Source organism: Phaeobacter sp. CC-HEC084, assembly GCF_059429255.1.
Genome location: NZ_JCAIJQ010000004.1, coordinates 164,699 through 392,950 on the forward strand (window position 1 = coordinate 164,699; position 228,252 = coordinate 392,950).

The 228,252-nt window shown below is 61.8% G+C and carries 208 protein-coding genes and 2 tRNA genes (2 of these 210 only partly in view); 102 read left to right on the top strand and 108 right to left on the bottom strand.

What is annotated here, in order from left to right:
• Positions 1–709, top strand: the 3' portion of a protein-coding gene (trmD, locus tag AC5SSZ_RS14775; RefSeq protein ID WP_495438543.1) for a tRNA (guanosine(37)-N1)-methyltransferase TrmD. Its footprint begins 89 nt before the window's first position; the window shows 709 of its 798 coding nt (coding positions 90–798); its start codon lies beyond the left edge, outside the window; its stop codon occupies positions 707–709.
• 39 nt (positions 710–748) lie between these two features.
• Here trmD and AC5SSZ_RS14780 read toward each other — a convergent pair whose 3' ends face one another.
• Complete coding sequence (locus AC5SSZ_RS14780; protein WP_495438545.1) at positions 749–2,836, bottom strand: hypothetical protein; 2,088 nt, start codon at positions 2,834–2,836, stop codon at positions 749–751.
• Between the two features lie 403 nt (positions 2,837–3,239).
• Between AC5SSZ_RS14780 and rplS the strand changes: the two genes are divergently transcribed.
• The 4 genes from rplS to AC5SSZ_RS14800 all read left to right on the top strand — a co-directional run bounded on the left by rplS (position 3,240) and on the right by AC5SSZ_RS14800 (position 6,755).
• Positions 3,240–3,611, top strand: a complete 372-nt coding sequence (gene rplS / locus AC5SSZ_RS14785; protein ID WP_065273597.1) for a 50S ribosomal protein L19 — start codon at positions 3,240–3,242, stop codon at positions 3,609–3,611.
• Between the two features lie 11 nt (positions 3,612–3,622).
• Complete coding sequence (gene rpmE / locus AC5SSZ_RS14790; protein ID WP_274830325.1) at positions 3,623–3,844, top strand: 50S ribosomal protein L31; 222 nt, start codon at positions 3,623–3,625, stop codon at positions 3,842–3,844.
• 267 nt (positions 3,845–4,111) lie between these two features.
• The gene (locus tag AC5SSZ_RS14795; RefSeq protein WP_495438547.1) at positions 4,112–5,752 is read left to right on the top strand and encodes a tetratricopeptide repeat-containing sulfotransferase family protein; all 1,641 of its coding nucleotides are present in this window, start codon (positions 4,112–4,114) and stop codon (positions 5,750–5,752) included.
• A gap of 193 nt (positions 5,753–5,945) precedes the next feature.
• Positions 5,946–6,755 (top strand): division plane positioning ATPase MipZ, encoded by an 810-nt coding sequence (locus AC5SSZ_RS14800; protein ID WP_065271575.1) that lies wholly within the window; start codon positions 5,946–5,948, stop codon positions 6,753–6,755.
• Between the two features lie 42 nt (positions 6,756–6,797).
• Here AC5SSZ_RS14800 and AC5SSZ_RS14805 read toward each other — a convergent pair whose 3' ends face one another.
• Together AC5SSZ_RS14805 and AC5SSZ_RS14810 are read right to left on the bottom strand one after the other, a co-directional pair.
• Entirely contained in the window at positions 6,798–8,024 is a 1,227-nt protein-coding gene (locus AC5SSZ_RS14805) for an adenylate/guanylate cyclase domain-containing protein (RefSeq protein ID WP_274830327.1), read from the bottom strand.
• Positions 8,025–8,113: 89 nt separating this feature from the next.
• Positions 8,114–8,554 carry a MarR family winged helix-turn-helix transcriptional regulator gene (locus tag AC5SSZ_RS14810; RefSeq protein ID WP_495438550.1) on the bottom strand — a complete coding sequence of 147 codons (441 nt, stop codon included), beginning with the start codon at positions 8,552–8,554 and terminating at the stop codon, positions 8,114–8,116.
• Positions 8,555–8,625: 71 nt separating this feature from the next.
• Here AC5SSZ_RS14810 and hmgA point away from each other — a divergent pair, with 71 nt between their 5' ends.
• From hmgA to speB, 8 genes are all read left to right on the top strand, one after another.
• Positions 8,626–9,981, top strand: coding sequence for a homogentisate 1,2-dioxygenase (gene hmgA, locus AC5SSZ_RS14815; protein WP_274830328.1), 1,356 nt, complete (start codon positions 8,626–8,628; stop codon positions 9,979–9,981).
• 68 nt (positions 9,982–10,049) lie between these two features.
• The gene (gene fahA, locus AC5SSZ_RS14820) at positions 10,050–11,306 is read left to right on the top strand and encodes a fumarylacetoacetase (protein ID WP_495438552.1); all 1,257 of its coding nucleotides are present in this window, start codon (positions 10,050–10,052) and stop codon (positions 11,304–11,306) included.
• 84 nt (positions 11,307–11,390) lie between these two features.
• The gene (locus tag AC5SSZ_RS14825) at positions 11,391–12,341 is read left to right on the top strand and encodes an MBL fold metallo-hydrolase (protein WP_065271579.1); all 951 of its coding nucleotides are present in this window, start codon (positions 11,391–11,393) and stop codon (positions 12,339–12,341) included.
• Positions 12,342–12,543: 202 nt separating this feature from the next.
• Complete coding sequence (locus tag AC5SSZ_RS14830; RefSeq protein WP_495438553.1) at positions 12,544–14,157, top strand: FAD-dependent oxidoreductase; 1,614 nt, start codon at positions 12,544–12,546, stop codon at positions 14,155–14,157.
• Positions 14,158–14,162: 5 nt separating this feature from the next.
• Positions 14,163–14,375: a DUF2783 domain-containing protein gene (locus AC5SSZ_RS14835; protein ID WP_065271581.1), complete on the top strand. Its 213-nt coding sequence runs from the start codon at positions 14,163–14,165 to the stop codon at positions 14,373–14,375.
• Positions 14,372–14,914 carry a VOC family protein gene (locus tag AC5SSZ_RS14840; protein ID WP_274833316.1) on the top strand — a complete coding sequence of 181 codons (543 nt, stop codon included), beginning with the start codon at positions 14,372–14,374 and terminating at the stop codon, positions 14,912–14,914. Before AC5SSZ_RS14835 ends, AC5SSZ_RS14840 begins: the two co-directional genes overlap by 4 nt.
• A gap of 81 nt (positions 14,915–14,995) precedes the next feature.
• Positions 14,996–15,637, top strand: a complete 642-nt coding sequence (gene maiA, locus AC5SSZ_RS14845) for a maleylacetoacetate isomerase (protein WP_274838240.1) — start codon at positions 14,996–14,998, stop codon at positions 15,635–15,637.
• A 52-nt stretch (positions 15,638–15,689) separates the two neighbouring features.
• Entirely contained in the window at positions 15,690–16,646 is a 957-nt protein-coding gene (gene speB / locus AC5SSZ_RS14850; RefSeq protein ID WP_274830335.1) for an agmatinase, read from the top strand.
• 16 nt (positions 16,647–16,662) lie between these two features.
• Here the strand turns inward: speB and AC5SSZ_RS14855 are convergent, their stop codons facing one another.
• Positions 16,663–17,319, bottom strand: coding sequence for a GntR family transcriptional regulator (locus AC5SSZ_RS14855; RefSeq protein ID WP_274838239.1), 657 nt, complete (start codon positions 17,317–17,319; stop codon positions 16,663–16,665).
• Positions 17,320–17,455: 136 nt separating this feature from the next.
• Between AC5SSZ_RS14855 and dctP (AC5SSZ_RS14860) the strand changes: the two genes are divergently transcribed.
• The 12 genes from dctP (AC5SSZ_RS14860) to AC5SSZ_RS14915 all read left to right on the top strand — a co-directional run bounded on the left by dctP (AC5SSZ_RS14860) (position 17,456) and on the right by AC5SSZ_RS14915 (position 30,427).
• A complete protein-coding gene (gene dctP / locus AC5SSZ_RS14860) occupies positions 17,456–18,442 on the top strand; it encodes a TRAP transporter substrate-binding protein DctP (RefSeq protein WP_065271586.1) in 987 nt (328 codons plus the stop codon).
• Positions 18,443–18,511: 69 nt separating this feature from the next.
• Positions 18,512–19,057, top strand: a complete 546-nt coding sequence (locus tag AC5SSZ_RS14865) for a TRAP transporter small permease (RefSeq protein WP_065271587.1) — start codon at positions 18,512–18,514, stop codon at positions 19,055–19,057.
• A gap of 3 nt (positions 19,058–19,060) precedes the next feature.
• A complete protein-coding gene (locus AC5SSZ_RS14870) occupies positions 19,061–20,377 on the top strand; it encodes a TRAP transporter large permease (RefSeq protein ID WP_274830336.1) in 1,317 nt (438 codons plus the stop codon).
• Positions 20,374–21,630: a malonyl-CoA decarboxylase gene (locus AC5SSZ_RS14875; RefSeq protein ID WP_495438558.1), complete on the top strand. Its 1,257-nt coding sequence runs from the start codon at positions 20,374–20,376 to the stop codon at positions 21,628–21,630. The genes AC5SSZ_RS14870 and AC5SSZ_RS14875 overlap by 4 nt, the downstream gene beginning before the upstream one ends.
• A 3-nt stretch (positions 21,631–21,633) precedes the next feature.
• Positions 21,634–23,151 carry a malonate--CoA ligase gene (locus AC5SSZ_RS14880; protein WP_495438559.1) on the top strand — a complete coding sequence of 506 codons (1,518 nt, stop codon included), beginning with the start codon at positions 21,634–21,636 and terminating at the stop codon, positions 23,149–23,151.
• Positions 23,152–23,598: 447 nt separating this feature from the next.
• On the top strand, positions 23,599–24,912 hold the full coding sequence (gene ugpB, locus AC5SSZ_RS14885) for a sn-glycerol-3-phosphate ABC transporter substrate-binding protein UgpB (protein ID WP_065273600.1): 1,314 nt from the start codon (positions 23,599–23,601) through the stop codon (positions 24,910–24,912).
• An 81-nt stretch (positions 24,913–24,993) separates the two neighbouring features.
• Positions 24,994–25,875, top strand: a complete 882-nt coding sequence (gene ugpA, locus AC5SSZ_RS14890) for a sn-glycerol-3-phosphate ABC transporter permease UgpA (RefSeq protein WP_065271591.1) — start codon at positions 24,994–24,996, stop codon at positions 25,873–25,875.
• Complete coding sequence (gene ugpE, locus AC5SSZ_RS14895; RefSeq protein WP_495438561.1) at positions 25,875–26,723, top strand: sn-glycerol-3-phosphate ABC transporter permease UgpE; 849 nt, start codon at positions 25,875–25,877, stop codon at positions 26,721–26,723. Before ugpA ends, ugpE begins: the two co-directional genes overlap by 1 nt.
• Positions 26,724–27,803, top strand: coding sequence for a sn-glycerol-3-phosphate import ATP-binding protein UgpC (locus AC5SSZ_RS14900; protein WP_065271593.1), 1,080 nt, complete (start codon positions 26,724–26,726; stop codon positions 27,801–27,803). It abuts the gene before it with no gap.
• Positions 27,804–27,812: 9 nt separating this feature from the next.
• Positions 27,813–28,715 carry a glycerophosphodiester phosphodiesterase family protein gene (locus tag AC5SSZ_RS14905; RefSeq protein WP_495438563.1) on the top strand — a complete coding sequence of 301 codons (903 nt, stop codon included), beginning with the start codon at positions 27,813–27,815 and terminating at the stop codon, positions 28,713–28,715.
• Positions 28,712–29,605 (top strand): HAD-IIA family hydrolase, encoded by an 894-nt coding sequence (locus tag AC5SSZ_RS14910; protein WP_495438565.1) that lies wholly within the window; start codon positions 28,712–28,714, stop codon positions 29,603–29,605. The genes AC5SSZ_RS14905 and AC5SSZ_RS14910 overlap by 4 nt, the downstream gene beginning before the upstream one ends.
• Before the next feature lie 48 nt (positions 29,606–29,653).
• Complete coding sequence (locus AC5SSZ_RS14915; protein WP_495438567.1) at positions 29,654–30,427, top strand: DeoR/GlpR family DNA-binding transcription regulator; 774 nt, start codon at positions 29,654–29,656, stop codon at positions 30,425–30,427.
• A gap of 74 nt (positions 30,428–30,501) precedes the next feature.
• Here AC5SSZ_RS14915 and AC5SSZ_RS14920 read toward each other — a convergent pair whose 3' ends face one another.
• The 8 genes from AC5SSZ_RS14920 to AC5SSZ_RS14955 form a co-directional block, all read right to left on the bottom strand.
• The gene (locus AC5SSZ_RS14920) at positions 30,502–31,461 is read right to left on the bottom strand and encodes a cation efflux transmembrane domain-containing protein (RefSeq protein ID WP_495438569.1); all 960 of its coding nucleotides are present in this window, start codon (positions 31,459–31,461) and stop codon (positions 30,502–30,504) included.
• Positions 31,462–31,613: 152 nt separating this feature from the next.
• Positions 31,614–32,900: an ABC transporter permease gene (locus tag AC5SSZ_RS14925; RefSeq protein ID WP_495438570.1), complete on the bottom strand. Its 1,287-nt coding sequence runs from the start codon at positions 32,898–32,900 to the stop codon at positions 31,614–31,616.
• Positions 32,897–33,817 carry an ABC transporter permease gene (locus AC5SSZ_RS14930; RefSeq protein ID WP_065271599.1) on the bottom strand — a complete coding sequence of 307 codons (921 nt, stop codon included), beginning with the start codon at positions 33,815–33,817 and terminating at the stop codon, positions 32,897–32,899. Before AC5SSZ_RS14930 ends, AC5SSZ_RS14925 begins: the two co-directional genes overlap by 4 nt.
• Positions 33,818–33,829: 12 nt before the next feature.
• Positions 33,830–34,942: an ABC transporter ATP-binding protein gene (locus AC5SSZ_RS14935; protein ID WP_065271600.1), complete on the bottom strand. Its 1,113-nt coding sequence runs from the start codon at positions 34,940–34,942 to the stop codon at positions 33,830–33,832.
• A 151-nt stretch (positions 34,943–35,093) separates the two neighbouring features.
• Positions 35,094–36,218 carry an extracellular solute-binding protein gene (locus tag AC5SSZ_RS14940; RefSeq protein ID WP_065271601.1) on the bottom strand — a complete coding sequence of 375 codons (1,125 nt, stop codon included), beginning with the start codon at positions 36,216–36,218 and terminating at the stop codon, positions 35,094–35,096.
• Between the two features lie 290 nt (positions 36,219–36,508).
• On the bottom strand, positions 36,509–37,360 hold the full coding sequence (locus AC5SSZ_RS14945) for an EamA family transporter (protein WP_065271602.1): 852 nt from the start codon (positions 37,358–37,360) through the stop codon (positions 36,509–36,511).
• 58 nt (positions 37,361–37,418) lie between these two features.
• Positions 37,419–39,095 carry a Na/Pi cotransporter family protein gene (locus AC5SSZ_RS14950; RefSeq protein WP_274868408.1) on the bottom strand — a complete coding sequence of 559 codons (1,677 nt, stop codon included), beginning with the start codon at positions 39,093–39,095 and terminating at the stop codon, positions 37,419–37,421.
• A 15-nt stretch (positions 39,096–39,110) separates the two neighbouring features.
• Entirely contained in the window at positions 39,111–39,911 is an 801-nt protein-coding gene (locus tag AC5SSZ_RS14955; RefSeq protein WP_368998140.1) for a DeoR/GlpR family DNA-binding transcription regulator, read from the bottom strand.
• Between the two features lie 187 nt (positions 39,912–40,098).
• On the opposite strand from AC5SSZ_RS14955, the gene AC5SSZ_RS14960 reads away from it, so the two are divergent.
• Together AC5SSZ_RS14960 and AC5SSZ_RS14965 are read left to right on the top strand one after the other, a co-directional pair.
• A complete protein-coding gene (locus tag AC5SSZ_RS14960) occupies positions 40,099–41,649 on the top strand; it encodes a sulfatase-like hydrolase/transferase (RefSeq protein ID WP_495438575.1) in 1,551 nt (516 codons plus the stop codon).
• Positions 41,650–41,742: 93 nt separating this feature from the next.
• Positions 41,743–42,999 carry a glycerate kinase type-2 family protein gene (locus AC5SSZ_RS14965; protein ID WP_495438577.1) on the top strand — a complete coding sequence of 419 codons (1,257 nt, stop codon included), beginning with the start codon at positions 41,743–41,745 and terminating at the stop codon, positions 42,997–42,999.
• 27 nt (positions 43,000–43,026) lie between these two features.
• Here the strand turns inward: AC5SSZ_RS14965 and hpaR are convergent, their stop codons facing one another.
• A complete protein-coding gene (gene hpaR, locus AC5SSZ_RS14970) occupies positions 43,027–43,461 on the bottom strand; it encodes a homoprotocatechuate degradation operon regulator HpaR (protein WP_065271606.1) in 435 nt (144 codons plus the stop codon).
• A gap of 119 nt (positions 43,462–43,580) precedes the next feature.
• Between hpaR and AC5SSZ_RS14975 the strand changes: the two genes are divergently transcribed.
• From AC5SSZ_RS14975 to AC5SSZ_RS15035, 13 genes are all read left to right on the top strand, one after another.
• Positions 43,581–43,973: a 5-carboxymethyl-2-hydroxymuconate isomerase gene (locus AC5SSZ_RS14975; RefSeq protein WP_274833300.1), complete on the top strand. Its 393-nt coding sequence runs from the start codon at positions 43,581–43,583 to the stop codon at positions 43,971–43,973.
• On the top strand, positions 43,973–45,481 hold the full coding sequence (hpaE, locus tag AC5SSZ_RS14980) for a 5-carboxymethyl-2-hydroxymuconate semialdehyde dehydrogenase (RefSeq protein ID WP_495438579.1): 1,509 nt from the start codon (positions 43,973–43,975) through the stop codon (positions 45,479–45,481). Before AC5SSZ_RS14975 ends, hpaE begins: the two co-directional genes overlap by 1 nt.
• Positions 45,482–45,523: 42 nt before the next feature.
• Entirely contained in the window at positions 45,524–46,375 is an 852-nt protein-coding gene (gene hpaD, locus AC5SSZ_RS14985; protein WP_274868400.1) for a 3,4-dihydroxyphenylacetate 2,3-dioxygenase, read from the top strand.
• A 25-nt stretch (positions 46,376–46,400) separates the two neighbouring features.
• Entirely contained in the window at positions 46,401–47,381 is a 981-nt protein-coding gene (gene hpaD, locus AC5SSZ_RS14990; protein ID WP_368948431.1) for a 3,4-dihydroxyphenylacetate 2,3-dioxygenase, read from the top strand.
• Positions 47,382–47,480: 99 nt separating this feature from the next.
• Positions 47,481–48,905: a pyridoxal phosphate-dependent decarboxylase family protein gene (locus tag AC5SSZ_RS14995; RefSeq protein ID WP_495438582.1), complete on the top strand. Its 1,425-nt coding sequence runs from the start codon at positions 47,481–47,483 to the stop codon at positions 48,903–48,905.
• Complete coding sequence (locus tag AC5SSZ_RS15000; RefSeq protein ID WP_495438584.1) at positions 48,905–49,762, top strand: fumarylacetoacetate hydrolase family protein; 858 nt, start codon at positions 48,905–48,907, stop codon at positions 49,760–49,762. The genes AC5SSZ_RS14995 and AC5SSZ_RS15000 overlap by 1 nt, the downstream gene beginning before the upstream one ends.
• Positions 49,759–50,559, top strand: a complete 801-nt coding sequence (gene hpaH, locus AC5SSZ_RS15005; RefSeq protein ID WP_495438586.1) for a 2-oxo-hept-4-ene-1,7-dioate hydratase — start codon at positions 49,759–49,761, stop codon at positions 50,557–50,559. The genes AC5SSZ_RS15000 and hpaH overlap by 4 nt, the downstream gene beginning before the upstream one ends.
• Positions 50,560–50,602: 43 nt before the next feature.
• Positions 50,603–51,373: an HpcH/HpaI aldolase family protein gene (locus AC5SSZ_RS15010; RefSeq protein ID WP_369001746.1), complete on the top strand. Its 771-nt coding sequence runs from the start codon at positions 50,603–50,605 to the stop codon at positions 51,371–51,373.
• A gap of 209 nt (positions 51,374–51,582) precedes the next feature.
• Positions 51,583–52,758 (top strand): substrate-binding domain-containing protein, encoded by a 1,176-nt coding sequence (locus AC5SSZ_RS15015; protein ID WP_274830357.1) that lies wholly within the window; start codon positions 51,583–51,585, stop codon positions 52,756–52,758.
• Between the two features lie 133 nt (positions 52,759–52,891).
• The gene (locus tag AC5SSZ_RS15020; RefSeq protein ID WP_369001744.1) at positions 52,892–53,671 is read left to right on the top strand and encodes an ABC transporter ATP-binding protein; all 780 of its coding nucleotides are present in this window, start codon (positions 52,892–52,894) and stop codon (positions 53,669–53,671) included.
• Positions 53,664–54,386 (top strand): ABC transporter ATP-binding protein, encoded by a 723-nt coding sequence (locus AC5SSZ_RS15025; protein WP_495438587.1) that lies wholly within the window; start codon positions 53,664–53,666, stop codon positions 54,384–54,386. The genes AC5SSZ_RS15020 and AC5SSZ_RS15025 overlap by 8 nt, the downstream gene beginning before the upstream one ends.
• Before the next feature lie 58 nt (positions 54,387–54,444).
• The gene (locus AC5SSZ_RS15030; RefSeq protein WP_495438588.1) at positions 54,445–55,476 is read left to right on the top strand and encodes a branched-chain amino acid ABC transporter permease; all 1,032 of its coding nucleotides are present in this window, start codon (positions 54,445–54,447) and stop codon (positions 55,474–55,476) included.
• Positions 55,473–56,543 (top strand): branched-chain amino acid ABC transporter permease, encoded by a 1,071-nt coding sequence (locus AC5SSZ_RS15035; protein WP_065271619.1) that lies wholly within the window; start codon positions 55,473–55,475, stop codon positions 56,541–56,543. The genes AC5SSZ_RS15030 and AC5SSZ_RS15035 overlap by 4 nt, the downstream gene beginning before the upstream one ends.
• Before the next feature lie 687 nt (positions 56,544–57,230).
• On the opposite strand, the gene AC5SSZ_RS15040 is transcribed toward AC5SSZ_RS15035, so the two are convergent.
• From AC5SSZ_RS15040 to AC5SSZ_RS15050, 3 genes are all read right to left on the bottom strand, one after another.
• Positions 57,231–57,590: an aspartate-semialdehyde dehydrogenase gene (locus AC5SSZ_RS15040; protein WP_274830359.1), complete on the bottom strand. Its 360-nt coding sequence runs from the start codon at positions 57,588–57,590 to the stop codon at positions 57,231–57,233.
• Positions 57,591–57,733: 143 nt separating this feature from the next.
• Positions 57,734–58,756 carry an aspartate-semialdehyde dehydrogenase gene (locus AC5SSZ_RS15045; RefSeq protein ID WP_274830360.1) on the bottom strand — a complete coding sequence of 341 codons (1,023 nt, stop codon included), beginning with the start codon at positions 58,754–58,756 and terminating at the stop codon, positions 57,734–57,736.
• Between the two features lie 95 nt (positions 58,757–58,851).
• Positions 58,852–60,027: an MFS transporter gene (locus AC5SSZ_RS15050; RefSeq protein ID WP_495438590.1), complete on the bottom strand. Its 1,176-nt coding sequence runs from the start codon at positions 60,025–60,027 to the stop codon at positions 58,852–58,854.
• A 150-nt stretch (positions 60,028–60,177) separates the two neighbouring features.
• Here AC5SSZ_RS15050 and AC5SSZ_RS15055 point away from each other — a divergent pair, with 150 nt between their 5' ends.
• The gene (locus AC5SSZ_RS15055) at positions 60,178–61,329 is read left to right on the top strand and encodes a DUF3095 domain-containing protein (RefSeq protein ID WP_274830362.1); all 1,152 of its coding nucleotides are present in this window, start codon (positions 60,178–60,180) and stop codon (positions 61,327–61,329) included.
• 40 nt (positions 61,330–61,369) lie between these two features.
• Here the strand turns inward: AC5SSZ_RS15055 and AC5SSZ_RS15060 are convergent, their stop codons facing one another.
• On the bottom strand, positions 61,370–62,020 hold the full coding sequence (locus AC5SSZ_RS15060) for a carbonic anhydrase (RefSeq protein WP_274830397.1): 651 nt from the start codon (positions 62,018–62,020) through the stop codon (positions 61,370–61,372).
• Positions 62,021–62,197: 177 nt separating this feature from the next.
• Here AC5SSZ_RS15060 and AC5SSZ_RS15065 point away from each other — a divergent pair, with 177 nt between their 5' ends.
• The 3 genes from AC5SSZ_RS15065 to AC5SSZ_RS15075 all read left to right on the top strand — a co-directional run bounded on the left by AC5SSZ_RS15065 (position 62,198) and on the right by AC5SSZ_RS15075 (position 64,852).
• Complete coding sequence (locus tag AC5SSZ_RS15065; RefSeq protein WP_065271624.1) at positions 62,198–62,557, top strand: hypothetical protein; 360 nt, start codon at positions 62,198–62,200, stop codon at positions 62,555–62,557.
• Between the two features lie 124 nt (positions 62,558–62,681).
• Positions 62,682–64,085 carry a leucyl aminopeptidase family protein gene (locus tag AC5SSZ_RS15070; RefSeq protein WP_495438593.1) on the top strand — a complete coding sequence of 468 codons (1,404 nt, stop codon included), beginning with the start codon at positions 62,682–62,684 and terminating at the stop codon, positions 64,083–64,085.
• A complete protein-coding gene (locus AC5SSZ_RS15075) occupies positions 64,082–64,852 on the top strand; it encodes a C40 family peptidase (RefSeq protein WP_495438594.1) in 771 nt (256 codons plus the stop codon). Before AC5SSZ_RS15070 ends, AC5SSZ_RS15075 begins: the two co-directional genes overlap by 4 nt.
• A gap of 36 nt (positions 64,853–64,888) precedes the next feature.
• Here the strand turns inward: AC5SSZ_RS15075 and AC5SSZ_RS15080 are convergent, their stop codons facing one another.
• From AC5SSZ_RS15080 to AC5SSZ_RS15095, 4 genes are all read right to left on the bottom strand, one after another.
• Complete coding sequence (locus tag AC5SSZ_RS15080) at positions 64,889–65,233, bottom strand: DUF2794 domain-containing protein (RefSeq protein ID WP_065271626.1); 345 nt, start codon at positions 65,231–65,233, stop codon at positions 64,889–64,891.
• Positions 65,234–65,264: 31 nt separating this feature from the next.
• Positions 65,265–65,744 carry a YqfO family protein gene (locus AC5SSZ_RS15085; RefSeq protein ID WP_495438595.1) on the bottom strand — a complete coding sequence of 160 codons (480 nt, stop codon included), beginning with the start codon at positions 65,742–65,744 and terminating at the stop codon, positions 65,265–65,267.
• The gene (locus AC5SSZ_RS15090; protein WP_495438596.1) at positions 65,737–66,483 is read right to left on the bottom strand and encodes an ArsR/SmtB family transcription factor; all 747 of its coding nucleotides are present in this window, start codon (positions 66,481–66,483) and stop codon (positions 65,737–65,739) included. Before AC5SSZ_RS15090 ends, AC5SSZ_RS15085 begins: the two co-directional genes overlap by 8 nt.
• A gap of 88 nt (positions 66,484–66,571) precedes the next feature.
• Positions 66,572–68,293: a Y-family DNA polymerase gene (locus AC5SSZ_RS15095; protein ID WP_495438598.1), complete on the bottom strand. Its 1,722-nt coding sequence runs from the start codon at positions 68,291–68,293 to the stop codon at positions 66,572–66,574.
• 121 nt (positions 68,294–68,414) lie between these two features.
• Here AC5SSZ_RS15095 and AC5SSZ_RS15100 point away from each other — a divergent pair, with 121 nt between their 5' ends.
• On the top strand, positions 68,415–68,912 hold the full coding sequence (locus AC5SSZ_RS15100) for a c-type cytochrome (protein ID WP_237028443.1): 498 nt from the start codon (positions 68,415–68,417) through the stop codon (positions 68,910–68,912).
• A gap of 102 nt (positions 68,913–69,014) precedes the next feature.
• Here AC5SSZ_RS15100 and AC5SSZ_RS15105 read toward each other — a convergent pair whose 3' ends face one another.
• Complete coding sequence (locus AC5SSZ_RS15105; protein ID WP_065271630.1) at positions 69,015–69,632, bottom strand: TetR/AcrR family transcriptional regulator; 618 nt, start codon at positions 69,630–69,632, stop codon at positions 69,015–69,017.
• A gap of 227 nt (positions 69,633–69,859) precedes the next feature.
• Here AC5SSZ_RS15105 and mbfA point away from each other — a divergent pair, with 227 nt between their 5' ends.
• The 9 genes from mbfA (at position 69,860) to AC5SSZ_RS15150 (ending at position 77,927) form a co-directional block, all read left to right on the top strand.
• Positions 69,860–70,834: an iron exporter MbfA gene (gene mbfA / locus AC5SSZ_RS15110; protein WP_274838215.1), complete on the top strand. Its 975-nt coding sequence runs from the start codon at positions 69,860–69,862 to the stop codon at positions 70,832–70,834.
• Positions 70,835–71,162: 328 nt separating this feature from the next.
• Positions 71,163–72,092 (top strand): AEC family transporter, encoded by a 930-nt coding sequence (locus tag AC5SSZ_RS15115; RefSeq protein WP_495438601.1) that lies wholly within the window; start codon positions 71,163–71,165, stop codon positions 72,090–72,092.
• 134 nt (positions 72,093–72,226) lie between these two features.
• Positions 72,227–73,060, top strand: a complete 834-nt coding sequence (gene fghA / locus AC5SSZ_RS15120; protein WP_495438603.1) for an S-formylglutathione hydrolase — start codon at positions 72,227–72,229, stop codon at positions 73,058–73,060.
• Positions 73,061–73,081: 21 nt separating this feature from the next.
• Entirely contained in the window at positions 73,082–74,545 is a 1,464-nt protein-coding gene (gene sthA, locus AC5SSZ_RS15125) for a Si-specific NAD(P)(+) transhydrogenase (protein WP_065271634.1), read from the top strand.
• Positions 74,542–74,997, top strand: a complete 456-nt coding sequence (locus AC5SSZ_RS15130; RefSeq protein ID WP_274833278.1) for a YaiI/YqxD family protein — start codon at positions 74,542–74,544, stop codon at positions 74,995–74,997. Before sthA ends, AC5SSZ_RS15130 begins: the two co-directional genes overlap by 4 nt.
• Before the next feature lie 93 nt (positions 74,998–75,090).
• Complete coding sequence (locus AC5SSZ_RS15135; RefSeq protein ID WP_274868356.1) at positions 75,091–76,053, top strand: DMT family transporter; 963 nt, start codon at positions 75,091–75,093, stop codon at positions 76,051–76,053.
• A gap of 23 nt (positions 76,054–76,076) precedes the next feature.
• Positions 76,077–76,697, top strand: coding sequence for an HAD family hydrolase (locus tag AC5SSZ_RS15140; protein ID WP_495438605.1), 621 nt, complete (start codon positions 76,077–76,079; stop codon positions 76,695–76,697).
• A complete protein-coding gene (locus tag AC5SSZ_RS15145) occupies positions 76,694–77,611 on the top strand; it encodes an ornithine cyclodeaminase family protein (protein WP_495438606.1) in 918 nt (305 codons plus the stop codon). The genes AC5SSZ_RS15140 and AC5SSZ_RS15145 overlap by 4 nt, the downstream gene beginning before the upstream one ends.
• A gap of 64 nt (positions 77,612–77,675) precedes the next feature.
• Positions 77,676–77,927, top strand: coding sequence for a hypothetical protein (locus AC5SSZ_RS15150; protein WP_495438608.1), 252 nt, complete (start codon positions 77,676–77,678; stop codon positions 77,925–77,927).
• A gap of 183 nt (positions 77,928–78,110) precedes the next feature.
• Here AC5SSZ_RS15150 and AC5SSZ_RS15155 read toward each other — a convergent pair whose 3' ends face one another.
• Both AC5SSZ_RS15155 and AC5SSZ_RS15160 read right to left on the bottom strand, forming a co-directional pair.
• Positions 78,111–79,361 (bottom strand): MFS transporter, encoded by a 1,251-nt coding sequence (locus tag AC5SSZ_RS15155; RefSeq protein WP_274830375.1) that lies wholly within the window; start codon positions 79,359–79,361, stop codon positions 78,111–78,113.
• 111 nt (positions 79,362–79,472) lie between these two features.
• The gene (locus tag AC5SSZ_RS15160; protein ID WP_495438837.1) at positions 79,473–80,393 is read right to left on the bottom strand and encodes a DUF6161 domain-containing protein; all 921 of its coding nucleotides are present in this window, start codon (positions 80,391–80,393) and stop codon (positions 79,473–79,475) included.
• Positions 80,394–80,532: 139 nt separating this feature from the next.
• On the opposite strand from AC5SSZ_RS15160, the gene zapE reads away from it, so the two are divergent.
• Positions 80,533–81,603 carry a cell division protein ZapE gene (gene zapE, locus AC5SSZ_RS15165; protein WP_495438610.1) on the top strand — a complete coding sequence of 357 codons (1,071 nt, stop codon included), beginning with the start codon at positions 80,533–80,535 and terminating at the stop codon, positions 81,601–81,603.
• Between the two features lie 98 nt (positions 81,604–81,701).
• Here the strand turns inward: zapE and AC5SSZ_RS15170 are convergent, their stop codons facing one another.
• From AC5SSZ_RS15170 to AC5SSZ_RS15185, 4 genes are all read right to left on the bottom strand, one after another.
• Complete coding sequence (locus tag AC5SSZ_RS15170; RefSeq protein ID WP_495438611.1) at positions 81,702–82,976, bottom strand: bifunctional folylpolyglutamate synthase/dihydrofolate synthase; 1,275 nt, start codon at positions 82,974–82,976, stop codon at positions 81,702–81,704.
• A 101-nt stretch (positions 82,977–83,077) separates the two neighbouring features.
• Complete coding sequence (gene accD / locus AC5SSZ_RS15175) at positions 83,078–84,040, bottom strand: acetyl-CoA carboxylase, carboxyltransferase subunit beta (protein ID WP_065271643.1); 963 nt, start codon at positions 84,038–84,040, stop codon at positions 83,078–83,080.
• A 60-nt stretch (positions 84,041–84,100) separates the two neighbouring features.
• Complete coding sequence (locus tag AC5SSZ_RS15180; RefSeq protein ID WP_065271644.1) at positions 84,101–84,991, bottom strand: CPBP family intramembrane glutamic endopeptidase; 891 nt, start codon at positions 84,989–84,991, stop codon at positions 84,101–84,103.
• Positions 84,981–88,145, bottom strand: coding sequence for an ABC transporter transmembrane domain-containing protein (locus AC5SSZ_RS15185; RefSeq protein ID WP_495438612.1), 3,165 nt, complete (start codon positions 88,143–88,145; stop codon positions 84,981–84,983). The genes AC5SSZ_RS15180 and AC5SSZ_RS15185 overlap by 11 nt, the downstream gene beginning before the upstream one ends.
• 257 nt (positions 88,146–88,402) lie before the next feature.
• On the opposite strand from AC5SSZ_RS15185, the gene AC5SSZ_RS15190 reads away from it, so the two are divergent.
• The 3 genes from AC5SSZ_RS15190 (at position 88,403) to AC5SSZ_RS15200 (ending at position 90,430) form a co-directional block, all read left to right on the top strand.
• Entirely contained in the window at positions 88,403–89,203 is an 801-nt protein-coding gene (locus tag AC5SSZ_RS15190) for a hypothetical protein (protein WP_495438613.1), read from the top strand.
• 76 nt (positions 89,204–89,279) lie between these two features.
• Complete coding sequence (locus AC5SSZ_RS15195) at positions 89,280–90,041, top strand: DUF6478 family protein (protein WP_495438614.1); 762 nt, start codon at positions 89,280–89,282, stop codon at positions 90,039–90,041.
• An 11-nt stretch (positions 90,042–90,052) separates the two neighbouring features.
• On the top strand, positions 90,053–90,430 hold the full coding sequence (locus AC5SSZ_RS15200; RefSeq protein ID WP_274830379.1) for a hypothetical protein: 378 nt from the start codon (positions 90,053–90,055) through the stop codon (positions 90,428–90,430).
• Here the strand turns inward: AC5SSZ_RS15200 and AC5SSZ_RS15205 are convergent.
• Positions 90,409–91,491, bottom strand: coding sequence for a bifunctional transcriptional activator/DNA repair enzyme AdaA (locus AC5SSZ_RS15205; RefSeq protein ID WP_495438615.1), 1,083 nt, complete (start codon positions 91,489–91,491; stop codon positions 90,409–90,411). The genes AC5SSZ_RS15200 and AC5SSZ_RS15205 overlap by 22 nt on opposite strands.
• 296 nt (positions 91,492–91,787) lie before the next feature.
• Here AC5SSZ_RS15205 and AC5SSZ_RS15210 point away from each other — a divergent pair, with 296 nt between their 5' ends.
• The gene (locus tag AC5SSZ_RS15210) at positions 91,788–92,399 is read left to right on the top strand and encodes a glycine zipper 2TM domain-containing protein (RefSeq protein ID WP_347508917.1); all 612 of its coding nucleotides are present in this window, start codon (positions 91,788–91,790) and stop codon (positions 92,397–92,399) included.
• Positions 92,400–92,531: 132 nt separating this feature from the next.
• Here the strand turns inward: AC5SSZ_RS15210 and AC5SSZ_RS15215 are convergent, their stop codons facing one another.
• The 4 genes from AC5SSZ_RS15215 to AC5SSZ_RS15230 all read right to left on the bottom strand — a co-directional run bounded on the left by AC5SSZ_RS15215 (position 92,532) and on the right by AC5SSZ_RS15230 (position 99,646).
• Positions 92,532–93,869, bottom strand: a complete 1,338-nt coding sequence (locus AC5SSZ_RS15215; RefSeq protein ID WP_065273605.1) for a S41 family peptidase — start codon at positions 93,867–93,869, stop codon at positions 92,532–92,534.
• Positions 93,870–93,876: 7 nt separating this feature from the next.
• Positions 93,877–95,025: a murein hydrolase activator EnvC family protein gene (locus AC5SSZ_RS15220; RefSeq protein ID WP_495438616.1), complete on the bottom strand. Its 1,149-nt coding sequence runs from the start codon at positions 95,023–95,025 to the stop codon at positions 93,877–93,879.
• Entirely contained in the window at positions 95,022–96,554 is a 1,533-nt protein-coding gene (gene gpmI, locus AC5SSZ_RS15225; RefSeq protein WP_495438617.1) for a 2,3-bisphosphoglycerate-independent phosphoglycerate mutase, read from the bottom strand. Before gpmI ends, AC5SSZ_RS15220 begins: the two co-directional genes overlap by 4 nt.
• Positions 96,555–96,751: 197 nt before the next feature.
• Positions 96,752–99,646 carry an error-prone DNA polymerase gene (locus AC5SSZ_RS15230; RefSeq protein ID WP_495438619.1) on the bottom strand — a complete coding sequence of 965 codons (2,895 nt, stop codon included), beginning with the start codon at positions 99,644–99,646 and terminating at the stop codon, positions 96,752–96,754.
• 242 nt (positions 99,647–99,888) lie between these two features.
• On the opposite strand from AC5SSZ_RS15230, the gene AC5SSZ_RS15235 reads away from it, so the two are divergent.
• Complete coding sequence (locus AC5SSZ_RS15235; RefSeq protein ID WP_495438620.1) at positions 99,889–100,353, top strand: DUF1203 domain-containing protein; 465 nt, start codon at positions 99,889–99,891, stop codon at positions 100,351–100,353.
• Between the two features lie 102 nt (positions 100,354–100,455).
• Here AC5SSZ_RS15235 and AC5SSZ_RS15240 read toward each other — a convergent pair whose 3' ends face one another.
• Together AC5SSZ_RS15240 and AC5SSZ_RS15245 are read right to left on the bottom strand one after the other, a co-directional pair.
• A complete protein-coding gene (locus AC5SSZ_RS15240) occupies positions 100,456–100,923 on the bottom strand; it encodes a GNAT family N-acetyltransferase (protein WP_495438622.1) in 468 nt (155 codons plus the stop codon).
• Between the two features lie 11 nt (positions 100,924–100,934).
• Positions 100,935–101,864, bottom strand: a complete 930-nt coding sequence (locus AC5SSZ_RS15245) for an ABC transporter ATP-binding protein (protein ID WP_495438624.1) — start codon at positions 101,862–101,864, stop codon at positions 100,935–100,937.
• Between the two features lie 71 nt (positions 101,865–101,935).
• On the opposite strand from AC5SSZ_RS15245, the gene AC5SSZ_RS15250 reads away from it, so the two are divergent.
• On the top strand, positions 101,936–102,118 hold the full coding sequence (locus AC5SSZ_RS15250) for a zinc-finger domain-containing protein (RefSeq protein ID WP_065271657.1): 183 nt from the start codon (positions 101,936–101,938) through the stop codon (positions 102,116–102,118).
• Positions 102,119–102,251: 133 nt separating this feature from the next.
• On the opposite strand, the gene AC5SSZ_RS15255 is transcribed toward AC5SSZ_RS15250, so the two are convergent.
• Entirely contained in the window at positions 102,252–103,160 is a 909-nt protein-coding gene (locus AC5SSZ_RS15255) for a hypothetical protein (RefSeq protein ID WP_495438626.1), read from the bottom strand.
• Between the two features lie 394 nt (positions 103,161–103,554).
• Between AC5SSZ_RS15255 and polA the strand changes: the two genes are divergently transcribed.
• A complete protein-coding gene (polA, locus tag AC5SSZ_RS15260) occupies positions 103,555–106,392 on the top strand; it encodes a DNA polymerase I (RefSeq protein ID WP_495438628.1) in 2,838 nt (945 codons plus the stop codon).
• 115 nt (positions 106,393–106,507) lie between these two features.
• Here polA and AC5SSZ_RS15265 read toward each other — a convergent pair whose 3' ends face one another.
• The 6 genes from AC5SSZ_RS15265 to AC5SSZ_RS15290 form a co-directional block, all read right to left on the bottom strand.
• Positions 106,508–106,813, bottom strand: a complete 306-nt coding sequence (locus AC5SSZ_RS15265) for a 4a-hydroxytetrahydrobiopterin dehydratase (protein ID WP_274830390.1) — start codon at positions 106,811–106,813, stop codon at positions 106,508–106,510.
• Positions 106,810–107,997: a GNAT family N-acetyltransferase gene (locus tag AC5SSZ_RS15270; protein ID WP_495438629.1), complete on the bottom strand. Its 1,188-nt coding sequence runs from the start codon at positions 107,995–107,997 to the stop codon at positions 106,810–106,812. The genes AC5SSZ_RS15265 and AC5SSZ_RS15270 overlap by 4 nt, the downstream gene beginning before the upstream one ends.
• Before the next feature lie 45 nt (positions 107,998–108,042).
• Positions 108,043–108,816 carry a glycerophosphodiester phosphodiesterase family protein gene (locus AC5SSZ_RS15275; RefSeq protein ID WP_495438631.1) on the bottom strand — a complete coding sequence of 258 codons (774 nt, stop codon included), beginning with the start codon at positions 108,814–108,816 and terminating at the stop codon, positions 108,043–108,045.
• Positions 108,813–109,271 carry a RidA family protein gene (locus AC5SSZ_RS15280; protein ID WP_495438633.1) on the bottom strand — a complete coding sequence of 153 codons (459 nt, stop codon included), beginning with the start codon at positions 109,269–109,271 and terminating at the stop codon, positions 108,813–108,815. The genes AC5SSZ_RS15275 and AC5SSZ_RS15280 overlap by 4 nt, the downstream gene beginning before the upstream one ends.
• A 93-nt stretch (positions 109,272–109,364) precedes the next feature.
• On the bottom strand, positions 109,365–110,669 hold the full coding sequence (locus tag AC5SSZ_RS15285; RefSeq protein ID WP_274835591.1) for an HlyD family type I secretion periplasmic adaptor subunit: 1,305 nt from the start codon (positions 110,667–110,669) through the stop codon (positions 109,365–109,367).
• Positions 110,666–112,399 (bottom strand): type I secretion system permease/ATPase, encoded by a 1,734-nt coding sequence (locus AC5SSZ_RS15290; protein WP_495438634.1) that lies wholly within the window; start codon positions 112,397–112,399, stop codon positions 110,666–110,668. Before AC5SSZ_RS15290 ends, AC5SSZ_RS15285 begins: the two co-directional genes overlap by 4 nt.
• Positions 112,400–112,587: 188 nt before the next feature.
• Between AC5SSZ_RS15290 and AC5SSZ_RS15295 the strand changes: the two genes are divergently transcribed.
• The gene (locus tag AC5SSZ_RS15295) at positions 112,588–113,352 is read left to right on the top strand and encodes an MlaA family lipoprotein (RefSeq protein WP_065271665.1); all 765 of its coding nucleotides are present in this window, start codon (positions 112,588–112,590) and stop codon (positions 113,350–113,352) included.
• Positions 113,353–113,355: 3 nt separating this feature from the next.
• Entirely contained in the window at positions 113,356–113,943 is a 588-nt protein-coding gene (locus tag AC5SSZ_RS15300) for an MlaC/ttg2D family ABC transporter substrate-binding protein (protein ID WP_065271666.1), read from the top strand.
• A 193-nt stretch (positions 113,944–114,136) separates the two neighbouring features.
• Here the strand turns inward: AC5SSZ_RS15300 and AC5SSZ_RS15305 are convergent, their stop codons facing one another.
• The gene (locus AC5SSZ_RS15305) at positions 114,137–116,383 is read right to left on the bottom strand and encodes a transglycosylase domain-containing protein (protein ID WP_495438637.1); all 2,247 of its coding nucleotides are present in this window, start codon (positions 116,381–116,383) and stop codon (positions 114,137–114,139) included.
• A 269-nt stretch (positions 116,384–116,652) separates the two neighbouring features.
• On the opposite strand from AC5SSZ_RS15305, the gene AC5SSZ_RS15310 reads away from it, so the two are divergent.
• The gene (locus AC5SSZ_RS15310) at positions 116,653–116,991 is read left to right on the top strand and encodes a P-II family nitrogen regulator (protein WP_065271668.1); all 339 of its coding nucleotides are present in this window, start codon (positions 116,653–116,655) and stop codon (positions 116,989–116,991) included.
• Positions 116,992–117,016: 25 nt separating this feature from the next.
• Positions 117,017–118,336: an ammonium transporter gene (gene amt / locus AC5SSZ_RS15315; RefSeq protein ID WP_495438641.1), complete on the top strand. Its 1,320-nt coding sequence runs from the start codon at positions 117,017–117,019 to the stop codon at positions 118,334–118,336.
• A gap of 500 nt (positions 118,337–118,836) precedes the next feature.
• On the opposite strand, the gene AC5SSZ_RS15320 is transcribed toward amt, so the two are convergent.
• From AC5SSZ_RS15320 to AC5SSZ_RS15340, 5 genes are all read right to left on the bottom strand, one after another.
• A complete protein-coding gene (locus AC5SSZ_RS15320; protein WP_495438643.1) occupies positions 118,837–120,021 on the bottom strand; it encodes an amino acid aminotransferase in 1,185 nt (394 codons plus the stop codon).
• Positions 120,021–120,872, bottom strand: coding sequence for a 3-mercaptopyruvate sulfurtransferase (gene sseA / locus AC5SSZ_RS15325; protein WP_495438645.1), 852 nt, complete (start codon positions 120,870–120,872; stop codon positions 120,021–120,023). The genes AC5SSZ_RS15320 and sseA overlap by 1 nt, the downstream gene beginning before the upstream one ends.
• Positions 120,873–121,064: 192 nt before the next feature.
• Positions 121,065–121,541: an SsrA-binding protein SmpB gene (gene smpB / locus AC5SSZ_RS15330; protein WP_065271673.1), complete on the bottom strand. Its 477-nt coding sequence runs from the start codon at positions 121,539–121,541 to the stop codon at positions 121,065–121,067.
• 43 nt (positions 121,542–121,584) lie between these two features.
• Positions 121,585–122,454, bottom strand: coding sequence for a DMT family transporter (locus tag AC5SSZ_RS15335; protein ID WP_274868302.1), 870 nt, complete (start codon positions 122,452–122,454; stop codon positions 121,585–121,587).
• Between the two features lie 121 nt (positions 122,455–122,575).
• Positions 122,576–123,178, bottom strand: a complete 603-nt coding sequence (locus AC5SSZ_RS15340; protein WP_368948472.1) for a helix-turn-helix domain-containing protein — start codon at positions 123,176–123,178, stop codon at positions 122,576–122,578.
• 124 nt (positions 123,179–123,302) lie between these two features.
• On the opposite strand from AC5SSZ_RS15340, the gene AC5SSZ_RS15345 reads away from it, so the two are divergent.
• Together AC5SSZ_RS15345 and ilvD are read left to right on the top strand one after the other, a co-directional pair.
• Positions 123,303–124,484, top strand: coding sequence for a benzoate/H(+) symporter BenE family transporter (locus AC5SSZ_RS15345; RefSeq protein ID WP_495438648.1), 1,182 nt, complete (start codon positions 123,303–123,305; stop codon positions 124,482–124,484).
• Between the two features lie 111 nt (positions 124,485–124,595).
• A complete protein-coding gene (gene ilvD / locus AC5SSZ_RS15350; RefSeq protein ID WP_495438650.1) occupies positions 124,596–126,440 on the top strand; it encodes a dihydroxy-acid dehydratase in 1,845 nt (614 codons plus the stop codon).
• Positions 126,441–126,749: 309 nt separating this feature from the next.
• On the opposite strand, the gene AC5SSZ_RS15355 is transcribed toward ilvD, so the two are convergent.
• Positions 126,750–127,568, bottom strand: a complete 819-nt coding sequence (locus AC5SSZ_RS15355) for a sulfotransferase family protein (protein ID WP_274833252.1) — start codon at positions 127,566–127,568, stop codon at positions 126,750–126,752.
• Between the two features lie 140 nt (positions 127,569–127,708).
• On the opposite strand from AC5SSZ_RS15355, the gene AC5SSZ_RS15360 reads away from it, so the two are divergent.
• Positions 127,709–129,286, top strand: coding sequence for a DUF5928 domain-containing protein (locus AC5SSZ_RS15360; RefSeq protein ID WP_495438651.1), 1,578 nt, complete (start codon positions 127,709–127,711; stop codon positions 129,284–129,286).
• Positions 129,287–129,335: 49 nt separating this feature from the next.
• On the opposite strand, the gene AC5SSZ_RS15365 is transcribed toward AC5SSZ_RS15360, so the two are convergent.
• From AC5SSZ_RS15365 to pssA, 4 genes are all read right to left on the bottom strand, one after another.
• Positions 129,336–129,977, bottom strand: coding sequence for a DUF1523 family protein (locus AC5SSZ_RS15365; protein WP_495438653.1), 642 nt, complete (start codon positions 129,975–129,977; stop codon positions 129,336–129,338).
• A 9-nt stretch (positions 129,978–129,986) separates the two neighbouring features.
• The gene (locus tag AC5SSZ_RS15370) at positions 129,987–130,253 is read right to left on the bottom strand and encodes a hypothetical protein (RefSeq protein WP_495438839.1); all 267 of its coding nucleotides are present in this window, start codon (positions 130,251–130,253) and stop codon (positions 129,987–129,989) included.
• A gap of 132 nt (positions 130,254–130,385) precedes the next feature.
• Complete coding sequence (locus AC5SSZ_RS15375; RefSeq protein ID WP_495438654.1) at positions 130,386–131,009, bottom strand: class I SAM-dependent methyltransferase; 624 nt, start codon at positions 131,007–131,009, stop codon at positions 130,386–130,388.
• A 31-nt stretch (positions 131,010–131,040) separates the two neighbouring features.
• The gene (pssA, locus tag AC5SSZ_RS15380; RefSeq protein ID WP_065271682.1) at positions 131,041–131,784 is read right to left on the bottom strand and encodes a CDP-diacylglycerol--serine O-phosphatidyltransferase; all 744 of its coding nucleotides are present in this window, start codon (positions 131,782–131,784) and stop codon (positions 131,041–131,043) included.
• A gap of 315 nt (positions 131,785–132,099) precedes the next feature.
• On the opposite strand from pssA, the gene AC5SSZ_RS15385 reads away from it, so the two are divergent.
• On the top strand, positions 132,100–134,157 hold the full coding sequence (locus tag AC5SSZ_RS15385) for a putative bifunctional diguanylate cyclase/phosphodiesterase (protein ID WP_495438657.1): 2,058 nt from the start codon (positions 132,100–132,102) through the stop codon (positions 134,155–134,157).
• A 99-nt stretch (positions 134,158–134,256) separates the two neighbouring features.
• Here the strand turns inward: AC5SSZ_RS15385 and AC5SSZ_RS15390 are convergent, their stop codons facing one another.
• Both AC5SSZ_RS15390 and AC5SSZ_RS15395 read right to left on the bottom strand, forming a co-directional pair.
• A complete protein-coding gene (locus AC5SSZ_RS15390) occupies positions 134,257–135,465 on the bottom strand; it encodes a M24 family metallopeptidase (RefSeq protein ID WP_495438658.1) in 1,209 nt (402 codons plus the stop codon).
• Between the two features lie 209 nt (positions 135,466–135,674).
• Positions 135,675–136,460, bottom strand: a complete 786-nt coding sequence (locus AC5SSZ_RS15395; RefSeq protein WP_065271685.1) for a hormone-sensitive lipase — start codon at positions 136,458–136,460, stop codon at positions 135,675–135,677.
• A 211-nt stretch (positions 136,461–136,671) separates the two neighbouring features.
• On the opposite strand from AC5SSZ_RS15395, the gene AC5SSZ_RS15400 reads away from it, so the two are divergent.
• Positions 136,672–138,147 (top strand): NAD-dependent succinate-semialdehyde dehydrogenase, encoded by a 1,476-nt coding sequence (locus AC5SSZ_RS15400; protein WP_495438660.1) that lies wholly within the window; start codon positions 136,672–136,674, stop codon positions 138,145–138,147.
• A 24-nt stretch (positions 138,148–138,171) separates the two neighbouring features.
• Here the strand turns inward: AC5SSZ_RS15400 and AC5SSZ_RS15405 are convergent, their stop codons facing one another.
• The 6 genes from AC5SSZ_RS15405 to AC5SSZ_RS15430 all read right to left on the bottom strand — a co-directional run bounded on the left by AC5SSZ_RS15405 (position 138,172) and on the right by AC5SSZ_RS15430 (position 144,504).
• Positions 138,172–138,807, bottom strand: coding sequence for a TetR/AcrR family transcriptional regulator (locus AC5SSZ_RS15405; protein WP_495438662.1), 636 nt, complete (start codon positions 138,805–138,807; stop codon positions 138,172–138,174).
• A gap of 190 nt (positions 138,808–138,997) precedes the next feature.
• Positions 138,998–139,462 (bottom strand): Hsp20 family protein, encoded by a 465-nt coding sequence (locus AC5SSZ_RS15410; protein WP_065271688.1) that lies wholly within the window; start codon positions 139,460–139,462, stop codon positions 138,998–139,000.
• 169 nt (positions 139,463–139,631) lie between these two features.
• Complete coding sequence (locus AC5SSZ_RS15415; RefSeq protein ID WP_495438841.1) at positions 139,632–140,420, bottom strand: trypsin-like serine peptidase; 789 nt, start codon at positions 140,418–140,420, stop codon at positions 139,632–139,634.
• Between the two features lie 131 nt (positions 140,421–140,551).
• Complete coding sequence (glcF, locus tag AC5SSZ_RS15420) at positions 140,552–141,886, bottom strand: glycolate oxidase subunit GlcF (protein WP_065271690.1); 1,335 nt, start codon at positions 141,884–141,886, stop codon at positions 140,552–140,554.
• 3 nt (positions 141,887–141,889) lie between these two features.
• Positions 141,890–143,011 carry an FAD-binding protein gene (locus tag AC5SSZ_RS15425; protein WP_495438843.1) on the bottom strand — a complete coding sequence of 374 codons (1,122 nt, stop codon included), beginning with the start codon at positions 143,009–143,011 and terminating at the stop codon, positions 141,890–141,892.
• A 44-nt stretch (positions 143,012–143,055) separates the two neighbouring features.
• Complete coding sequence (locus AC5SSZ_RS15430; protein ID WP_495438665.1) at positions 143,056–144,504, bottom strand: FAD-linked oxidase C-terminal domain-containing protein; 1,449 nt, start codon at positions 144,502–144,504, stop codon at positions 143,056–143,058.
• An 82-nt stretch (positions 144,505–144,586) separates the two neighbouring features.
• Between AC5SSZ_RS15430 and AC5SSZ_RS15435 the strand changes: the two genes are divergently transcribed.
• Both AC5SSZ_RS15435 and AC5SSZ_RS15440 read left to right on the top strand, forming a co-directional pair.
• Entirely contained in the window at positions 144,587–145,321 is a 735-nt protein-coding gene (locus AC5SSZ_RS15435; protein ID WP_495438667.1) for a DUF599 domain-containing protein, read from the top strand.
• 37 nt (positions 145,322–145,358) lie between these two features.
• Complete coding sequence (locus AC5SSZ_RS15440; protein WP_495438669.1) at positions 145,359–145,718, top strand: hypothetical protein; 360 nt, start codon at positions 145,359–145,361, stop codon at positions 145,716–145,718.
• A gap of 11 nt (positions 145,719–145,729) precedes the next feature.
• Here the strand turns inward: AC5SSZ_RS15440 and rlmH are convergent, their stop codons facing one another.
• The 3 genes from rlmH to AC5SSZ_RS15455 all read right to left on the bottom strand — a co-directional run bounded on the left by rlmH (position 145,730) and on the right by AC5SSZ_RS15455 (position 148,210).
• Entirely contained in the window at positions 145,730–146,200 is a 471-nt protein-coding gene (gene rlmH / locus AC5SSZ_RS15445; RefSeq protein WP_495438671.1) for a 23S rRNA (pseudouridine(1915)-N(3))-methyltransferase RlmH, read from the bottom strand.
• 107 nt (positions 146,201–146,307) lie between these two features.
• On the bottom strand, positions 146,308–146,667 hold the full coding sequence (gene rsfS, locus AC5SSZ_RS15450) for a ribosome silencing factor (RefSeq protein WP_274830456.1): 360 nt from the start codon (positions 146,665–146,667) through the stop codon (positions 146,308–146,310).
• Positions 146,668–146,845: 178 nt separating this feature from the next.
• Complete coding sequence (locus tag AC5SSZ_RS15455; RefSeq protein WP_082996041.1) at positions 146,846–148,210, bottom strand: mechanosensitive ion channel family protein; 1,365 nt, start codon at positions 148,208–148,210, stop codon at positions 146,846–146,848.
• A 123-nt stretch (positions 148,211–148,333) separates the two neighbouring features.
• On the opposite strand from AC5SSZ_RS15455, the gene AC5SSZ_RS15460 reads away from it, so the two are divergent.
• The 5 genes from AC5SSZ_RS15460 (at position 148,334) to AC5SSZ_RS15480 (ending at position 152,878) form a co-directional block, all read left to right on the top strand.
• Positions 148,334–148,447, top strand: a complete 114-nt coding sequence (locus AC5SSZ_RS15460) for an isopropylmalate isomerase (protein ID WP_065271695.1) — start codon at positions 148,334–148,336, stop codon at positions 148,445–148,447.
• 53 nt (positions 148,448–148,500) lie between these two features.
• A complete protein-coding gene (leuC, locus tag AC5SSZ_RS15465; protein ID WP_065271696.1) occupies positions 148,501–149,907 on the top strand; it encodes a 3-isopropylmalate dehydratase large subunit in 1,407 nt (468 codons plus the stop codon).
• 12 nt (positions 149,908–149,919) lie between these two features.
• Positions 149,920–150,525: a 3-isopropylmalate dehydratase small subunit gene (gene leuD, locus AC5SSZ_RS15470; protein WP_065271697.1), complete on the top strand. Its 606-nt coding sequence runs from the start codon at positions 149,920–149,922 to the stop codon at positions 150,523–150,525.
• Positions 150,526–150,959: 434 nt separating this feature from the next.
• Complete coding sequence (locus tag AC5SSZ_RS15475; protein ID WP_065271698.1) at positions 150,960–151,793, top strand: hypothetical protein; 834 nt, start codon at positions 150,960–150,962, stop codon at positions 151,791–151,793.
• Entirely contained in the window at positions 151,790–152,878 is a 1,089-nt protein-coding gene (locus AC5SSZ_RS15480) for an endonuclease/exonuclease/phosphatase family protein (protein WP_495438674.1), read from the top strand. The genes AC5SSZ_RS15475 and AC5SSZ_RS15480 overlap by 4 nt, the downstream gene beginning before the upstream one ends.
• On the opposite strand, the gene AC5SSZ_RS15485 is transcribed toward AC5SSZ_RS15480, so the two are convergent.
• Positions 152,864–153,778 (bottom strand): sugar nucleotide-binding protein, encoded by a 915-nt coding sequence (locus tag AC5SSZ_RS15485; protein ID WP_495438676.1) that lies wholly within the window; start codon positions 153,776–153,778, stop codon positions 152,864–152,866. The two genes, AC5SSZ_RS15480 and AC5SSZ_RS15485, sit on opposite strands and share 15 nt — an antisense overlap.
• Before the next feature lie 92 nt (positions 153,779–153,870).
• Here AC5SSZ_RS15485 and AC5SSZ_RS15490 point away from each other — a divergent pair, with 92 nt between their 5' ends.
• A complete protein-coding gene (locus AC5SSZ_RS15490; protein WP_495438678.1) occupies positions 153,871–154,779 on the top strand; it encodes a LysR family transcriptional regulator in 909 nt (302 codons plus the stop codon).
• 73 nt (positions 154,780–154,852) lie between these two features.
• A complete protein-coding gene (gene leuB, locus AC5SSZ_RS15495; protein WP_065271702.1) occupies positions 154,853–155,956 on the top strand; it encodes a 3-isopropylmalate dehydrogenase in 1,104 nt (367 codons plus the stop codon).
• On the opposite strand, the gene AC5SSZ_RS15500 is transcribed toward leuB, so the two are convergent.
• Complete coding sequence (locus AC5SSZ_RS15500; protein WP_082996154.1) at positions 155,953–157,566, bottom strand: Na/Pi cotransporter family protein; 1,614 nt, start codon at positions 157,564–157,566, stop codon at positions 155,953–155,955. The two genes, leuB and AC5SSZ_RS15500, sit on opposite strands and share 4 nt — an antisense overlap.
• A gap of 133 nt (positions 157,567–157,699) precedes the next feature.
• Between AC5SSZ_RS15500 and AC5SSZ_RS15505 the strand changes: the two genes are divergently transcribed.
• A tRNA-Pro gene (locus AC5SSZ_RS15505) sits at positions 157,700–157,776 on the top strand.
• A gap of 855 nt (positions 157,777–158,631) precedes the next feature.
• On the opposite strand, the gene AC5SSZ_RS15510 is transcribed toward AC5SSZ_RS15505, so the two are convergent.
• Positions 158,632–159,120, bottom strand: a complete 489-nt coding sequence (locus AC5SSZ_RS15510) for a hypothetical protein (protein ID WP_495438681.1) — start codon at positions 159,118–159,120, stop codon at positions 158,632–158,634.
• Positions 159,121–159,664: 544 nt separating this feature from the next.
• Between AC5SSZ_RS15510 and AC5SSZ_RS15515 the strand changes: the two genes are divergently transcribed.
• Entirely contained in the window at positions 159,665–160,306 is a 642-nt protein-coding gene (locus AC5SSZ_RS15515) for a recombinase family protein (protein WP_495438683.1), read from the top strand.
• A gap of 95 nt (positions 160,307–160,401) precedes the next feature.
• On the opposite strand, the gene AC5SSZ_RS15520 is transcribed toward AC5SSZ_RS15515, so the two are convergent.
• The 9 genes from AC5SSZ_RS15520 to AC5SSZ_RS15560 all read right to left on the bottom strand — a co-directional run bounded on the left by AC5SSZ_RS15520 (position 160,402) and on the right by AC5SSZ_RS15560 (position 171,433).
• On the bottom strand, positions 160,402–160,785 hold the full coding sequence (locus AC5SSZ_RS15520; protein ID WP_495438685.1) for a PIN-like domain-containing protein: 384 nt from the start codon (positions 160,783–160,785) through the stop codon (positions 160,402–160,404).
• 5 nt (positions 160,786–160,790) lie between these two features.
• Complete coding sequence (locus AC5SSZ_RS15525; protein WP_495438687.1) at positions 160,791–161,492, bottom strand: DUF433 domain-containing protein; 702 nt, start codon at positions 161,490–161,492, stop codon at positions 160,791–160,793.
• A 119-nt stretch (positions 161,493–161,611) separates the two neighbouring features.
• Entirely contained in the window at positions 161,612–164,935 is a 3,324-nt protein-coding gene (locus AC5SSZ_RS15530; protein ID WP_495438690.1) for a hypothetical protein, read from the bottom strand.
• 48 nt (positions 164,936–164,983) lie between these two features.
• On the bottom strand, positions 164,984–165,286 hold the full coding sequence (locus tag AC5SSZ_RS15535; RefSeq protein WP_495438692.1) for a hypothetical protein: 303 nt from the start codon (positions 165,284–165,286) through the stop codon (positions 164,984–164,986).
• The gene (locus tag AC5SSZ_RS15540; RefSeq protein ID WP_495438695.1) at positions 165,283–165,627 is read right to left on the bottom strand and encodes a hypothetical protein; all 345 of its coding nucleotides are present in this window, start codon (positions 165,625–165,627) and stop codon (positions 165,283–165,285) included. Before AC5SSZ_RS15540 ends, AC5SSZ_RS15535 begins: the two co-directional genes overlap by 4 nt.
• Before the next feature lie 458 nt (positions 165,628–166,085).
• Entirely contained in the window at positions 166,086–168,344 is a 2,259-nt protein-coding gene (locus tag AC5SSZ_RS15545; RefSeq protein WP_495438696.1) for a helicase RepA family protein, read from the bottom strand.
• Positions 168,345–168,692: 348 nt separating this feature from the next.
• The gene (locus AC5SSZ_RS15550) at positions 168,693–169,454 is read right to left on the bottom strand and encodes a hypothetical protein (RefSeq protein WP_495438698.1); all 762 of its coding nucleotides are present in this window, start codon (positions 169,452–169,454) and stop codon (positions 168,693–168,695) included.
• Positions 169,451–169,729, bottom strand: a complete 279-nt coding sequence (locus AC5SSZ_RS15555) for a helix-turn-helix domain-containing protein (RefSeq protein ID WP_495438699.1) — start codon at positions 169,727–169,729, stop codon at positions 169,451–169,453. The genes AC5SSZ_RS15550 and AC5SSZ_RS15555 overlap by 4 nt, the downstream gene beginning before the upstream one ends.
• Positions 169,730–170,158: 429 nt before the next feature.
• Positions 170,159–171,433, bottom strand: coding sequence for a tyrosine-type recombinase/integrase (locus tag AC5SSZ_RS15560; protein WP_495438700.1), 1,275 nt, complete (start codon positions 171,431–171,433; stop codon positions 170,159–170,161).
• A 116-nt stretch (positions 171,434–171,549) separates the two neighbouring features.
• Here AC5SSZ_RS15560 and AC5SSZ_RS15565 point away from each other — a divergent pair.
• Positions 171,550–171,621 (top strand) — tRNA-Pro (locus AC5SSZ_RS15565).
• Between the two features lie 59 nt (positions 171,622–171,680).
• Here the strand turns inward: AC5SSZ_RS15565 and AC5SSZ_RS15570 are convergent.
• From AC5SSZ_RS15570 to AC5SSZ_RS15590, 5 genes are all read right to left on the bottom strand, one after another.
• Positions 171,681–172,970 carry a TRAP transporter large permease gene (locus tag AC5SSZ_RS15570; RefSeq protein ID WP_065271704.1) on the bottom strand — a complete coding sequence of 430 codons (1,290 nt, stop codon included), beginning with the start codon at positions 172,968–172,970 and terminating at the stop codon, positions 171,681–171,683.
• A gap of 69 nt (positions 172,971–173,039) precedes the next feature.
• A complete protein-coding gene (locus tag AC5SSZ_RS15575) occupies positions 173,040–174,044 on the bottom strand; it encodes a TRAP transporter substrate-binding protein (RefSeq protein ID WP_065271705.1) in 1,005 nt (334 codons plus the stop codon).
• Between the two features lie 22 nt (positions 174,045–174,066).
• On the bottom strand, positions 174,067–174,555 hold the full coding sequence (locus AC5SSZ_RS15580) for a TRAP transporter small permease (RefSeq protein ID WP_495438845.1): 489 nt from the start codon (positions 174,553–174,555) through the stop codon (positions 174,067–174,069).
• A gap of 42 nt (positions 174,556–174,597) precedes the next feature.
• Positions 174,598–175,734 (bottom strand): FAS1-like dehydratase domain-containing protein, encoded by a 1,137-nt coding sequence (locus AC5SSZ_RS15585; protein ID WP_274831201.1) that lies wholly within the window; start codon positions 175,732–175,734, stop codon positions 174,598–174,600.
• A gap of 37 nt (positions 175,735–175,771) precedes the next feature.
• Positions 175,772–177,331, bottom strand: a complete 1,560-nt coding sequence (locus AC5SSZ_RS15590) for an acetate--CoA ligase (RefSeq protein ID WP_274830447.1) — start codon at positions 177,329–177,331, stop codon at positions 175,772–175,774.
• A gap of 149 nt (positions 177,332–177,480) precedes the next feature.
• Here AC5SSZ_RS15590 and AC5SSZ_RS15595 point away from each other — a divergent pair, with 149 nt between their 5' ends.
• The 3 genes from AC5SSZ_RS15595 to AC5SSZ_RS15605 are packed head-to-tail and all read left to right on the top strand — an operon-like array spanning position 177,481 to position 179,912.
• A complete protein-coding gene (locus AC5SSZ_RS15595) occupies positions 177,481–178,266 on the top strand; it encodes an IclR family transcriptional regulator (RefSeq protein ID WP_495438704.1) in 786 nt (261 codons plus the stop codon).
• Between the two features lie 3 nt (positions 178,267–178,269).
• Complete coding sequence (locus AC5SSZ_RS15600; RefSeq protein WP_495438705.1) at positions 178,270–178,692, top strand: PaaI family thioesterase; 423 nt, start codon at positions 178,270–178,272, stop codon at positions 178,690–178,692.
• Positions 178,689–179,912: a CaiB/BaiF CoA transferase family protein gene (locus tag AC5SSZ_RS15605; protein ID WP_495438707.1), complete on the top strand. Its 1,224-nt coding sequence runs from the start codon at positions 178,689–178,691 to the stop codon at positions 179,910–179,912. Before AC5SSZ_RS15600 ends, AC5SSZ_RS15605 begins: the two co-directional genes overlap by 4 nt.
• Here the strand turns inward: AC5SSZ_RS15605 and AC5SSZ_RS15610 are convergent.
• Together AC5SSZ_RS15610 and AC5SSZ_RS15615 are read right to left on the bottom strand one after the other, a co-directional pair.
• Positions 179,909–182,428, bottom strand: coding sequence for a sensor histidine kinase (locus tag AC5SSZ_RS15610; protein WP_495438708.1), 2,520 nt, complete (start codon positions 182,426–182,428; stop codon positions 179,909–179,911). The two genes, AC5SSZ_RS15605 and AC5SSZ_RS15610, sit on opposite strands and share 4 nt — an antisense overlap.
• 6 nt (positions 182,429–182,434) lie before the next feature.
• Positions 182,435–183,157, bottom strand: coding sequence for a response regulator (locus tag AC5SSZ_RS15615; RefSeq protein WP_495438711.1), 723 nt, complete (start codon positions 183,155–183,157; stop codon positions 182,435–182,437).
• A 248-nt stretch (positions 183,158–183,405) separates the two neighbouring features.
• Between AC5SSZ_RS15615 and phnD the strand changes: the two genes are divergently transcribed.
• From phnD to AC5SSZ_RS15645, 6 genes are all read left to right on the top strand, one after another.
• Positions 183,406–184,389 carry a phosphate/phosphite/phosphonate ABC transporter substrate-binding protein gene (gene phnD, locus AC5SSZ_RS15620; protein WP_274840020.1) on the top strand — a complete coding sequence of 328 codons (984 nt, stop codon included), beginning with the start codon at positions 183,406–183,408 and terminating at the stop codon, positions 184,387–184,389.
• A 123-nt stretch (positions 184,390–184,512) separates the two neighbouring features.
• The gene (gene phnC, locus AC5SSZ_RS15625; RefSeq protein WP_065271712.1) at positions 184,513–185,286 is read left to right on the top strand and encodes a phosphonate ABC transporter ATP-binding protein; all 774 of its coding nucleotides are present in this window, start codon (positions 184,513–184,515) and stop codon (positions 185,284–185,286) included.
• On the top strand, positions 185,283–186,077 hold the full coding sequence (phnE, locus tag AC5SSZ_RS15630) for a phosphonate ABC transporter, permease protein PhnE (RefSeq protein ID WP_065271713.1): 795 nt from the start codon (positions 185,283–185,285) through the stop codon (positions 186,075–186,077). Before phnC ends, phnE (AC5SSZ_RS15630) begins: the two co-directional genes overlap by 4 nt.
• Positions 186,077–186,886 (top strand): phosphonate ABC transporter, permease protein PhnE, encoded by an 810-nt coding sequence (gene phnE, locus AC5SSZ_RS15635; protein WP_065271714.1) that lies wholly within the window; start codon positions 186,077–186,079, stop codon positions 186,884–186,886. Before phnE (AC5SSZ_RS15630) ends, phnE (AC5SSZ_RS15635) begins: the two co-directional genes overlap by 1 nt.
• Positions 186,887–187,073: 187 nt before the next feature.
• The gene (locus AC5SSZ_RS15640; protein ID WP_274830440.1) at positions 187,074–187,994 is read left to right on the top strand and encodes a sulfite exporter TauE/SafE family protein; all 921 of its coding nucleotides are present in this window, start codon (positions 187,074–187,076) and stop codon (positions 187,992–187,994) included.
• A gap of 238 nt (positions 187,995–188,232) precedes the next feature.
• Complete coding sequence (locus tag AC5SSZ_RS15645; protein WP_495438714.1) at positions 188,233–190,671, top strand: ATP-binding protein; 2,439 nt, start codon at positions 188,233–188,235, stop codon at positions 190,669–190,671.
• A 117-nt stretch (positions 190,672–190,788) separates the two neighbouring features.
• Here AC5SSZ_RS15645 and AC5SSZ_RS15650 read toward each other — a convergent pair whose 3' ends face one another.
• The 10 genes from AC5SSZ_RS15650 to AC5SSZ_RS15695 form a co-directional block, all read right to left on the bottom strand.
• Positions 190,789–192,105 (bottom strand): TRAP transporter large permease, encoded by a 1,317-nt coding sequence (locus AC5SSZ_RS15650; RefSeq protein WP_495438716.1) that lies wholly within the window; start codon positions 192,103–192,105, stop codon positions 190,789–190,791.
• An 11-nt stretch (positions 192,106–192,116) separates the two neighbouring features.
• A complete protein-coding gene (locus AC5SSZ_RS15655) occupies positions 192,117–192,617 on the bottom strand; it encodes a TRAP transporter small permease (RefSeq protein WP_495438718.1) in 501 nt (166 codons plus the stop codon).
• A gap of 63 nt (positions 192,618–192,680) precedes the next feature.
• On the bottom strand, positions 192,681–193,652 hold the full coding sequence (gene dctP / locus AC5SSZ_RS15660; protein WP_495438720.1) for a TRAP transporter substrate-binding protein DctP: 972 nt from the start codon (positions 193,650–193,652) through the stop codon (positions 192,681–192,683).
• Positions 193,653–193,909: 257 nt separating this feature from the next.
• A complete protein-coding gene (locus AC5SSZ_RS15665; protein WP_495438721.1) occupies positions 193,910–195,052 on the bottom strand; it encodes a M20/M25/M40 family metallo-hydrolase in 1,143 nt (380 codons plus the stop codon).
• Between the two features lie 2 nt (positions 195,053–195,054).
• Positions 195,055–196,221, bottom strand: coding sequence for a M20 aminoacylase family protein (locus tag AC5SSZ_RS15670; protein ID WP_065271721.1), 1,167 nt, complete (start codon positions 196,219–196,221; stop codon positions 195,055–195,057).
• Positions 196,218–197,903, bottom strand: coding sequence for an ABC transporter ATP-binding protein (locus tag AC5SSZ_RS15675; RefSeq protein WP_495438724.1), 1,686 nt, complete (start codon positions 197,901–197,903; stop codon positions 196,218–196,220). The genes AC5SSZ_RS15670 and AC5SSZ_RS15675 overlap by 4 nt, the downstream gene beginning before the upstream one ends.
• 1 nt (position 197,904) lies before the next feature.
• Positions 197,905–198,792 (bottom strand): ABC transporter permease, encoded by an 888-nt coding sequence (locus tag AC5SSZ_RS15680; protein ID WP_065271723.1) that lies wholly within the window; start codon positions 198,790–198,792, stop codon positions 197,905–197,907.
• Position 198,793: 1 nt separating this feature from the next.
• The gene (locus AC5SSZ_RS15685) at positions 198,794–199,735 is read right to left on the bottom strand and encodes an ABC transporter permease (protein ID WP_065271724.1); all 942 of its coding nucleotides are present in this window, start codon (positions 199,733–199,735) and stop codon (positions 198,794–198,796) included.
• A gap of 78 nt (positions 199,736–199,813) precedes the next feature.
• The gene (locus AC5SSZ_RS15690) at positions 199,814–201,418 is read right to left on the bottom strand and encodes an ABC transporter substrate-binding protein (protein ID WP_274833220.1); all 1,605 of its coding nucleotides are present in this window, start codon (positions 201,416–201,418) and stop codon (positions 199,814–199,816) included.
• 103 nt (positions 201,419–201,521) lie between these two features.
• A complete protein-coding gene (locus tag AC5SSZ_RS15695; RefSeq protein WP_495438727.1) occupies positions 201,522–203,018 on the bottom strand; it encodes a M81 family metallopeptidase in 1,497 nt (498 codons plus the stop codon).
• Between the two features lie 131 nt (positions 203,019–203,149).
• Here AC5SSZ_RS15695 and AC5SSZ_RS15700 point away from each other — a divergent pair, with 131 nt between their 5' ends.
• Positions 203,150–203,959 carry an IclR family transcriptional regulator gene (locus AC5SSZ_RS15700; protein ID WP_065271727.1) on the top strand — a complete coding sequence of 270 codons (810 nt, stop codon included), beginning with the start codon at positions 203,150–203,152 and terminating at the stop codon, positions 203,957–203,959.
• A gap of 33 nt (positions 203,960–203,992) precedes the next feature.
• On the opposite strand, the gene AC5SSZ_RS15705 is transcribed toward AC5SSZ_RS15700, so the two are convergent.
• A complete protein-coding gene (locus tag AC5SSZ_RS15705) occupies positions 203,993–204,736 on the bottom strand; it encodes an IclR family transcriptional regulator (protein WP_495438730.1) in 744 nt (247 codons plus the stop codon).
• 197 nt (positions 204,737–204,933) lie between these two features.
• On the opposite strand from AC5SSZ_RS15705, the gene AC5SSZ_RS15710 reads away from it, so the two are divergent.
• The 7 genes from AC5SSZ_RS15710 to AC5SSZ_RS15740 all read left to right on the top strand — a co-directional run bounded on the left by AC5SSZ_RS15710 (position 204,934) and on the right by AC5SSZ_RS15740 (position 213,358).
• On the top strand, positions 204,934–206,439 hold the full coding sequence (locus tag AC5SSZ_RS15710) for an ABC transporter substrate-binding protein (RefSeq protein ID WP_274835625.1): 1,506 nt from the start codon (positions 204,934–204,936) through the stop codon (positions 206,437–206,439).
• A gap of 95 nt (positions 206,440–206,534) precedes the next feature.
• On the top strand, positions 206,535–207,452 hold the full coding sequence (locus AC5SSZ_RS15715) for an ABC transporter permease (protein ID WP_065271730.1): 918 nt from the start codon (positions 206,535–206,537) through the stop codon (positions 207,450–207,452).
• A 1-nt stretch (position 207,453) separates the two neighbouring features.
• Positions 207,454–208,350 carry an ABC transporter permease gene (locus AC5SSZ_RS15720; protein WP_065271731.1) on the top strand — a complete coding sequence of 299 codons (897 nt, stop codon included), beginning with the start codon at positions 207,454–207,456 and terminating at the stop codon, positions 208,348–208,350.
• Positions 208,351–208,361: 11 nt separating this feature from the next.
• Entirely contained in the window at positions 208,362–209,369 is a 1,008-nt protein-coding gene (locus tag AC5SSZ_RS15725; protein WP_495438733.1) for an ABC transporter ATP-binding protein, read from the top strand.
• On the top strand, positions 209,366–210,343 hold the full coding sequence (locus AC5SSZ_RS15730) for an ABC transporter ATP-binding protein (protein WP_065271733.1): 978 nt from the start codon (positions 209,366–209,368) through the stop codon (positions 210,341–210,343). Before AC5SSZ_RS15725 ends, AC5SSZ_RS15730 begins: the two co-directional genes overlap by 4 nt.
• Before the next feature lie 22 nt (positions 210,344–210,365).
• A complete protein-coding gene (locus AC5SSZ_RS15735) occupies positions 210,366–211,952 on the top strand; it encodes a gamma-glutamyltransferase (RefSeq protein WP_495438735.1) in 1,587 nt (528 codons plus the stop codon).
• A complete protein-coding gene (locus tag AC5SSZ_RS15740) occupies positions 211,949–213,358 on the top strand; it encodes a M20 family metallopeptidase (RefSeq protein ID WP_495438737.1) in 1,410 nt (469 codons plus the stop codon). Before AC5SSZ_RS15735 ends, AC5SSZ_RS15740 begins: the two co-directional genes overlap by 4 nt.
• Positions 213,359–213,703: 345 nt before the next feature.
• Here AC5SSZ_RS15740 and AC5SSZ_RS15745 read toward each other — a convergent pair.
• The 14 genes from AC5SSZ_RS15745 to AC5SSZ_RS15810 all read right to left on the bottom strand — a co-directional run bounded on the left by AC5SSZ_RS15745 (position 213,704) and on the right by AC5SSZ_RS15810 (position 226,549).
• Positions 213,704–214,839, bottom strand: a protein-coding gene (locus AC5SSZ_RS15745) for an IS3 family transposase (RefSeq protein ID WP_495438739.1) whose coding sequence is annotated in 2 segments (ribosomal slippage) — positions 213,704–214,546 and positions 214,549–214,839 — 1,134 coding nt in all. Because the reading frame shifts where the segments join, the coding sequence is not laid out codon by codon here.
• 179 nt (positions 214,840–215,018) lie between these two features.
• Complete coding sequence (locus tag AC5SSZ_RS15750; protein ID WP_495438741.1) at positions 215,019–216,185, bottom strand: TerD family protein; 1,167 nt, start codon at positions 216,183–216,185, stop codon at positions 215,019–215,021.
• A 61-nt stretch (positions 216,186–216,246) separates the two neighbouring features.
• Positions 216,247–217,473, bottom strand: a complete 1,227-nt coding sequence (locus tag AC5SSZ_RS15755) for a TerD family protein (protein ID WP_495438743.1) — start codon at positions 217,471–217,473, stop codon at positions 216,247–216,249.
• Between the two features lie 142 nt (positions 217,474–217,615).
• Positions 217,616–218,194, bottom strand: a complete 579-nt coding sequence (locus AC5SSZ_RS15760; RefSeq protein WP_495438745.1) for a TerD family protein — start codon at positions 218,192–218,194, stop codon at positions 217,616–217,618.
• Between the two features lie 66 nt (positions 218,195–218,260).
• Positions 218,261–218,842: a TerD family protein gene (locus AC5SSZ_RS15765; protein ID WP_495438747.1), complete on the bottom strand. Its 582-nt coding sequence runs from the start codon at positions 218,840–218,842 to the stop codon at positions 218,261–218,263.
• Positions 218,843–218,883: 41 nt separating this feature from the next.
• A complete protein-coding gene (locus AC5SSZ_RS15770; RefSeq protein WP_495438749.1) occupies positions 218,884–219,861 on the bottom strand; it encodes a calcium/sodium antiporter in 978 nt (325 codons plus the stop codon).
• Between the two features lie 54 nt (positions 219,862–219,915).
• Positions 219,916–220,368, bottom strand: a complete 453-nt coding sequence (locus AC5SSZ_RS15775; protein WP_495438751.1) for a tellurite resistance TerB family protein — start codon at positions 220,366–220,368, stop codon at positions 219,916–219,918.
• Between the two features lie 31 nt (positions 220,369–220,399).
• Entirely contained in the window at positions 220,400–220,996 is a 597-nt protein-coding gene (locus AC5SSZ_RS15780) for a TerD family protein (protein WP_495438753.1), read from the bottom strand.
• A 97-nt stretch (positions 220,997–221,093) separates the two neighbouring features.
• A complete protein-coding gene (locus tag AC5SSZ_RS15785; protein ID WP_495438755.1) occupies positions 221,094–221,798 on the bottom strand; it encodes a TerB family tellurite resistance protein in 705 nt (234 codons plus the stop codon).
• Positions 221,795–222,721 (bottom strand): HpcH/HpaI aldolase/citrate lyase family protein, encoded by a 927-nt coding sequence (locus tag AC5SSZ_RS15790; RefSeq protein ID WP_495438757.1) that lies wholly within the window; start codon positions 222,719–222,721, stop codon positions 221,795–221,797. The genes AC5SSZ_RS15785 and AC5SSZ_RS15790 overlap by 4 nt, the downstream gene beginning before the upstream one ends.
• Positions 222,721–223,821 carry a cysteine protease StiP domain-containing protein gene (locus AC5SSZ_RS15795; RefSeq protein ID WP_495438759.1) on the bottom strand — a complete coding sequence of 367 codons (1,101 nt, stop codon included), beginning with the start codon at positions 223,819–223,821 and terminating at the stop codon, positions 222,721–222,723. Before AC5SSZ_RS15795 ends, AC5SSZ_RS15790 begins: the two co-directional genes overlap by 1 nt.
• A gap of 3 nt (positions 223,822–223,824) precedes the next feature.
• Positions 223,825–224,577, bottom strand: a complete 753-nt coding sequence (locus AC5SSZ_RS15800) for a hypothetical protein (RefSeq protein ID WP_495438761.1) — start codon at positions 224,575–224,577, stop codon at positions 223,825–223,827.
• A complete protein-coding gene (locus tag AC5SSZ_RS15805; protein ID WP_495438762.1) occupies positions 224,574–225,785 on the bottom strand; it encodes a phosphoribosyltransferase domain-containing protein in 1,212 nt (403 codons plus the stop codon). Before AC5SSZ_RS15805 ends, AC5SSZ_RS15800 begins: the two co-directional genes overlap by 4 nt.
• A gap of 92 nt (positions 225,786–225,877) precedes the next feature.
• The gene (locus AC5SSZ_RS15810; protein WP_495438764.1) at positions 225,878–226,549 is read right to left on the bottom strand and encodes a DUF1523 family protein; all 672 of its coding nucleotides are present in this window, start codon (positions 226,547–226,549) and stop codon (positions 225,878–225,880) included.
• A gap of 284 nt (positions 226,550–226,833) precedes the next feature.
• On the opposite strand from AC5SSZ_RS15810, the gene AC5SSZ_RS15815 reads away from it, so the two are divergent.
• Together AC5SSZ_RS15815 and AC5SSZ_RS15820 are read left to right on the top strand one after the other, a co-directional pair.
• Positions 226,834–227,591 (top strand): IS5 family transposase gene (locus AC5SSZ_RS15815; RefSeq protein ID WP_495436877.1). Its coding sequence is split into 2 segments (ribosomal slippage): positions 226,834–227,152 and positions 227,152–227,591, totalling 759 coding nucleotides; the frame shifts between segments, so codons are not numbered across the junction.
• A 53-nt stretch (positions 227,592–227,644) separates the two neighbouring features.
• Positions 227,645–228,252, top strand: partial view of a DUF4236 domain-containing protein gene (locus AC5SSZ_RS15820; RefSeq protein ID WP_495438766.1) — the 5' portion only. Its footprint extends 421 nt past the window's final position; 608 of the gene's 1,029 nt are visible here — the first part of the coding sequence; the start codon lies at positions 227,645–227,647; its stop codon lies beyond the right edge, outside the window.

Consider the following 228,252-nt stretch of genomic DNA (forward strand, 5'->3'; position numbering starts at 1 on the left):
CGGGGTGTGGAAGGTCAAGATCATGACCCTGTTTCCCACCGCCTTTCCCGGTGTGCTGGGCGAAAGCCTGACCGGCAAGGCCCTGCAGGAAGGGCTGTGGCAGATGGAGACCATCGACCTGCGCCAGTTCGGCGTCGGCAAGCATCGTAACGTGGATGACACCCCCGCAGGCGGCGGCGCCGGGATGGTGCTGCGCCCCGATGTTCTGGGCGAGGCGATCGACCATGCCATGGATGGGGTGCAGGGCAACTGGCCGCTGATCTACCTGTCGCCGCGCGGGCGACGCATGGACCAGAAGATGATGCAGAACTTCGCGCGTTGCGACGGCATGACCCTGCTGTGCGGGCGATTCGAAGGCGTCGATGAACGGGTGCTGGAACACTATGGCATTCAGGAAGTCAGCCTCGGCGATTTCGTGATGACCGGCGGCGAAATCGCGGCGCAAGCCCTGATCGACGCCACCGTGCGACTGATCCCCGGCGTCCTGGGCAATCAGGCCTCAACCGAGGAGGAAAGCTTTTCCTCCGGGCTGCTGGAACATCCGCAATACACCCGCCCCGCCGAATGGAAGGGCCGCGAAATCCCCGAGGTCCTGATGTCCGGCCATCACGGCAAGATCGCCGAATGGCGTCACCAGATGAGTGAAGAAATCACCAAGGCGCGCCGCCCGGACCTGTGGGAGGCCTATTGCGAGACCAAGAAGGGCTGATCCGGGGACGGAACCTATACGGCCCCCGGCCCCACCGCGTCAGGGCGCGGCGTTGTTCTTCTTGACGGTCAGGTCCGTCCCCTTGCGGAAGGTGATGTCGCCCTTGGGCTGATTGCGCCGGGTTTCCCAACCCAGTTGCCCCGAAGAAATGCCATTGTCGGGATAATGCGTCTTCAGCTTCCAGGCGCCGCCGCCCGCGCCGCGCTCCAGCACTACCCGGCAATGCGGGATCATCTTTACCCCGCCATCGCGTTCGATGAACTTGACGTTCAGCGCCTTGAACAGCTGGTCCATGGTCTGCGCGCCGGTTTCGAATTTCTTCAGTTCGCTCTTCACTGTGGACACATCGACGGCATCGCCATCCCGCTCGACCGCGTAGCCCCAGCCAACCGAACTGGATGGCTTGCCCAAGAGCACGGTCAGATTCTTGAACTCGGTGGTGACCGCCGTGTGGTCCGAGGTGTTGCCCTCGGCCCAATGGGTGAAATCCTTGAGCTTGTTGGCCACGTCCAGCGCCGCCTCTACCGCTTCCTTTTCCAGCACCGGCGTGGCCCACATCGACCCTTTGCCGCCGCTGTACTGGGTCCTGTCGAACTTGTTGACGATATTCTGCGCGGTCTTGTCGATGTCAGCGATCACGCGTTTGCCGTCCTCTTCGGTGTAGGTGACCTTGACCTGGTTCCAGGTTTCCGTCTGCATCACACCCTTTTCCTGACGGCTGACGCCCGAAGTATTGCCATCCTGATCCGGGGTGACGCCATCTTGCGTTGAGGCGCGCATCGCCTGGCGCTCCATCCCGGTCTGTGCGCCGTGGCGGCCGGTGCCATGTCCCTCGCCACCCTCTTCGGCCTTTAGCCGCTCCTCCTGCCAGGCCTGCGCCTCGGCCTGTTTCTTGATCAGCGCCTCGATCTGGGCCCGGGCCTGATCCACCGGTACGCTGTCGAGCATCTCATCCAGCGCCGAGATGCGTGATTTGATATTGCCCAGTGCGGTGACGAATGCCTTTTCCTTCTCCAGCTTCTCGCTTTTCATCTTTTCGATGTTTTCAAGCAGCTCGCTGCGCGAGGTCTCCAGCACCTGACGCGCCTTGTCGAGCCGATCTGAACTGGCATCGACCTGGCGCTGCTTGGAGGCGATGTCCTTTGGCTTGGTCAGCCCCGACAGAGTGTCGTGCAGATCCTTCAGCACGCCCGCCTCACGGGTCACGGCGGCCTCCAGTTTCTTCAACTTTTCCGCTTCGGATTTGATGCGCGAGGCGAGCACCTTGGCAGCCTGACCTGCTTCGGATTTGTCAAAGTCAGAACTGCGTTTCTCGGCGCTCTGCTCCTCAGAGGCCAGCGCCTCCTTCACATAGCCGACCATTTCCTTGTCCAGTTGCTCCAGCCGTTTCTGTCCGTCGGCCCATTCACCCTTTTTGAAATGCTCGACGACGGCTGCGAAATGCTGACGCAGCGCCTTGCGCTCGTCGTCCATGATCTTGCCTTTGACCTTGTCAAAGCGGGCCGTGGTTGCCTTCAGCCGGGTCTTGGCGTTGACCTCTTCGCGCGACGCCTCCGATCCGCCGCCGATCAGGCCAATCAGCTCTTCCATCCGGGTGTTGAGTTTGCTCAAGATCGCGGCTGCCTTGTCCACCGCGCTATCCTTCTGCTCCTCAATCTGGCCGAACAGGATGCGCAGTTCCTTGCGTTCCTCGTCGGTGATCTTGCCCTTGATCTTGTCAAACCGCGACACCACAGCCTGCAGCCGTTTTTCGAACTTACCATCGGCGCTGTCCGCCCCGCCAGCGTCCACATCCGCGTCCACGATCTTATAGGCGAACTGCGTGCCCTTCATGACCGGCTTCAGATTCTTTTCCAGAATCTTGCCCTTGACCGGGCTCAGCTTCAGGGTGCCATCCTCAACAAAACAGCGGCCGACGGCGTGCGTCTTGGCCTTGGCTTTCAGCTCTTTCAGCAACGGCGCGGCGGTCTCTCCGACCACCAGAATAGTCTGCGGCGCGCCATTGAGCGCCACCTGATCGTAGTAATGAAACTCGCTCAGGCTCGCGTCGAGCTTTTTGAGTTCCTTCTTAAGCTCCGCCTTGTAACTTTGCTCACTATTGAAAATATCCAGCTTTTTGAAAGGCATGGTCACTCCTCCTACCCATGAGGCACATTTAAACAGCACGGCCAGAAAGGGCCGACGCAACAACTTGATCTATCAATTCCCCCAAACGGTAGCCCCATAAGCCCCGGCGAGCAAAACAAAAGCGTTGCGAAGAAGTGGGGTTACGGCACAATTCCCTTGAAACATTGGCGCCACAGGCCTAAAAGCCGCTCGTCTGGTACCGGATTCGGTTCCGGGCGTTTTGCCTATGTGCGCATATCCTGCCTGACTTTCTTCGGTCATCTGACAGGGCGCGGATCGGCACTCAGGAACGATCGGTGTGATCTCTGGCGGGCTGCAAAAGCGGGACCCGGTGAAGACCAAGAGCTCTCATATCCGCGCAAAACTTCGTGGAACAACCACGAGCAAAATAGGAGAAGATCAGATGGACCTGATCGCACAGCTGGAGGCGGAACAAGTTGCCGCCCTGGGGAAAGAGATCCCCGATTTCAAAGCCGGTGACACCATCCGCGTCGGCTACAAAGTGACCGAAGGCTCGCGTAGCCGTGTTCAGAACTATGAAGGCGTCTGCATCAGCCGCAAGAACGGTTCTGGCATCGCCGGTTCCTTCACCGTCCGCAAGATTTCGTTTGGCGAAGGCGTGGAGCGTGTGTTCCCGCTGCATTCGACCAACATCGACAGCATCACCGTCGTGCGCCGTGGCCGCGTGCGTCGTTCCAAGCTGTACTACCTGCGTTCGCGTCGCGGCAAATCCGCCCGTATCGCTGAAGACGCAAACTACAAAGCTAAAGCGTAAGGAGTGGTATCATGAAAGCCGACACCCATCCCGACTACCACTTCATCGACGTCAAAATGACCGATGGCACCGTCATCAAGATGCGTTCCACCTGGGGCAAAGAAGGCGACCAGCTGTCGCTGGACATTGACCCCTCCGTGCACCCCGCATGGACCGGCGGTTCGACCCGCCTGATGGACGCCGGTGGCCGCGTGTCCAAGTTCAAAAAGAAATACGAAGGTCTGGGCTTCTAAGACCAACTATCGGTTTCGAAACGAAAACCGCTCCTTTTGGGGCGGTTTTTTTATTTTTGGCGCAAGCACAAATTAGATAGAGGCCATGCATAGCCCGAGCAAAAATTGTAAAATCTTTTCAAATTGACAAGCTTTTTGGGGCACAGTTTTTCGAAATCGTGGATACACTGAAACGAAAGGCCGCAGCCAATGCTCTCCCAAGCCAGCCCTTCCCGCATCAAAAACCTCCCCGAGGCTTTGGCGGGGAATCGAGGGCATGGAACCCCCGTGAGCCAATCGGAAGTCACTGCGGCGGTTACTCTTTTCCGAGAAGGCAGAATCTCAGACGCCCTGTCCACAGCACAAGCTCTGGCGAAACGCTCCCCCGACTTGGTCCCATTGCTGGACTTGCAGGGCGCGTGCCTGAAGGCCCAAGGCGACCTGTCAGGCGCTCTGGATTTCTTCAAACGCAGCCTGGAGGCTGGAGGCAATCCCGCCATCGGGCATTTCAATATCGGCGCTATACTTCTTCAACTCAATTACCTCGATCTAGCAACCGAACACCTGAGCAAGGCCGTCGTCCTAGATCCGAAAAACCCGGCGGCGAGCAGAGCACTGGCCATGTCCCTGAACGAACAAGGCCACTATGCGGAAGCCGTGCATATCATCTCAGCTCTTATCGAGAACAATCCGGTTACCGATGAATTACTCAACGTACTGGGCCTATCACTACGCCGCCTTAACCGTCTGACAGAGGCGAAGGCCTGCTATAATTCGGTGACCCCGACCTCACCAGCTGGTGGAGAAGCCCAATATCAGCTTGGCCTCATTGCATTATCCGAAAACAAAAATGACACCGCAAAGCAGCATTTCCAGAACGCTCTGGACCTAAATCCCCGGCTGACGCCCGTGCACCGCAACATGTCCCTGGTGATCACCTATGACAAGGATCATCCCCACCTGAGAGACATGCAACAACTCCTCAACGAGGGCGACCTGCAGCCCAGCGCAGAAAGCGAACTGCGCTTTGCGCTCTACAAAGCTCTGAATGATACCAGGCGGTACGACGCCGCATTTGAGCATCTGGAACAGGGCAACAGCCTCAAGAAGCAAACGATCAAATATTCGATCGAGAAGGACGAAGGCATATTTGCGTACCTGAAGCATACCTTTGCTGAACCGGCACCGGTTGCCACATCTGAGCTCGGCTTTCGGCCAATTTTCATCGTCGGGCTGCCGCGCTCAGGCACAACGGTAACGGAACGCATCCTATGCGGCTGCGAAGGTGTGACAGGCGCTGGCGAATTGCAGTATTCCACAACTGCCATGTCCAAGCTGATGCAGCAGATGGCAACAAAGAAGCAAACGAAATTCACACAAGCCGACGCACAGGCCCTGCGAGACGCAGTTGGGCAGGCCATGCAGGGTCACGCCAATGGCGCACCTGTTGTAATCGACAAGATGCCGCTCAACTTTCGTTGGGTCGGCGGCCTTCTGGCAGCTTTCCCCGAGGCGCGGATCGTCTACACCACGCGCATGCCCCGCGATCAGCTCTGGTCTCTTTATCAGGTTTGCATGGCGGGTAGTGGCAATGGGTTCAGCTATGATCTCAGCGACATTGCCCAATATCAGGCTCTAACGCGGGACCTGATGCAACACTGGATGCGGCTGTTTCCGGACCAGATCCATCAACTGGACTATCACGCGCTCACGAAAGATCCCGAAGAGCACATCCGGCCATTGGTGGATTTCTGCGGGCTGGAATGGTCCGATGACTGCCTGCATCCAGAAAACCGTGAGAGCGCCATTCAAACGGCATCGTTGCAGCAGGCGCGACAGCCGATCTATCATCGCTCGACCCCGGACTGGCTGCCCCACGAGGCACGTCTCTCCTCGGCATTCGAGCAGTTGAACCAATTGGGGCTGTAGCAGCGCCGGAACGAAGTGTTCCAATTAACACATGGCATCCTGCGGCAGTGCATCAGCTGCACTGCTGACCCCGCCTGATGCGGCAAAAATCAGGCTCTAATTGGGGTAGTTCAACGCTTTTCATTGATTCGGGCACTGTCTATAGTCCGCAGAAAATCGCTCCCGCGGCGCGGGGAACCAAAGGGATCATTGAATGGCGCATATCATTGTCGTCGGCAACGAAAAGGGCGGTGCGGGGAAATCCACCGTCTCCATGCATGTGGCAACCGCTCTGGCACGGCTGGGGCACAAGGTGGCAGCGCTGGATCTGGACCTGCGGCAACGCTCGCTTGGTCGGTATCTGGAGAACCGCAAGGCCTTCATGACCCAGGCCGGGCTGGAACTGCCGATTGTCGATCTGCACGAATTGCCGGACATTGACCCCGACAGCCTGCAACCGGGTGAAAACATCTATGACCACCGTCTGTCGGCGGCCGTCTCCAGCCTGGAGCCGGACAATGATTTCATCCTGATCGACTGTCCCGGCTCGCACACCCGGCTGAGCCAGGTGGCACATTCGCTGGCCGATACGCTGATCACGCCGCTGAACGACAGTTTCGTCGATTTCGACCTGCTGGCCCATACCGATGACAAGGGCGACAAGATCACCGGCCCGTCGGTCTATTCGGAAATGGTCTGGAATGCGCGCCAGTTGCGGGCGCAGGCCGGGCTGAAACCCATCGACTGGATCGTCATCCGCAACCGCGTCGGCACCCAGCGCATGGTCAATAAGGAAAAGATGGAGCGCGCCATCAACATGCTGTCCAAACGGATCGGCTTCCGCGTCGCCCCCGGTTTTTCAGAGCGGGTGATTTTCCGCGAACTCTTCCCGCGCGGCCTGACTCTGCTGGATCTCAAGGACGTGGGCGTCAAACAGCTGAACATCTCCAACATCGCGGCCCGGCAAGAGCTGCGGGACATGATGAAAGAGCTGAACCTGCCGGGCGTCGAGATCAATATCTGAGTCCTGCCCGGCTCGCTCCCCTCTTTGGCGCCGGATCAGTCCCTACCTAGGCTGATCCGGCGTCTCGTAGATGGTGAACAACTCGATCGGCTCGGCCACGCTGCGCAGCATGTAGCGGCCGAGAGATACCAGATCGTGCCCCGCCTCTGCCCCGGCGCGCTGTACCTCCTGGGACAGGATCACGCTTTGCCCGACCGAGTGGTGCAAGCCGGAAATCCGCGCCGTCTGGTTGACGATCGGCCCGATCACGGTGAAGTCCAGCCGGTTTTCCGAACCGATATTGCCATAAAGAATGTCACCGGCGTGCAGCGCCAGGGTAAACCCCGGCGCAGGCAGCCCTGCCTCGGCCCGCTCGATATTGCGCAGGCGGATCTTCTGACGCAGCTCACTCGCCGCATCCAGCGCCGCCTTGGCGTCCTTGCTGAGCGAGCCGAGGTTAAACATCGTCAGCATCCCATCGCCCATGAACTTCAGGATATTGCCCCCGTGGGACTGGATCACGGTCACGGCAATGCCGAAATAATCGTTCAGCATGTCGATCACCTCGGGGCCCGGCACCTGCTCGGCGAGGCTGGTAAAGCCCTTGAGATCGAACAGACAGATGACCGCGTTGATCCGGTCCGACGACCCGCGCTGGATTTCGCCGGACAGCACCCGCCGCCCGGCATCCCGCCCCAGATAAACCTGCAACAGATCCTTGGCCATCTGCTGGTTTGACATCGACTTCAGCGCCAGACCCAGATGCGGCGCGATACTGCGCAGCAAGGACAGATCGCGTTCGCTGAAACCGTCCGGGTGATCGCTGCTCAGGGAAATCAACACCCCTTCGGAGGGCCTGCTAGGATCCAGCGGGACCTTTTCGTCGGAAAAACGCAGGCCAAAGGCGAAATAGTCGGTCACGCCCTGCGCCCGCAGATCCCCCAACATCGGAAAACGGACGACATGCTGATCATTCAGATCCGAGCGGAATTCCTCCAGATCCTCAGCCAGAAGATGGAACAGCGGGCTTTGCAGCCAGGCATCGCGCGGGGCCTGCCGGTGCTCGTAGCGTTCCTGAGACATCCCACCAGTGCGAGTCCAGCTGAACCCGATCCCGCCGAACTGCGGGTGAAAGGCGCGTTGCGCCAGATGAAACCGCCATAGGGGCATGCCGAGGGCGACCATCTGCTCGCAAAACGCCTGCAGGAAACCTTCGCGCTCATGGCTGCGCAGCCCTTGCTCGGTCAGCCAGGAGATCAAGGCGGGGGCTCGGCTGTCTGTCTGATCCACGGGAAAGGGTCCTCGGTTTGCGCGGGTGTTTTGCCAGTATCCGGCACTCTCTGTGTCCGGCAGTATCTGGGGTGCCGAAGCCCGAATGTCTATTCCGCGATTCCAGCCAACTGACGCAACATGCGCCGCAGGGTCTGTTCCTCTTCTGGGCTGAACCGAGCCGCCAACTGCTTGTCATAGCTTGCCGCCTGCCCGCGCAGGTCGCGATAAGCCGCCTCCCCCGCCGGGGTCAGCTTCAGATGCTCTGACCGCCGGTCGGCCTCATCCCTGTTGCGGGTGATGAAGCGGCGCTCAGTTAGCTTGGCCACCGCGCGGCTGATCTTGGTCTTGTGGATCTTGGCGCGCTGACCGATCTCCTTGGCCGTCATGGTGCCATAGGTACCAAGGTGGAACAGTACCCGCCATTCGTTGCGCAGCATCCCATAACGGTTCTTGTAATAGGACTGAAAGGCAAGCGAGCTTTCCTCGGCCGCACGGTTCAGCAGGAACGGCAGGAAATCCTGCAAAGCGAAATCATCTTTTTCGGTCATTTGCCCCTCCATACCCTTGTTAGTTACAAAATCAACTATTACCCCGGCAAGCGGAAAAGGAGGAACGCGCCATGAATCGACCCACAAATCCCCATGAGATGATCCAGGCCCCTTCGCTTGCTGGCCCGCACGAGGGCTATATGCCCGGCTTTGGCAACGACTATGAAACCGAGGCTCTGCCCGGCGCCCTGCCCCAGGGCATGAACAGCCCGCAGAAATGCAATTACGGTCTTTATGGTGAGCAGCTGAGCGGCACCGCTTTCACCGCCGAGCGCGTCGAGCGCACCTGGTGCTACCGCATCCGCCCTTCGGTGAAGCACTCGCACCGCTATGAAAAAATCGACCTGCCCTATTGGAAATCCGCGCCCTGTGTCGATCCCGATGTGACCTCGCTCGGTCAGTATCGCTGGGATCCGGTGGCCCACAGCGGCGAGCCGCTGACCTGGCTGACGGGTATGCGCACCATGACCACCGCAGGCGATGTGAATACCCAGGTCGGCATGGCCAGCCATGTCTATCTGGTGACAGAGTCGATGAAAGACAGCTATTTCTTCTCGGCCGACAGTGAGCTCTTGGTCGTCCCGCAGGAAGGCCGCCTGCGTTTCTGCACCGAGCTGGGCATCATCGATCTGGAGCCGAAGGAAATCGCCATCCTGCCGCGCGGCCTGCTCTATCGGGTCGAAGTTCTGGAAGGTCCCGCACGCGGTTTCGTCTGCGAAAACTACGGTCAGAAGTTCGAACTGCCGGGCCGTGGCCCGATCGGTGCAAACTGCATGGCCAACCCGCGCGACTTCAAGGCGCCGGTGGCGGCGTTTGAGGACCGCGAGGTACCCTCGACCGTGACGATCAAATGGTGCGGCCAGTTCCACGAGACCAAGATCGGCCATTCGCCGCTGGATGTGGTCGCCTGGCACGGCAACTATGCGCCGGTGAAATACGACCTGCGCACCTATTGCCCGGTCGGCGCCATCCTGTTCGACCACCCGGATCCCTCGATTTTCACCGTGCTGACCGCGCCCTCGGGCCAGCCAGGCACCGCGAATATCGATTTCGTCCTGTTCCGCGAACGCTGGATGGTGGCGGAAAACACCTTCCGGCCGCCCTGGTATCACAAGAACATCATGTCCGAGCTGATGGGCAACATCTACGGCCAGTACGATGCCAAGCCGCAGGGCTTCATCCCCGGCGGCATGTCCCTGCACAACATGATGCTGCCGCACGGGCCGGACAAGAACGCCTTTGAGGGTGCGTCGAACTCGAACCTCGGCCCCGAGAAGCTGGAGAACACCATGTCCTTCATGTTTGAAACCCGCTTCCCGCAGCACCTGACCGAATTCGCCGCCAAGGAGGCGCCGCTGCAGGACGATTACATCGACTGCTGGTCCGACATCGAAAAGAAATTCGACGGCACGCCGGGCCTGAAGTAAGCCTGTAGCCACAGCCGTTTTGCGCCGGGGTGATCCCGGCGCCCGCACATAACGTTTTGGGAGACACCATGCCCCTTTTGAAATCCTGGGTCGCCTCGGCCAATTCCGCCGACACGCCCTTTCCGCTGAACAACCTGCCCTACGGCGTCTTCTCTGTCGGTGACGAAGACCCGCGCTGCGGCGTCGCCATCGGCGACATGATCCTTGATATGCAGGCCGCCGAAGAGGCAGGCCTCATCGACCTGACTGATTACGCCCTGTTCGAGGTTCCTTTCTGGAACGACCTGATGGAAGAAGGTCCGGCCGTCTGGACCGCCCTGCGCAACCGTCTGACCGCGCTTCTGTCCGAAGGCGCCGCCGAACAGGCCAAGGTCGAACCGCTGCTGGTGCCGCAGGCCGAGGCGCAGATGCATATGCCCTTCATGGTCAGCGAATACACCGACTTTTACGCCGGCAAACATCACGCCATGAACGTCGGCACCATGTTCCGCGGCCCGGAAAACGCGCTGCCGCCGAACTGGCTGCACATCCCGATCGGCTATAACGGCCGCGCCTCCTCGGTCGTGGTGTCCGGCACCGATGTGCGCCGCCCCTGGGGCCAGCTGAAAGGCCCGAATGACGACGCCCCCCGCTGGGCGCCCTGCGCGCGTTTCGACATTGAGCTGGAAATGGGCGCCATCGTCGGCGTCCCCTCTGAAGGTCCGATCACCGTGCAGGAAGCGGACGACAATATCTTTGGCTACGTGCTACTGAACGACTGGTCGGCGCGCGATATCCAGGCCTGGGAATACCAGCCGCTTGGCCCGTTTCAGGCCAAGGCGACCGCCACCACCGTCAGCCCCTGGATCGTGACCAAGGCCGCGCTGGAACCCTTCCGCTGCGACACGCCCGCGCGCGAAGTTGAGCTCCTCGATCACCTCAAGGACTGCGGACCGATGCTCTATGACATCGATCTGGAGGTGACCATGGCGCCAGAGGGCAAGGACGCCAGCACCATCGTGCGCACCAACTACAAGGAAATGTACTATTCCGCCGCGCAGCAGCTGGCCCATCACACCACATCTGGCTGCCCGATGAACGCGGGTGACCTGCTAGGTTCCGGCACCATCTCGGGCGAGACCAAGGAAAGCCGCGGCTCGCTTCTGGAACTCAGCTGGGGCGGCAAGGAGCCGGTGACGCTGAAGACGGGCGAGGAACGTTCCTTTATCGTCGATGGCGACACGATGACGCTGAAAGGCGCAGCCAAGGGTGATGGCTACACCATCGGGTTCGGCGAATGTGCGGGCAAGATCCTGCCCGCGCTGGACGATCCCTATAAGCGCTAAGAGCCGACGACTCCTGCTTTGAAACACGCACCGGGGACCGACCGGACGGGACGGTCTTCGGCATACCGCAAAAGGACTGAACACATGGCAAAGGCATTCGCGTCGCAAGGCGACATGACGGAAAAGAAGATCAGCTTCACCGAAGTGGGCGAGGGCCTTTATGCCTTCACCGCCGAGGGCGATCCAAACTCGGGCGTGATCATCGGCGATGACTCGGTGATGATCGTCGAGGCGCAGGCCACCCCGCGTCTGGCGAACAAGGTGATCGAATGCGTGCGTTCAGTGACGGACAAGCCGATCACCCATGTCGCGCTGACCCACTATCACGCGGTGCGGGTTCTGGGCGCCTCCGCCTTTGGTGCGCAGCAGATCATCATGGGCGATGCTGCCCGCGCCATGGTCGTTGAACGCGGACAGGAAGACTGGGACAGCGAATTCCAGCGCTTCCCGCGCCTATTCGAAGGTCACGAAAGCATCCCGGGCCTGACCTATCCCACCACCACATTCTCGGAAGACATGACCGTCTATCTGGGCAACCGCCGCGTCGACCTGATGCACCTGGGCCGCGCCCATACCGCAGGCGACATCGTGATCCACGTGCCGGATCAGAACGTCATGTTCACTGGCGATATCGTGGAATACCACTCAGCCTGCTATTGCGGCGACGGTCACTTCAGCGACTGGGGTGATACGCTGGATGCGATCAAATCCTTTGACGTCGACGCCATCGCGCCGGGTCGCGGGGATGCGCTGGTCGGCAAGGAAATGGTCAACGCGGCCATCGAGAACACCCGCGACTTCGTCGAAAGCACCTATCGCCCCGCCGCCCGCGTGGCTGCCCGCAACGGCACCCTGAAAGAGGCCTGGGACGCGGTGCGCGAAGAGTGCGATCCCAAGTTTAAAGACTACGCGATCTACGAGCACTGCCTGCCCTTCAACGTCGCCCGCGCCTATGACGAGGCCCGCGGTATCGACACCCCCCGCATCTGGACCGCCCAGCGCGATCTGGAAATGTGGGACGCCCTGCAGGGGTAAGCGGCATTCCGCAATCGCTCCAGTGGAGCGATTGGGCTGCGAACGGGCGGAGCCCCGGGTTCCATCCAACCTGTGGAGCGGTTTGATCCAGATCGTACCGCCCCGCACAAAGACATGAGACGATGACAACAGCCCCCCGGCCAACACCATGGCCGGGAACCGGAGAAGCTGTGCCAAGCGGCACCCTTTGGGAGGACACCAGATGAACAAGATCTTTGAAGTGCCCCTGTACCCGTATGAACGTCATGCGGATCAGGACGCCCCGGCGCCGGTGAGGCGCAAGGTGGTGATCATTGGCGCAGGCCCGGTCGGCCTTGCCGCAGCCATCGACCTGGCCCAGCAGGGCATCGAGGCGCTGATCCTGGATGACAATGACAAGGTCAGCTTCGGCTCGCGCGCGATCTGTTTCGCCAAACGGCCGCTGGAGATCCTCGACCGGTTGGGCTGCGGTCAGCCGATGGTGGACAAGGGCGTGCAGTGGAACATCGGCAAGGTCTTTTTCGATGATCGTCAGGTCTATGAATTCAACCTGCTGCCGGAGGAAGGCCACAAGCGCCCGGCCTTCATCAACCTGCAACAGTATTACTTCGAAGAATACCTGGTGAACCGTGTCAAGGAATTGCAGGCCGAAGGCGCCCCGATCGAGATCCGTGGCCGCAACAAGGTCTCCGCCATCGGCACCCACCCCGATCACGTGACGCTGGAAATCGATACGCCCGAAGGGTCTTACAATATCGAGGCAGACTGGCTGATCGCCTGCGATGGCGCCGGCTCTCCGACCCGGCAGATGCTGGGGCTCGATTTCGTGGGCCGCGTGTTCGAGGACAACTTCCTGATCGCCGATGTGGTGATGGAGGCCGACTTTCCCACCGAACGCTGGTTCTGGTTCGACCCGCCCTTCAACAAAGGCCAGTCGGCACTCTTGCACAAACAGCCTGATGGCGTCTGGCGCATCGACCTGCAGCTGGGCTGGGACATCGACAAGGAGCGCGAGAAACGCCCCGAGAACGTCATTCCCCGCCTCAAGGAAATGCTGGGCGAAGATGTGAAATTCGAACTGGAATGGGTGTCGATCTATACCTTCCAGTGCCGCCGCATGGAGAACTTCCGCCATGGCCGCGTGTTGTTTGCGGGCGATGCAGCGCATCAGGTCTCTCCCTTCGGGGCGCGCGGTGCGAACTCGGGTCTGCAGGACACCGATAACCTGTGCTGGAAGCTGAAACTGGTGATGGAGGGCAAGGCTCCCGAAAGCCTGCTCGATAGCTACGATCAGGAACGGGTCTATGGCGCCGACGAGAATATCCTGAACTCCAGCCGCTCCACCGATTTCATCACCCCGAAATCGGAAATGTCCCGCGTGCTGCGCGATGCGGTTCTGGACCTCAGCGAACATTTCGAATTCGCCCGCCCGCTGGTGAACTCGGGCCGCCTGTCGGTGCCTTGTACCTATGACGGATCGCACCTGAATTCCGCCGATGCGCTGCCCAATGGGCCGGAGCGCACCCGCCCCGGATCGCCCTGCCCCGATGCGCCCCTTGGCGATGAGTTCCTGCTGCCGAAACTGGCGGACAAGTTCACTCTGCTGACCATCGACGCCGAGGCCCCCGATATGATCGAGGAAGACGGCATCGAAGTCACCCGGCTGGCGCTGTCGGTCAAGGACGACCGCACCCTGGCCCTGAAGGAACGTTACCTCGGCGACAATGCCAGCGGCGTCTACCTGATCCGCCCGGATCAGCACGTGGCCGCCCGCCGCCCCTCCTATGACGACAACCAGTTCCGCGCCGCCATCCGCCGCGCCGTGGGCAAGGAGTAACACGGATGTCCGACCAACTGATCCTGACCCCGAACATCGACGGCGCCGACGATTTCTACGCCGATCTTCTGGCCGCACACGAGGGCCTTTCCAAGGCCGACAGCGACGCGCTCAATGCGCGGCTGGTGCTGGTCCTGTCCAACCACATTGGGAAACGCGCGATCCTGAAACAGGCGCTGGCTGCCGCCGCGCTTCAGCCTTCGGAGGAGAGCAAGTGAAAATCGAGAAAATCCACCACGTCGCCTATCGGTGCAAGGACGCCAAGGAAACGGTGGAGTGGTACAACAAGATGCTGAAGATGGACTTTGTTCTGGCCATTGCCGAGGATCACGTCCCGTCCACGCATGAACCCGACCCTTACATGCATGTCTTCATGGATGCGGGCGACGGCAATGTCCTGGCGTTCTTCGAACTGCCCACCAAGCCCGAGATGGGCCGCGATCCGAACACCCCGGAATGGGTGCAGCACATCGCCTTCAAGGTGAAGGACCGCGACACGCTGATCGAATTCAAGGACCATCTTGAGGCCAACGGTGTCGAGGTGCTGGGTGTGACGGATCATTCGATCTTCCACTCGATCTATTTCTTCGACCCGAACGGCCACCGGGTGGAACTGGCCTGCCCAGATCCCAAGGAAGAGGCGCTGCTGGAAAAACTGGACGCCGTGAAATGGGAGATGCTGGAGGAATGGTCAAAGACCAAGAAGGCGCCCAAACACGCAGACTGGCTGCACGCCAAGGAACTGAGTAACGTCTGAACAACAGACCGAAACACAAAGACCGCATCCGGGGATCCCGGGTGCGGTTTCATATCAGGCAGGCACAAGAGGGAGAGACTGATGACGGATGTGGTGCTTTTTGATTACTGGCGGTCGTCGGCCAGCTACCGGCTGCGCATCGCGCTGAACCTTGCCGGGATCGAATACCAGTCCATCCCCGTCGATCTGGTAAAGGGAGAGCAACGCAGCCCCGAACATCTGGCGCGCAACCCGCAGGGCTTTGTGCCGGTGCTGGAGATCGACGGGCTGCGGCTGACGCAATCCTTGGCGATCCTGGATTATCTGGACCAGACCCGTGATCTGAACCTTCTCCCGAAAGCCCCGGCAGAGCGGGCCAAGGCGCAGGCACTGGCGCAATCCATCGCGGTGGACCTGCATCCGGTGTGCAATCTGGCTGTCGCCCGCCATGCCACGCAGCTCGGCGGCGGGCGCGAGGATATGCCCAAGGCCTGGATGCAGCATTTCATCCGCCCCGGATTGCAGGCGTTCGAGGCGCTGCTGGCGGGGTTTGAACAGGCCCCCTATTGCACTGGTGATGCGCCGGGGCTGGCTGATATCTGCCTGATGCCGCAGATCTACAATGCCCGCCGCTGGGAGGTAGATATCTCCGACATGCCACGCCTTTTGGCGGTTGAGGAAGCCTGCGCCCAGCATCCGGCCTTTGCTGCTGCCCATCCGGATGCGGTGCAACCCACCGCTTGACCCCGCCCCACCGCTTCCCCTTACTGTCGGCAACAACAACGGGGAGCGCAGAATGAGCAAACACGGATATGACAGCGGGCGGCTGAACCTGCCTTTCGTCGGCATCTGCACCTTTGGCAAATACCCTTACGTGGAAGACTGGGACGCCATCGATGCGGATGCGGCCGTTCTGGGCGCACCCTTTGATTTCGGTGCCCAGTGGCGGTCGGGCGCACGCATGGGGCCGCGCGCCATCCGCGAAGCCTCGACCCTGTTCAGCTTTGGTCATGCGGGCGCCTATGATTTCGAGGATGACGTCACCTATCTGGACCCGGCCAAGGTGACCATCGTAGACATTGGCGATGCGGATATCATTCATACCGATACCCTGCAGAGCCACGCCAATATCGAATACGGCGTGCGTAAGATCCTGAAGGCCGGTGCCCTGCCGGTGGTGCTGGGCGGCGATCACTCGGTGAATATCCCCTGCATCAACGCCTTTGACGATCAGGAGCCGATCCACGTGGTGCAGATCGACGCGCATCTCGATTTCGTCGACGAACGTCACGGGGTACGCTATGGCCATGGCAACCCGATGCGCCGCGCCGCTGAAAAACCCTATGTCACCGGGCTGACCCAGATCGGCATCCGCAACGTCTCCTCCACCGCCAAGGACGGCTATGATGCCGCCCGCTCAATGGGGTCGGACATCCAGTCGGTCCGCCATGTGCGCAAGATGGGCACCGAGGCGCTGATCAACCGCATCCCGCAAGGAGAGCGCTATTATCTGACGGTAGATATCGACGCCTTCGACCCCTCAATCGCACCGGGCACCGGCACTCCCAGCCACGGCGGGTTTCTCTATTACGAGGTGTTGGAGATCATCGACGCGCTGGCGCAGCGGGGCGATATCGTCGGGCTTGATCTGGTGGAGGTGGCGCCGGATTATGATACCACCGGCTGCACATCCATTTTGGCGGCGCAACTGCTGATGAACACCATCGGGCGCATCCTGCACCACCGCGATTGAACCTGCTGCGGCGGCTTTATTCTGCGGCGCTTTTGAGGCTGGCCATCAGAGTGTGGAACTTCTCGCCCTGCACCGCGACGTGATCGCGCAGGGCTTCGGCAGCGGCTTCGCCGTCGCCCCGGACCAGCGCCTGCACCACGGCCTTGTGTTCATCCATGGACTGCGCCAAACGCCCGCGAAACCGCAGCTGCTGGCGGCGAAAGGGCTTCAGGCGTTTGTGCAACTTGCAGGCTTCCTGCTCCAGAAACCCATTGCCGGATTCGCGGTAGAGGATGCGGTGGAAACGCTCGTTCTCCACGTAATAGGCATCCGAATCTTGTGCATCGACCGCTGCTTGGCATTTAGCATTGGCATCGTTCAGCTCATCCAGCGCCTGATCCGAAATCCGCTTGGCTGCCAGCCGTCCGCAGACCGCTTCCAGCTCGGCCATGACTTCGAACATTTCCATCAGTTCAACCGGGCCGGGCTGACGTACAAAGGCGCCGCGTCGCGGGATCAGCTGTACCAGACCAGAAAGGGCAAGCCGCTGAAATGCCTCACGAAGCGGCGTGCGTGAAACGCCGAACTGTTCGGCCAGGCGCACCTCGTCCAAGCGGTCGCCATCCGCAAAAGTGCCGTCAAAGATCAGCTCTTCCAGCTCTTCAGCGATACTATCTGCACGACGTTGCCCCATGGATTTTCAGTAGCACTCCGGTTTTGAAAATTCAACATGACTATTCTTGTATACAAAAATATTGACTTGAAAAACACCTGATGTTTACGTTCGGGCATCTCCAGCCATCAAAGGTTGGAATTTCTGGGAGGAAAAAATGAAAACCATGCTGAAAGCTGCGGTCGCTGCCGCGGCGCTCTTGTCGTCGGCCGCGCTGGCCAATGCCACCGAACTGCGCCTGTCGCACCAGTGGTCGAACAAGGACATCCGCCACAAGGTCGCGCAGATCGTCGCCGATGAGGTGGCCGCCGCCGATGTCGATCTGGACATCAAGATCTTCGGCTCCAAATCGCTGTTCAAACCGCGCGAGCAGTATAAACCGCTCAGCCGCGGCCAGCTGGACATGACCGTTCTACCGCTCAGCTATGCTGGCGGCCAGCAGCCCGCCTATAACCTGACGCTGATGCCCGGCCTGGTGAAGAACCACGACCACGCCGCGCGGCTCAGCAACTCGCCCTTCATGGAAGCGCTTGAGGCCAAGATGGCCGACGACGACGTGATGGTTCTGGTGCACGGCTATCTGGCCGGCGGTTTCGCAGGCAAGGACAAGTGCATCACCAAACCCTCCGACATCGAAGGACTGCAGACCCGCGCGGCCGGCAAAGCCTTCGAACAGATGTTGGCTGGGGCCGGTGCCTCCATCGCCTCGATGGCGTCCTCGGAAATCTACAACGCCATGCAAACCGGCGTTCTGCAGGCCGCTAATACCTCGTCCTCGTCCTTCGTGTCCTACCGGATCTACGAGCAGGTCAGCTGCTACACCCCGGCGGGCGACGTAGCCCTGTGGTTCATGTATCAGCCTCTGCTGATGAACAAGAGCACCTTTGAGGGTCTGAGCGAAGCACAGCAAAACGCGCTGCTGGCCGCTGCCGAAAAGGCCGAAGCCTATTACCTGGAAGAAGCCAAGAAACAGGACGCCGCCTCGGCCAAGGTCTTTGCCGACGCCGGTGTGGAAATCGCCCAGATGAGCGCCGATGACTTCGACGCATGGCGCAAGCTGGCCATGGAAACCTCCTACAAGAAATTCGTGGATGAGGTTTCGGACGGTCAGGCGCTTCTCGATTTGGCGCTCGCAGTCGAGTGATAACACCCGGCGGGGTGGCCTGAAGCTGCCCCGCCTTTTTTGAATTTCTCAGAACTTCAGGAGGCGGGAATGGCAGGACAAAGTGCGGCCACGATCGCAAAAACCGGGAACAATCCGTTCCTGCGGGCCGTTGCGGGCCTGTCCACACTTGCCGGCTGGTGCGCGGCTGCCATGATCATGGCAGCGGTTGCGATTACCTGCCAGATGATCGTGATCCGGTTTGTGCTGAATGGATCCACCGTCTGGCAGACCGAGGCGGTGATCTATCTGGTCATCTCGGCTACCCTGATCGGCCTACCCTATGTGCAGCGGCTGCGCGGCCATGTGAACGTCGATCTGATCCCGATTTCGTTGCCGCCGCGCGCGCGGTTTGGGCTGGCGGTTCTGACCTCACTCCTGTCGATCAGCATCATGGCGATAATGCTGTGGTACGGCTTTGAGTACTGGCATTTCGCCTGGGATCGCGGCTGGCGCTCGGACACCGTATGGGGCGTGCGCCTGTGGATCCCCTATCTGGCCATTCCCGTCGGGTTTGCCCTGTTCCTGCTGCAACTGATTGCTGACTTCGTGGCGCTACTGACTGGCGCCGACAAACCCTTTGGCCTGGATCTCTGACCTATGGACCCACTTGTTCTTGGGGGCATCGTTGCCCTCTCCACCATCCTCGTGCTGTTTTCCGGCGTCTCGGTCGCCCTGGGGCTGCTGATCGTTTCGGCCGGTTTCTTGATGATCTTTGACGGGATGCGCAGCCTTGAGCTAATGCCGGAAATCCTGTTCGGGAAACTGGATAATTTCGCCCTGTTGTCGATCCCGATGTTTATCATCATGGGATCCTCTATCGCCTCGACCCGCGCCGGAGCGGATCTTTATGAGGCGCTGGAACGCTGGCTGACCCGCATTCCCGGCGGGCTGGTGATTTCAAACCTTGGCGCCTGCGCGCTGTTTGCTGCCATGTCGGGATCCTCGCCTGCAACCTGCGCTGCTATTGGCAAGATGGGCATCCCCGAGATGCGCAAACGCGGCTACCCGGATGGCGTGGCAGCAGGCTCCATCGCAGCCGGTGGCACGCTGGGTATCCTGATTCCGCCTTCGGTCACCATGATCGTCTATGGCATCGCCACCGAAACCTCGATCGGACGGCTGTTCCTTGCAGGGGTCATTCCCGGTTTCATGCTGGTAGGGCTGTTCATGGCCTGGTCGCTTTACTCCACCTGGCGGTCCGGCAACACCCAGCGCCTCAGCTCGGGTAGCTACACCTGGGCCGAGCGGTTCGAGATCCTGCCCCGCGTGGTGCCGTTCCTGCTGATCATCCTTGGCGTTCTTTATGCCATGTATGGCGGCATCGCGACGCCTTCGGAAACCGCCGCCGTCGGAGCGCTGTTGTGTCTGCTGATTGCGATGGTGATCTACAAGCTGTGGAACCCGCGCGATCTCTGGGTGGTGCTGCGCGACAGCACCAAGGAATCGGTGATGATTCTCTTCATCATCGCCGCCGCCGGGGTGTTCTCCTACATGCTCAGCTCGCTCTTCATCACCCAGTCGATTGCCGAATGGATCGGTACGCTGGATGTGAACCGCTGGGTGCTGATGGGGGCGGTTAACGTCTTCCTGCTGATCGCGGGCTTCTTCCTGCCGCCCGTCGCGGTGATCTTGATGGCCGCGCCGATCCTGCTGCCGATCATCACCACCGCCGGTTTCGATCCGATCTGGTTTGCCGTGGTGCTGACCATCAATATGGAGATCGGCCTGATCTCTCCGCCGGTGGGTCTGAACCTTTACGTCATCAACGGCATCGCGCCGGACATTTCGCTGAAGACCATCCTCACCGGCTCGCTGCCCTTCGTGGCCTGCATGGTGCTGGCAATCGTGCTTCTGTGTCTGTTCCCGGGTCTGGCGACCTGGCTGCCCAACCTTGTGATGGGAGGTGCAATGTGACCCTTCTCGCAGATCTCCTCTCCACCGTCTTTGAACGCCGCTACCGCTGGTCGGGCGCGGCGGGACAGGACAACCGGCCCATCGCCGAACTGGCCGAAGATCTGGTTGGATCGGCAGGCGAGACGTCTGAGCTGATGCTGGCGCGCGAGGTGATTTCGGGGTTCGAGCAACTGGAGGACGCGGACAAACTGGCGTTCTTCTCCCATATCGCCACCAAGCTGAACATTGATCCCGAGGCGGTGCGCAGCGGGTTGGATGCCTATGAGCAAAGCCCGTCAAAAGAGACCTACCGCGCCTTCATGGCGGCCGTCGAACCCAGGCGGCAGGAGTTGATCCGCCGCCTGAACCGGGTGCCGGGCGCCACCGGTGCGCTGGTGCGGATGCGCGCGGATCTGTTGCGCCTTGGGCGGGGCATTCCCGAACTTGAAGCACTGGATCAGGATTTCCGGCATCTCTTTGCCTCCTGGTTCAACCGAGGTTTTCTGGTGCTGCGCCCGATCAACTGGCAAAGCCCGGCGAACATCTTGGAGAAGATCATCGCCTACGAGGCCGTGCACGCCATTCACAGCTGGGACGATCTGCGCCGCAGGCTGCAACCGGCGGACCGGCGCTGTTTTGCCTTTTTCCACCCTGCGATGCCGGATGAGCCGCTGATCTTTGTCGAGGTGGCGCTGACCAAGGGCACACCGGGATCCATTCAGGCGCTTTTGGCCGAGGATCGCACCCCCATGACCGCAGATGAGGCCGACACGGCGGTGTTCTATTCGATCTCAAACTGTCAGGCGGGGCTGGCGAGCATTTCCTTTGGCAACTCCCTGATCAAACAGGTGGCTGCTGATCTGGCGGCTGAACTGGCAGGGCTCAAAACCTTTGTTACCCTCTCCCCCATTCCGGGGCTTGCGGGCTGGATCGAGCAGGAGGGTCTGGATTGGGCTCCCTCCGACCCGGACCGGATGAAATCGGACGCGGCCCATTATCTGCTTAACGCCAAAGGGCGCGGTGGCCTGCCCTTTGATCCCGTCGCACGGTTTCATCTGGGCAACGGCGCCATTGTCCATGCGGTGCACGCCGATGCGGATACCTCGGACAAGGGGCGTGCCCAGTCCGGCGGCGCGATGGTCAACTACCTGTATGACCTGAAGAAAGTTGCCCAGAACCACGAACAATTCGCCACCACCCAAAAGGTGGCCGCAACGGCAGAGGTGCGCGCCCTCGCCGCCGCATCAAAGCTGCAAAAAACAGAAGAAAGTTAGCCCATGGCAAATCCTCTTTATGACGGGCTGTTTGGTGCCCATGCCGGAAAATCCACCCCGTTTCTGTATTTGCCCGACGGGCAGGTGGTCAGCCATCAGGCATTTCTTGAGATGGCCGCGCAGATCGCCCATGTCCTGACCGGCAAAGGGCTGCAACCCGGCGACCGCGTTGCCGTTCAGGTGGAAAAATCCCCGGAGGCGCTGGCCCTATATGCGGCCTGTGCGCAGGCCGGTCTGGTGTTCCTGCCGCTCAACACGGCTTATACGGCGGATGAGCTGTCCTATTTCATCGAAAACAGCGGCGCCTCGGTCGTGGTCTGCGATACCGGGAAGGAAGCGACCGTCGCCCCCATCACCAAACCTCTCGGCGCGGCGCTGGAAACCCTGAATGCAGATGGCTCTGGCACCCTGATGGACCAGGCGGCGGCGATGCCGACTTCCTACGACACGGTCGACAGGGAAGGCGAGGATCTGGCGGCCTTCCTTTATACCTCTGGCACCACGGGGCGTTCCAAAGGGGCGATGCTGACGCAGAACAACCTGTTGTCGAACGCGGAAACGCTGGCGGCCGAGTGGCGGTTCACCCCGGATGATGTGCTGCTGCACGCGCTGCCGATCTTTCATACCCACGGGCTGTTTGTCGCCAGCAATGTGACGCTGCTGGCGGGTGGCGCGATGATCTTCCTGCCGAAATTCGACCTTGATGCGGTGATCGAGAACCTGCCGCGCGCGACCACGATGATGGGGGTGCCGACCTTCTATACCCGGCTTCTGGGAGATGCGCGGTTCACCGGAGATCTGACCCGGCATATGCGGCTGTTCGTGTCCGGCTCCGCGCCCTTGCTGGCGGAGACCCACGTGCAATTCGAAGAACGCACCGGCCACCGTATTCTTGAACGCTATGGCATGACTGAAACCAACATGAACACCTCCAACCCTTACGAGGGCGAGCGCCGCGCGGGCACCGTCGGCTTCCCACTGCCGGGGGTGGAGCTGAAGATCACCGATCCGGCGTCGGGCGACACCCTGCCCGCAGGCGAGGTCGGCCAAATCGAGGTGCGCGGTCCCAACGTCTTCAAGGGCTACTGGCAAATGCCAGAGAAGACAGCAGCCGAATTGCGCAGCGATGGGTTCTTCATCACCGGGGATCTCGGGATGGTGGACGCGGATGGCTATGTCCATATCGTCGGCCGCAACAAGGACCTGATCATCTCGGGCGGATACAACATCTACCCCAAGGAAATCGAACTGGTGCTGGATGAACAGCCCGGCGTGCTGGAAAGCGCGGTGATCGGCGTACCGCACCCGGATTTCGGCGAAACCGTGCTGGGCGTTCTGGTTCCGGCGCCGGGCGAAACCCCCGACACGGATGCGATCATGGACGCGGTGCGTGACGTTCTGGCCCGGTTCAAACACCCGCGCAAACTGGTGGTGCTGGATGAGTTGCCCCGAAATACCATGGGCAAGGTGCAGAAAAACATCCTGAGAGAGCAGTACCAGGACACCTTCAAGGCTTCCTGACGCCACGGAAGATGACCCGGATATGCGCCCCAATCTTGCGGGGTTGGCGGGCAGAATCAGATCTTTTGCAACGCACCCCGGCCGCCCCAACGGCGCCGGGGTGTTGTCCTTTTTGACGATCTCAGATGGCGCTTTTCAACAGAAAATAACGGCTCCCGGGCCTGCTCACGACATCGTCAGCCCTGCCTCAGCCGCAGATTTTGGCACATAAAATTCTAAAAACTTCAATCATATACCACCGCCGCAAGGCCGGTTGGCAGTGAAAGATTATTAATTGGGCAGACTATGTCTGTCTTGACGAAATGTTCACCTGAACGCAAAGTGAATTCATATGAGCGTTACAAAGACAGAATAATGCGCCTCATGTGAGTGATTGAACTCATACGGAATCAATAACGGGGAATTGCTGCGGACAGGACTGATCTGCCGTGGCCTCAGGAGATGAACATGAAACTCAAATCCATTCTTTCGGCGACCACTGCATTTGCCATGGTCGGCACCACCGCATTCGCCGAGAAGGCCGAAGTGCAGTTCTGGCACGCCATGGGCGGTCAGCTGGGCGAAATCGTCGACAAATTCGCATCCGAATACAACGCCGGTTCGGACAGCTGCCACATCAACGCTGTCTACAAAGGCAACTACACCGAGAACATGACCGCCGCCATCGCCGCCTTCCGCGCCGGTGAGCAGCCGCACGTTGTGCAGGTCTTCGAAGTTGGCACCGCCACCATGATGGCCGCCGGTGACAAGGGCGCGATCTACCCGGTCTACAAGCTGATGGAAGACGCAGGCGTCGATTTTGATCCCTCTGCCTACCTGCCTGCCGTGATCTCCTACTACACCGACACCGACAACAACCTGCTGTCGCTGCCGTTTAACTCCTCCACCCCGGTTCTGTGGTACAACAAGACCGCGCTGGACGCTGCCGGTGTTGACGTACCCACCACCTGGGACGAAGTCGAAGAGGCCGCACGCGCCCTGAAGGCAAACGGCGTTGAAAAGCCCTTCTCCTTTGGCTGGCAGTCCTGGTCGAACATCGAAAACTACTCGGCATGGCACAACCTGCCCATGGGTACCGAGGAAAACGGCTTTGCCTCGTTGAAAACCGAGTTCAGCTTCAACAACGACGCGGTTGTGAACCACATCCAGCGTATCGCCGACATGGGCAAAGAAGGCCTGTTCGCATACGGCGGCCGTCGCGGTGACAGCCGTGGTCAGTTCGTGAACGGCGAAACCGCGCTGTGGATCAACTCCTCGGCCTATTACGGTGGCTTCAAGAAAGACATCACCGATTTCGAATTCGGCCAGACCATGCTGCCGGTTGACACCGCAGTGGCGGACAAGCCGCAGAACTCGATCATCGGCGGTGCAACCCTGTGGGTTCTGAACGGTCACGAGCAGGCGGAATACAGCTGTGTGGCCGACTTCTTCCAGTTCGTTTCTGCCCCCGAGCAGCAGGCCTACTGGCACCAGAACACCGGTTATGTTCCGATCACCACCGCGGCCTACGATCTGTCCAAGGAACAGGGTTTCTATGAATCCGATCCGCTGACCGACACCGCGATCAAGCAGCTGTCCCTGAACGCACCGACACCGGCCTCCAAAGGCGTCCGTTTCGGTAACTTCGTGCAGGTGCGTGACATCATCAATGAAGAGCTGGAAGCCGTGTGGGCAGGCGACAAAGACGCCAAGACCGCCCTGGACGAAGCTGTAGAGCGCGGCAATGCCCTGCTGCGCAAGTTTGAAAAAGCCAACGACTGATCATCCCCACATGTTGGCTATAGGGAGGTCCCTGGCGGGGCCTCCCCTTTTTGAAAAAGACCACCCCAAAGGTTCCTGCCCGTGCAAAAGCGTGTCGTCTTCCGCTCCCGGTTGCTGCCATACCTGCTGGTACTGCCGCAAATCGCGATCACCATCGCCTTCTTCTTCTGGCCCTCCTATCAGGCGCTTGAAAGTTCATTCTTCATCGAAGACGCCTTTGGGTTTTCCCGTGAATGGGTCTGGCTGGACAACTATTACGAACTGTTCAGCGATCCCGGCTATCTGAAGTCCTTCCGCACGACGCTGCTGTTCGGTTTCTCGGTTGCCTTCCTCGCCATGGCCATCTCCCTGATCCTGGCGGTTGCCGCCAACCGGGTGATCAAGGCCGCGACCGGATACCGGACCCTGCTGATCTGGCCCTATGCCGTCGCGCCCGCCCTTGCCGGTGTGATCTGGTACTTCCTGATGAACCCCTCGCTTGGCATCGTTGCCTACTGGCTGAAAGGGATCGGGATCGAATGGAACCACTATGTGAACGGTGATCAGGCCCTGTTGCTCGTCGTGGTGGCCGCCGCGTGGAAACAGGTCAGCTACAACTTCCTGTTCTTCCTTGCCGGGCTGCAAAGCATCCCCAAGTCCCTGATCGAGGCAGCCGCCATCGACCGGGCCGGGCCGGTGCGCCGCTTCTGGTCGATCACCTTCCCGCTTTTGACGCCCACCACCTTCTTCCTGCTGGTCGTCAACCTCGTCTATGCCTTCTTTGACACCTTCGCCCTGATCCACGCCACCACCGAAGGTGGCCCTGCAGACGCCACCTCGATCCTGGTGTTCCGCGTCTACAACACTGGCTTTATTGGTCAGGACTACGGCTCCTCGGCTGCTCAGTCGGTGATCCTGATGGGCATGGTGATCCTGATGACCTTCATCCAATTCCGTTACGTCGAGCGCAAGGTGCAATACTGATGGTCGAAAATCGCCCCATTCTGACGTTCTTTACCCATGCCATCCTGATCGTCGGCGTCCTGTTCCTGTGCTTTCCTGTCTGGATGGCGCTGGTTGCCTCGACCCACGGTCCCGGCGCACTGTCGCAATCGCCGATCCCGCTGTGGTTCGGGGATCAGGCCTGGGAAAACTATTCCCAGCTTCTGGCCGGTGGCCTGCCCGAGGCCGGCGGTGTGCCAATCGGCATGATGATGTTCAACAGCCTGATCATGGCGCTGGTCATAACCTTCGGTAAGATCTTCATCTCGATCCTGTCGGCCTATGCCATCGTCTATTTCCGCTTCCCCTTCCGCATGGGCTTTTTCTGGATGATCTTCGTCACCCTGATGCTGCCCGTCGAAGTGCGGATCCTGCCCACATTCGATGTAGTGGTGAAGATGGGTCTTCTGAACACCTATGCAGGTCTGACCGTTCCGCTGATTGCCTCGGCCACGGCCACCTTCCTGTTCCGCCAGTTCTTCCTGACCATCCCGGATGAGCTGGTCGAGGCCGCCCGCATCGACCGCGCAGGGCCGATCCGGTTCTTCAAGGATATCCTCTTGCCGCTGTCGCGCACAAATATCGCGGCGCTCTTCATCATTCTCTTCATCTACGGCTGGAACCAGTATCTCTGGCCGCTTCTGATCACCACCGACGAAAGCCTCTACACCGTCGTCATGGGCATCCAGCGCATGGTCAACTCGGGCGAGTCGCTGCCAGTCTGGCACTACATCATGGGCACCGCCGTCCTTGCCATGATCCCTCCGGTTCTGGTCGTCGTTCTAATGCAAAAGCTCTTTGTCAAAGGGCTGGTCGAAAGCGAGAAATAAATGGCTACTCTCAACATCAAATCCCTGGGCAAGACCTATCCCGGCGGCGTCACTGCCGTATCCGATGTGAACGCGGATATTGCCGACGGAGAGTTCATCGTGCTGGTCGGCCCGTCGGGCTGCGGCAAGTCCACCATCCTGCGGATGATTGCGGGCCTGGAAAGCATCACCGCAGGTGATCTGAGCATCGGTGAGCGCCGTGTGAACGATCTGGAACCGGGTGAGCGTGACATCGCCATGGTGTTCCAGAACTACGCGCTTTATCCACATATGTCGGTGCGCGGCAACATGGAGTACGGCCTCAAGAACGAAGGCCTGCCGAAGGACCAGATCGCCGAGCGCATCGCCGAGGCCGCCCGCACCCTGCGGCTTGAGGAATACCTCGACCGCAAACCGGCGCAGCTCTCGGGTGGTCAGCGCCAGCGGGTCGCCATGGGCCGCGCCATCGTGCGCGATCCCAAGGTGTTCCTGTTCGACGAACCGCTGTCGAACCTCGATGCCAAGCTGCGCACCCAGCTGCGCGCCGAGCTGAAGGCCCTGCACCAGCGCCTTGGCGCCACCTTCATCTACGTGACCCACGATCAGGTCGAAGCCATGAGCCTTGCGGACAGGATCATCATCATGAACGCAGGCAAGGTGGAACAGATTGGCACGCCGATGGATCTCTACCTGCGTCCTGCCAGCCGGTTTGTTGCCGATTTCATCGGCAGCCCCGCGATGAACGTGGTCGAAGGCACCGTCACCGAGGATCGCCGCAGCCTGCTGGTTGATGGCAGCCGCGACATCCGCTTTGCAGATGAGATCCCCACAATGGCAGGCGCCAAGATCGCCATGGGCATCCGCCCCGAGCATCTGTCGCTTGATGCCTCGGGCGCGGCGCAGTTCCATCTGGAAGTCGATTTCGTCGAACAGCTGGGCGCAGATACCGTGGTCCACGGCAAGGTCTCCGGCACCTCGGTCCCGCTGGCCGTGCGCCTGCCCGGCGTGCAGCAGCATGACAGCGGCGAGACGCTGGAACTGGGCTGTGGCGCCGATCAGCTACACCTGTTCGATCTGGCCTCTGGCAAACGACTGGCCTGAGGACGGATCATGCAGTTGCCCAAGATATTCGGACATCGCGGCACCCCGGATGTTCTGCCCGAAAACTCCCTCGAGGGGTTCGCACATACCATCGCCTCCGGTGCAGATGGGATCGAGCTGGACGTGCTTCTGACTCGCGATGGCGTGCCCGTCGTCACCCACAATCACCGTCTTCTGGCCGACACCACCCGCGACAGCGCGGGTGTGTTCCTGTCAGAGGAAGGCCCGGCCATCGGCGCGCTGACCTACGAGGAGCTCTGCGCCTTTGACGTGGGCGGTATTCGTCCGGGTTCGGAGTACGCGAAGAAGCACCCGCAGCAGCAGGACCTGCCCGGCGCCCGTGTGCCCCGCCTGTCCGAGGTGCTGGATCTGGTGGCCAAGGCCGACCGTCCCGTCGATGTTCTGGTCGAGCTGAAGCACGATGCCGAAGACGCATCAGAACCCGCGCCCGAGGATTTCGTGCGCGCTGCGGTCGATGTCATCACTGCCACGGGTACCGAGGACCATTGCCTGATCCATGCATTTGACTGGCAGATCCTGTCGGCGGCCAAACGCGTAGCGCCGCAGTTCCGCCGCTCGCACCTGTCGATGAGCCGCGAAATCCACGCCTCTGGCAACCTCTACGGCGGCTCGCCCTGGCTGGACGGCGCCCCTGCCGATCCAGAGGCGATGCTGCGCCATCTTGCCGACACCGGCGCAACCGTCTGGAGCCCGCTGTTCTGGGAATTGACGCCCGCCCATCGGGAGCTGGCCCGGAGCCTTGGCCTGCAGGTCATGGTCTGGACCATGCGCGGCGAAGAGGCGATCCGCAAAGGTCTGTTGGCGGATGTGGACGGGGTGATAACCGATGATCCCGCGCTGGCCGTGCGGCTACGCGACGAACTCCTTGCAGCAGAGGCCACGACAGAATGACCCCCGAAGCCGCCTTTGCCAGATACGAGGAAATCCGCGCCCATCTGCCCGTCAGCAATCACAAGGGAAAGGCGCTGCCGGTATCGGGCATTGACCAGGTGATGGATCAGACCGACGCCTTCGTCTTTGACGCCTATGGGGTGCTCAACGTTGGCGACAGCCCAATCCCCGGCGCGCACGAACGCGTGCAGCAGCTGCGCGATGCGGGCAAGGCGCTCTTGGTTCTGACCAATGCAGCCAGCTTTACCCGTGCCCAGACCGAAGAGAAATTTGCCCGCCTCGGCTTTGACTTTGCCGCGGAAGAGATCATTTCCAGCCGCGAGGTCTGCGAGACCTGCCTGACCGACATCGCCCCGGACGGCACCTGGGGCGTGATGGCGCCAGCCGGGTTTGAAGCTTCCGAACTGCCGGTGGCCGCCGTGGCGCTGGGGAATTCACCCGACACATACGATGCCGCAGATGCCTTCCTGCTGCTCAGCACCTCGGACTGGACCGAGGCGCAACAGGGCATGCTGCACGACAGCTTGGCGCGCAATCCCCGCCCACTTGTGGTGGCAAACCCGGATCTGGTCGCCCCGCGCGAAACCGGGCTGACACTGGAGCCGGGGTGCTACGCCGTCGCCCTGCGCGATCAGCTGGGCATTTCGCCAGTATTTCATGGCAAGCCTTTCCCGTCAGTCTATGCCGCAGCGCAGGCTCGACTTGGTGACATAGCGCCGCAGAGGATCACCATGGTTGGCGACACCCTGCACACCGATGTGTTAGGGGCGCAGGCGCAGGGCTGGAACACCGCCCTGATCACAGCGCACGGGCTGTTCGCCGGTCACGATGTCACCGGCTACATCGCGCGCAGCGGAATTGTCCCGGACTGGATTGCGCCGTCGATCTGATCCAACAGTGGAAGACCTCGGACGGCGGCAACAGGAACGGAAGCCCGGATGAGCGACCTCAACGACCGTCAACGTCAGATCATGGAGCAGCTGCGCGCTTCAGGACAGCAATCCATCAATGAGCTGGCTGCTGAATTCGGTGTCGCCACCCAGACCATCCGCCGCGATATCAACGATCTGTGCGATCAGGGGCTGGCGCGGCGGGTGCATGGCGGCGTGGCGCCGCCGTCCAATCCGCTGAACCTGAACTTTCACGCCCGCGCCACGCTGAACGAGGACCGCAAACGCGCCATCGCCAATGCGGCAGCGGCGCTGATCCCCGAAGGCTCGACCGTGCTTCTAGGCATTGGCACCACGGTTCAATATGTGGCCGAGGCACTGACCCAGACGCCCGACATCACCATCGTTACCAACAATCTGGAAGTCGCCCGGCTGATGTGCAACGCGCCCTCCTGCGATGTGCATGTGGTGGCCGGGCAGCTGCGCCCCGAGGACCGCGATCTGGTTGGTGCGCAGGCATTGGAGGGTTACCGGCGCTTCGTGGCCGATTTCGGCGTAATCGGCGCCGGGGCGCTGGATCCCGAGTATGGCATCCTCGATTTCAAACACTTCGATGCCGAGGTCAGCAACGCCATCCGAGCCAGCGCGCGGCGGATGCTACTGGTGGCCGATCACACGAAATGGAGCCGCTCTGCCGCCCACCGCGTTGCGGGGTTCGATGCGATGGATCATTTCATCACCGACCGTCTGCCCGAGGACGTCGATTGGTCCGGCCCGCCCGTGACGCTGGCCAGCGGGACGGGTCACAGCCGCCTAAGTTGACCAAAACGGACAGCGACAAGCCGGAGAAGCCTGCCGGCGAAACATGCAGGGCCGCCCTACCGGGATCGCAGATTTCAGAACGGGTTCAGAGCATCGGGCCAGCGCCGGGGATGTTCGGTAATCAACAGCAGCACGTCCGCCCCCGTCAGCGTCTTGCGCGCATCCTCGATCATGCGCAGGTTCAGCTTGTCGATGTCTGATGCTGACATAGGACGGCGAGGATCGTAGTAGACAGTCACCAGGAACGTACGGCCAAGTTTGGTCACCGACATGTCCTGCAATTCGCCGCCATCCTCGGCGATCGCGGACCGCAGGCTGCGCCGGGCGGTTGCGACATACTCCGGCCGCGCGCTCGCGCCGACCAATTCGCCCAGCCCACCCCGGAATTCACGCACATAGGAACCGATGGCCAGCAGACAGAGCAAGAGTACAATCACTGAGTCGCCAACCGGCGCAACCGGTGCCAGCGGGCCATCCCGGAACATATAGATGGCGCCCAGACCGGCACCCGCAGCAGCCGTGATCAGCCCGTCAAACATCGCGGCCTTTGCCTCAAGCCGCAGGATCGCGCTGCGCTTCCCCGTTCGGCGCCAGGTAAAATGATGGAAGCCCCACAGGATCGCGCAGACCAGCCCGATCCCTGCAAAGTAGATGATCATGGGGGCAAAATTCAGCGGCTCAGGCGTCATCCCACTGAGGTAGTTGTAAACGTTCTTGATCGCATTCGTGATGGCGAACAGGACCAGTCCCAGCAAGGACAGCGACCGGAAGGTTGAGAAGATCGCCTCGTCCGCAGCATAGCCATAGGGGCGGGCCTTGTCGGGGCCTGCATCAATGCGGCGGCTGATCCGCCGTCCAAGAAGCGCGGAGCCGAATCCGATCAGGGAAAACAGACCATCCATCATGATCGCGTTGGAGTTCGATAGCACACCCGCCACCAACCCTGCTGCGGCCATGAACAGGTTGCCCCACATGGCCACGCCCAGCGAACGGCTTTCAAGGCGCTTTGTGTTGTCACCGTTCTGCGTAGCCATATCGCGCTTTCCCAATGTGACACTCGTTTCGCTGCATCCATATCCTGCCATCAAATGTCTGCCAACACCCGCAAGGCATGCCTGACTTACGCACAACAATAGAAAAAGGCGGCCCCGCAGAGCCGCCTTTTCATTTTCGCTTCGGACCAAGGTCAGTCGCCACTGCCCTCGCCGCTCAGCGTGCTGGGGGCAAAGACATTGCCAAACCCGGAGTTGTTGCTGTCCTCCGCCTCGGGCGCCTTGCTTTCTTCCTCCTCAGTCTCGCCATCCCCGGTCAGGGTGTTGGGGCTGAACACCCCGCCAAAGCCGGAGTTGTTACCAGAGGGCGCTGTCTGAGGCTCCGGCGCGGTTTCGGCCTCTTCTGCCGCCTTGCGGGCGGCTTCCTCGGCACGGCGCTGACGCAACTCCTGAATGCGCAGTTCGGTCTCGATGCGCTTTTGCTCCTGCACATCGGCAATACATTGCGCGGGGCTGTAGACCGTGGCGGTGCCGACAACGACAACCGTAGCGCAGGCCAGAACCACCAGCACCACCGCCGCCCAGTTCGAGCTGAGAAAACCCGGAACGCGGAACTTGCCGCTTTCCAGCTCTTCCACCGTAGCGTCCTTGCGGGCCGTGGCCACCAGTTCCTTGCGGCGGATGTTCGCCTCGTTGAACAGCGCGGCAAAGACGGTCAGCACCACGATGATAAAGGCCAGGGCCGAGATCGCAGGCGTAATGCCATAGCGCACCTTCTGGGCCAGTTCGATGGTCAGCGTCGGATATTCGCCAAAGGTGAAGGTGGTGGTGTTGTAGTTCTCGAAACTGGCGAGAAAGGCCAGAACCGCAGCCGAGGCAATCGCCGGTTTCATGAACGGGAGCAGCACCTTGCGGAAGGCCTGCGCATGGGTGGCGCCAAGGTCCAGCGCCGCCTCGGTCAAGGCCGTGTCATAGCGTTGCAGCCGTGCCACCAGCACCAGCATGCAATAGCTGGCGATAAAGGTGGACTGACCGATCACCGTCAGGAACAGCCCGTTCGACAGGAAGCTGTCGGCGCCAAGACCCACCATACGGTTGATCCGGTCCCAGAACACCAGCGTCGAAATACCGATGACAACGCCGGGGATCAGGATCGGCGCGATGATAATGGTGTAGTATGTGGCGCGCAGCTTGGGCCAGATCTGGGTCAGCATCAGTGCCCCGGCAAGCCCCATCGCAACCGACAGTACCACCGTGCCCGCCCCCACCAGGATCGAGTTCTTGATCCCGTTGAGGATACGCTCGTCCTGAAACAGGGCCGAGAACCACTCGAAGGTCAGGCACTCCCAGGGCGTGGCCCGCGGGAATTCGGGGCTGTTGAAGGCGGTGACCGACATGATCACCAAGGGGCCCAGCAGATAGGCAAAGAAGATCGCCAGATAGATCCAGAGGCTGGCGCGCATCAAGGAGAAGGACTTCATTTGCCGATATCCCCCATGTTGACCTTGAACAGGCGCATGATCGCCAACACCAGCAGGATACAGGTCACCAGCAGCACCACCGCATAGGCCGCGCCCTGTGGCCAGTCGCTGTTGTCATTGAACTGCTGATAAATCAGCTGCGTGAACCAGAGCGACGATGGGCCACCCAGGATTTGCGGTGCCGCAAGCGCCCCGGCCGACAGCATGAAGACCATGGTACAGCCGGAGGAAATGCCCGGTTTGGCATAGGGGATGACCACGCGGCGATGGATCATCGGCCAGCTGGCCCCCATGTCCCGCGCCGCCTCGATCTGGTTGCGGTCAAGGCTTTCGATCACGTTGTAGATCGGAAAGATCATCAACAGGATGTAGGCATAGCCAAGCCCGGCATAGAGCGCGATATCGTTGCGAATGAAATCAAAGGGTGTGTCGAAAATCCCCAGCCCCACCAATGCGTTGTTCAGTACCCCGGTTTCGCCAAAGATGATGCGCAGAGCAAAGGCGCGCAGGATCTCATTGATCCAGTAGGGAATGATCAGCATCAGCGCAAAGATGCGGATGTGATTGCCCTTGGTCTGCGCCAGATAATAGGCAATCGGATAGCACAGGATCAGGTTGAACAGGGTCACGAATACGGCTGCGATCAGGGTCCGGTAGAACACCCGCAGATCGACTGCGTTATAGTCCTGACTGCCGCCCTCGGGGCCGTAGATCAGGTATTTGTAGTTCTCGACAGTATAGACATCCTTAGGTCCGCCGATTTCCGGCGGTGGCAGGTTGGGCCGGAACGAGAAGTCGAGCATCGACAGCTGCGGCAGGATGATGAGGCCCACGGTCCAGAACAGGACCAGACCCAGCATCAAAGACCCCATGCCGACGCCGTTGCGGTTGAAGAATTCCCTCAGAAAACGAGGCATCACGATCGCCTCCTATTCCGTGGCCAGTTCGCCAGCAGGCAAAGCCACGGCGTTCTGGACATCATATTGCAGGGTCATTGCCTCGCCCTTGTGGCTGTCAAAGGACTGGCCAAGGTTGGGCAGGGAGACCTTCAACTCCTTGCCGCCGTCGCCTTCCATGAAGATGTTGAAGACGTTGCCTTCAAATTCCTCGTTGGTGACGGTGGCGGTGACAAAGTGATCACCAGAGGCGCCCGCAGGCGCGAGGGCAAAGGCTTCGGGGCGGATGAACAGCATGGCATCGTCACCCGGCTGCATCTTGCCGTGATTGGCGGTGGAGATGCGGGCCAGCAGATCACCGGAGCGGTTGGTGCTGATCAGGGCCGTCTCGCCCGAGACCTGTTTCACCTTGCCGCGAAAGACGTTGTTTTCCCCGACAAAGGAGGCGGCAAAGGCAGTGGCGGGGTCGTTGTAAACCGATTTCCCATCGCCGATCTGGTCGATGACGCCAGCGCGCATCACCGCGATATTGTCGGACATGGTCAGGGCCTCGCCCTGATCGTGGGTGATATAGATGAAGGTGATGCCGACCCGCTTCTGGATCTCGCGCAGCTCGGTGCGCATGTGCTGGCGCAGTTTCAGGTCCAGCGCCGACAGCGGCTCATCGAGCAACAGAACGTCCGGCTCGGCGCACAGGGCGCGGGCAATGGCAACCCGCTGGCGCTGGCCGCCGGACAGTTCCGAGGGCAGCTTATCCCCCTGCCCCGGCAGCGCGATCATGTCCAAAAGCTCATCCGCGCGCTTGCGACGCTCGCGGGCGGAGGCGCCCTTGATCTCCATGGAGAAGGTGATGTTTTCCCAGACCTTCATCAGCGGAAACAGCGCCAGATTCTGAAAGATCAGCGCGGTGGGGCGTTTGTTGGGGCCGATCCCCTTCATGTCCTTGCCACCGATCAGCACCCGGCCATCACTGGGCTCCAAGAAGCCCGAGACCGCCCGCAGAATGGTGGTTTTGCCGCATCCCGACGGCCCGAGGAAGGAGAAGAAATCGCCCCCGTTGATGTTCACATTCGCGTCGCGCACCGCGACGAAATCCCCAAATCGGATCCAGAGGTTCTCAAGATCTACACCGACCCCAGCACTCATATGGCCTCTCCTCAGATTGCACCCCTCCGGTCCGGTGGCAGACCACCGGTCGGCGCAGGATGCACCCGTTCAATTGTCATTGCGTCTTGCGCCATCTGGCGCGCGGCTGGCCCCCCGGATGCACCGGGAGGCCAGTTTTATCAGGCGCGGATCAGGCGCTCTTGAACTTGTTGACGAACTCGGTGCGCACGTCGGCGTACCAGGGCGCCTCGGCCGGCCAGGGGTTGAGATTGGCCAGGCTGTCGCCGGGATAGGCTTCGGCGAAGTTCTTCTTGTAGGTGTCGCCCGAGTAGGCATCTGCGCCCAGAACCGGCGAGTTGTAACCATGGCTGTCGATGGCCACGCCCGCGGGCTCCTTGCGGTAGGCGAACTCGATGAAGGCATAGATCTGTTCGATGTTCTGCGCGCCAACCGGCATCGACATGCCATCGACCCATGCCATCGCACCTTCGACCGGCGCCTGGTAATGCACCGGTTCGCCCGCGGATTTCAGCGCCAGCGGCGGGCCGTCCCAGGTCTGACCAACCACGACGCCTTCGTTCAGCAGACCGTTCTTCTGGGTATCGGCATCGTTCCAGATCAGCTTGATCCGGTCCTTTCGCGCCACACACCAGTCGGTGATCTGGCCCCAGACCTTGCGCATGGTCTCTTCGTCTTCGTAGGCGGCCCAGACAGAACCCGGCTCCATCTCACCCGAAGCTTCCATGTACAGACCGGCGCCCAGCATCATCGAATGCGCGCGGCCCATGGTCTTGCCGGCGTTCTCTTCGCTCCAGACATCGCCATAGGAGGGCGCATCGCCCGCAGGCAGCCATTTGTCGGTACGGTAAGCGATACCTTCGGTGCCCCAGATATGCGGCAGCCAGTGCGAGCCCTTGCCGCCAAAGTTCCAGGCGTCGGTACCGATCTTGGCCATCGCCGGGTTCACCGCGTCGATGTTCACCTTGCTCATGTCAAAAGGTTGCAGCAACTCCAGCGGGCCCCACTGCAGCGAGCGGTTGTTGGTGGGCGATACGATGTCAAAGCCCTGCCCCTTGGTCGCCTTCATCTTGTTGATGATTTCCTCGTTCGAGCCGATACCGGTGTAATTCACCTTGATACCGGTTTCCGCCTCAAAGGCTTCGAGGAAGGAAGGCGGCAGATAATCCGACCACATCAGAATGTTGACTTCACCCGAAGAGGCCAGCGCGCTCTTGGAATAAAGCGGTGCGGCCAGCGCGGCTGCGCCTGCTGTCTTCAGCACGGAACGCCGGGTGACGGTGTGTTTTGCAGTCATTGTTTGGATACTCCCTATTGGATTATTGGTCGTGTTTTTATTTTCGTTGTCTCAAGTAACAAAAGCTTGCGGTTGGCCTGTCTCAGTCGACAGTGACAGTTTCAAAAATTGATAAGGCCAGAATGTCGCAGCGCGACGCCCAAATGGGTCCAGATTCGCCCAAAAGCCCCTGTTTATCTTGATCTTAATGCGCCGCATTGGAAATGTGGCCGCTAACACTTTGCGCGCCGCCCGGCGTTGCGTCAACGCCCATGCCCGAAGATTGAGCAGTCGGCGCGGCTTGATGCCCATCACAAAGACGTTCCGATCAGTGCAACGCCCCCCGCCATCAGAACAGCCGCTCCCAGACGGCGGATCCAGTTGCCCTCTTTCAGGAAAACGAATCCGATCAGCGCGGCAAAGATGACCGAGGTTTCACGCAGCGCCGAGACCGCCCCGAGGGGGGCGAAATTCTTGGCATAAAGAACCAGACCATAGGCTGTCATCGACACCAGACCGCCGCCGATCCCGATGATCCAGGTGCGCGGGCGCAGGGCTGCCAGAGTGTTCCGCTTGCGCAGCCCGATGAAACCGGCAACGAAGAGATGCAGAAAGGCGCCCCAGGCCCAGTAGCTGAGCGTATTGCCAGACAGGCGCACCCCCAGACCATCGGTCAGCGAATAGGCCGAAATACAAAACCCGGTACCAACGGCATAGCCAAGCGCCGCCCTCCCCACGCCGCTTTCGACACCCGAGCGCAGCGCCTGCCAGCTGCTGAGCTGGATGCCCAGGGCGATCAGCGCAATACCGCCCCAGGCCTGCAGCGGCAGCACCTCCCCAGCAAAAATCATCGCCCAAAGCGCCACCAGCGCCGGAACAATGCCCCGGGCGATGGGATAGACGACGCTCAGATCGCCATGGGCATAGGCCCGCCCAAGCATGTAGAAATAGCCAAAATGTATCAGCGTGGAGGCCAGCACGTAGGGCATGCTTTCCGGCGCGGGCAAGGGCAGGAGCACCACCATCGCCGCGCCGGGGATCACATGGCCCAGCGCCACCAGCCCGAGCATTGTGGTGCGGTCGGCGGCGGTTTTTACAATTGCGTTCCAGACCGCGTGCAGCATGGCGGCAGACAGGATGATCGATACGACGAATAGGGTCACGGCCGCAGGGCACCTTTCATGACAGGAGAGTTCAGGGCATTTTCGGCGGCGATCACTGTCAGCCTGCCGGTTCCGGTGTCATGTCCTCGATCAGACGCGTCTCCAGCAGCTGCCCGTTGCGATAGAGCACCGGATAGGACACCGCCGCGATATGACTGTTGAACTCCCGCAGCGCCCGCAGCGTCTCCAGATGGATGTCCGAGGATTCAAAACTATCAGCCACTCCGCGTTGCAGGCGCTTCAGGTGCCGTTTGCGGCTGTCGCGCTCCATCCGCTTGACCTCGGTCTTTTCCAGGTTGAGCAGTCGCGCGCTTTCCAGATCGTCCGAGATCAGCACGTTCGAAGCCAGCCGCAGATTGGCCATGATGGCTTCGTGCATGCGGGTGATTTCGCTCCAACCGTCGCTGGAGAACCGTAGGCCCTTACGGTTCAGATCCCCTGCCAGCGCTGCCAGCCGCGCGGCAGCAACATCCCCGGCTGTTTCCAGACGGATCGCGTATTCGACCATCTCCCGTGCAGTTTTCAGCTCGGCCCTGTCAAAGCTGTCCTCGGGGATGCCCGCCACATAGGAACGGATCCCAGACAGGCAGGCGTTGACCTCATGATCAAGCGCCTGAACCGCCTTGATCTGCGCGGCATCACCACTGCGGTACAGTTCGGGCAGCGGGCGGAACATCGCTTCGATCAGGCCGGACATGCGCAGCAACTCGCGCTTGAGATCGGCCACCGCCTGCGCCGGGGAGGCATAATCGCCCGGCACCAGCGCGCTGACCGGACGGCCCGGCACCACATCCTCGGGGGCGGCTGGTTCAGGTAGCAGCCGGATCATCAGCCCCTGCATGGGACGGCACAGCGGCAGGGCCACGCACAGAAGCGATGCGTTGAAGGCGAGATGCGCATAAACCAGCGTCTGCCCGCCTTGCAGATCGCCCAACAGCCCCTCGCGCAGGGCTTCGTTCGCCGCCACAAGACAGATCACCGCCCAGCTGCCACGCAGCCCGAGATTGGCAAAGGGGATCCGCCGGGCCTTGATCGCCATGCCCCGGCTCAGCCAGATCGGAATGAAGGCCGAGCCGAAGTTCGCCCCCAGCACCAGCGACAGACCGGCGGCAAAGGGCAGCGCTCCGATCTGTACCAGCGTGACACACATCAGGATGGCCGCGACCGAGGAATGCATCACGAATGCCAGCGCCCCGCCCACAAGGAAGGCGGTGATGTAATCGCGCGCCAGATAGCCCGCAATGGCAGGCAGAAAGGCGCTGTCGCGGATCGGATCCATCGCCTCGCGCAGGAAACGCAGAGAGATCAAGATAAAGGCAACCCCCAGCAGGATCCGCCCCAACTGGCGGGGTTTCTTGGCTTCAGTCTTCACGAACAGGTAGCCACCGATGGCCAGTAAAACCGGCACCAGCCAATCCAGCCGGAACGACAGGATCTGAATGATCAGCGCCGAACCGAGATCGCCGCCCAACACGATGGCCAGACCCGCCGGAAAGGCGAGATAACCACTGGCGGCAAATCCCGTCACCAATAGCGCCACCGCAGCCGAGCTTTGCAGCACCAGCGCCAAACCGATCCCGGACAGCCCGGCCTGCACCTGACTGTCGGCGCCGGTCAGCAGCCGCTGGAAAGAGGCGCCATAGCTGCGCTCGATGCCGGTGCGCACCATGCGCACGGCAAACAACAGCAGCATCGTCGCCCCGGCCAGGCTGATCAGAAAGGTCAGTATCGCCATGTCTGTCTTCGTACCTCAGTCTTCTTTTTCATTATCTGCCTGCTCAGCGATGACGGCGCTGATCCCCCAGTCCGCCAGCGCCTTTGTCAATTTCTTCCCCGGCGGCAGGTCGGTCACGAGAAGGTCCAGTTCCTCCGGCGCAGGGCCGCGATGGGGGGCCGTCTTGCCGAATTTGGGATGCGCCAGCACCACGATCACCCGCTCAGCACCCTCTGCGGCCACCTGAACCAGCCGTGCCTCGGGGGCGTTCTGGTACAGAACTCCGTGTTTTGCCGATAGCGCATCCGCCGACAGAACCGCCACATCAAACGCGAACCGACCGGCCTGCTGCTCTGTCACCGGTCCGAAGGTGCCCCGTTCATCGCCCTGCATTTCGCCGCCCAGAACATGCACCCGGTTGCCATTGTGGTTCGACAGGACCTGCGCCACGCCGATGGAATTGGTCACCACGGTCAGCCCCACCTTCTGCCGCAACGCCTCCGCCACAAAGGCAGTGGTGGATCCGACATCCAGAAACACCGTCATGCCATCACCGATCTCCGCAGCCGCGGCCTCGGCGATGCGGAGCTTTTCCTCCGGGTTTTCACCGATGCGGCGAAAAAAACTGGCGCCTGCCTGCGCGCCTGTCAGATGCGCACCGCCATGCACCCGTCCGATCAACCCCGCCTTGGCCAGCGTCTTGATCGTGCGACGCACGGTTTCTTCCGACACATCCAGCACCCGCGCCAGTTCAGCGTTACGCCCCGATCCGCCCAGATGGCGCAGGGCGTCCATCAGTTCGGCTTCGCGGCGTGATAAAGTCGGAGCAGTCGGCATGCTGGTCGGCCTCAATACCCAAGATGGAGCGCGTTTTAGACCTCAAAACGGCCAAAACCACAAGTTAAATCCACACAATTCCACAAATACCGGTCAATAATCACATGATTGTGTGGTGCAGAAAAGACTTTCCAAACCCCGAAGGGCGGGATTATCTGGCAAAAGACAGCCTGAAAAGAGACGCGCCATGGCCCAACCGGATCAACCCCGGAAGAATGTTCTGTTCATCCTCATCGACCAGCTGCGGGCCGATTGCCTGACCGGCGCCCTGGCCGAGCATGTGGAACTGCCGAACCTGCGCGCCTTCATGGAAAGCGCCGTCACCTTCGAGCGCAATTACACGGTGGTGAACCCCTGCGGCCCTTCGCGCGCCTCGATCCTGACCGGGCAATACGCGATGAACCACCGCTCGGTCCGCAATGGCACGCCGCTGCGCCACGATGCGCCTACGCTGGCCGGAGAAATGCGAAAGGCAGGCTATCTGCCGATGCTGTTCGGCTATACCGACACCTCCCGCGATCCTCGGGTGCATCACCCGAAAGACCCGGCGGTACAGACCTATGAATACCACATGGCCGATTTCCACGAGATGCTGGAGATGCGGCTCGAAATGTCCTACCCGTGGCGTTCCCACCTGATGAACAAGGGCTACACCTTCGAGGACTACTGGGATCTCTACAAACCCGTCTCGCCCACTGGCGGCGCGCCCCACCTCAACGATCCGGCCCCCTACCGGGCCGAGGACAGCGACACCGCCTTTCTGACCGACCGGTTTCTGGCCACCATGCCCGCCTATGGCGATCAAAGCTGGTTCGCGCATCTGACCTATATCCGTCCGCACCCGCCGCTGGTGGCGCCTGCGCCCTATAACGATATGTACGATCCCGCCGCGCTGCCCCTGCCCAACCGGCTGGCCGATGCAGAGGCCGAGCGCGCCTTGCATCCGTTTTTCGGCCCTGCCATCGATGCGGTGACGCCCGCCTCCACCGTGCTGGGCTTTCCCGATCTGGGCGCCGATGACGACGTGGTACAGACACTGCGCGCGATCTACCTGGGGCTGGCAAGCGAGGTGGACGCCCATATCGGACGGGTCCTGCAGTTCCTGAAGGACAGCGGCCAGGAGGACAACACCCTTGTCATCATAAGCGCCGACCATGGCGAGATGCTGGGAGACCGGCACAGTTGGGGCAAGTTCTCGGTCTATGACGCAGCCTATCAGACGCCCCTGATCGTGCGCCTGCCGGGCAATGGCGCGCGCGCTGGGAGCGGGGTGCAGGAGATCACCGAGTCGATCGACCTGACGCCCACCATTCTGGACTGGGTCGGACAGGAGATCCCAAATGCGATGGACGGCACCTCCCTGTTGCCGCTGCTGCGGGGTGAGGCACCTGCGGACTGGCGCCGCTATTCCTATTCCGAGCTGGACTTCGCAGTCCCCGCCACCACCGGCGCAGGCGCCTTTGGCATCCGGCCATCGGAGGCCTCTCTCGCGATCCTGCGCGATGAGCGGTTCACCCTGGTCGAGTTTGCGGCCGACCTGCCGCCGATCCTGTTTGATCACCATGGCGCAGGGGAAATGGAAAATGTCGCCGGGGATCCCGCCCTGCAGGCGGATCTGGCGCGGCTGACCCGCACCATGCTGCGCCACCGGATGAAGAACGCCGACCACACGTTGTCGCTGCACGAGATCACCACCGACGGGCCGCGCGCGCATAGGCGCCAGCGCCCCGGCGGTTGACGCTGCACGCCTCTATCGGGCAGAAGATTTTGCGAATTTAGCGATAACATCCCGGCGCCGCCCGGATGCCGCGATCTGACAGGGATGATGCCCATGACCGACCTCCGTGACACCGCCCTGAAACTGTTCTCTGCCGCCGTGGAACGCGCCGATCCAGCGCTCGCCCTACGCCATCAGATTACCGTGCATCCGCTGCCGCCCTGCCCCGAGGGCGGGCGCACCCTGATCCTCGCCGTGGGCAAGGCCGCTATCCCGATGATGCACGAGGCGCTGGAGCATATTCCGCAGCCCCGGGCGGCGCTTGTGGTGACCAACCCGGAAAACATCTGCGATCTGCCCGGGGCGCGCGTGCTGGCGGGCAGCCATCCCGTCCCGGATGAGGCCAGCGCCGCAGCGGGTCGCGCGGTGATCGACTTTCTTGCAGGCACCACCCCACTGGATCGGGTGATTGCCCTCATGTCGGGCGGCGGTTCCGCCCTGATGGTGGCGCCTGCACCGGGTCTGACCCTCGCGGACAAGGCAGAGGTCGGGCGTCTGCTGCTCGCCTCGGGGCTTGAGATCAACGAGATGAACCTGGTCCGCCAGCAGCTGTCAGACCTGAAGGGCGGCGGGCTATTGCGCCATGCGGCACCCGCCCCGGTCACGGCCTATCTGCTGTCTGATGTGATCGGCGATGATCTGCGCGCCATTGCATCCGGTCCGACGGTGTCCCCCATCGGCACCCGGAGCGACGCTCGCGCGGTGCTGGAACGGGCGGGCATCTGGACGGATTGCCCTGCAGCGGTACAGGCGCATCTGTCTGCTCCCGAAACGCCTGCCAACCTGCCAGAGGCTGAGAATATCCTGATCGGATCGAACCGGCATAGCCTAGCTGCCATGAAACAGGCGGCAGAGGGGTGGCAGGCAGAGATCGTCAGCGATCACCTCACCGGAGACGTGGCGGAAGCCGCCGAAACCGTGATCGCGGCCGCGCGCAACGCCGCAACTGACCTGCCCGTCGCGCTGATCTTTGGCGGGGAAACCACAGTGCGGCTGGCCGGTGACGGCCTGGGCGGGCGCAACCAAGAACTCGCGCTGCGGGTGGCGCAGCTGGGCGCCGCGCAGCTCACTGGCAACTGGCTGTTCCTCTCGGGCGGCACCGATGGGCGTGACGGACCGACCGATGCAGCCGGCGGACTTGTCGGCCATGGCACCTGGCAGGCCATCCGGGACGCCGGGCAGGACCCCGAGGCGCTTCTGGCCAATAACGACAGCTACGCCGCGCTCAAATCCGCAGATGCATTGCTGATGACCGGCGGCACCGGCACCAATGTCGCCGATGTCCAGGTCTTCCTGCGCCTGCCCGATTAAGCCTCGGCCCAAAGGCCTAACGACGCCCTAGAGGTCGATCTTGTCCAGATCGTTCAGCAGGTCGAGCAGTGCCTCATAACGCTCCTCACCCATCTTGTTCCGGGTCCGGGCGGCCAGTTCCATGCTGGCACCGATATTGTCATCGATGATCTGCTCTCCTGCTGCGGTGATCGTGATCACCTGACGGCGCCGGTCGCTCTCGTCGCGGCTGCGGCTGATCAGCTGTTTTTCCTCAAGCTTTTGCAGAATGCGGGTCAGGCTAGGCAGCAGCAGGCAGGCCTCTTCCGAAATCTGGGTCGGGTCTGTAGGCCCGCTTTCCTGCACCACGCGCAGCACCCGCCACTGCTGTTCAGTGAGGTTCACGTCGCTCAGGAGCGCTCGAATCGGGCCCATGACCCGCTCACGCGCCCGCAACAAGGCAATCGGCAGCGAACGGTCGGTGGATGGCAGTGCTTTTGTCATGTGCGTTTATCACCTCAAAATCAGGCAAAACGCAATTGGAATGGACGATATCCCGCACAGTTGACCACAGGCGCGGATTTTGTTACACATGTTAATGATCTAGGGAGGAGCACGGATCAATGCCCCATATCACGGTGGACTATTCCCCGAATGTCGCAGGCTATGCGGATATTGCCGGTCTGTGCAACCGGCTGCGCCTTGCGGCGGCGGACACCGGCGTGCTGCCCCTGGCCGGGATCCGGGTGCGCGCCTTTGCCGCGACCCATGTCTCGATTGCCGATGGCGATCCGCAGCACGGGTATGTGGACATTGCAGTCCGCCTGCGCGGCGGCCGCGATCTGGACACCCGTAAACGCGCCACGACGGAGATTTTTGAGGCCGCGCGGCACTATCTGGAACCCGCCATGCAGGCCCACTCTCTCGCGCTGTCGTTCGAGATGCGCGACATCGACCCCGATCTTTCCCCCAAATGCGGTACCATCCGCGACCATATGAAGAAGGCAGAGCAGTGATGAGCGATCTGGCCAGCAATATCGAGAAACTCAGCGGCTATCTGGCGCGGTTCAAGGACACCGGCATCCAGAACCGCATCGCCGGGCAGGACGTGACCGGATCCGGCGGTGTGTTCCAGTCGACCTCCCCGGTGGACAAGAGCGTGATCTGCGATGTGGCGCGCGGCTCTGAGGCCGACGTTAACCAAGCCGCTGCCGCAGCCAAGGCAGCCTTTCCGGCCTGGCGCGACATGCCCGCCACCGAGCGGCGCAAGATCCTCTTGCGCATTGCCGATGCGATCGAGGCCCGCGCAGAGGAAATTGCCCTCTGTGAATGCTGGGACACCGGCCAGGCCCTGCGGTTCATGTCCAAGGCCGCCCTGCGCGGGGCTGAGAATTTCCGCTATTTCGCCGATCAGGTGGTGCAGGCCCGCGATGGCCAGCACCTGAAATCGCCCACCCTGATGAATATCACCACCCGCGTGCCCATCGGCCCGGTCGGGGTGATCACGCCGTGGAACACGCCCTTCATGCTGTCCACATGGAAGATCGCGCCTGCCTTGGCGGCGGGCTGCACCGTGGTCCACAAACCGGCCGAGGATTCGCCGCTCACCGCGCGCCTGCTGGTCGAGATCGCCGAGGAGGCAGGCCTGCCGCCGGGTGTCCTCAACACCGTCAACGGCTATGGCGAAGACGCAGGAAAACGCCTGACCGAACATCCCGACATCAAGGCCATCGCCTTTGTTGGCGAAAGCCGCACCGGGAGCCTCATCACCAAGCAGGGTGCCGATACGCTGAAGCGGGTGCATCTGGAACTGGGCGGCAAGAACCCGGTTATCGTCTTTGACGACGCCGATCTGGACCGCGCTCTGGATGCGGTGATCTTCATGATCTATTCGATCAACGGCGAACGCTGCACCTCTTCCTCGCGCCTTCTGGTGCAGGACAGCATCCGCGCCGAATTCGAGGCCAAGCTGGTGGAGCGCGTCAATCGCATCAAGGTGGGCCATCCGCTCGACCCCACCACCGAAATCGGTCCGCTGATCAGCAAGGAGCATTTCGACAAGGTAACCTCCTATTTCGGCATCGCCCGCGAAGATGGCGCCACAGTTGCTGCAGGGGGTGAGACCGTAGGCGACGAAGGTTATTTCGTGCGCCCCACCCTGTTCACCGGCGCCAACAACCAGATGCGTATCGCACGCGAAGAGATCTTTGGCCCGGTGCTGACCTTGATCCCCTTTGCGACCGAGGAAGAGGCGCTAGAGATCGCCAATGACACGCCCTACGGGCTGACCGGCTATGTCTGGACCAACGATCTCACCCGCGCGCTGCGCTTTACCGACCGGCTGGAAGCAGGGATGATCTGGGTAAACAGCGAAAACGTCCGCCACCTGCCCACCCCCTTTGGCGGGGTCAAGGCATCGGGCATCGGTCGCGACGGCGGCGACTGGAGCTTTGAGTTCTACATGGAACAGAAACATATCGGTTTCGCCACCGGCCAGCACAAGATCGCGCGTCTGGGCGCCTGATCACCCTTTCGGAAACGCGCGCAACCTTTCGGGAGGAGACCCATGGGAGAGATCGTTCTTGCCGCCAAGATGACCCACGTGCCCACCATGCTCATGTCCGAGCAGGAGGGCCCCATCAAAGGCACCCGCCAGCCCGCCATCGACGGGCACCGTGAAATCGCCCGCCGGGCCAAGGCGCTTGGCGCTGATACCGTGGTGATCTGCGACACCCATTGGGTGATCAACGCGGGCTTTCACATCAACGCCAACAAACGCTTCGAGGGGCTTTTTACCTCGAACGAGTTCCCGCAGTTCATCCAGGATCTGCCTTACGGCTATGACGGCAACCCCGAGCTGGGTGATGCCATCGCGAAAGAAGCCTCGGACCGGGGCGCCTATACGCTGGCGCATCATCTGGACAGTCTGGAATTGGAATACGGAACCCTGGTGCCGATGCGCTTCATGAGCCGGGAGCACGACATGAAGGTCGTCTCTGTCGCGGCCTGGGCCACGGTACATGGCCACGACGAAAGCCGTATCGTCGGCGAAGCCATCCGCGCCGCCGTTGAAGCCTCAAACAGCAAGGTGTTGCTGGTTGCCTCCGGGTCTTTGTCCCACAAGATCTGGGCCAATAAGGACTACGCCGCCAACAATGGCACCTTCACCATCAGTTCGGAGTTCAACCGCCAGATGGACCTGCATGTGCTGGAGATGTGGAAGAATGGCGATCACGCGACCTTCCTGAAAATGCTCAGCGAATATGCGCAATTCTGCTGCGGCGAAGGCTCGATGCATGACACGGCGATGCTCTATGGCGCGCTGGGATGGGATGCCTATGATGGCAAATGCGAGGTGGTGACGCCCTATTTCCCCAGCTCCGGCACCGGCCAGACAAACGTGATTTTCCCGGTCTGAACCCCGGATCAACAAGGAGGCACAGATGCCCGTTCCCGCCCCCGTTCTATACCCGCCCTTCAACATCGTCCGCCTCAGTCATGTGGAATATGCGGTGACGGATCTGGCCGCCAGCCGCGCCTTTTACGTGGACACGCTGGGCCTTCAGGTGACGCATGAGGATGACGCCCGCATCTATCTGCGCGCGATGGAGGAACGCGGTCATCACTGCATCGTTCTGGTGCAGGCGGACGCGCCGTCGGTGGCGGTTCTGGGGTTCAAGCTGTTCGACGAGCCCGATCTCGACAAGGCTGCGGATTTCTTTGCCGCCAAGGGGCTGCCTGTGGAATGGGTGGAGCGCCCGCATATGGGCCGCACATTGCGCACCCGCGATCCCTGGGGCATTCCGCTGGAGTTCTACGTCAAGATGGACCGGCTGGAGCCGATCCACCAGAAATACAGGCTCTATAACGGGGTAAAACCGCTCCGCATCGACCATTTCAACATGTTCTCGGCCGATGTCGACGCCAGCGTCGCCTTCTATAACGAGATCGGATTCCGCGTCACCGAATACACCGAGGATGACGACAGCGGCAAAGTCTGGGCCGCCTGGATGCACCGCAAGGGCGGCGTGCATGACGTGGCCTTTACCAATGGTCTTGGCCCGCGCCTGCATCACACCGCCTTTTGGGTGCCGAACCCACTGGCCATCATCGACCTACTCGACCTGATGGCGACCACCGGTTACGTGGACAATATCGAGCGCGGCCCCGGACGGCACGGGATCTCCAATGCGTTTTTCCTCTATGTGCGCGACCCGGACGGGCACCGGATCGAGATCTATTGCTCGGATTACCAGACTTGCGATCCCGACCTTGAACCGATCAAATGGTCGCTTACGGATCCGCAGCGCCAGACCCTTTGGGGGGCGCCAGCGCCGCGCAGCTGGTTCGAGGAAGGGTCAAGTTTTGAAGGGGTAGAGCCACAGCCCAGCGCCCTGACCGCGCAGCCGATCATTGCACCGTAGAACAACATCAGGACAGCGACTGAACCTTGAGGAGGCGAGAAGCGCCTTCCCAAGGTCAGACGCTGTCCAGGCCAAGGCCCGTACATTGGAGCTTAACTTATGAAATGGGATGAATTCTCAGACTGGGGCCGCAAGGTCGCCGACTGGGCACAGGACTATCACCTGACCGTGGGCGAGAAACCCGTGCGCGCCCGCACCGAGCCGGGCGAAGTGCTGAACGCTCTGCCCAGCCGCCCGCCCGAGGCTGGGATCGGCATGGAAAAAATCTTTGCCGACTTCGAAGAGATCGTGATGCCCGGCATCACCCATTGGCAACACCCGCGCTTCTTTGCCTATTTCACCTCGAATGCCGCGGCGCCATCGGTACTGGCGGAATTCCTGGTCTCGGCCATCGCTCCGCAATGCATGCTCTGGCAGACCTCTCCGGCGGCGACCGAGATGGAAACCCGGATGATGGATTGGCTGCGTCAGGCGCTGGACCTGCCAGAGCCGTATCAAGGCGTCATTCAGGACAGCGCCTCTTCGGCCACCCTGGCGGCGGTGCTAACCATGCGGGAAAAGGCGCTGAACTGGAAAGGCAACGAAGAGGGCCTGTTCAACCAGAAACCGCTACGCGTCTATTGTTCCTCCGAGGTGCATACCTCGATCGACCGCGCGATCTGGGTCGCGGGCATCGGCCAGCAGAACCTGGTGCGCATCCCCATCAAGGGTGATTGGCGCGGTATGGATCCCGAAGCGCTGGAGGCGGCAATCGAGGCTGACATCGCCGCAGGATTGCAGCCCGCAGGGGTGATCCTTTGCGTCGGCGGCACCGGCACCGGCGCCACCGATCCCGTGGACAAGGTAATGGATGTGGCCGAGAAATACGGCCTTTACACCCATGTGGACGCGGCCTGGGCCGGGTCGGCGATGATCTGCCCCGAGTACCGCCACTACTGGCCGGGGATCGAACGCGCCGACAGCATCGTCTTCAACCCGCACAAATGGCTCGGCGCACAGTTCGACTGCTCGGCCCATTTCCTCAAGAATCCCGACGATCTGGTGCAGACGCTGGCAATCAGCCCCGAGTATCTGAAGACTCACGGCAAGGACGGCATCATCAACTATTCCGAATGGTCGGTGCCGCTGGGCCGCCGCTTCCGGGCGCTGAAGATCTGGTTCCTCATTCGCACCTATGGCCTTGAGGGGCTACGCAATCGCCTGCGCAACCACGTGAACTGGTCGGTCCAGCTGCATGACAAGCTCGCCGCGACGCCGGATTTCGAGATCGTGACCCCGCCCATGTGGTCGCTCTGGACCTTCCGCTATGCGCCCGAAGGCGCCACGGATCTGGATGCGCTGAACCTGGCGCTGGTCAATGCGATCAACGATGACGGGCGAATTTACCTGACGCAGACCCGCGTCGATGGCGATCTGGTGATCCGCTTCCAGGCGGGTCAGTTCGAAACCACGGAAAGCGACGTGATGATGGCCCATGATGTCATCACCGAAATCGCCGCCAGCCTGACAGAAGGAGCCGATTGATGCGATTTGCCACCTATAGCGCCAATGGCGAGACTTATTACGGCGCCGTCACGGACGAGGGTATGGCCGCCTTGTCGCCCGGCTTCCCCCATTGGCCGACCCTGCGTGATGTGATCGCCGCCGATGGGCTGCACGATCTGGCCGTGGCTGCCAAAGGTCACCCGGTGACCCACCCGAATGGCACATTCACCTACCAGATCCCCGTGCCCAACCCGGAGAAAATCATTTGCGTCGGGGTGAACTTCCCTGACCGCAATGCCGAATACAAGGACGGCCAGGAAGCGCCGCCCAACATGTCGCTGTTCATCCGCTTCCCGCGCTCATTCAGCGGGCAAGGCCAGCCACTGATCCGTCCGCCGGAAACGCCGCAGCTGGATTACGAGGGCGAGATCGCGATTGTCATCGGCAAGGGGGGCCGCCGCATCAAGGCCGAGGATGCCTATGACCACATCGCCGCCTTGACCCTTTGCAACGAGGGCACCCTGCGCGACTGGGTGCGCCATGCGAAATTCAACGTGACGCAAGGCAAGAACTGGGACAATTCCGGCGCCATGGGGCCGTGGCTGGTGCCGTTCACCTCGGCGGCGCAACTGGATGATGTGCGTCTCACAACCCACGTGAATGGAGAGCTGCGCCAGGACGACCGTACCAGCCGGATGCTGTTCCCGATCCGCCGCCAGATCGAATATATCTCGACCTTCACCACGCTGGTGCCCGGCGATGTCATCGTGACCGGTACCCCCACCGGGGCCGGCGCGCGGTTCGATCCGCCCCGCTTCCTGAAACCCGGTGACGAGATCAAGGTCGAGGCCGAAGGCATCGGCACGCTCACCAACACGGTAGAGGACGAAGCATGACCCCCGACCAGCACGCAGAAGCCGCCGCGCGCCTGCTGACAGCCGAAGAAACCGGCCAGCAATGCGGGCTACTGTCCCTCGCCTATCCCGGCATGACGCTGGAAGATGCATACGCCGTGCAAGAGGCGCTGGTGGCGCAGAAACTGGCGCAGGGGCGCAAGAAGATCGGCTGGAAGATCGGCCTGACCAGCCGCGCCATGCAGCAAGCGCTGAACATCACCACCCCCGACAGCGGCGTGCTGCTGGATGACATGGCCTTTGAGACAGGCAGCACCGTGCCCGCCGGGCGCTTCATCCAGCCCCGCGCCGAGGCCGAGATCGCCTTTGTCATGAATGCACCCCTTGCAGGTGCCGACTGCACCCGCGATGACGTGATTGCCGCCACCGACTATGTGACGCCCTCGCTTGAGATCCTCGACACCCGCATCCTGCGCGCCGATCCCGCCACCGGGCAGGCCCGCATCATCACCGACACCATCAGCGACAATGCCGCCAATGCGGGTGTCGTGCTGGGCAACCAGCGCCACACCATCGACGCGTATGATCTGCGCTGGGTCGGTGCCATCGTCGCCCGCGACGGTACCGTCGAGGAAACCGGTCTGGGTGCCGGGGTGCTGAACGATCCCGTCACCGCGGTCCTGTGGCTGGCGCGCCGCATGGCGGAATATGGACAACAGATCGAAGCCGGGGATATCGTCCTCTCGGGGTCGTTCATCCGGCCCATCGAATGCCCTCCGGGCAGCGAGATCACCGCCGATTTTGGCCCCTTTGGCCAAGTCGCCATTTCATTCGCCTGACCGCCCCTACCTGACCGCCCCAATTTGTCCAAAGAGGTTTTCCATGCCCGCACCCAAGAACAGCTTCAAACAGGCCCTCACCGAGGGCAAACGCCAGATCGGCTGCTGGATGAGCTTTGCCGAACCCTCCGTGGCCGAGATCATGGGCACCTGCGGCTTTGACTGGCTGGTGGTGGATGGCGAACACGCGCCCAACGACATCCGCTCGATCCGGGATCAGCTGATGGCGCTGGAAGCCTCCGACAGCCACCCGGTGGTGCGCGTCCCGATTGGCGAGACTTGGATTATCAAGCAGGTGTTGGATGCAGGCGCACAAACCGTTCTGGTGCCCATCGTCGAAAGCGCCGAACAGGCCGAGGAATTGGTGCGCGCTTGCAAGTACCCGCCCCATGGCACCCGTGGTGTCGGCGCTGCGGGCGCGCGGGCCAGCCGGTTCGGATCGGTCAGCGAATACATCCAGACCGCTGATCAGGAGATCTGCCTGCTGGTGCAGGTGGAAAACCGCGCCGGGATCGCCGCGCTGGATGACATCCTGCAGGTCGAGGGCATCGACGGTGTCTTTATCGGTCCGGCAGATTTGTCGACCGACATGGGTCATCAGGGCAACGCCGCCCACCCCGAGGTGCGCGCGGTGATCGCAGGCGCGCTGGAACATATCCGTGCTGCAGGCAAGGCGCCCGGCATCCTTGGCGTCACCGAAGAGGCGACACAGGCCTATTTCGACATGGGCGCGCAGTTCCTTGCAGTGGGTCTGGATGTGTTGATCCTGGCCCAGAACGCCCGCAAGCTGGCCGCCGACTGGAAGGCGCGCTAAGCCTCAATTGCCTCCCTGTCAGCCCCATTGGCGCAGAGGTTCTTCATTCGCAGGCCCGCAGTGGTTTCCCCGCTGCGGGCCTGCTACGTATTTCCCTGCAATTGACCGGTTTTACCTTCCGCCAGTAGCCTGCAATCACAGGAGCGAGAGCGCGCCAGGACCAAGGGAACACCCCGAAAGAGACCGGCGCGACATCAGGGAGGACAACTATGAAACGCGCTATTCTTGCGGGTATGGTGTCGGCGCTTGCCTTGGCTTCGGCCGCAGCAGCAGACATCAAGATCGCCCATATCTACGGCAAAACCGGCCCTTATGAGGCCTACGCCAAACAGTCCCATGACGGGCTGATGCTGGGGCTGGAATACGCCACCGGCGGCACCATGGAGATCAACGGCGAAAAGATCGTCGTGATCGAAAAGGACACCCAGCTGAAGCCGGAAAACGGCAAGGCCCTCCTGGAAGAGGCCTATGGCGATGACGAGGTCGATCTGGCCATCGGTCCGGTCAGCTCGGGCGTGGCATTGGCCATGCTGCCGGTTGCCGAGGAATACGAAAAGCTGCTGATCGTGGAACCCGCCGTGGCCGACAGCATCACTGGCGCAAACTGGAACCGCTATATCTTCCGCACCGGGCGCAACTCGTCGCAGGACGCGGTCTCCAACGCCATCGCACTGGCCGGTGAAGACACCCATATCGCCACGCTGGCGCAGGACTATGCCTTTGGCCGCGATGGCATCGCCGCCTTCAAGGAAGCGCTGGAAAGCGTCGGCAGCGACGTTGCGCACGAAGAATACGTGCCCACCGACACCACCGACTTCACTGCAGCCGCCGAGCGGATCTTCAACGCGATGAAGGATCTGGACGGCAAGAAGAAGCTGTTCGTGATCTGGGCCGGTGGCGGCAACCCGATGAGCAAGATCAACGCCATGGACCCCAGCCGGTTCGGCATTGAAATGGCAACGGGCGGCAACATCCTGGCGGCGATGAAGGCCTACAAGGAATTCCCCGGCATGGAAGGCGCCACCTACTACTACTATGAAATCCCGCAGAACCCGGTGAACGACTGGCTGGTGAAAGAGCACGAAGCCCGCTTTGGCGCGCCGCCGGATTTCTTCACCGCAGGTGGCATGACCGCTGGTATCGCCGCAGTCGAGGCCATCAAGAAGGCCGGTTCGACCGACACCGAAGAGCTGATCACCGCGATGGAAGGCATGGAATGGGAAACCCCCAAGGGCACCATGATGTTCCGCGCCGAAGATCACCAGGCTCTGCAGCCCATGTATCACTTCAAGATCAAGGTCGAAGACGGCGTTGAATGGGCAGTCCCGGAACTGGTGCGCGAGCTGGGTATCGACGAGCTGCCGATCCCAATCCGCAACCAGTAACCCTTCAGAACCAGCGGTCCGGGGCGCCATGCCCCGGACCGCCCTTTGTCCGACCTGGCCATCGCATGGCCCATTTCCGCAGCCCCGGCGCCCGTTGTTTCAGGCCGCCGGCGCGGGCAGACCAGAGACTGACATGACTTCCTCTCCCATACTGAGTACCCGTGACCTGACGGTCCGATTTGGCGGCCACGTCGCTGTCGATGCGGTGACCTGCGATTTTCATCCCGGGCAGCTGACCGCGATTGTCGGCCCCAACGGCGCGGGCAAGACGACCTATTTCAACCTGATTTCAGGCCAGATCTCCGCCAGCGCCGGGCGCGTCTTTCTGCATGACCGCGATATCAGCGGTCAGTCGGTCTCTGCCCGCACCCGCGCCGGGATCGGCCGAGCCTTTCAGCTCACCAACCTGTTTCCCAACCTGTCGGTTCTGGAAAACGTGCGTCTGGTGGTGCAGGCCAAATCGGGCCGCAGCTTCAACCTCTGGTCCATGGTCTCGCGCCACGGCGATCTAACCGCCGAAGCCGAGGCGATCCTGCAGCGCGTGCGCCTGCTGGAACAGCGCGAACAGGTGGTGTCAGAACTGTCCCACGGCAATCAGCGTAAACTGGAAGTCGCGCTGCTGATCGCGCTCGATCCCGCTGTCTATATGTTCGATGAACCCACCGCAGGCATGAGCGTTGATGAGGCTCCGGTGGTGCTGGACCTGATTGAGGAACTGAAAGACCAACGGAACCGCACGATCTTGCTGGTCGAACACAAGATGGACGTGATCCGCACCCTCGCCGACCGCATCATCGTTTTGCACAACGGCGCCCTCGCCGCTGATGGTCCCCCGGCCGAGGTCATGGCCTCGGATGTGGTGCAGGAGGCCTATATGGGCCGCGGTCTCGAAGGAGTACTGGCCGATGTCTGATCCGATCCTGCAACTCGAAGGCGTCTATACCAACATCGCGCAATATCACATCCTGCAAGGGGTGGATCTGCAGGTGCCGCGCGCTGCCGTGACCATGCTTCTGGGCCGCAACGGCGTCGGTAAGACCACCACCCTGCGCACCGTGATCGGCCACTGGCGCGCCCATCAGGGCCGCATCCTGTTCGATGGCGAGGATATCACCAAGCTGCCCACCCCGGCGATTGCCCGCATGGGGCTCGGCTTCGTGCCTGAGGACATGGGAATCTTCGCTGATCTCACGGTCGAGGAAAACATGGTGCTGGCCGCCGTCTCCGGCCCGATCAACTCGGCCCGGCTCGACTGGATCTTTGCCGCCTTCCCGCCGCTCAAAACCTTCTGGAAATCCGAGGCCGGGAATCTGTCGGGTGGGCAAAAACAGATGCTGTCGATTGCCCGCGCCATGGTCGAGGAACGCAAGCTTTACCTCATCGACGAGCCGACCAAGGGTCTGGCGCCCGCCATCATCTCGACCATGGCACGCGCTCTGAAGGATCTCAAAGATCAAGGCGCCTCGGTGCTGTTGGTGGAACAGAACTTTGCCGTCGCCAAGGCGCTGGGAGACAGTGCCAATGTGATGGACGACGGGCGGATGATCTGGTCCGGCGAAATGCAGGAGCTGGCAACCGATGCGGCCCTGCAGGAACGCCTAATGGGCCTCAGTCTGGAGGCACATTGATGACTGTCCTGACGCCAATTCGCCCTGAACAGCAGATAAACCTATTGGGAGGCCAGCCATGAGCGCCGCACCTGAACACGCCCCCAAGATGGCCGACGTTTCACTGCGCGACCGTATCGCACCGCATATGCCAGTCCTGCTGGTGCCGCTGATCGCCATCGCCGGGTTCCTCGCCATCCAGAACCCCTCAAGCTGGCTGACACTGACGGTGTCGGGTCTGGCCATGGGGATGATGATTTTCATCATGGCCTCGGGCCTGACGCTGGTCTTTGGCCTGATGGATGTGATCAATTTCGGCCATGGTGCCTTTGTCTCGGTCGGGGCCTTTGTCGGCATTTCGGTGCTGCTGCTCCTTGGGCATATGACCGAGGCGCCCTCGCTGCTCCTGAACCTTGCGGCGCTGCTGGTGGCGGTGTTGGGCGCCATGATTGCCACTGGCATCATGGGCTGGGCCTTTGAAAAGGTGATCGTGGAGCCGGTCTATGGCCACCACCTGAAGCAGATCCTGGTGACCATGGGTGGGCTGATCGTGGTCGAACAGCTGATCGTCGTGCTCTGGGGCCCCGAGGAAATCTACATCCTGCGTCCCGAGGCGCTGAAAGGCGCGATCACCTTTGCCGGGGCCGCGATCGAGAAATACCGTCTGGTGGCAGTTGGCGTCGGCCTTGCGGTCTTCCTCGCCATGCGCTGGATGCTGCGACGGACAAAGATCGGCCTGATCGTGCGGGCCGGGGTTGAGAACGGTGAGATGGTACAGGCGCTCGGCTATCGGCTGCGACTGGTCTTCGTCGGTGTCTTCATCGCCGGGTCCGCGCTCGCGGGTCTGGGCGGCGTGATGTGGGGCCTCTACCAGGAGGTCGTCACCGCCCATATGGGTAATCAGGCGATGATCCTGATCTTCATCGTGGTGATCATCGGTGGGCTTGGCTCAGTCGAGGGCTGTTTCATCGGCGCCCTGCTGGTCGGGCTTTTGCAGAATTACATCGCCTTCATCGAACCCAAGGCGGCGCTGATTTCCAATATCGCCCTGATGGTCACCATCCTGATGTGGCGCCCGATGGGCATGATCCCGGTGGTAAAAGCGAAATGATACGTACCCTTCTTTCGGGCGATATGCCCCGCTCCGTGCCGCTGGCGCTGATTCTTGGTGTGATCCTTGTCTGCCTGGCGCTGGCGCCCTTCCTCTTTCCCGGCGTGCGCACGGTGGATACGGCAGCACGCATCTGCATCTTCATCGTGCTGGTCGCCAGCTACGACCTGCTGCTCGGCTATGGCGGTATCGTCAGCTTCGCCCATACGATGTTCTTTGGTATCGGCGCCTACGGGGTAGCGCTGGCCTCGACCCATCTGGGGCGCGGCTTTGACTCCATCGCCATCGGCGCCATCGCCGGAGCAGGCGTTGCAGCGCTTCTGGCGCTGGTGATCGGCCTGTTCTCCCTGCGGGTGCGGGCGATCTTCTTTGCCATGATTACGCTGGCGGTGGCTTCGGCTGTCGCGGTGCTGGTCAGCCAGCTCTCGGGCCTGACCGGCGGCGAAGACGGGCTGACCTTCAAGACCCCGCGCGAACTTGGTCCGGCCTTCAAATTCGGCAAGGAAGCCTTTGACGGCCAGCTGTTCGGAGTAAAGCTGAACGGCAAGCTCCTGGCCTATTACTTCGTTTTCATTGGCGCGCTGGTGCTGTTCCTCGGCCTGTTGCGGGTGGTGAACTCACCCTTTGGCCGTGTCCTGCAAGCGATCCGCGAAAACGATTTCCGGGCCGAGGCAATCGGCTACAAGGTGGTTTACTACCGGGTAGCGGCCACCTGCCTCTCGGCAGCAGCAGCTGCCCTCGCTGGCGCGCTCTATGCCGTCTGGCTGCGCTACGTGGGGCCGGACACCTCGCTGTCGATGGAGATCATGATCGATATCCTGCTGATGGTAGTGATCGGCGGCATGGGAACCATGTATGGCGCAGTCGTTGGCGCAACGCTCTTCGTGCTGGCGCAGAACTATCTGCAAAACCTGATGGGCGCCGCGTCCGAGCTGACCAGCGCTCTGCCTCTGCTACCGGACCTGCTCAATGCGGACCGCTGGCTGTTGTGGCTGGGCGTCCTGTTCATCCTCAGCGTCTATTTCTTCCCGACCGGTATCGTCGGCCGCCTGCGCAACAGCGGATAGGGTCCCCGGGTCAAGGGCGGCGCGGCCGCCGCACCACAGGTGCGGTTCACCCTTGACGCGGATACATACCCAATAATCGATCTGGCGTCTTGAGAGGCAGAATGGCCCCTCAAGGCGCCTCTCAGCAAATCCCTGCGCCGCGCAAGCGGCGCCAGGCCCAACCAACAGAGACGGATCTTCGATCCGGCGATGGTGGGCGGGAGCCCACGGCTCGCCCGCCTGACCTCAGGCACCGCTATCGAGACATTAGGGGCTAGACAGACAAACAGGGTGCCGAGAGAGAGCGGCACCCTGTTCAAAACTGCGCAAATATCAGCCCGGCACCGTCAACGCCGCCAACCACCAATCCCAAGGTAGGGATGCAATGTCCGACCTCTGCCAAAGGGGGGGCAGGATGGCGGGCCGGACGGGACTGGTTGTCAGCGACGTCAGGGACAGTGCAGGATCTCAAGACCCCGCGGGAATAAGTAAACCTTACCGTATTTCGGAGGCTGCGCCTATCTGCCCGAAGGGGCAAACAGCCGGGCCATTTTTGCGTTAACCTAGCCAAAAGGATAGATGTTGCTGCTGGTACGCGGCAACGCGCTGGGGGCTGATACGTTGCGGGCCGATCCGCCTCTCACCACAGCCACCACAGGAAGCACCCCCTCCGGACAGCCGCTCTCTCTCGACGCCGCTCAGAATGCGCTAGTTGCGCACCGGCAGTTTGCGCACTGCGCGGGTCGGGGCGGTTTTCTTGAAACGCTGCTCCAGCTCTTCGGCAGGGTAGCCGAGGAAGCTGCAGGTGCAGATCTGCACGTGGCTGTGACCATCATAAAGATGCATGTGGCCTTTGGCACGCTTCATGTAGAATCCCTTGGCCTGCAGGGCGCTGCGCAGCTCGGACCAGCTGGTCGCATCATCAAAAATCGGACACAGCGATATACGCAGCTGGATCATCATCTCGGTGTCCAGGCGGCTTTGATCGCAGGCGCTGGACCAGGCCGTCTGGGCCATGGCTGCATCGCCGGTCGTCACGGTTTCACGTTCAAAATCATGGGAGTACATGGCAGCGTTCCTCGTTTTCTCTGGCCCTTACCAGCATGGTCTTGTTTGTGACCACAATGGGGCGGCTGCCGGATGCAAATGGGGCCACTTCTTGCGAAATGGCCCCAGTTTTATTTGGTTTTTAGAGCAAGTTGCGCTGCAACTCAGCCCTTTTTCAGAACCTCACGGCCCAGGAGTTCGGCAATCTGCACCGCGTTCAGCGCTGCGCCTTTGCGCAGGTTGTCACTGACGCACCACAGGTTCAGACCATTGTCGATGGTGCTGTCCTGACGGATCCGGCTGATGAAGGTGGCATAGTCGCCAACGCATTCGACCGGGGTCACGTAACCACCGTCTTCACGCTTGTCGATGACCATGATGCCCGGCGCTTCGCGCAGGATGTCGCGCGCTTCGTCTTCGTCCAGATGGTCTTCGAACTCGACGTTCAGCGCTTCGGAGTGGCCAACAAAGACCGGCACGCGCACACAGGTCGCGGTGACCTTGATGGCGGGATCGACGATCTTCTTGGTCTCGGCGACCATCTTCCACTCTTCCTTGGTCGACCCGTCTTCCATGAAGACGTCGATATGCGGAATGACGTTGAAGGCGATCTGCTTGGGGTAGACCTTGGGCGGCACATCCTGAGTCGGATTGTAAACGGCCTTGGTCTGGTCCCACAGCTCATCAATCGCTTCTTTGCCCGAACCGGACACCGACTGATAGGTGCTGACGATCACGCGCTTGATCTTGGCGCGGTCGTGCAGCGGCTTCAGCGCGACGACCATCTGCGCGGTCGAACAGTTCGGGTTGGCGATGATGTTTTTCTTGGAATAGCCGTGCACCGCCTCGGGATTCACCTCGGGCACGATCAGCGGGATGTCCGGATCGTAACGGTACAACGAGGAGTTATCGATCACCACGCAACCGGAAGCCGCCGCCTTGGGCGCATACTTCTTGGTCGCGTCCGAGCCGATGGCGAACAGCGCCATGTCCCAGCCGGTGAAATCGAAGGTGTCCAGATCCTGGGTAGTGAGGGTCTTGTCGCCAAATGTCACTTCGGTTCCCAGGGATTTGCGGCTTGCCAGAACGGCAACCTCATCCACCGGAAACTGGCGCTCGGCCAGAATGTTCAGCATTTCGCGGCCCACGTTACCCGTGGCGCCCGCGATAACGACGCGATAACCCATATTAGTTTCTCCAGTTTTGCCCGGCCTCGTAGCCGGCTGCGGTGTCATATAGGGATTGCGCCAGAATTTAAAGGGCCACCATCACACCATCACCATCAATCCAGGCTATCACGGCTGAACAGATAGATCACACAGCCAAGGAGCAGGGAGGCCGCGAAAAACCCAAACAGGGCAATGTACGGCGCAGCAGGATCGCTCCCTTGCGCCATCTCTGCGTGAATGCGGCCGCTGGCAAATTGCATCAGCCCAACGCCACCGATGCCGAAAAAGTTCAAGAGCGTGACTCCGCGCCCCACCAGATGCGCAGGCACGAAGGCCCGGCCATGGGCGATCACCACCGGGAAGGAGGCGCCGAAGAAGCCGATCCCCGCCATCAGTGCGACTGGCACCCAGACCGGCGCGCCGGTCAGCACAATCAGGGCTACAAGGCCAAGAACCACCGCCATGCTACCGCCCCAGATCACCCATTTGCGTGTGCCCAGCATCCGGTCCAATGGCCCGTAGACAAAGGTGCCGAGGATCATCGCCACACCCATGATCAGGGTGATCAGCCCGATCTGACCGGTCTCCATCCCGTAGACATCGGAAAAATAGGGACCGATCCACAATCCCCGGATCGCAGCTACCGGTGCGTAACTGACCAGCATGATGGGAAAAATCGCCCAGAGCACCGGCATTTTCAAAAGGTCGAGAACGGAGCCTTTGACCTCTGTATGGCTCTTTGGCGGGTCCTTGACCGTCAGCCAGATCCCCGCCGCCACGCTGGCAGAAACGGCGGCCAGCCCGACCAGCGTCGCGCGCCAGCCGACCAGCTCTACTGCCAGCGCCGTGGGATAAGAGGCCACCAGATTGCCAACTGATCCAACCCCAAGCATCAGCGCCGCCAGCGTCGCAAACCGCACCGGCGGATAGGTCTGGGCAAAAATGAAATAAGACGCCATCAGAACTGGCGAACAGCCGATCCCGATCAGGAACATCGCGACCGCAATGTGAAACGGCCCGCTTGCCAGGGCGAACACAAGCGCGCCGCCGCCACCGCCCAGCAACAGCAGAACTGCCGCGCTGCGCCTTGGACCGATATGGTCCAGCGCCCAGCCCACCGGCAGTTGCATCGCCGCAAAGGCCAGGAACCACATCCCCGATGCAAAGGCGAGATCGTCCGGTTTCACCCCAAGATCAGTGCCCAGTACCCCTGTGAGAACCGCCAGAAAAGCTCGGAAAAACTGGCTCAGCACATAGGCCAGGCACAGCAGAATCAATCCCGCCTGCATTCATATCCCCCCGATGCTTCTGTTGCGCGGATCATTCCCGTCGCAAGAGGAGCATTAAATCACGCTGGTGTAACTTGCATGTTTGCCAGATCACTACAATTCCTTTGGAGACCGATATCCCTCGGAACGATTGGAACGGCCAAGGATGCGATGACACGGCAGGACAGGTTTTATGAACAGCTCCCCAAACACGGAGCCTTCTCGGCCCTGGCCCGTCCAGAGGTCTTTGTCCCGCTACCGCAGCACTGGGTGGTATGCTGCACCGACATCGTAGCCTCTACCGACCTGATTGCCGCCGGGGAATACAAGACCGTCAACATGGTGGGCGCCTCGGTCATTGCCGCCATGATGAACACACTCGGCGATACCGCCTTTCCCTATAGTTTCGGTGGCGACGGGGCATCCTTTGCGGTCGCTCCTGAGCACGCGGGCACCGCGCGCGAAACTCTGGCGCGGTTGCGGGATTGGGTCAGAGATGAATTCGGCATCACCCTGCGGGCGGCACAGATGCCGATCGAACGGATCCGCGCCGAGGGGTTAAACGTGACCGTTGCCCGCTATGCAGTGTCCGAGGATGCCGATTATGCGATGTTCTCGGGCGGGGGTCTGGCCTGGGCCGAGCAGCAGATGAAGGCGGGTGCCTACAGCATCGGCGCGGCAGAGACGGAGGAACCTCCGGACCTGACCGGCCTGTCCTGCCGCTGGAGCAATACGCCCGCCCGCAACGGGCTGATTATGTCGCTGGTTGTCCTGCCCGTTGCAGGCACCGGCCCGCATCAGTTTTCACAGATTGCATCCGAACTGCTGGAGCTGACGGCACAACTGGACCGCAGCGGACACCCGGTCCCGGTCAGCGGCCCCGCTCTGAGGTTTCCGCCCCCGGGGCTGATGATCGAAGCGCGTCTTTCGCGGGGCTATATCCCGCTGTCCTTGCGCGCCCTGTGGCTGACCGCAGGGTCCGCCATTGCAAGGTTTCTGTTTGGGCGTGGCAAACCAACCGGCAGTTTTGATCCCGATCACTATCTGTCCGTGCTCAGCGCCAACTCTGACTTCCGAAAATTCGATGACGGGCTGAAGATGACCGTCGATTGTAGCCCTGCCGTGCGGGACCGGGTCCTGGACCTGTTGGAGAGAACACAACAGGCCGGGCAGATTCGCTTCGGCCTGCACGAACAGGACGCAGCCATGGTGACCTGTATCGTGCCCTCTGCCATGCGGGATGATCATGTGCATTTCGTCGATGGGGCTTCGGGCGGCTACACCCAAGCCGCCGCTGACCTGCAACGCCGGACCCAGTCCTGAACCGGCTCTGGCCTGAGCTTACCCCCCATGTGAGTCCCGTTCAAACCTGTTGGAATGCTCCAGTTTTGGGATCATAGCATTCCAGACCACCTTCACCGATGTCCGTCCACAGACCATGAAGGCTGAGCGAGCCTTCGGAGACCGCGTCTTCGATGAAGGGAAAGGTCATCAGATTCTCAAGCGATGCGACAACCGCCTGACGCTCGAACTGGCGCGCCTGATTCTCTGCATCGTCGATGTCTTCGACCAAAGTGAACTTCGGCTTCAGGATGTCCATCCAGCGACCGACGAAACTTTCCTTCGCCTCCAACCCTGGCGCGTGGCCCTTACACATATCGATACAGCCTTGCACGCCTCCGCATTGGGAATGACCCAGCACGATCAGATGCGCCACCTTCAGTACCGTAACCGCATATTCGATCGTGGCACTGGTGCCGTGGTGGTCGCCATCGGGTGCATAGGGCGGCACCAGATTCGCGATATTGCGATGAATAAAGAACTCACCCTGGTCCGCGCCAAAGATCGAGGTGACGTGAACGCGGCTGTCGCAGCAGGAAATCACCATCGCGCGCGGGCGCTGCCCTTCGGAAGCCAGACGCCGGTACCAGCCCTGGTTTTCCTGATAAGCCGTCGCTTTCCAGCCGTGGTAACGCGTCACGAGATAGCTCGGCAGAGGCTTGGCGTATTGCATATGGTGCATTCCCTGATTTGAACCCTGACAGGGGTGATAGCCTGCATTGTCAGCAAATTCGAGAGATTCCAGCATCAGCCTGGAAACCTTTTGACAACTCTTGAGGGTCAAATTGGTCATCGTGCCGTGGGGGCATAGTGAACTGGGGTGAATGTGGTGACCAATATACTCACTGTCATGCATAAGGAAAATGTGCGTCTGGATCCGGGAAAACTGTCCGAGCTGTATTCACAGCTGGGCGAGACCGGAGCCGAAGACGTCGTTTGCCGTGCAATTGAAGAACTGGCGGTCCGCCTTTCGCATTGCGAACGCTTGTGGCGTCAGAATGATATGGAAAATCTGCGCAAGAACGCGCGCTCGCTGATCGCGATTTCGGATCAGATCGGTATGACCGCGATGGCGGCCATCGCCGGCGATGTGACCGACGCCGTCGACAGCAAGGATTCGCCGGCCATTGCGGCAACGGTGTTCCGCCTGCTGCGCGTTGGCGAAAGATCCCTGACCGCAGTCTGGGAACAGCAGGACCTCTCCATCTGAATCCGACACGACCAGAACCCAAATCCAAAATCCGACCCACAGGCTGTATTCAAGCAGGGCTTGCAGGCAACGCGGTGACGGATACTCTGACGGCTGAATAAGCCCCCATGACCGGAGTATCCCGATGACCCCCGTTTTTGCCGCACCCTGCGATAATGCTATTGTGCTTTATGTTATTGATCAGGCGTCCTGCGAAACCTGGCTGCAAACCCAGCCAGATCAGGTCGCAGGATGGGCGCGGGCAAATGGGTTCAAGGGAGCGATCGGTCAGGTGCTTCTGGTTCCGGCCTCCGATGGAAACGGCCCGGCAATGGCGCTGGCCGGATACGGCAACGCAGCACAGCGTGCGCGTCAGCGGTTTACGCTGGCGGCGGCAGCCGAAAAGCTGCCCGAAGGGATCTATACACTTGCAAGCGGAGGCGATGGCGGCAACGCAATTCCCGAGGCAGCTCTGGAACAGGAATGTTTCGGCTGGCTGATGACGCAGTATCGCTTTGATCGCTACAAGGAGGCCAAGGCGCCCGGCGCTGCTCTGGTGGCGCCCGAAGGCGTGGATGCGAAAGCCGTCGAACCGCTGGTGGCCGCCGAATGCCTGACCCGCGATCTGATCAATACACCCGCCGCCGATATGGGCCCTGACCAGCTGCAAGCCGCAGCCGAGGACCTGGCCCGCGACTTCGGCGCCACGGCACAGGTGACGCTGGATCAGGACCTTCTGGAACAGAACCTACCGATGATTCATGCCGTTGGCCGGGCCGCCACGGCGCGCCCCCGCCTCATTGACCTACGCTGGGGCGACAGCGGACCCAAGCTCACTCTGGTGGGTAAAGGCGTCTGTTTCGACACCGGCGGGCTCAACCTCAAACCCGGCAGCAGCATGGGGTTGATGAAGAAGGACATGGGCGGCTCTGCCACCGTGCTGGGGCTGGCGCGGATGATCATGGCCGCCGGATTGCCCGTGCAGCTGCGCGTGCTGATCCCCGCGGTCGAGAATGCAGTTTCCGGCAATGCCTTCCGGCCCGGCGATGTGCTGACCTCCCGCAAGGGGCTGACGGTCGAGATCAACAACACCGACGCCGAGGGCCGTCTGGTGCTGGCCGATGCCCTGACGCTGGCAGATGAGGATGCGCCCGACCTGCTGATCTCCATGGCGACCCTGACCGGCGCCGCGCGGGTGGCTGTGGGGCCGGATCTGGCGCCCTTTTACGCCAGCGCCGATGCGGATGCCGCTACCATTGCGGGCACGGCGAGGCAGATGGCTGATCCAGTCTGGCGCATGCCCTTCCATGACCCCTATGAGGCGATGATCGAACCCGGCATTGCCGATCTCGACAACGCGCCTGCGGGCGGCTTTGCCGGGTCGATCACCGCCGCCCTTTTCCTGCGCCGCTTTGCGGGCAGCAGCCGCTACATGCATTTCGACATCTATGGCTGGACGCCCAGCGCTGCCCCTGCCCGCCCCAAGGGCGGTGTCGGTCAGGGCGCGCGGGCGATCTTTGCCGCGCTGCCGGAGATGTTGAACTTATGAGCGGCCCCGTGATGGACACCGCTGCGCAGGAGCGCGCGCGAATCGCCCTTCCGGTTGTCGATGTTCTGAGACGTCCCGATGGCCCGCGCGACCGGCAGTTTCTTTATGGGGCGCCGGTCTTGGTTCTCAGCTCACAGGATGGCTGGGCGCAGATCCGGGCCGAGAAGGATGGATATACCGGCTATGTCCCGGTGGCGGCCCTGACCGCGCCGCTGGAAGCCACCCATTGGGTCAGCGCCCCGGCGACCCATACCTATGCGCAACCCGATTTCAAGTCAGCGGACCAATGCAGCCTCAGCTTTGGCAGCCTGCTGCGGGTCAGCGAGACCTCCGAGCGTTTCGCGGCAACCGAACTGGGGCATGTCCCCGCCGCGCATCTGACGCCCATCGGCAGCCTGATGCAGGATCCGGTCACCGTGGCCGAAGGGTTCCTTGGCACGCCCTATCTCTGGGGCGGCGACAGCCGCTTTGGCATCGACTGTTCCGGTCTGGTGCAAGCCGCGCTGATGGCCTGTGGCATTGCCTGTCCCGGCGACAGCGGCCCGCAAGAGCGGGATCTGGGCCGCGCCCTGCCCGAAGGCAGCACCTATATGCGCGGTGATCTGTTGTTCTGGAAAGGCCATGTTGCCCTGGTGCGCGACGGCGAGAGCATCATCCACGCCAATGCCCATGACATGGCCGTGGCGATCGAACCCCTGCAGGCCGCGATCACCCGGATCGCCGAACAGGGCGATGGCCCCGTCACTGCGCACAAACGTTTATCCTAAAAAGGAGCCTCCTGGTTTGGGGGGCCGGTAAAAGGCTCAGTCGACGGCGCGGATCAGCTTGCGCTCCAGCACCCGCAGCACAGTTTTCAGATCGTGCCCGCGCTTCAGGATCTGGCCGTCGATGCCCACCACCGAATACTGCCCTTGACGGTTGCGCAGCTTGGGGCGTTTTTCGATCCGGTAGAGCGGGTGTTCAGCGGTGCGCCGGAACACCGAAAAGACGGCGCATTCCCGCAGCGAGGAAATCCCGTAGTCCCGCCACTCCCCCGCAGCGACCATGCGACCGTAAAGGGAAAGGATCACCGACAGTTCCTTGCGGTCGAATGAAACCTGCTCTGGGATGCCTGCCCCGGGGAATGACGCCGTGTTTTGAAAGCTCATGATATCAGGTTCGCGTCAATCCGGGCGGGAATCAAGCGGTTTCGGCGCGCACGCCCCCATCGCTGCGATGCACTTCGGGCACCCAATCCGCATCCGCCCGGTTCCAGAACCGGTTGGGATTGCCTTCGTCTTGTCCCCGGATATGCAGGGTCCGGCTGGCCACAAGCAGCTGGATCACCGGCTCTTCATAGGGATGAACGTCATAGATCGCCCGCAACAGCGGATCGAGATCAGCGCCAGTTTGCGGCACAAAGACCTGCACTTCGACGCAAGGCACCTCTACCGCCGCTTCGCTGGCCCGGTTGACCCCGCCCGGAAGCGAGCGGAACTGCTGCACCCCCGTCGCGGTGGTGAACCCCACCTGATCATAATCGCCCCAGCGCAGCGGATCACAGGCGACAATCGCATCCATCACCTTGGCGGCGTCACCCTTTGGCACCTGCACCAGCAGCCGGGTTCCGGTCTGAACGGTGTAGCGGTCATCTTGTGTGTCGGTTCTGATCTCAGACATGGGGTCCTCCCTCACTCAGTTCCGTCGCACTCCCGGACAGCTCCAGCCCCAGGAGCTGGTGCAGCGCCCTGCGGCCCGGCGCGGTGAGAGTCAGCCCCCGCTTGTGTTGACGGCGCAGCATCCAGCCGCGCTCCAGCGCATGAGACAGCAGCTGCCGCCCCAGCGGTCCCGCCACATGCAGCCGCCGTTCGGTCCAGTCGAGACAGGGCCGGGCAAAGGGCTGGCGCGCGCTGCGTTGCGGATCCGGCAGGGTGACCCCAAGCGGCGCCCACAGATCGGATGGGACCGTATCGAACCCGCCGCCCCGTTCTGCCAGCATCCCCCGGCGCAATAAGGCCTGCGTCATCGCCACCGCCAGCGGCCCGGCCAGATGATCATAGCAGCTGCGCACCTCGGCCAGTCCACCCGCCTTGCGGCGCTGCGCCAGATACAGACTGTCGGCAGGGGCGATTGCGGCCAGCTGTTCCAGCGCTTGGGCAACCTCGGTCCCGGACAGCCGGTGATAAACACAGCGGCCCCGTTTCTCCGCCACCACCAGCCCAGCCTCCTGCAACATCCGCAAATGCGCGGTCGCCGTCTGCGGCGTGATCCCGGCGGCTGCGGCAAGCTCTTTGTTGGTATAGGCCCGCCCCTCCATCAGCTCACACAGCATCCGGGTGCGGCTGGCATCGCCGATGGCCTGCCCCAGAATGTCAAAGCGCGGGGTCTGCGGGGGCTTATGCGGGTCTGGTCTGTTCATCTGATAACCCTAGGCGCTGCTGCCCGTTGCCCCAAGGAGAAAGACTTCGGCGCAGAGCGAAGGATCACCCCTGCGGGCGGGGGCACGCTCAGGCAAAACTGCCCTGGCAGAACCAACCCCGCGACAGCGCCGCCCCATGGGCAAAGAACACCCACAACCGGGCCCCGCAGGTGGTCACCACGACCCAGTAATCGCGCACTCCGCTGCGCCAGTTCGGATCCTCCAACCACCATTCCGGGGCGATGCGCTCGGGGCCTTCGGCGGTGGCCAGCTCCCAGTCGCGCCCGCGCCAACGGAACCGTTCGGGCACCTGGGGCACATCCGGGGCCATCACCAGTTCCGGGCGCCACAGCAACAAGGGGCGCGCATGGAGCGAAGCGGGCCAGTCCTGCGCAGGCTCTGACCAGGCGGCGGCCAGCACCTTGGCGGTTTTTTCCGGGATATGCGTCTCGACCGGGTGGCGCCGGGTGATCGCCTCCAGCCCGACCCGCGCGCCGATACGTCCGATCAGATCTTCCAGCGCCACGGTCTGCCCACCCGCCTGCCGGGTTCTGGCGGCGGCAGTGGCCTCCAGATGACCGGCCTGGGTGCGGGCATGGATGGGCTCGGCCTGCATGGCCTCAAGACGTAGCATCTCGATGCCAAACCCCGCGTCGATCTGCTCCAGCTTCATCGCCAGCAGCGGCCGGATGCGGTCCGGGTCCCGGCTGGGTCGCGCCAGACCGACGGTCACGATCTGGGCTGCCTGATCGACTCGGTGCGCCTCAAGCCGCAGCAGACGCGCGCCCTTGCCGCGTTCCTCAAGCAAGGCGCAAAGCCGGGGCAGCATCCGATCGATCCCTGCCTGAAGATCCTCCACCAGGCCGATCGGCTCGGGCAGGGTCAGGCGCACCGCAAAACTGTCAGGCACCCCCGCCGGGGAGACCGGTTCCGGGGTGCTGCCCATGGCCTGATCAAGGCGCAGTACCAGCCCCCGGCCAAAGCGCCGCGCCAGACTGGCACGGGGCTGATCCAGGAGATCGCCGATCTGCCGCAGGCCAAGTCGGCCCAGCTGCGCCACGGCTGATGCCTCCAGCCGCAGGGCCGCCACTGGTAGGGGCGCCAGCACCCGGTGCGCATGCCCCACCGGCGCGATTCGTTCGGGCTGCTGCGACAGCTCGACCGCCTGCGGTGCCGCACCGCCCCGGGTCCAGTGCCTGCGCCCCGCCTTGCCCGAAGGCGCCCCTTGCCCCGGCGCCGCCGGGCGTACAGATATGCGGGCTGCGCGGGCGCGGGTGGCGCGGGCCTCCTGATCAATGGCATCGCCGGACCGGTCCACCGGCAACCCGGCCCCCTGCCCTGCATAGCGCGCCAGCGCCCAGGCCGCGCCCAGTGTATCGGCCAGCCCCATCCGCACCGTGATCCCCATGTCCGCGCAGTCCGCATCGATCTGCGTCAGCAGGGCCGCCTCGCCATCAAAAAGATGTGAACAGCCGGTCATGTCGAGATTGATTTCATCCGGGACCTGCGGCGCAACCCAGGGGCTGAACTTGCCCGCCCAGCGCCCAAGAGCCATCAAAAAAGCCGTTTCCGCCGGAATATTGCGCTTACGAGTCAAGAGCGTAGCGCAAATGGCATGGGCATCACGCAGCGGCTGCCCAACAAAAAGCCCCTCGGCCTCGGCCGCCTCATTTAACGCAGAAATAACCTGTGTGTTGGAAAGTTCCTCCACAATGGCCAGAGGCCCGGCAAGACTGCCACGCCCCGCGCGCATCACACGCTCTGCTCCGAGACGCGGAAACCAGAGCGACAATATGCGGCGATGGGACATGACACGATCCGGTTTGATGGTCCAAAATTTTCGAAAACAAGCAGTCGGCACCGCCTATGTTCTACATTTGTTCCAATCATTCGATTCGGTCAATCCACCCCCACACACAGGAGCCGCGCTCATGACGCATCCGCTCATGCCCTCTGTCTCGCCGCGCGGCTTGCGCAGTATTCCTGTCCTTCTGGTGCTGGGTCTGGCCCTGGCAGGTGCGCAACTGGATGCAGCCGCACCGATCGCGGACAAGCACGTCAAGCGGCGGGTCGAGCTGATGGCCACCCAGAAAGCGGCCATTACCACGCTGGCTGACATGATGGCCGGGCGCACCAGCTTTAACGCCTCCAAGGCCAAGGCCGCCCGGCGCACGCTGGTGAAAACAACAGGCGACATCCGCAAACGGTTCAAGAAGCCGCGCATGGATCCCAATTCACACGCCAACCCGCTGATCTGGCAACAATGGGATGATTTCGAAACCCGGGCAGAGACCGCCAAGGATGCCGCCAAACAGCTGAACGCATATACCCTGAACGGACTGCTGCGGACGGTGCCCAGCATGGTGCAGGCTTGCCTCAGCTGCCACGAAACCTACCGGAATGCGCCCAACGATTTTATCACCCACTGAGGGAGACGTGACACAGGAGGGTCGCCCAGAGGGCGGGCCTCCATCAACGGCGCTGAGCTGAGCCGGAGCAGGCGACACAGACTAAGGACAGGCTCGTCCTGGTCAGCCACCATAACGGGCCAAGAACAGCTCCACCGCCCCTGCGATCACCCGCTCGCGCTCTTCGGCCGAAAACTCGGTATCGATGTTGAAGATCAGACGCGGCACCAGATCGGCCCGGCACAATTCGGCAAACTGATCCGCGGCAAGGTCGAAATCCTCGATCTGCAATTCCCCCCGTGCAGCCGCGCCTTTCAGGTAATCGCGCAGCCGGGCCCTAACCACCATCGGGCCGCTCTCATAAAATTGACGGCCAAGGTCGGGAAACCTATCCGCCTCGGCCACGCAGATCCGGAACATGCGCAGGCCGAATTCCGACAGGCTGACCGACAGGATGTGGCGCCCGGCAGCGCAAAGCACATCACGCGGTGTGCAGCAGGCCCCGGCCAGATCCATCGGCGCATCCGCCTGACGGGCGCATTCGTTGCGGGCAACTTCCATGAACAGCAGGCGCTTGTCGGGGAAATAGCTATAAAGCGTTGCCTTGGACACACCCGCAGCACGGGCGATATCGTCGACGCTGGCGCCTTCAAAGCCATCGGCCATGAACACCTCGCGCGCGCCTTCCAGAACCTGGTCAAACTTGCGTCCGGTCCTGACAATGCTGGCTTGCTCATTCATGACCGGTCCTCGTGGCGCTGGCGGGATGACCCGATCACTTTAGCCTACCCATCCGCTGTTCAACAACTCCCCAGTCATCAACACTCCAGCAGCACCCGGAACACCCGACGTCAAAGCATGAGCAACAACAAATGCTGCACTCTGCCGCAGCGCGCCTCTGCCGATGGGTCTTGCGCTTTGTCCTCAGGCCCATATGGTTAGAACCATTCTAAAAAGATGAGGCCCAAATGCGCTTTCTTCCACAGCGAAAACGGTTTTCGGACCTGACAGGCCAGGAGATCCTGGCGCTGGCCATTTCATCCGAAGAAGACGACGCCCGGATCTATCGCGGTTATGCCGCGCGGCTGCGGGAGGATTTTCCTGCCACCGCGAAGATGTTCGATGGCATGGCCGCCGAAGAGGATGAGCACCGCGCCCGGCTGATCGCCCTGCATGAACAGCGGTTTGGCCCGGCGATCCCACTGATCCGGCGGGAACATGTGGCGGGCTATTACAACCGCCGCCCGATCTGGCTGATGGAGAACCTCAGCCTTGAGCGGATCCGCGAAGAAGCCAAGGCGATGGAGGCGGAGGCCGAACGCTTCTACCTCGCCGCAGCAGCCCGCACCCAAGATGCCGCCACCCGCAAATTGCTGGGTGATCTGGCGGCCGCCGAAGCAGGTCACCGCGACACCGCCGCCGAGCTGGAAGAGGCGCATCTGACGGGCGATGCGCGATCTGAGGAAGACCGCACCGCGCACCGGCAGTTCGTGCTGACCTGGGTGCAGCCGGGGCTGGCCGGGCTGATGGATGGTTCGGTCTCCACTCTGGCGCCGATCTTTGCCACCGCCTTTGCCACGCAAGACACCTGGACGACCTTCCTGGTCGGCGTTGCTGCCTCTGTGGGGGCGGGTATTTCCATGGGCTTTACCGAAGCGGCCTCGGACGATGGCGAGCTGTCGGGGCGCGGATCGCCGATGAAACGGGGCATTGCCTCGGGGGTGATGACAACGCTCGGCGGGCTTGGTCACGCCCTGCCCTACCTGATCCCCGAGTTCTGGACCGCGACGACCATCGCCTTTGTCATCGTGTTCGTGGAACTCTGGGCAATTGCCTGGATCCAGAACAAATACATGGAGACACCGTTTTGGCGCGCCACGCTGCAGGTGGTTCTGGGGGGAGCACTGGTTCTGGGCGCGGGCGCCCTGATCGGCAGCGGCTGACCGTCCAGAGCTACAGCGGCGGAATGCTCCCGCCCGTCGGCAACAGGTCCAAGGCCTGCCCCCTCCCGTTGGGCGTAACGCCGCGCCGACGCGCGGCGGGTTGCGCACCATCACCACCGGTGCACAGGCCGAAGCAGGAAAAACCGCAGCCAAAGCATGTCCCTGCCGCGCACCGGCGCGGCGCGGCCCAACGGGCGCCCGGCATGTTTCATGCAGAGGCAACGGGCGGGAGGGGCGCACTCATCTCTTCCTCCCGCCTGCCCAATCAGGTCCCCCACGAGCGCAATCAGGCTTTTCGTTTTGGTAAAATCAGGTTACCAGTTCAGCGATGGCTGACATATTCTTCAGAACCCTGCCCTTCTTTGCGATCATCGGCCTTGGCTACTGGGCCGGGCGCACGCGGTTCTTCACCGAAGAAGCCACGGCCTATCTGACGAAATTTGTCTTCTTCTTCCCACTTTCGGCGATGATTTTCCGCTTTGCCGCCAACCTGTCCTTTGTCGAGGTCTTCGATCCCAACCTGATCCTCGGCTATCTGGCAGGCACCGTCGCGGTCTACCTTATCGCCACGGCGGTGGCGGCCCTCAGGGGGTTGGACGTACCCACCGCAGCGGTCGAGGCGCAATGCGCCGCCATCGGCAACGTCGGCTTCCTTGGCCTGCCGATGATGGCGATCCTGTTTGGCGAAGCCTCGATCGGGCCGATGATGGTGGTGCTGAGCGTCGATCTGGTGGTGTTCTCCTCGCTCATCGTCATCCTGATCAATGCCGGGCGCGGATCAGGTCTGGGGCCGCGCACCCTGAAACTGGTCGCAATGGGATTGGTACGCAACCCGATGATCGTCGCCATCGTCGCTGGGCTGGCCTGGTCCGCCTCGGCGCAGCCGATCCCGGCGCCGGTCAATGATTTCCTGTCGATCCTCGGCGGCGCCGCCACTCCCGGCGCGCTTTTTGCCATCGGTGCCTCGCTGGCCTCGAAATCGGCCGAGCGCATGCAGGTTGCCGTCTGGCTCAGCTTTGCCAAGCTGGTGCTGCATCCGCTCTGCGTTGCCATTGGCGTGTTGTGGCTGGTGCCCGTCGCCAACTTTCCGGCCTCGGTGGCCATCGCGGCAGCCTCGCTGCCGGTGGCGGGCAATGTCTACATGCTGGCGCAGCATTACAACGTCGCGCCGCACCGGGTTTCAGCGGCGATTCTGATTTCGACCGCGCTGTCGATCCTGACCGTACCGCTGGCTATCGCCTGGGCGTCTGGACTTTAATCTCCACCAACCGGCCAGCATTCAGTCTTTTGCAAAGCTTCTGACGCAAAAAGGCTGCGACAGGGCGCCGCAACACTGGACCCGGCCCCCGTCGGCGGGTAGCTGATAGGCACTCATTTGCAAGGAGCCTCACCATGGAAACCGTATCGGAAAACAAATGCTTTGGCGGCGTGCAGGGCGTCTACCGGCACAAGAGCACGGTCACCAACTGCGATATGACCTTTGGCCTTTTCCTGCCGGAAGAGGCAAAGGATGGTCCGGTGCCGCTCCTGTGGTTCCTGTCGGGGCTGACCTGCACCCATGAAAACGCCATGACCAAGGCGGGCGCGCAGGCCTGGTGCGCCGAGCAGGGCATCGCCATTATTTTCCCCGACACCTCGCCGCGCGGCGACGATGTGGCTGACGATGAAAACTACGACCTGGGCAAGGGCGCGGGGTTCTACGTGAACGCCACCCAGGATCCCTGGGCGCCGCATTACCAGATGTGGGACTATATCGCCGAAGAACTGCCCGCCTTTCTGGGCGCAAATTTCTCGGTCGATCTGGAGCGGCAGGCGATCACCGGCCACTCAATGGGCGGCCATGGCGCGCTGACGCTGGCGATGAACCTGCCGGGACGGTTCCGCTCGGTCTCGGCCTTTGCGCCGATCTGCAACCCGACCGCCAGCGACTGGGGCCGCAAGCAGCTGACCGCCTATCTGGGCGCGGATGAGGCGGCATGGGCGAAACATGACGCCAGCCTGATGATGCGCGGTACCGGTTTTGACGGGCCGGTTCTGGTCGACACCGGCACCGCCGACCAGTTCTATGAGCTGCTGCGCCCCGAAGCCCTGGCACAGGCTGTCGCCGAACGCCGCCAGCAGGCCACGCTGCGGCTGCAACCGGGCTATGATCACAGCTATTTCTTCATCTCCACCTTCATGGAAGAGCATGTCTCGTTTCACGCTGAGGCGCTGTACCGGGACTGATCCGCAAAAGGACCGAACCACATGAGCCAGTACGACTACGATCTTGTCATCATCGGCTCTGGCCCCTCGGGCCGGACTGCCGCCATTCAGGCCGGGAAACTCAAGCGGCGGGTGCTGGTCATCGACCGCAAGGACCGGCTGGGGGGCGTTTCGGTGCACACCGGCACGGTGCCGTCGAAAACCCTGCGAGAAACGGTGCTGAACCTCACCGGCTGGCGCGAGCGCAGTTTCTACGGCCGCGCCTACCGGGTGAAGGATCAGATCGACGCCGAGGACCTGAAGGCGCGCCTGCATATGACGCTGGACCACGAGGTGGACGTGCTGGAGCACCAGTTCAACCGCAACCACGTGGACTGGCTGGCAGGGCTTGCGCGCTTTACCGGTCCAAACGAGATTGAAGTGGCGACAGAGGCCGGCGACACCACTCGGATCACCGGCGAGAAGTTTCTAATCGCCACCGGCACCCGCACCTATCGCCCCGATGACGTGCCCTTCAACGGCAAGACCGTGGTCGATGGCGACGAGTTCCTGGAAATGGAGGAAATCCCGCGCTCGCTGATCGTGGTGGGCGCCGGGGTCATCGGCGTGGAATATGCCACCATGTTCTCGGCGCTTGATGTGCGTGTGACCCTGATCGAGCCGCGCGAGACCTTCCTGGATTTCATCGACCGCACCATCATCGAGGATTTCACCCATCAGATCCGCGAAAACGGTGTCGACCTGCGGTTAGGCTCAGCCATCGAGAAGATTGAGGACGAAGGCAGCCATATCGAGGTCAGCATGGCCAATGGCCGCCATGTGCGCGGTGAAATGCTGCTGTTCGCGGCCGGACGCATGGGCAATACCGACAATCTTAACCTCAAGGCCGTGGGGCTGGAGACCGACCACCGAGGTCGCATCAGCGTCGAGCGCAAGACCTACCAGACCTCGGTGCCGCATGTGTATGCCACCGGCGATGTGATCGGGCACCCCTCGCTCGCCTCCACATCCCTGCAGCAGGGCCGCGTCGCCGCCTGTCACGCGCTGGAGACGCCCACCGTCCCCGAAAGCCCTTGGTTCCCCTATGGCATCTACTCGGTGCCGGAAATCTCCACCTGCGGCATGTCCGAGGAAGAGTTGCAGGAGCGCGGTGTGCCCTATGAGGTCGGAATCGCGCGGTTCCGCGAAACCTCGCGCGGGCATATCATGGGTCTGGAACACGGCATGCTGAAGATGCTTTTCTCCCTCAAAACCCGCCGGGTGCTGGGAGTTCAGATCGTCGGTGAAGGCGCGACCGAGCTTATTCACATTGCCCAGGCGGTGCTGAACCTTCAGGGCACGGTAGAATACTTCGTCCAGAACACCTTCAACTACCCGACCCTCGCCGAAGCCTACAAGATCGCGGGTCTGGATGCCTTCAACCGGATGCCCATCCCGGATGAGTTCAAGGTGAAGCAGCCGACCAAAGCGCCCGAGAAATCAGAGCCTAAAAAGGCGAAAGAGTGAGCGCGCTTTACATCGATGCTGACGCCTGCCCGGTCAAGGCAGAGGCTGAGCGGGTCGCCACCCGTCACGGGCTGAAGATGTTTGTGGTCTCCAATGGCGGCCTGCGCCCCTCGGCCAATCCGCTGGTAGAAACCGTGATCGTCTCCGAAGGCGCCGATGTGGCCGATATGTGGATCGCCGAGCGCTGCGGGCCGGGCGATGTGGTGGTGACCGGCGATATCCCTCTCGCCGCCAAATGCATCGAGACCGGCGCCCGGGTTCTGCGCCACAATGGCGAACGCTTCACCGAGGCCAACATCGGCCAGCAGCTTGCGATGCGCGACCTGATGGCCGATCTGCGCGCCGCCAACCCGCTTGGCGCGGGGGGCAGCGGCAAGGGCTTCACCAAGGCGGACCGTTCGCGGTTTCTGGATGCCTTGGAGCGCGAGATCCGGGCCGCCAAACAGTCCTGAACGAAAACAATTTTCCGGCAACAAAGTCTCACCCAGAGCCTTGCGGCGGAGAGGCAACTCCGTCACTGATCAGGCAAGCGTGCAGGGGGGCCCATGAGTCAGGAAATCAAAGTCAGCGTTCTGGGGCTTCTGGCCGCCGCCGGATCGGCCATCAGTTTCTCCGTCATCGACGTGATCTTCAAATTCCTGTCCGGGGATTACCCGCTTTACCAGGTGGTCATGGTCCGCTCTGTGGTGGCACTGTTGGTGCTGGCGGCGGTGATTATTCCCCTCGAAGGGGGATTTAACATCCTGCGCACCCGGCAGCCGAAACTGCACCTGATGCGCTGCTGCGCGGTGCTGTTTGCCAACATCTGCTTTTTCACCGGGCTGGCCATCATGCCCATCGCCGAGGCTGTCGCCATCGCCTTTGCCACGCCCTTGATCGTGACTGCCCTGTCGGTCGTTGTGCTGAAAGAACGCGTCGGTCCCTGGCGCTGGGGCGCGGTGGCTGTGGGGTTCCTTGGCATTCTGATCATCATGCGGCCCGGCCCAGGCAGTTTCCAGGCCGCCGCGATCCTGCCATTCCTGGGCGCCTGCGGCTATGCCACGCTGCACGTGCTTACCCGCCGGGCGGGCGGCGCCGACAAGGCGGCGACCCTGTCGTTCTACCCCACCTTCGGCTTTCTTGTGGTCAGCGCGCTGGTCGGCCTTTTCACCGGTGACGGGCGGTTTGCGACCGGCGAAAACGCGGCGGTGGACTACATCCTGCGCGCCTGGGTCTGGCCCGCGCCTCAGGACTGGTGGCTGTTCATCGGGGTCGGACTGGCCGGATCCGTTGGCGGCTATCTGGTCAGCCAGGCCTACCGGCTGAACGAAGCAGGACTGGCCGCGCCGTTTGAGTATATCGCCATGCCGATGGCCGTGCTCTGGGGCGTTCTGGTGTTCGATGAATGGCCCGATCTGCCGGTCTGGGCCGGTTCGGCCTTGATCATCGGCGCCGGCCTTGTTTCAGTCTGGCGGGAAACCCGGCGCAGCCGCCCGGTGGCCCGCCCGCGCCCACGCTCGGCCGGGTAATGTAACGGAACAGGAAGCAGCAGATGCCCATCGACGCCGTCGTTTTCGACATTGGCCGCGTGCTGATCGAATGGAACCCCGAGGCCTTCTTTGACGCCCGCCTTGGCCCCGAGCGCCGCAAGAGGCTGTTCGCCGAGGTAGACCTTCACGGGATGAATCTGGGCGTGGACCGCGGCGATGATTTCCGCGCTTCGGTCTACGGGCTGGCCGAGCGTCACCCGGAGTGGTCCGAGGAAATCCGCCACTGGCACGACAGCTGGATCGAAATGGCTTCTCCCGAGATCCCGCACTCGGTGCGACTGATGCGAGCGCTACAGGCCCGCGACATCCCAGTGTTTGCCCTGACCAATTTCGGCGTCGGCACCTTTGCGGTGGCGCGCCAGACCTATCCGTTTTTCGATGAATTCGATCAGGCCTTCGTGTCGGGCGATCTGCGCACCATCAAGCCCGAGCCCGAGATCTACGCGCATCTGGAACGCGACACAGGCATTGCGCCGGAGCGCCTGCTGTTCACCGATGACCGCCCCGAAAACATTGACGCCGCCGCGCAACGCGGCTGGCATACCCATCTATTCACCACACCCGACACCTGGGCCGCACGCCTGGTGGCAGAGGGGCTGTTGACCCCAGAGGAGGCAAAATGAGCATTCCATCCATCGGTTTCAAAGAGGGCGAGGCCCTGCTGGACTGGGTCGGCTTCACCGAGGCGCTGGCCAAGGGGCATAATCTGCCCAAGGCGGAAATCGGCGATACTTTCCTCTACCGTGATCCCGACACGCTGCTCAGCCGATCCGCCTGGATCGATGGCATGGGGCTGGCCGTAAAGACGGCGACGATCTTTCCCGGCAACCCCAAGGCGGGCAAGCCGATGGTCAATGGCGCGGTCTGTCTTTACTCCGATCAGGACGGCACCCTGGACGCGCTGGTGGATTTCCACCTGGTGACCAAGTGGAAGACCGCAGGCGACAGCCTGCTTGGCGCCATGCGTCTGGCCAACCCCGACAGCCGCGACATCCTGATCGTCGGAGCGGGCACCGTCGCCGGATCGCTGGTCGAGGCCTTTGGCGCCGCCTACCCCCGCGCCCAGATCCGGGTCTGGAACCGCACCCAGTCCAAGGCCGAAGAGATGAAGGCTAGCTATCCGCAGATCGAGGTTGCCGCCGATCTTGAAGCCGCCGTGCGCTCGGCCGATATCATCGTCACCTCCACCATGTCATCGACCCCCGTGGTTCAGGGCGCATGGCTGAAACCCGGCCAGCACCTGAACCTGATCGGTGCCTACCGCCCCGACATGCGCGAAACCGATGACGAGGCGCTTTGCCGCGCGCGCATCTATTGCGACAGCTTCGACACCACGCTGGATCACATCGGTGAGTTCAAGATCCCGCTGGCCGAAGGCGTCATCCAGCGCGGCGATGTGCTGGCGGATTTCTATTCCCTCGACAGTTTCCCGGCCTATGACCCGGAGGCGATCACCCTGTTCAAGAACGGCGGCGGCGCCCATCTGGACCTGATGACCAGCCGTCACATTCTGGACAAATGGCGCGCGAAGGGCTGACGTGCGGTTAAAGGTCAGGGAAAGTGTCTTTCTTGAAGGTCACAATGGGCACACAGATCAATTCTTGATCTGGCCTGAGAACGTTCCCCCAGACCTGATCGACAGAATGACGCCAAACAAGGGCTATGTGGTAACGTGTAAAGTTGAGAACGAGGCCATTTCACTCTTTGTTGGTGGCATTCACGCAAAGCGCCGTCAGCAATCTAGCGGAGGTGATGCGCTGGTCTTGATGTTGGAAGACATGGACCTCGGACACTTGTCGACAAACGCAACCGTTGAGCTGGACGTGGCAGGCTTTCTTGAGGACAGCTCATAGATCCGAGCTACCGAAATGACATGGCGAGGCGAGGTTCTGGTGTTTACCTCGCCCATTCAAGCCAGGTCAGCCAGCAGCTCACCCCAAAAATGATCGCAACCAATGACCACATGACCACTGGTCGGCGTTTCAAACGCTTCTGCAGCCAGTCGATCAGTTCGCCAAGGACGGTTTCCATTCACCTCACGCCGCTACGCTGCCCAGCGGTCGTTCCCGCACCGGCAGGTGCACGATGGCGCTGAAGGCCCCGACGGCGACACCGATCCACCACACGAAGGTGTAATCGCCATAGGCGTCATACATCCGCCCGCCCAGCCAGACGCCGAGGAAACTGCCGAGTTGGTGACTGAAGAACACGATCCCATAAAGCGTGCCCATATAACGCAGCCCGTAAATATGCGCGACAAGGCCCGACGTCAGCGGCACCGTCGCCAACCACAGGGACCCCATGACGATGGAGAAGACGATCACCGACGTCGGCGTGATCGGCACCATGATAAAGGCCGCCGCCGCGATGGTCCGCCCGGTATAGATCGCCGCCAGCAGGTATTTCTTGGAGTAGCGGTTGCCCAGATATCCCGCCAGCAGGGTGCCGCCGACGTTTGCCGCCCCGATCAGCGAGATCGCAACCGCCCCCAGCGCCGAGGTCGAAGTGATCCCGAGGCTATAGAGCGCGCCGCCCGGCATGATCGGCCCGCACATCTCGGTCACGAAGGCCGGGAAATGCGCGGTCACGAACGCCAGCTGATAGCCACAGCTAAAGAATCCGAGGAAGATCAGCGTATAGGACGGATCCTTGAAGGCCTTGATCAGGATGGTGCCCATGCTCTCTTCAAGCTCAGATTTGCTCGCCATCTGCGGCGCGCGCATAAGCGGCAGCGTCAGGATCAGCGCCAGCACCACGCCAGCAAAGATCAGGAACACGGTCTGCCACGTCAGGAAGGACAGCATCCATTCCGCCCAGGGCGCGCCAAAGATTTGCCCGGCAGAGCCTGCCGCCGTGACAATCGCCAGCGACATTGAGCGGTTTTCATCCGAGCTGGCCCGCCCCACGACAGCCAGAACCACGCCAAAGCCGGTGCCCGCAATGCCAAAGCCCACCAGCCATTCATAGGCCTGCATCTGGAACGGCGTCACCGCGCCTGCACTCAGCACCAGCCCCGCTGCATAGACCAGCGCGCCAAGGATGATGGCCTTTCGATCCCCGATCTTTTCCGCAACAGCGCCAAAGATCGGCTGCCCAATCCCCCAGGCGAGGTTCTGGATCGCGATCGCCAGCGAGAATTCCGAGCGCAGCCAGCCGAACTCCTCGGCGATGGGGATCTGGAACACCCCGAACGAGGCGCGCACCGCAAAGCTGACCATGATGATCACGCAGCCCACGATCAATACGGGGGTGAACAAGGGTGTTTTCTGTGCCGCTGCGCTGCTCATGCCGGGTCCTTTCAAATCAGAGCTGCGACGGTAGGCATTGCGGCCCCGGGGTCAATTCAAGAAATCTGCGCAGTCACATAAGGAAAATTGATGTGAGAATGTGCTGCAGACCTATCTCATCAGAATTTTGGAGATTGCCGCCGCCACAGAAGGATCAACTCCGCCTTCATCCCTTACAGTGCCGTCGCTGGCCGGTCGAAACAGCGCCGCATAGACCAATGCCCGCTGTTCCTTAGCTTCCTCGGAAACATCGCCTTCCCGAACGAGCCCCAGATACGACTGAGCGAAAGCTTGCCTCTCACGCGCATCAAGTGCCAGGTGCCTTTCGGCGAGGTAGAGCTTCATTTGCAGGCGCACAAACCAAAGAAGCAGAGTGAACAGCGTCAAGACGCCAGCCGTCAACAACGTGCCCTTTAGACTGAAACCAGCACAGGAACTGCCCCCGACCGTTGGATCACAGCCGATGGGCGCCAGAAGAATTTCAACGAACTCGGCGTCGAAGGCCAAGACATACAACAGCGCGCATACAAACACCGCGGCACCTACAAGACCGGCGATGAAGAGACGAAGGTTTAAACGTTTCGCCTGCGCGTGTTCCTTAAACTTCTGCCCCCATAAGTTCACAGGTTCGCGGATGGCCTGTTGTTCCGTGAAGGCGGACTCCGCAGCCAATAACTTCTCATCAAAATCTTTCAGAAGCTTCTTGTGATGTTCATCTGCGCTCGACGCGAAACGCGATTGGGCAGTTGCTAGCGTTTTTTCAATTTCTTCAAGTTGCTCTTGAAGAACTACTTGCCCGCCTTTTGTCTGTCGCAAATCAGCATTCAACTCCGATATGTTTTTGCGCTGGGCCTCCAAGGCATCTTGTGTTTTCGCTAGGGTTTCGGGTAATGCCTCCACTCTTTTTGCAATGTTGCGCGCGTAGGGCAACAATTCGTTGACGGTGGCTTCCAGGGCAACCGCCGCTGGTGCGTCTGGGGAAAGACTACTATCAATCCATTCTTTTTCTTTATCGCCACCGGGGTCTTTCACCAACTGAATTGCCTTCCCTGCAAATTCTCAACAAATAGCTTTTTGCCGTGATTGTATTTGCCTCTTAACACAGAGCACTGCACATGAGCTACAATCCCGTATCTTCCCATCCCCCGCGCCGCGCGCTATGGCTGACCCCATGACCCAGGTTAGCGCGCTTTATCAGACCCGCAGCGAAGCAGGCCAGATCCGCCCGGATCCGGCGCAGCAAGCTGTTCTGCCGGAATTCGACCGTATTGCCGAAGGGCTGATGGCCCCGCCGGTGAAACGGGGCCTCTTCCGCAAGGCTACTCGGGAAGAGGTCAAAGGCCTCTACCTCTGGGGCGGCGTCGGGCGCGGTAAATCCATGTTGATGGATCTTTTTGTCGATAGTCTGGACGAGATCCCGGCGCGGCGGGTGCACTTCCATGCCTTCATGCAGGAGATCCACGCCAAGATGCACGAGGCGCGCCAGAGCGGCGTGCAGGATGCCCTCGCGCCGGTGGCAAAGGAGGTCGCCGAGTCGGTGCGCCTTCTGGCCTTTGACGAGATGCAGATTACCGACATCACCGATGCGATGATCGTGGGGCGGCTGTTTGAATCCCTCTTCGAGGCAGGCGTCACCGTGGTCACCACCTCGAACCGGGTGCCGGATGATCTTTACAAAAACGGCCTCAACCGCCAGCTCTTCCTGCCCTTCATCGATCTGATCAAGGAAAAGATGCAGGTCTGGGAAATGGTCAGCCCGGTCGATTACCGGCAGGACCGTCTCAAGGGCTCACCGGTCTATTTCTCGCCTGTGAATGCCGACTCCCGCGCCCAGCTCCGCGCCATCTGGGAGGATCTGTCGGGCGGTGATGCCCAACCCCTGACGCTTGAGGTGAAGGGCCGCGAGGTCCTGCTGCCCGGTTTCAGGAATGGCGTGGCACGGGCTAGTTTTTATGACCTTTGCGGCAAAATGCTGGGGCCGGGCGACTATCTGGCCATCGCCGAAGAGGTGAAGGTGCTGGTGCTCGAGGATATCCCGCGCCTGTCCCGCAGCAACTTCAACGAGGCAAAGCGTTTCGTCACCCTGATCGATGCGCTCTACGAGGCGCAGGTGCGGCTGATCTGCACCGCCGCGGCCGAGCCGGAATATCTATACGTCGAAGGCGACGGTGCCTTCGAGTTCGAGCGCACCGCCTCGCGCCTGCGGGAAATGCAAGACAAGGATTGGGGACAGGACGGCTGAGCCTGCCCCGCGCCGCGCAAGCGGCGCCACGCCCAACGGGATGAGATCGCAAGATCGAAGACGGGCGGGAGCGCCCCTGCCCGCCTTTGCCTAATCCCTCAGCCGTTTTCGCGCAGGATATGGCCCGCCAGATAGAGCGATCCGCAGATCAGAACCCGCGCGGAGGGATCTTTGGCGATGATTGCCTGCAGCGCCGACAGGGCATCTTCGGCCCGGGTTGCGGTGATGCCGACGGATTGCGCCGCTGCCTCGGTTTCCTCAGCGCTCAGCGTCGCCGCCTCACCGGGGATCGAAATCGCCGTCAGGCTCTCCACATGCGGCACCAGCGGCGCCATGTAGCCGGTCACGTCCTTGGTGTTCAACATGCCGCAGATCAGATGCGTCGGCCGGTTCGGCAGCCCCGCCAGAACATCCGCCAGCGCATGACCCGCCGCCGCGTTATGCCCGCCGTCCAGCCAGAGTTCGGCGCCCGCGGCAGCCTCCACCAGCGGACCGGTCTTCAGCCGCTGCATCCGGGCAGGCCATTCAGCCCGCGCCATCGCCGCCTCACAAGCCACCTCATCCGCGCCCAGATGGCGCAGGGCGGCCAGAGCCATCCCCGCATTCTGCACCTGATGCGCACCGATCAGTGCGGGCATCGGCAGGTCCAATAGCCCGGCTTCGTCCTGAAAAATTAGCCGCCCGCGTTCCTCGTAGACGTGCCAGTGCTGACCGTGGGCGATCAGCGGCGCGCCAAGGCGAGCGGCGACATCCTCGATCACCTCCATCGCCTCATCCTCCTGCGGACCGACGACGACGGGCACCCCGCGCTTGATGATCCCGGCCTTTTCACCTGCGATCTTGGCCAGGGTATTGCCCAGAAACTGTTCGTGATCGATCGACACCGGCGTGATCACCGACAGGGCGGGTTTTCCAATCACGTTGGTGGCATCCAGCCGCCCGCCAAGTCCGACTTCGAGCAGCGTGTAATCCGCAGGCGTGCGGGCAAAGGCCAGCAGCGCAGCGCAGGTGGTGATCTCGAAATAGGTGATATTCTCACCGCCATTCTTGGCATAGCACTCGTCGAGCACCTCACTCAGATGCGCCTCCGAGATCAGCTCCCCGGCCAGACGGATCCGTTCGTGAAACCGCGCCAGATGCGGTGAGGTATAGGCGTGCACCGATTTTCCGGCCCCTTCGAGGCCTGCACGGATCATCGCCTGGGTCGATCCCTTACCATTGGTGCCTGCGATATGGATCACCGGCGGCAGCCTGTCCTGCGGGTTATCCAGCGCCGCCAGCAGCCGCCAGACCCGGTCCAGCGTCAGGTCGATGATCTTGGGATGCAGCGCCATCATGCGATCGAGGATGGCGTCGGAACTCGCTTTGGTCATGGGTGGCTCCCGAACCGGATCTGATGAAAAAGCCCGCCCGCCGGATCAGGCAGACGGGCGCGGCAAAGCGCCCAGCGCGGGCGCTTCTTTCTATGACAGGGCTATTTGCTATCGGCCTCTGCGGCTGCGGCAGATCCCGCGTCGTTTTCGACCTCTGGCGCGGGCAGCTCTTCGGCAACCGGTTCCGGCGCAGGCAGATCGCCGTGCACCTGCGGTGGCATGCTCATCAGCATGCGGACGATGGTGATCAGTTCCTCACGCAGCTCGGTGCGCGGGGTCACCCGGTCCAACATGCCGTGATCAAGCAGGTATTCCGCGCGCTGGAACCCTTCGGGCAGTTTTTCGCGGATGGTCTGCTCGATCACCCGGGGGCCTGCAAAACAAATCAGCGCATTGGGTTCGGAGATCTGCACATCGCCCAGCATCGCATAAGAGGCGGTCACACCACCGGTGGTGGGGTGGGTCAGAACGACGATATAGGGCAGACCTGCCTCTTTCAGCATCTGCACCGCCACGGTGGTGCGCGGCATCTGCATCAGCGACAGGATGCCTTCCTGCATGCGGGCACCGCCTGCGGCAGAGAACAGGATAAGGGGCCGATGCAGTTTCACCGCCTCTTCGGCGGCGGCAATGATCGCATTGCCCACATACATGCCCATGGAGCCGCCCATGAAGGAGAAATCCTGCGCCACCGCCACGATGGGCGTGCGGCCCATTTCACCCGCGGCGACCAGCATGGCCTCTTTTTCGCCGGTTTTCTTCTGCGCCGCCTTCATGCGGTCTGGGTATTTCTTCTGGTCGCGGAACTTTAGCGGGTCTGCCAGCGGCTCGGGCACCTCGACCTCGCTGAACACACCGCCGTCGAACAGGGCCGTGAACCGGTCCCGCGGGGTGATGTGCATGTGATGGCCGCAGTTGGTGCAGACGTTCAGATTGTCCTTCAACTCGCGGTGAAACAGCATGGTGCCGCACTCATCGCACTTGGTCCACAGGTTCTCTGGGACTTCGCGGCGCGAGAAGATCGAGTTGATCCGCGGCCGGACGTAGTTGGTGATCCAGTTCATATCGTGCCTCTGTAGGGGCTGTTTGGCCCCTCAGATAAGACTCATTGCGCACAAATGCAATCAGCGGCGTATCGCAAGCCGCGCCGTGAGCCATGTCACCAGCATCATGGCAAAGTCGACCGCCAGCCAGGGGCGCAGCGCAGCGCCATCGGACATTTCATAGGGCATCAGGTAGAGCGACAGTCCATACAGACTGGTGGGAGAGGCAAAGACCAGAAGCGCAGTGACGTTGTTGAAGAAATGCACCGCGATGGCAGGCCCCAGCGTGCCCGCCCGCGCGGTCAGGTCCGCCATCATGCAGCCGAACACCCCGGCCCAGAGGGTGATCAACAGCGCATTCTCTCCGGCCTCGGCCGGCAGGTAATGGCCCAGCGCGAACAGAGCCGACGGGCCAAGGATCCAGACCGCCGGGCTTTTGAAGCGCGCCGCAAGCCCCTGCTGGATATAGCCACGAAAGACGATTTCCTCTGCACTGGTCTGGATCAGCACCACCAGCAGCGACACCGGCAACAGCGACAGCCACAACCCCGGTTCCAGATTGGGCTGCAGCGGTTCCCCCATGTCATAGGGCGGCAGCAGCGACAGGGCGATGCCCAGCGCCAGAAGGTACAAGCTAACCCGGATGAACTGCCGGACCAGCGGTCTCGGATGACCCACGACCGACAGGAAGGACCGATCCTGCAGCAGCCGCGCGCACAGCGCCACGCCCACGGTGATGAACAGGAACCCGCCCAGAAGCACCAGCATCGCCCCCGGCGTGCTGCCATCGCGCAGCCCCTGCAGCCAGACGCCGGGGAACAGCGCCGCCAGCAGCGGCAGCACTATCGAGGACAGGGCAAAGCTGATGAGGTAGATCAGAACTAGCCCAAGCCCCAGCCGCCACAGCTGCGGTTTCCTGCGAGCGCTGCGCACCAGCGCCTCATGGGCAGAATAATTCTGTCTATTCAGCATTCGGATCCGCATCCTTCCGAGGTCTGTCTTCACTGATCGTACCGTCCGTTTGGTGGGCAATGGACACCATTTTGTCCCGGGCAGTTGCCAGATTACCCGCCACCGTCTCTAACAAGCGCAGCGCGACGTTGATATCGCTTTCGATCACTGCGCGGTATTCCGCAGCACCGATGCGCAGGAAACGGCAATCCTCGGTGGCGTGCAGGTTCATGGTCCGCGGCTGATCCAGAATCACCGCCAGATCCCCGATCAGCCGCCCGGGTTCGATCACCGTCACCGGCGGCGCCCCGGCGGGCGCATCGGGGAAGGTCAGATCGGCCCGGCCCGACAGGCACAGGTACACTGCATCACCGCTGTCGCCGTGGGAAAAAACCATCTCCCCGGCCGGAACCTCGTGCCAGCCAGCCGAAAATGCCAGAAGACGCTGGTTGCGCGCATCCAGCTGCGAGAACAGCTCGGTTGCGGCGATGATATCGAACTTGGCAGAGAAATCGGCCGCGGCGGCGCCTTCCGGGCTGCCCAGTGGGCGCCGCTCGACCCCGTCGATCCGGCCATCGCGGATTTCGACATAAAGATCGTAGCGCTCCGGGTGCTGAATGGTGTCTTCCATGAAGATCATCGTGGTCTGCGGCATCAGATCGCGCAGCTTTTCGCGTGTACGCAGCCGGTTTTCCGCCGTGTGGCTGGCCAGCACCTTGTCCAGGATCAGAATGTCCGGCCGTTTGATCGCGGCGCGGGTAAAGGCGGCCCGTTCCTGAAACACCGGCTCCAGCAGCGATCCGCCCAGTCCGGTTGGCAGATCGTAAAGGATCAACGCCAGCCGTTTGCGCAGCCCGTGGGTATCCAGCACCTCGGCCACCAGCGATTCAACCTGCGCTGCCCGCGCCCCAGCCCGCAGCGAGATCTTGCCGAAGAGAGCATTTTCAAGAACCGTCAGCCGCGGAAAGTAGGATTTCCGATCCAGAGGTCGGAACAAGCCGCCGGTCTGGGCGATCAACTGCGCCGCATGACTCTGGCGGATTTTCAGGATACGTTCCTTGAACCCGGCCGGTAGCCCGCTGCCGATCTGCTCTTCGGTCAAAAGGAACGGCACTGTCATCAGCAGCGCCTGCTCTGCCTCGGGCAGATCATCAGCCCCCTGCGCGGCATAGCGTTCGGCAGCGCTGCAAATCCGGCGATAGAGATCTTCTTCAAGGCCAAGCCGCTGGAACAGCGGGTGATCGATATCTTCGCGTCCAAAGGTCTTGATCAGGGTTTCCACCACGCCAAGACCGATCCCCATGGTTTCCCCGGTCAGCCCTTGCTCGCGTACCAGTCGCAGCAACAGCCCGTCCGGTGCCAGCAATTCTTCGACCGGGATGTCGCGCGACGGCGCCGCAAACAAAAGGTTGCCCGCCAGTGGCATGGCAGGGTTGAACCGTTCGGGGTCGAAATGGTGGACGGCATCATCCAGACCTTCGGTCTCCAGCCGTTCACGGATCAGCGGGCGAAGGCGGATGATATGCTGCACCAGCGCCGGGTGGGTGCCATCCTGGAACCGCGCGTGCAGGGTGCGCTGGAACAACTGCTCGTCGATGCCCATTGCCTCGATCAGTTGGAACCACCAATCGCGCACATCGCCTTCGGATCCCAGCCCTGCCAATTCGGGATTGACCCAATCCGCCTCCAGAAGATCGCCACTGTTGCCTGCGCGCTTGGATTCGACCTGTTTGCGAAGGGTGGCCTGATCCCGGCTGATCTTGCCCGGGCGGCTGCGCAGCGGCATCAGCACGTTGTCGCCAAGTGATCCCGAAAACAGATAGGGATGCGAATAGGCATAGCCGATCCGGGCCGCGATCACCCCCTGATGCAGGCTGTCGAGCCGGTGCCCCGAGACCTGAATGCTGCCCTGCGACGGCAAGGTTTCACGGACCAGCAACTGGCCGAACGCCGCACGCTCTGCGTCACTGGTGCTTTTGACCGCAACGCGGGCGCCCGCCGGAATGGTCAGCGAAATATCCTGCAGGACCACCGTCCCGTCGGCATCGCGCACCGAGACATTGCGCAACTCGATATCGCCGCGCAGATGCGGGATCTCGCTCGGCTCGCCTTCGATCAGCTCGGCATCGATCATGCCGCGCGGCGCGAACCGCTCCAGCATGATTTTCCAGCGCAGACTCATGTCCTGCACCTGATTGTAATAGGTCAGCAGTTCCTTCCACGGGGCCGACAGATCCTTGTAAGCGGCCAGCGCCGCCACCAACGCGCCCACCGTGATATCGCCCCGGATCGCCAACACCCCGCCGGCCGAATAAAACACGAAGGGTGTCATATGGCCGATCAGGTTGTTGAGGAACTTCATGAAGTATTTTTTGGTGTAGATCCGGCGGCGGATCTCGAACAGACGCCCCAGCCGGTCCGACACCTGTGCCATCCGGTAACGCCAGCCGCCATTGGCGCGCAGATCGCTCATCCCGGCAGCGGTTTCTCCGATTTCCGAGGCCAGCATCCGCACCTCCTGGATGCGGTCCTTGTTCAACAGGTTGATCTGCCGCTGCAACATCGGGATCAGCCAGGCCTGCAGCGGGATCAGCGCGATCGAGACCAGCCCGAACCAAACACTTTGCATGAACAGGAAGGCCACGATGGTCAGCATCTGCCCCAGCTGGAACACCGGCTGCGCCACCGCATCCCCCATCAACCCGCCCATGGGTTCGCTTTCGGAAGTGATCATCGACACCAGCTCACCCTGGCTGGTGGTGCGGAAATAGGGTTTCGGGAACCGCAGCATCCGGTTGATCAGCGTGTAGCGCAGCCGCCGCAGCAGGCGTTCGGCCACGATCCCCTTCAGCGTGTTGAGCCGCATCTTCATCATGCCGCCGATCACCACCGCTGCAAGGAAGCCAAAGCACAGGATCAGCAGGTATTCCACCTGAGCGATATCTTGGCCCCAGACCATGATGACAGGCGTTTCGGCCCCGATGGCGTCGTTGATGATCCGCTTGGGCAGCTCCAGCGAGGCGTAGAGAAACGGAAAGGTCAAGACCGTCAGCGCCAGCAAGACCAGCTGCTGACGGCGCGAATACGCCCAGATAAAAGAAAAGAGAGTCGCGGGCAGATCCTGCGGGCGCTTAAGCGGCCCGCTGCCCGCCCCCATGGGCGTCGGACGTTTCATCGTGATACCTGTGCCACGGCCGGGCCTGTGCCGGTCTGAAAGAATCCTGCGTAACTATGCATCTGGCTGCGCCTTGGCAAGGTACCCCTCGGGCGGGTGTTCACTCTTGTCGTAAGTGTTTCAGGTCTTTATCCCTTTTGTAAACGCAGGATAACGATAATCTGATGCCGGGGGGAGCAGGGGATCTGCGCGACAAAGCAATCATGACGGCTGTCACAGGCACGATCAGGACAATGTGCTCTGCGCGGCGGGACAGCATGCCCTGCGCGCAGCAGCGCCCGCAACCCCGTCTGGGCATTGCTGCGCTCGGTCTCAGCGCCCTGCTCAGCGCCTGCGGCCAGGTGCCCGGCGGCGGATTTTCCTTTGCGGCGCCCGGTGGCACAGGTACGCCTTCCAGGCTGACAGAGGTCCGCATGCAGGGCGCCGAGGTGGTGCTTGCGGCGCCACGAGGTTATTGCTTTGACCCCAAGATGCTGCGGCGCGATGCGGCAGACGGGTTCGCCCTGCTGCCGCGCTGTGACCTGCTGGGCGGGCCAGGTTTCTTTGGCAATCGCAACGCGGGCGTTATCACCGCAACCTTAGGCGAACTTCCGGCCAAAGGCAGAGTGCCATCGGTCTCCGATCTGGCAGCCAGCACGCCCGGCGCCCATATCGTCGCCCGCCGCGAAAATGGCCCGTTGCCCCTGGTTAAATTGGATATGCCGGGACACAGCGCCGCCGGAGCCAGCCCCGAACATTGGCGCGGCGCCATGGTGCTGGAGGGTCACGTGATCGTGCTGGCGCTTTATGCCCCGGCAAAAAGCCCCCTGCTGACCGAGCGCGGCGCTGCACTGCTGGAGCAGATGGCGGAGCTGACACGGGAAGCATCGCGACCAGAACCCGCCCCCGAGGAAGTCGCACAACGCGCCCCGGCAGATCGCAGCCCCCGCCGCACCGCCTCAGGCGCATTGCGTCCCGTCGCCCGCCCTGATGCCCGGGCCAGTCATGCAGGCGCGCCCGAAGGTGACAGTGGCGGAAAACTCTCCCTAAGAAAGCGGATTGCCGGTTTATTTGACTGATGTTGCAGGGCTAGATTGGCGCAGGCACCAACCGCAACACCACCACGGCAACGATAAAGGCAGGGCAACCGAAGTCATGAGCAGGATCCTGGACAAACTGCTGCACCGCCGCGCCTTGCGCCGTTGGCGCCGGATCGTTGCAGGAGCTGGCAGCATTCCCCTGACCGAATTGCGCCGCCAACGCACCGAGGCGCGACAACTCAAGACCGAGCTGGACCAGCTGATCCATGTTGCGGACGGACGTCTCGCCCTGCCGCAGATCGGCTCCTCCTCCTTTGCGCGCCCGCATGGCACCGATTGGTCCTGGCGCCCCGAACCCTGGCGCGGGCCGCTGCCGGTCGCTGGTCTGTCCTCGGTCCCGTCCAAGGCCAAGCTGGGCGAGGATGTGCAGATGTTCCACGATTGCAGCTATTCCGAGCTGACCCTGCGCCAGCTGCGTAACACCCGTGAAGAAGACCTCGCACCCTTTGGCCTGCGTATGGATGTGTTCAGTTTCGATGGTTCCTTCCTGTCACTGGTGATCGCCCTGCCCAAGAACGCGGGCAGCGGGCTGACCCGGCAACATCTGATCCGGGTCGACAGCATCATCGAAACCGAGAAGCCGCTGGAAATCTTTGCCCGGCTCAACATCAGCCATGGCCCCAACACCGAACAGATCGTGCGCGAGCTGCCGCTGGGCGACCGCAAGGTGACTGTGGAATACGATCTTGCCTATTCCAACCTCAACGAAAAGCGCATCGAGAATATCTGGCTGGACCTGATTTTCGAAGCACCGGACATGAACCAGGTGGTCTTGCGCGACCTGACTTTTGCGCGCCACCGCCGCGCCAACCTCTGAGGACCCGTGACATGAGCGACCTGACCGTCACCAAGATCCGCTTTCGCAATGGCAAATGGGAAGGCCGGATCAGCAACGCCCCCGTCACGGGGACGCCGCCGGACATCCGGGTTCTGTATCTGGATCAGCCGGTTGAACAGGTCGCGCTCAGCGAAGGCAGCCGCGACGGCGAATGGGAGCTGGTCATCACCGTACCCACCGAAGCCATCGCCGATGGGGTGCACAGTTTTGTCATCACCGACGCGGCGGCGGACCAGACGCTGGCGCATTTCACCCTGATCGGCGGTGATGTGGCAGCCGAGGATATGCGCTGCGAAGTGGAGCTGCTCCGGGCCGAGCTTGATATGCTGAAACGCGCCTTTCGGCGTCACTGCGTGGAAACCGCTTGAGGCCGTGCACGCTTTGCAAGGTCGGCTTCGATTTCAATGAGCCGCTGTTTGCGCCACAATCCGCCGCCATAGCCAGTCAAGTTGCCATCCGCCGAAAGCACCCGGTGACAGGGCACCACCAGCGCCAGCTGGTTGCTGCCATTGGCCCGCGCTACCGCACGGCTGGACGAAGGGCGGCCAAGCTCCTGCGCAATCTGGGAATAGCTGCGGGTCTCTCCTGCCTGAATGGCCCGTAGGTAATCCCAGACCTCGCGCTGAAAGGCGCTTCCATGCAACGCAATCGGCGTTTCAAACCAGGCGCTGTCACCGCTGAAATAGCGCTGCAGTTCTTCAGCGACCTGCTGGGTGGGCGCAGGCCGTCCAAAGCCGATACCGCCGGGCTGCGAAGCTTGCAGACGGGCCATTTCCCGCGGCAGCGCTTTGCGGTCAGCAAATTCCAGCAGATGCAGCCGGTGCGGGCAGCTGACCGCGATCATCGCGCCCAGCGGCGTGTCGATCCAATCCGCCAGCAGCAGCGCATCCTGCCGGAAGCTGCCCGGCGCCAGCCCTGTCAGCCGGGCAAAGGCCGCGCGAAAGGCTGAAGGGGACTCAAATCCCGCTTCGATCTGGGCGGCAATCACCGGCTCTCCGGCCTTGAGCGTGGTAAACCCTTCGCGCAAGCGTCGCTGGCGGGCCATTTCCAGGAAGGTCATCCCGAAATGGCGCCGGAAACTGCGCCGAACAGTGGAGGGATCAAACCCCATGCGCGCCACATCCGCTTCGCGCCAACGATAGGCGGGGCGCTCCTCCAGCGCCGCCAGAAGCTTCTGAACCATCGGATCCTCCCCGGCTGCCGCCGCCAGCGGCGTGCAGCGTTTGCAGGGACGGAACCCGGCCTCGATACAGGCGCCGGGTGTTGCGTGGAACTGGCAGTTCTCACGCTTTGGTTTACGCGCCGGGCAGCTGAGGCGGCAGAAGATCCCGGTCGAGGTCACGCCCACATAGGCACGCCCCTCATAGGTTTCATCACGCGCCAGCAGCGCCGCATAAAGCGTTTCGGAATCAGGCAGGTCGAACATCATGCCCTACCCTAACGCAGACCGGTGCCAGTTGCCGCCGGTTTCCGGGCATCTCTTCTCATCAAGTGCAAGGAAACGGAGGATACCAGCCTCTCTCCTGAATCGCGCACCTCGGGCCTAGGCACACGGAGAATCTGCCCATGATATTGAATAACAGTTGAGCGCACACTTATTTTATAGGGAGTTCGGGAATACCGACTGGATCCCCGGCAAAGCCTGTGCCTGGCCAGACGGTGAACGGCTGATGGTCATATGATGCAGAGGCAAGACCATGCTGCCTGCATAAGGAGGAAAGTGACATGAAACTTTTGGCGACAGCAGCGACAGCTGTTCTGATGGCATCCCAGGCATTTGCCGGTTCATACGAAACAAGATGCGAAACCCAGATGGTGCCGTATCAGGAGACCGTCAAAGGCGGCAGTCCCGAAAAGGTCATTGGCGGGGCGATTGTTGGCGGCGTGATCGGCAAGGTGGTGACCGACAAGAATGCCGGCGCTGCCGTCGGCGCAATTGTTGGCGGCGCCATCGCCAATGAAACCAGCAAGAACACCGTCACCAAATACAGAGAAGTCGAGACCTGCACCAATGTCTTCATTCCGGACCGCATCACCGATGACGCGCAGCTTCAGAAGGTCTTGCTGGATCTGAACGACGGCAAACCCGTGAGCAAGGAAATGACCATGGACGCGCAATACACGATTGGCGTGGCCTACGACGGCAAATGGGGGCCGAAGTCTCAGCTGGCGGCAGAGAAATATCTGGCAAACCTTGCGCCCGACGCGCCGCTCTATTCGCTGGTGGTCAATGACGTGGTCATCGTCAGTTCAGCCGACATCAATGCAATCGATGAGATCAGGGCAGCCCTGCTTGAGGCTGGTGTTGCTTCGCAGATCTTCACCGATTTGAAGTGACGCCCTGACAGCGGACGGGTTCAGCCCCCGAAACCAGACATCCGGTCTCAGGGGCTTACGCCTGCACAACAAAACCATTGAAAAAGGCCGCCCCGGATGGAGCGGCCTTTGGACAATCAGGTGGATTAAGGATCAGTCGTTCGGACCCAGCGCCGACAGACCTTTCAGGATGTCGATGGCATAGGCCAGCTGATAATCCTGTTCGCGCAGCTCGGCGGCCTTTTCGGCCTTGGCGCGGTCTTCTTCGATCTGGCGGATTTCATCCTCGGTCAGGCTGTCGTTGTTGAGACGCCCGCGCAGGTCCGCTTCGGAGCGGGAGCGGTTTGCAACCGAGCTTTCCTCTTCTTCCTCGCCAACACGACGGCGAGGCTGCTCGACCACGATGTCGGGGCTGACGCCCAACGCCTGGATCGACCGGCCCGACGGCGTGTAATAGCGCGCAGTGGTCAAGCGCATGGCGCCATCGCCCCGCAGCGGCATCACGGTCTGAACCGAGCCTTTGCCGAAGGATTTGGTACCCACCACGATGGCGCGGCGGTGATCCTGCAGCGCGCCCGCGACGATTTCTGACGCAGAGGCAGAGCCGCCGTTGATCAGAACCACGATCGGCTTGCCGCCGGACAGATCGCCCGGCGTCGCGTTGAAGCGTTCGCCATCTTCCGGGTTGCGGCCACGGGTCGATACGATCTCTCCGGTTTCAAGGAAGCTGTCGGCCACCTGGATCGCCTCGGTCAGCAGGCCGCCCGGGTTGTTGCGCAGATCCAGAACGATGCCGTTCACATTGTCGATGCCACCGGCGGCTTCGATCTGCTCTTTCAGACCGGATTCCAGGTTCGGCGTGGTCTGACGGTTGAAGGTGGTGATCCGCATCACGACAGTGTCGCCTTCGGTGCGGGCACGCACGGCGGTCAGTTTGATGGTGTCGCGGATGATCGACACGTCAAAGGGTTCCGCCTCGCCTTCGCGCACCACTGTGATGATGATCTCGGAGCCGACCGGGCCGCGCATCATTTCCACCGCTTCGTCCAGCGACAGGCCGAGGACGCTTTCGCCATCCACATGGGTGATGAAATCGCCCGCTTCGATCCCAGCCTCATCGGCGGGGGTGCCATCGATGGGCGAGACAACCTTGACGAAGCCCTCTTCCTGGGTGACCTCGATGCCGAGACCGCCGAATTCACCGCGCGTCTGCACCTGCATATTGGCGGCGTCGTCGGGCGACAGGTAGCTGGAGTGCGGATCCAGCGAGGAGAGCATGCCGCCAATGGCAGCTTCGATCAGCTCTTTCTCGTCGACCTCTTCGACATATTGGGAGCGGATCCGTTCAAAGATGTCACCGAACAGGTCCAGCTGTTCATAGACCGTCGTCTCGCGGGCGCTTTCCTGCGCCAGCAGCGGGCCAGCGACATAGGTTGTTGCAACGATCCCTGCCAGCGTGCCGCCAAATGCGGCCATCGCAAATTTTTTCATGAAACCTTCATCCACCTTTTCCGGTGCGGAACCACGTTTCCGGGTCCACCGGACTGTTGTCCATTCTGACTTCTATATAGAGCGTTTCTGTGCGGTCAGTTCCACCCCCTTCACCGCTTAGTGACAAAATCGCACCAGCCTGCGGGGTCTGACCGCCCATCAAACCCACCGGGGTGCCTTCGGGAATGACCTGACCGGCAGTGCCATAAACCTCTGCCAGCCCTGACAGGATAAACAGCGTGTCCGGCTGCGGTTCCAGAATCACCACGTTGCCCAGATCCAGCAGCGGCCCGCGATAGCGGATCGTCGCCGCCGTGGGGCTGGTCACCAGCGCCCGCGGACGGGCCGCAACCAGCAGGCCCGGACGGGCAATCCCGGCGGCATCGCGGTCGCCATAGCCGCGCAGCACCAGCCCTTCGACCGGCAGCGGCAGATCGCCGCGCAGATCGCTGATGTCGGCGCGGCTTTCGATCACCGCACCGTCGGCAATTTCCGACAGCCCGCTGGCAAAGCCGGACAGTGTCTCGGTCGAGGAGATCAGCACCGCCGTGCGCATCGGATCCTCGGTAAACCGCCGTGGTAGATCGGTGCGGTCGGCAATCGCGGTGGAAAGCGCGGTGCGCGCCTGCTGGATGCCGCTCAGCCCCTCTTCCAGCTTGCCCGCCGCCGCCTGCTGCAACAGGCGCAGGGTCTGCACCTCTTCCAGATCCGCGCGCAGCGCCTTGGCCCGCGCGTTGAGCCCCGGTGCAACCTCGGCCAGCATCATCGCCGAGCGCGCCGCGCCCAAAGGCCCCGACGGATGCAGCATCAGTACCGGCGGTGAGGAGGTTTCAATTGTCTGGATGACCCCCAGCAGCTCGGCAATTTCGCCTTCGCGCGACTGCAATTGCGCGGTGAGCTGGGTTTCCCGCCGTGCCACGCCGCGCAGCCCGTCCCGCATGGCAGCCAGACCGGCTTCATAGGCATGGATCGCCTCGCTCAGCGCCTTGACCCGGTCGCGGGCGCCATCGGCCTGTTCCATCCGCAGCGTTGCTGCCTCCAGCTGGGCGGCGGCCTCCCGCGCGGCGCGGGCAGCTGCCGTCTCGGCGCGCAGCGGTGCGGCCATCAGCAGGCACAGGGCCAGCCCCGGGATCAGGCGAAAGGCACGGTCAATCATGCAAGCAGGCTCTCTCCGGTCATCTCATCCGGTTTCGGCAGGCCCATCAACTCCAGCAGCGTCGGCGCCAGATCCGCCAGCCGCCCGTTGCGCAGCGTTGCGCCTTCGGGGCCGCCGACCAGCGCCAGCGGCACCAGATTGGTGGTATGGGCAGTGTGGGCGCCGCCGGTTTCTGGGTCAATCATCACTTCGCAATTGCCGTGGTCCGCGGTCACCAGCATGGCGCCGCCCGCCTTTTCCAGCGCCGCGACGACCTTGGCCAGCCCCTGATCCACCGCCTCGCAGGCCTTGATCGCCGCCGGAATATCGCCGGTGTGGCCGACCATATCGGGGTTGGCGTAATTGGTGACGATCAGATCATAGCCCTTCTCGATCGCCTCGACGAATTTCTCGGTCACCTCGGGCGCCGACATTTCAGGCTGCAGGTCATAGGTCGCGACCTTGGGCGATTTCGGCATGTAACGGTCCTCGCCCACCTCCGGCTCTTCCTTGCCACCGTTGAGGAAGAAGGTCACATGTGGGTATTTCTCGGTCTCGGCCAGGCGGAACTGGGTGAGCCCCTGTTTCGCAACCCATTCCCCCAGCGTGTTGACGATGGGCGCCTTGGGATAGCAGGTGGTCATATAGGCATTGTGCCCATCGGAATATTCCACCATCCCCAGCAGCCCTGCCAGATCGGGGCGCGGCCCGGTGTCGAAGTCGGCAAAGCCCGGCTCTCCGATAGCGCGCAGGATCTCGCGCGCGCGGTCGGCGCGGAAATTGAGGCAGAAGAAGCCATCCCCATCCTGTGCGCCCGTGTAGCCCGACACCACGCTGGCGCTAATGAATTCATCAGTTTCCGACTGGTTATAGCCGTGATCCACCGCGTCGTGGGCATCGCGCACGCTGCGCCCCTCGCCCTTGATCATCGCGTCATAGGCTTCCTTGACCCGCTCCCAGCGGTTGTCTCGGTCCATGGCATAATAGCGCCCCGTGACCGTGGCCACGCGGGCACCTTCGGGCATCTTTTCCTTCAGTTCCTCGAAATAACCAAAGGCCGATTTCGGGGCCACGTCACGGCCATCCGTGACGGCGTGCAGCCAGACCGGCACGCCTGCGTCGCGGATCGCTTTGATCGCCGCCAGGATATGGGTGATATGCCCATGCACCCCCCCGTCCGAGACCAGCCCCATCAAATGCGCGGCACCGCCGGTTTTCTTCAGCTTGGCGATGAACTCCTGCAAAGCAGCATTGTCAAAGAAAGAGCCGTCCTCGATCGCAAGGTCGATCTGGCCCAGATCCATCGCCACCACCCGGCCGGCGCCGATATTGGTGTGGCCGACCTCGGAGTTGCCCATCTGCCCCGAAGGCAGACCCACATCCGGCCCATGGGTGATCAGCCGCGCGGTGGGGCCTTTTTCCATGATCGCATCAAAGGTCGGCGTCTTGGCCAGATAGGGCGCATTCGCCACCCCCGGCTCCCCGGCGCCCCAGCCATCAAGAATACAGAGTACGACAGGTTTGGGGACAACGGGTTTGGGTCTGCTCATCGGTTCATCTCCGCCATGGTCGGGCTGTGTCAGCGTTGAGAGGCCTTCTACAGGCTTGCCGCGAAATGGGAAACCGCCGTTAGCGCCAGATGTGGCAAAGGGCGCAGGTAAGCGTGAGGGCCGCGCCCGACCCTCCCCCCATGGGAGGGCGCTTTGCACCCACCCAAGGTCGGGCGCGATCCCTGGCTCGGTGCCGCTTACCCCTCTGGCGTCAGGATATGCCGCAGCAGCGCAACGGGATGGGCACGCAAAGACAGGCGCATGGCGACGTAATCCTCTACCACCTCTTCGCCCAGAGTCATCTGCGGCAGATGGGCAGTAGGTTCATCAATGGCCTCACCTTCCAACTCGCGCTCGAACAGCGGCAGGGGTTTCTTGGCGGTGATCGCCTTGGCCTGCCACAACGCCTCACGACGCGACAACCCCAGCACGGCAAAGGCATCGGCCTCGGCCAGTCGTTCGATCACCGGCGGCGGCAGGCCCGCCTTGCGCCAGACGTCTTGCACCTCAGTATAGCCATTGCCGCGCGCCGCCGTGAGCCAGCTGACATCCTCGTCGCTGAGCCCTTTGATCTGTCGGAAGCCAAGGCGCAGCGCCAGCCCGCCCTGCCCGTCCGGCTCCATCACGTTGTCCCAGTAGCTGGCGTTGATGCAGATGGGGCGCACCTCCACCCCATGAGCGCGGGCGTCCCGCACGATCTGCGCGGGCGCGTAGAACCCCATCGGCTGCGAATTCAAAAGCGCGCAGGCAAAGATCCCCGGATGGTGGCATTTGATCCAGGCCGAGGCATAGACCAAGAGCGCGAAACTGGCAGCGTGACTTTCGGGAAAGCCATAGGCGCCAAAGCCTTCGATCTGGGAAAAGCAGCGCTCGGAAAACTCCGCATCATAGCCATTGCGCGCCATGCCGCGCAGGAACAGGCTGCGGAATTCCGACACATTTCCGTGCTTGTTGAAGGTCGCCAGCGAACGGCGCAACCGGTCGGCCTGTTCGGGGGTAAAGCCCGCCCCCACCATGGCGATCTGCATCGCCTGCTCCTGAAACAACGGCACGCCCATGGTCTTGCCCAGCACCTCACCCAACGCATCGGAAGGGAACTCCACCGGCTCCTCGCCATTGCGGCGGCGGATATAGGGATGCACCATATCGCCCTGAATGGGGCCGGGGCGGATGATCGCCACCTCGATCACCAGATCGTAGAAATTGCGCGGCCGCATGCGGGGCAGGAAATTCATCTGCGCCCGGCTTTCGACCTGAAAAACGCCGATACTGTCAGCCCGGCACAGCATGTCGTAGACCGCCGGATCCTCGGGCGGCAGCGTCGCCAGCGCGTAATCCAACCGGTGATGCTGCCGCATCAGGTCAAAGGCCTTGCGGATGCAGGTCAGCATGCCAAGGCTTAAGACATCGACCTTGAGAATGCCCAGCGCATCGATATCGTCCTTGTCCCAGCAGATAACCGTGCGCCCCTCCATGGTGGCGTTCTCGATCGGCACCAACTCGTCCAGCCGACCCGCGGTGATGATGAAACCACCGACGTGTTGGCTAAGGTGCCGCGGAAAGCCGATGATCTGCCCCACCAGATCCAGCGTCTGGCGCAGGCGGGGCGCGTCGGGATCCAGTCCGATCTCGCGCAGGCGGGCATCGCCGCCGCCGCTGCGGTCAAAACTGCCCCACAGCTGCGAGGACATGGCCGCAATGGTATCCTCGCTCAGCCCCATGGCGCGGCCCACCTCGCGGATGGCGCGCTTGCCCCGGTAATGGATCACCGTCGCGCAGAGCCCCGCCCGGTGGCGACCATAGCGGTCATAGATCCACTGGATCACCTCCTCGCGGCGCTCATGCTCAAAATCCACATCGATGTCGGGCGGCTCATCGCGGGCCTCGGAGACAAAGCGCTCAAACACCATGGTGCCGGTTTCCGGGCTGACCGAGGTGACGCCCAGGCAATAACACACCACCGAATTCGCAGCCGAGCCGCGCCCCTGACACAGGATCCCGCGCGAACGCGCGAAATCGACGATGTCGCGCACGGTCAGGAAATAAGGCTCGTATTTCAAACGGGCGATCAGGGTCAGCTCATGCTCCAGCATGTCGCGCACCTTTGGCGGCGCGCCTGCGGGATAGCGCCAGATCAGCCCCTCTTCTGCCAGACGGCGCAGACGCGCGGACGGGGTTTCACCCTCCAGCCCCTCATCCGGATAGTCATAGCGCAACTCATCCAGCGAGAACGTGAGCCGCGCTGCGAGATCCTGCGCCCGGGTCAGCGCCCCCTCATGCCCGCGAAAGATCCGCTGCATCTCATGCGGTGCACGCAGGCGCTGTTCGCCATTGGCAAGGGCGGCGCGGCCCAGATCCTCGACCCGGCAGCGCAGGCGAATGGCGCTGAGCACATCCGCAAGGCGGCGGCGCGACCCGTGGTGCATGCGCGGGGCGGCGCTGGCAATCGTGGGCAGGTTCAGCATGTTTGCCTGTTCTTCCAGCCGGGCAAAGCGACGCCCATCCCGCCCATCATAAGCAGGTGCCATCATCAGGTGCATCCGCCCGGCAAAGCGGCGCGTCAGCGCCTTTATATGCGGCGCCCATCCGCCCGCGCCGCCCGGCAGGTGTTCCGCCGGTGGCAGGAGCAGCAGGTGCAGCCGCTCGCCCTGCTCCAGAAGATCAGCCAGTTCCAGATGACAGGCGCCTTTTTCGGCCCGCAACCGCCCAGCCGAGATCAGTCGGCACAGGCTCCCCCAGCCCATGCGATCCTCTGGCAAGGCGATCAGCGGCGGCGCATCGGCGAACACCAGCCGCGCTGCCGGGATCAGCCGTGGCACCGCATAAATCGGAAAGGACGGCGCGGGTGACACATCCGCAGGCCGGGGCGGCCCGATGGGCGTATTGTCCCGGTCCCAGGCCTGTCGCTCTGCCACACGCCGGGCAATATCGCGGCAATGGCTGTGCGCGCGCACGATCCCCGCCACCGAATTCTCGTCTGCGATCGCCAGCGCCTCAATCCCCAGCGCCACCGCACGCTCCACATACTCCTCCGGGTGCGACGCCCCGGTGAGAAAGGTGAAGTTGGACAGAATCGCGAATTCAACAGACATGCCCCCAGTATATATTCACGTTTTGTTCCTATTTCGAGTCACCCATTCCGCCACAGGGTGCCGCCCCGCGGATCCCGCCCGAAGGGGGATCCGCGCCACGCCCAACCGGGGAAAATCCGGCCCTGCCGGTTTTGAAACGGGCGGGAGCCTCTGCCTGCTTTCACCATCAGCCGGATGCGCAGGATCCGGGTCGCCACCGCCCTGACACTGCGGGCAATGTCGCGCCAGAACAGGAGACAGAGATGCTGACAATCACCGCCCTTTCCACCGACACCGCCCGCGCCCTGCAGGCCGGAGGCCTTGATGCCAACGGCCAAACACCGGAACGCAGCACATCAGATGGAGCCGGAAATCCCTGCCGCCACTGCCTGCGTTACATCCCCGAAGGCGCCGATATGCTGATCCTCGCCCACCGCCCCTTTCCAGACCCGCAGCCCTATGCCGAGGTCGGGCCGATTTTTCTTTGTGCAGAGGAATGCTCCCGCCACGAAGGGGACGCGATGCCCGAGGTGCTGCAAGGCTCTCCCGATTATCTGATCAAGGGTTACGGACAGGATGACCGTATCGTCTATGGCACCGGCGCGGTGGTGGAGGCGGAGCGCATGATGGGACAGGCCGAGGAGATCTTCGCCAATCCCCGCATCGCCTATATCCACATCCGATCGGCCCGCAACAACTGCTATCAGGCGCGAATTGATCGAGAGTGAATGCAAGTAGGCCAGCGCCCGACCCAGGGTGGGTGCAACGCGCCCTCCCTGGGGGAGGGTTGGGCGCTGCCCGGCCTGACGGCCGGACGAACAGGTTTGCGTCTACAGCGCTTTCCCCATGGCATAGTTATGCATGGCCACGCCCCGGCGCAGGAAATCGCGGCGCCCCTCATCGGTGAAGCCTTGCCGCAGGAAGAACCGGCGGGCGGCCTCGCTGGCCTCGACGTAAAGTCCGGACAGGCCCTGTGCGAAGGCCTCTTCCTCAAGCCGAGCATAGAGCAACGCGCCTAGGCCTGTGCCCGCATGATCCGGGGCGATGTAGAAACAGTCGATATGGCCATCCGGCTCCAGCTCGATGAACCCCTGCGCCACGTCATCCTGATCCGCTGCGACCCAGATCTGTCGCCCATCCTTCGCGCGCAGCCGGATCACATCGGCGGGCGCTTCCTCCGGGCTCCAGGCCGCGCATTGCGCCGGGGTGTAGTCCCGCGCGCCGATCCCGTGCACGGCGGCATGAAAGATGCGGCCCCAATCCGCCGCATCACGCTCCTCGAATGGACGAATGCGCATCGGGGTGCCCCTCAGGCAGATTTCGTAAGCGCGAGGAAGACATCCTCCAGATCCGCCTCTTCGGTCTTCACATCGCGAATCGAGATCCCGGCGGCGCGCACGGCGGCCAGCACATCCTCGGCGCTGGTTTTCTGGCTGTGATAGCGCAACACCACGGCGCCATCGCCGCGCAGCTCGGACTCGATACCTTCGCCTTTTGGCAGATCGCTCACCGGGGCGGCCGGATGCACCACCATGGCGCGGGCATCGAGACGGCCCAGCAGATTCGCGGTGCTGTCGCGCGCCACCACCTCGCCCTGGTTGATGATGGCGATCTCGTCGCACATCTCCTCGGCCTCTTCCAGATAATGGGTGGTGAGGATGATGGTCATGCCCTGCTGGTTCAGCTTGCGCACATTCTCCCACAGCATCTGACGCAGCTCGATATCCACCCCGGCGGTGGGTTCATCGAGCACCAGGATATTGGGGCGGTGCACCAGCGCCTTGCCCAGCAAAAGCCGCCGCCGCATGCCGCCCGACAGGGTCCGGGCATAGGCTTCGGCCTTGTCCTCCAGCCCGATCATGCGCAGGATCTCATCGCTGTAGCGTTCGGATTTCGGCACGCCATAAAGACCCGCCTGCACCTCCAGCGCGCCGCGCGGGGTGAAGAAGGGGTCCAGATTCAGCTCCTGCGGCATCACCCCGATCGAAGCGCGGCTCTGGCGCGGATTTTCGTCCTGATCAAAACCCCAGATCGTTACCTTGCCGCTGGTTTTTACCACCAGCCCCGCAAGGATGTTGATCAGGGTGGACTTGCCGGCCCCGTTCGGCCCGAGCAAGCCAAAGACCGATCCGCGCGGCACCGTTAGATCGATGCCCTTCAGCGCGTGTTTCTCGGGCTGGCCCTTGCCGCCCTTGTAGGTTTTGCGCAAGCATTCGATCCGGATTGCATCATCAGTCATCGCGGCTCTTGCTCCCTCGGCTGTCCTGTCACATAAAGCCCCTACCCCATCAGCAAGAGGATCGCCAGCCGATGACCATCGAAGCGCCTGAAACCAAGATCGTTGACAGCTACCGTGTCGCCTGCGACGGCGGCGAAGGCGCGCTGGGACATCCGCGGGTCTACCTGCAGATCCCCGAGGATACCGGCTGGGTCGAATGCCCCTATTGCGACTGCAAGTACATCCACAAGGATTTCGAAGGTAAAGCCAACTGATCCCGCCTTTTCCGGCAGATCAGCATGCCTGAGACGACGAAAGGCGCCCACGGGAGACCGGAGGCGCCTTTTCTATATTCTATCGTCATTTGGGCCAGTCAGCTCGGAATTATCCGCTATCTGGCCCGTGGGCTCAGACCATGTCGAGTTCGTCCTCGTCCATAGCCGCCTCTTCGCCCGCACCCGCGTCACTCTCTGCATCCGGCTCAAGGCTCAGCGCCGCCATGAGCTCCTGACCGGACTCATCGCCAGAGGCCGAAAGGCCCTCAAGCGCGTCATCATAGGCCATCAGCACCTCATCAGCATCCTGAAAGCCGCCTTCGGGTGCATCGATTCGGAACAGTTCCTCAGGTTCCCCATCCGCGCCATCGCCATAGAAGATGATGGATTCGATTGAGGTTACTTCGCCATAGACCTCGTCCGTATCGAAGTAGGACAGGTAGTTTTCAAAGGTCGGCTCGGTGCCCTCGGGCAGTGCGATGTTGTTATAGGGGTTCGGATCGGGTTCTTCGTCCAGAATATAGGTACCGCCCAGGGGCGCGCCCGTGTCAGAGAACTCCTCACCAAAGAAGATCTTGCTGTAGGTGGGGTCTTCCGGCTCCTCGGGCACTTCCGGCTCTTCGGGGTCCGTGGAAACGCCCTTGATCGATCCCGCGTCAGTGGTTGTCGAGGTGGCCCGAATACCGAAAATATCAATATCCTCAAGGCTATCGACATCCAGAGAGACCGTCAGCGTATCGCCATCCGACAGATAGGTTTCCTTGTCTTCCCCCTCCGGACCAAGACCTGGATCGCTCAGCTCTGCAGCATCGTCCCACTGGATCTTATCGCCTTCAAGCCGGGTCCCGTTCATGTTGAGCGGACCATCCAGCGAGGCGCTGTCACCCGAAAAGTCGTCGTCGCCAAAATAGACGGCATTCACATCCATCGCCCCTTCGACGACCGAAATATCGGCAAAGAATTCGCCATTTTCCTCATAAAGGGAGACCGTGTAGGACAGCCCTTCTGCTTCATAATTGAAGACCTTTGCATAATCCGGCATCCGGTTCTCCTTCACTCAAACGCAAGGTTGGTGGAACAGATTTTTCCAAATTCAGCATCCCCCCAGGCTCCCGCCTCGGGCACGCGCGATTGACGCTTGATACACCAGAAACTTAAAATGCCGGAGAAAAACCGCCGACACGGGGTGGAAACAGACTGTTTACCACTAGCCTGATGCCCGGTTTTCGTGCCGCCAATCTTGGCACCTCGTCAGGCCGATAGGCCGGACAGCCCCCGCCCCTCCCCGGCAAAAGGGAAGCGGGCCGTCCTTATCCATGCGCCGCAATCCTGCTGATTGCCCGGCTTTGCGGAAACTCCAATTGCCCTTGGCCATCGGATCACCGATAACCCGAAAACAGAACACGAACAGTTTCCCGGGAAGGAGCGCGACAGTCATGAGCGGTACGCAATTCGGCAAAGGCTGCCATCTTCACCTGATCGACGGCTCGGCCTTCATTTTCCGGGCCTACCACGCGCTGCCGCCACTGACGCGAAAATCGGACGGGCTGCCAATCGGCGCAGTTGCTGGCTTTTGCAACATGCTGGTGAAATACATCGAGACCAATACCGGCCCCGATGCGCCCACCCATGTGGCAGTCATCTTCGATCACTCGGGCAAGACCTTCCGCAACGATCTTTATGATCTTTACAAGGCCAACCGCCCGCCTGCGCCCGAAGACCTGCGTCCGCAGTTCCCGCTGACCCGCGACGCCACCCGTGCCTTCAACATCGCTTGCAAGGAGATCGAAGGTTTCGAAGCCGACGACATCATCGCCACCCTGGCCCATCAGGCACGCGATGCGGGCGGGCGCTGCACCATCATTTCCTCGGACAAGGACCTGATGCAGCTGGTCGGCGGCGGCGTCGAAATGCTGGACGCGATGAAGAACAAACGCATCGACAGCGACGGCGTGATGGAAAAATTCGGCGTCGGCCCCGACCGGGTGGTCGATGTGCAGGCACTAGCAGGTGACAGCGTCGATAACGTCCCCGGCGCGCCAGGCATCGGGATCAAGACCGCCGCGCTGCTGATCAATGAGTTCGGCAGCCTTGATGAGCTGCTGGACCGCGCCGAAGAAATCAAACAGCCCAAGCGCCGCCAGACCTTGATCGAGAAACGCGACCAGATCGAACTGTCGAAAAAGCTGGTGCAGCTGGACTGCGACATGACGCTCGACTTTTCGCTTGATGATCTGGAACTGCGCGAACCCGATCCGGATACGGTACTGAATTTCCTGACCGAGATGGAATTTCGCACCCTCAGCGCCCGGATGGCCAAGCAGATGGGCCGCGAAGCGCCGGTGATCCCCGATCCCACCGCTACCCCCGCTGCGGCAGCAGAGGACGATCCGGCAGAGGCCGTGCCTTTCGACGCCGAAAAATACGAATGCGTGCGCGATGCCGAGGCGCTGCAGGTCTGGATCGACCGGATCCGGGGCCGCGGCTGGGTTGCCTTTGACACCGAGACCACCGGCCTCAATGAAATGACCGCCGATCTGGTAGGTGTATCCCTTTGCGTTGAGCCGGGCGAAGCCTGCTATATCCCCCTCACCCACAAGGCCGAGGCAGGCAGCGACGATCTTTTTGGATCGGATGCCTTGGCCGAGGGCCAGATGGATTTCGACACGGCACTTTCGATGCTGAAACCGGTGCTTGAGGATCCCGCGATTCTCAAGATCGGCCAGAATATGAAATACGATGCCAAGATCATGGCCCGCCAACGCGGAGCGGGCTTTGCGGATGGCATCACCGTGGCACCCTATGACGACACCATGCTGCTGTCATACTCCCTGCACGGGGGGGAGCACGGGCACGGTATGGACACGCTGGCCGAACGGTACCTCGATCACACGCCGATCCCGATCAAGCCTCTCTTGGGCACAGGCAAATCCGCGATCACATTCGACCGGGTGCCGATTGCCGATGCCGTGCCTTACGCAGCCGAGGACGCCGATATCACCCTGCGCCTGTGGAAGACGTTCAAGCCGCAGCTGCACCGCGAAAAGGTCACCACCGTCTATGAAACGCTGGAACGGCCCCTGTCGCCGGTGCTGGCCCGGATGGAGCGCCACGGCATCAAGGTGGATCGCGACACGCTGAGCCGCATGTCCAACGCCTTTGCCCAGAAGATGGCGGCGCTGGAGGATGAGATCCACACCCTCGCCGGTGAAAGCTTCAACGTCGGCAGCCCGAAACAGCTGGGCGAGATCCTGTTCGACAAGATGGGCATCGAAGGCGGCAAGAAAGGCAAGACCGGCGCCTATGCCACCGGCGCCGATATCCTGGAAGAACTCGCCACCGAGCACGAGCTGCCCGCGCGGGTGCTGGACTGGCGGCAATTGTCGAAGCTGAAATCGACCTATACCGACGCGCTACAGGATCACATCAACCCGGAAACCGGGCGGGTGCACACATCCTACGTGCAGACCGGCGCCAACACCGGACGCCTCGCCTCGGCCGATCCGAACCTGCAGAACATCCCCGTCCGCTCCGAGGAAGGCCGCCGCATCCGCGAGGCATTCGTGGCGGAGACCGGCAACAAGCTCCTATCCCTCGACTACAGCCAGATCGAACTTCGCATCCTCGCCCATGTGGCCGATATCGGCACCCTGAAACAGGCCTTTGCTGATGGGCTGGACATTCACGCCATGACCGCCTCCGAGGTCTTTGACGTGCCGCTGGACGAGATGACACCGGACATCCGCCGCAAGGCCAAGGCGATCAACTTTGGCGTCATCTACGGCATCTCGGGATTTGGCCTGGCGCGCAACCTGCGCATCCCACGGGCAGAAGCGCAGGGCTTCATCGACCGCTATTTCGAACGTTTCCCCGGTATCCGAAAATACATGGACAGCACCGTGGAATTCGCCAAGGAGCACGGCCACGTGCAGACCCTGTTCGGGCGCAAGATCCACACGCCCGAGATCAACGCCAAGGGACCGCGCGCCGGTTTTGCCAAACGGGCTGCGATCAACGCGCCCATCCAGGGCACCGCCGCCGACGTGATCCGCCGCGCCATGGTCCGGATGCCGGATGCCATCGCCCACCTGCCCGCCAAGATGCTGTTGCAGGTGCACGACGAACTGATCTTCGAGGTGCCCGAGTCGGCAGTGGAGGAAACCACCGAAACCGCCCGCCGCGTCATGGAAAGCGCCGCAGATCCGGCGGTGCATCTGGATGTGAAACTGACCGTCGATGCCGGGACAGGGGACAACTGGGCCGAAGCCCACTAAGCGCGCCCCTGTTCCAACCCGATCCCAGGCCTAGAGGTACCCCCGGCTGCCAAGCAGCCGGGGGTATATCTTTCAGTTACTGGCTTTTTACCTGCAGGCTGGGTTGGCCGCGCGCCTACTCAACCCGGCCAAACAGAGCATCCATCTTGCGTGCCAGTTTGGCATCCTGCGCGCTGAGGCCGCCCACGTCATGGGTGGTCAGAACCACCCAGACCCGGTTGTAGATATTGCGCCACTCCGGATGGTGGTTCCACTTTTCCGCCCAGATGGCCGCGCGGGTCATCCAACCAAAGGCCTCGTCAAAGCCTGCGAACAGGTAGACCTTGGTGATGGCATCCCGCCCTTCCACCATGCTCCAGCCCGCAGCGAACAGCGGATCCAGCAGCGGGCCACGGGTGGCCTCGGAGAGTTTCTCGGTCATTCCTGTTCCTCCACTTGTGCCTTTCGGAACGGACCATAATCGGTAAGGATCTCGATCTCTTCCTCGACCGCGGCCCGCTCGGCCTCCAGATAGCGTTGTACCGCATCTGCGAACCCGGGATCACCAATCCAATGCAGGCTGTGCGTCTGCGTCGGCAAATAACCGCGCGCCAGCTTGTGCTCACCCTGCGCGCCGGCCTCGACCCGCTTCAGCCCCATCGCGATGGCCTGTTCAATCGCCTGATAATAGCACAGTTCGAAATGCAGGAACGGGTGATGCTCGATGCAGCCCCAGTAGCGGCCATAGAGCGTCTCACGACCGATGAAGTTCAGCGCCCCTGCAACTGGGTGCCCGTCCCGTTCGGCCAGCACCAGCAGCATATCATCCGCCATGACCTCATGCGCGATATCGAAGAAGGCGCGGCTGAGGTAGGGAGAGCCCCATTTACGGCTGCCGGTGTCCTGATAGAACTCCCAGAAGGCATCCCAGTGTTCGGGGCGCAGATCAGCGCCAGTGTAACAGGCGATCTCACCGCCAAACGCCTGCGCCTGCCGCCGTTCCTTGCGCAGGGTCTTTCGCTTGCGCGACGACAGGGCCGCAAGGAAATCGTCGAAATCGGCATAATCGTCGTTCAGCCAGTGATATTGCTGGGTGGCGCGGCTCATCAATCCGATTTCGGAACCGATCTGCGATTCCTCCTCGGTGCAGAAGGTCACATGCAGCGAAGAGACGTGATTGTCCGCCGCCAGTTGCACCGCGCCCTGCACCAGCGCCGAATGGCCGATGCCCTCGGCCCCCGGGCGCACCAGCAGGCGGCGACCGGTTGCGGGGGTAAAGGGCACCGCGATCTGCAGCTTGGGATAATAACGCCCGCCCGCCTGTTCATAGGCATGGGCCCAGTTGTGATCGAAGATATATTCGCCCTGGCTGTGCGATTTGGCATAAAGCGGCGCGCAGGCGATCAACTGCCCGTCCTGATAGGCGGTCAGATATTGCGGCTGCCAGCCGGTGCCGCGCCCAACTGATCCGCTTTGCTCCAGCGCCAGCAGGAACCGATGGGTGGTAAAGGGATCGAGCGGGCGCCCGCCCTCTGCTGCCTCGGGGCAGGCGCAGGCGTCCCAGTCCCCGGCAGCGATCTGCGACAGGGCCTCCAGAACCTGAATTTCGATCCGTGCCTGATCCATGCGGCCTCCTTTACTCATCAGTATCTGGCCCCTGTCCGGGGCGGATCAAGACGGCAGCGGGGAAAGATAATTCTCAAAGGTCACATTGTCAGCATAGCTGCGCGCCTCCGCCTCTTCGGCAGGCGAGGTTATGGTCCAGCACAGCACCGGAACCCCGGCATCGCGCAGCGCCTGCACCCGGGGCCGGGCCAGATCGCTGGCTTCGTGGCTGATGAAACAGGCCTCTGCCCGGTCAAAATCCGGGATATTGCGCAGATCGTTGCAGACCGCGCGGGGCAGTTCAGGCCATTCTTCGGGCACATAGGCGCTGGTGACGATGCCGCGCGCGATATGAGGCGCCAGACGCGCCAGTTCGGCCACGGAATGCGGGTTGAAAGACATCAGTGCCACCGGCCCCTCATAGCCCTGCAAGGTCGCCACGGCGGCCTGTTCCAACGCCCCCACGTTCGCGCCCATCTGACCGTCCTGATCCTTGATCTCGATCAGCAGCGGCGCCTGCCCGGCCACCAACTGCAGCACTTCGGCGAAATCCGGTATGCATTCGCCATCGCCGCCGCTGAGTGGGATCTGGCGCAGCGCCTCTGCCGTGCGGGCCCGGACCGGGCCGGTCTCTTCGGTCAGGCGCTCAAGCGTGTCATCGTGAAACACCATCGGCTGGCCGTCGGCAGAGAGTTGCAGATCGATCTCGATCGCATAGCCCGCCGCGATGGCCGCGCGGATCGCCGCGCGGCTGTTTTCAGGTCGCCCCGCCGCCAGATTGTGCAGCGCGCGATGCGCCACCGGCAGCTTCAGGAACGGGGCCGGTAGTGCGGGCCTCATTTGATCTGGAACACCGCGTCGATTTCAACAGCAACGCCGAGCGGCAGAGAGGGGCTGCTGACGGTGGAGCGCGCGTGCCGACCGGCATCGCCAAGCGCCGCCACCAGGAAATCGGAGGCACCGTTCACCACCTGCGGCTGCTGGGTGAAATCGGCGGTGGAATTGACAAAGGCGCCCAGTTTCACGACCCGCACCAGACGCTCCAGATCACCGCCGCAAGCCGCCTTCAACTGTGCCAGAAGCGCGATGGCGCAGCGTTTTGCCGCCGCCTGACCGGCCTCGACCTCCATGTCATCGCCAAGGGTGCCGGTAATCAGCCCGCCTTCATCCGCCGAAATCTGACCGGAGACATAAACCATGTCCCCTGCCACGACGTAGGGCACGTAGTTTGCCGCCGGTGCCGGGGCTTCGGGCAGGGTAACGCCCAGTTCTGCAAGTTTGGCTTCGATGCTCATGACGGCTGTCCTCCAGATCACTGTTTGGAGGCGACGCTAGCGCCGAAGCAGGCCGCCGAAAAGAGCAAAACGCTCTGTCGGCGGCCCGCGTGATCAGGTTTCGCGGAAGGCCTTGACGAAATAATCGCTCAGCGGTTTCAGCAGATAGGCCATGGGCGAATGATCCTTGGTGCGGATATAGCTTTCCACCGGCATGCCCGGGATAAGGGCGGTATCCGCAGGCAGTCTTTCCAGCTCGCCTTCGTTCAACTCGATCTCGGCGCGGTAGTAAGAGACCCGCGTGCCTTCGTCCTCAAAAGCGTCAGCAGAGACCTGCGTCACCTTGCCGAAGAGTTCCGGGGTCTGGCGCTGATCCAGCGCCGAGAAGCGCAGCGTCACCGACTGACCGACAAAGATCTGATCAATATCCGTCGGCACCACCTGCACCGCGATCACCAACGGCCGGTCTTGCGGCACCAGATACAGCACCGGCTCTGCCGGGCGGATCACCGAGCGCGGCGTGTGGACCTGCATGCCATAGACAACGCCCGAGACCGGCGCGGTGATATCCAGCCGGTTCAGCCGCTCCAGAACCGAGCGGCGTGTTTCGGCCAACTCCAGCTCCTGATAGCGCAGATCGCGCAGACGGGTGATCGCCTCTTCCCGCTGGCGGGATCCCAGCGTCAGGATCTGAATGTCGATTTCGGTAATACGGCCTTCGGCTTGGGCCTGATTGGCCAGAAGCTCCCCCAGAGAGCCGCTGAGGTTCGCCTCGGTGCGGCGCAGGTTCAGAACCGTGCCGGCCTGCGCCAGCCCGCGCTCCAGCAGGGTCTGCTGGTTCTTCAGCTCTTCGCCAATCAGCTCCAGCTGAACCCGCATGGAATCCTGCTGCGCCTTGATGCCGACGATCTGATCGTTGATCTGGGCGCGACGTTTCTCCAGTTGCTCGATCTCGCGGGCAGTGGAATCCCGGCGGGCCAGGAACAGACGCTGCTGCCCCTCCATAAGGTCGCGCACCTCGGGCCGCTCGGGGGCCAGAGCCACCAGTTCGGCGTCAAACGTGATTTCATCCGCCTCGTCGCGCTCGGCCTCAAGCCGCCCACGGCGGGCCATCATCTCGAACAGCTGGCCTTCGGTGATCACCAGCCGCGAGTGCAGTTCGGCCGCATCAAGACGCAGCAGCGTTTCACCGGCGGCAACGGTATCGCCTTCGTCAACCAGGATTTCCGAAACGATGCCTCCATCCAGATGCTGAACCACCTGACGGTTGCGATCCACCTCAATCCGGCCGGTCGCCACAACTGCGCCCGCGATCGAGGACATCACCGCCCAGGTTCCAAACCCACCGACCAGGATCAGTAGTCCAAGAAGCCCGATGGCCAGCGGACGCCGGGCGGACCAGTCTTTTTCTACGCTCATTGTACACCTCCGGGGGCCCGTGCCTTGCGGATCGTCTGATGGTTTGCGACCATTTCCTGCAGTACCTTGTCCTTGGGACCAAAGGCGGTCTGTACGCCCTGGTCGATCACTAGCAGCAGATCGCATTCCTGAATGGCCGCTGGACGGTGGGCCATAATCATCACCGATTTTCCTTCGGCCTTGAGCTGTTTGATCGCCTGATTGAGCGCCACCGATCCGTCATTGTCGAGGTTCGAATTGGGCTCGTCCAGAATGACGAAAACCGGATCATCATAAAGCGCGCGCGCCAAAGCAACCCGCTGCATCTGACCGCCGGACAGACGCCCTCCACCGGAAGAAACCGCGGTGTCATAGCCGTCAGGCAGCTTGACGATCATATCATGCGCGGCAGCCTTTTTGGCGGCGGCAACAACCTTTTCGGCATCAGGCTCCTGAGACAGCCGGGCAATGTTCTGGGCGATGGTGCCGTCAAACAGCTGTACCCGCTGCGGCAGGTAACCGATGTGGCGGCCCAGAACGTCCGGCGCATATTGATCAATGGAAGCCCCATCCAGCCGCACCGTGCCTGCCGCCGGGCGCCAGGCCCCGGTCAGCGCCTTGGCCAGGGTGGATTTGCCCGATCCCGACGGGCCGATCACGCCGATGGCCTGTCCCGGTTGCACCCGGAACGACACGTTGCGCAGCTGCGCTTTGTTGTCACCGGGCGGCACCACCGCCAGCCCCTGCACCTCGAGCAGCGCCTTGGGCTGCGGCAGCGCGGTGCGCTCCTGTTCCGGCGGCACCTTGGCCAGAAGTTCGCCGAGGTTGCTCCAGCCTTTCATGGCGCGCTGCACCATGGGCCACTGACCGAGACCCAACTCGATCGGGGCCAGCGCCCGTCCCATCAGGATCGACCCGGCGATCATCGCCCCGGGGGTCATCTCGCCCTGCAGCACCAGATAGGCGCCCAGCCCCAGCATCGCCGATTGCAGAAACAATCGCAGCGTCTTGGTGAGGGTGGTGAAGCCGCCGCCGGTGTCATTGGCCGCGATATTGTCCTTCAGCGCGGCCGAACGCGCCTTCTGCCAGCGCTGGAAGGCGGCGCCGCGCATCCCCATCGACTGGATCATCTCCGCCTCGGTGCGGATTTCCTCGGACATCAGGTTGGCCTTGTGCCCCGACACGTTTGCTTTTTGCAGCGGTGTGCGGCTTAGCAGCTGGTTCAGAAGAGCAATTCCGATCAGCACCGCCCCGCCACCCAGCGCCAGCAGGCCGAGCCAGGGGTGAAACAGAGCGATCCCCGCCAGGAACACCGGTGTCCACGGCAGGTCGAAAGCAGCGCCCAGAACCGGCGAGGAAATCAGCCGCTGGATGGATTCCAGATCGCTGAGGCCGGTCTGGGCGACCGGGTCGCGCGCCACCGCCGAGCGGCGGATCATGGCATCGAACACCCGCTGGTCCAGCGCCGCCTGGAACCGGGCCCCGGCCCGGGCCAGGATCCGGCCACGGGCGTAATCCAGAAGACCCATCATGCCGTAAAGGAACACCACCAGGAGCGACAGGGCCACCAGGGTTGCTTCTGAGCGGCTGCCCAGGACCCGGTCATAGACCTGCATCATATAAAGCGGGCCGGTCAGCATCAGCATGTTCACGAAAAAGCTGAAGACTCCGGTAGACCAGAAAAGCCCACGGTTGCGGCGACGCACATACCGAAGCTCATCAAATCCCGGTTTTATATTTTTTTCCTTCATCTCTGGTTCCAATACCTGTTCAAGCGCGCCTGTTCATACTAAAGCAGGGCAGCGAGCTGCCCGCAGAAAACCTGTTCCAATTCTGCTACAGTTTCACAATCAAGGCCTTCAAAGGGTGGGAAGCAGAAGGATTCCCAATAAGTGCGCACGGTGTGCTCCAAATTTGGACCAAGGGAAACCCAGACCCGATGACTTTTTTTACGCGATCATTTGCAACGCTCTCTGCCCTGCTTGTTTCCGCCCTGCTTTTGGCTGGCTGCGCGACACAGGATCCGGCGGCAAAAGCTGCGGGCGAAATCTTCGATCCCTATGAAAATACGAACCGGGCGGTGCATCGGTTCAACCTTGGCCTTGACCGAGTGGCTTTCCGTCCGGCCTCCAAAGGCTATGTCGCGATCGTCCCCGACCCCATGGTCACGAGCTTTTCACATTTTGCTGAGAACCTCTCGATGCCGGGTCAGGCCGTGAATGCGCTACTTCAGGGCAACCTCAAGGAATCCGGGATCGCGCTGGCGCGGTTTGCCATCAACACCATCGTCGGCGTCGGCGGCCTCGGCGATCCGGCCAGTGCCTTTGACATTCCGCCGGTCGATACCAATTTCGGTGAAACGCTGCACGTCTGGGGCGTTGGCGAAGGCGCCTATGTGGAACTGCCGGTTTACGGTCCTTCAACAACCCGTGACGCGGTGGGCATCGCCGTTGATTTTTTCACCAATCCCATTTCCTTTGCTGAGCATAATCCAGCCGACAACATCGGTGTCTACGCAGAGATCGTGCGTCGGCTTGGAGACCGTGGAAGATATTCTGATACCGTGGATTCGATTCTCTACGAAAGCGCCGACAGCTATGCGCAGGCCCGTCTGATCTACCTTCAGAACCGCCGATTTGAGCTGGGCGAAAGCAGTGAAATCACAGAGATCGATCCGTTTGAACTGGATACCGAAGGGTTTTGAACGATGAACCGCCGTATGTTTCTTGCCGCAGCTGGCGCTGCAACCATCACCGCGCCCAGTGCGCTCTGGGCTTTGAACGAAAACTCGGCCAGCCGGTTGATCGACAATCTTGTCACTGACATCAATCGCGTCATTGCCTCGGGCAAGTCCGAAAATGCCATGTACCGCGATTTCGAGCGGATCTTTGGCCAGTACAGCGACACCTCTTATATTGCCGCCTATGCGATGGGCGTCGACGCTCGCCGCGCCTCGGCAGCGCAGAAACGGGCCTTCTCTGACGCCTTTCAGGGCTATATCTCGCGCAAGTATGGGCAGCGGTTCCGTGAATTCATCGGCGGTCGCCTCGAGGTTACCGGTGTGAAGCGCGTCAAGAAATGGTTCGAGGTAAGCACCACCGCCTATCTCAAGGGGCAGGCGCCGTTCGAAGTAACCTTCCTGGTCTCCAACCGCTCCGGCAAGGATCTGTTCTTCAACATGTATATTGAGGGCGTAAACCTTCTGCTGACCGAACGGACCGAGATCGGCGCCATTCTCGACCGCAACCGCGGCGACATCGACAAGATGATCTCAGAGCTGAAACGCCTCAGCTGATCCCTGCCCGCGCCGCGCAATGCGCGGCGCACGGCCCAACGGCTGCGGCGGCCCGGCAGGGCAGCAACAGCGGGCGGGAGCCGCTCCCTGCCCCTTTTCACTATGATCCACTGTTTTGCCTTGCCTGTGGTCGCGCATTGCGGCTGCACGAGTCGCCGCGACCTCTTCCCGCCAGCCTGCCAGAGGCGCCAACTCAGTTGCCGAAGATATCCCTCAGGATGCCATCCACCGCGCGGCCTAACTCCTGACCAATCCGGGGGCCGCGACGCTGATCCCTGTCTGAGGGTTGCGGCGTGGGCAATGGATCCGGCGCCTGCATCGGCAGCGGCTTCGGCTCCAGGCCCTCGTGCACCCGCACCATCGCCTCGTGCCAGATCTCGGCCGGTAGCCCGCCTCCGGTCACACCGGTCAGCGGCGTGTTGTCGTCATAGCCCATCCAGACCCCGGCGACGTAATCCGCCGTGAAGCCAATGAACCAGGCGTCCCGCGCCGCCTGGGTGGTGCCGGACTTACCCGCCGCCTGCCAGCCAGGGATCTGCGCCCGCCGTCCGGTGCCTTCGGCGATCACCTTTTCCATCATCCAGACCAGTTGCTGCGCCGCCTTGGTGCGGATTACCCGCTCTCCCATACCGCCGCTGGAGCCCATCAGCGGTTCGCTGTCTTCCACAAGGCTCAGCGAGGTCACCCCATAGGGCGTCACCGAAGAGCCGCCGTTGAGGATCCCGGCATAGGCGCCGGTCATGTCCAGAAGCGTGCTTTCCGAAGCGCCAAGCGCCAGCGCCGGACCTTCAGCCATCTCGTTGTCGATGCCGAAATCGCCGGCCACCCGGCGCACCAGATCGCGGCCCACCGCTTCGGAAATCTTCACCGCAGGAATATTCAGCGAATCCCGCAGCGCCTGAGTCAGGGTGATTTCGCCGTAGTATTTGCGGGTATAATTCTGCGGGCACCATTCGCCCGATCCCGGAATATCCATGCAATAAGGCGCATCCAGCACCCGGTCGAGCGGCGAATACCCCAGTTCCAGCGCGGTGGCATAGACAAAGGGTTTGAAGGCCGAGCCGGTCTGCCGTTTCGCCTGTGTGGCGCGGTTGAAGACGCCGGACACCCGCGTCTTGCGCCCGCCCACCATGGCGCGGACCGCGCCATCGGCGCTCATCACCACGATGGCGGCCTGGGCCTTTGACCCTTCGCGCACCTTGTTTTCGAACACATGATCCACCGCGCCTTCGACGGCTTTCTGCAGGCGCTGATCCAATGTGGTGCGGATCACCACGTCCTCGGTGGTCTGATCGCCGAAATAGCTGGGGATCGTATCCATTACCCAATCGGCGAAATATCCCCCGGCCCGCGCCTCGGCAGCTTCGCTCAGCTCGGCGGGGTGGCTTTGCGCGTATTGGGTTTCCTTGGCTGTCAGATAGCCCTGTTCGTTCATCAGGCGCAGCACGGTGGCGGCGCGGTCCTGCGAGCGTTTGAGATTATTGGTCGGCGCCAGCGAAGACGGCGCGGTCAGAAGACCGGCGATCATCGCACCCTCAGCCGCGTTCAGCTGGTTCGCAGATTTGCCGAAATAGCGCTGCGCCGCCGCCTCGGCCCCATAGGCGCCGCCGCCCATATAGGCCCGGTTCATATAGATCGAGAGAATCTCGTCCTTGGTGTATTTGGCCTCCATCGCCATGGCGTAGACCGCCTCGGTCGCCTTGCGCCAAAGGGAGCCCTGACGGCAATCGGCCTCATAGGCGCGCTCGCTTTCCCAGACCTCGGGGTCATAGACCTCGCCAAGGCATAGCAGCTTCGCCGTCTGCTGGGTGATGGTCGAGCCGCCATGTCCGGACAGTGGACCGCGCCCTTCGCTCAGGTTGATGCGCACCGCGCTGGCAATCCCGCGCGGCGAGACGCCGAAATGACGGTAGAACCGCTTGTCCTCGGTGGCGACCACCGCGTTCCTCAGGTGTTTCGACACGGTCTGCGTGGTGACGACGCCGCCAAACTGATCCCCGCGCCAGGCAAAGACCTCTCCCTTTGCATCCAGCAGGGTGACCGAGCCACGCGCCCGCCCATCCAGCAGCTGCGTCACCTCGGGCAGCTTCATGTATTGATAGCCGACCGCCAGGGCGACGATGCCAGTGCAGATCAGCCCGACGCGCCAGGTAAAGCCCCAGACCAGACGCAGCAGCCAGCGAAACGGCGCCAGCAGAGTCCCGATCAGCCCGCGTTTGCGTTTGGGGGCTGGTTTGCGCGTCGCTGCCGACTTTTTCCGCGGCGCAGCCTTCTTGGGCGCTGCGGCAGGTTTGCGGCGCCCGAAGAGAAACCCAAAGATCCCACCACCAGAGCTGCCTTTTCGTGCGCCCCGGCGCGCGGGCTTTGCCCCTTTGCCGGACCTGCTTTTGGGATAGCGTTTATCCGCCACCAGCGGCTTGCGCCCTGATCCTTGTGCCATGTCAGTATCCTGCCAGTGTCCTGCCCGGTTTGCCCGTTTTGGCGACAATAAACCGATCCCACTGCTTTGTAGAGGGGCAGTTTTGCCGGAAACTCCCTCCTCAAAACGCTCAAAATGCAGGCATTGACCACTTTTTAAGCAAAATAATTAGGCCAGAGGCCGCCATTCCGCCCTGCAAACAGGCTCTTCCGGTTCCCCCGACTCGGGGTGGCCGCTTTGCTGCAGGTGCGAATGGAGCGGCCTAAGTGGTCCAGAAATAGGGTGTCGAGATGAAAATGATCATAGCAGCCATCAAACCCTTCAAACTCGAGGAGGTCCGCGAAGCGCTGACCGGAATCGGCGTTTCAGGTCTGATGGTGACGGAAATCAAAGGCTTTGGAGCCCAGGCGGGCCACACGGAAATCTACCGTGGTGCGGAATACGAAGTGAACTTCGTCCCCAAGGTCAAACTGGAAATCGTGGTGCCAGGGGAGCTGGCGGATCAGGTGGTCGACACCATTTCGTCCACCGCCCGCACCGGCAAGATCGGCGATGGGAAGATCTTTGTCCTGGATGTGGCACAGGCCGTGCGGGTGCGCACCGGCGAAACCAACCTCGAGGCGCTTTAAGCGTCCATTTCGGAGGAAAATACAGATGCGTAAACTGAAACTCTCTCTTGCCGCCACGGCCTTTGCCGCCCTTCCGGGCCTGGCACTGGCGCAGGACGCGGCAGCAGAAACCCCCGACATCAACCCCTATATCTTTACCACCCTGCTGTTCCTGATCGGTGGCTTCCTGGTGTTCTGGATGGCCGCAGGCTTTGCCATGCTCGAAGCAGGCCTGGTGCGTTCCAAGAACGTGACCATGCAGCTGACCAAGAACATCGCGCTGTTCTCGATCGCGGCCATCATGTACTGGCTGATCGGTTTCAACCTGATGTACCCCGGCGACTGGGTAATCTCCGGCGTGATGGGCCCCTGGTTCTCCGTCACCTCGCTTGAACCGGTTGGTCTGGCGGCAGCAGATGCCTCGCTCGACTATGCCTCGGTTGGCTCTGACTTCTTCTTCCAGCTGATGTTCTGCGCCACCACCGCCTCGATCGTCTCCGGCACCCTGGCCGAGCGTATCAAGCTGTGGCCCTTCCTGATCTTCGTCGCAATCCTGACCGGCGTCATCTACCCGATCGAAGCCTCCTGGCAGTGGGGCGGCGGCTTCCTGTCTGAAATGGGCTTCTCCGACTTCGCCGGCTCCACCCTGGTGCACGCTGCAGGCGGTTTCGCAGCCCTGGCAGGCGCTCTGATCCTCGGCCCGCGTATCGGCAAGTACAAAGACGGCAAAACCATCCCGATGCCCGGCTCCAACCTGGCTCTGGCGACCCTGGGTACCTTCATCCTGTGGCTCGGCTGGTTCGGCTTCAACGGTGGCTCGCAATTGGCGATGGGCACCGTGGGCGATGTGACCGACGTGTCGCGCATCTTCGCCAACACCAACATGGCTGCCGCCGCTGGTGCTGTCGCTGCCCTGCTGCTGACCCAGGTCATGTTCAAGAAGCCCGACCTCACCATGACCCTGAACGGCGCCCTGGCCGGTCTGGTGTCGATCACCGCGGGTCCGCTTGATCCCTCGCTGTTCGGCGCGCTCTGGATCGGTGCCGTCGGTGGTGTGATCGTGGTCTTCGTTGTGCCGATGCTGGACAAGCTGAAGATCGACGATGTGGTCGGCGCCATCCCGGTGCACCTGGTCGCAGGCTTCTGGGGCACCTTCGCGGTCCCCTTCTACACCGAAGGTACCTCCTTCGTGACCCAGATCACCGGCTTCGTTGCCATCGGCGCCTTCACCTTCATCGTCTCCGGCATTGTCTGGCTGATCCTGAAGGCAACCATGGGCATCCGCGTCACCGAAGAAGACGAGATCAACGGTCTCGACATGGCGGAACTGGGCATGGAAGCCTATCCGGAGTTCAAGGCAGGCTAAACCCAGCCTCCTGACACAGATCTAGGAACGCGGCCTCTCGGGGCCGCGTTTTTCTTTGCCTAGTCCCCTTTCCCCCAGCATCGAGTGAACCCTCCCGCCCGCTCCGGCACAGTCATAGACTGTCCCTTTGCGGTTGGGCCCGGCGCCGCTGACGCGGCGCCTGCTGCTCTCATCTGCCGCCAAAGCCCCGCCCATCAAAGCGCACCGCGGGTCAAGGGCCGCACCAGCGGCCTCGCGCAAGGCGCGAGGTTCCCTTGAGGCGCGGTGCGCTGCTGTTCACAATGGTCAGGGCGTGTTTGAGGGCAGACCTGCCCTTAAACCGCTTCTCAGCGAAATCCCTTGCGCCGCGTCAGCGGCGCCAGGCCCAAACCCGCCAAGGGGTCTTGCCAGAGGCAAGGCACCTGCGGGCGCGGGAGCCCCTGCCCCATGACAGTAACACAAAAAAACGCGCCCCACTCGGGAGCGCGTTTGACTCTTCACATCATTGTTTGTCGCGGCGCTCAGACGCCCGCGTCGATGATCGCCTTGGCCAGCAGCGGCACCGTGGTCTTGTTGAGACCCGCGATATTCATGCGGCTGTCGCCGACCATGTAAATGCCATTGTCGACACGCATCTTCTCGACCAGCTCGGGCGTGGTCCCGAGCAGCGAGAACATACCCCGGTGCTGCGCGATAAAGCCGAAGCGGTCCGAGCCGCTCAGGCGCTGCAGCTCATCCGCCAGCTGCTGACGCAGGCCCAGCATGCCCAGACGCACCTCTTCCAGCTCGGATGCCCAATCGGCGCGCAGGGCGTCGTCGTTCAGGATCATCGTCACCAGGCGCGCGCCGTGATCCGGCGGGAAAGAGAAGTTCTGCCGGTTGAGGAAGGCCAGCGTGCCCTGGTTCAGCGCCTGGGCGCTGCCGTCCTGGCTAACCGCCATCAGAAGGCCGGTGCGTTCGCGGTAGATGCCGAAATTCTTGGAGCAGCTTGCCGCGATCAGGCATTCGGGCGTCTGGTCAGCCACCATGCGCACACCCGCTGCGTCTTCTTCCAGACCGTCGCCAAAGCCCTGATAGGCAATGTCGATCATCGGGATCAGACCGCGCGCGTTCAGAAGGTCGATCACCTCCTGCCACTGGGTGGTGTTGAGGTTGGCACCGGTGGGATTGTGGCAGCAGCCGTGCAGCAGCACCACGTCGCCCTTCTCGGCGCCCTTCAGATCCTCGATCATCCCGTCGAAGTTCACGCCGCGGGTTTCGCGGTCGAAATAGCGGTAGGTGACGGTCTCGATGCCAACGTATTTCAGGATCGAGATGTGGTTCGGCCAGGTCGGGTCCGACACGAAGACGCGCGCCTTGGGGTTGGCCATCTTGATCAGCTCGAACGCCTGGCGCACGGCACCGGTGCCGCCGGGGGTGGCGGCGGCGGCAATGTTTCCACGCGCCACGCTATCACCCAGGATCAGTTTGATCATGACATCGGCATAGCCGGGATCACCCGCGAGGCCAGTATAGGCCTTGGTGGTTTCTTCTTCCCACAGCTTGTGCTCGGCGGCCTTGATCGCGCGCATCACCGGGGTGACGCCCTCGGCGTTCTTGTAGACACCGACACCAAGGTCGATCTTATCCGCGCGCGGGTCCTCGCGGTACATCTGCATCAGCGCCAGGATCTTGTCCGCTGGCTGGGGTTTCAGGGTCTCGAACATCAGTTCTCTCCGGTTGCAACGGGTAGGGTCGGGAAGGCGCCCCATTCTGCCCAGGATCCATCATAAAGCGCGTGATCGGTCTTGCCGATGCGCTCCAGTGCCAGGCTGAGAACGGCGGCGGTCACACCCGAGCCGCAGGTGGTGATGGCAGGTTTCGCAAGGTCGACACCGGCCCCTTCAAAGGTGGCGCGAATGCCGTTTGCGTCTTTCAGGGTGCCATCGGGGTTCAATAGGGTCACATAAGGCACGTTCTTCGAGCCGGGGATATGGCCCGAGCGCAGCCCTTCGCGCGGTTCCGGGACCTCGCCGCGGAACCGTTCGGCAGCGCGGGCGTCGATGATTTCATGATCGCCCAGCTTGGCGGCCGCAGAGACCTGCGTCACATCGCGAACCAGCTGGTTCTGCACCCGCACGGTCATGTGGCGGTCGCGGATCATCGGCGGCAGGTCTTCGACCGGATGCCCCTCAGCCTTCCATTTCGGCAGACCGCCATCCAACACCGCGACATTCATCTGCCCCATCAACCGGAACAGCCACCAGACACGGGCCGCCGATTTCAGGCCCGCGCCGTCATAGACCACCACCTGATGACCGTCGCCTACGCCCATCGCGCGCAGGCGCGACATGAATTTCTCGACCGGGGGCACCATATGGGGCAGCTCCGAGCGGTGGTCCGAAATATCATCGATATCAAAGAAACGCGCGCCGGGGATATGGGCCGCGTCATATTCCGCCTTGGGATCGCGGTTCTCATTGGGCAGATACCATGACCCGTCCAGAATCCTGAGATCGGGATCCTTCAGATGGGCTGCCAGCCATTCGGTTGACACAAGAGTTTTCGGATCATCCATCAAAAACGCCTCCCCTCAGGTTCGCTGGCGCATGGGTACAGCCCACCGCACGGAGTCGCAAGAGAAGCGGCTGTTCCGGTACAATATTTCCCTGATACATGCACCAAACGTGGTGCCGTGGCGACAAACGGCCCGCCCGGCCTGCCTCATTCCCGTCCCGAAGCATGGTTCCGGCAGCGCAGGGTATTGGCGTCAGCGCGCGTCCTTCAGCAGCCGCTGTTTCTGGCGCGACCAGTCGCGTTTGGCCTGGGACTCGCGCTTGTCGTGGTTCTTCTTACCCTTGGCGATGCCGATCTTCATCTTCGCCATGCCCCGATGGTTGAAGTAGAGCACCAGCGGAACCAGGGTCATGCCCTTGCGCTGCGTCGCATTCCACAGGCGTGCCAGCTCCTTGCGCGAGACCAGCAGCTTACGGCGGCGACGCTCCTCGTGCTTGAACACCTTGGCCTGCGCATATGGCGCGATATAGGAGTTCACCAGCCACAGCTCCCCGTCGTCGACGGTCGCATAGGATTCAGCGATATTGGCCCCCCCGGCGCGCAGGGATTTCACCTCCGACCCCTCAAGAACGATCCCGCATTCGAGATCTTCCTCAATCGCGTAATCGAACCGCGCCCGGCGGTTCTCTGCAATCACTTTGTAGTTCGGGTCTGATTTCTGCTTGGCCATGGCAGGCAGATGTAAGCGCGCCCGGGACCGGACGCAAGATGACTCAGGCTTTGCGGCTGCGGATCAAGGTAAAGACACCACTGGCCACGATCACCGCACTGCCAATCAGCGTCAGCGTATCGGGCCGCTCGCCAAAGACCAGGATGCCCAGCACCATGGCAAAGACCAGCCGTGTATAACGGAAGGGCGCCACCACCGAGATTTCGCCCAGCCGCATGGCGCCGGTCAGCGCCCCATAGGCGATCACGCCGATTACCGTGGCACAGGCCACATCCAGCCAGACACCCGGATCGGCCAGCGCCCCGTCACCCAGCCCATCAAGCCCGGTCCAACCCAGCGCGATGACCCCGGCCACTGCCAGCATGGCAAAACCCAGCATACCGAGCTGGCTGTTGTGCATCGACACATGCGCCGCCCGCGTTGCCAGATCGCGCCCGGCAAAGCCCAGCGTTCCAGCCACGGCGAACAGCGAGGCGGGTTCAAAGCCGCTGACCCCAGGGCGCAGGATGATCAGCACACCGGCAAAGCCGACCAGAATCGCCAGCCAGCGCCGCCAGCCCACGGTTTCGCCAAAGAACACCACCGCGCCTGCCGCGACCACCAGCGGCGTCGCCTGCAGAATGGCCGAGGCCGAGGACAGCGGTGTCAGCGCAAGGGCCAGGGTAAAACACAGGCGCCCAACGACCTCTGAAAGAGAGCGCAGCAGCATCACGCGCGTGCAATAGGCCGGGTGCCACAAGGCCTGCCCCTGCGCACGTGCCACCAGTGCAAACAGCACCATACCGCCAAGACCAAAGAAAACCAGAATCAGCCCGACCGGCAGCGCCTGCGCCGCTGATTTGATGAACATATCCTCCAGCGCAAAGGCCCCCATGGCCAGCACCATCAACAGGCTGCCGCGCAGCGTTTCCATCGGTGCCTCCCCCAATCGGCTTTTACGTCCCTGCCAAAGCCCTAGTCACAAGGTGAGACTTCGGCAAGCACTGCCGTGTCCCCTCTTACGGAATTGTGACCTTTGCGGGCGCAGGACCTGGTCAGCCAGTCGGATCCGGTCTGCGATAATGGTGCATGTTGAGAAAGGCCGCCCCGTCCGGCCCGGCACGGTACCCATGGGGCTGATCGGCCGCAAAGCGCAGCCCCTCCCCGACGTCGAGCCGCACCCAAGCCCCATCGCTCAGCACTTCCACAGGCCCTTCGAGCACAAAGACCTCTTCGGTCACGCCCGCGTCATGCGCCTGGGACTGGTGGCACTGATCCGGCCGCAGGCGCACGTGAAAGGTCTCGGCCCCGAGGTTGGGATCAAAGGGAAAGACGATCTTGACCGCGATACTGCCGGGAAACTGCACCGTGCGGAACACGCTCTCGCCCAGAACCTTGGGCTGACTGCTATCCTCGATCAAGGCGGTCAGCGGCAGGTGAAACCCCTTGGCGATCTTCCAGAGCGTGGCGATGGTCGGGCTGGATTCACCTCGTTCGATCTGCCCCAGCATCGCCTTGGAGACCCCAGTCACCTCAGCCGCCCGCGACAGGCTGAAACCGGCCTCGGCCCGGATCTGCTTCAGATTCTGCGAAATCTTGTCTTCACTTACCGGCGGGGACGCGGGGCTTACAGGCGGGGACGCGGGCTGCGTTGGCATCGGTCTGTCGATCTCTTCAAAAAAGGGCTTGTGCGTTATAGCGCACAGAAGATAATGTGCGCTATAACGCACAAACTGACCCTACAAGAGCCCGACGCCCGGGAAAACCCCATTCAGGATCCCCATGATGCCGCAGCTGAAACTCTCTCATATCACGGCAGGCGCCGTCGCCGTTCTGGTCGGGTACACCAGCTCGGTGGCGATCATCTTTCAGGCCATCGCGGCGCTGGAGGCAAATCAGGCGCAGGCCAACAGCTGGCTTCTGGTCCTCGGGCTTGGCATGGGGATCACCAGCCTGATCCTGTCGCTGTGGTTCCGCCTGCCGGTTCTGACCGCCTGGTCCACGCCGGGCGCCGCCCTTCTGGCGGTGGGCGGTGGCGCGACCACCCTGCCCGAGGCCACGGGCGCCTTTCTGTTCTGCGCCGCCTTGCTGACGCTCACCGGCCTCACCGGCTGGTTCGAGAGGCTGGCACGGCTGATCCCCGATACGCTGGCCAATGCGCTTTTGGCCGGGATCCTGTTCCGCTTTGGGCTGGAGGCGTTCACTTCGCTTGAAGAAGACGTCTGGCTGGTCGCGGTGATGGGTGCGGTCTTTTTGATCGGCAAGGTCTATGCACCGCGCTACACGATCCCGCTGGTTCTGCTGGCGGGTGTCACCTGGGCCGCCGCAACCGGCAGCTTCGGCGACCTGCAGCAGCTGAACCTGACTCTCGCCACCCCCGAGGCGGTGATGCCCGAATTCACCCTCTCGGCACTGATCGGCCTTGGACTACCGCTCTATATCGTGACCATGTGCTCCCAGAACATGCCCGGCGTGGTGACCCTGCGCAGCGCAGGTTACGTTCCGCCGGTTTCGGCCGCACTGACGGTGACCGGGATCGCCTCGCTGATCCTGGCGCCCTTTGGCGGCTATGCCTTCAACCTCGCCGCCATCACCGCTGCCATCTGCGCCGGACCCGAAGCGGATGAGGATCCGGACACCCGCTACCTCGCCGTGGTGGCCGCTGGGGTGATCTATTGCGCCGTGGGGCTGGGCGGCGCTGCCGTGATTTCCCTGTTCCTGATCGCACCGCACGCGCTGGTCGCCACCATTGCAGGCCTTGCGCTCTTGTCGACCATCGGCAACGGGCTGTCCCATGCGCTGACCCCGACCGAAGGGCGCGAGGCGGCACTGCTGTGTTTCATGGGCACGGTATCGGGCATCAGCTTTCTTGGGATCGGAGCCCCCTTCTGGGCCCTGCTGATCGGCCTGGTCTGTCACCTCACGCTAAGCCGCCCGTCGGTGACATTCAGAAAACCCGCATAACCCATTCCGCAACCGCCCCGGAAATCGGAGCAAAATAACCAAAATCGCCCCTCAGTTATTGCGTTTGTTTCGCGAATCATGTCCCTGAGGGTAAAAAGGGGAAATAGCCACATGCCAATGTACCGATCCAGAACCTCCACCCATGGACGCAACATGGCCGGCGCGCGTGGCCTTTGGCGCGCAACCGGTATGAAAGACGATGATTTCGGCAAGCCGATCATCGCCATCGTCAACTCCTTCACCCAGTTCGTGCCAGGTCACGTCCACCTCAAGGATCTCGGCCAAATGGTCGCCCGCGAGGTCGAGGCCGCAGGCGGTGTTGCCAAGGAATTCAACACCATCGCGGTGGATGACGGCATCGCCATGGGCCATGACGGCATGCTCTACTCGCTGCCCTCGCGCGAGGTGATCGCGGATAGCGTGGAATATATGGTCAACGCCCATTGCGCTGATGCCATGGTCTGCATCTCCAACTGCGACAAGATCACTCCGGGCATGCTGATGGCTGCCATGCGTCTCAATATCCCGGTGATCTTCGTCTCCGGCGGCCCGATGGAAGCGGGCAAGATCGACATCGCCGATCTGGATGCAAAGAAGATCGACCTCGTCGATGCCATGGTTGCCGCCGCCAGTGACACGCTGAGCGACGAACAGGTCCAGCATATCGAGGAAAACGCCTGCCCCACCTGCGGCTCCTGCTCGGGCATGTTCACCGCCAACTCGATGAACTGCCTGGCCGAGGCGCTGGGTCTTGCCCTGCCCGGCAACGGCTCGACCCTCGCGACCCACGCCGACCGCAAGCACCTGTTCCTTGAGGCGGGCCGCAAGATCGTCGACATCACCAAACGCCACTACGTGGGCGAGGAAAAGGGCCTGCTGCCGCGCGAAATCGCGACCTTCGAGGCCTTTGAAAACGCCATGAGCCTTGATATCGCCATGGGCGGCTCCACCAATACCGTGCTGCACCTCCTGGCCATTGCCAATGAAGGCAAGGTGGATTTCGACATGTCCGACATGGACCGGCTCAGCCGCAAGGTGCCGTGTCTCTGCAAGGTGGCCCCCAACATCGAAAACGTCCACATGGAAGACGTGCACCGCGCTGGCGGCATCTTCTCGATCCTCGGCGAACTCAGCCGCGCCGGTCTGTTGCACGATGACTGTTCCACCGTACACTCCAGCACCATGGGCGAAGCCATCGCCAAATGGGACGTCAAGGTCGCCAACAACCCCGAGGCCGAAGAGCTGTTCAAGGCGGCGCCGGGCGGCGTGCGCACGACCGAGGCCTTTTCGCAATCCAACCGCTACAAGGAGCTCGACACCGACCGGAAGGGCGGCGTCATCCGCTCGGTCGAAAACGCGTTTTCCAAGGATGGCGGCCTTGCTGTTTTGTTCGGCAATATCGCGCTCGATGGCTGCATCGTGAAAACCGCGGGCGTCGATGAAAGCATCCTGAAATTCACCGGCTCGGCCTATGTCTGCGAAAGCCAGGATCAGGCCGTCAGCGACATCCTGACCGGCAAGGTCAAGGAGGGCGATGTGGTGGTGATCCGCTATGAGGGCCCGCGCGGCGGTCCGGGCATGCAGGAAATGCTCTACCCGACCTCCTACCTTAAATCCAAGGGTCTCGGCAAAGCCTGCGCCCTCCTGACCGACGGGCGTTTCTCCGGTGGCACCTCGGGTCTCTCCATCGGTCACGTCTCCCCCGAAGCGGCCGAAGGCGGCGCCATCGGCCTCGTGCAGATGGGCGACACCATCGAGATCGACATCCCCAACCGCTCGATCCATCTGGCCGTTTCGGACGAGGAACTCGCCAGCCGCCGCGCCGCGCAAGAGGCCGCTGGCTGGAAACCGGCGAAACCGCGCAAGCGCAAAGTCTCCACCGCGCTCAAGGCTTACGCGATGCTGACCACCAGCGCCGCCAAAGGCGCCGTGCGCGCGCTGCCAGACGACGAGTAACCGCCTCTGAATGAATGACAAAGGCCCCTCGCCAACCCGGCTGAGGGGCCTTTTTCTTATCCGGCCTACTACCGCAGCATCAGCGGCCCGGGTCAAGGGCGGCCCGGCCGCCGCGCGGCACGCGCGGTTCACCCTTGACGCGCCCATCCCAAAGAAAATCGATAGGGCGCGTCAGGGCAAACCTGCCCCTGAACCGCTTCTCAGAAACCCCCTTCGCGCCGCGCCAGCGGCGCCAGGCCCAACCAGAGGACGGGCATTTTCAATGCCCGACGATGGGCGGGAGTACCCCCGTTTCTGCCAAAGACACGATCAGTCGCCCAGCTTGGCGTGCACTTCGTCCAGATCGATCTCCCCGATGGGCATCTTGTTGGCGGGGTTTTCAAAATCGTATTTGAACAAGTCGAAATCGCGCTTGTAGATCTCATAGATCAGATGCATCGACAGATCGTCGAAATAATCCTCCACCGGATGCGCGCGTTTGGGGCCATGGCCTTCGCTTTCGTTGAAGCGCGGGATTGCCGCAAGGTCCACGGGATGCGGCGTCTCGATGGCGTCCAGAACCTGGCTCATGCCGTCGTTGAAGGCCTCGGTCCAGATGATCTTGTTGTAGCGTCCGCCATTCACGATAAAGGTCGACACATGCCCCGAGGCCGCCGACCAGTGGATATCCGGCTCCATCGGCCGCCGGAACCGGATGGTATCGCGCACGAATAAAAGGAACCGCCGGAAGCTCTTGATCTGGTCGAACTCCTGCTGGCCATCTTCGCCGCCGACCTCGATCCCGTAGTCATAGACCAGCCGGGGCACCAGATTGCCACGATAGCGCTTGCCGTTACGCTGGATGCCACAGATTTTGTCAAAGAAGGAGCTGAGCACCCGGGTATAGGGGTTGCGCACGCAGGTGAAGGCATAGGTGCGCTGGCCCAGCACATTGCGGCTGATCGGCTCCTGACTGGCCTCCTGCGCCCATTTGTGCAGGCCTTCATTTGAATCGTGAATATCGCCATCAAAGAACCTGCCGTGATCGGAATAATAGAGTATCTGACCGATGGTCGAACAGGCGCATTTCGGCACCACCCGGTAAATCACGCTTTCGCTCTCGGTCATCCAGGTTCCTGGGAATCCCATCCGCAACCAACTCCGTTCCTGTCCACTCGACGCAACAATGACCACATCGCGACCAAAAGACAAATAATCTTGTTTCTTCAAACAGCTCCGAGCTTTATCAAGAAGACAATCCAGCAAAACAGGGGCGTACCGTCGTCAGAATGGCAAAAATTGCATATATACTGCTCTGCCATAAGGACCCTGAGGCGATCATCCAGCAGGCCGAACGGCTGACGGCGGTCGGCGATTACATGGTGATCCATTTCGACGGCCGCGCCAGCGATCAAGACTATGCCGAGATCCGCACCGCCCTCGACGACAATCCCAATGTCTGCTTTCCGCGGCGGCGCATCAAATGCGGCTGGGGAGAATGGTCGCTGGTCCGCGCCACCCTTGCGGCAATGCGCACCGCCGCCGACAACTTCCCCCGGGCCACCCATTTCTACATGCTGTCGGGCGATTGCATGGCCATCAAGACCGCCCAATACGCGCATGACTATCTGGACCAGAACGATTTCGACTTCATCGAAAGCTTCGATTTCTTCGAAAGCAACTGGATCAAGACAGGCATGAAGGAAGACCGGCTGATCTACCGGCATGTCTTCAACGAGCGCAGGAACAAGGCCTTGTTCGACTGGTGTCATAACCTTCAGAAGAAACTCCACCTGCACCGCGCGGTACCCTCGGACATTCAGGTCCAGATCGGCAGCCAGTGGTGGTGCCTGCGGCGCCGTACCGTCGAGGCGATCCTGCAATTCGTGCGCGACCGGCGCGATGTGGTCCGCTTCTTCCGCACCACATGGATCCCGGATGAGACCTTTTTCCAGACGCTGGTCCGCCACCTGATCCCGGGCGATGAGATCCAGTGCCGCACACTCACCTTTCTGATGTTCACCGATTATGGAATGCCGGTGAATTTCTACAACGATCACTACGATCTGCTGCTGAGCCAGGATTTCCTCTTTGCCCGCAAGATCAGCCCGGATGCCAAGGATCTGAAACGCCGTCTCGGGCGGCTCTACGCGGCCGAGGGCGTGGAGTTCCAGATCTCGAACGAGGGGCGCAGCCTGTTCCAGTTTCTTACCCAGCGCGGTCGCAACGGACGCCGCTTTGCACCGCGGTTCTGGGAAACCGAAAGCAGCCTGGGGCGAGAACGCGAATTGACCATGGTCGTGTGCAAGAAATGGCACGTGGCCAAGAGGCTGATCCGGCAAGTCAACGAGCGCACCGAGGTTCCGGCCATCGCCTATCTCTTCCACGAGGAAGACACGCCCCTGCCCGATCTTGGCGGGATCGAAGCCTCGCTGTGGAAACGCACCCGCCACCGCCGCGCCCTGATGCGCATGCTGTTTGAGTATTACGACAGCAACCGGCTGATCGTCTGCATAGATCCCTCGGGGCTGGAGCTGATGAATGACTTCGCCTCTGACCGCTCAGTGACGCAGGTGCTGCACCTCGACTGCAATTTCACCGATGAATATCTGATCGCCCACGCCCAGCGATCCGGCCTCGTTGGCGCGCAGACACCGAAACAGACCCTCGACCGGATCCTGCCCACGATCCGCAATGATATCCTGCATGAAACCGACCGGATCCGGGATGCCGGGTTTGATCCCTTCGTCACCCTGCATGAGACGGACACTGCAGAAGACAAGACCGCCAAGCTGGCCCGGGTGTTTGGCCTGACGACGGAGCAGGCACAGGACATCAGCCAGAACCCCGGTCTGTTCAGCGATTAATCGACGTCAGCCAGCAGGGCCACCGCGCATCACCGCGCGGCGGACAGGCTCACTTATTGCCGCCCCCGAACCAGCGGCGCAGCCTGCTGCGGCGCTCTGATATGGCGTCCCCGGCGGCATAAAGGCTGTCTTCCACATCATTGATCATCGGGTCGAGCCGGTTGCGGCGGAACCGGCGCCAGCGCACATAGATGGCCCAGAACAGCGCCGCGATCAGCACAAGGATCAGGATGCTGACCCAGTTCAGAGGTTTGTCATCCGGACCGGCAACGGGTTTGATCCCAACCGCATTGGGAAAGGCCGACAGGAATTCGTTGCGCCAGCCATAATGCAGCACCGCCACCCATTCCGGCGCGGCCTTGTTTGAGATCGCGTCATTGGCCTCGGTATACAGATTGGCGGTGTCGAATTTGAAATAGGGCGGCCAGTTCCAACCTGTGTCCTCGTTCCGGTAAACGATCGCGCTGCCATCGGGACGCACCGCCTGAATGAACTGCACATCCCGGTTGCTCTGCTCGGTCGACTGGGTGTCGGGCGTCGACCAGAACATCCGCGTCCAGTCATTCAGTTCCTGACGTTCCTCGTAGGTGTTGACGATCCGCACCACGTCATACTGCGGCAACGTATAGTGCAGGAAGGCCCCGAACAGCAGCCAGACGGTGATCAGAAATCCCCATTTGATGTAGCCCATAAAGGCCTCCTATCTGAAATTGACCATATAGATCAGTGTCGCAATCAACCCCAGCGGCACCACATAGACAAGCAGGATCAGCCGCCGCCGGAGCGAATGGTCATACTGCCGCAATCCCCGCTGGATGAAGGCCGCGCGATCTCCGGTCAAGCCCTTCTCGGCCCAGCGGCGTTTCAGTTTGGCCCGGCGCATTTCGCGCGAATAGAGCGACACGGCGCCGTAGACCACCGTGAGCCCGATCATCAGAAACAAAAACAGCCGCAAAAAGCCTAGCATCATCGCCCCCAGCCCCAACGCGGCCCAACCCTGCGGCGCTGCCCTGCGGCAGAGCCCGGCCAATGCGCTGGCTTACCCCTTCGAACATAAGCGTTTTTGCCGCGATGCCAATCCCGCCAGCCAGAGGCAAGATCAGTTGTGGCGGGCTTTCTTCAGCACCAGAAAGGTCATCATCCCAAAGGGGGGCAGGCTTTCCTGCTCCTTGAGGCTGAGCGTTTCTTCGCCAAGGATGGTCCCGATCTCGAAATCGGAATGCCAGCCCAGCACATTGGCAAAGGGGGCCGATATCTTCTCAAGCGAGGCGAGAACGCCCTGGGTGCTTTTGAAATGGTTGCTGATCACCACCTCTCCGCCGGGTTTCAGCACCCGGGCGATTTCAGCCATCACCTTTTGCGGCTCGGGCACCACCGACAGCACATGCATCGCCGCCACAGTGTCAAAGGAGGCATCGGGAAAATCCAGATCGCGGGCATCCATCTGCCGCAACCCGGCGACATTGGCCAGCCCCATCTCGGCCACGCGGGTTTCCGCCTTTGCCAACATTTCGGTGCTGAAATCGATGCCAGTGACGCGCAGATCCGCGCCGTAATGTGGCAGCGACAGCCCGGTGCCAACGCCAACCTCCAGCACGCTGCCGCCGCGCCGGTTGATATAGTTCACGACCCGGCGCCGCCCGGCATTGGTAACCGCCCCGAATGTCCTGTCATAAATTGGCGCCCAGCGCGCGTAGGATGATTGAACCGCCTTCAGTTCCAATCCCGTGCCTCCCCGTTTTCTTGTTACCCGCTCAATCCGGTACCTTTCGGATCAGCCCCCAGACCACCAAAACCACGTAAACAAGGCACAACACAACCAGCGTCGTCCAAGCATAGGTCAGAACCGCCGCCCCGGCAAAGGCACAGCCCACCAGGAAATATTTCACATTCTCCCGGCTGATCTTCACCGCCTTGGGCGACCAGGTCGGGATGCGACTGATCATAAGGAAACCTATGACAACCATGTGAAAGCAGATCAGCAGATCCGGAACGACCAGCCCGCCGGAGAAGGAGAAGGAGACGAACATCGGCAGCATCGCCAGTAGTGCCCCGGCAGGCGAAGGGATGCCGGTGAAGTAGCCAAGGCGTTCGCCCACGACCGGCTCATCCGATTTCGCTGCCACGTTGAACCGCGCCAGCCGCACCACGCAGCAGACCGAGAACACCAGCACCGAAATCCACCCGGCGCTACGCATGTCCTGCAAGGCCCAGAAATAGATCACCAGCGGCGCCGCGACGCCGAAGTTCAGGAAATCCGCGAGCGAATCCAGCTCGGCCCCCATCTTGCTGTCGCTGCCCAAGGCCCGCGCCAACCGCCCGTCAAGACCATCCAGCAGCGCCGCCAGCAGGATCAGCTGCACCGCCAGCACGTAATTGCCCTGCACCCCGAACCGGATCGCCGACAACCCCGCACAGATCGCCCCCACCGTCATGATGTTAGGAAGAAGCTGGATCAGAGCGAATTCATTCTTGGTCTTCTTGGGCAGATCGTCCATGGGGCGGAGGTCAGTCTATAAGGCTCGGTTAGGGATCCTTGGGGCGGCACAGGACTGCATAGCCCCCTGCCCGCCCCAGCCTGCACAATACAGGAGGGTTCCCCCTCCTATGCCCGATTGCGAGGGAGCGTGCAATGGGAGGAGTCGGAGAGCCGTTTCCACCATAGCCCGCCAAGGCAGGATGGCGGATGATCACTTTTTAAATATTACAATGATACTCATGTTATCTCTGGGGCGAGCTGAATCACGGTTGTTTTGTTAACCGTTCAACGGGACAAGAGACTGAATCTCATATACGACCCGAGGACTTGGTTCATGTATCGTCTGTTGGACTGTATCACCCAGGAGCATATTTATGGCCTGGTTGCCGTGGCTGCTTTTATTTGCGTCATCGGCTCGGTGCTCTCCACACATATGTCCACCCGTTTGACCCAGTGGACGGGCATGCGCCGCCTGGTTCAGCTGCCCCTTGCCGGTTTGATCACCGGGGCCACGATCTGGTCGACCCATTTTATCGCGATGCTATCCTATGACCCGGGCTATGCGCATGGGTATGAACCGGTGCTGACTGGCGTATCGCTTCTGGTCGGCGTCATCGGTTCACTGGCTGCAAACGCCGGGCTGGCCTATGCGCGCAGCCGGATTGCGGCCTGTGCAGCGGGGGCGGTGTTCGGGCTGACCGTGACGGCGATGCATTACACTGGCATGAACGCCTATTTGCTCCCCGGAACGATTGTCTGGAGCCTTCCGCATCTGGTGGCCTCTGTCCTTCTGGGCGCGGGTTTTGGCGCACTCAGCTATGGTTTGATTGTCCAACGCCTGGGCGGGGTGGCCGGGCGGCTATGGCCAGCGGGGGCCATGGTCCTGGCGATCTGTCTTATGCATTTCACCGGGATGAGCGCCATTGAGATCCGGCTGGATTCCTCAATTGAGGTGCCGACCGAGACAATTTCGGATACCGCCATGGCCATGCTGATCTTCGGAGTGACAGGGATCATTCTGCTGATCGCCATCGCTTCTGCGAGTATTGAGGTCAATCTCGAAGGGGAATCCCGTTCTCAACTCACTCATGCGGCCCTGCATGATCCGCTGACCGGCATGCCCAACCGGATGTGGCTGACCCGCAAACTGGATGCCCTGCAGGCGCAGCTGACTGAAAATGAGACAGCAAAGGCGGCGGTGCTGACGATCGACCTCAATCTGTTCAAGGAGGTGAATGATCTGCATGGCCATGCGATAGGAGATGCAGTGTTGCGCCGGGTTTCGCAGAGCTTGAATGAGCAAAAAGGCGAAGGCGAATACATCGCGCGGGTTGGCGGCGACGAATTTGTCGCCATCAAACTGGGGTTCCGCCGCATCGAAGAGGTGCAGAGCTTTGCAGAGCGTCTGCACGCCGCCATAGTAGAGCCCATCGACCTGGAGGAAGTCTCGTTGCGGGTCGGGGCGTCGATCGGGATTGCATCGACGCTGGAAGACGGGCGTGATCCGAACCAGTTGCTGCATAAATCGGATGTGGCGATGTATCGGGCCAAGTCAGAAGCAGACACGCCGATCTGCCAATTCGACGAGGAAATGGACCGCCGTAGCCGGGACAAGACGCAGCTGGTGCATGACCTGCGTCTGGCGCTGCAGAACAATGAATTCGAACTGGTGTATCAGCTCCAGAACACATTGGAAACGCTGGCACCGGTGGGGTTCGAAGTGCTCTTGCGCTGGAACCATCCGACGCGTGGTCGGGTGTCCCCGGATGAGTTCATCCCGGTGGCCGAAGAAACCGGTCTGGTGCGCGATATCGGCGCCTGGGTGCTGCGGGAGGCCTGCCGCGAGGCGGCGCAATGGGATCACCCCTACAGCATTGCCGTCAACGTGGCGCCGCAACAGCTGGTGCAGCCCTCGTTTGTCGAAGACGTGATGGACAACCTGTTTGAAACCGGTCTGGAGCCGCAACGCCTGGAGTTGGAAATTACCGAGGCCAGCATCATCGATGATCAGGCGCATACGCTGAAGGTGATGCACAAGCTGAAAGAGCTGAGCATTCGCATCGCCATGGATGATTTCGGCACCGGGTATTCGTCACTGTCGATGTTGCAGACCTTCCCCTTCGACAAGATCAAGATCGACCGCAGTTTCGTTCAGGACGTGCATAAAGACGCACAGCGTGCCGCCATCGTGCGCTCCACGCTGCTGCTCGGCGCTGCCCTCGACATTCCGGTTCTTGCCGAAGGGGTCGAGGTCGAAGACGAACTCAGCTTCCTGCGCGCAGAAAGCTGCACCTCGGTTCAGGGCTTTTACTTCGGTCAGCCGATGACCCGGGACGATATGCGCCGGATTGCCTGCAATGCGGCAGTGGACGGCGAGAAAAACGCCGCATAACCCCTGGACTGCGGCCTGCCTGCCGAACAGAGGCTGCACAGCCGGTGTACGGGGGGTGTGCGGATGTCACCCCCCGACTCTTGAGCCTTTCGGCCCCCGTTACGCGACCACGTTGAACTCCGGACCGTAGGGGTATCCGGTGATGTTCTCGTTGCCATCCTCGGTGATAACCAGGATGTCATGTTCGCGGTAGCCGCCCGCGCCGGGGTTGCCTTCCGCGATGGTCAGCATGGGCTCCATCGAAATGACCATTCCCGGCTCCAGCACCGTGTCGATATCCTCGCGCAGCTCCAGCCCGGCCTCGCGCCCGTAGTAGTGGGACAGGACCCCGAAGGAGTGCCCGTAGCCAAAGGTGCGGTATTGCAGAAGGTCGCGCTCTTCGAAGAAGGCGTTGATCTTATGGGTGATTTCGGCGCAACTGGCGCCGGGTTTCAGCAGCGAGATGCCGTATTCATGGGCGGCGACATTGGCCTCCCAGACTTTCAGGCTGTCGGGGTCGACCTCTCCGGCGAACAGGGTCCGCTCTAGCGCGGTGTAGTAGCCCGAGATCATCGGAAAGGTGTTGAGCGACAGGATATCGCCGCGCTGCAGCTTGCGCGCAGTCACCGGGTTATGGGCGCCATCAGTGTTGATGCCCGACTGGAACCAGACCCAGGTGTCGCGGTATTCGGCATCGGGAAAGCGTTTGGCGATCTCCAGCTCCATCGCATCGCGCCCCGCCATCGCCACGTCGATCTCCCGCACCCCTTCGCGGATCGCATCGCGGATGGCATAGCCGCCCACATCGGCCACAGCGGCACCGGCGCGGATCATCTCGATCTCGGCAGCGGATTTATGCATGCGCTGGCGCATGGTCGGCTCGTAAAGATCAATCATCTCAGCCGGTTGCAGGAAGGATTCGAGTTTTCCCTTTTGCAGCAGGGTCAGATGATCGCTCTCGTAGCCCACCTTTGCGCCGGGGCCAGAAACCGACAGGATCGCACGCCAGAAATTGTCGCGCTGCCAGTCGGTATAGGTGATGTTATCGCAGAAGGAGCGGCGCCAGGGCTGGCCCGCGTCGATGCCTGCGCTGATGGTGACGGCAGCATCGGCGGTCACCACAAGACCGTAGGGACGGCCAAAGGCGCAGTAGGTAAACCCCGAATAATACGAGATATTATGCATCGACGTGAAGACGGCTGCGGAAACGCCTGCCTGCTCCATGATCTTGCGCAGGCCCGCAATGCGCGCCTCATACTCGGCCACGGGGAATTGCAACGGCGCCTTTTCGCCATTGTGAAAACGGTACATGTCAGGACGTGCAGTCATGCTGGATCCTTCCTTTGCTTACAAGAAAGGTCCCGGCGTACAGGACAGATTGTGTGTCTAAGTCAGGGTCCCGTGAGAACTCCCTCACGCGGCGACGCCATCGCCCGGCCCTGATCCCAGACATGCTGCGGAATCGCAGCGCTGGCAAGTGTTTTCTGCGCCGCCCTGCCCGGGTCGTGCCTTGGTGCGGCGCAGATCGGCAGGGCTGCCTAATTGACGATCAGCGCCACCAAGTCGCTGTCGGGATCCGCCAATGGGTCGATGACATTGAAATGATGCTTGCCAAAGGCGATGACGTGATCCGTCGCCCAGGCATCGGTCAGCCATTGCGCCTGATCCAGAAAGGCCGGGCGTTCCTCGGCGCCGACCCAGACGGTGACCGGTACGTCATAGCGGTCCTGCATCTCCACCGGGCTTTCGGCCTTGGCGGCCTCGGCATCCATCTTGAATTGCTTGTTCATTGAGGTTCGCAACAGCGGCAGCAGATCCGACAGCGGCGAAATTGGGATCACTGTTTTCAGGCGTGCGCCTACATCCTCGGGCAGCAGCGCCCGGTCCAGCATGCGGGCGACCAGATGCCCCCCGGCAGAATGCCCGGCCAGGGCGATGGGGCCGTCCACTTCTTCGGCGATATGTACCACCGCCGAGGCCACCTGCCGAGTGATATCGGCAATGGAGACATCGGGGCACAGGTCGTAGGACGGCATTGCCACGGCCCAGCCATGCGCCAGCGGACCTACCGCCAGATGCGACCATGTGCTTTTGTCAAACCTCAGCCAGTAGCCGCCGTGCACGAAGATGAAGACACCCTTGGGCGTACCTTCGGGCAGGAAGAGGTCGAACTTGTTTCGATCGCCTGGACCGTATGGAATGTCGAGCTGGGCGCGCTCGTGCAGGCTGTTGCGGAAATCCTCAGCCGAGGCATCCCAGCGCGGCGGATAATCATCGGCCCCCGCGATATAGGCTCCGTTGGCATAGGCGTCGTCCAGTTCCATGGCAGTCTCCCCGGTTTGTTGTTTTTGCCAAAGTGACGGGCTGCGCGGGACAATGTCAAACAGCTAACTGAAGCGGCGGCATCCGGCCCTTCTGCTTAGCCTATGCCCAGCGTCCGGCAGATTTATGATCAAATTCTGGACTCATCGAAGGTTCTGGACATATGAATGACCAGCTGATTTGCATGCCTGCAAATAATCCGGGGAGACACCAATGCTGACCAAGAACACCGAGCTGAAGTCCCTTTTGAAGGACCCGACCCTGCTGGAAACCCGCGCCTATGTGGGCGGCCAGTTTGTTGACGGAGACAAGGGCACCTTTGATGTCACCAACCCCGCGCGCGGCGATGTGGTGGCCGAGGTCGCAGATCTCAGCCGCGCGCAGGTTGCAGGTGCCATCGCCCAGGCCGAGACCGCGCAGAAAGACTGGGCCAAATGGACCGGCAAGGAACGTGCAAACGTCCTGCGCAAATGGTTCGACCTGATGATGGAAAACCAGGACGACCTGGGCACGATCCTCACCGCGGAAATGGGCAAACCCCTGGCCGAAGCCAAGGGCGAGATTGCCTATGGCGCATCTTTCATCGAGTTCTTTGCTGAGGAGGCAAAGCGGATCTATGGAGAGACCATTCCCGGCCACCAGCGTGACAAGCGGATCACCGTCCTGAAACAGCCCATCGGGGTTGCCGCCTCGATCACGCCGTGGAATTTTCCCAACGCGATGATTACCCGCAAGGCCGGTCCGGCGCTGGCCGCAGGCTGCGCCTTCGTCGCCCGCCCGGCCGAGCTGACGCCCCTGTCGGCCACCGCGCTGGCGGTTCTGGCGGAACGCGCGGGCATTCCGGCGGGTGTGTTCAACGTGGTCACCACCTCGGACGCGCCGGAAACAGGCCTCGAATTCTGTGAAAACCCGGCGGTGCGCAAGCTGACCTTCACCGGCTCGACCCCGGTTGGCCGTCTGCTGCTGCGTCAAGCGGCGGATCAGGTGATGAAATGCTCGATGGAGCTGGGTGGCAATGCGCCCTTCATCGTCTTTGACGATGCCGATCTCGACGCTGCTGTCGAAGGCGCGATCATGTGCAAGTTCCGCAACAACGGCCAGACCTGCGTCTGCGCCAACCGGATCTACGTGCAGGCCGGTGTCTATGATGCCTTCGCCGCCAAGCTGAAAGAGGCGGTTGCCAAGATGAAGGTCGGTGACGGCCTTGAGGACGGTGTGCAGTTCGGCCCTCTGATCAACGACAAGGCCGTTGAAAAGGTAGAAGCCCATCTGGCAGACGCCACGGCCAAGGGCGCCGAGATCATCCTGGGCGGCAACCCGTCCGAGCTGGGCGGCTCCTTCTTCCAGCCGACCATCGTGACCGGCGCCACCACGGATATGCAGTTCTCGACCGAGGAAACATTCGGCCCGCTGGCGCCGCTGTTCAAATTCGAGGACGAGGACGAGGTCATCGCCATGGCCAATGACACCATCTTTGGCCTCGCATCCTATTTCTACGCCAAGGATCTGAGCCGGGTCTACAAAGTGGCCGAGGCGCTGGAATACGGCATCGTCGGCGTCAACACCGGGATCATCTCGACCGAGGTCGCGCCCTTTGGCGGCGTCAAACAGTCCGGTCTGGGCCGCGAAGGCAGCCATCACGGCATCGAGGATTATCTGGAAATGAAATACATCTGCATGTCGGTCTGATCCGGCACGCAAAGGATCAGAGCATCAGGATTGGGGTCCGTGACTGGCAAGGTCGCGGACCCTTTTTCGTATCTGCGCACGAAAAGCCTCGACCGCCCCTGCCTGCCCCGGAAGGCGAGGCAGAACCGGTTGCGACATGGCGAAATAGCTGATCGCCCCCAGCAGATCGCAAACCGCTGCCAATGCGGCCGCGGGCGGCGCGGCGCGCCAGGCCGGTGCATCCTGCACCATGGCCACCAGTTCCTGCAAAAAGGGCCGCAGGAACCAGCGTTCGGCGGGCTGGTCTTCCTGTCGGTCATCCAGCAGCTCCCGCAGGATCAGGCGGCTGTCGACAGGATTGAGCAGCCCCTCGCTCAGATAGGTTTCGAAAAACGTCTCAAGCCGCTGCTCCGGAGCGGCATCGGGGTTCTGCGCCTCCATCAGCATCAGCATCATGCGATCCGCTACCCCTTCCAGCACCCGCTCATACAGCGCGTCCTTGCTACCAAAATGGTGCAAGAGCGCCTGTTTGGTCAGCCCCAGCTCATCCGCGATATTGGCGATCGAGGCGCCGTGATAGCCCCGGTTCGCAAAAAGCTGCGTTGCGGCCAGGACGAATTCGTCCGGACGATTTGTGGATCGTGGCGCGGGGCGATCAGCGGGGCGAGAGGCAGGGGGCATGGCGGCTCCTTTCCAGCTTCTGATAGCAGAAAAGGACGGTCCCTACCATCCGGTCAGTTTCGACCGTGAGATGCGCCAAACGCAAAAGCCCCCGCGCCCGACATCCGGACACGGGGGAAGGAAGGCCGCCACGGGTAGGACGGCGACCTCGGGGAGTTTCAAAGCAGGCAGAACCCTGTGCGGGGAAGGATCAGTTGACCTTCTGCGCTTCCAGTTCGGCGCGCTGCGGTGTGGCAGAGCTGATCTCGATCCGGCGCGGTTTCAGGGCCTCGGGCACTTCGCGCTGCAGGTCGATATGCAGCATGCCATCCGCATGGCTGGCGCCGGTGACGCGCACATGGTCGGCCAGTGTGAAACGGCGCTCGAACGCGCGGGTGGCGATGCCGCGGTGCAGGAAGGTCCGGTCCTCATCCGCTTCGGCCTTGCGGGCCGACACGACCAGGGCGTGCTCCTTCACCTCAACACTGAGATCGGCTTCGGAGAAACCGGCGACCGCAATCGAAATGCGATAGCTGTCGGCATCGGTCTTTTCAATATTGTAAGGGGGATAGCTGGGCTGGCTTACATCGTTGCTGAGAACCCGGTCCATCAGGTCCGCGATCTGGTCAAATCCCACGGTCGCACGGTGCAGCGGTGCAAAATCAAAGGTACGCATATGTGTCATCCTCATCATTGAGCGATATGTACATTGCCCTCCCACGTCTGGGGCAGGGCGTTCATTTCCATCGGGCCCCGCTTGGCGGCGACCCGACACAATCGAGATAAGGACTGCATCGTGGGTTTCAAGAGGTTGGCAGGGCGCGGAAATATGCCCCGCCTGAGGCCTACTGGCGGATGAATTTGGCGCCGCTGGTACGGCGGCCATCGCCGACCTGAACCCGGCCCACACCGGGCGGCATGCGGCTGCCGATATGGGTGCCGGTCAGCTGCGCCTGCAACAGATCCAGCCCCTCGCCCAGCGCCGCGCCAAGCGACACCCGCTGGCCGTTCACCTCTGCCTTGGCCGAGACCACCGAGACGATGCGTGGTGTTTTCCCGTCAAAGGAAAACACCGGCGCTCCGGAGGAGCCGAAATCCACATCGCAGGACATCACAAGAACCCCCTGCTGCTGCGCGGTGACGGCGCAGACTTCCTGCAGCGAGGGCGCTTCGGAGCGATCATGCGCATAAGACACCACGCCAATCCGGCTCCCCCTGCGCGGGCGCCGGTCGGTCTCGAACGGGATGACGGTTGTGTTGCGGATGGGGCGTTGCAGTTGCAACAGCGCGATATCCTTGCGCACCCGCCCGGTCGATACCTCGCCATCATAGACATAATCGGGGTGGATCACCGCCCGGCGCACCGAGCGATAGGCCGAGGCGCGGCCATTGCGCCAGCCGGCCAGAAACTCGATCGTCTCTGGGGCGATCCGCTGACCGGTCCGCCCATCAAACAGACAATGTGCCGCTGTCAGGACCAGATCCGGCGCGATGAGCGAGCCTGTGCAGAAGCCTTCGCCATTGACATCGAGACGGCCAACCGCCTCCCAAGCGCGGCCCGCATCCGTGGTGTCGAGCCGCTGAAGTCGGCTGTCACCAGCCTCTACAAACGCGGGCAGCAGCGCCGCCAAAATCCCGAAAACCCAATGCCGCACGCATGTCTCCCTGCTCACCCTGCTTTCAGGATAGGAATCTGTTGGGGCGAAAATACGGCAAGGGCCGCGCTGATACAGCCCGGCCCCGCAAAAAATTTGCCACTGTGGGATCAGCGCAGGATCGGCACCTGATCCTCGGCCGTGGCGGCATGCCCGTTCCCATCGGTCATCGCCGGCGGTTTCGGACCGCCCGTCGCCCAATCGAGCAGCTCAACCGTGTGCACGATGGGCAGCTTGGTGCCCGAACCGATCTGCATCATGCAGCCGATATTGCCAGCAGCGATCAGGTCGGGGTTCTTTGCCTCCAGCGTTTTCACCTTCCGCTCTTTCAACTGCCCCGAGATCTCGGGCTGCATCAGGTTGTAGGTCCCGGCCGACCCGCAGCACAGGTGGCTGTCGGCAGGCTCCACCACCTTGAAACCAGCGCGTTTCAGCAGGGTCTTGGGATGCGTCTTGATCTGCTGGCCGTGCTGCAGTGAGCAGGCCGCGTGATAGGCAACGGTCAGCCCCTTGTCGCCACCTTCGGGCAGGTCGAGTTGCATCAGCAGCTCAGAAATATCCATCGCCCGTTCCGATACCCGCGCCGCATCCGCCGCCAGCGCATCATTGCGGAACATATGGCCGTAGTCCTTCACCGTGGTGCCACATCCCGAGGTGTTGATGACGATGGCATCCAGCCCCTGCCCGTCGATCTCGGCACACCAGGCGCGGATGTTCTTGGCCGCGGTGGCGTGGCTTTCGTCCTCGCGCCCCATGTGATGGGTCAATGCCCCGCAGCAGCCCGCGCCCTTGGCCACGACCACTTCGCAGCCCAGCCGGGTCAGCAGGCGGATGGTGGCATCGTTGATATCGGTGTTGAGCGCCTTTTGCGCGCAGCCGGTCATCAGCGCCACGCGCTTCTTGCGCGGCTCTGCGGGGGTGAAGCTTTGCGGATCATCGTTGCGGCTGACCGGCGGGATGTCCTTGGGCGCCATGTCCAGCATCGCCCGAAGCCGCGCATCGGGCACCAGCCCTTTGAAGGGACGCGCCAGTTTCGCACCGAACAGCGCGAGGCGGAATCGGCCCGGATAGGGCAGAATCTGCGCCAGAACCCAGCGCAGCGCCCGGTCGGTAAAGGGGCGTTTGTAATTCTTGTCGATATAAGCGCGCGCGTGGTCAATCAGGTGCATGTAATGCACGCCCGACGGGCACGTGGTCATGCAAGCCAGGCAGGAAAGGCAGCGGTCGATATGCTTGACCGTCTTTTCATCCGGCACGCGGTTGTTTTCCAGCATGTCCTTGATCAGGTAGATCCGCCCGCGCGGGCTGTCGAGCTCATCCCCCAGAACCTGATAGGTCGGACAGGTCGCGGTGCAAAATCCGCAATGCACGCAGGAACGCAGGATCTCGTTCGAGCGCTGAATGCCGGGATCCTTCAGCTGGTCTTCGGTAAATTCAGTCTGCATGTCTTATCCCATCAGGCCAGGGTTCAGGATCCCGCGCGGATCGAACTGGTCGCGCAGCCCCTTGGACAGGGCGGCAAGAGGCGCCGGTTGCGGTTCGAACCGGCCAAGGCGCGCAGCGGTTTCGGCACTGGCGCGAACCAAGGTGGCATGGCCTGGAACCGGTTCCATCCCGGTGCCAGCGCCCGACATCTTTTTGCGCAGGTCGCTACCTTCGGGCATCAGCGCCCAGATCAGCCCGCCCCCCCAGTCGAGTTGCAACGCCGTCGCGCCAAGGCGCGGCGCCAACTCCACTGCGTCGGACGGTTTCACGCTGATCCGCCAGACGTCACCGTCATGGCCGTGGAACGCCGCCACATCGCGGATACCCTGCCACAGATCCTCACCTGCTTCGGCGCGGTGGGCAATGCCGTGCTCAGCCAGCCGCTTCACCAGCGCGTCACAGCGGTAGTCCACCGATTCCTCGAAGCCTTCGACGCGGATATGGGCGGTCATCGTGTCGGGATCATATGCGGCCCCCGTCACATCAAAGGGCGAGCCAAGCGCCGCGGACATTGCCCGCACCGCGCCCGGCAGATCCAGACCGCCGACCGAAACGGTGGCCATCTGCGCCGCACGCGGCAGCACCTTGAAGGACACCTCGCTCAGCACTCCCAGCGTCCCATGCGCGCCGGACATCAGTTTTACCAGATCATAGCCGGTGACGTTCTTCATCACCCGGCCGCCATTCTTGACGATCTGCCCAGTGCCATCGACAAAACGCACGCCCAGCAGGAAATCCCGCGCCGCGCCCGACTGAATGCGGCGCGGCCCCGAGATATTGGCAGCAAAAAGCGATCCGATGGTTGGCGTGCCTTCGCTGCCCAGAAGACCGCGATAGTCCGCTGGTTCAAAGGCAAGGCGCTGGTTCTCTGCGGCCAGCAATCCCTCGATCTCAGCCACCGGGGTTCCGGCCTTGGCCACTAGGGTCAGCGCGCCGGGTTCATAAAGCTCAATCCCGCTGAGGGCAGAAAGGCTCAGGGTCTCCCCTTCCACCGCCATGCCACGGGTGCCGCCGCCCTGGATGTTGAGGGGGCCCTTGGCCGCAGCGATCATCCCGGCCAGTTCGGCCTCGCTTTCGGGTCGCATCATGGTCTTTTCCAAACGTTCTGGAGAATCATTGAAGGCGGGGGTCATTCCGCCGCCAGCGCCGGAGTGCGGCGGCTTTCGGTTACCGACAGCGGGAAGACCTTGGCTGGGTTCAGCAGCCACTGCGGATCGAAGACGTCCTTGACCTTCAGCTGAGCCTCCAGATCATCGCCCGAGTACTGGTGCAGCATCAGATCGCGCTTTTCGATCCCGACGCCATGTTCCCCGGTCAGGCAGCCGCCGACCTCGACGCAGAGTTTCAGCACCTCGGCGCCGAATTCCTCGCAGAGTTCAAGGTCTCCGGGTTTATTGGCGTCGAACAGGATCAGCGGGTGCATGTTGCCATCGCCGGCGTGAAACACATTGGCCACCGCCAGCCCAAATTCCTTGCTCATCTCGCCGATGCGGCGCAGCACGTAGGGCAGCGAGGACACCGGAATGGTTCCATCAAGGCACATGTAGTCGTTGATCTGCCCCATGGCGCCAAAGGCGGATTTGCGGCCCAGCCAGATCCGCGCGGCCTCGTCGGCATCGGTGGCCTCGCGCAGTTCGACCGGATTGTGGGACTGGGCGATATCCTTGATCACCTTCAGTTGCGCGTCGATCTCGGCATCGCTGCCTTCGACCTCGATGATCAGCAGCGCCTCGCACATGGGGTAGCCCGCCTTGGCAAAGGCCTCGCAGGCCTCAATACAGGGACGGTCCATGAACTCGATAGCGACGGGCAGAACGCCCGCCTTGATGATGTCGCTGACGCAGGCGCCTGCCACTTCGTTGCTGTCATAGCCGATCAGCACGGGGCGCGCGCCTTCGGGCTTGTGCAGGATCCGCAGGGTGGCCTCGGTCACGACGCCAAGCTGCCCCTCGCTGCCGCAGATGACACCAAGCAGATCCAAGCCGCCCGCATCTAAATGGGCGCCGCCGATTTCGACCACAGTGCCATCCATCATCACCATGGTAACGCCCATCAGGTTGTTGGTGGTGACGCCGTATTTCAGACAATGCGCCCCGCCCGAGTTCATCGCGATATTGCCGGCAATGGCGCAGGCCAGCTGGCTCGACGGGTCGGGCGCGTAGAAGAAATCCTCCTCCTCCACCGCGCCGGATACGGAGAGGTTGGTACGCCCGGTCTGCACCCGGATGATGCGGTTCTCGTAATCGGTCTCCAGCACGTCGTTCATCCGCGCAACGCCCAGGATCACGCAATCCGCGGTTGGCAGGGCGCCCCCGGCCAGCGAGGTGCCCGACCCGCGCGGCACCACAGGCACGCCCTCTTCGTGGCAGATACGCAGGATCTCGGACACTTCAGCCGTGCTGCGCGGCAGCACCGCCAGCAGCGGCGGACACTTGTAAGCCGTCAGCGCATCACATTCGTAGGCTCGGGTTTCCGCCTCCTCCGTGATCAGGGCGTCTGCGGGCAAAACCTTTGCCAGACGCGCGGCCAAGTGGGCTTTGCGCGACAGGACTTTGGGATCCGGGGCTGGCATTTCCATGGCGGGCACTCCTCTTTGGTAAACTTATATTACCAATTCATGCCATCTGGCAAGGGACCACTTGCTGGGCTAGGGTGGCGGCATGATCTGGATTGACCGTATCGCCCTGTTTTCGACTTTGGATTTTGCCGCGCTGGCGCTGATTGTCGCGGGCTGGATCTGGATCGGCTGGCGGATCGAGAACCCGGCGGCTGGCAAGCCTTCGGTGTCTTACCTGATGGCGGATTTCCGGCGCGACTGGATGGTGCAGATGGTGACGCGCCAGCCGCGCATGTTCGACGCGCAGCTGATCAGCGGCCTGCGGCAAGGCACGACGTTCTTTGCCTCGGCCTCGATGATCGCAATGGGCGGCGGGTTGGCGCTGATCGGCAATACCGAACAGCTGGCCGGCGTTGCCGAGGATCTGATTCAGGACAGCGCGCCCGCCTTTGTCTGGGAGGTGAAGATCCTGACAGTGCTGCTGTTTCTGGCCAATGCCTTTTTGAAATATGTCTGGGCGCACCGGTTGTTCGGTTATTGCTCGGTGCTGATGGCAGCGGTGCCCAATGATCCCGCTGAGCCACTGGCCCTGCCCCGCGCGGCGCAGGCGGCGGATCTGTCGATCACCGCAGCGCGCAGTTTCAACCGGGGTATGCGCTGCACCTATTTCGCGCTGGCCTCGGCTGCGTGGCTGGCGGGGGCGATCCCGCTGATCCTGGCCACGCTGATCACTTTGGCGGTGCTTTACCGGCGCGAATTCGCATCGCAGTCCCGCAGCGTGCTGTTGCGCATTCCGCCCGAGACGCGGAGACGGGATGCGGACGACACATCTTCGTGATTCCGCACCCAGCCGCGACCGGACTAAGATGCACTTCATGAAACCTGCTCTGATCACCCTGCTTTGCGCGCTGAGCGCGGCCTCTCCCGCCCTCGCCGAGGCGCCCCGAATCGAAGGTGCAACCGCCCACCAGAACGGCAGCAGCTGGACGATCAGCGTGACGCTGTCCCATGCCGATACGGGATGGGAGCACTATGCCGATGGCTGGCGCGTGCTGGATGAGAATGGCCGCGAACTGGGCCTGCGGGTGTTGGCGCATCCGCATGTGAACGAACAGCCCTTCACCCGCAGCCTGAGCGGCATCGCACTTCCGGAGGGCACCCGGCATGTCACCCTTCAGGCGCGCTGCATCGTGGATGGCTGGAGTGACGAAAGCTTTCGCCTGACCCTGCCCTGACCGGCCGCCGGTCAGGTTCTGTGATAGGGGCTACCGGACAGGATGGTTGCGGCGCGGTAGATCTGCTCGGCCAGCATCACCCTGACCAGCATATGCGGCCAGACCATCTTGCCAAATGAGATCGAAAAATCCGCCTCTGCGCGCAGGCTGGGATCGATGCCATCGGCGCCGCCAATGATCAGCGCCAGATCCTGTCGCCCACTGTCGCGCCAGTCTGCCATCTTGCCCGCAAAATCGGGCGAGGACAGCAGCTTGCCCCGTTCATCTAGGGTGCAGATCAGCGCGCCCTTGGGCAAAGCCTTGCGCAGCAGATCCGCCTCGGCGGACATGCCAAGGTTCTTCTTGTCCTCAGCCTCGACCACCCGCGCAGGCCCAAGGCCTAAGGCGCGGCCGGTGCGGTCGAACCGTGTCAGATAGTCGTCGATCAGGGATTTTTCCGGGCCGGAGCGGAGCCGCCCGACCGCGCAGATATGTACACGCATAAGAGGGATCCCGCCCGCCTGTCGATCTCAGCCAAGGAAATCACAGGCAGGTCTTTCGGGGCGCCGCCGACCCTGGTGGTCGTGGGCAGCCGCCCCCGTTTCCAAAATCAGCTGCTGGTCGCGCCCGCGCCGGGCACCCACATCTTTTCCAGCTGATAGAACTCGCGCACTTCGGGGCGGAAGATATGGACGATCACGTCGCCGGTATCGATCAGCACCCAGTCGCCGGCGTCCTTGCCCTCGACCTTGCTGATGATGCCGTAGTCCTGCTTCAGCCGGTCGGTCAGCTTTTCGGCCATGGCCGCAACCTGACGGGTTGAGCGACCGGAAGCGATGACCATGAAGTCGCCAATGGCCGTTTTGCCGCGCAGATCGATCTGCACAACATCTTCGGCCTTGTCATCATCCAGAGAGGTCAGGATCCGCTCCAGCAGCACCTCGCTGGTGGGTCGAGTCTTGGCAGGCATAGGGGCTGCCTCATTAACAGCGGCAACTGCCGCTTGGGGTTCGGGTGACAGGACAGTGTCCTCCTTGCTGCGCGCCGAAACACCCCCGGCGCCGGGGCTGCGTTAAATGTAGCAAGACAGGGGCCTTTTTTCAATGAAGCTTCGCTGCATTGCCGCGATGGCATATGCGCACTCTTTTTCAACCCTTTGGCGCCTCTGGCGCGGGCTCTTCTACCGGCTCTGAGATTTCCAGCGGAGTATTCAAAACCCGAACTTCGCGCTGCGGGAAGGGAATCGATATGCCTTCAGCCTGAAAGGCGTCCCAGAGGGCAAGAAACACATTGCCCCGGATATTGGTCAGCCCCGCTGTGGGGTCGCTGATCCAGAACCGCAGCACATAATCGACGCTGCTGTCGCCAAAGCCGATGATGTGACAGACCGGCGCCTTGCCGGGGGTGGACAGCACCCGGTTCACCGAACGCGCAGCGGCAATGGCCACCCGGCGCACCTGATGCGGATCATCGCCATAGCCGGTACCGAAATTGATATCGAGCCGCACGTAGCGGTCAGAATGGGACCAGTTCACCACCTGCGAGGTGATCAGATCCTCGTTCGGGATCAGGTATTCGCGCCCGTCCCGCGTCACCACCGAGACATAGCGCGCGCCCAGCGCATTGATCCAGCCGAAGGTCTCCCCGAGCGAGATCACATCCCCTGGCTTGATCGAGCGATCCATCAGGATGATGATGCCCGACACAAGATTGGACACCACCTTCTGCAGACCGAAACCGATGCCAACACCAACCGCACCGGAAAGCACCGCAAGCCCGGTGAGGTCGAAGCCGATGGCGCGGATGCTGATAATGATTGCCAGCCCATAGAGGGCCAGCTGGATGGCCTTGCCGATCAGCACCTGCATCGAAGGAGAGATATCGCTGTTGCCCTTCAGCCCCTTGCCCGCCGCGTTAGAGCCGAAACGTGCCAGCGTCAGCAGCACCGCCGCCAGCATCAACGCCTTCAGGACCGCCAGCATCGACAGGTGCATAGCGCCAAATGTGATTGCAACGCTGTCCAGAAACTCTGCCACGTCATCGACAAGGTTCAGCGCCACCAGCGTCGCGTAGATCCACAGGGACCATGTGAACAGCCGTCGCAGCGTGTGATTGCGCACCAGCCGAGCGATGATCCCGATCACCAGCCAGGCCGTGGCCAGTGTCGCCGCGATCCCGATCAGGTAACTGCGCGACGGCCAGGTCACATTCTGCATCAGCAGGTAGGCCGCCCAGGACAAGACGATGAAGTAAATCAGCGTCAGCCGCCGGATCATGTGAATCAGCGCCCGCAGCCGCCACTTTGGCCAGCCGGTGCGACGATGCCCCCAATTGTCCCACTGTGTTTTGGTCAAAAGACGCAGCAGATAAGCCAGAATCACCAGCCCGCCAACGATCAGCATCTGATACTGTCGCCAGCCCGGGGTCAGGAACTGCTCCGACAGCATCCAGACTTTGTTCCACAGCGACACCAGAAATTCGATCAATGTCTCGGGCAACTGCTCTTGATTCATGGGGACCTCCACCGCCCAGCATGGCGTCGGCCGCAATGAGGTTGCAAGGAAAACCGCGCAGCCGGGATTGGGCGGCGCCCTTTCGAACCGCACTGCTCGAACCTTGATTGTCAGGCGGGGCGGATGTATCTGACAGGCATGACCTTCGTATTGGCCCAGAAAATCGAACTGCAAGACCGCGCACGCCTGCGCGAACGGTTCTATGGCGCCGCCCGCACGGTCCTGGCGCGCCTATAAGGCTGCAGCCCAGCCCAAAGCCAGCTATTCCAATACAGAACGGGAGAGGACCCATGTCCCCCAAGACACTCTATGACAAAATCTGGGATGCGCATCTCGCGCATGAAGCAGAGGACGGCACCTGCCTGCTTTATATCGACCGCCACCTGGTTCACGAAGTAACCAGCCCGCAGGCCTTTGAGGGGCTGCGCATGGCGGGCCGCACCGTGCATTCCCCGGATAAAACCATCGCCGTGCCGGATCACAACGTGCCCACCACGATGGGCCGCGAAGACCCGGCGCAGATGACCGAGGAAAGCCGCATCCAGGTCGCGGCGCTCGACAAGAACGCCAAGGAATTCGGCGTGCACTATTACCCGGTCAGCGACATTCGTCAGGGTATCGTGCACATCGTCGGTCCCGAGCAAGGCTGGACCCTGCCCGGCATGACCGTGGTCTGCGGTGACAGCCACACAGCGACCCACGGCGCATTCGGCGCGCTGGCGCATGGTATCGGCACCTCCGAGGTCGAACACGTTCTGGCCACCCAGACGCTGATCCAGAAGAAATCCAAGAACATGAAAGTGGAGATCACCGGCAAGCTGAAACCGGGCGTCACCGCCAAGGACATCACCCTTGCCGTGATCGGCGAGACCGGCACCGCCGGCGGCACCGGCTATGTCATCGAATATTGCGGCGAAGCGATCCGCGATCTGTCGATGGAAGGCCGCATGACCGTCTGCAACATGGCCATCGAAGGCGGCGCCCGCGCTGGCCTGATCGCGCCGGATGAAACCACCTTTGAATACGTCAAAGGCCGCCCGCACGCCCCGAAAGGCGCCCAGTGGGAAGCCGCGATGGACTGGTGGAAGACGCTCTACACCGACGAAGGCGCGCATTTCGACAAGGTCGTGACGCTCAAAGGCGAAGACATCCAGCCCGTCGTGACCTGGGGCACCTCGCCCGAGGACGTGCTGCCGATCACCGGCGTCGTGCCCGCCCCCGAAGAGTTCGAAGGCGGCAAGGTCGAAGCGGCGCGCCGCTCGATCGAGTATATGGGGCTCACCCCCGGTCAGAAACTGACCGACATCGAGATCGACACCGTCTTCATCGGCTCCTGCACCAATGGCCGGATCGAGGATCTGCGGGCCGTGGCCGAAGTGGTCAAAGGCAAGAAGATCAAGGACGGCATGCGCGCCATGATCGTGCCCGGCTCGGGTCTGGTCCGCGCTCAGGCCGAAGAAGAAGGCCTGGCAGACATCTTCAAGGAGGCCGGTTTCGAGTGGCGCCTTGCGGGTTGCTCCATGTGCCTGGCGATGAACCCCGACCAGCTGTCCGAGGGTGAGCGCTGCGCCGCCACCTCGAACCGCAACTTCGAGGGGCGTCAGGGCTACAAGGGCCGCACCCATCTGGTCAGCCCGGCCATGGCCGCCGCCGCTGCCATCACCGGTCACCTGACCGATGTCCGTGATTTGATGTAAGGAGCCAGCACGATGGAAAAGTTTGAAAAGCTCACCGGTATCGCCGCGCCCATGCCGCTGGTCAACATCGACACCGACATGATCATCCCCAAGGTGTTCCTGAAATCGATCCAGCGGACCGGGTTCGGCAAGAACCTGTTCGACGAGATGCGCTATAACCGCGACGGCAGCGAAATCCCCGATTTCGTGCTGAACAAGCCGCAATACCGCAACGCCGAGATCCTGGTTGCGGGCGATAACTTCGGCTGCGGCTCCTCCCGCGAACACGCGCCTTGGGCGATTGCGGATTTCGGCATCAAATGTGTGATCTCCACCTCCTTTGCCGACATCTTCTTCAACAACTGCTTCAAGAACGGCATCCTGCCGATCGTTCTGCCGCAGGAACAGGTCGATATCCTGATGAAGGACGCGGAAAAGGGCGCCAATGCCCGCATGACCGTGGATCTGGAAGCGCAGGAAATCACCACTTCGGACGGCGAAGTGATCAAGTTCGACGTCGATGCCTTCAAGAAGCACTGCCTTCTGAACGGTCTCGACGATATCGGGTTGACCATGGAGAAAGCCGGAGCGATCGAGGCCTTCGAAAACAAGATGGCCCAGGAACGCCCCTGGGTCTGATCCCTTCCGGCATTGCCATTCTGACACATTTGAAAGCCGCCCGATCCGGGCGGCTTTCATTGTTCCAGCACAGCCCCATTTGCGGCACCGCGCCACAATTGAGACATATTCCCTAAGATTCTCGCGGCCCGCGCAATCGCAGGTTCACCCCGTCATGACGGCTTGCGGTTGACCCAGCCGCTCCCCCTAAATCTGGTATATCGGCCTACAAGGTGCTGAAACAGAAGGCATCTATTGATGTATTCCGGCACCAGTTCCGGTCCGAACACCCGCCCGGGTGGTGGATTCTCTTTCAGAACCCTTGAGTGGTTTCCTGCCAGCGTGCAGAAATAGGGCAGAATTGAGGCAGACTCCCGGACGCAGATCCGGGACACAAGTTGGAACAAAGGCACGGCAAAGCACCGGCCAGTCCAGGTTGAAGGGAACAGATCGTAGTGTTTGCACGCATCATAGGCGCGGCAACCCGCGGCGTATTGGTGGCATTGCTGATCGCGATGCCGTCCTTGCTGCTGCCGGTATCGGCCACCGAATCCCCCGAGATTATCGTCTTCATGGCGCTTCTGGGTGGCACCCTTACCTTTGCCGAGTATTTCTCCAGCTTTCCCAGCTTTGTCGAATTCCGTCAGGCACCGCCGCTGAACCGGATGCGGTTCCTGTCTCTTTTTGCCATGGTCGGGCTGCTCAGCCTGCTCGCCCGCCATCCGCTGGACCCGACCGGTCTGACCGCATTGGTGCATGAAGTGGCCGCGCGACTGGGCGCCGGGATGGATTTCGCCTACTCCCCGGTGCAGTTGACCACCCTGATGATGCCCGCCGATGTGCCCGACGCAACGGTTCTGGCGGTTCGCTCGGCAGCCGGGATCAGCTATCTGGTGGCGGCGCTCAGCATCATAACCTTTGCGCTGGCGGTCCGCATCGGGAACTGGCCGCTGGGCAACGGCGCCTTCAACGTCTGGGTTAACTTGCCGCTGTTCGATCCCACCACGGGCGGCGATGTGGTGATCCGTCTGCAACGGGACGGACGCGTCAACATGGTGATCGGCGCGCTGCTGCCGTTTGCCATTCCGGCGGCCATCAAACTGGCCTCGGGAATCATTGACCCCGCGGTGTTTGCCGCACCGCAGACTCTGGTCTGGACGGTCAGCGCCTGGGCCTTTGTCCCAGCCTCGATGATCATGCGCGGGCTGGCGCTGCTGCGGGTGGCCGAGTTGATCGCCCAGCGCCGCCGCGCCGCCTATGCCGATCCCGAGACTCTGCAAACCGCATGAGACGCCGCGCCGGTCTTGTTCTGTCCGGCGCCTTCCTTTTGCTGTCTCTGTTCCTGCCCGCACAGGCTGATACGGTGCGGATCGCGACCTTTAATACCGAACTGTCCCGCAAGGGTCCCGGCCTGCTGCTGCGCGATATCGAGCGCGGAGAGGACCCGCAGATCGCCGCCGTGATCGAGGTCATCCTGGCGGCAAAGCCTGATGTTCTGACCTTGCAGGGTATTGACTGGGATTATCATAACCGGACCCTTCGGGCGCTGGAGCGCCATCTGGCACTCGCCAGGCATCCTTTCCCCTATCTGTTTGCCGCCGCGCCGAATGCTGGCCTTCCCACGGGTCTGGATCTGGATGGTGATGGACGTCTGGGTGGCCCGGGGGATTCCCAGGGCTATGGCGATTTCACCGGCCGCGGCGGAATCGCCGTCCTGTCCCGTATCCCCATCGACACGGCTGAGGTTCTCGACCTTTCGCCGATGCTGTGGCGCGACCTGCCCGGTGCGTTGCTGCCACAAAACGCGGACGGCAGCCCCTTCCCGTCGGCCATGGCGCAGGCAGTGCAGCGGCTATCCTCCACCGCCCATTGGGTGGTTCCTCTACGCCTGCCCGGTGGAGCGCGGCTGGATTTGCTGACCTTTCAGGCGGGACCACCGGTGTTTGATGGACCGGAAGACCGCAATGGCCGCCGCAACCACGACGAAATCCGTCTGTGGCAGCTGTTGCTGGATGGCCGCCTGCCCGAACCGTTCCACCCGGCGGATCTGCGCCAGTTCGTGATCGCTGGCGGCGCCAATCTGGACCCCGGCAAAGGCGCGGGCATCAAAGCCGCAATCCGCCAGCTATTGGACGATCCCAGACTTCAGGACCCCCGCCCCACCAGTGCCGAGGCGGGCCTCAACACGGTGGAGTGGGACAGCGCCGGGCAGATGCGGGTCGACTTTATCCTCCCCTCGGCCAACCTGCCGGTGGCAGATGCAGGGGTGCTCTGGTCCCTCCCCGGCACGGACAGCGCCTCCCGCGCCAGCCGTCACCGGCTGGTCTGGGTTGATATTGAACTGCCAAGACCGGATCCTTCAGGCTCCGACTAAGCGGCGGGAACGAAGATCCTGATCAAGCCTCTTTTTCACATAGGCGGCAGGCAGCGCTCGCGATATCGCCTCGGCCAGTGGCGTTTCCTGAAAATCTGGGAGGAGGTTCCGCAACACGCTGCCGTCCAGCCGGTGCGCCGTATTCCAGAGGTAGCGCATCTCCAGCAGGCAGCGCCCCAACGGCCAGACCGGGGCCGCCAGCCTCAATGGCCACCACGACATGCCTTTCAGCGCGACCGGTTTGTTCAGGCTCTCATTCACTGCCGCAAACAGCTCTCGCCCCGTGAGGGTGTAGCCCGGAAACGGCACATCCAGATAGACCGGCAATTCATCCCCGCGCGCAGCCAGTGCAACGGCAGCCCGCGCCAGATCCGGCAGAAAGGCCCAGGCATGCTGCAGATCCGGGTTACCAGGATAGACGAACCGGCCCTTTGCCAGTTTCGCCGTCATTACCGTGTCAAACCAGTTGCCCGATTGCTCGGTATCCAGAAAATCACCTGCTCTCAGAACGATGGTCCGCACGCCGGAAGTCCGGTAGGCATTCTCCATCGCGATGCGGATGCGGCCCAAGGGATTTTCGGCCCGATGGGGCGAGCGTTCGGACCAGGGCGACGGTGTGCTGGCACCAAAGACATAGACATTGCCCGGCACAATCACCGTGGCGCCGCTGGCCTTGGCCGCCGCGATGATCTTTGCGTGCAGATCCGGCACCTGCGCCGCCCAGTCTGGATAGGCCGGGTTCCAGGCCGCAACGATCACATCCTTGCCCTGCGCCGACTGCATCAGATTGTCCCGTTTGCGGTCAAAGCGGGTGACCTCGGCCCCCGCCTGTTCAAAGGCATGGGCGCAAGCACGGCCGAACCGGCCAGAGGCACCGAGAATGAGAACCTTCCGTGTCATGATCTGTTCCTTCCATCGTGGACGGCCTCAATGTATCCATTCACCAAAATATACCAATTGCATAAAGTTTCAGATCTGCCATTCAATATTGAATGGACAAAACGACACTCAGCGACTGGTCCCTGATCCAGAGCTTCCTTGCCGTCGCCGAAACCGGCTCGCTCTCGGCGGCGGCCGCGCAGCTGGGGCGCAGCCAGCCCACCATGGGCCGCCATATTCAGACCCTCGAAGAGCAGCTTGGGCAGCGGCTGTTCAACCGCCATCCGCGCGGCCTACACCTAAGCCCGGAAGGCGAAGCATTGCTGCCGATGGCGCAGGACATTCACGCCCGCATGCACGCGATCGGCCTGACCGCGGCGGGCCAATCGCAGGATCTGAAGGGCACCGTGCGCATCACCGCCAGCATCTTTGCCTCACATTACATCTTGCCGCAGATCCTTGCTGATATCCGCGCTGCGCTGCCGCAGATCGAACTGGAACTGGTGCCCAGCGATGCCTCGGAAAACCTGGTGTTTCGCGCCGCCGATATCGCCGTGCGGATGTACCGCCCGACCCAGCTTGATATTGTGACCCGCCACATCACGGACCTGCCGCTCGGGGCCTTTGCCGCCAAACGGTATCTGGACCGCCGCGGACGACCAACAGATCTGGAAAGCCTCTGGAGCCATGATCTCATCGGCTATGACGATGACGATCTGATCCTGCGCACCATGCGGGCAATGGGCATCCACCCGGACAGGCATCACTTTGCTGTCCGCTGTGACAACCAATCCGCCTACTGGCAGCTCTTGCGGGCGGGCTGCGGGATCGGGTTTTCGCAATGCGGTGTCGCCCATCTGGACCCCGAGGTAGAAGAGCTGGATCTGGACATTCACATACCGCCCCTGCCGGTCTGGCTGGCGGCCCATGCCAGCATGCGACAGACCCCGCGGATCAGGCGGGTCTGGGATATGCTGGCCACCGGGCTGGAAAAGGCTGCAAAGCGGCCTCCAGCCCCTTAAATTCAAGGCCGCGTTATTGACCCTGCCCGCGGTGCAGAGTACCCCAATTCCAGCTATTTCAAGGAGGAAGCGCATGTCCAACCCATCGATTCTGATTCTGCCCGGAGACGGCATCGGCCCCGAGGTCATGGGCGAGGTCCGCAAGGTCATCGGCTGGTACGGTGACAAGCGCGACATTCAGTTCGATGTGAGCGAGGATCTGGTCGGCGGTGCCGCCTATGACAAGCACGGCACCCCGCTGCATGACGACACCATGGCCAAGGCACAGGAAGTCGACGCCGTCCTCTTGGGCGCCGTGGGTGGCCCGAAATACGACGTGCTGGACTTCTCGGTGAAACCGGAACGCGGCCTGTTGCGCCTGCGCAAGGAGATGGACCTTTACGCCAACCTGCGCCCTGCGCAGTGCTTTGACGCGCTGGCGGATTTCTCGTCCCTGAAAAAGGACGTCGTCGCGGGCCTCGACATCATGATCGTGCGCGAACTGACCTCTGGCATCTACTTTGGTGAGCCGCGCGGCATCATCGAGGAAGGCAACGAGCGCGTCGGCATCAACACCCAGCGCTACACCGAGAGCGAGATCGACCGCGTTGCACGCTCCGCCTTCGAACTGGCGATGAAACGCGACAAGAAGCTCTGCTCGATGGAAAAGGCCAACGTCATGGAATCCGGTATTCTGTGGCGCGAAGTCGTGACCGAGGTCGGCAAGGAATACCCCGAGGTCGAGCTCAGCCACATGTACGCCGACGCCGGCGCCATGCAGCTGTGCCGCTGGCCCAAGCAATTCGACGTGATCGTTACCGACAACCTGTTTGGCGACCTTCTGTCCGACGCCGCGGCGATGCTGACCGGCTCTTTGGGCATGCTGCCCTCGGCCAGCCTCGGCAAACCGATGGCCAACGGTCGTCCCAAGGCGCTCTATGAGCCGGTGCATGGCTCTGCCCCTGACATCGCCGGTCAGGGCAAGGCGAACCCGATTGCCTGTATCCTCAGCTTTGCCATGGCGCTACGCTATTCTTTCGACATGGGCGAAGAGGCTGATCGGCTCGAAGCCGCTGTCGAAAAGGTTCTGGCCGATGGTGTGCGCACCGCAGACCTTCTGGGCGAAGAAGGTGTCACGCCGGTCTCGACCAGCGAAATGGGCGACGCCATCGTCGCAGCGCTCGACGCCAGCCTCTAAGGCGCGTCGCTGTTTTCGGCTGCGGCGGGATCTTTCGCCGCAGCCAGCGCCCCGCGCGCAACCCCGCCGTAATACGCGATCCGTTCGGCATGATGCAGGCAGCGCTGCATCCAGCGCATCGCATCGGTATGGGAAAACACATCCGACAGACTGTAGATACCAGCGTGTTCTCCCAGCAGCAGCGCGCGCCGGTGGCGTTTGGTGCGCAGCTCGATCAGGTCATACAGCCGCCCCAGGCGGGCCACCGTCTTCTCCTCCTCTGCGCGCCCTTCAGCAAGCTGCGCCAAGGCAAGCCCCATGGCCTGCGCCGGACGGCGCAGCATCGGGTCCTCTGACAGGGTCGCTGCCCGCCCTTTCTGCCCGCTCCGCGCCATAAGGCGCATCAGGTGGTCGGTCTGATGCAGCAGAGCCGCATAGGCACGCTCCTGATCTTCGCGCCCTTCGGACAGACGGATATCCGCCAGAAATTCCGACAATTCCTGCAAAGCCTCCTGCGCGGATTGCAGCGCCGACAGGGGCCGGTAATCCGGCGGATCGCGCAGCGCTGCGGCCAGGGCAGCATTCAGACGCTGGGATATGGTGGCCGTGGCGGCCTCCCCTGCGACAAGGGAAAGCCCTGGATCCTGCAACAGGGCCCGGTCCAGATCGATTAGCGGCGCCGCGGGATGGTCCGGCACCAGCCGCGCGACCATGGCGGCAAATTGCTGAGTTATCGGCAGGAACATCGCGGTCCCGACGATGTTGAACCCCATGTGAAAGATCAGGACTGTCGTCACCGCCCCGGTTGCCTGTTCCAGCACCGGCAGCCACGCTGCGCCGGACAGAAGCGCGGCAAAGGCCACGACCGAGGTCGCCACGTTGAAGAACAGATTGGCCAGCGCCGTCTGCCGCATCGGGCGCGAACCGCCGACCGAGGCGAGAATTGCGGTGAACGTGGTGCCGACATTCATGCCGATCACGATGGCCAGCGCCTGCTCCAGCGGCAGGGCACCGCCCTGAACCATCACCAGTGCCAGCGCCATTGCCGCCGAGGATGACTGCATCACGATGGTCAACCCGGCGCCCAGCCCCACCAGCAATACCAGCCCCAAGAACGTATTCCCCGGCAGCATTTGTGGCGTCACCAGCTCAGAAGCACCGGCCATGCCCACCTGCATCAGATCAAGCCCGATCAACAGCAGGCACAGGCCCGAGACCATCCGCCCGGCCCGCGCCACCGCGCCGCGCCCCAGCAAATCCGCCAGACCTGCAAACAGAAGACCGGCCATCGCCACGCTGCCCAGTTTCAGCTTGAACCCCAGCAGGGAGACCAGCCAGCCGGTGGCCGTGGTGCCGATATTGGCGCCATAGATCACCCCCAGCGCCTGCGGCATGGTCAACAACCCCGCCCCGACAAACCCAACCGTCATGACAGTGGTCGCGCTGGAGGATTGAATCACCGCTGTCGACAGGGTTCCGGTCATGACCCCGCGCAGCGGCGTTGTGGTGAACCGGGTCAGGATGTCCCGCAAATTTGAACCGGCCGCGTCCCGCAGCGCCGCCGTCATGATCTTCATTCCCACAAGGAACATACCGATGCCGCCAAGCACCGTGAGATAGTCTGCTGACATGTCAGCCTCGTTTTTCCCAAGGATGGCGCCCTGCCGCGCGGGACGCAAGTTTTCACAATCCGCGTTCATTGCAAAAAAGCATGACAAATCGGCTTGCAAAACCCGCGCGCCGGGTATAATCCCGCGCCACGGTCGGAGTGTAGCTCAGCCTGGTAGAGCACTGTCTTCGGGAGGCAGGGGCCGGAGGTTCGAATCCTCTCACTCCGACCAATTTTCACGATATAGATCAAGGCGTTAGCCGCTCCCCTCGGGAGTCCTCGCACCAGATCGCTCTCTGCGGGCTGCACATGGGCAGCATTTCCCGGCATGCTTTTTGTGTCCCGATACCTGCACCGGTAGAGAATCGTGCGGCCGCTTTGCTGACTTGGCCCCTATTGCAGCCCATTATTCTTGTGATGGACTCTCCCGGCGTCTGCGCGACGTGGCGAAGTTTCGAATACCCCCGCTAGCGCAGCTCCCGAGATCCGCAATGCAACCAGTGCGAGGCGTTTCCCATGCTCCCCATGCTTCAAAAGTTTTTAAAGCTCCACACTAGATCCAATGAAAATTTCACGCATAGGCGCGACGACCCGAACGCGACCGCAGTTCTGGGACCTCTAATGCGCTATTGGGTAGGAAGGGCGCCCCGTTTGCAGATGCGGGATCACATGGCGGAAGCGTTGGCACTAAATGGCGTTGCCTACCGTTGCCACCCCGCAGATCCAGAAGCCGTGTTCGAAGACGCTTGCGCGTTCCACCTCCAGGCGATGGATGCGGCTATCGATGACACGCCAACTGACCTATTAATTCTCGCCGCGCAATTCTGTCTACCTACACCTGGAGAATGGGAGCAGTCGAAAGAATGGGTAGAGGCAAGCCTGCCTTCCGACATATTCGCGACTGCGCACCCGCTGGCCCAAAAAGCCCGCACGTTGTTCCTAGAGCGAATTGACACACCCAGGGCAGATTTTATGGCGTACAGGGGTGCGTCTGTCGTGCTTGCAGCACTCGGCTTGCTAGATGCTTCGGAAGATGGTTCCCCCGGAATGAAGATCAGTCCGGAGGCATGCGCTGCGTTCCCATCGCTCAAGCGCCGCGAGAACGACGTGCTTCGTCGCAGCGAGGCTCTGGAATGGCGCCCCCATCGCCCCGGCGGATGAGCTCATCCATGATAGACATGTTGTGGCATTCGTTGCGCAACCACCGAACCGCCAACCCGGCCTCGTATATGCCGTGTCGAGACCAGTGTTTCCGAACGCCCGGGGGCTCCCCCCAGAACCGAATGAGAGCATCTGCGCCCACAATGCCGACCTGAGCCGCTTGCTGGCGCAACTCATCAGGAAACAGGATCGGGAGAGCCTTTGCCACCGACCCGCAGGCATGCAGCATCGTATTGGTGTCCTGCACTGATATTCTGGGGGCGTCCTTTGTCGCGTGCATCTGCAATGAATGCAGACCACAAGATAAGTGGTAGCCTCCATCTTTCCCGCGCGCCGCTCTCAAGAACTCGTCGGCAATTCCTTCGGCCCATCGGTCGCTTTCGTCCACACCCTCTTTTTCTTTCGCATGGTGCATGTCGGTTCTCCTTTCGGGACCGATGCTGAGGGAAGCGTTTGTACGAAACATCCGAGAAACCAAAGGGGGTTCCGTACAGAGGAAAAGTTCCCCAAAACCGCAAATTTCTGCTGCGGTCGGACGAGCACTTCGCCTCGGCATTTCGACTGATACCAGGGGGCGGGTGTCGGGCGCTGGTTGTGTCAGATAGGTGCAGAGAGTGTCCGTAAGGGTATACCTCAACGGTTGGCGAAATAGACGTCAACAATGTGTCCGTTAGCATTGACATTCCCTTTCGGACAGTTAACCATACGGACATAACATTTACGGACATCATGGAGAACAACAATGTCGCATCACAACGAAACAACCCACTACTTTAAAATGGCCTCCGCCCTATGCGCTGCACGCCGCGCCGGTGACAGGCAAAGTGGCCGGGAAGCTGTCGATGAGCTGGAAGTTCTGGCGATGCACACATCCAACCCCAAACTCCGCAGCCAAGCATTGGGTGCTGTCGCACAGCATCGGGCCTCGATCGAACCGTCTCACTCCTGAGGGCCTAGATATGAAAACAATCCTTTATGCGCGGGTTTCTACAAAAGATCAGACAGCTGCCCACCAACTTACCCAGGCTTCCGACGCCGGTTTCGTCGTCGATGAGGTCATCTCGGACGAAGGTGTCTCTGGCATCACCACCCGTCTCGCCGACCGCCCGCAGGGTCGTCGATTGTTTGACATCCTTCGTGCTGGCGACACACTGCTTGTGCGGTGGGTCGACAGGCTCGGGCGTGACTACGAGGACGTAAGCGACAACATACGCCACTTCATGAGGCGCGGTGTGATTGTCCGCACGATTATCAACGGAATGGTTTTTGACGGCGCGACCGAAGACCCAATGCAACGCGCCGTCAGAGACGCACTCATCGGGTTCATGGCCGCACTGTCGCAAGCCCAGGCGGAAGCGACCAAAGAAGCTCGGCGAGCCGGAATAGCGCACGCCAAAGCGAACGACCCCGACGGGACGAAGTTCAAGGGCAGAAAACCGAGCTACACTCGCCAGCAGCTCGAACAGGTGGAAACCATGCTTCACACTGGGGTCAACGTTGCTGAGATTTCTCGCACTGTGGGCCTAAGCAGACAGGCTGTCATCCGGATCCGCACGGATCCCGCGGGTTGCCTCGCGGCGCTACAGCGTTGGGGCTTATGATCGGAAAGGCGTTGGCGCGACCCGAGGTCGCCAGGCCGCCACACATACATTGGGGACAGACGCCTTCCCTCCAAGCACGGCGGGCCGCATAAACCTCAAATCTGCTTGAGTTTTGTGCTCTTCATTGGGAGCTCGAACATTGCGCCACCGCTTACTAGCCCAGCTTGCTTCTCGATTGTCTCCCAAAGTGCCATGAGGCGCTCCATTTGCTTTGTGAGTTTTGCCTTCTGCAAACCCGAAGACAGGAAAAAACCCACCAGTCGAGAGCTCTTGAAAGCCTGTTGTTCCGCCCGGTTCTTGGTTATTCGCCGGTCTGCCGAAATTATGACCCAGCTGCCTTCTTTGCTCAGAGCCTCTATCCACTCGGTGTCTTTTACACTTGGGCCGAACTTTTTCCGAAGGTGCACGACTTCATGCTTTCCAGCGAAGAGCGCAGCCAGAGACTTTGCCATGGCGGGGGGTAGATTCTCATCAATCATAACCCTCAAGCGGCAACTAACCCCTCGTGGAAGCGCACGGCGTCCCGCACTACAGATTCGTCTACTTCATACAACGCAGCAACAACTGCGGCCGACCCTTCGGCGTGGAAAGCATCTGCCAACGCGACTGTCGGCACACCGGAGTCTGTGGCGACGGGCTGGCCGAAAGAACGGGCGGGATCAACTACAATACTGCGCTTTCCTTTGTAGGGGCGCCAACGCGCGACGATATCCCCCTCAAGATCAAGGTCTTTGAAACTCTGCTCTACCACTTGCTTGAAGACGAATTGCTTCCCTTTCAGATCAAGCAGTTTCGGTTCTCCGGCCGCCTCAAGACTCTCTAGGAAAATTGTCCGGCCATCAGTCCGAAAGCGGCCCGACGAGAAGGGCCTGTCGGAATGTATGCACTCTTTGGCGTACTCCAGACAATTCCGGACCGCTTTCAGCCCTATGCCTTTCTCGAGAAAAGCCTTTACGAAGCGCAACTCAATCAAGTCTCGAAAACTCAACTCGACGCTATTCTCGGCCATCGGCAAGTCGGGTTCCCACAAGGCTGGGACGTGATGAACCGTGCCGTCTTTTTTATAGTCATACCCAGCCATCCACCGGCGCAGGTTGCGAGGTGAAGCTTTCAATAGACGAGCAGCCTCGGGCAGAGAGTACAACCCGACACCAATGTACTCGTGGTGAGAAAATTGCTGGTTCATATCCTTGTTGTAATCCCGTGGCCGAGAGAAGCAACAAAAATGGGTGGCGCAAAATTTAGAACGCGCCACCCCTATTATTCCCCGGATAGCTCGCATGAGCCCACCTTATTCCTCCTGAGTTAATCGACCCAAGTGCCGGTGTCGGGATCCCACCGCTTACCGTCACTGCGGCGGTTGTCTCCGGGCCGAATTGTGACTTCCAACGGGCCCGTGTCTTGCTGGATGGCGTCTAGGGTCGGGTCTTCGTTCTCTGCCCCGTCCAGCAGCTGCAGCAGCGTCGGTGCGCGCACGCCCCATTTCTGGGTCAACATGCGCGTGTAGGCGCCCTGCGTGGCCGGGTTGTACCGCTCCAGCAGATCGGCAGCGAGGCCGGGGTTGTTGATGACCTCGGACGTGATCTGGTCGACCGCGCGGCTCTGCACCTGGGCCGACTTGCGGCGCAGCCAAGTGCCGATCAGGTCGATACCTGCGATAGTAGGCGACAGCTGGCCGCGGTTCACAGACCGCGCTCGGGAGGCTACGGAGGCCGTCGTTAGCGACGGGTCGTACTTGCCCGTGACGGCTTGGCCGGTGCCGGACGTGTTCACCGCCTTGGCGCGCGAACTGCCATCCGCCTCGGCCAGCGCGGAGAACACCTGCTTGATGTTCGCCAGATCCTCCGGGTCGTCGGCCCATAGTTCCTCTGCTACCGCGCCGAACTTGGGGTCTTCGAACAGGTCGCGCAGGACGCGGCCGTTCCAGCGTTGGCCGCCGGTCGCGTTCGGTGACGACAGCTGTCCGCGGTTTTTGACCTCTTCCCACAGAGCCGTGCGCAGATCCTGTACCGCCTCGGGCGTGCCCGCCGACTCGATAAGCTGCCGCGTTGCGGCGCGCGGGTCCGAGGCGTTCGTTACGGTGCGGACAGAGTCCAGCACGCGGTCCTCGCTGTATTTCAGGTAGGACGCCTCCGGCGATCGGCCGGGGGTCGTGAGCCGCTTTTCGGTTTCCTGCGCCGTACGCGTCGCCGTGTCCAGATCACCGGCTGCGGCGCCTGCCGCTTCCAGTTTCTGGCGCAGTTCTGGGAACTCGCCAAGCAACACTTGCCGGTCGCCCAGATACTTCGTCAGCGCCTGCGGCTTGTTGATTAGGCCGCGGTCCTGCACGTCGGCCAATACGGTGTCGGCGAGCCCTTCCCGGGCGCGCGGGTCCGAACCGGCTTCCGCCAGCAGCGATTGCAAATCAGACAGACGGCCCTTGTCCGGCTGCGCGTAACGCCCGGGCACGGCGCTGTCGTCGAGCGCATAGGCGCCACCCTCGCGGGTGCGCAGAACCTCGGCGTTGGCGGTGCCGGGGCGTTCGAACCGATCAGCGACATTTCGCCGCGCCGTGCGGGCATCGCTGAACTGTTGCTGGAGCTCCGGCGTCAAGGCCTGCTCCAGGTAGGCGTCGATGTCGTCGACATACTGGCTGCCGACCCGGGCCGCTTGGTTCTGCCCGGCCGCGCGGGCCGCGCGCACGTCGTCCGTCAAGCCGCTGCGTGTCGCCATGATGTCCGACAGCGGCACCGTCTGCTCGATCGGTGGGTTCTCGGCCATGATAGGGCGGTTGAACTCGTTGACGAGGCCGGTTTCGCGGAACGGAGCCTGGTCGCCCGGGCGCATCTCCTGAATGGTGCTGGCCTCGGCCGGGCGGAACCGCTTCGCGTCGTTGGGCGCCAGGTTCGCGTCCGTGACCGTGGTGCGCTCGACCAGACCCTGCGGGTCAACCAGCGTACTGTCGCCGTCCAGCGCGGAGTATTTCTGCCGCACGTCGTCCTGCGCGGCGGTATATGCCTCGGCCAGCGCCGAGCGAATGCTGGACCCGCGTGCGCCCGCCGTGGGTAGGGCAGGAGCGACGGCTTGCGCCGCGTCGTCGAACTGGCTCTGCGCCAGATCCTGCATTAGCAGCGCCTGCGTGATCTGGTCGTCGACAGATATTTGCAGATCGGCGCGAACGCGGCCCGGGTTGCCTTGTGGCGTGATGCCGGCGATCGTTTCGGCGATGGCCGCGTCATTGGCGTTGCGGCGCGCGACGCCAGCGCCGGGCGTATTGGCGTCGATGTTGTAAGCCAACGTCGCAAGCCCGGTATCGCCGGTGCGGTCCGCGACGTTCGCGCGGTAGCCCGGAACGGCGTTTTCGACCGGCGCCTGCGTGCGCAACGCATCGACCAGCCGCTGCGTGTCGACCGGCCCCGGCGCGTCGGCGGCCTGTGTCGCCAGCCGTTCGGAGCTGTTCATCAGGCGCTCGGCTACCGCCTCATCGACAACTCCGCCCCGGAACTTTGGCGTACCGACAGCGGAGGCGCCAAGGTTCCACAGCGCCTGTCCGAGGCCAGAGGCCAGCGCAAGGCCGCCGGTGCCAGCGATCGACCCGGCCGTGTCGGCCACTGCGTTGTCGCCGAACATTTCGGTCGCGATACCGGCCCCTGTGCCTGCGGCTGCGGCATACGCGCCCTCGCGGGCAAGCGCGCCGGTCGGGTTGACCGCCAGCGGCTGCGTGAATTGCGCCGCCAAACCTTGCCCGACGGATTTCGGGGCCGCTGCGGCGCGGTTGATCTGCGCGACAGTCTGGCCGCTTGCCTTGCCGAGGCCACCGGCCAGCGGAACCGCCGTAGCGCCAAGTTCGCCGCCAATGCGGTTCAAAACCCGCTCGGTGGCGTTGCGCGGCTCATAGTCTGGGACCAACCCGCCCAAACGAAGCGTCCAGTCCATGTCTTCAAAGCCGCCGACTGGCCGCTCCGAGAAAGGTCCGACGCCGTCCACTCCGGGCAACAAATTCAATAGGCGCGGCGCGTTGTTGACCAGTTCAACAGGTGCCCCAGCCATGTAGGCTATGCCCTTCTCTCGAACGCCGTCCGCCACTGCTGCCAAAGCCCCCTCGAGCGTAAAGTCCGCGTCGCTGGTGGTTGTTGGACTTGGGTCGATCGACGGGACGTGCGGCAGCATGTTCTCCGGCAGCGGCTGGACGCCACCCGGTGCGGGTTGCTCCGCGGCGGGCTGCGCCGGTGCGGCGTATTTGCTCCACGGCCCTGCAGCGGCGGGCTGCGCCGGTGTGGCGTATTTCTCCCACGGCCGACCTGTCGCCGCGCGAGACAGCCCAGGTTCGGCATTCTCAACGACGGGGAACGCCCCCCAAGGATCACCGCCATGGGGTTTGCGGGCAGGCGCGGCTACCAAGGGGAACTGCTCCCAACCATCCGACGGCAAACCATCACCCGTCCGGGCCTGCGCGTATTTTTCCCAAGGCCTGGATCGCTCGCCCTCTGTTGCAGCGGCTCTCGTTTTGGCCGCTTCCGCACCGTCCGCCTGTTCACGGACCTTCGAGCCAATCGGCAGGCTAAACACCCGACCATCTGGCAAGGTGATCACAGTTGACGCGTTCGGGTTTCGGGGTGCGCTCTGCTCTCTCATATGAATTTGCAACATTTCATGTCCTTTCCCCCGCCCTAAGCGGGTAGGTCAGTTGGGTGGTGCTCAGCCGAAGGCATCCTCACCGTTTTCGCCTTGGCGCCTTCTTGCCGCTCGCAAGTCGCGAAGCTGTGCGGCAATCTCATCAGGAGACATTTCGTGTGGTTGCTTGCCCAAACCCCCCTCATCTTTCGCATTGAGGTACCCACCCGCGCGCAAGATCGTCGTTGCACATGTCGCTCGAGCAGGAGCGGGCGCCTTTTTGTCGCGGCATACCTCCAAGGCAGCTTGATAGGCGGCTTCTGCCCCCTCTGTTTGGATACGCGCCAACAGTTCTTGTTTTTGCGCATGCACCTCATTCGACTTCATCCGAATACCTCCGAAAACTGGTCAGCCATCTCTACGGCCTCGGCTTTGACCTGGGTTTGCCTCAGCAGTTCTTTGAGGGCCGCGATTTCATTGACCAACGCGCAGTACTCCGGATCCTCGCGCGGACTGTTTTCACATGGAGCACCTAGGGCCATTGCAGCCTCTGCCCCCCATGCCTTCTCTAACTTGACAGCTGCACGCGATGAGGAAGATCCGACCGGCCGTTGCGCGTGCCACCGCTCATATCTCGCTCTCTCTTGGTCGGTCATTGCCGCAAGACGCTTGGCGCGGCTTTTTGCTTGCCGCTCCAGCGCCGCCAACTTGTTCTGCAGCTTTTTCATCGCGACTTGACCGTCGCCGCTAGGCCATTGCGGTTTGTGCCACTCATCCCCCTTCGGGGTCCTGCCACCGTGCAACCTGCAACGACCATTCGCCAAAGGGAGATTCTGACAGGCCCCGCCATCACTTTTTCGGGTTGCCCCACACTTCGGCAAAAACGGCCGCTTTGCGTTGAAACGAGCGAGGGCTGCGTTTGCAATTTCCCGGAACTCGGCAGTGTAGTGGTAAGGGCGAAAACCGCCGCGTTTGCTCTTAGCCATAGGCGCCACCCAAACAGTACGGCCCCATGAGGTATGCGTATTTTGAAACCCAGCTCGGGAAGTCGGCGAAGAATTCTCCAAAAGACTTTTGCGTCTGGAAGAAACTGGAACCCCATATAGGGTGTTCCAGTTTTCCAGATTGGGACGATGGGAATATTCCGAAATATTCCACTTTTTCCACTTTGCTGTAACATATTGATTTAACCAAAAATTTCACCCCGCCGCTGAGCTTCCACAAGATTTCCACTTGCTTTGGGCTGGTTGTTTGGACGGGAGGAAACATCGGAAACGGAAATTCCGGGACATTCTGTCCGAACGCTCCACTTTCCGCGCCCGGACGAGCCTATGAAGCCCTTCTCCTTCAACCTTGTCAGATGCTTCCGCACCGTATCGGCGGACAAAGTATGGCCAGCCCTAGTTGCGCTCTCAGCCACGGTCGAAGTCTTAACTCCGGTGCCACCAGGTTGTGCCGCTTCACACTCCCGCAACGCCTCGAATACGTTCCTTTCCGTGGGTGTTGGTCCATCTTCGGTGTTACTGCATCGCTTGGAAACTTTGACGGTGGCTGACTTCACAGGCGCGCCGTCTGGATCCAGCCCAATAACGCACCCCTGCAACTGAAATTCGTAACCGGGCCCGCACTCCAGATCCCGTTGCTTGGTCACCTTTATCGCACCGTCTTCTAGCTCAATTTCCGTATCTGTCGCCGCCCGCAAGCTGGAGTGACCGCGGGCGCCTTTGGCGAGGTTCTTCCCAGAGTGGTGCACGATAAGCATGTGAGCACCGCTAGCTGCTCGGATTGAATCGGTGCGGGTGATAAAGGCACCCATATCAGTGGGTCCGTTCTCGTCTCCCCCGGCCAGCGTCCGCGAAAGAGTGTCCACGACCACAAGACCGAAATCCCCACCCAAGCTACGCATTGTGTCGATCACAGCCTGGGTGTCTCCCCCAGCAGTTCTTAAATCGACCCCTACGGGCATCAGGACGAAGTTGTCCTCAGCCATACCTGGGTGACGTTGTTGCAAAGCTGCGAGGCGTTTCTTGATGCCAAGGCCTCCCTCGGCAGCGATGTACAGCACCTTTGACTGAGTGACCTCGTGACCTGCCCACGACATCCCGGCCGCAATGTGAAAGGCTAGGTCGACCACAACGAAGGTTTTTCCAACGTTGCTCTTGCCGTACACAACAGACATGGCACCCAGATCCAAAAGATCGCGCACCAAAGGCGTTGCTGAACTGGTTAGCGCCGATGCCGATGCCTCCCCCAAAGTCATGGTTTTCAACAGCCGCGGCCCAGTCACTTCCGGCGCAGCGGGCGCTTGAGCGCCACTTTCAACCGCGGCGCCTAGCGGAATGGGCGAGTAAAAGTCTTCTGCCCGCTTTTCGCCGTTGATACGCACCCAATCTCGGGCCAACGCCCGAGCGCTAAGCTTACTGTCTCTGTCGTCTCCGAATTGGACTGCGTAGGGCCAAACATACGCCAAGTGGGCGTAGTCTTCTGCCGAGTATCCATCCAACCTCTTCAAGGCCCCGGAAAGCGCTGCACGATATGCAGAACCGGACCTGTCTGCGCTGGAGATTGCACCGTCGGACCACAGCCGCGCCAACCACTCATTCGCAGCCAGGTCATTGCTAAATCGCTGGCGAAGTGCGCCGGGAAGCTGCGCATATTCTGCCTGACAGTTATAGCCACAATACTCGATATCAGAGACGGCGGCTTGGACCCTGTCATCTTCGCCGGAGTTGTCCGGCCCGAAACATGGGTGGATCAGGTTCTTAATGGTTTCGGCTTGCGGGCGGTCGGCGGAATGCCGAACCACAGATGCGGTACGCTTTACCCTCCCCTTTGCCAGTTTGGCTGCATTCGGAATATTCTCAGTGCCAGGCAGCCGCAGAATTCGATCTACATTGTGCACAGGATCGCTGCCGACGGCTCGGCATAACCCGCTGCCGTGTGCCTCTACCCAGCCGATATTCTCATCGGTCGCAGCAAGTTTATCCTTGAAGACGACTAGCCCTTGGAAACCGCCGCCGCTATCTATGATGTCGGTGAATCCGGGTCTATTATAGTTCTCCAAACGCTCGCGAATTTCCTGGCGTTCTATGCCCAAATCGGAGCCGGGTTTCGGGTCCACGTCTACGCACAGTGCGCGGATTCGCCCAATGTCAGTCTTCTTTGGTTTTCTGCCGCTGAAATCATGCGCCACCTCATTCAGCACATAGTACAAATTGACCCTGCCCGCGCGCGCATCCACCCAAGCACGCGCGGCTTCAAAGCTGCAGCTTTCGAACACCCGGCCTTCGATCTTGCCTTGGGCTTCACCGCCAAGAGCGACCAAGCAATGCCGCCCGACAGGATCTAGGCGTCGCAAGAATTCAGCTGCAATCTCTCCGGGCGACTTCGCCTCGCCAGCGGGCGCCGATCCTTGCCGCGCCTCGAGATCCGTTGTATGATACATTTGGTTTTCCTAGGGTCGGCTGCTTGGCATGAGCACCGGCCCTTTCTATTTTGTGTTGTCCACGACGAGCCGCAGTTGCAGCCCGTTCTCTGAGGTGGGTCCATTGAAACTCGCCACCTCTTTGGCCACGCTGCCCGCGCTCACCATGATTTGGGCCCCGAGGTCAGGACCGCGGAGAAAGGTGCCGTCCATCGCCCGGTCATACGCCCAGGTGTAGGAACGCCCCGCCCACGATGCTGCCATTTGAAGGGATACCCAGCGATTGCCACGCATCTTGCCTCCGCTGTCGGTTTTTCGATCCTCACAAGGTCCTGCAGTGCTGTGTACGAAACACCTTCATTTTGAAGGTTAGTTTCGCACGCCCTCTGTAAGCTGCCTCAACATATCGAACGTGACGCCGGAGTGAGGTTTACCTTCGTATTCCGCCATGACCTCAGAAATGCATGCAATTGCTCGTAGCGCTGCCCTATCTTTCTGCATGGGGGTTTGTTTCTGGGAGTACCTCACCGCACTCGCCGTCACCCCGAGGCGGGCACCTACCTCTTTGTGCAGCTGTCGATCTGATTTCTGTTCGATTTGACCTCGAAAAACCTTCGGCAGGCTTGCATCTAACCAAGCTGTCAGAATTATCAGATCGACGGCGCCGCGCGCCCAAGGCTCTGCCCAATCCCTTTCCTGTTGCGACGACCTTTCAAAAGCGAGGGCCATCATTTTCCGGGCCAGCGTATCCAGTGAGAATACTGTCGCCGGGCTGGGGTCTTGGAAGAGTTGGTCGATATCTGCAATTGCTCGGCCGCGTGCAGCGTCGTGATCTAGGTCGCACCCTGCACCGCAGGTTAGGTCCTCTATGCGCTCAAGGATTAGTTCATGGCGCATCACGGCATAGCGGTACTCGTGGAAACTCATTTTGAATACCGGGGTGCGTGATGCCCGTAAATCCTCAGCTATAACCGGCCAGACAACCGAGAACTCCGGATCGTCCTTTATCCGCTTCGCCCAAAGCTCATTCGAACCGTCTAGCTCCGTCAGCAGTTTTTGCAGAAGAGTGCCGGGTTCCGGATAGCGAATACTGCTCGGTCTGTGCGGTGGGGTCGTCTTGATGTCCTTCATCCCCAGACCTCGCTCTCTTTCGCCTGTTGGGTGCCGCGATCCCGGCCGCCGCGTTGTGCTGCCTCCCAAGGCTCGGCGCTTTCAACCAGGGCAACAACGCTGTCGACTGTCACTTGGCTACGACCAGCAACCCTGCGAAACTCCAGCACGCCCTCTTTTCTCAGTTTGTAGACTGCCGCCGCCGATACCCCGAGCACGTGAGCGCAACGTTTAACTGTGAGAAAGGCCGCGTTCTGCCAGTGTTCCGAGTTTTCAGCTTGAACATTACTGGCCATTCGCTTCCTCCAACCATGTCTTTACCGCGCCCACAGAAAATCGCGGCTGGCCAGCAATTCGCGTCACGTGCGGCCCGCGCCCGTTTGCGGCCCAGCGCTTCACGCTCGACAGGGAGAACCCTGTGATCAGAGCTAGTTGTCGGTACGTCAGCAACGCTGACTGCGGCAAGTTATCGATGTCGGGTATTTCGCTGTCTCGAGACATAGCACCTCCAGAATGAACCAATCGGGCGGTGAAGCCCAGTTCTACTGGCAGCCTCTGGAAGCGAGGGAGGCGATGAAAGCGATGGAAAAACGAGTCTGCCTAGGCTCAGATGCTGCCACAACGCTAGTACTGAGTCAATATTTGAAAATACCTAACATATTGAAATGTATGCCTTTTAGTCATACGCATCGGACATTCTGTCCGCCGCTATAGATTTCAGAAGTTCATCCGAACACATCAGAATCCGGACTGTTGGTAATGGATCGAACGTGTTCGCCCCACTTTCGAAACGCAGCACGAAGAGCTACCTCGCAACCGTCTCTGTTGTAGCGCGCCTCGAGATCCTCGCGGGCGTGGCCGAGAGCAAGTTCTGCAATTTCGCGATCTACTCCAAGCCGGGACAAGCCGGTGCGGAAGGTGCGCCTCAAGTCATGTAGTGAGAAATCCACGCCTGAAACCGCCACGAACCCAGTACCTTTGCCGGAGGCGTTGTTCTGGGCCCGTCGGTTATTGCGGTCCATGATCTTGGACCAGCCGCTCATTGGTTGACCGGTACGCAACGCAGGGAATACCCACTCCGGCCCCCTGGCATCTATCGCGCAGCTTTGTAGAAGCACATGCAGTTCGGGGGCCACGAATACAGTGTGGCCTCTGGCTTGCTTCGTGAATGTCGCGGGCAGGTCTATCCGACCCCTGGCGAGATCGACCATCTCCCACCGGAGACGCCCTCCTTCATTCCTTCGGCATCCGGTCAGGATGAGAAAGCGAACCAATCGGCCGAACGGTGTATCGGGTGAAGCGGCTGACCACACTGCCGCAAGCTCTTCGTCCGACAGCGCCCGCCCGCGCCCCACCCGCGCGACTCTCTCTGCTCTCGTATCTCGGGCGCGCCGATAACCTGCCAGCGGGTTGGCTTCGATCACCCTAGCTTCAAACGCGCACCAGTTGAGAAATGCATTCAGTCGCGAACGGAATGTCTGGCCTTTACTACCCGCCGACTGGGCGTCCAGCCTCTCGATCATCTCTGCGAGCTCCCAACCTTTTATCCCGTCAAGGGCGCGGTGCTGAACCGGTGCGAGACGACGCCGCAAAAGGCTCAAGACATCTTTTCGGGTCACATATTGGCGACGCTCGAGATGGGCTTCGTATCGATCCAGAACGGCGGCCACCGTACCTGCAGACCGGCGGCTCGCTTCTTTGCGGTCCGCACTTGGGTCTCCGCCGGACGCGACCTTCCCCAGTTCAGCACGCGCGATTTTCCGGGCTTCTCTCACACTTGAAATGGTTTCTGGCGTTCCGATTTTAAGGCGCTTTGAATTCACGCTCCTACCGGCGCCCTGGGGGCGGTACATGATAATGTAGGATTTGCCACGCTCTCGAATGCGTAGGCCGAACCCCCGCACATCTGCGTCCCATACGACCGCTTCCTTCTTTCCGGCTGGCAAGCTCGCGGATTTGACGACGGTGTCGGTCAGCCGGGTGCGATTTGTAGGTGGCATGTGACCTCGGGCAGCATATGGGCAGCACGCTTTGTGATACTTCGTGAGACGACATGAGACTCATAGGGGCCTAATTGTCAATAAAATTAGCGTCATATCAGGTCGTTTGATACTGCGTGGTACTACATGGAACTAAATAGCACTGTCTTCGGGAGGCAGGGGCCGGAGGTTCGAATCCTCTCACTCCGACCAATAAAACAAGGCGCCCAATGGGCGCCTTTGTTGTTTCTCGTCATATATGCTTGGGTCAGCCAAGCATCAGAGATGGCAGCCAGAGCGTGATCTCCGGAAAGCACAGCAGGACCACCAGCACCACGAGTTCCATCAGAAGGAACGGCACGATGCCCCGGAAAATAGTGCCCAGCGCAACCCCAGTTTGGGCCGAGGCAACATAGGCGTTCAGGCCAAGCGGTGGCGTCAGTAGCCCGATCTCGACCGTCTTTGTCACCACGATCCCGAACCAGACGGGATCATAGCCCAGCGCCATCGCGGTCGGAAACGCCAGTGGCATCGCAAGGGACAGAATCGCCAGCTGGTCCATAAACATGCCCATAACCAGCAGGATCAGTACCATGAAGGCCAGAATCGCTGCACGCGGCAGGTCCGTGGTCGATGCGAATTCCAAAAGCGCATGGGTGATCCGCGTGAAGGCCAGATAATTCGCGAAGATCGCCGAACAGGTGACGATGGCAACGATCATGACGGTCGCCCGGATGGCCGCGGACACAGATGTGCTCAGGCCGACAAAGGTTATGCTGCGCTGCACAAGAACAATGATGAGCGATCCCATCACGCCAAGCGCCGCAGCCTCGGACGGAGAGGCGACACCGCCGTAAATGGCACCGATGACGCCAACCATGAGCAACCCCATCGGGATCACGTGACGGCTGGCCTTGACCGCCTTGCCCAGCTGGAACGGATCCCCTTTGGGCGCCTGATCCGTACGTGTCGCGATGATCTTGATCACCAGGGCCAGACCCGATGCCGTCAGCAATCCCGGCACGATGCCGGCAATGAACAGCTGCCCGATCGAGGTTTCCGTGAGGACGCCATAGACAACCAGCACGATGGACGGCGGCACCACCACGGCAAGCGTGCCCCCCACACTGACCACGGCCGCCGCCAGACGGTCGGCGTAGTTATGGTTACGCATCTCTGGAAAGGCCGATGCGGCCATTGCCGCAGTTGATGCGGTCGAACTACCCACCAGCGCCGCCAGCAGCACAGAGGAGGCCACGGTCGCCATCGCAAGGCCGCCTTTGACATGGCCGATCCAGCACTGGCAGGCATGGATCGCGCGGCGCGTCACATCGCCCGAGGTCAAAAGCTCTGCCATGAGGATGAACAGCGGGATCGCCACCAGAATGAACGAGGACGAGCTGTCAAAGAAGATGCGTTCCAGCACAGCGAATGCAGGGCGCCATCCCAATTGCAGGGCAAGTCCGATGAAGCCAACCAACCCCATGGCGAATGCGATCGGCATCCGGAACACCATGAATAGGGCCAGCAGGCAAAGAAGGGCGAGGAAAGTGATCATGTTCGCGGCTCTGTCTTCAGGATCCGGGCAGCCGAATGGACGCCCGGATCGTTTCAGTCTTTGTCGGGCTTACTTCGAAGTCAGGGCACGATAGTTTTCGAGAACCGCCTCTGCGCCATCCGCATTGATACGCTCCAGCCAGTCCTGGCCAACCAGTTTCATGCTGTCGGTGAGGCTTGCCAGTTCCGCGTCAGAGAACGTGTAGGTGTCGATTCCTTCGTCCTTCCACTGAGTGACAAGACCTTCGACCGAGTCATCCTGCGCCTTTGCCACATGCATGGCCGTCTCTGCGCCCAGCTCCAGCATCTTGGCCTGCACGTCCTCGGGAAGGTCTTTGAACAGGTCACTGCGTACGACCATTACAAAGCTATAGCCGCCGAAGGATCCGTTGGTGGAAATATGACTCACCACTTCGTTGAGCTTGTAGCCCGGCACCGATGCCAGCGGGAACAGAACCGCATCAAGCCGTCCGCGCTCTACCGCCGTGTAGACCTCTGGCCCCGGGATCGAGATACCCACTGCACCCATGGAGCGGGCCGTCATCGCCTGTGTCGAGCCAGACGTCCGGATATCCAGCGCCTTCCAGTCTTCCGCCAGACCAAGCCGTTTCTTGGCAAGCACCTGATAGGGGGGCAGCACGAAACCGAAGATCGGCGTGACACCTGCCGCCAGCAGTTCCTCGCGCAGCGGTCCCTCCTTCAGCATCGCCTGAAGCGCCTTGGTACCCTGCTGGGCCGAGCTGTAGAACCCCGGCAAGCCGACCACCGAATTCAGCGGCAGGGATTCCGCGTGATAAAGCGTGCCCAGAAGCGCCGCGTCGAGAATACCGTTGTTCACGGCATCCAGCTGTGCCTTGGATTTTGCCGCCTGCTGCGACGGGAAATGCTGGAACGAGACCGCACCTCCGGTGGCCTCTTCCACCGCTGCCATCCAGCGCGTGGTGCCCTCGATCGACACGATATGGCTGGTCGACTGGAAATCCCCAAGGCGCAACGTCTCGGCAATACCGGCTGTTGCGGTCATGCCCAGGGCGATGATCGCGGAAACCGCAGTGATCTTCTTCAAGGTCTTCATTTCGTTTCCTCCCATTGTTGGTTTATCGGGTGAGATCTGGCTCCGCAGGACGGAACACATCATGGATCAGCCGCAGGACCAGCACACCGCACCCAAGAGGTGCGACGGCATAGGCCCACCCGAGCGGCCAGTCGATCACGCCATACTCGACCTCGTGATGCGCAAAGGCACCCCAGGCAAATTTCGCAGACATGAAGGTGATCGCGGCAAAGAAGGCGGCAGGCAGAAGCAAACGCGCCTTTGCCAGCAGCGTTCCCCAAAGACCGGGGAGGGTCTCTGGGCCAAAATCCAGGGCGAGATGACCACCGTCCCGGAACACCCGCGACAGCGACAGCGTCGCCAAGGCAGGCATCAGGTAGAGCTCGGTCAGTTCGAACTGGATCTGGACCGGGCGGTTCGCGATCATGCGCAGCAGGATATCTGCGTTGATCAAGACCGCCACGGCAACCAGGGCGAGGCACCCGGCAAGATGCAGGGTGTCCTCGATTTTTCTCAGCGTGCGTTCGATCATGGTCAAGCCAGCCTCCCTTCTGGTTGACGCGAGCGCCCAGGCTTAACGCTTGGGCAGCTCGACGATTGCAGAGCCCATGGCGGACATTTCGCCATCCTGCTGTTCTGCACGTTGCTGGATTTCAAGCAGATAGCGACCATCTTCCTCATACTTGCGAATGACGGTGCCGTGGATCAGGATGATGTCGCCTTCGGGGTTGTGCCGACGCACCTGGCATTTCGCCTGCCGCAGGAACCCATCATCGCCCATCCAGTTGGTGATCTGATGTGTCAGCCAGGACGTCCGCTCGGGACCATAGTCATAGGCGCCGGGCGCACCAACTTCGAGCGCGAATTCTTCTTCCCAGTGAACCCGTTCGGGACAATCGGGAATGCCGTAGCGGTTCTTCGGACCTGCGCTCGGGTGTTTCTGCTGCAGCTGCCAGGCAAGCTTGTTGGCCCGGATATAAAGACCGCCCCAACCCTGCGCATAGGCGATGAAGCCGGTGGCCGTCATCGGCCCCTTGACCATGGTCGGCAGCTCGGTGCCTTCGGAAACGTCATCCCAATAACGGGTCTCGGCGCCGCGGATTTCTTCCTGCTCGTAATACTTGTAGTATTCTTGCAGTTCGGCCTCGGTCCAGACACGGCGGCCCTTCTCCTTGGCTTCTGTATATTTGGTGCCATTCTCGCGCGCCTGATCACGGTCGGTGCGGAAGCACCAGCTGTCAGCATCCGCCACAAGATCGCCCGTCGCAGTGTCATAGAAATCGACGTGATAGATCTGCTGGACGGCTTTCCCTGCGAAACGGGTGTCGTGTTCGACCAGATCCTTGAGGTAGGCCTCGGTGCGGAATTCCATGTTGCGAGTGATGGTCTTGTGCCAGTTCCAGTTGGCCCCCGACCACATCGCGTGCACGCCCGGCAGGCCACCCACATAGCCCGAGATGATCCGGTTCGTCGCGAACAGGAACGAGGGCAGCGCGATCACATCGCCATACTTGGTGGTCTTGGCATAGTCCGGATCACACCACAGCGGGTTGTCGTCACCAATGCCATGGGCGTAGTGGCGAATGTTGTCTCGGGTCGCTTCATAGCACCAGGGCTCGACCGTTTTTTCGATCTTTACGCCAACGCGTTCGCGCAGATCGTCAAGGCCTTCCTCGGTGATCTTCGGAAATTTCCGGGTCATTTCATTCATTCGTTTTCCTCCTAGAATTACGTCTGGTGCGCGCGGATCAGCCCGCGGTTTCCAGTTGTCTGGCTTGTTGATCTCTCAGGATTTTTCGGTTCACCTTGCCTGCCGGGGTTTTTGGCAGTTCGGTGACAAATTCGATCTGGCGGGGGTATTCGTGCCGCGCGAGCTTGGAGCGCACATGCTCCTGGATGTCTTCCTTGAGCCCGGCAGTCTCCGCTGTTTTCAGGATAATGTAGGCCTTGACGACCTGACCGCGCAGTTCATCCGGGGCGCCGATCACACCACACTCGGCAACGGCGGGATGGCTCAGCAGCGCATCTTCGACCTCAACCGCGCCGATGGTCCAGCCTGCGGAAATGATGACATCGTCCGCCCGGCCGCCGTGGTAGAAATAACCATCCTCATCGACCCGCCCCAGATCTTTGGTCGGGAACCATGTGCCCGCCTTTTTGACCATGAGCTCACCGGTCTCGCCGGGGTCACATGGCGAACCATCGTCGCGCTGGACCTGCACCTCGACGCCGGGAACGGCCTTGCCCATGGCACCGTCCCGCACCTCCAGATCATTCGCACCCGGATAATTGGCAATGATGACACCGATCTCGGTGGTGCCATACATCGAGCGGACCTTGGTGCCGAAGACACGTTCCACATAGGCGGCGGTTTCGCTGTCGATCGGCTCACCCGTGAAGGAGAGCTTGTCGAAATGATAGGTGAAATCCTCTGCCCGGCCGGAGTTGCGCATCATCCGGTAATGGGTCGCCGCAGCCGTGAGGTTGCTGATCTCGAAATCATGCAGGGCCTGCAACAGGCGTACCGCGTCAAACTTGCCCGAGAACGTGCCAGTCGACACGCCAAGGGCCAGCGGTGCCAGCGTGCCGTGCCAGAACCCGTGCCCCCAGGCTGGTGAAGACGGGCAGAAGAACCGATCGCCCGGGCGGATGCCCGTTGCATAAAGCGCCGCGACCATCAGCGTCACTATGGAACGGTGGTTGTGCTTCACCGCCGCAGGCAGCAGGCGGGTGGTCCCGGATGTGTACTGCAGGACGGCAAGGTCGTTCCCTGCGGTCGAGCATTCGAATTCGCCAGGAAAACCATCCAGTCCATCAAGGAACTCCGCATCTGCGACAACAACCCGTTCGGCGCCACCTTCGACGGCTTCCGGCGCCTTCTCTGCGTTGGTGAACAGGATCTTCGGCGCGCAATCCTCGACCCGCAGGCGGATCCCGTCAGGCCCAAAAAGGGTGAACATCGGAACCGCCACGGCACCTGCCTTCATCGCGCCGAACATGACGCAGTAGAAGGGCAGCGACGGCTCGATCATGACCGCGATACGGTCACCTTTCTGGACGCCCTGCGACACCAGATAATGCGCAACCTGGGAGGACCGGCTGGCCAGTTCCGCAAAGGAAATGATCTCATCCTGCCCCGAGGCGTGCGCAATTCGCAGCGCCGTGCGATCCCCCGCTGCGTGGCGGTCCACGCATTCATGCGCAATGTTGAAGTTGTCGCGATCCCCATCGAAGAGCGCCCAGAGCGCATCCTTCGAATAGTGCGTCAGCGCGTCAGCGTAGGATGTGAAATCCGTCAGGCGTTGCATCGCCAATCCTCTCCCTTTCGTCGTCCGGCAAGCACGTCATCGCGGCCTGCCCGTGTTCGTTGACAACGGTAGGGATCAGGATATGTTATTGTCAATACGCTATAATTATTGTATATACGCAATGAAATCAAGCGTTACAGAGGTATAAAATGGCCGCAAAATCAGCAGAGACCACGACCAAGAGACAGGTGCCCGCCGTCACGCGAGCCATTGCTATTCTTAGGTTTTTGGCGCGTTCGGACGAACCGGTGGGCGTCAATCCGATCGCCCGCGAGCTCGAACTGGTGCCCAGCACCTGCCTGCACATTCTGCGGGTGCTTCAGGATGAGGGACTCGTCGATTTTGATTCGAACACCAAACGCTACTCGATCGGAATCGGCATCCTTCCCCTGGCCCGTTCGGCCCTTCAGAAGAACACCTTCTCGGTCCTGGTGCAGCCGCTGCTTTCTGGCCTATCCGAGAAATTCGGTGTGACCTCCATCGCGACACAAGTGGCCGAACCGTCCCAGATGGTGGTCATCGCACTGTCGCAATCGACCCTGCCCTTCCGACTTCAAGTCGACCTTGGCAGCCGCTTTCCCATCCTGATCAGCGCCACGGGCCGCCTGTTTGCCGCCTTCAACGTCACCGCCCCCGAAGAGCTGCGCAGCGGTTTTGACAAACTGGTCTGGGATCACCCGCCCAGCTTTGACGACTGGCTAACCGAAGTCGAAGCGACCCGCGCGCGCGGTTATGCGGTGGACAGGGGAACCTACATCTCGGGCGTGACGGTTGTCGCGGCGCCGGTGTTCAACGCCGCCGGGCAGATGATCCGCTCGCTTGTCGCCATCGGTATTTCAGAGCGGATGGATGACAAACAAGTCGCTGCGCTGGCGAAATCCCTGCTGAAGCTGCGCGACAAGATCGAGGCCATGCAAATCGAAACGAGGAGCTAGACAGTGACCCAACTCACCGAACAAACAGGCTGGAAAGAGCTGAAGGCCGGTCCCTTCATGGATGGGATCGGCCCCATCCTGAAGACCAGGGCGCTGGATGGCAGCAATATCTATGGGCTGCGTACCGATGCTTCCCATTGCAACGCCATCGGTTCGGTGCATGGCGGCGTGGTCACCGGGGTGCTGGATCAAGCCATCGCCATCGAGGCCTGGAATGCGGCCAATCGGCAACCGACTGTCACGCTTCAGATGGATACGCGCTTTGTCACCGCTGCGCGCGCCGGTGACCTGCTGGAAGCCCGCGCAACCCTGCGCCACGCGACCCGCTCAATGCTGTTTGTCGATGCGGATCTGCACGCAGGGGAACGCCTAGTCGCCACAGCAACAGCCGTCATGAAAATCATCGCAAAGAAGGACACACCATGAGCACGCAACAGGAAGACCAGCGACGCGGACCGCTGGCAGGCATCAAAGTGCTGGATTTCTCGCGCATTCTGTCCGGCCCCTATGCAAGCATGGTGTTGGCCGATCTTGGTGCAGAAGTGGTCAAGGTCGAACCGGTCGGCAGCGGCGATGAAACTCGTAACTTCCCGCCCTTCAAAGGTCCGCTGAGCCATTATTTCATTGCCCTCAACCGCAGCAAGAAAAGCATCACGCTGGACCTGAAATCGCCAGAGGGGGCAAAGATCGCCCGTGACCTTGCGCGCAAATCCGATGTTGTGCTCGAAAATTTCCGCCCCGGCGTGATGGATCGGCTGGGTCTTGGCTATGAGACGTTGAAGGCGGACAACCCCGGCCTTGTCTACTGCTCCATCACCGGTTTCGGGCGCAACAGCCCCCATGGCGACAAACCCGCCTTTGATATCGTGGCGCAGGCGCTGTCCGGGGTGATGGATGTGAACCGCGAACCTGGACAGCCCCCCAACAAGTTGGGCATTCCACTCGGCGATATGGCGGGCAGTATCTTTTCACTGTTCGGCCTGCTCGCTGCACTGGTGGAACGCAACACGACAGGACAGGGCCGCCACGTGGAAATCGCCATGCTGGACAGCCTGATTGCCATGCAGGGTTATCTCTCCCAGATCTATTTTGTAAGTGGCAACAGCCCGCAGCCGGTTGGCACCCGTCACCCCTCAATCGTGCCTTACGGCGCCTTCCCGACCAGGGGCGGCCATGTGATCGTCGCCTGCCTGACGGAACGGTTCTGGCACAACTTCGCGCGCTGCCTTGGGCGCGAAGATCTGATCACCGACCCGCGCTTCGCAGAGTATGAAAAACGGCTGGAGAACCGCGACGCGCTGGAGCCGGTGATCTGCGAAATCATGGAGAAAGACACCACGGAATACTGGCTGGACCGACTGACCGAATTCGACGTTCCAAATGCGCCGATCCTCAGCATCGCGGAGTCTCTGGAACAGGAGCATGTCGCAGCACGCGGGCTGATTGAAACCGTGACGCACCCGGACGTGGGGGACATGCAACTGGTGCGCGGACCGATCCGGTTCGACGGCGAGGGCCCTGCCCCCGCGCGCGCGCCTGCACTCCTCGGCGAACACACGCGTTCGGTGCTGTCGGACTGGCTCGGATATGATGAGGAAGAGGCCCGTGCCCTAGAAACACGCGCCGCGGCACCCGGCGCAGGCTAGGCCTCAGGTCTTTGTGCCGTCTGGGCAATCAGACTGCGGATGTCCGCATCCGTGACCGGTTTGGCCAATGAGGCCAGGCCGGGACTGCCGCGCAGGCTTTCCGGGATCCGGCCAATTCGGCGTGTCGACATCAGGATCAGTTGGCAGTCCGGGTGCAGCCCGGCGCCCAGCTGCAGAAGATCCCAGCCTGATGCGCCATTGTCGAGATTGAGATCACTCAGCAGAAGGTCAAGCTGTGGCAACTCCCGGATCTGCGCTGCGCCTTCGGCAAAACTGCTGGCCCGGTGCAGGGTATAGCCGATCCGCTCTAGCGCCTTGCCGGCCGAGTCGAGATAGGCCGGGTCATCATCGACCACCAGTGCCGTACCGGGCGCCTGCAACGCGACCTCCTGTGGGGCCTCCTCAGCCTTCAGCGGCGGGAAATTCAACGTCACGGTGGTGCCCCGCTCCGGCGGCTCGATGCGGGAGGCGATGTCCAGACGCCCGCCGGATTGGTGCACGAAGCCATCGACCATCGACAGGCCCAGCCCGGTGCCGCTGCCGTCGCTGCGATTGGTGAAAAACGGCTCGGTTGCGCGATGTAGCACCTCGGGTGTCATACCACAGCCATCGTCACGGATGCTGAGCTGGGCGCCGCCATCCTGCCCCGTCGCCACCGAGACGCAAATGCGGCCAGCTCCCTCAATCGCCTGACCTGCGTTGACGCAGAGGTTCAGAATGGCGCTTTCCAGCTGGCCCGGATCGACCAACGCGTTGACAGGCTCTGCCGACAGATCAAAGTCCAGCGAAATGTTTTCCGGCAGAGCAATTTCCAGAAGGTCAGCCATACCTTCGACCAGCATCGACAGATCGGTCACCTGCGGTTCCAGATGCTGCTTGCGGGCAAAGGCCAGCAAACGCTCGGTCAGGGACACGCCAAGATCCACCGCCGAGCCGATGCGGGTCCGCAAGTACCGCGCCTGTTCGTCATCCGCCCGTTTCAGAAGGTGCAGGTTGCCGGAAATACTGGACAGGATATTGCCGAAATCATGGGCGACCTCACCGGCGACCTTGCCCAAGGTTTCCACACGGCGGATTTCCTCCAGCCGTTCATCAATGCGCTTGCGTTCGGTGGTTTCCGAAAGCAACCAGACCGCCCCCCCATCGGGCAGCGGCGAATGGCGCAGCTCCAGAACATGGCCAGAGGCATCGGTGTATTCCTCAAATCCACCGCGCTCCCCTGCGCTCACTTGCCGGGTAAAGGCGGAGCGGTCGATCAGCGCCTGCATATTCGCTGGTTCTTCCGCCTCCTCCGGCGGCAGGCGTAACAGGCTGCGCAGCTTGTCGTTCTCGGCCTCGATCCGGCCATCGGCAGCACTGATGGCGACACCGTCTTTGATATTGCGGAACACACGCGAGAACAGCGCGTTCTGACGACGGATCTGACCAGTGCGCCGGTCCAGCTTGCGCGCGTTTTCGCGAAATACCTGAAAGGCGGCAAAGAGCTGACCGATCTCATCCTCGGACACCCGGGCCCGAGGCAAATCGCTGCGGTGATCCCCGGCGGCCAGTTTGCGCATTGCATCAGCCACACGGCGCAGGTTGCGGGCCACATAGCGCGACACGTAAAGCGACGAGGTGATTGCCACCAGAAGGCTCATCAGGGTCAGCGCCAGAAAGGAATTCTTAGCAACGCCAAGGTTGTCGGAGGTCTCTGCGCGCGCCTGCGACAGGCGGGCCTCTGCCTGCGCGACCTTTTCTTCGGCATAGGTCGAAATGCGGCCCGCCTCCTGCCGGATACGGAACAGGGCGTTCTCCGCATCAAGCTGCGCGGCAAGCTCGCGGTGCTTCAGCACGAACAGGCTGTCACTGCGGCTGAGAGCTGTTTCGATCTCGTCAAAGGTGGCTTGGTGGACAGGCGTCAGGCGCGGAGTGATCTGATCACGGGCACGCTTGTAGCGCCGGGTGAATTCACCGAGTTCGATCAGCGCATCCGCCCGCCCCGCGCCAATGGCGCTGGCGGTCAGTCGTTGCAGACCGGCCCAGACTTCGCGCTCTGCCAGCAGCAGAGTGGTATCGCCCGACAGCCGCCGCACCCGCCCGTTCAGACGCAGCATGTCCCGGTCGATCGCGGTGAGCTCCGCCTTGCGCGCGGTCTGCGGCACCAGCGCGGTGGTCAGATCATCAATCGCCAGCCTCAGCCGGGCCAGCGGCAGGTCCAACGCCGGATCGCGGGCGGCATGGTCTTCGATACTGCGCAGGTTCGACAGAACGCTCTGCGCCTCCTGCTCCAGCTGGAAGGGAGGAAACAGCGCATAAAGAAACGGCGCAGAGGTTGCCAGATCCGCCGCCCGGCGGGACAGGTCCAGCGCATCAGACACTTCGGTCAGCGTGTCCTGATGCAGAACATTCATCCACATCTCGGTCCGGTTCAGCACCCGCATGCCGATCAGGCTGACCAGCAGGATCAGCCCGAACAGAACGGCAATGGCAGCGGAGAGGCGAAACCGGACGCTGAGACGGGAAAGCGCGAGCATGCGACGTCAGCCCGGCGACAGGTGAAAGATATAGCCCTGCGCGCGGCGGGTCTGCAGATGCACCGGTTTTGACGGCACCGCCTCGATCTTGCGCCGCAGACGCAGGATCAGCACGTCGATGGTCCTGTCCACGTAGCGCTGCATGTCCGAGCCGAGCTCCTCCAGCAGTTCCGGACGCGGGATCACCCGGTCGGGGTTGCGGGCGAAATAATCAAGCAGCCGGTACTCGGCATTGGTCAGCGGGATCTCCTCGCCTTCCGCGTCCAGCAGACGACGGGATTGCACATCCAGCCGCAGGGTGCCAAAGGCGATTTGCTGTCCCGGCGCGGCGCTGGGTTTGGCAGGACCATGTCCATAACGGCGCAACACGGCGCGGATACGGGCCACCAACTCGCGCGGGTTGAAGGGTTTGATCATGTAATCATCCGCGCCGGTCTCCAGCCCGATGATCTTGTCGATCTCATCCCCGACACCAGTCAGCATCACGATGGGGATCTCGTAACGCTCGCGGATATGGATCGCCAGCGTCAGCCCGGATTCGCCGCGCAGCCGCAGATCTATCAGGGCCAGATCCACTGGCGGCGGGTCGCCCAGCGCGTGAAAGGCGGGAATATCGGCGCAGCAGACCGCATCGAACCCGCTTTCGCGCATCAGCGCCGACAGCGTTTCGCGCACATCCGGATCATCGTCAACAATGGCGATGAGCGACTCTGTCCTGCCGTCCTGCATCACATCCTCCCTCACCGCACCTCCTGCGGTCTTCGCGGGCGGCATACTGCCAAGCCCCGCCAGGATACGCCAGCCGATCAGCAGAGCTGTGATGCAGTTTGAAACATTGTTAACATGAAAGCTGGCTTCTCGCTGTTTGATTAACAATACGCGCCTAGCATGCGCCGGATGCGCGTCTTTATCTTCGCCCCACCAGCGCCGCGATGGCGGGAGTGGCTCCCGGCACCGGCGTTCCAAGGGAGGACAACATGGTAAAATTCTGGACCGGCGCCGCCACGGCACTGGGCGCTCTGACGCTGAGCGCAATCACCGCAACCGCAGCCGAAGACTGCGCCGAGCGCGGCGCGCTCGACACGCTGTACTGCGATGCCAACGGCGATCTGGTGGCTGATACCCCCACCGATCCGGCCAAACTGAGCAACCCCGACACCCTGGTCTTTGCCTATACGCCGGTCGAAGACCCCGCAGTTTATGCTGACATCTGGGAACCCTTCATCGCACATCTGGAAGAAACCACCGGCAAGGACGTGCAGTTCTTCGCAGTGCAGTCCAACTCGGCCGAAGTCGAAGCGATGCGCTCGGGCCGTCTGCATGTTGCGGGCTTCTCGACCGGACCGACCCCCTTTGCGGTGAACCTGGCCGGCGCTGTACCCTTTGCCATCATGGGCGCTGCGGATGGTCAGTTCGGTTACAAGCTGCAGGTCTTTACCCAGGCGGATAGCGACATCAAGGAAGTGAAGGATCTGGCAGGCCGCCGCGTGGCGCATACCTCGCCGACCTCGAACTCCGGCAACCAGGCACCGCGCGCGCTGTTCCCGGGTCTGGGCGTCGAGCCCGACAAGGACTACGAAGTGGTCTATTCCGGCTCGCACGACCAGTCGATGCTGGGCGTGGTCGCAGGCGACTATGACGCCGCACCGGTGGCCTCCGAAGTGGTGGACCGCATGGCCGAGCGTGGTCTGTATGACACCGCCGACGTGCGCAAGATCTGGGAAAGCGACCCCTTCCCGACCACCTCGTTCAACGTGGCGCACAACCTCGACCCCGAGCTGACCGCGAAGATCAAAGAAGCCTTCTTCACCTTCGATTTCGAGGGCACCAAACTCGGTGACGAATTCGAAGGCGTCAGCAAGTTCATCCCGATCACTTACAAGGATCAATGGGCGGTGATCCGTCAGATCCAGGCCTCCAACGGTGTGGAATACACGCCGCAAGGCCTCGCCGGGAACTAAACCCACCAGACCCGAAGATCCGGCCGACCACAGGCGTCGGCCGGACACTCCTGCGGCCCCCCGCGGCTTGCTCCCATGGGCAACGCGGCTGGGGCATGGCCGCGCTATGTCCGAGAGGCCGTCATGCTAGAAATCACCAAACTCACCAAACGCTACGGATCGGGCGATCCGGTGCTGAAGGAGCTGGACCTGACCGTAGAGGGCGATCAGCTGACCTCGGTCATCGGATCCTCCGGCGCGGGCAAAAGCACTCTGCTGCGCTGTATCAACCGTCTGGTCGAGCCGACTTCGGGGTCGATCAATCTGAACGGCACCGAGTTCACCACCCTTGGCCGCCGCGATCTGCGCGCGGCGCGGCGCCGTATCGGCATGGTGTTTCAGGGTTTCAACCTGATCGATCGCCTGACGGTAATGGAAAACGTCCAGTCCGGGCGCCTTGGCTATATCTCGACCTGGGCGGCGCTGACCCGGCGCTATCCGCGCGAAGACATCCGCCACGCCTATGAGCTGATGGAGCGGGTGGGCATCGCCCATTACGCGGACAAACGCGCGGATGAGCTGTCCGGCGGTGAACGGCAGCGTGTCGGCGTGGTACGCGCCCTGATGCAGCGCCCTGAAATCCTCCTGGCGGACGAACCCACCGCCTCGCTGGACCCCAAGACATCGGAACAGATCATGTCGCTGCTGCGGGATCTTGCGAATGAGCTGAACTTGCCGGTGATCATCAACATCCACAATGTGACCGAGGCCAAGGAATACAGCGACCGCATCGTCGGCATGCGCTATGGCCGGATTATCTTTGACGACCTGCCCGATCAGCTGGGCAAGGACGAGATGGACGAAATCTATGCAGGCGTTCCGGCAGAGGACCGCGCCGAGGTCGGGGCGGCGGCATGAGCACGGTCAAGGACACCTGGAAAAAGCCACCCTTCATCGCCAACCCGGTGATGCGCTACGGGCTGTATGCGGCTGTGGCGATCTATTTCGTCGTGACCCTGGCCACCCTGCCCATCGATTGGGACCGTGTGGCGGACGGGATGAGCCGCGCCCAGCGCATCTTCAGCGGGGCATTTCCGCCCAGCTTTGACCGCGCCGGTCTGCTGTTCGATGGTTTCATGGAAAGCCTGAAGATCGCCATTCTGGCCACCGTCGGCGGCATCGCGGTTTCGGTGCCGCTGGCCTTCATGGCGGCGGGCAATATCGCGGTGAAACCCGTCTATCTGCTGGGCCGCGGCATCATCATCGTCGCGCGCAGCTTTCACCCGGTGATCGTTGCAATCATCTTCGTAAAGGCAGTGGGCTTTGGTCCCTTTGCCGGGGCTCTGACGCTGGTGGTCTATTCCATCGGTTTTGTGGCGAAACTGCTGGCCGAACGGATCGAGGAAATCGACTTTGGCCAGGTCGAGGCCATGCGCTCTGCCGGGGCCGGGTTCATCGCAACGCTGGCCTATGCGGTGATGCCGCAGATCATGCCGCGACTGGTGGGTCTTGGCATCTACCAGCTGGACAGCAACCTGCGTGCCTCTGCCGTGGTCGGTATCGTCGGCGCGGGTGGCATCGGCGCCACGCTGGCCAATGCATTCGGGCGCTATGACTACGACTTTGCCCTCGCCATCACCATGGTCATCGTCGGGGTGATCCTGATCTCCGAGGCGGTGAGCGGATTTATCAGGAAGCGGATCGCATAATGACCAATCAGTCTTTGAACCAAACGCTCGACCATTGGTCCCGCTTTACCCTGCGCCAGCGCCTGATGCGTTATGGCGGGCTGGCCCTGACCCTGCTGATCGTTGGCTGGGCACTCAGCAGCATCGACGTGATCTGGGCCTGGGTCTGGGATGCGCCGTCGCAGATGGCGGATCTGTTCGGGCGGATGATGCCGCCGGACCCGAGCAACCTGCCCTCAATCCTTGAAGCAATCTGGCAGACAGTGAATATTGCCACCCTGGCGACGATGATCGCCGTCGTGGTCTCGCTGCCCGTTGCCTATATCGCCGCGCAGAACACCACGCCGAACAAGTTCGCCCTGTGGGTCGGGCGGTTCATCCTCGTCTCCTCGCGGTCGGTGAACACCATTATCTGGGCGCTCCTGTTCGTGGCCATCTTCGGCCCCGGCATTGTGGCGGGGATCGTGGCGATCATGTTCCGCTCCATCGGGTTCCTCGGCAAACTGCTGGGCGAAGCGATCGAGGAAATCGACCGCAAACCGGTGGAGGCGCTGGAGGCCTGCGGAGCCTCGCGGTTCAAGATCGTGCTTTACGCCATCGTGCCGCAGGTGATGCCCGCCTTTTTCGCCGTAGCGATCCTGCGCTGGGACATCAATCTGCGCGAATCCACCGTGCTGGGCCTTGTTGGCGCGGGCGGCATCGGGATGATCCTGCAAGGCGCGATCGACACCTTCAACTGGCCCGAGGTCGCCATGGTCCTGCTGACCATCCTCGCGCTGGTGGTGGTGGGAGAGGTGGTCTCCTCCTTCCTTCGCAAAAAGGTCTTGTAACTCGGATCCTGTGACTTGTGGCGGCCCGCGCGACGTGGGCCGCCATTCTTCGAGCTCTCCCCCCGTTCAATCGGCAAGCCGGGACCGGAGCGCCACGGTTTTTCACATTTGCAAGCCCTTGTCTTGCGCCGCAGATAGCTTGGCCTTAGGCGTAAAAGGGTCCCCTGCCTGAGTGTAAAACCCTGCCATGCAACTTTACCTGCCCATCGCCGAAGTGTCGGTCAACGGTCCCCTGCTGTTGTCCATTGGGCTGGTTGTCGGCATTCTCTCGGGGATATTCGGGGTGGGCGGCGGCTTTCTGATCACACCGCTTCTGTTCTTCATCGGCATTCCACCAGCCGTGGCCGTCGCGACATCCGCAAACCAGATCGTCGCCTCCTCCTTTTCGGCCCTACTTTCCCATATCCGCCGCCGAACGGTGGATTTTCACATGGGGCTGGCCTTGATGGCCGGGGGGCTGGCGGGCTCGACCCTTGGCATCTACATCTTCGACGCCCTGCGGCAACTGGGGCAGGTCGACCTTCTGGTAAACCTGTTCTACGTGTTCTTCCTGGGGCTGGTCGGCTCTCTGATGTTCATCGAAAGCCTGAACGCCATCCGCAAGGCACGCGCACAATCGGGAACACCAAAGCGCAAAGGTACCAGGCGTGACTGGGTGCATGCCATGCCGCTGCGGGTGCGGTTCCGTACCTCTGGGCTTTATATCTCGGTCTTTCCGCCGCTGATCGTCGGCTTTGTCGTCGGGGTATTGTCGGCGATCATGGGGGTGGGCGGCGGTTTTGTCGTGGTTCCGGCGATGATCTATATCCTGGGCATGCCGACGAAGGTCGTGGTCGGCACCTCCCTGTTCCAGATCATATTCGTCTCTGCCTACACGGTGATGATGCACGCCTATACCAACCACACGGTCGATACCGTTCTGGCGGTGCTGCTGATCGTCGGCGGCGTGATCGGCGCCCAGATCGGCACCCGTATCGGGTTGCTCCTGAAGGCCGAACAGCTGCGCATCCTGCTGGCGCTGCTAGTGTTGGCCGTCTGCCTGAAACTGGGGCTTGATCTGGCCTTGCAACCGACCGAGCTGTTCTCGCTGACCCACGTAATCGGGTGAGGCTGGCCTAAGCCGCCTGTACGCCTCGCTCTCTCGCAACCAGAGCCTTTGGCGACCTGGTTCTTTCGCATCGCTTCAGCGAAGAAAAATTGACCATACCTGTTGTTTGGCCGTCCCCTGAGCGCAATTTTTGCCACGGCTGGGGACTGACGTAAGATCGTCTATTGAAACTTCCTAAAGGAACTATCGAATATACCCACAAGGGGTTGATGGCCTCCCGGGCCGGATATGGATAGCAATGATTGAACCTCAGTTTCTCGACGATGATCTACGGTTGCAGTTTATTGCAGACCTGCGCATCGACTTCCGGAATCCCACTCCGGAAATCCAGGGCCTGTGCGATCTGGCCGCGCAACTGGCTGGCACTGAAATTGCTCTTGTCTCGATCGTAGGGGAACGCGAGCAGGTCTTTCTTGCGAGCACCGGCATGGGAGAGACGCGGAGCACCGCGCGTCAGGTGTCCTTCTGCGGGCATGCGATTTGCGACAAGACCACTCTGCTTGTGCCCGACACCCACAGGGATGAACGCTTCACCGATAATCCGCTTGTATTGGGCCCGCCGTATATCCGGTCCTATGCCGGGGCCCTTCTTGAGCCTGAACCGGGGCGCCCGATCGGCACCGTCTGCGTCATGGGGCGGGAACCCAGCAGCTTTTCGCCGGAGGTTATGGCCGGCCTGGAAAAGATCAGCGCTGCAGTGAGTGCGCTGCTGCTTGCACATCGCGACAAACAGAGGCTTGCAGAGGCCGCCTCCCAGAGCGCCCGGATCGCGTTTTGGTCGGACATCATGGAGGAGAGCCTCGAGGAGATCTACGTACTCGATCCCGGCACGTGGAAATTCGTCCTGGCCAACAAGGCTGCAAGGGATAACATCGGCTATTCGATGAACCGGCTGACCGAGTTGACGCCGCTGGACCTTGATCCGAGACTGGATCCGGAACGTTTTGGCATGACGGTGCGAAACCTGATGCAAGGCCAAAACACCTACCGAAGGATCAGCACAGATATGCTGCGGGCGGACGGGTCAACCTATCCGGCAGAGATCACACTGCAACGGGTGTTTAACACCAGCCCGATGATCGTCTGCTACGTGCAGGATACGACCGAACGCTCTGCCGCCGAAACCGCAGCCCGAGACGCTCATGCCAGATTGCAGGCCGCCATCGAGGCGCTGACCGATGGTTTTGTTTATTTCGATGCTGATGAACGGCTGGTGCTGGCCAACAGCCGCTATGTCAACATGTTCTCGGCTGAAACAGCCCCCCTGGTCAAACCGGGTCAATTGTTCGAAGTGATACTGCGCAAGGCTGCCTATGAGGGCTATTACGCCGGTACGGAAGGCGGACGCGAGGAAGAGTTCCTGGCGAAACGCCTTGCGGCCTTCCGCAACCCGTCAGGCTCCAGTCTGGTAACTCTGGAGGACGGGCGCGTTTTCCGGGTCTTCGAACAATGCACCCCCGATGGCGGCTGTGTCGGACTGCGGGTGGATGTCACTGAACTCCATCAGGCACGGGCGCAGGCAGAGGCGGCGAATGCGGCCAAGTCGGCGTTTTTGGCCAATATGAGCCATGAAATTCGCACGCCGATGAATGGCATCCTCGGGCTGGTGCAGGTGTTGACGCAGACCGAACTCGATCCGGCCCAGCGCGAAATGGTCGAGGCGGTCCAGGGCTCTGCCGAGGGGCTGCTGAGCATTCTGAACGATATCCTGGATCTGGCCCGTATCGAGGCCGGCAAGGAAACCTTTGACACGGCCCCGTTCAGCCCGGCGCAGGTGCTGCGGGATGTGGCGCGCATTCATCAGGCTGTCGCCCAGCAAAAGGGGTTGGACCTGCGGTTGGAACTGTCCCCTGAGCTGGAAGGCACCTGGGTCGGCGATGCGCGCCGGATCGGGCAGGTGATCCATAATCTTTGCGGCAACGCACTTAAATTCACGGATCAGGGCCACGTCACCCTGACAGGCAAGGTGTCCACCGAAGGCAATCTGCACCTTTGCGTTTGCGACACCGGGATTGGCATGACGCCAGAACAACTGCGCCGGGTGCGCAACAAGTTCGAACAGGCCGACAACTCGATCACCCGAACATTTGGCGGCACCGGTCTGGGGCTGGCAATCGTCACCGAGCTGACCGAGATGATGGGCGGCGATTTTCAGATAGAGTCGCAGCAGGGACGTGGGACCGAAGCGCGTGTCATCCTGCCGCTGCAACGCGGTACTGCCCCCACTGAGGCAAAAGAGACACCAACGGCTGTCACCGCGACCACCTCCCACCCTGCCGCTCCGATGCGCATCCTCGTTGCCGAGGACAACGCCACCAACCGTCTGATCCTGAAAAAGATGCTGTCCAAATTGGACCATGACCCGATCATGTGTTCGGACGGGCAAGAGGCGCTTGATACCTGGCAGGCGCAGGAGGTCGATTGTCTGCTGTTCGATATATCAATGCCGCGGCTCAGCGGTCTTGAGGCGCTTGCCAAGATCCGCCGACACGTCACGGACACGGGCGGAGAGATGCCGCCTTCCGTCGCCTTCACGGCCAACGCGATGCCGCATCAGATCGAAGAGCTCAAGGCCGCCGGTTTCGATGATGTTCTGACCAAGCCGATCCGGTTTCAGGACCTGTCAGACTGTTTGACCAACCTCGCTGCCCGGGCCGCAAGCCCCAGCAAGGTCTAGCAATATTGGTAGGACCATCTGGTTCTGTCTTTGATGCCAAACCGGCCCCTTAATAGCATGAGAGCCAGCAGAACGCTGGCCCCCTTCACTTTTCAAAAAATTCGCCAAATCAGGGCCTTAATCCATCATCAGCCCCGGCAGCCATGTACCCACTGCAGGCTGCCAAACAAGCAGCGCAAGGATCGCGAGCTTGATCACCAGAAACGGCGTCACGGCTGCATAGATCTGCTTCATGCCGATCCCGTCAGGGGCGACCCCGCGCATCACGAACAGCAACAGGCCGAATGGCGGCGTCAGCAGGCCGATCTCCATCGTCAGCAGGTAGACAACGCCAAGCACCAGATCATTGATCCCCAGTTGCGCGGCCAGTGGCACGAAGACCGGCACCGTCACCATCAGCATCGAGACCTGATCGATAAAACAGCCAAGCAGCAACAGGATCACGATCATGCCTATCAGCACGCCAACCGGGGTCGGATCCACCGCGTTGATCGCCTTGATCAATCCGTTGGTGGCGCCGCTGAAGGACAGGATCTGCGAAAAGGTCTGACTGGCGGCCATGATGAACAGGATCATCACCGACAGCTTCACCGTCTCGATCAGGGCCTTGCCGATCTTCTCGAACGTCAACGCCCGGTAGGCGGCACCTGCGCCCAGCGCTGCAAGGCACCCCAAGGCGGCGGATTCGGTCGGGGTCGCAATCCCCAGAAGCAGGCTGCCGATCACCACCGCGAACAATGCGCTGAGCGGTGCCACGTAGATCAGGAACGGCCGCCACCGTTCGGATAGGGACATCGTCGGCAGATCATCCGGAGGCGCGACCCGCGGGTCCATCAGGCTGCGCAGGATGATGTAAGCCACGAAAGAGCCCGCCAGCAGCAAGGCCGGGACAACGCCTGCGACGAGGAGACCAGAAATGGAGATACCCGCAAGGCTGCCCACCAGAACCGCAAGGGCCGAGGGTGGAATCAGCATGGCGATGGCGCCCGATGCCATAATCGGCCCCATGGCCATGGTCGGGTGATAACCGCGTTTCAGCATGCCGGGCATCATGGTCGAGCCGAGCATGGCCGTATTGGCGATCGTCGAACCGGACAGCGCCGCAAAGATCGTACCACCAAACACCGTTACCACCGACAGGCGCCCGGGTACGCGAGTCACCACCCGCTCGATCGCGTCGATGGCGCGATGGGCGATGCCGGTCTGGAACAGGATCTCCCCCATCAAGATGAACAGCGGGATCGGCGCCATCTGAAAATTCGCAACCGATTGCGTGGCATTGCGCGCCAGTTGCAAAAGGCCCCGATCTCCGCCGAGGATTTCAAAGGCTCCGATCATGGTCACGGTGATAAAGGCAAAGGCCACCGGCAACCCCAGAAGGAGCAGAGCGGCCAGACCGCCCAGCATCCAAGAAAGCGTAACAATCCAATCCATCAGCAGGTCTTTCAGAGGCCAGTCAGCGGCGCATCATCCTGCACCGGACGCGCAATCTTGCGCAGGAATTCAAGGGTACAGAGCAGCATCGACGCGGGCAGCGGGATGAAGGTCCACCATTCGGGGAAGGTGAAGGCCGTGCGCACCATGGAGCCGCGGCCCTGCGATTGCATAAGCGCCTCGAACGCGTACCAGCCCATCACCGCGCAGGTCGCCGCGCCGATCAGGCAGGTCATCACCAATGCGCCGCGCCGCGCGGCAGGCGGCAGGGCGCGGGTGATCAAATCGACCTGCACATGGGCATTGATGTGCAGCACCCAGGGCGCCGCCAGAAAGGTTGCCACCATCAAGGCGTATTCAATCGCATCAAGCGCGCCGTAGATCACCGGCAGGCCAAGATTGCGCAGAACAACGTTGAGCGGGATCACCAGCGTGATTGCCGCGATCAGGCCCGCGCTCAGCACAGCCAGAGCGCGCAACAGCACTGAGAAGGGTTTGTCGAAGAGTGTCATGGCGGCTCCGATTGGGGGCGGCTCTGAAGAGGGGCGGCCCCGACCGGAGCCGCCCTTTTCGTGTTACTTCAGCAGGCAGGCCCGCAGCTTTGCGCCAAGATCAGCGTCGATCTTCATGACCTCGCCCCAGCCCTCTTCCTGAGCGGTGGTGTTCCAGGTCGCAGCGGCCTCCCCTTCGAAGGTCAGCGTCTTGATACCGGCATCTGCCTGTGCCTTTGCCTCGGCCGCGTTGCGTTCGACGTTCATGGCGTTCTGCTCTTCGATCCAGGCCGCGCCCTTTTCCAGCAGCGCGCGCTGTTCGTCATCCAGACCGTTCCAAGCGTCGAGATTGACGAGGAAGTTGACATCGACCTGATAGAACCCCGGATCGACGCGATAAGCCGTCTGTTCGTGCCAGCCGAGATCCAGAACCCCCTGGCTGGGCCAGCCGTATCCGTCGATCGCACCGCGCTCCAGTGCGGTATAGACCTCGCCCGGGGCGGTGCGGACCAGTGTGGCGCCCAGTTTCTCGAACATGGCGCGGTAAACCGGCGTGGTGCGCAGCGTCAGACCGGTCAGGTCGGGGCCTTCCAGCGGTTTGGTCAGATAGAGGTGATAGTTCATGTGATCGCCGACGCGGGCGAGATATTTCACGTTCATCTGGTCCTGGTGGATGCTGTCGACCAGTTCATAACAGCCGTTTTCACGCTGCTCCTGAATGGTGTTCTGGGCCAGATGCAGCGCATCGCCGGTGGGCACGAGGTTCGGGTAGTAGGCGGTGGTGTTGTTGGCAATATCGACGATGCCAGCCTGTACCGCGTTGCCCAGTTCGAACGGCGGCACGGCTTCGGGACCACCCAGAAGCTCGATCTGAACCACGCCCTTGCCGTTCTCGTTCACCCAATCGACGAAGGCTTCGAAATCGCGCGAGAAGGTGGTGCCGGTAGCAAATGCGGTGACAGCCCGCAGCGACACCTCCTCCGCCTGCGCGGCAGATGTTCCCAGAGCGGTGGCCGCGACAAGCGCAATGGTGGCGGCAGATGAACGGAAAGTCATGTATGTCTCCCTGACTGAAATCAGGCGCGCCGGTGGACTTTTTTGGAACGTCCGGTTGTTGTTTGGGCGGCCTGGCGATGGCGGACCATCTGGCGTTTACTTTATGCTTGAAATTTCAAGCCTCAAGTAATTTATGTGCAAAATCAAGTATTTTTTATACATGTATTGCAGGGTCTTACTAAAAATCCCCCGACTCTTTCCAAGGCCGGGGGATCACATCTTGCAACCGGAATATTCGGCAGCCCAGCGCGACCGGATCAGGCGCCCAGACGGCAGTACAGCCCTGCGGCCAGTCGGGCACGTTCGACGAGGCTGTCGATCTCGATATGCTCGTTCAGGGTATGCAAACCTTTGCCGCGTACCCCAATGGAATCGAGGGTCGGAAGCCCCATGAAGCCGGTAAAATTGCCGTCCGATCCGCCCCCGGCAGAGCCTGCGGGCAGCTCGAACCCGATGTCACCCGCGATGGCGCGCGCCACTTCCAGCATCGCCATGGTGCCGGGCTGATCTGGCTCCCAGACCGGGCGGGTGACGCCGCGACGCACCTCCATGATGACATCGCCCTCGGTCGAGTTCAGCGCCATCATCTCTGCGACGCCCTCATCCAGCAGTTCCTGCGTTTTGGCCATGGTCAGCACCTCGGCATCACAGACAGAGGACACGCAGTTGACCCATTTCCCGGCGTTGATCACCCCGACAGAGAAGGTGCAGTCCTCGTTGGTCATGCCTTCGATCACCGCCACGTTGCGGGCCATCTCGGCAATAGCTGATCGCCCTTCGGACAAAGCCCAGCCTGCGTGGCTTGGCCGCCCTCTGGTCTGCAGGTTGAAACGCGCAATCGCGTAGCGGCCGATCACTGCGCCACCATCGGGCCGGGCGGGTTCCGGCACCAGGATATACTGGTGGCGCGCGGCTTCCATCTCGATCAGGCGGCGGGCCATTGGGGTACCGATTTCCTCATCCGGGGTGAAAAGGAAAGTCACTGGCAGGGGTGTTTCGATCCCGGCTGCCAGGATCTGGCGCATGGCTTCAAGGTAGACGTAGTTGCCGCCCTTCATGTCCATGATCCCGGGACCATAGCAAAGGTTGCCCTCGCGCCGGAACGGCAGCTTTTCCAGCGTACCGACCGGGTGCACAGTATCAAGGTGACCTAGCACCAGAATGCCACCTTCGCCCGCGCGGGGATGCGGCATGGTCGCGCGCACACTATCGCCCAGCCCCATACGGCCCGGAATACGCTCGACCCGTGCGCCCAGCGCCGCCAGATCGTGCTGCGCCACATCAATCATGCGGTTCACAGCCGCGGCGTCAAAGGTGGGGCTCTCGGTCTCCACCCAGAGCCGCAGCCCTTCGAGCATCTCATCCGCGTCAAAGGGCAGATCCAAGGGATCTTTCGTCATGCTCAGTTCCTTTTCAGACGGGTTTCGATGATCCGCGCATAGACCGAAGCGCCGACAGGCAGGATCGCATCATCCAGCACAAAGGCGGGGTTGTGCAGCGGCACGGTGCCCGCGTGACCAACGCGGCAGTAGGCGCCCGGCACCACCTGCAGCATATCGGCGAAGTCTTCCGATCCAGTCGCCTGATCTTCGGTGATCACCGCCATATCAGGGCCGACGATGTCTGCGGCAGCTTCGATATAGGCCTGAGACAGCTCCGGGTCGTTCTGCAGCACGTCAAAGACATTGCGCAGGGACACCTCGATCTCGACTCCATAGGCCGCGGCCATACCGGCGCAGAGTTCCTTCATGCGGGCCTCGGCCATTTCGATCACATCGGCGTGGAAATAGCGGATGGTGCCGGCGATGCTGGCGCTGTCCGGAACCACGTTATAGGCAGAGCCGGAATTGAACTTGGTCACCGACAGAACCAGCGGTTTGGTGGGCGGCGTGTTGCGGCTGACGACGCTTTGCAACTGCTGCACCAGCGCGGTGGCAATCACGATCGGGTCCTTCGACTGGTGTGGCATGGCGGCATGGCTGCCGGTGCCGGAGACGGTGATGTCAAAGAAACTGGCCCCGGCCATCGCCGGTCCGGGCGTGATCTCCACCCGCCCCGGCTCGCCATTGGGACTGTTGTGCATGCCGTAGATCTCATCGACCGGGAATTGTTCGAACAGGCCTTCCTCGATCATCCGGCGGGCGCCGCCAAGACCTTCTTCGGCGGGCTGGAAGATCAGAACGGCGGTACCGTCGAAATCGCGGGTTTCAGCCAGGTAGCGGGCAGCCCCCAGCAGCATGGTGGTATGGCCATCGTGGCCACAGGCATGCATCTTGCCCGGGTTGGTCGAGGCAAAAGAAACGCCCGAAGCCTCAACGATGGGCAGCGCATCCATATCGGCGCGCAGGCCGATGCGACGGTTGCCGCCCCCCTGCCCCTTGATGATCGCGACAACGCCGGTGCCGCCCAGACCTTCGTGCACCTCGTCAACGCCATAGGCGCGCAGCTGCTCTGCCACGATGCCAGAGGTGCGGGTTTCTTCAAATCCCAGCTCGGGATGGGCGTGCAGATCCTGACGGATCGCGGTCAGCTCGGCGGCGAAATCCTCAATCTTGGGAAGAACGCTCATGCATAATCTCCTGCTATCTGTGACGCGCCGGGGAGGGCGCGAAAGTTGGCAAAGTCCCAATGGCGGCCGGGAGCGGCCTCGATCAGGCTCTGGGTATATTCATGGGCCGGGTTCGCCAGCACATCGGCGGCGCGGCCCTGTTCCACCACGCGGCCGCGCTGCATGACGATGACATCGTCGCAGATCTGGGCAGCCACGCGCAAATCGTGGGTGATAAACAACATGCCTATACCAAAACGTGCCTGCACGTCGTCCAAAAGCTCCAGCACCTGTGCCTGTACGCTGACGTCCAATGCGGAAACCGCTTCGTCCGCGACCAGAAGGTTCGGTCGCATGGCCACGGCCCGGGCGATGGCAATCCGCTGACGCTGCCCACCAGAGAACTGATGAGGATAGCGGTCAAGCGCGTTGCGCGGCAGGTCCACCAGCTCCATCAGATCACCGGCATGGTCCATGGCTTCGTCTTTCGAGGTGCCAAAGTTGATCGGCCCCTCACACAGCGAGCGCGCCACGGTCCAGCGCGGGTTCAGCGAGCGATAGGGATCCTGAAACACGATCTGGAAATGCTTGCGATGAGGCTGCAACTGGCGGCGGCTGAGGCGCGCAACCTCGGTGCCCGCAACCGCGACCGAGCCGTCCGTGGGATCGATCAGCCGCATGATGCAGCGCGCAACGGTGGATTTGCCAGAGCCGCTTTCACCAACGATGCCAAGGGTTTGTCCCGGCGCAATGTCGAAATTCACATCCTGCGCGGCATGCACCTCGTCATTTTTTCGGAAGACACCGCCGCCGCCATAGACCTTTTCCAGCCCGCCGACTTTCAGCACCGGCTCGGCGCCCGTGGGCGCACGCGGGGCGCGGGGCGCCAGGTTCGGAACCGCCTGCAAAAGCTTGCGGGTATAGTCCTCCTGCGGCGCGGTCAGCAGCTCGGCAATCGGCGCGCGTTCCACGATCTGGCCCTGCTGCATGACGCAGACGGTATCAGCGATCTCGGCCACAACGCCCATGTCGTGGGTGATGAACAGAACAGCGGTGCCGTGGCGCTCCTGCATCTCGGCGATCAGCTTTAGGATCTGCTGCTGGGTGGTGACATCCAGAGCCGTTGTCGGCTCATCCGCGATCAGCAGATCCGGGTCCAGCACCAGTGCCATGGCGATCATGATCCGCTGGCGCTGCCCGCCCGAAAGCTGATGCGGAAAGGCGGAATAGATGCGCTGCACATCCGGCAAGTGCACCTGCTCCATGATGTCAAGCGTGCGTGCCTTGGCCTCAGCTGCCGACAGATCGGTGTGCATACTCAGCACCTCTTCAATCTGTTCACCGACCCGCAGCACCGGGTTCAGCGCCGTCATCGGCTCCTGAAAGATCATCGCCACGCGTTTGGCGCGCAGCTCGCGCATCTGCGACGCGCTGGCGGCGGTGATCTCCACCTCCTTGAGGTCGATGCGCCCGCCGGTGATCTCAAGCGCGCCCTTGGGCAACAACCCCATGGTCGCCAGCGAGGTCACCGATTTGCCCGAGCCGCTTTCGCCCACTAGGCACAGGGTTTCACCGGCGCGGATATCGATATCGATGCCGCGCAGGACCGGATCGGTCATGCTGGTCCCGCTGAGGCCGACAGTCAGGCCGCGAATGGTCAGAACCTGTTCCGCCTGCAAGAAGTCCTTGGATTTGAACTGCATCTTATGCCTCCCGTTTCTTCAGACGCGGATCCAGAAGGTCACGCGCGGTATCGCCCAGAAGGTTGATCGACAGAATGCAGAGCGACAGCATCACCCCGGGCCAGAAGATCAAACCCGGCTTGATCTGGAAGAAGGTCCGCCCCTCGGCCATGATATTGCCCCAGGTCGGGATCTCGGTGGAAACGCCAGCGCCCAGGAAGCTGAGGATCGCTTCGATCAGGATCGCGGAGGCGCAGATATAAGTGCCCTGCACGATCAGCGGCGCCAATGTGTTCGGCATCAGGTGCTGGATCAGGATCTTCGGCATCGAAGAGCCCAGCGCGATGGCCGCCTCCACATAGGGTTCCTCGCGCGCGCTCAGCACGACCGAGCGCACCAGCCGCACCACGCGGGGCACCTCGGGGATGGTGATGGCGAGGATCACCGAATGCAGGCTCGGCCCGTTGAGGGCAACCAGCGCAATCGCCAGCAGGATCGCCGGGATCGCCATCAAGCTGTCCATGATCCGCATGATGACCCCGTCGGCAGCGCGGAAGAAGCCCGCGACCAGACCGATGGCAAGGCCGATGGCGACGCTGACCACGGCCGCGCCCACGCCGATCAGCAGCGACACGCGGCCGCCAGTCATCACCCGGCTGAAGATGTCGCGGCCGTATTGGTCGGTGCCCAGTATATGTGCCTCTGACGGCGGTTTCAGACGCGCCAATGCATCCATCGAAAGCGGATCATAGGGCACATAAAGCGGCGCCAAAAGCGCGGCCAGCACGATGAGCGTCAGCATCAGCGCGGCCAGCATCGGCCCCAGCCCAAGGCGAGCGCCCGCAGGCAGCGACAACAGGCGGATCAGCGGCTGAAAGGCGCTCTGACTGGAGGAAGAATGATCGGTCATGTCAGTAACGGATCCTCGGGTCAAAGAAGGAATAGGAGATGTCCACCAGAAGGTTCACCAGCACGTAGATGCCCGCCGTCAGCAGGATCATCGCCTGGATCACCGGGTAGTCACGCGCGAGGATGGCATCGACAGTCAGACGCCCGATCCCGGGGATGTTGAACACGCTTTCGGTGACCACCACGCCGGAAATCAGAAGCGCAAAACCGGTACCGATGATGGTGAGGATCGGAACCGCCGCATTGCGCAGCGCATGGCGGAACAGCACGGTGTTCTCGCGCACGCCCTTGGCGCGGGCGGTGCGGATGTAATCCTCTCCCAGCACCTCAAGCATGGAGGCGCGGGTCATGCGCGCGATCAGCGCCACATAGATGGTGGCCAATGTCAGCGAGGGAAGGATGGCGCGGATGAAGAAATCGCCCAGCCCGTCGGTAGGGGAGGCATAACCCTGTACAGGTACCCAGCGCAGCTCAATCGCGAAGATCTGGATCAGCACATAACCGATCACGAAGACCGGCACCGAAAAGCCGAGGACAGAGAAGGACATCACCGCAAAATCGGCCCAGGTCCGGTGGCGCCAGGCGGCGATCACCCCCATCGGCACGGCCAGCAGGACCGAGATGATGATGGTCATCAGGGCGATATTGATGGTCGGCCCCAGGCGATCCCCGATCATGTCGGCGACCGAGGTGTTGGAAATCAGGGAGGTCCCGAGATCGCCCTGGAGCATCTGCCCGGTCCAAGTGAAGAACTGCACATGCAGCGGGTCATTGAGGCCAAGATTGTCGCGGATCCGTTCAAGCTGTGCCGGAGTGGCGGCGTCGCCTGCAAGAATGGCTGCCGGATCGCCCGGTGTCAGCCGCAGCAAAAGAAAGACGAAGACGGCCACGATGATCATGACTGGAACGGTCGCCAGGACGCGCTTCAGGATATAGCTGAGCATAGACAGCTACCTTTTGAATTAGTGTGGAAAAGCCGGGGCGCGGGAGAGTTCCGCGCGCCCCGGAAGTCGGGGGAGGGATTAGTCTTCCTTGGTCACGTTCCAGAACACCGGAACCGGCGAGGGAATCATGTTCTGGATCGCGTTCTGGCGTGCCTGCGGCATGGTGTATTCGCCAAGGTGGATGTAGTTCACGTTGTCCATCACGTGTTCCTGGATCTTCACCGCAACCTCTTTGCGTTCCGCATCGGAGGCCGCCGCGACAAAGTCGGAGCGCAGGGCTTCGATCTTCTCATCCGAAGGCCAGCCGAACCAAGCATCGTCGCCACGGCCGTTGACCATCACGTTGATCAGCGGGTCCGAGATTTCAGGCACCATCCAGTTGGTGAAGAAGATGTTCCAGCCACCTTCTGCCGGGGGCAGCTGCTGGGCACGACGGTTTACAACGGTCTGCCAGTCCATCGGCTGCATGTCGACGTTGAAGCCCGCTTCGCGCAGGGCCTGCGCCGCAACTACCGGCTGGTTCGACAGGCTGACCACATCGGTCGGCGCCATCAGCACGATGGGGGTGCCATCATAACCGGCTTCTTCCAGCAGGGCCTTTGCCTTGTCCGGATGTGCGCCGGAAGTGATCGCTTCGGCACCGGCCTCGTCGCCCAGCGGCGTGTCACAGCCAAAGATCGCACCGCAGACCTTGTAGTAGGACGGATCGCCCATCATGGTCGCCAGCACGTTTTCCTGGCTCAGCGCTTCCAATGCGGCCTGACGGACCTTCGGATTGTCAAACGGCGCGTGCAGGAAGTTCGGGCGGCCAATGGTCACGTAGCCCAGCGGGTCGCGGGTTTCGACAGTGACATCCGGTGCGGTTTGCAGGATCGGCAGCAGGTCGACCTGAACCTGTTCAAGGTAGTCGATTTCACCGGCAGCCAGCGCGTTGATGGCGGTCAGCGAGTCCGGCATGGTGGTCCAGACCACCTTGTCGACGTTCACGACCTTGCCGCCAGCCATCCAGCTCGCTTCTTCGCTGCGCGGCACGTAACCATCAAACTTGCTGTAGGTGACCGAAACGCCGGGTTCGTATTCATCGGTTTCAAAGACGAAGGGACCGGAGCCGACATATTCGGTGATGGTCTCATCAGCCGAGGTCTCTGCCACACGCTTGGGCATGATGAAGGGCGGAACCGCCGACTGTTTGGAAATCACGTTCATCAGCGGCGGGAAAGGTTCGGACAGGGTCCAAACGACGGTCTTGTCGTCGGTCGCCTCAAGGCTTGCAGTGACGTCAAAAATCATCTGACCGCCACTGTCACGCTTGCCCCAGCGGGTCAGCGAGGCAACAACGTCTTCACCGGTGACCGGCGCGCCATCGTGGAACTTCAGCCCGTCGCGCAGGGTGAATGTATAGGTCAGCCCGTCGTCAGAGACCGCAAATTCGGCCATCTGGGGCTGCGGCTGGAAGTTTTCATCAACGGCGGTCAGGACGTCATAGACCATGTAGCCGTGGTTGCGGGTGATATGCGCAGTGGTGATCACCGGGTCCAGAACACGGAGGCCCGAGTGCATCACAGCCGTGATCACCTTTTCTTCTTCGGCCTGGGCCGCAAGCGGTGTCAACATGGTGGCACCCGCCATCAGCGTTGCAGCCATGCTGCCGCGCAGGGCGGAAAGGGGACGAAGTGTTTTCATTCTTGTTTTCCCTGTTGTTGTGAGGAGGAACGGTTCTGTTGTTTTTGGTTTTGGGCTCCGGCGAAACACCCGCCGAAACCAGGGCGCAGGGCGCCGTATGAGTTCAGGACCCGAAGACGGGTCCGTTGGGGGACAGGCGCAGGCCTGTCCGCAGCCGCGTGAACGGCAGGTCTGCCGGGCTGAAGGCCATCGGCCCCGGCGCCAGACAGACCAAGGTTTTCCCGGCGATCGGATCGAAATCCGCCCGGAAATGGGTTGAGCTTTTGAGAACGAGAATGGATTGGTCCTCAGGCGTGATGCCGACAAAGCGGAACATCTCGCGGTCGGCGAGCTGGGCAATCTGGCTGGTGACCACCACCCGCACGTCGCCGATCCGCAGGCAGGCTGCGGGGCTGAGATCGAGCCAGGTGCCCCCATAATAAGGACCGGTCGCCTGCAGCTTGTCCGTGACCAGCCGCTCCACCACCGCTTCGGTTTCAAACGGAACGTCCTCGGGGAAATCCGGGTGCCCGCCAAGGGACAGCGTCACGCTGGCCCCCTCCCCCGCAGCAAAGGCGCGCGAAACGGACTCAGGATCCACGATCAGGCCAAGGGCTGCATTCTGTGCCTCCGCTTCGACCAGCGCACCTAGCATGCCTGTTGTGGTGGCAGCGCCGCCAGCACCGGGGTTGTCCTGCGTATCGGCCAGCACGATGGGCCCCTTGACGCCCGCGTCCAGAAGCCGCTGCGCCTCGGCCACGCCTTCGGCTGCCGTGTAGGTCCGGCTGTCAAAGGCGCTTTCGGCCTCCCCATAGGCCGCCGCGATCTGATCGACCGCAGCGTCTGCCGCCTTTTGTGTCGGGGCAAAGGCGATTGCGCAGGGGCCACAGTCAGGAATATCCGCTGCCGGGAAACCCATGAACAGGGAGGCCGCTGTGCCTGCATCGTCCATTTGCGCGACCGAACGATAAAGGGATGCGGCAGGCTCCATCGTCGTGCTCTGGAACGAGATCGGCACCATATAGGGCAGGCTGCGATAGGCCTTGGCCGGGAGGGTTCCGCTGCGCAGGATATCATCCAGCAGCCGCGCCGCGCGGGCGCCTGTCTCGGCCATGTCCACATGCGGATAGGTGCGAAAACCGGTCAGCACATCGACCATTTCCACCAGCCGCCGCGAGATATTGCCATGCAGGTCCAGCGCCGCGGCAATCGGCACATCCGGTCCAACGACCGCCCGCACACGAGTTGCAAGCTCACCCTCGCCATCATCCAGATGAGTGGTGACCATGGCGCCGTGCAGATCGAGGAAGACACCATCCAGCGGTCCGGCCGCCCGGATGCCCTCTACGATGCGTTTGGCGATGCTTTCAAAGGCCTCTTCGGTCACATGCGCCGACGGGATTGCCCCCGCCCATAGAACCGGCTCCACCTGCCAGCCGCGCTCTGCCGCGACGGTCAGGGCACCGCTGATGCCCAGATTCACACCCTTGCCCGCCTCCAGCAGCGCCGCGCCTTCGGTCAGCGGGATATAGCCGCCGCCCTGCTGAAAGGCCGGTAGATCCGCGGGGTTGGGCGCGAAGGTGTTCGTCTCGTGAAGAAATCCGGCCAGGGCGACCCGCATCAGTCATCACTCCGTAAAGAACAAGGTTGCCGCAACGGCAACCTTGTTAAATGTATTATATAGTGATACAGTTGTATCATGAATCAATCGTAGGCATCCAATTTCGGATTCGTCAACACTCAGGCGGACTCATGCGACCCAATGTCAGAACAACCCCGGGCAAAGAGCTGAAATTCGAAGCAGAAGAGGGCGATGCGCTTTTTGTGCGTTCTGCGGCGCGGGCCATGCAGGTCCTTGCGGCCTTTCACGGGGTCAACAAGGCGCTTAGCCTCAGTGAAATCGCCAAGCTGTCGGGGCTGGATCGCTCCGCCACCCAACGCATCGTCCACACGCTGGCAAAGCTGGACTATGTCCGGCGCAGTTCGGATGATCGCGGCTATCTTCCCGGCCTGCGCCTTCTGGATCACACGCTGGATGTGCTGCGGCTCGACCCCTTGGTGCAAAAGGCAACGCCGGTCCTGCTGGAGCTGCGCCGCTCCCTGCGGGAACGTATCGACCTCAGCCTGTTTGACGACACCCGGATGATTTACGCCTTCCGCATCCAAAGCAAACGCGAGACGTTTTACGCCACTCTTGTCGGCCACAGCGTTCCGGCCTTTGCCACGGCGGGTGGGCGCGCGGCGCTGTCGCTGATGACCGATGATGAGGTCCGGGAGGTTCTGGGCAGGTCCGAATTGATAGAATACACCGCCGCAACCCGCACCGATCCCGAAGAAATTCTGGAGCAGGTCCGGATTGCACGTACCAATGGCTATGCGGTGATCGTCGATGAATACCTGCGCGGCGAAGTGGCCATCGGCGTCGGCATTTCACGCGACGGGCGCCCCATCGGCGCCATCCACGTTGCAGGCTCGCTCTCTGAATGGTCGCAGGACGAATTCGAACGTCAGGCCGCGCCGGTGGCGATGGAAGCCGCACGCGATATCATGGCCAGCCTGTAGGGGCTTTGACCACGGCCAAACCGGGCGCCGTTGTTACCTATGCGGTGGTGTAATCGAGTTTGCGACATCCAGCAGATAAGGCACCAACTCGCGCTCGACCCGCTCAATCGTCCAGTGGAAGGCAGAGACAGAACATTGCACCGACGCGCGGGCGATGCCGTTGGGGCCGCGGATCGGTGCTGAAATCCCGATCTCGTTCAGGATCATCTGATCCTCTGTCAGACTGAACCCACGTTCTGCGGTTCGGGTGATCTGCCGTCCCAGTTCTTCGCGGTCCATGGTGGTGCGAGCGGTCATCTGCCGCAGCGGCCAGTTTTCCAGTGCTTCCGCAACATCCTCAGGCGCCCAGGTGGACAGAATCGCCTGCCCGGGCGAAGTGGACAGCGCCGGCAGGCTGCGCCCGACCAGCATCGCTTCGAAGTTGGTGCGCTGGCAGGGCAGCCGGGTGACATAGACGATATTGGTGCCGGAGATTTCAGCCAGGTTCACCGTTTCGCCCAGCCGCTGTGACAGTTCGATCAGCTTTGGCATCGCCAGCGCCACCAGGTGATCGGACCAGTAATAGGCATAGGCCAGCCCGAGCCAGGCATGGGTCGGACGGAATCTCTTGGTCACCGGATCCCGGTTGAGAAAGCCCTCGACCGCCAGGGTATTGGCCAGCCTCTGCACCGCGCTTTTGTCCATTCCGCTGAGCTTGACCAGTTCGGTCAGCGACAACTCAGTATGGTTGCGGTCGAATATTTTCAGTAGTTTCAGACCCTTGGCCAGAGAAGACACATAAAGCGTGTCCTGCTTCCGGGGGGGAGCACTGTTATCGCCACCGGCGTCACCGGACATTTTTCGACTTGACGACATGGGACAGCCTGCCCTCTTATGACATTATTGTGATAGCAAGTATCATATAATAATACCAATGTCAAACCCTGAGTACTGTTGCACCCTATGGCAGCCCTTCAGGTCAACATGGAGTAAACATGAAACGCTTTCTGATCCCCGCGACCGTTCTTGCGCTCAGCGCTGCAGCTGCGCATGCAGACAAGTCCGAAGACGTGCTGAATGTGGCCTTCACCAAAGAGCTGGAGAACGTCGACAGCTACTTCAACTCCTCCCGTGAAGGCGTTGTGCTGCAGCGCGCGGTCTGGGACGGTCTGATCTACCGCGATCCCATCACCAACGAATACAAGGGTAACCTTGCAACCTCGTGGGAGTGGATCGACGATCTGACGCTGGAGCTGAAACTGCGTGAAGGCGTGACCTTCCACAACGGCGAACCCTTTGATGCGGACGATGTGGTCTACACCGTGAACTTCGTTGCCGAAGAACAGAACGGCGTGAAGACCCAGCGCAACGTCAACTGGATGAAATCGGCCGAGAAGGTCGACCAGTACACCGTGCGCATTAACCTGAAGGCCCCCTTCCCCGCCGCGATCGAATTCCTCTCCGGTCCGGTCTCGATGTATCCGAATGAATATTACGCCGAAGTCGGCCCCTCGGGCATGGGCCTGGAGCCCGTCGGCACCGGTCCCTACAAGGTGGTTTCGGTCGACCCGGGCAAGCATTTCGTGCTGGAGAAATACGAAGGCTACCACGACAGCCCCAAAGGCCAGCCCGAAGTCGGCACCGTCGACATCCGCACCATCCCCGATGTGAACACGCAGATGGCGGAACTGTTCAACGGCTCGCTGGACCTGATCTGGCAGGTGCCGTCTGATCTGGCAGAAAAGCTGGAGCAGATGGGCAAGTTCACCGTTGCCAACGAAAGCACCATGCGCATCGGTTATCTGACACTGGATGCCGCCGGTCGCACCGGTGAAGACAACCCCTTCACCGATGTACGCGTGCGCCGCGCGGTGGCCCATGCCATCGACCGCGAGGCATTGGTTTCGGCGCTGCTCAAAGGTAAGAGCCAAGTGATTTCCACCGCCTGCTTCCCCAGCCAGTTCGGCTGCGATCAGGATGTGGTCTCCTATGAATACGACGTCGAAAAAGCCAAGGCCCTGCTGGCCGAAGCGGGATACCCCGATGGGTTCAAGACCGAGTTCTACGCGTACCGCAACCGCGACTACGCCGAAGCGATCTCCAGCTTCCTGAACGCTGTCGGCATCGACACCGATTTCAAGATGCTGCAGTACTCTGCCCTGCGCGAACTGCGCATGAAGAGCGGCACGCCGGTCTCCTTCCAGACCTGGGGCTCCTACTCGATCAACGACACCTCGGCGATCACCAGCCAGTTCTTCAAGCTCGGCTCGCTTGACGATGCCCGCGACGAAGAAGTTGCCGGCTGGCTCGATACCGCAGACAGCGCCACCGATCCCGAAGTGCGCAAGGAAAACTACTCCAAGGCACTGAAAAAGATCGCGGATCAGGCCTATTGGGTGCCGATGTTCTCCTACAACACCAACTACGTCTTCTCCCAGGATGTGGCCTACACCCCCACTGCCGATGAAGTTTTGCGCTTCACCGACATGGAATGGAAGTAAGCTGATCCCTGCGGCGGGGCCCCGGCCCCGCCGTCTCTGCTCCCCGCCCTGCCCGGGTGGTTCTCCCTTATCCTGCCCAGCAAATGAGGTTCCCCTTGCTGCGTTTCATACTGAAGCGGGCCGGGCTGGCCATATTGGTCGCCCTTACGGTCTCGTTGATTTCCTTTAGCCTGCTGTTTTTGTCCGGTGATCCCGCCACGGCGATCGCGGGCGAACATGCCAGCGATCAGGATGTCGAAGCCATCCGCCGCATCTACGGGTTTGATCGCCCGATGCTGGTTCAATACTGGGACTGGCTGGTCAGTGCCCTGCGTGGTGATTTCGGCGAAAGCTACTATTTCAAGCTGCCGGTGGCGAGCCTGATCATGGACCGCCTGTCCATCACCATGACCCTGGGTGTCTGCGGCATTTCCTTTGCCCTGCTGACCGCTGTTCCGCTTGGCGTGGCCGCCGCGATCAAGCCGAACTCGCTGATCGACCGGCTGGCCCTGTTCCTGTCTGTTGCCGGTCAGGCGATGCCCAGCTTCTGGTTCGGTCTTATCCTGATCGTGGTTTTCTCGATCCAGCTTGGCTGGCTGCCGCCCTCGGGCACGGCAACGCCGCTGCACTTCGTGATGCCGACCATCGTGCTTGGCTACTACGCGATGCCCGCGATCATGCGTCTGACCCGTGCAGGCATGCTCGAAGTGCTGTCCTCGGACTACATCCGCACCGCCCGCGCCAAGGGCGCGCCAGAGGGGCTGGTGATGTTCAAACACGCGCTGCGCAACGCGATCATCCCGGTGGTGTCGCTGGCGGCCGTGCAGATGGGCTTCATGCTGGGCGGCTCGATCGTGGTTGAATCCATCTTCGCGCTGCATGGCGCAGGTTACCTCGCCTGGGAATCCATCAGCCGCAACGACCTGCCGACCGTGCAGGCGCTGATCCTTGTATTCTCGATGTTCTATATCGTTTTCACCTTCCTTGCCGACGTGTTGAACGCCTGGCTGGACCCCCGCATGAGGGCCGGATGACATGACCCAGACTGCTGATCCTCTTCTTCAGGACATTATCGGCCCGACCCCAGGCCAGCTGCTGCGCAAGCGTATCTTCGGCCATCAGGGCCTGTTGATCGGTGGCGTGGTGCTCGCACTGCTCGTCATCGTCGCGCTGTTTGCCCCCTATATCGCGCCGCATGATCCCTATGCCCAAAGCCTGCTCGCACGGATGGAACCGCCGGTCTTCCTTGGCGGCACATGGGAACATCCGCTGGGCACCGACCACCTTGGCCGGGATTACCTGTCGCGCCTGATCTATGGCGCCCGCGTGTCGCTGATGATCGGCGTCGTGGCGGCGCTGATCTCGGGCCTCATCGGCACCGCCATGGGCGTGGCCGCAGGCTATTTCGGTGGCCGCGTCGATGCAGTGGTAACCTTCCTCATCAACGTGCGTCTGGCGATGCCCGTGGTGCTGGTCGCACTGGCCGTGGTCGCAATCTTCGGCGGCTCGCTCACCGTGGTCATCCTCGTTCTGGGCCTCCTGCTCTGGGATCGCTTCGCCGTGGTAATGCGTTCCTCCACCCTGCAGGTGCGCGGCCGCGAATATGTCGCCGCCGCCCGCGCCATCGGCTGTTCCAACACCCGCATCGTGATGTCGGAAATCATGCCCAATATCGTCAACAACCTGATCGTTGTCGTGACGCTTGAGATGGCCCACGCGGTCCTGCTCGAAGCGGCACTGTCCTTCCTGGGTCTTGGCGTGCAACCGCCGACACCTTCCTGGGGCCTGATGGTCTCTGAGGGCAAGCAGATGATGCTGTTCGAACCCTGGCTGGTTCTGATCCCCGGCTTTGTGCTCTTTGCGCTGGTTCTGGCGATCAACCTGCTGGGTGATGGTCTGCGCGACGTCACCGCACCTGAAAACCGCAACTGAGGGAGGCAGGCATGACTGACACACCGATACTCTCTGTCCGCAACCTGACGCTGGATATTCCCGTCGGCGGCGGCACCTTGCACGCCGTGCGCGGCATCGACTTCGACCTGAACCGGGGCGAAACGCTCTGCATCGTTGGGGAAAGCGGCTCCGGCAAGTCCCTGACCTCGCTCGCGATCATGGGGCTTCTGGGCAAGAAGATCTCTCGCAAGGCGGATCAGCTGTCCTTTGACGGCATCGACCTGATGAAGACCAGCCAACGCGGCATGCGCAAGCTGCGCGGTCTTCGCATGTCGATGATCTTTCAGGAGCCGATGACCTCGCTCAACCCGGCCTATACCATAGGCGACCAGCTTGCCGAGGCACTGCTGCTGCACAAGCCGGTGTCGAAGGATCAGGCCCGCGCCCGCGCGGTGGAACTCCTGGAAAAGGTTGGCATCACCGCCGCCGAAAGCCGCCTGTCGCAATATCCGCACCAGCTTTCGGGCGGCTTGCGGCAGCGGGTGATGATCGCGATGGCGCTGATGTGTGAGCCGGAACTGATCATCGCGGATGAGCCGACAACCGCGCTCGACGTGACCATTCAGGCGCAGATCCTGCGGCTGCTGGTCGATCTGCAAAAGGAACTGGGCATGGCTATGATCCTCATCACCCATGACCTGGGCGTGGTGGCCCGCGTCGCCGACAAGGTTGCGGTGATGTACGCGGGCGAGCTGGTCGAGACTGGCCCCGCCACCGCCGTCTTCGAGTCCCCGGCGCACCCCTACACCCGCGGCCTGTTGCGCTGCATCCCGGTGCCAGGCAAGACCGAGCGCGGCGCCGAGCTGGGCACCATCCCCGGCATCGTGCCTTCGCTGGTTGGGGATGTGACCGGCTGCCCCTTCCGCACCCGCTGCGATCATGCAGTCGCAGCCTGCCGCGAACCGATCCCGCTGCGCGAACACGCCAGTTCCGATCACAACTTCCGCTGTGTCCACGCCGATGGCCACGCCCAGAACTCCGTAGAGGTGCCCGCATGAGCGATACTCCCGTGTTGGAACTGCGCAACGTGTCCAAGACCTATTCGGTCAAACAGGGCATGTTTTCCTCCCCCAAGCCGCTGAAGGCGGTCAATGACGTGTCGCTGAAGATCGGCCGCGGCGAGGTCCTTGGCCTTGTCGGGGAATCCGGCTGCGGCAAATCCACCCTCGCCAAGATCCTGCTGGGCCTTGAACAGCCTACCGAGGGTCAGGTGCTGGTGGATGGCAAGGAACTTGGCGCCCAGAACCGGTCGGAACTGGCCCGCCGCATCCAGCCGATCTTTCAGGACCCCTATTCCTCGCTCAATCCGCGCAAGAGCATCTACGACATCATCTCGTTGCCGCTGCGGGTGCATAATGTCGGTGACAGCGCCAGCCAGGAAAAGGCGGTGCGCGAGATCCTGGACATCGTCGGCCTGCCCGCGCGGGTGATGAACACCTACCCCAGCCAGATGTCCGGCGGTCAGCGGCAGCGGGTGGCGATTGCCCGGGCGCTGATCATGAAGCCCGAGATCGTCATCTGTGACGAGCCGACCTCGGCGCTGGATGTGTCTGTGCAGTCACAGATCCTGAACCTGCTGGCAGATCTGCGCCGCGAATTCGGCCTCACCTACCTTTTCATCAGCCATAACCTTGCGGTGGTGGAACACCTCGCGAACCGGGTGGCGGTAATGTACCTCGGCCGGATCGTCGAGGAAGCCAGTGTTGAAGGCCTGTTCGACCGCAGCCGCCATCCCTACTCCGATGCGCTGCTGCAATCGGTGCTGACCCCGGATCCCAACAAGGGCGTGCCGGACACGCACCTGGGCGCGGCCTACCCGAACCCGATTGCGCCCCCATCAGGCTGCCATTTCCACCCGCGCTGCGCCAAGGCAATGCCCCAGTGCAGCCAGGTTGCGCCGCAGACCGTTGCGACCGAAGATGGCCGCGTCGAATGCCACCTCTTTGACAGCGCCCAGACCTCTGCGGCCTGATCGGACAGAAAGGAAGACTCACATGATATCCAATCTCTCCTCGACGCAGGTGACCCGCAAGACGGTGATCGAAACCGAATACGGCGTCGTCGCAGCCCAGCACAGCCGCGCCGCCCGGATCGGGGCCGATGTGCTGGCCGCAGGCGGAGACGCGGTGGATGCCGCCGTCGCCGTCTCCTTTGCCATCGGGGTGGTCGAACCCTGGATGAGCGGCCCGGCCGGTGGCGGCGCCGCCATGCTCTGGCGCGCTGACGAAGGGCGCGCCTATGCACTCAACTACGGCATGCGCGCGCCCAAGGGGCTGAACGTCGCCGATTATCCGCTGTCCGGCGAAGGCAAGGCCGGCGATCTCTTCCCCTGGGAAAAGGTCGTCGAAGACCGCAACGTGCAAGGCGCCACCGCCATTGCGGTGCCGGGCACCGTCGATGGTGTGGGCAAGGCCCACGCGCGGTTCGGCAAGCTGCCGTGGAAGGACTTACTGCAACCGGCCATCGCACTTGGCCGCGAGGGGCTTGCGGTGGACTGGTATGCGGCGCTGATCATCGCCTCGACCACCCGCGCGCTGGCGCAGGACGCAGACGCTGCGGCGCTGTTCCTGGAAGACGGTCAATGGCCGACCATCGCGGGCTGGACCAGCCTCGCGGACAAGCGCATCGACATGTCCAAGATGGCCGACACCCTGTCACAGCTGGCCGAGGCCGGAGCGCGGGATTTCTACGAAGGTGACATCGCCGCCGCCATGGCTGCCGACGTGCAGGCCAAGGGCGGATCGCTCTCGGTCGAAGACCTTGCCAGCTATCATGCAGAGATGCTGGATCCGCTGTCCTTTGCCTATCGCAACGCACGGTTCAACGTGATGCCGGGGCTGACCGCCGGACCGACATTCCGCGATGCCTTTGCCCATCTCGAAGAGGCGCTGACACCCGGCGATCAACCGGGTGCAGAGGCCTATACCGCCTATGCCGCTGCGCTGAAGGCCGCCTATGCCAAGCGCCTGTCGGGCATGGGCGATGATGGCGAAACCCCGGATGCCCCCGGCTGTACCACGCATTTCTCGGTGGTGGACCGCCACGGCAACATGGTGTCCCACACCCAGACGCTGCTGTCGATCTTCGGCTCCCGCGTGGTGTCGCCGCAGACCGGATTGCTGATGAACAACGGCATCATGTGGTTCGACCCCGAGCAGGGCAAACCAAACTCGCTGGCGCCCGGCAAACGCTGCCTGATGAACGTCTGCCCGGTCCTGGGCGAGACCGAAAGCGGCAACCGTTTTGCCTTTGGCGCATCCGGCGGGCGCAAGATCGTCTCGGCCGTCGCGCAGCTTTCGTCCTTTGTGGCGGACTTTGGCATGGACGTGGGCGAGGCTTTCCACCAGCCCCGGATCGATGTGTCAGGTGGGGAGACCGTGGTCGCGGACGACAGCCTGCCCGCCGATGTGATCGCCGCGCTTGAGGCCGAGCACAACACGGTCACAACCCGCCGCGCCGTCTTCCCCTATGCCTTCGCCTGCCCGGCCGGCGTTCAGCGCAAGGAAGGCCGCAACAGCGGCTGCACCGAAATCATGTCGCCCTGGGGCGATGCCATTACCGAACCTGTGGAGCAGAAATGACCGCATCTACCAGCCGCGACGGCGCAATTTCCCGTGTCAGCAGTTATTTTGACGAAGGCACCTTTCAATCCGACCTGGCCCATTGGGTCACTTACCCGACCGAAAGCCAGAACCCCGAGGCCGCGCCTGAGCTGATGCGCTACCTTGTCGAGGTGATCGAGCCCCGTCTCACCGCCTCCGGGTTTACCTGCGAGATCTTCCCGAACCCCGATCCTGCCGGTGGCCCGCTCCTGGTCGGCGAACGGATCGAGGATCCGGCCCTTACCACCGTTCTGACCTATGGCCATGGCGATGTGATCCGCGCCCAGACCGAACAGTGGCGCGAAGGGCTGGGCCCCTTCACCCTGGTCGAGGAAGGCGATCGGCTTTATGGCCGCGGCACCGCCGACAACAAGGGCCAGCATCTGGTCAATATTGCCGCCCTGGAGGCCGTGCTGGCCGAACGCGGCAGCCTTGGCTTCAACGTCAAGATCGTGATTGAAATGTCCGAGGAAACCGGTTCTGCCGGTCTGCCGGAATTCTTCACCGCGCAGAAGGACCGCCTGAAGGCCGACGTTCTGATCGCCTCAGACGGGCCGCGCCTTCAGCCCGACACCCCCACCATGTTCATGGGCTCGCGCGGCGGTGTCAGCTTTGACCTTGAACTCGACCTGCGCGAGGGTGCGCATCACTCGGGCAATTGGGGCGGCCTGCTGGCGGATCCCGCGATGATTCTGGCCCATGCGCTCACCACCATCTGCGACCGCCGCGGCCAGATCCAGATCCCCGAATGGCGCCCTGACAGCCTCACCGACACCGTGCGCGCCGCGCTGGACGGTCTGCCGCTCGAGGGCGACAGCGGCCCAGCGATCGACAGCGACTGGGGCGAAACCTCGCTGACCCCTGCGGAGCGAGTCTTTGGCTGGAACTCCTTCGCGGTGCTTGCAATGACCAGCGGCGTGCCGGAAGCGCCAGTCAATGCCATCGCCCCTACCGCCCGCGCCACCTGCCAGCTGCGCTATGTGGTGGGCACTGATCCCGATGACATCCTGCCCGCACTGCGCCGCCATCTGGACAAACACGGGTTCGAAAACATCAAGGTCACCCCGCATGATCGCGGGTTCTTCAGGGCAACCCGCCTGGACCCAGATCACCCCTGGGTAACCTTCGTGGCGGGATCGCTGACCGAAACCGCAGGCAAGAAGCCGCATATCTTGCCGAACCTTGCGGGGTCCCTGCCGAACGACAGCTTTGCCGATATCCTTGAACTGCCGACGGTCTGGGTGCCGCATTCCTATCGCGGATGTTCGCAACACGCCCCGAACGAACATGTTCTGAAACCCGTCTGCCGCGACGCGCTGCGCTGCATGACCGGCCTGTTCTGGGACCTGCCAAAGGCGAACGCGGACGGCACCGCGGCCAGCTGACCGCACGTTGCATTTGATCGAAACAAAGGGCTCGCGGCTTTGCGGGCCCATTGTTTCAGTTCAATTTCCCCAAAAGTCCAAGCGCGATTGAAGACTGCCAGCGCGCCATTGTTCGGTCTGGCTGTGACTCGTTGGTAGAACACAAAAACGCCGCTGCCCTTTCGGGCGCGGCGTTTTGCGTTATTTTTGGTTGCGGGAGTGCGCAACCGCCGTCTCTTGTCTATAGTTTGTTGCTGAACACGAACTCAGGGTTCGAATCCCATTCTCTCCGCCACCAACCATTAGAGGTGGTCCTGGTTTTTCGACCAGTTTTATGCCGCGCAGCGCTCTGGCATGGTTTTCATATCACGCGACAAGTTTCATGTTTGGTTTGCGATTAGCATAAACCTCGTCTGGGGTCATCAGACCGTGGGATGAATGTGGGCGCTCTTCATTGTAATAGGCGATCCAGGCGCCGATCCCTCGGCGCGCTTCCAGACCGGTTTCGAAGGCGTTCAAGAAGACGCATTCGTATTTCAGGGACCGCCACAGCCGTTCAATCATTCGGTTGTCGATCCATCGGCCTCGCCCATCCATCGAAATCTTCACCTGCGCATCTTTCAAAACATCGGTGAAATCGGTGCTGGTGAACTGGCTGCCTTGGTCCGAATTGAAGACCTCGGGCGGGCCATAGGTGGCGAGGGCCTCTTTCAAAGCCTCGACACAGAACCCTGCGTCCATGGTATTGGACAGCCGCCAACTCAGCACCTTGCGGCTGTGCCAGTCCATGATGGCGACCAGATACAAAAACCCGCGCTGCATCTTGATATAGGTGATGTCGGTGCACCAGACTTGGTTGGGGCGAGTGATGGCCAAGTCCTTGAGCAAGTACGGATAAATCTTGTGTTCGGGGTTTTTCTGGCTGGTCTTGGGTTCTTGGTAGATCGGCACCAAACGCATGAGCCGCATCAGTCGCCTCACACGATGGCGACCGCATTTGTGACCCTCCCTTTGCATATGACGGGCCATCTGCCGCGAGCCGTACCACGGAGTTTTCAGAAATTGCGCGTCGATGAGCGCCATGAACTTGAGGTTCTCGGCGCTTTCCCCGCGGGGCTGATAATACAGCGTAGATCGGGCGAGCGACAGCAGCGTGCATTGTCGCCGGACGCTCAGTTTGGGATGATCTTGCTTCACCGCTTTTTGCCTCCAGTCCCGAGGATGATCCTGGACGCATCGGCCAAAAAATCGCGTTCAACCACCAGTTGCCCGATCTTGGCATGCAGTTTCTCCACCTCTTTCTCGGAAAGCGATGCTTCCGCCTTTGGCTTGGCGTCAAACGACTGCGCCATGTTGGCGATCGCTGTGCGTTTCCAACCGTTGATCATCGTCGGATGCACATCGTACTTCTTGGCTAACTCAGCCGTCGTCAGTTCTTCGCGTATGGCTTCCAAGGCAACCTTGGCCTTGAATTCTGATGTGTAGCGTTTCTGTGTCGCCATCTCGAGTGTTCGTCCTTCGTCAGTTGCCAGAGCTTAGCAACTGGTCCGAATTCCCGCGACCACCTCTCATCGTGCTCGTTGGCCCAGTGCATCCCTACACCGAGGAAGATGTTTACCCGGTCGACTCCTTCGGCAACCGAGAGCCGATGTGATGGCGAGGCCTGCAAAAAGCGTTTGTATTACTTGCGTCCCGCCTTCCAGCTGAATCCCCAGCCATAGGCCTCGTCCATGTAACGATGCCCCGGGAAGAACTCGACGAGACGTTTCACCTTGATCTGGTCACCGGCATTCGACAGCTCCGCGATGGCGCACATGCCGTCGGTAGAGCCATACTCATTCATCCGCACCTCGACCTCGGGCTGGTCGGGCACCAGGATGCGCACCGCACCATCTGTCTCGCGCCAGTTCGGCGCACCCTCGTAGATGAAGGCGTAGACCAGGATGCGGTCGATCTTGGACCACATGTCGCCGTTGATCTCGAGCCATTCACCATCACTGACCGCGCCTGTCCGGTCGTCACCGAGAAGCTTCACATAAGGTTCGTCCCGGAAGCTGCCGAAGGCATCGCCGAGCGCCTGGACGACGGAGCGATACCCGTCCTTCAGCTCGATGAACGCACCCACGTCGAGGTCGATCCCCTGGGACTTGCCCATGCCGAACAGGCCCTTTTTCTGCGGCGCGCGCTGGTTCCAGTTCAGGTTGACGCGGATCTTGCCGAAACGCCCGTCCGACTTTTTCAGGTTCACGGTGCTCTCGGTCTTGGTCAGGTTGACCTTGGAAAGGTTGACGGACGGAGCAGGGGCCGGCTTCGGGTCCGCCTTGGGCGGCGTCGGCGCGGCCGAGGGTGCGCTGCCGCTGTCATCGGCGATCTCTACGCCAAAATGCGTGGCAAGCTGGGCGAGACCGCCATTGAAGCCTTGGCCGACATTGCGCACCTTCCACGCGCCATTGCGCTTGTAGATCTCCGCGAGGATCAGCGCGGCCTCGGCTCGGCCCTGGCCGGGGATCGACAGGCTGTGGGGCCCAACATCCATGCTCACATCGCCAAGCTGACCAAAGGTCTTGCTGCCCTCGGCGGTGGCCGTGATTACGATCTTTTCCACATCTCCGGGGACCTGCCCGAGATCAATGTCGAAACGCGGGCTAGGACCTTGTGTCAGGCGAATAGCGCCGCCGGCGATCGAGGGCTGCCCATAAAAGCACATGTCGTCGTCGCCGCGAACCTTGCCGCCGGGATAGATCTGCAATGCGGTCACGTCAATCTCGGCCCCACCGGGGAGATCCAGCAGGAGGGCGACGGTGTTGCCAACGAGCGGGGCGTTTGCGCCAATGGGCAGGTCGGTCATGATTTGTCTCCTTGTTTTCCCGATCCCTTTCGAGACCTGTTCGCGATGTATTTTGGAACCATCAGAGATTGGCGTATTTGCGACCGCCGGCCCCGAGAATACGTCCAAAAATGCCACGCCCCTTCTTGAAGACTGGCGGACCGTCGAAGCTCACATTTAGAGCCCCGCTCTGATGCTCGATCCAAGGCGTGTTCTCACTGTTTTTTGGCGAGGTTGCTCCTGACAATTGGACATCCAGAGCGTCCTCGTCCACGCGGATCGTACCGATCACGTAGGTGTAGACGTTCTTGGCCGCCTTGCCGCCGGGAAACTTGTAGCTGCACTCGACGACGTCATTTCCATGCTTGATCGTCATTTCTGGCTGTAGCGATGCTATCGAAACCGGTCCGTTTGCGATCGCGCTGTAGATCGAGAACACGATACCTACGGGCCCGCCCTGCTTGCGCGAGATGTCGGCGGAAACTTCGATGATCTCGGTACCCGGAGCATCCTTCGTTGCTTGCGTAACGTCGCCGAGGTGCCGAGCGAACGGATGAGCATTAAGCTGTCCCGGGTGGGACGCGGCAAGCCAATGCATGGATCCATCTGGCATCAGGATCCCGGCACGAAGATCGAGATCGTCATTGTCGTCGCGTGCATCGCCATTGTCGATCCAGGTTGCGGAAACGCGCACGATGCCGTCCTGCGCCTTGTCGAGCGAGATCCGCGACCTGTCTCCGGCTTTGGTCAACGTGACTTTCGAAAGATCAACGGAAGTGGCTGGCTTCGGAGGCGCCGCGGGAGCTGGTGAATAATTTTCTTCCTCCGCAATCTCTACGCCAAAATGCGTGGCAAGCTGGGCGAGACCGCCATTGAAGCCTTGGCCGACATTGCGCACCTTCCACGCGCCATCGCGCTTGTAGATCTCCGCGAGGATCAGCGCGGCCTCGGCTCGGCCCTGGCCGGGGATCGACAGGCTGTGGGGCCCAACATCCATGCTCACATCGCCAAGCTGACCAAAGGTCTTGCTGCCCTCGGCGGTGGCCGTGATTACGATCTTTTCCACATCTCCGGGGACCTGCCCGAGATCAATGTCGAAACGCGGGCTAGGACCTTGTGTCAGGCGAATAGCGCCGCCGGCGATCGAGGGCTGCCCATAAAAGCACATGTCGTCGTCGCCGCGAACCTTGCCGCCGGGATAGATCTGCAATGCGGTCACGTCAATCTCGGCCCCACCGGGGAGATCCAGCAGGAGGGCGACGGTGTTGCCAACGAGCGGGGCGTTTGCGCCAATGGGCAGGTCGGTCATGGTGTCTTATCCTTAAACTGTGTGATCGCCATGAGGTCGGGCCTGCGATTGCTCGAGACCGAAGGCCGCTCCCAACATCAGCTGCGAGCCAATCCCAACAAAAAACGCCCAAGGCGATCTTCCGCCCCGGGCCAATCGGCGTTTAGCCGATATTGACGCCGAAGCTCGAGGCGAGCGGGCCGAGGCCGCCGTTGAAGCCCTGGCCCACGGCCTTGAACTTCCACTCGTCGCCGTGGCGGTAGACTTCGCCGAAGATGACCGCCGCTTCGAGGGCGAAATCCTCGCCAAGGTCGTAACGCGCGAGCTCCTTGTCGCCCTCGGCGTTCACCACGCGCATGAAGGCACCGCCGACCATGCCAAAGTTCTGCTTGCGGGCTTCGGCGTCGTGGATCGTCACGGCAAAGGCGAGCTTCTTGATATCGGCCGGCACCTTCGACAGGTCGATCTTCACCTGCTCATCGTCGCCTTCGCCCTCGCCGGTTCGGTTGTCGCCCATGTGCTCGATCGAGCCATCTGCGCCGGTCTTGTTGTTGTAGAAAATGAAATCCACATCCGAGCGGACCTTACCATTTTCACCACAGACGAACACCGAGGCGTCCAGGTCGAATTCCTGGCCGTCAGTCGCGCGCGGGTCCCAGCCCAGGCCGACGACGACATTCTTGAGGCCGGGGGCCTCCTTCGAAAGCGAAACGTTGCCGCCCTTGGAAAGCGAAACTGCCATTCTCGTATCTCCTTTGGTTTCTCGAGAAGTCGTGGGGCCGGCCCGGAACCGGGCCGGCGATGAACGTCAGGCCGAGGCGTTGATGCCGTAGCGCTGGCACATGGCCATCAGGCCGCCATTGTAGCCCTGGCCGATGGCGCGGAACTTCCACTCGCCATTGTGGCGATAGACCTCGCCAAACTCGACGGCGGTCTCGCCGGCGAAGTCCTCGCCGAGATCGTAGCGGACGACCTCGGTTCCGGTCTCGTCGTTGACCACGCGGATGAAGGCGTTCGAGACCATGCCGAAGTTCAGGCCATTCTTCTCAGCCTCGTGGATCGTGACCGTCACGACGAGCTTCTGGATATCGGCCGGCACCTTGTCGAGATCGACCTTGATCGCTTCGTCGTCGCCGTCACCTTCGCCGGTTCGGTTGTCACCGGTATGGACGACAGAGCCATCGGGGGACTGCAGCTGGCTGTAGAAGATGAAGTCGTGGTCGCCGCGGACCTTGCCAGTCTCGTTGACCATGAAGACCGAAGCGTCGAGATCGAAATCCGCGCCCGAGGTGGCGCGCTCGTCCCAGCCGAGGCCGACGAGGATTTTCTTGAGACCCGGATCGGTCTTCGAAAGCGAGATGTTCCCGCCCTTGTTGAGAGACAATGCCATGGTGAGATCCTCCTTTGATTGAGGTGGTGAACTGTTTCAGGTCAGGGGATCGCAGGCAGCGCCGCGCCCGAGACCGCGTATTGCGCGACGATGAAAGCGAGATAGCCCACGGCCATCAACCCGCCGGCGATGCGTCCGATCTTGCCCACGAAGAGCAACAGGATCGCGAAGATCAGCGTCACGCCGACAACGAAGGGCATATCGAAGGAGGCAAAGCGCGGATCGATGATCAGCGGCTTCGCGATCGCCGAGATCGCCATCACCGAGAAGATGTTGAAGATGTTCGAGCCGATGATCCCGCCGATGATCACATCGGACTGGCCCTTGCGCGCCGCGGCCACGCAAGCCGTCAACTCGGGAAGGGACGTCCCGAAGGCGATGAGCGTCATGCCGATTACGGCTTCCGGCACGCCGAGCGCGACACCACCGGCGACTGCGCCCTGCACCAGGATCTCCGATCCGACGAGCAGGGTCAGGATGCCGGCAACGAGCATCAGCCCGGGCGCCGGGCCGTCGGCTTCATGCTCTTCGACTTCGTCGATATCAAGCTTCGAGGCTTTGTACTGGTAGAAGATGTAGGCCGCGAGCACGATGACCATCGCGATGCCGCCCCAGCGCGGCAGAAGGCCGGCCGGGATTGCCGCGAACATCGCGGCGGTGGCCACCAGCATGATGATCGTGTCGACGCGCACTTCCTTGCGGTCGAAGATCACCGGCGCGATCAGGGCAGACACCGCGACGACCATAAAGACGTTCGCGATGTTGCTGCCCACGACGTTGCCGACGGAGATCCCCGGAAACCCGGATACGTTCGCGTTGATCGACGTGAAAAGCTCGGGCGCCGACGTGCCGAAGGCGATGATCGTCGCTGCAATGAAGAGCTTGGACAGGCCGGACTTTTCGGCGACGACGACAGCGTTGTCGACGGTCCAGTCCCCGCCCTTGACGAGCAGCCAGATCCCGAACGCGATGGCGCCGAGCGCGATGATCGCGAGCTGGTAGGTTTCCAGAGAATGCATGGGGTCCCCCTTGGACATGAAAGGGGCCGGCGGTCGCCCGCCAGCCCCGGGCGATCAGAGATCGAATTCCGCGGGATCCAGGCCCAGATCCTTGGCGATCATGCGCACCATGGCCTGTTCGTCGGCATCGAAATCGCCATCCGCCGCGCCGATGGCGCACACGACGCGGATCAGCAGGCGTGCCTGGCCATCCTTACCACGGATCTTGCCGATCGTCTTCAGGGCGTTGGCCTTGCCGATCTCGTGATCGAATTCGAAATCGACAGCCGCCTTGTTGAAGATCTCGATCACCTGGCGGATGTCGAAATGCTTCAGCTCGTCGGAGCGCTCGAGAAACTGCGCCATCTTCTGCTTCTCGGACGCATCGATCGAACCATCGGCCGCGGCGACCAGCGCGCAGCCCGACACGACCGCTTCCATGAAGGCGCGGTTCTGGAATTTGCTGACCTCGGCGGCGAGGTTCGCCCGGGCCTTGGTGACGTTTTCACGCAGCCAGTTCATCGGCATGATCGTGATCTCCCTTCGTGTGGAATGAGGTTCAGAGAACCGCGACGGCATCCTTGGCGATGTCTTTCACGGTGCGGCCCTGGCAGGGCTTGCCGTGTGCGGTCATGTGCCAGCCGTCCGAACTCTTCGACATGGACGCCATGACGACCCCGGTGTGCTGGCCCTGTTCGGTCAGGGTGTAGCGGCACAGCTCCTTGTCGTTGGTGTCGTCCACCAGGCGGGCGAAGGCGTTCTCGACCTCGTTGAAGGTCTGGCCGCGGAAGCTGTTCACGGTGAAGACGAGATGCGTCGCGTTCGACGGCAGCTTGGTGAGGTCGACATAGATGACCTCATCATCCCCGTCGCCCTGGCCGGTCAGGTTGTCGCCGCCGTGCTTGATGGAACCATCCTTTGATTTTAGCTGCGAAAAGGACACCGTGTCGATCACCTGCTTGCCGGAATCGAGCATGATTACGCTGGCATCGAGGTCGATGTCGCCGCCGCCCCCGCCGCCGAAGATGCCGCCCAGAAAGCCACCTTTCTTCTGCTCGACCGGGTCCCATCCGAGACCCATGAATACCTTGGTCAGGCCCGCCCCGCTGTCTTTCGACAAATTGATCGTCTGGCCTTTGCTCAGCGAAATGCCCATGATTCTGTTTCTCCTTCTCCCGTGGTATAACAAACAGATGCTGCACTATCACGTATAGATGCAGCGCTCACGCGCAAACTGCGGTGCGCAAGTGGAATTAGAAGTTCTGTATCAAGTCAGGGTCGTTCTGGAGCTCGGCGCGAATTTCTTCGAAAGCGGCGTTCACGTCCACGAGGCGCGCATTGGCCAGCTCGATCATCTCTTCCGGAAGGCCCCGCGCCTGGATCCTGTCGGGATGGTTTTCGCGCAAAAAAGCCCGGCGCGCCTGCCGGATCTCTTCCCAGCTCGCATCCCGTGAAACCCCGAGCACCCGGTAGGGATCTCGAAACTCCGGAACATGGCGTGCCTTCAAGTCATGGTAGACCTCATCTCCTATTCGGAAAATCCTTGTGACCTCAGCAAGATAAGCATCTTCATTGGGGTGGTACTCGCCATCTGCCATGGCGATGTGGAACAAGCCGTCAAGAACGTCGCGCAGGATATCCCGCCCATTCGGGTGACCCTGGACGACGCGGGCCATCTTCCGGGCGTACTCCTCGAACCCGGTCGTCTCTTGCCGGCACAGGTTGTAGACCCGTGCCGCGTTCTGCTCCTCGTGCGGTGGAATATCGAAAATCCGGCGAAACATGGTGACTTCGTTCCGGGTCACCACCCCGTCGGCTTTCGCGATTTTTGCCGAAAGTGCGATGAAAGAAATCGAGAAGGCGACCGTGTCCGCCGGGGGTTTCGGATCGAAAGCACCCCGACGCAGCTTTTCCAACCGCTTGAGGATACGCTGCCAGAGGGATGGCCGTGGTGTCATCCGAATGCGGACTCTTCTTCCTGATCAAAACCTTTATCCACCATACCGAAAAAGCGGGCGCGTGAAACCGTCCGTTCGGCCCACGCGGTATGCGTCGAAGGTTCGCACATGACACCGCCGACCTGAAAGACGGCCTTTGCCCGGGAGTCCAGGATGGCGCGGGCACTTTCCAGTTCATCGGGCGAGACGCGAAACGCCTCTGCCACGACCGGCGCCTGGGCGGGATGGATGATCGTCTTCGACACGAAGCCGGCCGCAACGTCCCGCTCGACCTCTCTGCGCAACGTCTCGAGGTCGTCGATCACGTCGAAAACCGGCGCTGCAACCGGATGGCCGGCCGATGTCAGGATCGACGACACCATGGACAGAACCCAGGCAAGCGGTCCATCCCAGGACATCACGCCGCGCGTACGGCGCAGACCCATGGAGGACAGCAGGTCGTTCCCGCCGATCCGGATGGCTGCGATGCGGCCCTCATCTGACGCATGATCATCAAGAACGTCCCGGATCGCGACGATCTGGCCGGAATCGAAAAACGTGGCGCTCTCGAGGGTCGGCATGATGCTCAGGCCAGTCTCGTGGGCCATGGCGAGCCATTCGGGCAGCGTATCGGGCAGGACCTTCGGCGCGACGATCCCGTCGATGGCGGTCCCGGCGGCGCGCGCGCAGAGATCCTGCGCCATCGCCCGGTTGCGCGGTCGCAGGAAGGCACGGACGGGAAGCTGATCCGGCAGATTGCGCAGCAGGATGTCGAGGCGCGAGAGGCCGTCCGAGACGTCCTCTTCTGCCAGCGCGTCTTCCAAGCACAGGACCACCGATCCGGCCGGCGGAGACACGCGCCCGTGCAAGATGTCCGCGACGCGCGGGTGCGAAACCGGCATGTACAGCGTGGCGCCGAGCGAATAGGCTGCGAACCGGGACATCAGGACACCTTCTCGATCAGGGTGATGGCCCGATAGGGGCCGGTGACCGCGGCGTCGATTTCCATTGGAACATCGTCGCTTCGGCACAGGTGAACGAGCGCGGAAAGGTCAGGGTCCGTGGCGTCGTGCAGGAACACCCTGTGCGGACGCCGGCGCAAGACGGCGCGCGTGGCCTCGGCGATCCCCGGCTTGATCCGGTTGAGCGTATCGACACCGTGCCGGTCGGCAATCGCGCCGACGCAGACCGCGGCCCGTGCTCGCAAGGCCGCACATAGATCGGGATCGGATTGTGCAGGGCGGGCCTCTGCAAGAGCCGCATCGAGGCCCAGGGTCACGCGATCGACGAAATCCCGGGATTTGTCGATGTCCGCAAGATGATCGACGGCCATGGCGCCATGGAAATCGTCGGGCCCGAGGAGATCGGATTTCAGGATCGAGCGGGAAATCAGGCCGGACACATTGGCGCCCAGGATACCGGACGGGATCAGCCAGTCGTCATGCGATCCTGACAGCCAAGCATAGCCCGATGGATCGGCCAGGACGACAAGGCGCGGATCCGCACCGCTCATGGCGCGCCAGGCGCGGGAGAGCTCTCCCGAGATTGCGCCCTTCCCGGTCCAGCCGTCGACAAAAAGAACATCCGCGTCCGGCCGCTCCGCCTGGACATGAAGCATCGCGTTCGCATCGAGACCGCGGTCACGGATGATCGAGACGCCGTAATGCGCGACATCGATCCCGATCCGGGTAAGCGCGCGGCGCAGAAGGACGCCATAGGGCAGCCCGGCGCGCACGAGCGAACACAGGCTGATCCGTGGTGAGAGCGTTCCCGCTTCGATCTCTGCCGCGATACCCTTTGCGATCGCAGCGATATCGGTGGCAAGGCGCGTTTCGTGACGTGCGAGCGCTTCCTCGTAGATCTCGAGATACCGCGCATCGGGACGCCGTTCCTCCGAGATCATCTCGGAATAATGCGCCTGGCCGGACTGGATCAGGCGTTCCTTCTCGGCGACGTCGGTCGGTGCGATGTCGATCGGCGTGAGAAGCGGAGTGACATCTGCCGACGCATAGCTGTGCCGGATCGTGCGGAGGGTGTCGAGCATGGATCACTGGCTCCCGATATTGGTATCGATTTGCGATCCCGGCGGGATCATCATCAGGTGGCAGGACCGCATGAACGGCAGGTCGGTCAGGCTGTCGCCCATCCCGAACCGCATAGCGTCACCACCGATCACCGCATCCAGATGCGCGACCGCGCGCTGCTTGGAAATACCGACAGGCGTGAAGCTCAGGTTGTTGCCGTTGCGGTGATGGGTGAACTCGGCCCCGGCAACCTGTGCCAGGTCGTCCTCGATGTCGTCGAGCCAGCGCTCGTCGCCGTTCGACTTCACGCAGAAATAGATCGGCATGCCGTATTCCTCGACGATCCAGTGACGAAAGCGCGTCTCGGATTGCGAGGCATCCTCGGTGTTGCAGGTGACCGTGACCTCGTTCAGAATCTCCAGGCCGACCCGCGCCGCATTGGACAGGTCGCGCACCGTTTCCTGCCAGTCCGCAAGTGGCATGCCATCCGGCTGCAGGATGACGGCCCCGTTCGCGGCCACCTTCCAGTGGTGAAAGGGGATCTGGCATCGCGACAGGGCGTCCGTCGAGCGTGCGGTAACCGGGATCACGCGGGTCGCATCCTGGAGCCAGTCCAGCATCCGCGCCTGATCGGCGGTCATATAGGAATGATGCCCGTTGGTCGCAATGGCGCCGAGACGTATCTCGCACGCGGGTTCGGTCATTTTCCGGGATGTCTGGAACAGCGTGTCATCCAGATCCGTGTAGAGAACGGGCCGACGATCAATCGTGTTCACAGGATTTCTCCCTGCATGGTGCGCACCGCGTCGGGCGTGATCACGACTCCGGACCCGAGCGTATCGCGCAGACCGGACGGGATCCCGTCGAACGTGTTCTCGGAAAAGATCATCACGTGATCCCAGGCGTCCGGCTGGACGTTGTTGAGATACATCGCCATGCCCAGGCCGTAGTGGTCGGGAAACGTGATCTGGTGCGGCACGACGGGGCCGCGGGCCACGGGAGATCGCGTGGTCGCGATGAAGCGTGTTGTGAAGCCCGCGTTCTCGATGCCTTCGGCTGCAAGAAACGGATGCCAGACATCTTCTCCGGTTCCGACGACCAGCACGCGAGCGTTTTTCGGGATGTCCGGGATCAAGCTTCCCGAGACGATGTCCCGCCACGCCCGGCGCTCCTTGGAATGGGCTTGCGCATCGATCCCGGATCGCGGCACCGCGAACGAAACCTCGGATCCCGGGGACCAGGGCGCGCAACAGGGAGCGCAACCCGGGGGCAGGGGGTTCGGATCGACACCCGGCGCCGGCTCCCAAGCGTATCGACCAGACAGGAGCGATACCGTTTCGACCAAGGCATCGGGGAAGATCGCCTCGACCGAGTCCCGGCTTTTCCCGTTCGACCAGTCGGTCAACGTGACGAGCACGACGCGGGCCGGGGTCTCTCCGACGCTCGCAAGACCTTCTGCGAGGCCGGCAAACGTCTTGCCGGTCGTTGTCTCGTCGTCGACCAGGACGAGTGTCGAATCCGGTTCGTGCGTCATGCCCGCAAAGGCCGGGCGCATGATCATGTGATCGACCGCGTGGCTGTGCTCCTCGCGCGTCGTGAACCACGGCGTCTCGCCGTCCGGGATGAAGCGCGTCGTCGGAAGATAGGCCATGGAATGGCCCTTCATCTTGCGAGACAAGACATCGAAAACGCCGAGACCAAGCCCGATTGCCGTTTCGGCATAGCTCATGACGAGAACCGGGCCGGTTCCGAGGTGTGGGGTGACCCGCTCCGCCAGGGCACGAAGCGCCTTGCGATGCGCGTCCGGGCGAACCGGGATATGACGCCCGAGAACAGTCGAAACGAACAGGAAGGCCCGTTTCGGGTTCTGACGCTCCGCTACCCGGAACAGGTCGTCCTGCGCGCTGTGCGTGATCGAAAGCGAAAGGCTTCCGGTGCTGAGGACATGGGTGTCCGTACCCGGTGCCGTGGTTGTGGTCGTCATGATAATTCCCCTGCCTCATGGTCGGCATAATTCCCCTGTCTCATGGTCGGCATAATTCCCCTGTCTCATGGTCGGCTGACGCTGTGGCGACGTCAGTCGCCACTCCCGCCGCCGCTGGACGACCCGTCATTGCCTCCAAGAAAATCCTCGAGAGCCTTGTCGCGGCTTTGCACGTCCTGCCTGGATGCATCGCGATCCGCGCGCTCCTGCGCTTTCCGCTCGGCCTCGGCAGCCGTTTCGGCTTCGCGTTCCGCGCGGGCCTCCGCGATCCGGATCCGGATCCGGCGCACACGCCAAGCCGTGTATCCAAGGCCGCCTGCAAGCAGGGCCAGGAAAACGATGTTGAACAGCGGCAGGTGACGGTAGCCGGGATCGACCTCCCAGACCGAAGTCGCGTTGGGAAACATCGAGAACAGCGGCAGGCGCCACCCGTAGTGCCGGATGGCGACGGCGTTTTCCTCGTTCTGGCTGATCGAGCGCGCCCGGGTGTGCAGGTCGGAGCTGTCGAACTTGCCGTAGAGCAGCGCATCCTCGTTGCGGTAGTTGCGGACCGCGCCGCTCTCCGTTTCCGCGAGGATGAAGTAGACATCGGCCGTCAGCATGCCGGTATCGGTATTCGTCTCGCCCGCATTCTGGGGCGCGTCGACGCGCTTCACGTCCGTTCCCACGATGCGCACGACATCCACCTGCGGCAGGCTGTAATGCAGGACGGACGCGACGGTCGTCACGATCGCGCCCAGCAAGGCGTACTTGATCCACTTCATAGGAATCCCCTTGGCGTTGCATTCTATTTGTCTCACTTCTAGCAGATTTCGCAGGAGGAACGAAGGCGCTTTCAGGACAACGTAATGTACGTTTTGTGCATGCAGCCTCGGAGTATCCGTTTTGATCAAGCGGCTTTTTCGGTCCACATTGCCAAAAATGACGCACGTTCGCGTCAAAGCGCCTATTCCAAGAGTCTTTCAGCAGTCTGTTAAAGCCCTAGGGTCAGGATGCATTGATTTTCCTGTAGAGGTCTGATTCACGGCTCCCAAAACGGAGCGGTGATATGAGCGATCTTTACTGGCTGAGCGATGCGCAGATGGCGAAGTTGGAGCCTTTCTTTCCCAAATCCCACGGCAAGCCGCGTGTTGACGATAGGCGCGTGTTGAGTGGCATTATATTCATCAATCGCAATGGGTTACGGTGGCGGGATGCCCCAGCGGCCTATGGACCTCACAAGACCCTTTACAGCCGTTGGAAGCGGTGGAGCGAGAAAGGCATCTTTGCTCGGATGCTCCTGGAACTGGCTGATCAGGGCAGCAAGACCGACACGCTGATGATCGACGCAACCCATCTCAAGACGCACCGCACGGCCTCCAGCCTAGGGCTGAAAAAGGGGGGCGTGGCCGCCTGATCGGACGCACGAAGGGCGGGATGAACTCGAAACTGCATGCCGTCACCGACGCGGCAGGCCGCCCGCTGCGGATGTTTCTGACGGCGGGCCAGCGGAGCGATTACATCGGCGCGCGGGCGCTTCTGGATGCTCTGCCGCCCGCCAAACATCTGCTGGCAGATCGTGGCTATGATGCCGATTGGTATCGTGAAGCCCTTGAAGACAAAGGGATAACTCCCTGCATCCCATCGCGAAAGAACCGCAAGGTCCCGATCCCCCACGATGAGGCCCGCTACCGCAAACGCCACAAGATCGAGAACAGCTTCGCGCGGCTCAAGGATTGGCGAAGGGTCGCGACCCGCTACGACAGATGCCCGAAGGTCTTCCTGTCCGCATGTGCCTTGGCCGCTGTGGTCATGTTCTGGTTATGAATCCTGACCCTAAGCAGATTGAAATGACTAAAAAACTTTGCTAGTATGCATTTATGCCGTTCAGATTTTTCCGCCGCAAGCAGATCTTTCCCGGGGTCACGTTGAACATGTCGAAATCAGGGCCATCCCTGTCTTTTGGTCCGCGCGGGCTGAAGCACACGATCGGGCCTAGGGGGCGGCGGACGACTGTGGGTCTGCCGGGGACCGGGCTGCACTACACCACGCAGCACGGCAAGCAGAAGCGCGCATCGCGCAAGAATGCCACCCCGATGCCGGAACCCGAGGACCGCCTCGATGCGGCGGACGCAGAACGCGCGGAGGCCGAGGCCGATCGTGCGCTTCTTCAGGCCATCATCGCGTTCCAGTCCGGACAGGACGACCGGGCTGCAAAGGCGTTGGATCCGATCCGTGACACGGCTGACGGCCTCTGGCTTTCAGGCCTCATTCATGTCCGCGCGCAGCGCTGGGATGACGCGCGCGCCGATTTCGAGGCTGCGCTGAAAGAGGAAGACGCCCTGGGATCCCGATTTTCGGCAAACGGCGTGTCCGCATCGATCGAGATGGCCATCACCCCGGAGATCACCGCGGTGATCGCGCCCACGGGGCATGCGACGCGCCTTGTCCTGGCCGAGTGCTGCCAGGCGGCCGGACATCTCGGAAT

Bases quoted from the DNA above. Each gene is read 5' to 3' on its own strand.
- AC5SSZ_RS14780 (WP_495438545.1), bottom strand. From the start codon at position 2,836: ATGCCTTTCAAAAAGCTGGATATTTTCAATAGTGAGCAAAGTTACAAG.
- rplS (WP_065273597.1), top strand. From the start codon at position 3,240: ATGGACCTGATCGCACAGCTGGAGGCGGAACAAGTTGCCGCCCTGGGG.
- rpmE (WP_274830325.1), top strand. From the start codon at position 3,623: ATGAAAGCCGACACCCATCCCGACTACCACTTCATCGACGTCAAAATG.
- AC5SSZ_RS14800 (WP_065271575.1), top strand. From the start codon at position 5,946: ATGGCGCATATCATTGTCGTCGGCAACGAAAAGGGCGGTGCGGGGAAA.
- AC5SSZ_RS14810 (WP_495438550.1), bottom strand. From the start codon at position 8,554: ATGACCGAAAAAGATGATTTCGCTTTGCAGGATTTCCTGCCGTTCCTG.
- hmgA (WP_274830328.1), top strand. From the start codon at position 8,626: ATGAATCGACCCACAAATCCCCATGAGATGATCCAGGCCCCTTCGCTT.
- fahA (WP_495438552.1), top strand. From the start codon at position 10,050: ATGCCCCTTTTGAAATCCTGGGTCGCCTCGGCCAATTCCGCCGACACG.
- AC5SSZ_RS14825 (WP_065271579.1), top strand. From the start codon at position 11,391: ATGGCAAAGGCATTCGCGTCGCAAGGCGACATGACGGAAAAGAAGATC.
- AC5SSZ_RS14830 (WP_495438553.1), top strand. From the start codon at position 12,544: ATGAACAAGATCTTTGAAGTGCCCCTGTACCCGTATGAACGTCATGCG.
- AC5SSZ_RS14835 (WP_065271581.1), top strand. From the start codon at position 14,163: ATGTCCGACCAACTGATCCTGACCCCGAACATCGACGGCGCCGACGAT.
- maiA (WP_274838240.1), top strand. From the start codon at position 14,996: ATGACGGATGTGGTGCTTTTTGATTACTGGCGGTCGTCGGCCAGCTAC.
- speB (WP_274830335.1), top strand. From the start codon at position 15,690: ATGAGCAAACACGGATATGACAGCGGGCGGCTGAACCTGCCTTTCGTC.
- AC5SSZ_RS14855 (WP_274838239.1), bottom strand. From the start codon at position 17,319: ATGGGGCAACGTCGTGCAGATAGTATCGCTGAAGAGCTGGAAGAGCTG.
- dctP (WP_065271586.1), top strand. From the start codon at position 17,456: ATGAAAACCATGCTGAAAGCTGCGGTCGCTGCCGCGGCGCTCTTGTCG.
- AC5SSZ_RS14865 (WP_065271587.1), top strand. From the start codon at position 18,512: ATGGCAGGACAAAGTGCGGCCACGATCGCAAAAACCGGGAACAATCCG.
- AC5SSZ_RS14870 (WP_274830336.1), top strand. From the start codon at position 19,061: ATGGACCCACTTGTTCTTGGGGGCATCGTTGCCCTCTCCACCATCCTC.
- AC5SSZ_RS14880 (WP_495438559.1), top strand. From the start codon at position 21,634: ATGGCAAATCCTCTTTATGACGGGCTGTTTGGTGCCCATGCCGGAAAA.
- ugpB (WP_065273600.1), top strand. From the start codon at position 23,599: ATGAAACTCAAATCCATTCTTTCGGCGACCACTGCATTTGCCATGGTC.
- ugpE (WP_495438561.1), top strand. From the start codon at position 25,875: ATGGTCGAAAATCGCCCCATTCTGACGTTCTTTACCCATGCCATCCTG.
- AC5SSZ_RS14900 (WP_065271593.1), top strand. From the start codon at position 26,724: ATGGCTACTCTCAACATCAAATCCCTGGGCAAGACCTATCCCGGCGGC.
- AC5SSZ_RS14905 (WP_495438563.1), top strand. From the start codon at position 27,813: ATGCAGTTGCCCAAGATATTCGGACATCGCGGCACCCCGGATGTTCTG.
- AC5SSZ_RS14910 (WP_495438565.1), top strand. From the start codon at position 28,712: ATGACCCCCGAAGCCGCCTTTGCCAGATACGAGGAAATCCGCGCCCAT.
- AC5SSZ_RS14915 (WP_495438567.1), top strand. From the start codon at position 29,654: ATGAGCGACCTCAACGACCGTCAACGTCAGATCATGGAGCAGCTGCGC.
- AC5SSZ_RS14920 (WP_495438569.1), bottom strand. From the start codon at position 31,461: ATGGCTACGCAGAACGGTGACAACACAAAGCGCCTTGAAAGCCGTTCG.
- AC5SSZ_RS14925 (WP_495438570.1), bottom strand. From the start codon at position 32,900: ATGAAGTCCTTCTCCTTGATGCGCGCCAGCCTCTGGATCTATCTGGCG.
- AC5SSZ_RS14930 (WP_065271599.1), bottom strand. From the start codon at position 33,817: ATGCCTCGTTTTCTGAGGGAATTCTTCAACCGCAACGGCGTCGGCATG.
- AC5SSZ_RS14935 (WP_065271600.1), bottom strand. From the start codon at position 34,942: ATGAGTGCTGGGGTCGGTGTAGATCTTGAGAACCTCTGGATCCGATTT.
- AC5SSZ_RS14940 (WP_065271601.1), bottom strand. From the start codon at position 36,218: ATGACTGCAAAACACACCGTCACCCGGCGTTCCGTGCTGAAGACAGCA.
- AC5SSZ_RS14950 (WP_274868408.1), bottom strand. From the start codon at position 39,095: ATGGCGATACTGACCTTTCTGATCAGCCTGGCCGGGGCGACGATGCTG.
- AC5SSZ_RS14955 (WP_368998140.1), bottom strand. From the start codon at position 39,911: ATGCCGACTGCTCCGACTTTATCACGCCGCGAAGCCGAACTGATGGAC.
- AC5SSZ_RS14960 (WP_495438575.1), top strand. From the start codon at position 40,099: ATGGCCCAACCGGATCAACCCCGGAAGAATGTTCTGTTCATCCTCATC.
- AC5SSZ_RS14965 (WP_495438577.1), top strand. From the start codon at position 41,743: ATGACCGACCTCCGTGACACCGCCCTGAAACTGTTCTCTGCCGCCGTG.
- hpaR (WP_065271606.1), bottom strand. From the start codon at position 43,461: ATGACAAAAGCACTGCCATCCACCGACCGTTCGCTGCCGATTGCCTTG.
- AC5SSZ_RS14975 (WP_274833300.1), top strand. From the start codon at position 43,581: ATGCCCCATATCACGGTGGACTATTCCCCGAATGTCGCAGGCTATGCG.
- hpaE (WP_495438579.1), top strand. From the start codon at position 43,973: ATGAGCGATCTGGCCAGCAATATCGAGAAACTCAGCGGCTATCTGGCG.
- hpaD (WP_274868400.1), top strand. From the start codon at position 45,524: ATGGGAGAGATCGTTCTTGCCGCCAAGATGACCCACGTGCCCACCATG.
- hpaD (WP_368948431.1), top strand. From the start codon at position 46,401: ATGCCCGTTCCCGCCCCCGTTCTATACCCGCCCTTCAACATCGTCCGC.
- AC5SSZ_RS14995 (WP_495438582.1), top strand. From the start codon at position 47,481: ATGAAATGGGATGAATTCTCAGACTGGGGCCGCAAGGTCGCCGACTGG.
- AC5SSZ_RS15000 (WP_495438584.1), top strand. From the start codon at position 48,905: ATGCGATTTGCCACCTATAGCGCCAATGGCGAGACTTATTACGGCGCC.
- hpaH (WP_495438586.1), top strand. From the start codon at position 49,759: ATGACCCCCGACCAGCACGCAGAAGCCGCCGCGCGCCTGCTGACAGCC.
- AC5SSZ_RS15010 (WP_369001746.1), top strand. From the start codon at position 50,603: ATGCCCGCACCCAAGAACAGCTTCAAACAGGCCCTCACCGAGGGCAAA.
- AC5SSZ_RS15015 (WP_274830357.1), top strand. From the start codon at position 51,583: ATGAAACGCGCTATTCTTGCGGGTATGGTGTCGGCGCTTGCCTTGGCT.
- AC5SSZ_RS15020 (WP_369001744.1), top strand. From the start codon at position 52,892: ATGACTTCCTCTCCCATACTGAGTACCCGTGACCTGACGGTCCGATTT.
- AC5SSZ_RS15025 (WP_495438587.1), top strand. From the start codon at position 53,664: ATGTCTGATCCGATCCTGCAACTCGAAGGCGTCTATACCAACATCGCG.
- AC5SSZ_RS15030 (WP_495438588.1), top strand. From the start codon at position 54,445: ATGAGCGCCGCACCTGAACACGCCCCCAAGATGGCCGACGTTTCACTG.
- AC5SSZ_RS15035 (WP_065271619.1), top strand. From the start codon at position 55,473: ATGATACGTACCCTTCTTTCGGGCGATATGCCCCGCTCCGTGCCGCTG.
- AC5SSZ_RS15040 (WP_274830359.1), bottom strand. From the start codon at position 57,590: ATGTACTCCCATGATTTTGAACGTGAAACCGTGACGACCGGCGATGCA.
- AC5SSZ_RS15045 (WP_274830360.1), bottom strand. From the start codon at position 58,756: ATGGGTTATCGCGTCGTTATCGCGGGCGCCACGGGTAACGTGGGCCGC.
- AC5SSZ_RS15050 (WP_495438590.1), bottom strand. From the start codon at position 60,027: ATGCAGGCGGGATTGATTCTGCTGTGCCTGGCCTATGTGCTGAGCCAG.
- AC5SSZ_RS15055 (WP_274830362.1), top strand. From the start codon at position 60,178: ATGACACGGCAGGACAGGTTTTATGAACAGCTCCCCAAACACGGAGCC.
- AC5SSZ_RS15060 (WP_274830397.1), bottom strand. From the start codon at position 62,020: ATGCAATACGCCAAGCCTCTGCCGAGCTATCTCGTGACGCGTTACCAC.
- AC5SSZ_RS15065 (WP_065271624.1), top strand. From the start codon at position 62,198: ATGCATAAGGAAAATGTGCGTCTGGATCCGGGAAAACTGTCCGAGCTG.
- AC5SSZ_RS15070 (WP_495438593.1), top strand. From the start codon at position 62,682: ATGACCCCCGTTTTTGCCGCACCCTGCGATAATGCTATTGTGCTTTAT.
- AC5SSZ_RS15075 (WP_495438594.1), top strand. From the start codon at position 64,082: ATGAGCGGCCCCGTGATGGACACCGCTGCGCAGGAGCGCGCGCGAATC.
- AC5SSZ_RS15080 (WP_065271626.1), bottom strand. From the start codon at position 65,233: ATGAGCTTTCAAAACACGGCGTCATTCCCCGGGGCAGGCATCCCAGAG.
- AC5SSZ_RS15085 (WP_495438595.1), bottom strand. From the start codon at position 65,744: ATGTCTGAGATCAGAACCGACACACAAGATGACCGCTACACCGTTCAG.
- AC5SSZ_RS15090 (WP_495438596.1), bottom strand. From the start codon at position 66,483: ATGAACAGACCAGACCCGCATAAGCCCCCGCAGACCCCGCGCTTTGAC.
- AC5SSZ_RS15095 (WP_495438598.1), bottom strand. From the start codon at position 68,293: ATGTCCCATCGCCGCATATTGTCGCTCTGGTTTCCGCGTCTCGGAGCA.
- AC5SSZ_RS15100 (WP_237028443.1), top strand. From the start codon at position 68,415: ATGACGCATCCGCTCATGCCCTCTGTCTCGCCGCGCGGCTTGCGCAGT.
- AC5SSZ_RS15105 (WP_065271630.1), bottom strand. From the start codon at position 69,632: ATGAATGAGCAAGCCAGCATTGTCAGGACCGGACGCAAGTTTGACCAG.
- mbfA (WP_274838215.1), top strand. From the start codon at position 69,860: ATGCGCTTTCTTCCACAGCGAAAACGGTTTTCGGACCTGACAGGCCAG.
- AC5SSZ_RS15115 (WP_495438601.1), top strand. From the start codon at position 71,163: ATGGCTGACATATTCTTCAGAACCCTGCCCTTCTTTGCGATCATCGGC.
- fghA (WP_495438603.1), top strand. From the start codon at position 72,227: ATGGAAACCGTATCGGAAAACAAATGCTTTGGCGGCGTGCAGGGCGTC.
- sthA (WP_065271634.1), top strand. From the start codon at position 73,082: ATGAGCCAGTACGACTACGATCTTGTCATCATCGGCTCTGGCCCCTCG.
- AC5SSZ_RS15135 (WP_274868356.1), top strand. From the start codon at position 75,091: ATGAGTCAGGAAATCAAAGTCAGCGTTCTGGGGCTTCTGGCCGCCGCC.
- AC5SSZ_RS15140 (WP_495438605.1), top strand. From the start codon at position 76,077: ATGCCCATCGACGCCGTCGTTTTCGACATTGGCCGCGTGCTGATCGAA.
- AC5SSZ_RS15145 (WP_495438606.1), top strand. From the start codon at position 76,694: ATGAGCATTCCATCCATCGGTTTCAAAGAGGGCGAGGCCCTGCTGGAC.
- AC5SSZ_RS15155 (WP_274830375.1), bottom strand. From the start codon at position 79,361: ATGAGCAGCGCAGCGGCACAGAAAACACCCTTGTTCACCCCCGTATTG.
- zapE (WP_495438610.1), top strand. From the start codon at position 80,533: ATGACCCAGGTTAGCGCGCTTTATCAGACCCGCAGCGAAGCAGGCCAG.
- AC5SSZ_RS15170 (WP_495438611.1), bottom strand. From the start codon at position 82,976: ATGACCAAAGCGAGTTCCGACGCCATCCTCGATCGCATGATGGCGCTG.
- accD (WP_065271643.1), bottom strand. From the start codon at position 84,040: ATGAACTGGATCACCAACTACGTCCGGCCGCGGATCAACTCGATCTTC.
- AC5SSZ_RS15180 (WP_065271644.1), bottom strand. From the start codon at position 84,991: ATGCTGAATAGACAGAATTATTCTGCCCATGAGGCGCTGGTGCGCAGC.
- AC5SSZ_RS15185 (WP_495438612.1), bottom strand. From the start codon at position 88,145: ATGAAACGTCCGACGCCCATGGGGGCGGGCAGCGGGCCGCTTAAGCGC.
- AC5SSZ_RS15190 (WP_495438613.1), top strand. From the start codon at position 88,403: ATGCCCTGCGCGCAGCAGCGCCCGCAACCCCGTCTGGGCATTGCTGCG.
- AC5SSZ_RS15195 (WP_495438614.1), top strand. From the start codon at position 89,280: ATGAGCAGGATCCTGGACAAACTGCTGCACCGCCGCGCCTTGCGCCGT.
- AC5SSZ_RS15200 (WP_274830379.1), top strand. From the start codon at position 90,053: ATGAGCGACCTGACCGTCACCAAGATCCGCTTTCGCAATGGCAAATGG.
- AC5SSZ_RS15205 (WP_495438615.1), bottom strand. From the start codon at position 91,491: ATGATGTTCGACCTGCCTGATTCCGAAACGCTTTATGCGGCGCTGCTG.
- AC5SSZ_RS15210 (WP_347508917.1), top strand. From the start codon at position 91,788: ATGAAACTTTTGGCGACAGCAGCGACAGCTGTTCTGATGGCATCCCAG.
- AC5SSZ_RS15215 (WP_065273605.1), bottom strand. From the start codon at position 93,869: ATGAAAAAATTTGCGATGGCCGCATTTGGCGGCACGCTGGCAGGGATC.
- AC5SSZ_RS15220 (WP_495438616.1), bottom strand. From the start codon at position 95,025: ATGATTGACCGTGCCTTTCGCCTGATCCCGGGGCTGGCCCTGTGCCTG.
- gpmI (WP_495438617.1), bottom strand. From the start codon at position 96,554: ATGAGCAGACCCAAACCCGTTGTCCCCAAACCTGTCGTACTCTGTATT.
- AC5SSZ_RS15230 (WP_495438619.1), bottom strand. From the start codon at position 99,646: ATGTCTGTTGAATTCGCGATTCTGTCCAACTTCACCTTTCTCACCGGG.
- AC5SSZ_RS15235 (WP_495438620.1), top strand. From the start codon at position 99,889: ATGCTGACAATCACCGCCCTTTCCACCGACACCGCCCGCGCCCTGCAG.
- AC5SSZ_RS15240 (WP_495438622.1), bottom strand. From the start codon at position 100,923: ATGCGCATTCGTCCATTCGAGGAGCGTGATGCGGCGGATTGGGGCCGC.
- AC5SSZ_RS15245 (WP_495438624.1), bottom strand. From the start codon at position 101,864: ATGACTGATGATGCAATCCGGATCGAATGCTTGCGCAAAACCTACAAG.
- AC5SSZ_RS15250 (WP_065271657.1), top strand. From the start codon at position 101,936: ATGACCATCGAAGCGCCTGAAACCAAGATCGTTGACAGCTACCGTGTC.
- AC5SSZ_RS15255 (WP_495438626.1), bottom strand. From the start codon at position 103,160: ATGCCGGATTATGCAAAGGTCTTCAATTATGAAGCAGAAGGGCTGTCC.
- polA (WP_495438628.1), top strand. From the start codon at position 103,555: ATGAGCGGTACGCAATTCGGCAAAGGCTGCCATCTTCACCTGATCGAC.
- AC5SSZ_RS15265 (WP_274830390.1), bottom strand. From the start codon at position 106,813: ATGACCGAGAAACTCTCCGAGGCCACCCGTGGCCCGCTGCTGGATCCG.
- AC5SSZ_RS15270 (WP_495438629.1), bottom strand. From the start codon at position 107,997: ATGGATCAGGCACGGATCGAAATTCAGGTTCTGGAGGCCCTGTCGCAG.
- AC5SSZ_RS15275 (WP_495438631.1), bottom strand. From the start codon at position 108,816: ATGAGGCCCGCACTACCGGCCCCGTTCCTGAAGCTGCCGGTGGCGCAT.
- AC5SSZ_RS15280 (WP_495438633.1), bottom strand. From the start codon at position 109,271: ATGAGCATCGAAGCCAAACTTGCAGAACTGGGCGTTACCCTGCCCGAA.
- AC5SSZ_RS15285 (WP_274835591.1), bottom strand. From the start codon at position 110,669: ATGAGCGTAGAAAAAGACTGGTCCGCCCGGCGTCCGCTGGCCATCGGG.
- AC5SSZ_RS15290 (WP_495438634.1), bottom strand. From the start codon at position 112,399: ATGAAGGAAAAAAATATAAAACCGGGATTTGATGAGCTTCGGTATGTG.
- AC5SSZ_RS15295 (WP_065271665.1), top strand. From the start codon at position 112,588: ATGACTTTTTTTACGCGATCATTTGCAACGCTCTCTGCCCTGCTTGTT.
- AC5SSZ_RS15300 (WP_065271666.1), top strand. From the start codon at position 113,356: ATGAACCGCCGTATGTTTCTTGCCGCAGCTGGCGCTGCAACCATCACC.
- AC5SSZ_RS15305 (WP_495438637.1), bottom strand. From the start codon at position 116,383: ATGGCACAAGGATCAGGGCGCAAGCCGCTGGTGGCGGATAAACGCTAT.
- AC5SSZ_RS15310 (WP_065271668.1), top strand. From the start codon at position 116,653: ATGAAAATGATCATAGCAGCCATCAAACCCTTCAAACTCGAGGAGGTC.
- amt (WP_495438641.1), top strand. From the start codon at position 117,017: ATGCGTAAACTGAAACTCTCTCTTGCCGCCACGGCCTTTGCCGCCCTT.
- AC5SSZ_RS15320 (WP_495438643.1), bottom strand. From the start codon at position 120,021: ATGTTCGAGACCCTGAAACCCCAGCCAGCGGACAAGATCCTGGCGCTG.
- sseA (WP_495438645.1), bottom strand. From the start codon at position 120,872: ATGGATGATCCGAAAACTCTTGTGTCAACCGAATGGCTGGCAGCCCAT.
- smpB (WP_065271673.1), bottom strand. From the start codon at position 121,541: ATGGCCAAGCAGAAATCAGACCCGAACTACAAAGTGATTGCAGAGAAC.
- AC5SSZ_RS15335 (WP_274868302.1), bottom strand. From the start codon at position 122,454: ATGGAAACGCTGCGCGGCAGCCTGTTGATGGTGCTGGCCATGGGGGCC.
- AC5SSZ_RS15340 (WP_368948472.1), bottom strand. From the start codon at position 123,178: ATGCCAACGCAGCCCGCGTCCCCGCCTGTAAGCCCCGCGTCCCCGCCG.
- AC5SSZ_RS15345 (WP_495438648.1), top strand. From the start codon at position 123,303: ATGATGCCGCAGCTGAAACTCTCTCATATCACGGCAGGCGCCGTCGCC.
- ilvD (WP_495438650.1), top strand. From the start codon at position 124,596: ATGCCAATGTACCGATCCAGAACCTCCACCCATGGACGCAACATGGCC.
- AC5SSZ_RS15355 (WP_274833252.1), bottom strand. From the start codon at position 127,568: ATGGGATTCCCAGGAACCTGGATGACCGAGAGCGAAAGCGTGATTTAC.
- AC5SSZ_RS15360 (WP_495438651.1), top strand. From the start codon at position 127,709: ATGGCAAAAATTGCATATATACTGCTCTGCCATAAGGACCCTGAGGCG.
- AC5SSZ_RS15365 (WP_495438653.1), bottom strand. From the start codon at position 129,977: ATGGGCTACATCAAATGGGGATTTCTGATCACCGTCTGGCTGCTGTTC.
- AC5SSZ_RS15370 (WP_495438839.1), bottom strand. From the start codon at position 130,253: ATGCTAGGCTTTTTGCGGCTGTTTTTGTTTCTGATGATCGGGCTCACG.
- pssA (WP_065271682.1), bottom strand. From the start codon at position 131,784: ATGGACGATCTGCCCAAGAAGACCAAGAATGAATTCGCTCTGATCCAG.
- AC5SSZ_RS15385 (WP_495438657.1), top strand. From the start codon at position 132,100: ATGTATCGTCTGTTGGACTGTATCACCCAGGAGCATATTTATGGCCTG.
- AC5SSZ_RS15390 (WP_495438658.1), bottom strand. From the start codon at position 135,465: ATGACTGCACGTCCTGACATGTACCGTTTTCACAATGGCGAAAAGGCG.
- AC5SSZ_RS15395 (WP_065271685.1), bottom strand. From the start codon at position 136,460: ATGGAACTGGACGACGCCTATGCCAACGGAGCCTATATCGCGGGGGCC.
- AC5SSZ_RS15400 (WP_495438660.1), top strand. From the start codon at position 136,672: ATGCTGACCAAGAACACCGAGCTGAAGTCCCTTTTGAAGGACCCGACC.
- AC5SSZ_RS15405 (WP_495438662.1), bottom strand. From the start codon at position 138,807: ATGCCCCCTGCCTCTCGCCCCGCTGATCGCCCCGCGCCACGATCCACA.
- AC5SSZ_RS15410 (WP_065271688.1), bottom strand. From the start codon at position 139,462: ATGCGTACCTTTGATTTTGCACCGCTGCACCGTGCGACCGTGGGATTT.
- glcF (WP_065271690.1), bottom strand. From the start codon at position 141,886: ATGCAGACTGAATTTACCGAAGACCAGCTGAAGGATCCCGGCATTCAG.
- AC5SSZ_RS15425 (WP_495438843.1), bottom strand. From the start codon at position 143,011: ATGCGACCCGAAAGCGAGGCCGAACTGGCCGGGATGATCGCTGCGGCC.
- AC5SSZ_RS15430 (WP_495438665.1), bottom strand. From the start codon at position 144,504: ATGGAAATGCCAGCCCCGGATCCCAAAGTCCTGTCGCGCAAAGCCCAC.
- AC5SSZ_RS15435 (WP_495438667.1), top strand. From the start codon at position 144,587: ATGATCTGGATTGACCGTATCGCCCTGTTTTCGACTTTGGATTTTGCC.
- AC5SSZ_RS15440 (WP_495438669.1), top strand. From the start codon at position 145,359: ATGAAACCTGCTCTGATCACCCTGCTTTGCGCGCTGAGCGCGGCCTCT.
- rlmH (WP_495438671.1), bottom strand. From the start codon at position 146,200: ATGCGTGTACATATCTGCGCGGTCGGGCGGCTCCGCTCCGGCCCGGAA.
- rsfS (WP_274830456.1), bottom strand. From the start codon at position 146,667: ATGCCTGCCAAGACTCGACCCACCAGCGAGGTGCTGCTGGAGCGGATC.
- AC5SSZ_RS15455 (WP_082996041.1), bottom strand. From the start codon at position 148,210: ATGAATCAAGAGCAGTTGCCCGAGACATTGATCGAATTTCTGGTGTCG.
- AC5SSZ_RS15460 (WP_065271695.1), top strand. From the start codon at position 148,334: ATGTATCTGACAGGCATGACCTTCGTATTGGCCCAGAAAATCGAACTG.
- leuC (WP_065271696.1), top strand. From the start codon at position 148,501: ATGTCCCCCAAGACACTCTATGACAAAATCTGGGATGCGCATCTCGCG.
- leuD (WP_065271697.1), top strand. From the start codon at position 149,920: ATGGAAAAGTTTGAAAAGCTCACCGGTATCGCCGCGCCCATGCCGCTG.
- AC5SSZ_RS15480 (WP_495438674.1), top strand. From the start codon at position 151,790: ATGAGACGCCGCGCCGGTCTTGTTCTGTCCGGCGCCTTCCTTTTGCTG.
- AC5SSZ_RS15485 (WP_495438676.1), bottom strand. From the start codon at position 153,778: ATGACACGGAAGGTTCTCATTCTCGGTGCCTCTGGCCGGTTCGGCCGT.
- AC5SSZ_RS15490 (WP_495438678.1), top strand. From the start codon at position 153,871: ATGGACAAAACGACACTCAGCGACTGGTCCCTGATCCAGAGCTTCCTT.
- leuB (WP_065271702.1), top strand. From the start codon at position 154,853: ATGTCCAACCCATCGATTCTGATTCTGCCCGGAGACGGCATCGGCCCC.
- AC5SSZ_RS15500 (WP_082996154.1), bottom strand. From the start codon at position 157,566: ATGTCAGCAGACTATCTCACGGTGCTTGGCGGCATCGGTATGTTCCTT.
- AC5SSZ_RS15510 (WP_495438681.1), bottom strand. From the start codon at position 159,120: ATGCACCATGCGAAAGAAAAAGAGGGTGTGGACGAAAGCGACCGATGG.
- AC5SSZ_RS15515 (WP_495438683.1), top strand. From the start codon at position 159,665: ATGAAAACAATCCTTTATGCGCGGGTTTCTACAAAAGATCAGACAGCT.
- AC5SSZ_RS15520 (WP_495438685.1), bottom strand. From the start codon at position 160,785: ATGATTGATGAGAATCTACCCCCCGCCATGGCAAAGTCTCTGGCTGCG.
- AC5SSZ_RS15525 (WP_495438687.1), bottom strand. From the start codon at position 161,492: ATGAACCAGCAATTTTCTCACCACGAGTACATTGGTGTCGGGTTGTAC.
- AC5SSZ_RS15530 (WP_495438690.1), bottom strand. From the start codon at position 164,935: ATGTTGCAAATTCATATGAGAGAGCAGAGCGCACCCCGAAACCCGAAC.
- AC5SSZ_RS15535 (WP_495438692.1), bottom strand. From the start codon at position 165,286: ATGAAGTCGAATGAGGTGCATGCGCAAAAACAAGAACTGTTGGCGCGT.
- AC5SSZ_RS15540 (WP_495438695.1), bottom strand. From the start codon at position 165,627: ATGAAAAAGCTGCAGAACAAGTTGGCGGCGCTGGAGCGGCAAGCAAAA.
- AC5SSZ_RS15545 (WP_495438696.1), bottom strand. From the start codon at position 168,344: ATGTATCATACAACGGATCTCGAGGCGCGGCAAGGATCGGCGCCCGCT.
- AC5SSZ_RS15550 (WP_495438698.1), bottom strand. From the start codon at position 169,454: ATGAAGGACATCAAGACGACCCCACCGCACAGACCGAGCAGTATTCGC.
- AC5SSZ_RS15555 (WP_495438699.1), bottom strand. From the start codon at position 169,729: ATGGCCAGTAATGTTCAAGCTGAAAACTCGGAACACTGGCAGAACGCG.
- AC5SSZ_RS15560 (WP_495438700.1), bottom strand. From the start codon at position 171,433: ATGCCACCTACAAATCGCACCCGGCTGACCGACACCGTCGTCAAATCC.
- AC5SSZ_RS15570 (WP_065271704.1), bottom strand. From the start codon at position 172,970: ATGATCACTTTCCTCGCCCTTCTTTGCCTGCTGGCCCTATTCATGGTG.
- AC5SSZ_RS15575 (WP_065271705.1), bottom strand. From the start codon at position 174,044: ATGAAGACCTTGAAGAAGATCACTGCGGTTTCCGCGATCATCGCCCTG.
- AC5SSZ_RS15580 (WP_495438845.1), bottom strand. From the start codon at position 174,555: ATGATCGAACGCACGCTGAGAAAAATCGAGGACACCCTGCATCTTGCC.
- AC5SSZ_RS15585 (WP_274831201.1), bottom strand. From the start codon at position 175,734: ATGAATGAAATGACCCGGAAATTTCCGAAGATCACCGAGGAAGGCCTT.
- AC5SSZ_RS15590 (WP_274830447.1), bottom strand. From the start codon at position 177,331: ATGCAACGCCTGACGGATTTCACATCCTACGCTGACGCGCTGACGCAC.
- AC5SSZ_RS15595 (WP_495438704.1), top strand. From the start codon at position 177,481: ATGGCCGCAAAATCAGCAGAGACCACGACCAAGAGACAGGTGCCCGCC.
- AC5SSZ_RS15605 (WP_495438707.1), top strand. From the start codon at position 178,689: ATGAGCACGCAACAGGAAGACCAGCGACGCGGACCGCTGGCAGGCATC.
- AC5SSZ_RS15610 (WP_495438708.1), bottom strand. From the start codon at position 182,428: ATGCTCGCGCTTTCCCGTCTCAGCGTCCGGTTTCGCCTCTCCGCTGCC.
- AC5SSZ_RS15615 (WP_495438711.1), bottom strand. From the start codon at position 183,157: ATGCAGGACGGCAGGACAGAGTCGCTCATCGCCATTGTTGACGATGAT.
- phnD (WP_274840020.1), top strand. From the start codon at position 183,406: ATGGTAAAATTCTGGACCGGCGCCGCCACGGCACTGGGCGCTCTGACG.
- phnC (WP_065271712.1), top strand. From the start codon at position 184,513: ATGCTAGAAATCACCAAACTCACCAAACGCTACGGATCGGGCGATCCG.
- phnE (WP_065271713.1), top strand. From the start codon at position 185,283: ATGAGCACGGTCAAGGACACCTGGAAAAAGCCACCCTTCATCGCCAAC.
- phnE (WP_065271714.1), top strand. From the start codon at position 186,077: ATGACCAATCAGTCTTTGAACCAAACGCTCGACCATTGGTCCCGCTTT.
- AC5SSZ_RS15640 (WP_274830440.1), top strand. From the start codon at position 187,074: ATGCAACTTTACCTGCCCATCGCCGAAGTGTCGGTCAACGGTCCCCTG.
- AC5SSZ_RS15645 (WP_495438714.1), top strand. From the start codon at position 188,233: ATGATTGAACCTCAGTTTCTCGACGATGATCTACGGTTGCAGTTTATT.
- AC5SSZ_RS15650 (WP_495438716.1), bottom strand. From the start codon at position 192,105: ATGGATTGGATTGTTACGCTTTCTTGGATGCTGGGCGGTCTGGCCGCT.
- AC5SSZ_RS15655 (WP_495438718.1), bottom strand. From the start codon at position 192,617: ATGACACTCTTCGACAAACCCTTCTCAGTGCTGTTGCGCGCTCTGGCT.
- dctP (WP_495438720.1), bottom strand. From the start codon at position 193,652: ATGACTTTCCGTTCATCTGCCGCCACCATTGCGCTTGTCGCGGCCACC.
- AC5SSZ_RS15665 (WP_495438721.1), bottom strand. From the start codon at position 195,052: ATGACGAAAGATCCCTTGGATCTGCCCTTTGACGCGGATGAGATGCTC.
- AC5SSZ_RS15670 (WP_065271721.1), bottom strand. From the start codon at position 196,221: ATGAGCGTTCTTCCCAAGATTGAGGATTTCGCCGCCGAGCTGACCGCG.
- AC5SSZ_RS15675 (WP_495438724.1), bottom strand. From the start codon at position 197,903: ATGCAGTTCAAATCCAAGGACTTCTTGCAGGCGGAACAGGTTCTGACC.
- AC5SSZ_RS15680 (WP_065271723.1), bottom strand. From the start codon at position 198,792: ATGACCGATCATTCTTCCTCCAGTCAGAGCGCCTTTCAGCCGCTGATC.
- AC5SSZ_RS15685 (WP_065271724.1), bottom strand. From the start codon at position 199,735: ATGCTCAGCTATATCCTGAAGCGCGTCCTGGCGACCGTTCCAGTCATG.
- AC5SSZ_RS15690 (WP_274833220.1), bottom strand. From the start codon at position 201,418: ATGAAAACACTTCGTCCCCTTTCCGCCCTGCGCGGCAGCATGGCTGCA.
- AC5SSZ_RS15695 (WP_495438727.1), bottom strand. From the start codon at position 203,018: ATGCGGGTCGCCCTGGCCGGATTTCTTCACGAGACGAACACCTTCGCG.
- AC5SSZ_RS15700 (WP_065271727.1), top strand. From the start codon at position 203,150: ATGCGACCCAATGTCAGAACAACCCCGGGCAAAGAGCTGAAATTCGAA.
- AC5SSZ_RS15710 (WP_274835625.1), top strand. From the start codon at position 204,934: ATGAAACGCTTTCTGATCCCCGCGACCGTTCTTGCGCTCAGCGCTGCA.
- AC5SSZ_RS15720 (WP_065271731.1), top strand. From the start codon at position 207,454: ATGACCCAGACTGCTGATCCTCTTCTTCAGGACATTATCGGCCCGACC.
- AC5SSZ_RS15725 (WP_495438733.1), top strand. From the start codon at position 208,362: ATGACTGACACACCGATACTCTCTGTCCGCAACCTGACGCTGGATATT.
- AC5SSZ_RS15730 (WP_065271733.1), top strand. From the start codon at position 209,366: ATGAGCGATACTCCCGTGTTGGAACTGCGCAACGTGTCCAAGACCTAT.
- AC5SSZ_RS15735 (WP_495438735.1), top strand. From the start codon at position 210,366: ATGATATCCAATCTCTCCTCGACGCAGGTGACCCGCAAGACGGTGATC.
- AC5SSZ_RS15740 (WP_495438737.1), top strand. From the start codon at position 211,949: ATGACCGCATCTACCAGCCGCGACGGCGCAATTTCCCGTGTCAGCAGT.
- AC5SSZ_RS15750 (WP_495438741.1), bottom strand. From the start codon at position 216,185: ATGACCGACCTGCCCATTGGCGCAAACGCCCCGCTCGTTGGCAACACC.
- AC5SSZ_RS15755 (WP_495438743.1), bottom strand. From the start codon at position 217,473: ATGACCGACCTGCCCATTGGCGCAAACGCCCCGCTCGTTGGCAACACC.
- AC5SSZ_RS15760 (WP_495438745.1), bottom strand. From the start codon at position 218,194: ATGGCAGTTTCGCTTTCCAAGGGCGGCAACGTTTCGCTTTCGAAGGAG.
- AC5SSZ_RS15765 (WP_495438747.1), bottom strand. From the start codon at position 218,842: ATGGCATTGTCTCTCAACAAGGGCGGGAACATCTCGCTTTCGAAGACC.
- AC5SSZ_RS15770 (WP_495438749.1), bottom strand. From the start codon at position 219,861: ATGCATTCTCTGGAAACCTACCAGCTCGCGATCATCGCGCTCGGCGCC.
- AC5SSZ_RS15775 (WP_495438751.1), bottom strand. From the start codon at position 220,368: ATGCCGATGAACTGGCTGCGTGAAAACGTCACCAAGGCCCGGGCGAAC.
- AC5SSZ_RS15780 (WP_495438753.1), bottom strand. From the start codon at position 220,996: ATGGGCATTTCGCTGAGCAAAGGCCAGACGATCAATTTGTCGAAAGAC.
- AC5SSZ_RS15785 (WP_495438755.1), bottom strand. From the start codon at position 221,798: ATGACACCACGGCCATCCCTCTGGCAGCGTATCCTCAAGCGGTTGGAA.
- AC5SSZ_RS15790 (WP_495438757.1), bottom strand. From the start codon at position 222,721: ATGTCCCGGTTCGCAGCCTATTCGCTCGGCGCCACGCTGTACATGCCG.
- AC5SSZ_RS15795 (WP_495438759.1), bottom strand. From the start codon at position 223,821: ATGCTCGACACCCTCCGCACGATCCGGCACAGCTATGCGTCGGCAGAT.
- AC5SSZ_RS15805 (WP_495438762.1), bottom strand. From the start codon at position 225,785: ATGACGACCACAACCACGGCACCGGGTACGGACACCCATGTCCTCAGC.
- AC5SSZ_RS15810 (WP_495438764.1), bottom strand. From the start codon at position 226,549: ATGAAGTGGATCAAGTACGCCTTGCTGGGCGCGATCGTGACGACCGTC.